The sequence below is a fragment of the Arthrobacter sp. BK1 genome (assembly GCF_056680055.1).
Genome location: NZ_CM155263.1, coordinates 3470968 through 3699594, shown reverse-complemented (window position 1 = coordinate 3699594; position 228627 = coordinate 3470968). Strand labels below are relative to the sequence as shown.

General features: G+C 64.1%; 218 protein-coding genes, 2 tRNA genes, 1 pseudogene and 1 riboswitch (2 of these 222 cut by a window edge). Of the genes and pseudogenes, 83 read left to right on the top strand and 138 right to left on the bottom strand.

The genetic code is table 11. From position 1 onward, the window contains the following. Nucleotides 1-404, bottom strand: partial view of a ferrochelatase gene (locus AC1MCA_RS16970; protein ID WP_479799433.1) — the 5' end (the start) only. Its footprint begins 856 nt before the window's first position; the window shows 404 of its 1260 coding nt (coding positions 1-404); the start codon lies at nt 402-404; its stop codon lies off the left edge, out of view. Then, nucleotides 401-1102, bottom strand: coding sequence for a hydrogen peroxide-dependent heme synthase (gene hemQ / locus AC1MCA_RS16965; RefSeq protein ID WP_479799431.1), 702 nt, complete (start codon nt 1100-1102; stop codon nt 401-403). Before hemQ ends, AC1MCA_RS16970 begins: the two co-directional genes overlap by 4 nt. 429 nt (nt 1103-1531) lie before the next feature. On the opposite strand from hemQ, the gene AC1MCA_RS16960 reads away from it, so the two are divergent. Next, complete coding sequence (locus AC1MCA_RS16960; RefSeq protein ID WP_479799429.1) at nt 1532-1960, top strand: hypothetical protein; 429 nt, start codon at nt 1532-1534, stop codon at nt 1958-1960. 222 nt (nt 1961-2182) lie between these two features. Here AC1MCA_RS16960 and hemG read toward each other — a convergent pair whose 3' ends face one another. After that, on the bottom strand, nt 2183-3679 hold the full coding sequence (hemG, locus tag AC1MCA_RS16955; RefSeq protein WP_479799427.1) for a protoporphyrinogen oxidase: 1497 nt from the start codon (nt 3677-3679) through the stop codon (nt 2183-2185). Between the two features lie 4 nt (nt 3680-3683). Then, nucleotides 3684-4802, bottom strand: a complete 1119-nt coding sequence (gene hemE / locus AC1MCA_RS16950) for a uroporphyrinogen decarboxylase (protein WP_479799426.1) — start codon at nt 4800-4802, stop codon at nt 3684-3686. Nucleotides 4803-4960: 158 nt separating this feature from the next. Here hemE and AC1MCA_RS16945 point away from each other — a divergent pair, with 158 nt between their 5' ends. Next, nucleotides 4961-6274: a glutamyl-tRNA reductase gene (locus AC1MCA_RS16945; protein ID WP_479799425.1), complete on the top strand. Its 1314-nt coding sequence runs from the start codon at nt 4961-4963 to the stop codon at nt 6272-6274. A 161-nt stretch (nt 6275-6435) separates the two neighbouring features. Here the strand turns inward: AC1MCA_RS16945 and moeB are convergent, their stop codons facing one another. Continuing rightward, the gene (moeB, locus tag AC1MCA_RS16940; RefSeq protein WP_479799423.1) at nt 6436-7635 is read right to left on the bottom strand and encodes a molybdopterin-synthase adenylyltransferase MoeB; all 1200 of its coding nucleotides are present in this window, start codon (nt 7633-7635) and stop codon (nt 6436-6438) included. 84 nt (nt 7636-7719) lie between these two features. Here moeB and AC1MCA_RS16935 point away from each other — a divergent pair, with 84 nt between their 5' ends. Genes AC1MCA_RS16935 through AC1MCA_RS16925 form a run of 3 tightly spaced genes read left to right on the top strand, consistent with a single transcriptional unit; the run spans nt 7720 to nt 8973 of the window. Further along, nucleotides 7720-8382 (top strand): TetR/AcrR family transcriptional regulator, encoded by a 663-nt coding sequence (locus AC1MCA_RS16935; protein WP_479799422.1) that lies wholly within the window; start codon nt 7720-7722, stop codon nt 8380-8382. A 51-nt stretch (nt 8383-8433) separates the two neighbouring features. Continuing rightward, a complete protein-coding gene (locus AC1MCA_RS16930; RefSeq protein ID WP_108600603.1) occupies nt 8434-8658 on the top strand; it encodes a DUF3107 domain-containing protein in 225 nt (74 codons plus the stop codon). 12 nt (nt 8659-8670) lie between these two features. Then, nucleotides 8671-8973, top strand: a complete 303-nt coding sequence (locus tag AC1MCA_RS16925; RefSeq protein WP_479799420.1) for a hypothetical protein — start codon at nt 8671-8673, stop codon at nt 8971-8973. A gap of 30 nt (nt 8974-9003) precedes the next feature. On the opposite strand, the gene AC1MCA_RS16920 is transcribed toward AC1MCA_RS16925, so the two are convergent. From AC1MCA_RS16920 to thiO, 4 genes are all read right to left on the bottom strand, one after another. Beyond that, a complete protein-coding gene (locus tag AC1MCA_RS16920) occupies nt 9004-9675 on the bottom strand; it encodes a 4a-hydroxytetrahydrobiopterin dehydratase (RefSeq protein WP_479799418.1) in 672 nt (223 codons plus the stop codon). 59 nt (nt 9676-9734) lie between these two features. Continuing rightward, nucleotides 9735-10556 carry a thiazole synthase gene (locus AC1MCA_RS16915; protein ID WP_479799416.1) on the bottom strand — a complete coding sequence of 274 codons (822 nt, stop codon included), beginning with the start codon at nt 10554-10556 and terminating at the stop codon, nt 9735-9737. Between the two features lie 4 nt (nt 10557-10560). Continuing rightward, nucleotides 10561-10797, bottom strand: a complete 237-nt coding sequence (gene thiS / locus AC1MCA_RS16910) for a sulfur carrier protein ThiS (RefSeq protein WP_479799414.1) — start codon at nt 10795-10797, stop codon at nt 10561-10563. Continuing rightward, complete coding sequence (thiO, locus tag AC1MCA_RS16905; protein WP_479799412.1) at nt 10794-12044, bottom strand: glycine oxidase ThiO; 1251 nt, start codon at nt 12042-12044, stop codon at nt 10794-10796. Before thiO ends, thiS begins: the two co-directional genes overlap by 4 nt. After that, nucleotides 12039-12159, bottom strand: a riboswitch (TPP riboswitch). Its footprint overlaps the gene before it by 6 nt. A gap of 27 nt (nt 12160-12186) precedes the next feature. Between thiO and thiE the strand changes: the two genes are divergently transcribed. The 4 genes from thiE to AC1MCA_RS16885 all read left to right on the top strand — a co-directional run bounded on the left by thiE (nt 12187) and on the right by AC1MCA_RS16885 (nt 17400). After that, nucleotides 12187-12933, top strand: coding sequence for a thiamine phosphate synthase (gene thiE / locus AC1MCA_RS16900; RefSeq protein ID WP_479799410.1), 747 nt, complete (start codon nt 12187-12189; stop codon nt 12931-12933). Nucleotides 12934-13011: 78 nt separating this feature from the next. Beyond that, on the top strand, nt 13012-14499 hold the full coding sequence (locus tag AC1MCA_RS16895) for an RNB domain-containing ribonuclease (protein ID WP_479799406.1): 1488 nt from the start codon (nt 13012-13014) through the stop codon (nt 14497-14499). 289 nt (nt 14500-14788) lie between these two features. Then, nucleotides 14789-16504, top strand: a complete 1716-nt coding sequence (locus AC1MCA_RS16890; protein ID WP_479799404.1) for a DEAD/DEAH box helicase — start codon at nt 14789-14791, stop codon at nt 16502-16504. A gap of 8 nt (nt 16505-16512) precedes the next feature. Further along, nucleotides 16513-17400: a DNA-methyltransferase gene (locus AC1MCA_RS16885; protein ID WP_479799403.1), complete on the top strand. Its 888-nt coding sequence runs from the start codon at nt 16513-16515 to the stop codon at nt 17398-17400. Nucleotides 17401-17407: 7 nt separating this feature from the next. On the opposite strand, the gene AC1MCA_RS16880 is transcribed toward AC1MCA_RS16885, so the two are convergent. Then, the gene (locus AC1MCA_RS16880) at nt 17408-18256 is read right to left on the bottom strand and encodes a PHP domain-containing protein (RefSeq protein ID WP_479799402.1); all 849 of its coding nucleotides are present in this window, start codon (nt 18254-18256) and stop codon (nt 17408-17410) included. Nucleotides 18257-18325: 69 nt separating this feature from the next. Here AC1MCA_RS16880 and AC1MCA_RS16875 point away from each other — a divergent pair, with 69 nt between their 5' ends. The 4 genes from AC1MCA_RS16875 (at nt 18326) to AC1MCA_RS16860 (ending at nt 23425) form a co-directional block, all read left to right on the top strand. Beyond that, the gene (locus AC1MCA_RS16875; protein WP_479799401.1) at nt 18326-19912 is read left to right on the top strand and encodes an aminopeptidase P family protein; all 1587 of its coding nucleotides are present in this window, start codon (nt 18326-18328) and stop codon (nt 19910-19912) included. A gap of 208 nt (nt 19913-20120) precedes the next feature. Further along, the gene (locus tag AC1MCA_RS16870; RefSeq protein WP_479799400.1) at nt 20121-21491 is read left to right on the top strand and encodes an ABC transporter substrate-binding protein; all 1371 of its coding nucleotides are present in this window, start codon (nt 20121-20123) and stop codon (nt 21489-21491) included. 33 nt (nt 21492-21524) lie between these two features. Next, nucleotides 21525-22511, top strand: coding sequence for a carbohydrate ABC transporter permease (locus tag AC1MCA_RS16865; RefSeq protein ID WP_108599308.1), 987 nt, complete (start codon nt 21525-21527; stop codon nt 22509-22511). Between the two features lie 80 nt (nt 22512-22591). After that, complete coding sequence (locus AC1MCA_RS16860; RefSeq protein WP_479803440.1) at nt 22592-23425, top strand: carbohydrate ABC transporter permease; 834 nt, start codon at nt 22592-22594, stop codon at nt 23423-23425. Between the two features lie 154 nt (nt 23426-23579). Here AC1MCA_RS16860 and AC1MCA_RS16855 read toward each other — a convergent pair whose 3' ends face one another. Then, entirely contained in the window at nt 23580-24557 is a 978-nt protein-coding gene (locus AC1MCA_RS16855) for a YflT domain-containing protein (RefSeq protein WP_479799398.1), read from the bottom strand. A gap of 76 nt (nt 24558-24633) precedes the next feature. Between AC1MCA_RS16855 and AC1MCA_RS16850 the strand changes: the two genes are divergently transcribed. Genes AC1MCA_RS16850 through AC1MCA_RS16840 form a run of 3 tightly spaced genes read left to right on the top strand, consistent with a single transcriptional unit; the run spans nt 24634 to nt 27849 of the window. Then, complete coding sequence (locus tag AC1MCA_RS16850) at nt 24634-25917, top strand: magnesium transporter MgtE N-terminal domain-containing protein (RefSeq protein WP_108599310.1); 1284 nt, start codon at nt 24634-24636, stop codon at nt 25915-25917. Next, complete coding sequence (locus tag AC1MCA_RS16845) at nt 25910-26710, top strand: DUF1003 domain-containing protein (RefSeq protein ID WP_479799396.1); 801 nt, start codon at nt 25910-25912, stop codon at nt 26708-26710. Before AC1MCA_RS16850 ends, AC1MCA_RS16845 begins: the two co-directional genes overlap by 8 nt. 11 nt (nt 26711-26721) lie before the next feature. Beyond that, a complete protein-coding gene (locus AC1MCA_RS16840) occupies nt 26722-27849 on the top strand; it encodes an Mrp/NBP35 family ATP-binding protein (RefSeq protein WP_479799394.1) in 1128 nt (375 codons plus the stop codon). 9 nt (nt 27850-27858) lie between these two features. Here the strand turns inward: AC1MCA_RS16840 and AC1MCA_RS16835 are convergent, their stop codons facing one another. The 3 genes from AC1MCA_RS16835 to sigE all read right to left on the bottom strand — a co-directional run bounded on the left by AC1MCA_RS16835 (nt 27859) and on the right by sigE (nt 29813). Beyond that, the gene (locus AC1MCA_RS16835) at nt 27859-28275 is read right to left on the bottom strand and encodes a twin-arginine translocase TatA/TatE family subunit (protein WP_108599313.1); all 417 of its coding nucleotides are present in this window, start codon (nt 28273-28275) and stop codon (nt 27859-27861) included. A gap of 69 nt (nt 28276-28344) precedes the next feature. Further along, on the bottom strand, nt 28345-29187 hold the full coding sequence (locus AC1MCA_RS16830; RefSeq protein ID WP_479799393.1) for an anti-sigma factor: 843 nt from the start codon (nt 29185-29187) through the stop codon (nt 28345-28347). An 8-nt stretch (nt 29188-29195) separates the two neighbouring features. Continuing rightward, entirely contained in the window at nt 29196-29813 is a 618-nt protein-coding gene (gene sigE / locus AC1MCA_RS16825; RefSeq protein WP_479799391.1) for an RNA polymerase sigma factor SigE, read from the bottom strand. A 228-nt stretch (nt 29814-30041) separates the two neighbouring features. Here sigE and AC1MCA_RS16820 point away from each other — a divergent pair, with 228 nt between their 5' ends. Next, complete coding sequence (locus tag AC1MCA_RS16820) at nt 30042-30674, top strand: O-methyltransferase (protein WP_108599315.1); 633 nt, start codon at nt 30042-30044, stop codon at nt 30672-30674. Between the two features lie 53 nt (nt 30675-30727). Here AC1MCA_RS16820 and AC1MCA_RS16815 read toward each other — a convergent pair whose 3' ends face one another. The 4 genes and pseudogenes from AC1MCA_RS16815 to AC1MCA_RS16800 all read right to left on the bottom strand — a co-directional run bounded on the left by AC1MCA_RS16815 (nt 30728) and on the right by AC1MCA_RS16800 (nt 33855). Continuing rightward, entirely contained in the window at nt 30728-30895 is a 168-nt protein-coding gene (locus tag AC1MCA_RS16815; RefSeq protein WP_009357720.1) for a DUF3117 domain-containing protein, read from the bottom strand. Between the two features lie 234 nt (nt 30896-31129). Continuing rightward, the gene (locus AC1MCA_RS16810; RefSeq protein WP_479799389.1) at nt 31130-32380 is read right to left on the bottom strand and encodes a hypothetical protein; all 1251 of its coding nucleotides are present in this window, start codon (nt 32378-32380) and stop codon (nt 31130-31132) included. Beyond that, nucleotides 32377-32706: pseudogene (locus tag AC1MCA_RS16805) on the bottom strand (DivIVA domain-containing protein); the annotation flags it as partial. The pseudogene AC1MCA_RS16805 and the gene AC1MCA_RS16810, both read right to left, overlap by 4 nt. A gap of 366 nt (nt 32707-33072) precedes the next feature. Beyond that, entirely contained in the window at nt 33073-33855 is a 783-nt protein-coding gene (locus tag AC1MCA_RS16800; protein WP_108598695.1) for an LOG family protein, read from the bottom strand. A gap of 116 nt (nt 33856-33971) precedes the next feature. Between AC1MCA_RS16800 and AC1MCA_RS16795 the strand changes: the two genes are divergently transcribed. From AC1MCA_RS16795 to AC1MCA_RS16780, 4 genes are all read left to right on the top strand, one after another. Then, nucleotides 33972-34727, top strand: a complete 756-nt coding sequence (locus AC1MCA_RS16795) for an amino acid ABC transporter ATP-binding protein (protein ID WP_108598694.1) — start codon at nt 33972-33974, stop codon at nt 34725-34727. Between the two features lie 76 nt (nt 34728-34803). Continuing rightward, the gene (locus AC1MCA_RS16790; RefSeq protein WP_108598693.1) at nt 34804-35691 is read left to right on the top strand and encodes a glutamate ABC transporter substrate-binding protein; all 888 of its coding nucleotides are present in this window, start codon (nt 34804-34806) and stop codon (nt 35689-35691) included. A gap of 93 nt (nt 35692-35784) precedes the next feature. Further along, on the top strand, nt 35785-36435 hold the full coding sequence (locus AC1MCA_RS16785) for an ABC transporter permease subunit (protein ID WP_131682771.1): 651 nt from the start codon (nt 35785-35787) through the stop codon (nt 36433-36435). Beyond that, nucleotides 36432-37289: an amino acid ABC transporter permease gene (locus AC1MCA_RS16780; protein ID WP_479799383.1), complete on the top strand. Its 858-nt coding sequence runs from the start codon at nt 36432-36434 to the stop codon at nt 37287-37289. Before AC1MCA_RS16785 ends, AC1MCA_RS16780 begins: the two co-directional genes overlap by 4 nt. 63 nt (nt 37290-37352) lie before the next feature. Here the strand turns inward: AC1MCA_RS16780 and dapE are convergent, their stop codons facing one another. Then, complete coding sequence (gene dapE / locus AC1MCA_RS16775) at nt 37353-38489, bottom strand: succinyl-diaminopimelate desuccinylase (RefSeq protein WP_479799381.1); 1137 nt, start codon at nt 38487-38489, stop codon at nt 37353-37355. Nucleotides 38490-38539: 50 nt separating this feature from the next. Between dapE and dapD the strand changes: the two genes are divergently transcribed. After that, complete coding sequence (dapD, locus tag AC1MCA_RS16770) at nt 38540-39559, top strand: 2,3,4,5-tetrahydropyridine-2,6-dicarboxylate N-succinyltransferase (RefSeq protein WP_479799378.1); 1020 nt, start codon at nt 38540-38542, stop codon at nt 39557-39559. Between the two features lie 7 nt (nt 39560-39566). After that, complete coding sequence (locus tag AC1MCA_RS16765) at nt 39567-40424, top strand: transglycosylase SLT domain-containing protein (RefSeq protein WP_479799377.1); 858 nt, start codon at nt 39567-39569, stop codon at nt 40422-40424. 38 nt (nt 40425-40462) lie between these two features. Here AC1MCA_RS16765 and AC1MCA_RS16760 read toward each other — a convergent pair whose 3' ends face one another. Together AC1MCA_RS16760 and AC1MCA_RS16755 are read right to left on the bottom strand one after the other, a co-directional pair. After that, on the bottom strand, nt 40463-41074 hold the full coding sequence (locus AC1MCA_RS16760; RefSeq protein WP_479799376.1) for a hypothetical protein: 612 nt from the start codon (nt 41072-41074) through the stop codon (nt 40463-40465). Nucleotides 41075-41181: 107 nt separating this feature from the next. Next, complete coding sequence (locus tag AC1MCA_RS16755) at nt 41182-41802, bottom strand: TetR/AcrR family transcriptional regulator (protein ID WP_479799373.1); 621 nt, start codon at nt 41800-41802, stop codon at nt 41182-41184. 65 nt (nt 41803-41867) lie between these two features. Between AC1MCA_RS16755 and galE the strand changes: the two genes are divergently transcribed. Further along, nucleotides 41868-42881: a UDP-glucose 4-epimerase GalE gene (gene galE, locus AC1MCA_RS16750; protein ID WP_479799371.1), complete on the top strand. Its 1014-nt coding sequence runs from the start codon at nt 41868-41870 to the stop codon at nt 42879-42881. A gap of 205 nt (nt 42882-43086) precedes the next feature. Here galE and AC1MCA_RS16745 read toward each other — a convergent pair whose 3' ends face one another. From AC1MCA_RS16745 to fdxA, 3 genes are all read right to left on the bottom strand, one after another. Continuing rightward, nucleotides 43087-44370 (bottom strand): citrate synthase, encoded by a 1284-nt coding sequence (locus tag AC1MCA_RS16745; protein ID WP_108598205.1) that lies wholly within the window; start codon nt 44368-44370, stop codon nt 43087-43089. Nucleotides 44371-44599: 229 nt separating this feature from the next. Next, nucleotides 44600-45748, bottom strand: a complete 1149-nt coding sequence (dapC, locus tag AC1MCA_RS16740; protein ID WP_479799368.1) for a succinyldiaminopimelate transaminase — start codon at nt 45746-45748, stop codon at nt 44600-44602. 13 nt (nt 45749-45761) lie between these two features. Beyond that, nucleotides 45762-46085, bottom strand: a complete 324-nt coding sequence (gene fdxA / locus AC1MCA_RS16735) for a ferredoxin (protein WP_108600463.1) — start codon at nt 46083-46085, stop codon at nt 45762-45764. A 132-nt stretch (nt 46086-46217) separates the two neighbouring features. Between fdxA and AC1MCA_RS16730 the strand changes: the two genes are divergently transcribed. Next, complete coding sequence (locus AC1MCA_RS16730; RefSeq protein ID WP_479799367.1) at nt 46218-46457, top strand: putative acetyltransferase; 240 nt, start codon at nt 46218-46220, stop codon at nt 46455-46457. Nucleotides 46458-46563: 106 nt separating this feature from the next. Here AC1MCA_RS16730 and typA read toward each other — a convergent pair whose 3' ends face one another. From typA to AC1MCA_RS16700, 6 genes are all read right to left on the bottom strand, one after another. Continuing rightward, the gene (gene typA / locus AC1MCA_RS16725; RefSeq protein ID WP_479799365.1) at nt 46564-48492 is read right to left on the bottom strand and encodes a translational GTPase TypA; all 1929 of its coding nucleotides are present in this window, start codon (nt 48490-48492) and stop codon (nt 46564-46566) included. Between the two features lie 286 nt (nt 48493-48778). Next, nucleotides 48779-50482 carry a dipeptide ABC transporter ATP-binding protein gene (locus AC1MCA_RS16720; protein ID WP_479799363.1) on the bottom strand — a complete coding sequence of 568 codons (1704 nt, stop codon included), beginning with the start codon at nt 50480-50482 and terminating at the stop codon, nt 48779-48781. Nucleotides 50483-50493: 11 nt separating this feature from the next. Continuing rightward, nucleotides 50494-51438 carry an ABC transporter permease gene (locus AC1MCA_RS16715; RefSeq protein ID WP_108600466.1) on the bottom strand — a complete coding sequence of 315 codons (945 nt, stop codon included), beginning with the start codon at nt 51436-51438 and terminating at the stop codon, nt 50494-50496. Further along, complete coding sequence (locus tag AC1MCA_RS16710) at nt 51428-52357, bottom strand: ABC transporter permease (RefSeq protein WP_108600467.1); 930 nt, start codon at nt 52355-52357, stop codon at nt 51428-51430. The genes AC1MCA_RS16715 and AC1MCA_RS16710 overlap by 11 nt, the downstream gene beginning before the upstream one ends. A 124-nt stretch (nt 52358-52481) precedes the next feature. Beyond that, nucleotides 52482-54167, bottom strand: coding sequence for a peptide ABC transporter substrate-binding protein (locus tag AC1MCA_RS16705; protein WP_479799358.1), 1686 nt, complete (start codon nt 54165-54167; stop codon nt 52482-52484). A gap of 267 nt (nt 54168-54434) precedes the next feature. After that, nucleotides 54435-56195: an ABC transporter family substrate-binding protein gene (locus tag AC1MCA_RS16700; protein WP_479799354.1), complete on the bottom strand. Its 1761-nt coding sequence runs from the start codon at nt 56193-56195 to the stop codon at nt 54435-54437. A gap of 132 nt (nt 56196-56327) precedes the next feature. Between AC1MCA_RS16700 and AC1MCA_RS16695 the strand changes: the two genes are divergently transcribed. Beyond that, nucleotides 56328-57371 (top strand): LLM class flavin-dependent oxidoreductase, encoded by a 1044-nt coding sequence (locus AC1MCA_RS16695; protein ID WP_479799350.1) that lies wholly within the window; start codon nt 56328-56330, stop codon nt 57369-57371. Nucleotides 57372-57471: 100 nt separating this feature from the next. Here AC1MCA_RS16695 and ychF read toward each other — a convergent pair whose 3' ends face one another. After that, nucleotides 57472-58557 carry a redox-regulated ATPase YchF gene (ychF, locus tag AC1MCA_RS16690; RefSeq protein WP_479799348.1) on the bottom strand — a complete coding sequence of 362 codons (1086 nt, stop codon included), beginning with the start codon at nt 58555-58557 and terminating at the stop codon, nt 57472-57474. A gap of 117 nt (nt 58558-58674) precedes the next feature. On the opposite strand from ychF, the gene AC1MCA_RS16685 reads away from it, so the two are divergent. Continuing rightward, nucleotides 58675-59907, top strand: coding sequence for a DNA recombination protein RmuC (locus AC1MCA_RS16685; RefSeq protein WP_479799345.1), 1233 nt, complete (start codon nt 58675-58677; stop codon nt 59905-59907). Nucleotides 59908-60019: 112 nt separating this feature from the next. Here AC1MCA_RS16685 and AC1MCA_RS16680 read toward each other — a convergent pair whose 3' ends face one another. After that, nucleotides 60020-61099 carry a 4-hydroxy-3-methylbut-2-enyl diphosphate reductase gene (locus tag AC1MCA_RS16680; protein ID WP_108597990.1) on the bottom strand — a complete coding sequence of 360 codons (1080 nt, stop codon included), beginning with the start codon at nt 61097-61099 and terminating at the stop codon, nt 60020-60022. Nucleotides 61100-61108: 9 nt separating this feature from the next. Beyond that, a complete protein-coding gene (locus tag AC1MCA_RS16675) occupies nt 61109-61960 on the bottom strand; it encodes a hypothetical protein (RefSeq protein ID WP_479799342.1) in 852 nt (283 codons plus the stop codon). A gap of 201 nt (nt 61961-62161) precedes the next feature. Here AC1MCA_RS16675 and xseA point away from each other — a divergent pair, with 201 nt between their 5' ends. Beyond that, nucleotides 62162-63475, top strand: coding sequence for an exodeoxyribonuclease VII large subunit (xseA, locus tag AC1MCA_RS16670; protein WP_479799338.1), 1314 nt, complete (start codon nt 62162-62164; stop codon nt 63473-63475). After that, complete coding sequence (locus AC1MCA_RS16665) at nt 63468-63686, top strand: exodeoxyribonuclease VII small subunit (protein WP_108597987.1); 219 nt, start codon at nt 63468-63470, stop codon at nt 63684-63686. Before xseA ends, AC1MCA_RS16665 begins: the two co-directional genes overlap by 8 nt. Nucleotides 63687-63735: 49 nt before the next feature. On the opposite strand, the gene AC1MCA_RS16660 is transcribed toward AC1MCA_RS16665, so the two are convergent. The 6 genes from AC1MCA_RS16660 to AC1MCA_RS16635 all read right to left on the bottom strand — a co-directional run bounded on the left by AC1MCA_RS16660 (nt 63736) and on the right by AC1MCA_RS16635 (nt 69498). After that, on the bottom strand, nt 63736-64590 hold the full coding sequence (locus tag AC1MCA_RS16660) for a PPK2 family polyphosphate kinase (protein WP_479799335.1): 855 nt from the start codon (nt 64588-64590) through the stop codon (nt 63736-63738). 50 nt (nt 64591-64640) lie between these two features. Continuing rightward, complete coding sequence (locus AC1MCA_RS16655) at nt 64641-65861, bottom strand: pyridoxal phosphate-dependent aminotransferase (protein ID WP_479799332.1); 1221 nt, start codon at nt 65859-65861, stop codon at nt 64641-64643. Between the two features lie 130 nt (nt 65862-65991). Continuing rightward, on the bottom strand, nt 65992-66951 hold the full coding sequence (locus AC1MCA_RS16650) for an ABC transporter substrate-binding protein (RefSeq protein WP_108597984.1): 960 nt from the start codon (nt 66949-66951) through the stop codon (nt 65992-65994). Continuing rightward, nucleotides 66948-67691 carry an ABC transporter permease gene (locus AC1MCA_RS16645; RefSeq protein ID WP_479799329.1) on the bottom strand — a complete coding sequence of 248 codons (744 nt, stop codon included), beginning with the start codon at nt 67689-67691 and terminating at the stop codon, nt 66948-66950. Before AC1MCA_RS16645 ends, AC1MCA_RS16650 begins: the two co-directional genes overlap by 4 nt. Beyond that, on the bottom strand, nt 67688-68398 hold the full coding sequence (locus AC1MCA_RS16640) for an ABC transporter permease (RefSeq protein ID WP_479799325.1): 711 nt from the start codon (nt 68396-68398) through the stop codon (nt 67688-67690). Before AC1MCA_RS16640 ends, AC1MCA_RS16645 begins: the two co-directional genes overlap by 4 nt. Beyond that, the gene (locus AC1MCA_RS16635; protein ID WP_479799323.1) at nt 68398-69498 is read right to left on the bottom strand and encodes an ABC transporter ATP-binding protein; all 1101 of its coding nucleotides are present in this window, start codon (nt 69496-69498) and stop codon (nt 68398-68400) included. The genes AC1MCA_RS16640 and AC1MCA_RS16635 overlap by 1 nt, the downstream gene beginning before the upstream one ends. A gap of 223 nt (nt 69499-69721) precedes the next feature. Here AC1MCA_RS16635 and AC1MCA_RS16630 point away from each other — a divergent pair, with 223 nt between their 5' ends. Continuing rightward, entirely contained in the window at nt 69722-70750 is a 1029-nt protein-coding gene (locus AC1MCA_RS16630) for a pirin family protein (RefSeq protein WP_479799320.1), read from the top strand. On the opposite strand, the gene AC1MCA_RS16625 is transcribed toward AC1MCA_RS16630, so the two are convergent. Further along, entirely contained in the window at nt 70736-71683 is a 948-nt protein-coding gene (locus AC1MCA_RS16625; protein ID WP_479799316.1) for an N-acetylglucosamine kinase, read from the bottom strand. The two genes, AC1MCA_RS16630 and AC1MCA_RS16625, sit on opposite strands and share 15 nt — an antisense overlap. Nucleotides 71684-71746: 63 nt before the next feature. On the opposite strand from AC1MCA_RS16625, the gene AC1MCA_RS16620 reads away from it, so the two are divergent. Continuing rightward, on the top strand, nt 71747-72979 hold the full coding sequence (locus AC1MCA_RS16620; RefSeq protein ID WP_479799312.1) for an MFS transporter: 1233 nt from the start codon (nt 71747-71749) through the stop codon (nt 72977-72979). A 118-nt stretch (nt 72980-73097) separates the two neighbouring features. Beyond that, nucleotides 73098-73601, top strand: a complete 504-nt coding sequence (locus AC1MCA_RS16615; RefSeq protein WP_108600184.1) for an Lrp/AsnC family transcriptional regulator — start codon at nt 73098-73100, stop codon at nt 73599-73601. A 35-nt stretch (nt 73602-73636) separates the two neighbouring features. Here AC1MCA_RS16615 and AC1MCA_RS16610 read toward each other — a convergent pair whose 3' ends face one another. After that, complete coding sequence (locus tag AC1MCA_RS16610) at nt 73637-74878, bottom strand: MFS transporter (RefSeq protein ID WP_479799309.1); 1242 nt, start codon at nt 74876-74878, stop codon at nt 73637-73639. 170 nt (nt 74879-75048) lie between these two features. On the opposite strand from AC1MCA_RS16610, the gene AC1MCA_RS16605 reads away from it, so the two are divergent. From AC1MCA_RS16605 to corA, 3 genes are read left to right on the top strand one after another with little or no spacing between them, the layout of a single operon-like run. Next, entirely contained in the window at nt 75049-75546 is a 498-nt protein-coding gene (locus tag AC1MCA_RS16605; protein WP_479799305.1) for an Lrp/AsnC family transcriptional regulator, read from the top strand. A gap of 47 nt (nt 75547-75593) precedes the next feature. After that, a complete protein-coding gene (locus AC1MCA_RS16600) occupies nt 75594-76019 on the top strand; it encodes a DUF1761 domain-containing protein (RefSeq protein WP_479799302.1) in 426 nt (141 codons plus the stop codon). A gap of 1 nt (nt 76020) precedes the next feature. Next, nucleotides 76021-77016, top strand: a complete 996-nt coding sequence (corA, locus tag AC1MCA_RS16595) for a magnesium/cobalt transporter CorA (RefSeq protein ID WP_479799298.1) — start codon at nt 76021-76023, stop codon at nt 77014-77016. 4 nt (nt 77017-77020) lie between these two features. Here corA and AC1MCA_RS16590 read toward each other — a convergent pair whose 3' ends face one another. Continuing rightward, nucleotides 77021-78616 carry an ABC-F family ATP-binding cassette domain-containing protein gene (locus tag AC1MCA_RS16590; RefSeq protein ID WP_479799294.1) on the bottom strand — a complete coding sequence of 532 codons (1596 nt, stop codon included), beginning with the start codon at nt 78614-78616 and terminating at the stop codon, nt 77021-77023. Nucleotides 78617-79207: 591 nt separating this feature from the next. Between AC1MCA_RS16590 and AC1MCA_RS16585 the strand changes: the two genes are divergently transcribed. Beyond that, on the top strand, nt 79208-79462 hold the full coding sequence (locus AC1MCA_RS16585; protein WP_479799290.1) for a hypothetical protein: 255 nt from the start codon (nt 79208-79210) through the stop codon (nt 79460-79462). Nucleotides 79463-79509: 47 nt separating this feature from the next. On the opposite strand, the gene AC1MCA_RS16580 is transcribed toward AC1MCA_RS16585, so the two are convergent. The 4 genes from AC1MCA_RS16580 to galU all read right to left on the bottom strand — a co-directional run bounded on the left by AC1MCA_RS16580 (nt 79510) and on the right by galU (nt 82233). Then, nucleotides 79510-79582: transfer RNA gene (locus tag AC1MCA_RS16580), tRNA-Ala, on the bottom strand. Nucleotides 79583-79671: 89 nt separating this feature from the next. After that, nucleotides 79672-80574, bottom strand: a complete 903-nt coding sequence (locus AC1MCA_RS16575; protein ID WP_479803438.1) for a hypothetical protein — start codon at nt 80572-80574, stop codon at nt 79672-79674. A 130-nt stretch (nt 80575-80704) separates the two neighbouring features. Continuing rightward, on the bottom strand, nt 80705-81322 hold the full coding sequence (locus AC1MCA_RS16570; RefSeq protein WP_479799287.1) for a GNAT family N-acetyltransferase: 618 nt from the start codon (nt 81320-81322) through the stop codon (nt 80705-80707). 5 nt (nt 81323-81327) lie between these two features. Continuing rightward, a complete protein-coding gene (gene galU / locus AC1MCA_RS16565; protein WP_108600746.1) occupies nt 81328-82233 on the bottom strand; it encodes a UTP--glucose-1-phosphate uridylyltransferase GalU in 906 nt (301 codons plus the stop codon). A 48-nt stretch (nt 82234-82281) separates the two neighbouring features. Between galU and AC1MCA_RS16560 the strand changes: the two genes are divergently transcribed. The 3 genes from AC1MCA_RS16560 to cpaB (AC1MCA_RS16550) all read left to right on the top strand — a co-directional run bounded on the left by AC1MCA_RS16560 (nt 82282) and on the right by cpaB (AC1MCA_RS16550) (nt 84141). Further along, nucleotides 82282-82902 (top strand): 5-formyltetrahydrofolate cyclo-ligase, encoded by a 621-nt coding sequence (locus AC1MCA_RS16560; RefSeq protein WP_479799283.1) that lies wholly within the window; start codon nt 82282-82284, stop codon nt 82900-82902. Between the two features lie 134 nt (nt 82903-83036). Next, entirely contained in the window at nt 83037-83297 is a 261-nt protein-coding gene (locus tag AC1MCA_RS16555) for an FmdB family zinc ribbon protein (protein ID WP_108600744.1), read from the top strand. A 112-nt stretch (nt 83298-83409) separates the two neighbouring features. Further along, nucleotides 83410-84141: a Flp pilus assembly protein CpaB gene (cpaB, locus tag AC1MCA_RS16550; protein WP_479799279.1), complete on the top strand. Its 732-nt coding sequence runs from the start codon at nt 83410-83412 to the stop codon at nt 84139-84141. 34 nt (nt 84142-84175) lie between these two features. Here the strand turns inward: cpaB (AC1MCA_RS16550) and AC1MCA_RS16545 are convergent, their stop codons facing one another. The 7 genes from AC1MCA_RS16545 to AC1MCA_RS16515 form a co-directional block, all read right to left on the bottom strand. Then, on the bottom strand, nt 84176-88306 hold the full coding sequence (locus tag AC1MCA_RS16545; RefSeq protein WP_479799276.1) for an AAA family ATPase: 4131 nt from the start codon (nt 88304-88306) through the stop codon (nt 84176-84178). Between the two features lie 130 nt (nt 88307-88436). Then, nucleotides 88437-90026 carry a glutamine-hydrolyzing GMP synthase gene (gene guaA / locus AC1MCA_RS16540; protein ID WP_479799273.1) on the bottom strand — a complete coding sequence of 530 codons (1590 nt, stop codon included), beginning with the start codon at nt 90024-90026 and terminating at the stop codon, nt 88437-88439. Nucleotides 90027-90102: 76 nt separating this feature from the next. After that, complete coding sequence (locus AC1MCA_RS16535; protein ID WP_479799268.1) at nt 90103-90603, bottom strand: DUF3817 domain-containing protein; 501 nt, start codon at nt 90601-90603, stop codon at nt 90103-90105. Then, a complete protein-coding gene (locus tag AC1MCA_RS16530; protein ID WP_479799264.1) occupies nt 90600-91451 on the bottom strand; it encodes an SURF1 family protein in 852 nt (283 codons plus the stop codon). The genes AC1MCA_RS16535 and AC1MCA_RS16530 overlap by 4 nt, the downstream gene beginning before the upstream one ends. A 117-nt stretch (nt 91452-91568) precedes the next feature. Further along, the gene (locus AC1MCA_RS16525) at nt 91569-92057 is read right to left on the bottom strand and encodes a PTS sugar transporter subunit IIA (protein WP_479799260.1); all 489 of its coding nucleotides are present in this window, start codon (nt 92055-92057) and stop codon (nt 91569-91571) included. 46 nt (nt 92058-92103) lie between these two features. Then, on the bottom strand, nt 92104-93843 hold the full coding sequence (locus AC1MCA_RS16520; protein ID WP_479799255.1) for a glycerol-3-phosphate dehydrogenase/oxidase: 1740 nt from the start codon (nt 93841-93843) through the stop codon (nt 92104-92106). A gap of 90 nt (nt 93844-93933) precedes the next feature. Beyond that, the gene (locus AC1MCA_RS16515; protein WP_479799252.1) at nt 93934-95070 is read right to left on the bottom strand and encodes a GuaB3 family IMP dehydrogenase-related protein; all 1137 of its coding nucleotides are present in this window, start codon (nt 95068-95070) and stop codon (nt 93934-93936) included. Between the two features lie 109 nt (nt 95071-95179). On the opposite strand from AC1MCA_RS16515, the gene AC1MCA_RS16510 reads away from it, so the two are divergent. Further along, the gene (locus AC1MCA_RS16510; protein WP_479803437.1) at nt 95180-95800 is read left to right on the top strand and encodes a hypothetical protein; all 621 of its coding nucleotides are present in this window, start codon (nt 95180-95182) and stop codon (nt 95798-95800) included. On the opposite strand, the gene AC1MCA_RS16505 is transcribed toward AC1MCA_RS16510, so the two are convergent. Both AC1MCA_RS16505 and guaB read right to left on the bottom strand, forming a co-directional pair. Then, on the bottom strand, nt 95786-97645 hold the full coding sequence (locus tag AC1MCA_RS16505) for an ABC transporter ATP-binding protein (RefSeq protein ID WP_479799249.1): 1860 nt from the start codon (nt 97643-97645) through the stop codon (nt 95786-95788). The two genes, AC1MCA_RS16510 and AC1MCA_RS16505, sit on opposite strands and share 15 nt — an antisense overlap. A 131-nt stretch (nt 97646-97776) precedes the next feature. After that, entirely contained in the window at nt 97777-99288 is a 1512-nt protein-coding gene (guaB, locus tag AC1MCA_RS16500; protein WP_439434662.1) for an IMP dehydrogenase, read from the bottom strand. A gap of 301 nt (nt 99289-99589) precedes the next feature. On the opposite strand from guaB, the gene AC1MCA_RS16495 reads away from it, so the two are divergent. Next, nucleotides 99590-100558 carry a DUF389 domain-containing protein gene (locus AC1MCA_RS16495; RefSeq protein ID WP_479799246.1) on the top strand — a complete coding sequence of 323 codons (969 nt, stop codon included), beginning with the start codon at nt 99590-99592 and terminating at the stop codon, nt 100556-100558. Here the strand turns inward: AC1MCA_RS16495 and AC1MCA_RS16490 are convergent. From AC1MCA_RS16490 to AC1MCA_RS16455, 8 genes are all read right to left on the bottom strand, one after another. After that, nucleotides 100527-101021, bottom strand: coding sequence for a hypothetical protein (locus AC1MCA_RS16490; RefSeq protein WP_479799242.1), 495 nt, complete (start codon nt 101019-101021; stop codon nt 100527-100529). The two genes, AC1MCA_RS16495 and AC1MCA_RS16490, sit on opposite strands and share 32 nt — an antisense overlap. Further along, nucleotides 101018-101647, bottom strand: a complete 630-nt coding sequence (locus tag AC1MCA_RS16485; protein ID WP_479799240.1) for an NAD(P)-binding domain-containing protein — start codon at nt 101645-101647, stop codon at nt 101018-101020. Before AC1MCA_RS16485 ends, AC1MCA_RS16490 begins: the two co-directional genes overlap by 4 nt. 28 nt (nt 101648-101675) lie before the next feature. Further along, a complete protein-coding gene (locus AC1MCA_RS16480; protein WP_479799238.1) occupies nt 101676-101990 on the bottom strand; it encodes a hypothetical protein in 315 nt (104 codons plus the stop codon). A 104-nt stretch (nt 101991-102094) separates the two neighbouring features. Then, nucleotides 102095-103729 (bottom strand): helix-turn-helix transcriptional regulator, encoded by a 1635-nt coding sequence (locus AC1MCA_RS16475; RefSeq protein WP_479799236.1) that lies wholly within the window; start codon nt 103727-103729, stop codon nt 102095-102097. Nucleotides 103730-103883: 154 nt separating this feature from the next. Then, nucleotides 103884-105404, bottom strand: coding sequence for an ATP-dependent DNA ligase (locus AC1MCA_RS16470; RefSeq protein WP_479799234.1), 1521 nt, complete (start codon nt 105402-105404; stop codon nt 103884-103886). 205 nt (nt 105405-105609) lie between these two features. Then, a complete protein-coding gene (gene groL / locus AC1MCA_RS16465) occupies nt 105610-107220 on the bottom strand; it encodes a chaperonin GroEL (protein ID WP_479799233.1) in 1611 nt (536 codons plus the stop codon). A 78-nt stretch (nt 107221-107298) separates the two neighbouring features. Further along, nucleotides 107299-107595 carry a co-chaperone GroES gene (gene groES / locus AC1MCA_RS16460; protein WP_108598130.1) on the bottom strand — a complete coding sequence of 99 codons (297 nt, stop codon included), beginning with the start codon at nt 107593-107595 and terminating at the stop codon, nt 107299-107301. A gap of 208 nt (nt 107596-107803) precedes the next feature. Next, on the bottom strand, nt 107804-108190 hold the full coding sequence (locus AC1MCA_RS16455; RefSeq protein ID WP_479799232.1) for a hypothetical protein: 387 nt from the start codon (nt 108188-108190) through the stop codon (nt 107804-107806). A 55-nt stretch (nt 108191-108245) separates the two neighbouring features. Between AC1MCA_RS16455 and AC1MCA_RS16450 the strand changes: the two genes are divergently transcribed. Then, the gene (locus AC1MCA_RS16450; protein ID WP_479799231.1) at nt 108246-109475 is read left to right on the top strand and encodes a THUMP-like domain-containing protein; all 1230 of its coding nucleotides are present in this window, start codon (nt 108246-108248) and stop codon (nt 109473-109475) included. 12 nt (nt 109476-109487) lie between these two features. On the opposite strand, the gene AC1MCA_RS16445 is transcribed toward AC1MCA_RS16450, so the two are convergent. Next, nucleotides 109488-110306, bottom strand: a complete 819-nt coding sequence (locus tag AC1MCA_RS16445) for a shikimate 5-dehydrogenase (RefSeq protein ID WP_479799230.1) — start codon at nt 110304-110306, stop codon at nt 109488-109490. A 64-nt stretch (nt 110307-110370) separates the two neighbouring features. Beyond that, a complete protein-coding gene (locus AC1MCA_RS16440; RefSeq protein WP_479803435.1) occupies nt 110371-111816 on the bottom strand; it encodes a glycoside hydrolase family 3 protein in 1446 nt (481 codons plus the stop codon). A gap of 368 nt (nt 111817-112184) precedes the next feature. On the opposite strand from AC1MCA_RS16440, the gene AC1MCA_RS16435 reads away from it, so the two are divergent. Further along, nucleotides 112185-113336: a glutamate--cysteine ligase gene (locus tag AC1MCA_RS16435; RefSeq protein WP_479799228.1), complete on the top strand. Its 1152-nt coding sequence runs from the start codon at nt 112185-112187 to the stop codon at nt 113334-113336. Between the two features lie 113 nt (nt 113337-113449). Here the strand turns inward: AC1MCA_RS16435 and tsaD are convergent, their stop codons facing one another. From tsaD to AC1MCA_RS16405, 6 genes are all read right to left on the bottom strand, one after another. Further along, nucleotides 113450-114574, bottom strand: coding sequence for a tRNA (adenosine(37)-N6)-threonylcarbamoyltransferase complex transferase subunit TsaD (tsaD, locus tag AC1MCA_RS16430; protein WP_479799227.1), 1125 nt, complete (start codon nt 114572-114574; stop codon nt 113450-113452). After that, a complete protein-coding gene (gene rimI, locus AC1MCA_RS16425) occupies nt 114571-115047 on the bottom strand; it encodes a ribosomal protein S18-alanine N-acetyltransferase (protein ID WP_479803433.1) in 477 nt (158 codons plus the stop codon). The genes tsaD and rimI overlap by 4 nt, the downstream gene beginning before the upstream one ends. Before the next feature lie 35 nt (nt 115048-115082). Next, complete coding sequence (gene tsaB / locus AC1MCA_RS16420) at nt 115083-115754, bottom strand: tRNA (adenosine(37)-N6)-threonylcarbamoyltransferase complex dimerization subunit type 1 TsaB (protein ID WP_479799225.1); 672 nt, start codon at nt 115752-115754, stop codon at nt 115083-115085. Next, complete coding sequence (tsaE, locus tag AC1MCA_RS16415) at nt 115754-116377, bottom strand: tRNA (adenosine(37)-N6)-threonylcarbamoyltransferase complex ATPase subunit type 1 TsaE (protein WP_479799223.1); 624 nt, start codon at nt 116375-116377, stop codon at nt 115754-115756. Before tsaE ends, tsaB begins: the two co-directional genes overlap by 1 nt. Then, nucleotides 116374-117660: an alanine racemase gene (gene alr, locus AC1MCA_RS16410; RefSeq protein WP_479799221.1), complete on the bottom strand. Its 1287-nt coding sequence runs from the start codon at nt 117658-117660 to the stop codon at nt 116374-116376. Before alr ends, tsaE begins: the two co-directional genes overlap by 4 nt. A gap of 71 nt (nt 117661-117731) precedes the next feature. Further along, nucleotides 117732-118823 carry a carbohydrate kinase family protein gene (locus AC1MCA_RS16405; protein ID WP_479799219.1) on the bottom strand — a complete coding sequence of 364 codons (1092 nt, stop codon included), beginning with the start codon at nt 118821-118823 and terminating at the stop codon, nt 117732-117734. A 70-nt stretch (nt 118824-118893) separates the two neighbouring features. Between AC1MCA_RS16405 and AC1MCA_RS16400 the strand changes: the two genes are divergently transcribed. The 4 genes from AC1MCA_RS16400 (at nt 118894) to AC1MCA_RS16385 (ending at nt 124579) form a co-directional block, all read left to right on the top strand. Further along, nucleotides 118894-120348, top strand: a complete 1455-nt coding sequence (locus AC1MCA_RS16400; RefSeq protein WP_479799217.1) for a family 4 glycosyl hydrolase — start codon at nt 118894-118896, stop codon at nt 120346-120348. Between the two features lie 61 nt (nt 120349-120409). Further along, nucleotides 120410-121717 carry a D-inositol-3-phosphate glycosyltransferase gene (gene mshA / locus AC1MCA_RS16395; protein WP_479799215.1) on the top strand — a complete coding sequence of 436 codons (1308 nt, stop codon included), beginning with the start codon at nt 120410-120412 and terminating at the stop codon, nt 121715-121717. A gap of 35 nt (nt 121718-121752) precedes the next feature. Beyond that, nucleotides 121753-123435 (top strand): formate--tetrahydrofolate ligase, encoded by a 1683-nt coding sequence (locus tag AC1MCA_RS16390; RefSeq protein ID WP_479799214.1) that lies wholly within the window; start codon nt 121753-121755, stop codon nt 123433-123435. 184 nt (nt 123436-123619) lie between these two features. Then, entirely contained in the window at nt 123620-124579 is a 960-nt protein-coding gene (locus AC1MCA_RS16385) for a DUF559 domain-containing protein (RefSeq protein WP_479799212.1), read from the top strand. Between the two features lie 135 nt (nt 124580-124714). On the opposite strand, the gene AC1MCA_RS16380 is transcribed toward AC1MCA_RS16385, so the two are convergent. From AC1MCA_RS16380 to glmS, 10 genes are all read right to left on the bottom strand, one after another. Next, the gene (locus tag AC1MCA_RS16380; RefSeq protein WP_479799210.1) at nt 124715-125233 is read right to left on the bottom strand and encodes a hypothetical protein; all 519 of its coding nucleotides are present in this window, start codon (nt 125231-125233) and stop codon (nt 124715-124717) included. A 209-nt stretch (nt 125234-125442) separates the two neighbouring features. Then, a complete protein-coding gene (locus AC1MCA_RS16375) occupies nt 125443-126528 on the bottom strand; it encodes an inositol-3-phosphate synthase (protein WP_108597210.1) in 1086 nt (361 codons plus the stop codon). A gap of 160 nt (nt 126529-126688) precedes the next feature. Beyond that, nucleotides 126689-127726: an L-glyceraldehyde 3-phosphate reductase gene (gene mgrA, locus AC1MCA_RS16370; protein ID WP_479799208.1), complete on the bottom strand. Its 1038-nt coding sequence runs from the start codon at nt 127724-127726 to the stop codon at nt 126689-126691. 51 nt (nt 127727-127777) lie between these two features. Next, nucleotides 127778-130411 carry a hypothetical protein gene (locus AC1MCA_RS16365; protein ID WP_479799207.1) on the bottom strand — a complete coding sequence of 878 codons (2634 nt, stop codon included), beginning with the start codon at nt 130409-130411 and terminating at the stop codon, nt 127778-127780. Between the two features lie 89 nt (nt 130412-130500). Further along, nucleotides 130501-132285, bottom strand: coding sequence for a malto-oligosyltrehalose trehalohydrolase (gene treZ / locus AC1MCA_RS16360; protein WP_479803431.1), 1785 nt, complete (start codon nt 132283-132285; stop codon nt 130501-130503). Nucleotides 132286-132287: 2 nt separating this feature from the next. Next, nucleotides 132288-134618, bottom strand: a complete 2331-nt coding sequence (treY, locus tag AC1MCA_RS16355) for a malto-oligosyltrehalose synthase (RefSeq protein WP_479799205.1) — start codon at nt 134616-134618, stop codon at nt 132288-132290. Then, nucleotides 134615-136876 carry a glycogen debranching protein GlgX gene (gene glgX / locus AC1MCA_RS16350; RefSeq protein WP_479799203.1) on the bottom strand — a complete coding sequence of 754 codons (2262 nt, stop codon included), beginning with the start codon at nt 136874-136876 and terminating at the stop codon, nt 134615-134617. Before glgX ends, treY begins: the two co-directional genes overlap by 4 nt. Nucleotides 136877-136946: 70 nt before the next feature. Then, nucleotides 136947-138560 (bottom strand): NAD(P)H-hydrate epimerase, encoded by a 1614-nt coding sequence (locus AC1MCA_RS16345; RefSeq protein WP_479799201.1) that lies wholly within the window; start codon nt 138558-138560, stop codon nt 136947-136949. 42 nt (nt 138561-138602) lie between these two features. After that, complete coding sequence (locus AC1MCA_RS16340; protein ID WP_108599777.1) at nt 138603-138950, bottom strand: holo-ACP synthase; 348 nt, start codon at nt 138948-138950, stop codon at nt 138603-138605. Between the two features lie 140 nt (nt 138951-139090). After that, entirely contained in the window at nt 139091-140983 is a 1893-nt protein-coding gene (glmS, locus tag AC1MCA_RS16335; RefSeq protein ID WP_479799199.1) for a glutamine--fructose-6-phosphate transaminase (isomerizing), read from the bottom strand. 88 nt (nt 140984-141071) lie between these two features. Between glmS and coaA the strand changes: the two genes are divergently transcribed. The 4 genes from coaA to mscL all read left to right on the top strand — a co-directional run bounded on the left by coaA (nt 141072) and on the right by mscL (nt 144663). Continuing rightward, nucleotides 141072-142037, top strand: a complete 966-nt coding sequence (gene coaA / locus AC1MCA_RS16330) for a type I pantothenate kinase (protein ID WP_479799197.1) — start codon at nt 141072-141074, stop codon at nt 142035-142037. 5 nt (nt 142038-142042) lie between these two features. Continuing rightward, nucleotides 142043-142918: a M15 family metallopeptidase gene (locus AC1MCA_RS16325; RefSeq protein WP_479799194.1), complete on the top strand. Its 876-nt coding sequence runs from the start codon at nt 142043-142045 to the stop codon at nt 142916-142918. 65 nt (nt 142919-142983) lie between these two features. Continuing rightward, nucleotides 142984-144162, top strand: coding sequence for a hypothetical protein (locus tag AC1MCA_RS16320; RefSeq protein ID WP_479799190.1), 1179 nt, complete (start codon nt 142984-142986; stop codon nt 144160-144162). 111 nt (nt 144163-144273) lie between these two features. Further along, nucleotides 144274-144663, top strand: a complete 390-nt coding sequence (mscL, locus tag AC1MCA_RS16315; protein ID WP_479799188.1) for a large conductance mechanosensitive channel protein MscL — start codon at nt 144274-144276, stop codon at nt 144661-144663. 83 nt (nt 144664-144746) lie between these two features. On the opposite strand, the gene glmM is transcribed toward mscL, so the two are convergent. Both glmM and AC1MCA_RS16305 read right to left on the bottom strand, forming a co-directional pair. Beyond that, nucleotides 144747-146108 carry a phosphoglucosamine mutase gene (gene glmM / locus AC1MCA_RS16310; RefSeq protein ID WP_479799186.1) on the bottom strand — a complete coding sequence of 454 codons (1362 nt, stop codon included), beginning with the start codon at nt 146106-146108 and terminating at the stop codon, nt 144747-144749. Nucleotides 146109-146415: 307 nt separating this feature from the next. Continuing rightward, nucleotides 146416-147549, bottom strand: a complete 1134-nt coding sequence (locus AC1MCA_RS16305; protein ID WP_479799185.1) for an acyltransferase family protein — start codon at nt 147547-147549, stop codon at nt 146416-146418. 158 nt (nt 147550-147707) lie between these two features. On the opposite strand from AC1MCA_RS16305, the gene AC1MCA_RS16300 reads away from it, so the two are divergent. Both AC1MCA_RS16300 and AC1MCA_RS16295 read left to right on the top strand, forming a co-directional pair. Then, on the top strand, nt 147708-148946 hold the full coding sequence (locus AC1MCA_RS16300) for a bifunctional glycosyltransferase family 2/GtrA family protein (RefSeq protein ID WP_479799183.1): 1239 nt from the start codon (nt 147708-147710) through the stop codon (nt 148944-148946). A 167-nt stretch (nt 148947-149113) separates the two neighbouring features. Continuing rightward, entirely contained in the window at nt 149114-150883 is a 1770-nt protein-coding gene (locus AC1MCA_RS16295) for a glycosyltransferase family 39 protein (RefSeq protein ID WP_479799180.1), read from the top strand. 418 nt (nt 150884-151301) lie between these two features. Here AC1MCA_RS16295 and rpsI read toward each other — a convergent pair whose 3' ends face one another. Both rpsI and rplM read right to left on the bottom strand, forming a co-directional pair. Beyond that, on the bottom strand, nt 151302-151808 hold the full coding sequence (gene rpsI, locus AC1MCA_RS16290; protein WP_104136643.1) for a 30S ribosomal protein S9: 507 nt from the start codon (nt 151806-151808) through the stop codon (nt 151302-151304). 38 nt (nt 151809-151846) lie between these two features. Beyond that, nucleotides 151847-152290, bottom strand: coding sequence for a 50S ribosomal protein L13 (gene rplM, locus AC1MCA_RS16285; RefSeq protein WP_015937805.1), 444 nt, complete (start codon nt 152288-152290; stop codon nt 151847-151849). 420 nt (nt 152291-152710) lie between these two features. Between rplM and AC1MCA_RS16280 the strand changes: the two genes are divergently transcribed. From AC1MCA_RS16280 to AC1MCA_RS16195, 18 genes are all read left to right on the top strand, one after another. Next, the gene (locus tag AC1MCA_RS16280) at nt 152711-153250 is read left to right on the top strand and encodes a prepilin peptidase (protein WP_479799177.1); all 540 of its coding nucleotides are present in this window, start codon (nt 152711-152713) and stop codon (nt 153248-153250) included. 282 nt (nt 153251-153532) lie between these two features. Further along, nucleotides 153533-153724 (top strand): Flp family type IVb pilin, encoded by a 192-nt coding sequence (locus AC1MCA_RS16275; protein WP_479799174.1) that lies wholly within the window; start codon nt 153533-153535, stop codon nt 153722-153724. 124 nt (nt 153725-153848) lie between these two features. Continuing rightward, nucleotides 153849-154256 carry a TadE/TadG family type IV pilus assembly protein gene (locus tag AC1MCA_RS16270; RefSeq protein ID WP_479799172.1) on the top strand — a complete coding sequence of 136 codons (408 nt, stop codon included), beginning with the start codon at nt 153849-153851 and terminating at the stop codon, nt 154254-154256. Beyond that, a complete protein-coding gene (locus AC1MCA_RS16265) occupies nt 154244-155296 on the top strand; it encodes a Tad domain-containing protein (protein WP_479799170.1) in 1053 nt (350 codons plus the stop codon). The genes AC1MCA_RS16270 and AC1MCA_RS16265 overlap by 13 nt, the downstream gene beginning before the upstream one ends. A gap of 54 nt (nt 155297-155350) precedes the next feature. Then, entirely contained in the window at nt 155351-156115 is a 765-nt protein-coding gene (gene cpaB, locus AC1MCA_RS16260; RefSeq protein WP_479799168.1) for a Flp pilus assembly protein CpaB, read from the top strand. Continuing rightward, a complete protein-coding gene (locus AC1MCA_RS16255) occupies nt 156115-157314 on the top strand; it encodes a CpaE/TadZ family protein (RefSeq protein ID WP_479799164.1) in 1200 nt (399 codons plus the stop codon). The genes cpaB (AC1MCA_RS16260) and AC1MCA_RS16255 overlap by 1 nt, the downstream gene beginning before the upstream one ends. 149 nt (nt 157315-157463) lie before the next feature. Further along, nucleotides 157464-158786 (top strand): TadA family conjugal transfer-associated ATPase, encoded by a 1323-nt coding sequence (locus AC1MCA_RS16250; RefSeq protein ID WP_479803430.1) that lies wholly within the window; start codon nt 157464-157466, stop codon nt 158784-158786. A gap of 225 nt (nt 158787-159011) precedes the next feature. Then, nucleotides 159012-159731 (top strand): type II secretion system F family protein, encoded by a 720-nt coding sequence (locus AC1MCA_RS16245; protein WP_479799160.1) that lies wholly within the window; start codon nt 159012-159014, stop codon nt 159729-159731. 11 nt (nt 159732-159742) lie between these two features. Next, nucleotides 159743-160621, top strand: a complete 879-nt coding sequence (locus AC1MCA_RS16240) for a type II secretion system F family protein (RefSeq protein WP_479799157.1) — start codon at nt 159743-159745, stop codon at nt 160619-160621. 254 nt (nt 160622-160875) lie between these two features. Then, nucleotides 160876-161085, top strand: coding sequence for a Flp family type IVb pilin (locus AC1MCA_RS16235; RefSeq protein ID WP_479799154.1), 210 nt, complete (start codon nt 160876-160878; stop codon nt 161083-161085). Between the two features lie 83 nt (nt 161086-161168). Further along, nucleotides 161169-161543 (top strand): TadE/TadG family type IV pilus assembly protein, encoded by a 375-nt coding sequence (locus AC1MCA_RS16230; protein ID WP_479799149.1) that lies wholly within the window; start codon nt 161169-161171, stop codon nt 161541-161543. Next, entirely contained in the window at nt 161531-162592 is a 1062-nt protein-coding gene (locus AC1MCA_RS16225; protein ID WP_479799145.1) for a pilus assembly protein TadG-related protein, read from the top strand. Before AC1MCA_RS16230 ends, AC1MCA_RS16225 begins: the two co-directional genes overlap by 13 nt. Nucleotides 162593-162629: 37 nt before the next feature. Then, nucleotides 162630-163388: a Flp pilus assembly protein CpaB gene (gene cpaB / locus AC1MCA_RS16220; RefSeq protein ID WP_479799141.1), complete on the top strand. Its 759-nt coding sequence runs from the start codon at nt 162630-162632 to the stop codon at nt 163386-163388. Further along, nucleotides 163385-164581 carry a CpaE/TadZ family protein gene (locus AC1MCA_RS16215; protein WP_479799138.1) on the top strand — a complete coding sequence of 399 codons (1197 nt, stop codon included), beginning with the start codon at nt 163385-163387 and terminating at the stop codon, nt 164579-164581. The genes cpaB (AC1MCA_RS16220) and AC1MCA_RS16215 overlap by 4 nt, the downstream gene beginning before the upstream one ends. Before the next feature lie 245 nt (nt 164582-164826). Beyond that, nucleotides 164827-166095: a TadA family conjugal transfer-associated ATPase gene (locus tag AC1MCA_RS16210; protein WP_479803429.1), complete on the top strand. Its 1269-nt coding sequence runs from the start codon at nt 164827-164829 to the stop codon at nt 166093-166095. A 5-nt stretch (nt 166096-166100) separates the two neighbouring features. Continuing rightward, nucleotides 166101-167033, top strand: a complete 933-nt coding sequence (locus tag AC1MCA_RS16205; RefSeq protein ID WP_479803427.1) for a type II secretion system F family protein — start codon at nt 166101-166103, stop codon at nt 167031-167033. Between the two features lie 8 nt (nt 167034-167041). After that, nucleotides 167042-167926, top strand: a complete 885-nt coding sequence (locus AC1MCA_RS16200) for a type II secretion system F family protein (RefSeq protein ID WP_479799136.1) — start codon at nt 167042-167044, stop codon at nt 167924-167926. A gap of 93 nt (nt 167927-168019) precedes the next feature. Continuing rightward, entirely contained in the window at nt 168020-168487 is a 468-nt protein-coding gene (locus AC1MCA_RS16195; protein WP_479799132.1) for an Hpt domain-containing protein, read from the top strand. Here AC1MCA_RS16195 and AC1MCA_RS16190 read toward each other — a convergent pair. The 9 genes from AC1MCA_RS16190 to AC1MCA_RS16150 all read right to left on the bottom strand — a co-directional run bounded on the left by AC1MCA_RS16190 (nt 168484) and on the right by AC1MCA_RS16150 (nt 174860). Next, on the bottom strand, nt 168484-169287 hold the full coding sequence (locus AC1MCA_RS16190; RefSeq protein WP_479799127.1) for a response regulator transcription factor: 804 nt from the start codon (nt 169285-169287) through the stop codon (nt 168484-168486). The two genes, AC1MCA_RS16195 and AC1MCA_RS16190, sit on opposite strands and share 4 nt — an antisense overlap. Before the next feature lie 184 nt (nt 169288-169471). After that, on the bottom strand, nt 169472-170365 hold the full coding sequence (locus AC1MCA_RS16185) for a tRNA pseudouridine synthase A (RefSeq protein ID WP_479799124.1): 894 nt from the start codon (nt 170363-170365) through the stop codon (nt 169472-169474). A 31-nt stretch (nt 170366-170396) separates the two neighbouring features. Continuing rightward, nucleotides 170397-171020, bottom strand: coding sequence for a 50S ribosomal protein L17 (gene rplQ, locus AC1MCA_RS16180; protein WP_479799120.1), 624 nt, complete (start codon nt 171018-171020; stop codon nt 170397-170399). Nucleotides 171021-171086: 66 nt separating this feature from the next. Next, a complete protein-coding gene (locus AC1MCA_RS16175; protein WP_108600151.1) occupies nt 171087-172097 on the bottom strand; it encodes a DNA-directed RNA polymerase subunit alpha in 1011 nt (336 codons plus the stop codon). A gap of 133 nt (nt 172098-172230) precedes the next feature. Then, the gene (rpsK, locus tag AC1MCA_RS16170; RefSeq protein ID WP_018769149.1) at nt 172231-172632 is read right to left on the bottom strand and encodes a 30S ribosomal protein S11; all 402 of its coding nucleotides are present in this window, start codon (nt 172630-172632) and stop codon (nt 172231-172233) included. 48 nt (nt 172633-172680) lie between these two features. Then, the gene (gene rpsM, locus AC1MCA_RS16165; RefSeq protein ID WP_479799115.1) at nt 172681-173055 is read right to left on the bottom strand and encodes a 30S ribosomal protein S13; all 375 of its coding nucleotides are present in this window, start codon (nt 173053-173055) and stop codon (nt 172681-172683) included. A gap of 176 nt (nt 173056-173231) precedes the next feature. Further along, complete coding sequence (gene rpmJ, locus AC1MCA_RS16160; RefSeq protein WP_009358722.1) at nt 173232-173345, bottom strand: 50S ribosomal protein L36; 114 nt, start codon at nt 173343-173345, stop codon at nt 173232-173234. Nucleotides 173346-173414: 69 nt separating this feature from the next. Next, on the bottom strand, nt 173415-173636 hold the full coding sequence (gene infA / locus AC1MCA_RS16155) for a translation initiation factor IF-1 (RefSeq protein WP_009358723.1): 222 nt from the start codon (nt 173634-173636) through the stop codon (nt 173415-173417). Between the two features lie 168 nt (nt 173637-173804). After that, the gene (locus AC1MCA_RS16150) at nt 173805-174860 is read right to left on the bottom strand and encodes a P1 family peptidase (protein ID WP_479799113.1); all 1056 of its coding nucleotides are present in this window, start codon (nt 174858-174860) and stop codon (nt 173805-173807) included. A gap of 217 nt (nt 174861-175077) precedes the next feature. On the opposite strand from AC1MCA_RS16150, the gene AC1MCA_RS16145 reads away from it, so the two are divergent. The 3 genes from AC1MCA_RS16145 (at nt 175078) to AC1MCA_RS16135 (ending at nt 178378) form a co-directional block, all read left to right on the top strand. Beyond that, a complete protein-coding gene (locus AC1MCA_RS16145; protein ID WP_479799108.1) occupies nt 175078-176046 on the top strand; it encodes a carbohydrate ABC transporter permease in 969 nt (322 codons plus the stop codon). Then, nucleotides 176043-176963, top strand: coding sequence for a carbohydrate ABC transporter permease (locus AC1MCA_RS16140; protein ID WP_479799105.1), 921 nt, complete (start codon nt 176043-176045; stop codon nt 176961-176963). Before AC1MCA_RS16145 ends, AC1MCA_RS16140 begins: the two co-directional genes overlap by 4 nt. 68 nt (nt 176964-177031) lie before the next feature. Further along, a complete protein-coding gene (locus AC1MCA_RS16135) occupies nt 177032-178378 on the top strand; it encodes an ABC transporter substrate-binding protein (protein ID WP_479799104.1) in 1347 nt (448 codons plus the stop codon). Between the two features lie 114 nt (nt 178379-178492). Here the strand turns inward: AC1MCA_RS16135 and map are convergent, their stop codons facing one another. The 23 genes from map to rpsJ form a co-directional block, all read right to left on the bottom strand. Then, nucleotides 178493-179320: a type I methionyl aminopeptidase gene (gene map, locus AC1MCA_RS16130; protein ID WP_479799103.1), complete on the bottom strand. Its 828-nt coding sequence runs from the start codon at nt 179318-179320 to the stop codon at nt 178493-178495. Between the two features lie 71 nt (nt 179321-179391). Then, a complete protein-coding gene (locus AC1MCA_RS16125; protein WP_479803425.1) occupies nt 179392-179961 on the bottom strand; it encodes an adenylate kinase in 570 nt (189 codons plus the stop codon). Nucleotides 179962-179966: 5 nt separating this feature from the next. Then, nucleotides 179967-181277 (bottom strand): preprotein translocase subunit SecY, encoded by a 1311-nt coding sequence (secY, locus tag AC1MCA_RS16120; protein ID WP_479799101.1) that lies wholly within the window; start codon nt 181275-181277, stop codon nt 179967-179969. A gap of 221 nt (nt 181278-181498) precedes the next feature. Then, the gene (gene rplO / locus AC1MCA_RS16115; RefSeq protein ID WP_426225626.1) at nt 181499-181993 is read right to left on the bottom strand and encodes a 50S ribosomal protein L15; all 495 of its coding nucleotides are present in this window, start codon (nt 181991-181993) and stop codon (nt 181499-181501) included. Then, entirely contained in the window at nt 181994-182200 is a 207-nt protein-coding gene (gene rpmD, locus AC1MCA_RS16110; RefSeq protein ID WP_108599824.1) for a 50S ribosomal protein L30, read from the bottom strand. 3 nt (nt 182201-182203) lie between these two features. Beyond that, entirely contained in the window at nt 182204-182932 is a 729-nt protein-coding gene (gene rpsE, locus AC1MCA_RS16105) for a 30S ribosomal protein S5 (protein ID WP_066293261.1), read from the bottom strand. Further along, nucleotides 182929-183312 (bottom strand): 50S ribosomal protein L18, encoded by a 384-nt coding sequence (gene rplR / locus AC1MCA_RS16100; RefSeq protein WP_108599823.1) that lies wholly within the window; start codon nt 183310-183312, stop codon nt 182929-182931. The genes rpsE and rplR overlap by 4 nt, the downstream gene beginning before the upstream one ends. A gap of 2 nt (nt 183313-183314) precedes the next feature. Continuing rightward, nucleotides 183315-183851, bottom strand: coding sequence for a 50S ribosomal protein L6 (gene rplF / locus AC1MCA_RS16095; protein WP_108599822.1), 537 nt, complete (start codon nt 183849-183851; stop codon nt 183315-183317). Nucleotides 183852-183869: 18 nt separating this feature from the next. Further along, on the bottom strand, nt 183870-184268 hold the full coding sequence (gene rpsH, locus AC1MCA_RS16090; protein WP_056425243.1) for a 30S ribosomal protein S8: 399 nt from the start codon (nt 184266-184268) through the stop codon (nt 183870-183872). Between the two features lie 95 nt (nt 184269-184363). Next, nucleotides 184364-184945: a 50S ribosomal protein L5 gene (gene rplE, locus AC1MCA_RS16085; RefSeq protein ID WP_108599821.1), complete on the bottom strand. Its 582-nt coding sequence runs from the start codon at nt 184943-184945 to the stop codon at nt 184364-184366. Beyond that, nucleotides 184945-185304 carry a 50S ribosomal protein L24 gene (gene rplX / locus AC1MCA_RS16080; RefSeq protein ID WP_108599820.1) on the bottom strand — a complete coding sequence of 120 codons (360 nt, stop codon included), beginning with the start codon at nt 185302-185304 and terminating at the stop codon, nt 184945-184947. Before rplX ends, rplE begins: the two co-directional genes overlap by 1 nt. 3 nt (nt 185305-185307) lie before the next feature. After that, a complete protein-coding gene (gene rplN, locus AC1MCA_RS16075; protein WP_024366126.1) occupies nt 185308-185676 on the bottom strand; it encodes a 50S ribosomal protein L14 in 369 nt (122 codons plus the stop codon). Between the two features lie 551 nt (nt 185677-186227). Then, nucleotides 186228-186536, bottom strand: coding sequence for a 30S ribosomal protein S17 (gene rpsQ / locus AC1MCA_RS16070; protein WP_108599005.1), 309 nt, complete (start codon nt 186534-186536; stop codon nt 186228-186230). Beyond that, nucleotides 186533-186862: a 50S ribosomal protein L29 gene (rpmC, locus tag AC1MCA_RS16065; protein WP_108599006.1), complete on the bottom strand. Its 330-nt coding sequence runs from the start codon at nt 186860-186862 to the stop codon at nt 186533-186535. The genes rpsQ and rpmC overlap by 4 nt, the downstream gene beginning before the upstream one ends. 2 nt (nt 186863-186864) lie before the next feature. Further along, on the bottom strand, nt 186865-187281 hold the full coding sequence (gene rplP, locus AC1MCA_RS16060; RefSeq protein WP_108599007.1) for a 50S ribosomal protein L16: 417 nt from the start codon (nt 187279-187281) through the stop codon (nt 186865-186867). Continuing rightward, a complete protein-coding gene (gene rpsC / locus AC1MCA_RS16055) occupies nt 187282-188130 on the bottom strand; it encodes a 30S ribosomal protein S3 (RefSeq protein ID WP_479799092.1) in 849 nt (282 codons plus the stop codon). It abuts the gene before it with no gap. Then, nucleotides 188131-188496, bottom strand: coding sequence for a 50S ribosomal protein L22 (gene rplV / locus AC1MCA_RS16050; protein WP_009358304.1), 366 nt, complete (start codon nt 188494-188496; stop codon nt 188131-188133). A 38-nt stretch (nt 188497-188534) separates the two neighbouring features. Beyond that, the gene (gene rpsS, locus AC1MCA_RS16045) at nt 188535-188816 is read right to left on the bottom strand and encodes a 30S ribosomal protein S19 (RefSeq protein ID WP_011692805.1); all 282 of its coding nucleotides are present in this window, start codon (nt 188814-188816) and stop codon (nt 188535-188537) included. A gap of 12 nt (nt 188817-188828) precedes the next feature. Continuing rightward, nucleotides 188829-189668, bottom strand: a complete 840-nt coding sequence (gene rplB, locus AC1MCA_RS16040) for a 50S ribosomal protein L2 (RefSeq protein ID WP_056344386.1) — start codon at nt 189666-189668, stop codon at nt 188829-188831. Between the two features lie 29 nt (nt 189669-189697). Then, on the bottom strand, nt 189698-190003 hold the full coding sequence (gene rplW, locus AC1MCA_RS16035) for a 50S ribosomal protein L23 (protein WP_018773664.1): 306 nt from the start codon (nt 190001-190003) through the stop codon (nt 189698-189700). Next, the gene (gene rplD / locus AC1MCA_RS16030) at nt 190000-190623 is read right to left on the bottom strand and encodes a 50S ribosomal protein L4 (RefSeq protein WP_108599009.1); all 624 of its coding nucleotides are present in this window, start codon (nt 190621-190623) and stop codon (nt 190000-190002) included. The genes rplW and rplD overlap by 4 nt, the downstream gene beginning before the upstream one ends. Before the next feature lie 4 nt (nt 190624-190627). Then, nucleotides 190628-191278: a 50S ribosomal protein L3 gene (gene rplC, locus AC1MCA_RS16025; RefSeq protein ID WP_108599010.1), complete on the bottom strand. Its 651-nt coding sequence runs from the start codon at nt 191276-191278 to the stop codon at nt 190628-190630. A gap of 17 nt (nt 191279-191295) precedes the next feature. After that, a complete protein-coding gene (gene rpsJ, locus AC1MCA_RS16020) occupies nt 191296-191604 on the bottom strand; it encodes a 30S ribosomal protein S10 (protein ID WP_038464699.1) in 309 nt (102 codons plus the stop codon). A gap of 477 nt (nt 191605-192081) precedes the next feature. Between rpsJ and AC1MCA_RS16015 the strand changes: the two genes are divergently transcribed. Beyond that, on the top strand, nt 192082-193518 hold the full coding sequence (locus tag AC1MCA_RS16015; protein WP_479799089.1) for a GH1 family beta-glucosidase: 1437 nt from the start codon (nt 192082-192084) through the stop codon (nt 193516-193518). A gap of 25 nt (nt 193519-193543) precedes the next feature. On the opposite strand, the gene AC1MCA_RS16010 is transcribed toward AC1MCA_RS16015, so the two are convergent. The 9 genes from AC1MCA_RS16010 to AC1MCA_RS15970 form a co-directional block, all read right to left on the bottom strand. Next, on the bottom strand, nt 193544-193669 hold the full coding sequence (locus AC1MCA_RS16010) for a hypothetical protein (RefSeq protein WP_258229142.1): 126 nt from the start codon (nt 193667-193669) through the stop codon (nt 193544-193546). A gap of 30 nt (nt 193670-193699) precedes the next feature. Continuing rightward, entirely contained in the window at nt 193700-198028 is a 4329-nt protein-coding gene (locus AC1MCA_RS16005; RefSeq protein ID WP_479799087.1) for a hypothetical protein, read from the bottom strand. A gap of 177 nt (nt 198029-198205) precedes the next feature. After that, on the bottom strand, nt 198206-199396 hold the full coding sequence (gene tuf, locus AC1MCA_RS16000) for an elongation factor Tu (protein WP_108600234.1): 1191 nt from the start codon (nt 199394-199396) through the stop codon (nt 198206-198208). A gap of 242 nt (nt 199397-199638) precedes the next feature. Next, a complete protein-coding gene (fusA, locus tag AC1MCA_RS15995) occupies nt 199639-201753 on the bottom strand; it encodes an elongation factor G (RefSeq protein ID WP_479799085.1) in 2115 nt (704 codons plus the stop codon). Between the two features lie 69 nt (nt 201754-201822). Next, entirely contained in the window at nt 201823-202293 is a 471-nt protein-coding gene (gene rpsG, locus AC1MCA_RS15990) for a 30S ribosomal protein S7 (RefSeq protein ID WP_011692813.1), read from the bottom strand. 1 nt (nt 202294) lies between these two features. Beyond that, entirely contained in the window at nt 202295-202669 is a 375-nt protein-coding gene (gene rpsL / locus AC1MCA_RS15985; protein WP_018773658.1) for a 30S ribosomal protein S12, read from the bottom strand. 485 nt (nt 202670-203154) lie between these two features. Continuing rightward, nucleotides 203155-207054: a DNA-directed RNA polymerase subunit beta' gene (locus tag AC1MCA_RS15980; protein WP_479799083.1), complete on the bottom strand. Its 3900-nt coding sequence runs from the start codon at nt 207052-207054 to the stop codon at nt 203155-203157. A 106-nt stretch (nt 207055-207160) separates the two neighbouring features. Next, nucleotides 207161-210679, bottom strand: a complete 3519-nt coding sequence (gene rpoB / locus AC1MCA_RS15975; protein WP_108600689.1) for a DNA-directed RNA polymerase subunit beta — start codon at nt 210677-210679, stop codon at nt 207161-207163. Between the two features lie 321 nt (nt 210680-211000). Further along, nucleotides 211001-211471 carry a hypothetical protein gene (locus AC1MCA_RS15970; RefSeq protein WP_479799081.1) on the bottom strand — a complete coding sequence of 157 codons (471 nt, stop codon included), beginning with the start codon at nt 211469-211471 and terminating at the stop codon, nt 211001-211003. A 266-nt stretch (nt 211472-211737) separates the two neighbouring features. Here AC1MCA_RS15970 and AC1MCA_RS15965 point away from each other — a divergent pair, with 266 nt between their 5' ends. After that, nucleotides 211738-212937 (top strand): acetyl-CoA C-acetyltransferase, encoded by a 1200-nt coding sequence (locus AC1MCA_RS15965; protein ID WP_479799079.1) that lies wholly within the window; start codon nt 211738-211740, stop codon nt 212935-212937. Then, nucleotides 212937-213434, top strand: coding sequence for an aminoacyl-tRNA deacylase (locus AC1MCA_RS15960; protein WP_479799077.1), 498 nt, complete (start codon nt 212937-212939; stop codon nt 213432-213434). The genes AC1MCA_RS15965 and AC1MCA_RS15960 overlap by 1 nt, the downstream gene beginning before the upstream one ends. Nucleotides 213435-213571: 137 nt before the next feature. Here AC1MCA_RS15960 and rplL read toward each other — a convergent pair whose 3' ends face one another. From rplL to AC1MCA_RS15915, 9 genes are all read right to left on the bottom strand, one after another. Continuing rightward, complete coding sequence (rplL, locus tag AC1MCA_RS15955) at nt 213572-213949, bottom strand: 50S ribosomal protein L7/L12 (RefSeq protein WP_354146221.1); 378 nt, start codon at nt 213947-213949, stop codon at nt 213572-213574. 76 nt (nt 213950-214025) lie between these two features. Then, the gene (rplJ, locus tag AC1MCA_RS15950) at nt 214026-214622 is read right to left on the bottom strand and encodes a 50S ribosomal protein L10 (protein ID WP_479799075.1); all 597 of its coding nucleotides are present in this window, start codon (nt 214620-214622) and stop codon (nt 214026-214028) included. A 296-nt stretch (nt 214623-214918) separates the two neighbouring features. Beyond that, nucleotides 214919-216037 carry a GNAT family N-acetyltransferase gene (locus AC1MCA_RS15945; protein WP_479799073.1) on the bottom strand — a complete coding sequence of 373 codons (1119 nt, stop codon included), beginning with the start codon at nt 216035-216037 and terminating at the stop codon, nt 214919-214921. An 8-nt stretch (nt 216038-216045) separates the two neighbouring features. Continuing rightward, nucleotides 216046-217191: a GNAT family N-acetyltransferase gene (locus AC1MCA_RS15940; RefSeq protein ID WP_479799071.1), complete on the bottom strand. Its 1146-nt coding sequence runs from the start codon at nt 217189-217191 to the stop codon at nt 216046-216048. Between the two features lie 130 nt (nt 217192-217321). Next, on the bottom strand, nt 217322-218029 hold the full coding sequence (gene rplA / locus AC1MCA_RS15935) for a 50S ribosomal protein L1 (RefSeq protein WP_108599516.1): 708 nt from the start codon (nt 218027-218029) through the stop codon (nt 217322-217324). Between the two features lie 137 nt (nt 218030-218166). Beyond that, the gene (gene rplK / locus AC1MCA_RS15930; protein WP_024365990.1) at nt 218167-218598 is read right to left on the bottom strand and encodes a 50S ribosomal protein L11; all 432 of its coding nucleotides are present in this window, start codon (nt 218596-218598) and stop codon (nt 218167-218169) included. Between the two features lie 130 nt (nt 218599-218728). Continuing rightward, on the bottom strand, nt 218729-219598 hold the full coding sequence (gene nusG, locus AC1MCA_RS15925; RefSeq protein WP_479799069.1) for a transcription termination/antitermination protein NusG: 870 nt from the start codon (nt 219596-219598) through the stop codon (nt 218729-218731). A 121-nt stretch (nt 219599-219719) separates the two neighbouring features. Next, nucleotides 219720-220004 carry a preprotein translocase subunit SecE gene (gene secE / locus AC1MCA_RS15920; protein ID WP_108599514.1) on the bottom strand — a complete coding sequence of 95 codons (285 nt, stop codon included), beginning with the start codon at nt 220002-220004 and terminating at the stop codon, nt 219720-219722. A gap of 81 nt (nt 220005-220085) precedes the next feature. Beyond that, nucleotides 220086-220158, bottom strand: a tRNA-Trp gene (locus AC1MCA_RS15915). Nucleotides 220159-220432: 274 nt separating this feature from the next. Here AC1MCA_RS15915 and AC1MCA_RS15910 point away from each other — a divergent pair. After that, entirely contained in the window at nt 220433-221650 is a 1218-nt protein-coding gene (locus tag AC1MCA_RS15910) for a pyridoxal phosphate-dependent aminotransferase (protein ID WP_479799067.1), read from the top strand. A 122-nt stretch (nt 221651-221772) separates the two neighbouring features. On the opposite strand, the gene AC1MCA_RS15905 is transcribed toward AC1MCA_RS15910, so the two are convergent. Both AC1MCA_RS15905 and AC1MCA_RS15900 read right to left on the bottom strand, forming a co-directional pair. Next, nucleotides 221773-222459 carry a LuxR C-terminal-related transcriptional regulator gene (locus AC1MCA_RS15905; protein ID WP_479799065.1) on the bottom strand — a complete coding sequence of 229 codons (687 nt, stop codon included), beginning with the start codon at nt 222457-222459 and terminating at the stop codon, nt 221773-221775. Then, a complete protein-coding gene (locus tag AC1MCA_RS15900; RefSeq protein WP_479799063.1) occupies nt 222456-223904 on the bottom strand; it encodes an ATP-binding protein in 1449 nt (482 codons plus the stop codon). The genes AC1MCA_RS15905 and AC1MCA_RS15900 overlap by 4 nt, the downstream gene beginning before the upstream one ends. Before the next feature lie 124 nt (nt 223905-224028). On the opposite strand from AC1MCA_RS15900, the gene AC1MCA_RS15895 reads away from it, so the two are divergent. The 5 genes from AC1MCA_RS15895 to AC1MCA_RS15875 all read left to right on the top strand — a co-directional run bounded on the left by AC1MCA_RS15895 (nt 224029) and on the right by AC1MCA_RS15875 (nt 228172). After that, nucleotides 224029-225621, top strand: a complete 1593-nt coding sequence (locus AC1MCA_RS15895; protein WP_479799061.1) for a PspC domain-containing protein — start codon at nt 224029-224031, stop codon at nt 225619-225621. A gap of 1 nt (nt 225622) precedes the next feature. Then, complete coding sequence (locus AC1MCA_RS15890) at nt 225623-225964, top strand: hypothetical protein (protein WP_479799059.1); 342 nt, start codon at nt 225623-225625, stop codon at nt 225962-225964. Between the two features lie 3 nt (nt 225965-225967). Next, entirely contained in the window at nt 225968-226225 is a 258-nt protein-coding gene (locus tag AC1MCA_RS15885) for a PspC domain-containing protein (protein WP_108599747.1), read from the top strand. 162 nt (nt 226226-226387) lie between these two features. After that, nucleotides 226388-227413 carry an ATP-dependent 6-phosphofructokinase gene (locus AC1MCA_RS15880; protein WP_479799057.1) on the top strand — a complete coding sequence of 342 codons (1026 nt, stop codon included), beginning with the start codon at nt 226388-226390 and terminating at the stop codon, nt 227411-227413. Between the two features lie 27 nt (nt 227414-227440). Further along, nucleotides 227441-228172, top strand: coding sequence for a GNAT family N-acetyltransferase (locus AC1MCA_RS15875; RefSeq protein WP_479799056.1), 732 nt, complete (start codon nt 227441-227443; stop codon nt 228170-228172). Here the strand turns inward: AC1MCA_RS15875 and AC1MCA_RS15870 are convergent, their stop codons facing one another. Continuing rightward, nucleotides 228173-228627, bottom strand: the 3' end of a protein-coding gene (locus AC1MCA_RS15870; RefSeq protein ID WP_479799054.1) for a DHA2 family efflux MFS transporter permease subunit. The gene runs 1057 nt beyond the window's last position; 455 of the gene's 1512 nt are visible here — the last part of the coding sequence; the start codon falls outside the window, past its right edge; the stop codon is at nt 228173-228175. It lies immediately after the preceding gene.

The window sequence follows — 228627 nt, the reverse complement described above, 5'->3', positions numbered from 1 at the left end:
GTGGTGACCATCAGCAGCCGGCGGTGGCCGGCCTCGTACGCGTCCTGCAGGGTCTGCGGGATATAGGGGTCCCAGTTGCGGTTGCCCCAAAGCACGGGGAGTTCGATCCCGCGGGCGGCGAGCTCTGCTTCGAGGGCGGCCTTGAGCTGGCGGTTCTGCTCGTTGATGGGGCTGATGCCGCCGTTGGCGCGGTAATGGTGTGATACCTCTTCGAGCCGCTCGTCGGGGATCCCGCGGCCCCGGGTGACGTTGCGCAGGAACGGGAGGACGTCGTCCTGGCCTTCCGGGCCGCCGAAGGAGGCGAGGAGGACGGCGTCGTAATCCTTGGGCGGCATCCGGCCTGCTTCGGTGACGGGGTTGACCTCGGTGACCGGGGAGCCGGCCCGGGGATCCAGCGGGCTCATGCGAGGACCTCGGCGACTTCTTCGGCGCTGATGCGGCGGCCGGTGTAGAAGGGGATCTCCTCGCGGACGTGGTTGCGTGCCTCGGTGGCGCGAAGGTGCCGCATCAGGTCAACCAGGTCCACCAGCTCGGGAGCCTCGAGCCCGAGGATCCATTCCCAGTCCCCCAGGGCGAAGGAGGATACCGTATTGGAGATGACCTGCGGGAATTCCCGGCCGAGCAGGCCGTGATCGCGCAGCATCTTGCCGCGCTCCTCCTCGGGCAGGATGTACCACTCGTAGGAGCGGACAAAGGGGTACACGCACAGCCATTCAGCCGGCGCCACACCGCGCGAGTATGCGGGGGTGTGGTTCTTGGCGAATTCAGCTTCCCGGTGGACGCCCATGGCGGACCAGACGATCTCGGTGCCGGCAAAAAGCGAGCTGCGGCGGATGTCGCGGATGGCCTGCTGCAATGCCTCAGGCTTCGGACCGTGAAGCCACACCATGACGTCGGCGTCGGCGCGCATGGCTGATACGTCGTAGCTTCCCCGATGCGTCACGCCTGCCTCGGTCAGCCTCGACAGCAGTGCTTCGAAGTCGGCCGCAGCGTCAGCGCTGCGCACCATGTTCTCAGACCGTTTAAACACGGTCCACAGGGTGAAGAACTGCTCGGCTGATTCTTCGGTTTTAGTGACAGATTCGGCAGAAGTGTGGCTCATGGTTACCAGTTTGCCCCTTCCGAACCAGCAAGTCGAAACCAGCGACTTCTACAGGGCGTAGAAGTGGTGAAGTTCACAGATCAGGTCGGTCGTGGATTCGACGGGCCGTTCCCGGCGCCCTCTCAGATCCGGCGGATCCGGGCAAAAACGAGTCCGGCAGCTCCGGCGGAACCCAGCAGCCCCACGCCAAGCCAGACTTTGGCCGCTTCTGGCTCCGGTTCAGCATTTGCGGCAGACGCCCTGGCCTGCCTGGACGGCGAACTTCCGGCAGTCCCTTTACCGGCGGCCGGCGTGGCGCCGGCGCTCGAGGCGCTGGATGGGGACTGGCTTCCGGTGGGCGTGGGGGTTGGGGTGGTATACGGCTGGCCAGTGTATTCCGACCCCGTTGCCGGCACAGCAGCTTCACCTTCAACGGCCGGAGAACCTTCAGTGGATCCTGACCCGGCGCCGGTATCTGCCGCAGTACCTGACGGCGGAACTGCCGATCCGGGAGCCGGCGGACTTTGGGCGGCCGTGCCGGACGATGCATCCGCCGGGGAGGCCGGCGTCGGGACGCCGGAAGAAGCGGCCGGTGTCGGGGCAGCCGGTGTCGGGGCGGCGTTTGAGGCCGCCGGTGCAGGGGACGAAGGGGCCTGCGTCGTGGGGACCGGTGATGGTGTGGTGGCTGCCGGCGTCCGGGCGGCGCCCGAGGTGGCTGCGGGTGAAGGCGACGGAACCGGCGATGCCGTGCCGGACGCGTCGGTGGACCCCTTGGAAACGCCCAACCGGTCCTTCAGCGGACCTCTTTCGGCTGGGCCCTTACCGGAACCCGCCGCATGCCCCGGCCGGCCGGGAGGCTCTTTGTCGTTGGCCGCGTAAGACGCTGGCACCCCTGCGGAAAAGACCAGTATCGCTCCGATGGCGGCAGCTGTTGCGCCGCGCCGGAGTCCCCCATGGACACTGGTCCGGGAACGGGAAAGTTCGGACCTGTAATCAACCATAGGTACCGACACTAGCCACATCGCGGAGGGAGGGAAAACCGAAAAATTCCCTTCGGAAAGCGCTCCGCACAGCCGATGTCCGGCTGAACAGGGACGATGGTCAGCTGAGCAGTTTTTGAACGTGCTGACGTGTGTCAGACACCACGGCGGCGAGTCCGTTGCCGGCCACCCACCCGCCTACAATGGCCAGCCCTGGCTGTTCGGCGCAAAGTTCCCTGACCTTGGCCACTCGCGCCTTGTGTCCAACGGCGGCAAAGGGCAGTGCACCTTCCCACCTGACAACATCCCAATCAACAACATCTTTCCTCTGGACCGGGACCTCCAGCAGGGCCGACGCGTCACGCAGGGCCGCAGCCAGAAGCTCCGTGTCGCTTGCGGGCGCTGGATCCGCGGCCGTGGCACCCGCGGTCGCGGTTCCCTCCAGACGCCCGTAGGACAGCCGCAGCACATGGGTTCCCGGACCTGCCGCGGCAGCCAGCCAATCCCATTTTGCCGTTGCATGGGTGAGGGCTTTTGCTTGAATACCCGGAGCCTGGGGAGCCACCAGGATGCCGGTGCCCCGCGGCCTGCGGTCAAGCTCCGGCACGTCCACCACCAGGGTGACCAGCCGGACGTCGGGCCCGCTTTCCGGGCTTCTGCCGGCAAGCGCGGGAACTGCCGCCCGCAGCAGCCCGACGGCAGCCGGGCCCGGGAGCGCCACCACCAGCAGGCCGCCGTCGTACGTTGCGTCCGCGGCGGTGACCTGCCAGCCATCCTCCGCCCGGGCCACCCTGTCCGCGGCCAGGCCGCTCTGCAGCGTCACGCCGCGTTCCCGCAGATCGGCGAGGAGGGCGGAGACGAGGGTGTGCATGCCGCCGGAAAGGCTCGCGACGGCGGAACCCGCCTTGGCGAGGGCCGGCTGGCCGGAACGGTGGGGGGCCGGGGATCCCGACGGCGGTAGTGAAGTTTCCGGGGCAGCGGGACTGCGCCGCTGGGCGGCAACAGCCGCGGCGAGGGAGCCGTGCCGGCGGATTCCGGGGCGCAGGCCAGGGGCCACCATGTCGACGTCGAGCAGCCCCGGGTCCGCTGAATGCACTCCCCCGACCACCGGTGCCACGAGCCGTTCCAGGACGCGGCGGCCCATCCTGGCGCGGACCAGGGCCGAGACGCTGGTGACGTCCCCGGATACACCCACCGAGGCCGGAAGGAACCTGTCCAACGACGCGCGAAGCGAGCCCGTAAAGCCCAACGTCCGGCGGACCTCAGGGTCCCAGGGATTGGCGGGGATGCCCAGCACACCCGTCCTGGGCAGTTCGCGCGCACCCTCGGGAAGCTGCACCCACGCACCCCCTGGCCGGGGCTCAACGATATTTTCCGCGAGCCCCAGTTCGCCGGCCAGGTCAGCCACGGCCGTGGACCGGGTGGCGAAGGATTCAGCCCCGCTGTCCAGGGTCAGGCCGGCAACGACGTGGCTGCCGACGCAGCCTCCCCACGTGTCCGTCGCCTCCAGAACAGTCACGGAGAGGCCAGCAGCGGCCAACTCCCGCGCGGCCAGCAGGCCGGAGATGCCGCCGCCCAGGACGAGGGCCGTCCGGGCGGGCTTCGTCGCGCTGCCCATGGACCTACTCCGGGGAAATGGAGTGGATGAGCGCGACCACCCGGGTCAGGACGGCCGGGTCGGTTTCGGGCGGCACGCCGTGGCCGAGGTTCAGCACGTGGCCGGGTGCTGCCGCGCCGGCCGCAATCACTTCGCGTACGTGGGCTTCAAGGACCTCCCACGGCGCCGAGAGCAGCGCGGGGTCGATGTTTCCCTGCAGCGGGACGGTGCCGCCCAGGCGCCTGTTGGCCTCGTCCAGCGGAAGCCGGTAATCCACGCCCACAACATCCACGCCCACGTCGCGCATGGCAACCAGCAGTTCCGAGGTCCCGGTGCCGAAGTGGATCAGCGGCGCGCCGAGGTGACGGACGTGGTCCAGTGCGCGGGCGGAAGCGGGTGCCACGTACTTGGTGTAGTCGGCCAGCCCCAAGGACCCGGCCCACGAATCGAACAACTGCCCGGCGGATGCGCCTGCTTCAAGCTGGGCGCGCAGGAACATGCCTGACGCGTCGGCAGCCCAGTTGGCCAGGGCGGTCCAGGTCTCCGGGTCCGCATGCATCATGGTGCGCGGGCCCAGGTGGTCCCGGGACGGCTTGCCTTCCACCATGTACGCCGCGAGCGTGAAGGGGGCACCGGCGAAACCTATCAGCGGGGTCTTGCCGAGCTGCGCCACCGTCAGGCGGACCGCTTCCCGGATGGGCTCCAGCGCTTCCCAGGTCAGCTGGGGCAGGGCGGCAACATCGGCAGCGGTGCGGACCGGCTTCTCCAGCACGGGGCCCACGCCGGGAACAATATCCACGCCGACGCCGGCGAGCTTCAGCGGGATCACGATGTCCGAGAAGAAGATGGCCGCATCAACGTCGTGGCGCCGGACCGGCTGGAGGGTGATCTCGGACGCCAGTTCCGGCCGCAGGCACGAGTCCAGCATGGCCACGCCTTCGCGCACCTTCAGGTACTCAGGGAGGGAGCGTCCGGCCTGCCGCATGAACCACACCGGGCGCCGGGACGGCTTGCCGCCGCGGTAGGCGGTGATCAGCGGGGAATCCGCGGTGCGCCCGTCCATCAGCGGGTGGCCGGCGGGAAGAGCGCCGCCGTCGGTCAGGGCATTGGTCGCGGCGTTGGACACGGCGGAGCTGGAAGTCATGCTTCCGATTGTGCCCAAAATCGGGCGTAAAAGATAACGACAACCTGTCACCCGCCGCATCCCCGCCGGTCCGGTGGCCCGAATCACAGACCCTTGTTGCGAGGCCCACCTCCCCTGGTTGTTCTACCGGGCCACGAAAAAGCTATGATTGATCTGCTGTGGTTCTTTTCTCATTGGTGGCTACACACGCCGACATCGATCTTGAGACCGTTGCTCAGTTGAGCAACGGTGCTTCAGAGATCGCCACATCCGCTCTCTCCGGATCGCCGGCAGTGACGGGTGCGGTAGTCCTTGCCACCTGCAACCGCTACGAGATCTACGGCGAAGCGCCTCATCCGGACGACGTCGAGGCTGCGCGCGCGGCCCTCGTCTCCCAGATCAGCGGCCTCAGCGGCCTTAACGAACAGCTGGTCTCACGTTCCTTCAGCACCCGGACCGGTTCCGAAGTCACCCAGCACCTGTTCGCCGTCAGTGCCGGACTGGATTCCGCCGTCGTTGGTGAGCGTGAAATCGCAGGGCAGGTCCGGCGGGCCCTCATCACCGCCCAGCATGAAGGCACTGCCAGCTCGGGCCTGGTCCGCCTCTTCCAGGCGGCGTCCAAAACAGCCAAAGACGTCGGCGCGCAGACAGCCCTCGGTTCCCGTGGCCTGTCCATCGTCTCCGTCGCCTTGGATCTGGCCACCGATCTCTCGGAATTCCCTGACTGGTCCACCAAGAAAGTCGTGGTTTTCGGTACAGGCGCCTACGCCGGAGCCACCATGGCGCTCCTACGTGAGCGTGGCTGCACCGACATCTCCGTGTTCTCTTCGTCCGGGCGGGCGGAAGGATTCGTCGCCACACGCGGTGGCACGGCCCTGGATTCAGGCTCGCTCCGGCCTGCCGTCGCGGCCGCGGACGTCATGATCGGCTGCAGCGGTTCGGACACCCGCGTAGAGGCAGCAGAACTGGCCGAGATCCGCGCCCTGTCTCCGCAGCCGCTGATCGCCATCGATCTTGCCCTCACCCACGATTTTGACCCGGAAGTGGGAGAGCTCGACGGCGTTGAGCTGCTCACGCTGGAATCAGTGCGTTTGGCGGCTCCCCAGGAACAGGCCGAATCGCTCGCCCAGGCCAGCGGCATCGTGTCAGGTGCAGCCCGGGCCTTCGAGCAGGAGCGCGAGGTACGTTCGGTGGATTCGGCCATTGTGGCTCTCCGCCGGCACACCATGAACGTCCTGGACGCTGAAATGGAGAAAGTCCGTGCGCGCCATGGCTGCACGGCGGCCGCCGAGGAAGTGGAGTTCGCCCTCCGCCGGATGGTCAAGCAACTGCTTCACGTACCCACGGTGCGGGCCCGCGAGCTTGCCGCCAACGGCCAACAGGACGACTACGTTTCGGCCCTAGAGACCCTTTACGGAATCACCGTGGAGCAGCCGGCTGCCCCTGCCCCGGCGGAATGCCCCGTGGACCACCGGGGCCGCGAAACCGCCTGACCGCCCCACCAACGCTCTCTCACTTCCTGCAGGTTTCCCGGCAACGCTCTCTCACTTCCTTGAGAAATGTGAGAGAGCGTCGCTGCTTAACCGGCGTCAAGTGCTAGAGCGTTGCAAGAAAACCGCCCGAAAGTGACAGAGGGTCGCGGATGGGGACGCCGCTAGTAGACGGGCTTCTGCGGTTCCACGTCGCGCACCCAGGCCAGGATGCCGCCGTCGAGGTGGCTGACCCGCTCATAACCGGCTTTCCGCGCGGCCTCCAGTACGGCCGCCGACCGGGTCCCCGCCTTGCAGTGGAACACAATGTCCTTGTCCTGCGGGAGTTCGGCCCAGGCTTCACCGGCCAGGATGCGGCCCTGCGGGATCAGCACTGAGCCGTCGATGCTGACAATCCCGTGTTCACCGGTTTCGCGGACGTCTACCAGTTCGAAGTCCTTCAGGCCTGCCTTGCGCGATGCCAGCATGGTGGCCAGCTGTGTGGCTGTGACGGTGTGCTCGGTATCGGTGTCAGCGGCCGGCGCAATGCCGCAGAATGCGTCGTAGTCCGTCAGTTCCGTGATGGGATCCGCCGCCGGGTCCTTGGATACCCGGATCTCACGCCAGCTGCCGCCCAGGGCGTCGAACAGTGCCACGCGGCCCAGGAGGGAACGCCCGACGCCGGTGATCAGCTTGACTGCCTCCGTCACCATGAGGGACCCCACGGCCGCGCAGAGCATGCCGAACACGCCGCCTTCACCGCAGGAGGGCACGGAACCGGCCGGCGGCGCCTCGGGATACAGGTCGCGGTAGGTGGGGCCGTGCTTTTCCCAGAACACGCTGACCTGCCCGTCGAAGCGGAAGATGGAACCCCATACGTAGGGCTTTCCCAGGATCGCAGCGGCATCGTTGACCAGGTAGCGGGTGGCGAAGTTGTCAGCTCCATCCAGGATCAGGTCATAGTCCGCGAACAGCTCCAGGGCGTTGGTGGCGTCAAGCCTCAGATCGTGGAGCCGGACCTCCACGAGCGGGTTCAGTGCGGCGATGGCGTCCCGGGCTGATTCGATTTTGGGCCGTCCGACGTCGGCAACACCGTGGATTACCTGACGCTGCAGGTTGCTCAGATCCACGGAGTCGTCGTCGACGATTCCCAGCGTCCCTACCCCGGCGGCGGCAAGGTAGAGCAGCGCCGGCGAACCGAGGCCCCCGGCGCCGATGACCAGGACCTTGGCGTTTTTCAGCCTCCGCTGCCCCAGGGCCCCGATCTCGGGAATAATAAGGTGCCGGGAATAGCGTTCCACCTCGGCCGGAGTAAGTTCACCGGCGGGCTCCACCAGCGGTTCGAGAGAAACAGGGGAGACATTTTCGGTGAATGTTGAAGCCATACTTCAATGTATGCCCCCAGATACCGCGCGGTCATATTACCGCACAGTAAAGTGGAGATAACTGCAAGGGAAAGTAGGACAACTGTGGTCCATGAAGCACGGGCTGACCGGGCGTCCGGCGGCGAACCTGCCGTACCTCCGCGCACGGGACAACGATCGGCCCGGCTTCCCCGGGATGAGCGGCGCGCGCAGCTGCTCACGGCGGCCCAGGAGGTCTTCGTTGCCAACGGCTACCACGGCGCCGCGATGGACGAGATCGCGGAGACTGCCCATGTCAGCAAACCTGTGCTGTATCAGCATTTCCCATCCAAGCGGGAGCTGTATATCGCCTTGCTGGACAGCCATCTCGCTTCCCTGACGGATCTGATGCTTGGCGCGCTGAACTCCACCACAGACAATGACGAACGCGTCCAGGCGGTGATGCGGGCGTACTACCGCTTTATCGCCAGCGACGACCAGGCCCACCGGCTGGTCTTCGAGTCGGATCTGATCAACGATCCCGACGTCAGCTCCAGGCTGGAAACCTTCAACAAGACTTTCGCTGATGCCGTGGCACGCGTCATCGCCGAAGACACCAAGCTGCCGCACCTCGAGGCACAGTTGCTGGGCCGCGGATTGGCCGGAATGGCCCAGGTCAGCGCCCGCTACTGGCTGGAAACGGACGGTAATCTTGACCTCGATGTGGCCAGCGACCTGATTTACCGTTTAGCTTGGCGCGGAATCTCGCGCTTTCCCAAAGAGACCTAGACTACAAATAAGAGACACATAATAAATTTTGATTGGCTGGGAGGCCCCGCATTGGAAATTAAGATCGGCGTACAGAATATTGGCCGCGAAATCGTCCTGGAATCCAACCAGGACGCCGACGCCGTTGCCAAAATTGTCGAAGCGGCCATCACCAAGGGCAGCGAGCTTCGCCTGACGGATGACAAGGGACGCGTCATCATCGTTCCCGGCAATGCCCTGGGCTACGTGGAAATCGGTGCCGAAGAAGCCCGCCGCGTCGGTTTCGGCCAGTTCTAACCGCAGGCATCCATGCTTTCGCTCACCATTGTTGTCCTCGCGACAGCGGCCGCCGGTTTTATCGTCTGGGCAAATGACAAACGCCATACCCGGTACGGCATGGGGCTGCCCGCAGGGGTTGCCGTTGCCGTGGGCGCGTTCAGCTGGATCATTTTCATGGCGGCAGGTTTGGGCTACAAGCCGGGGCTGACCTGGATCCCTTGGGTCCTGCCGATGGTTCTCGGCACGGCGGCGGCCATTGGAGCTGTCATTTACCTTGGCCGGGCACGCACCCGCCACGACACCATGCGGCTGACACAGGCCCTCAGGCTGTAGCCGGCGCTCCGGATCGGCACGGTGCGCCGCTCAGGACGGGCGCCCCGGCTGGGCGCCTGCCTCGGTGCATACGCAGAGCCGGTTTCCCTGCGCATCCGTGACCACCACCCAATCGGGTGCGTGGTCATGGTTCATTAAGGCCCCGGTTGCCGCGGTCTTCTCAAGGACCGGCCCGGATTCGGCCTGGCTCCAGTGCACATCCAGATGGAGCCTGTTGTTGTTGGGCGTCCGGGTCTCCTGGAACCAGATGTTCGGCCCACGGCCGTATGGGTCCACCAAATCCCCGCCCGCGGTCTTTTTATATCCCAGCGCGACCCGCCAGACGTCGGCGATTTCCGCGGGGTCAGCTGTATCGATGGCGACCTCCACCGTCCGGAACAGCCCGGGCTGGGCCTCAGCGCCCACTGCGGCAGCGGCGGCACTGGCTGCCTCCGCAGCGGCAACATCACGCCCGGTGACCTCGCCTCCGGCGTCGTGGGAGGTGTAGCGGATGAACACGCGGTTGTACCGCCAGTCCAGATCAGGGTGATGGTTCTGTTCTTCCGCGGAACGTCCGACGGCGGCAATCAGCTCGAGTGCCGCGGCCGACGTCGGCGCCTTGTAGACAGTGACCAGACCACCGAGCCGGTACCGCCAGTCCGGCAGTGTTGCCAGGACGGCGTCGATATGGTCCCTGGTGAGTATGTCTTCCTTGCCGGCCACAGCGGCCTCCTTGGCTCGCGCTCCAGAGCCCGGCCCGGCGAATGGCAGCAGGCACCTGCCTAGAGGAACTCTGCCCGGCCTTCCATGGCCGATGACGCCAGGGCGTGCTCGCGGCGCGGTATCCTGCCGGCCGCTTTCGCCAGCCTACCGGCGATAACGGCGTGTTTAAAGGCTTCGCCCATCAGGGCCGGGTTCTGGGCGCGCGTGACCGCGGTGGCCAGCAGTACCGCATCGCAGCCCAGTTCCATGGCCAGGGCAGCGTCCGATGCCGTCCCAATGCCGGCGTCCAGCACCACGGGAACCGACGCCCGCGAAACAATCAGTTCGATGTTGTGCGGGTTGAGGATACCCAGGCCCGTCCCGATCGGAGCGCCCAGCGGCATCACAGCAGTGGCACCGAGGTTCTCCAGCCGAAGGGCAAGGACCGGGTCATCGTTGGTATAGGCGAAAACCTTGAAACCCCGGTTCACCAGCTGTTCCGTGGCGTCAAGCAGCTCCACGGCGTCCGGCAGCAGGGTCTGTTCGTCGGCGATGACTTCCAGCTTGATCCAGTCGGTCTCGAGCGCCTCGCGGGCCAGTTCAGCCGTCATGACCGCATCGCGGGAGGTGAAACAGCCTGCCGTGTTGGGCAGGACCCGGATCCCGTGATCCACCAGGAGCTGGAACAGGGATCCCGATTCGGCCGGCGAATAGCGCCTCATGGCCACCGTGGTCAGTTCGGTGCCCGAGGCCAGCAGTGCCGCGCCCAAGCCGTCCAGGCTCGGGGCGCCACCGGTGCCCATGATCAGGCGGGAACCGAGCCCGACGCCGTCGATGATCAGGGGGTCGTTGGGCACTGCCTTTTCTTTTCCACTTGTGGGGATGGTGCCGGTTTCCGTCATGGTGTCAGCCTCCCTGGACTGCAGTAACGAGTTCGACGTCGTCACCCTCGGCGAGCGCTGTGACGAACCACTGGCTGCGGGGTACTACTTCGGAATTGCGGGCCACGGCCACGCCAAGTTTCCGGCCGTCGGTCGCCTGGCCGCCGGCTGAGAGGGGACGGCCGGTGACCTGGCTGACCAGGGCGGTGATGGAGGCGTCGTCGGCCACGGCATGGCGGGAGCCGTTGAGGATGATGTTCATGCTGATTCCTTTTGCTGGTGCGTACGTGAAAACCTGGTGGGACCCATGGCTTCCCAGCGCTGGTCCTCCCGGCCGTCCATCAGGTCCCGGCAGATGGCTGCCGCCGCAGGAGCGAGCAGCACACCGTGGCGGAAGAACCCGGTGGCGATGATCAGCCCATGGATGCCGGTGACCCGCCCCAGGAGGGGTGCGTTGTCCGGGGTGGCGGGGCGCGCCCTGGCGGTACTTTCGAGGAGTTCCAGCTCCGACACTGCCGGCACCAGGACCTGGGCATCACGCAGCAGTTGGTAGACGCCGCCGGCGGAGACGGCCGAAGCCGTTGCGGCAAGGTCCCCCGCCGCCCCCTCCCCCGCTGACAGCGCGTCCTCACGCTGGGTGGCGCCGATCACCACCGTGCCGTCCTGGCGCGGAACCAGATAGACCGGCACCCCGTGGACCAGTCCGCGGACAGTGGAAGTGACCAGCGGGCGGAGGTGCCGGGGAACGGCCAGCCGCAGGATGTCGCCATGAACAGGCCGGAGGGGAAGGTGCAGGCCTTCCGGCAGGCCCTCAAGAGCGGCCGCCTGCAATCCGTTGGCCACAATGGTCTCGCGGGCACGGATGGTTCCTCCGCGGGCCAGCCTCACCCCGGTGACGCGGCCGTCTGCCCAGAGGATCGCCGTGGCCCGGTCCGCCACGGCGAATCCTCCGGCGGCCCCGTCAACAGCGCTTCCTGCGCCTGGCTCATGGGTGGCCAGCAGCTCCCGCAGGGACGCCACCAGCTTCCGGGGATCCACCTGGTGGTCCGCGGCAATTTCCAAAGCGCAGGAGATGGCCGGACTGAGGAGGCTCTCCTTGGCCCTCGCCCCGCGGATGGTGAGGGGTTCAACCAGGAGGCCGTTGGCCTGCTGCACTGTACGCAGGTCCATCAGGGCCCGGCGGTCTGCAGCGTCCGCGCCGACGGCGAGGGTCGGCGTCGTCAGGTAGCCGGGGTCCGGGGCTCCCGCCGCCGCAAGGGCGGCCGCAAAAGCCGGCCACAGGCTGGACGCCTCGAGCATCAGTTCGAGGAGATTTTCCTCCTGGTAGTGGAGTTCACTGACCGGGGCGAGCATACCGGCCGCCGCCCAGCTGGCGCCCTGCCCCGGGGCGTCGTCGATCACGGCCACAGAGCGGCCCGAGCGCCTCGCTTCCCAGGCAATGCAATGGCCGACGACTCCACCGCCGATCACCGCCACGTCAGCATGGATTGTCTGCTCAGCGTGAAGCATCAAGGGGTTCCTTCCCTACGCCGGTACTAGCCGGATCAGGTCAAGCGGTCGGCTCTGATGCCCTCTCAGCCCGGCAGCTTTATGACGGCTGCTACGGGCTCCCGCAGTACCCGCCCAGTTTAGGGGAATTAGGCTGGCTTCCATGAACGTGACTTCCGCACCCTCTTCCAGCACATCCGCCGCCGGCTCCACACCGGATCCCGCCAGCGGCCTCCCCGTCAGTGCCAGGCTCTACCTCTGCACCGATGCACGCCGGGACCGCGGGGACTTTGGCGAGTTCGTCGAAGCGGCGTTTGCCGGCGGCGTGGACATCATCCAGCTCCGCGACAAGGGGATCGAGGCGGCCGAGGAACTGGAACTTTTGGCGGTGCTCCGGGCGGCAGCCGAACGCCACGGGCGGCTGTGGGCGGTCAATGACCGAGCGGACATTGCGCTGCTTTCGGGCGCGCCGGTCTTCCACATCGGGCAGCAGGATCTGCCGGTGGCATCGGCCCGCTCGCTGCTTGGTGCGAACGGGCTGATCGGGCTTTCCACGCACACCACGGAACAGGTGGAGGGCGCGCTCCGGCTCTCGTCCGCCCTGTCCACGCCCGACGGCGGCCTGGACTATTTCTGTGTCGGTCCGGTGTGGGCCACACCCACCAAGCCCGGGCGGGCCGCCGTCGGCCTTGACCTGGTGCGGTACGCCGCCGAGGCGGTACGGGCGGCCGGCGGCGAGCAGGCCACCGTACCGTGGTTCGCAATCGGTGGAATCGATCTGGACAACGTCGAACAGGTGGTGGCCGCCGGGGCCGGCAGGATTGTGGTGGTGCGTGCCATCACGGAGGCTTCCGATCCAGCGGCAGCGGCCGCAGCGCTCCTGGCAGCCCTGGACGGGGGTGCCGTCTGATACCGGCGGCCTGAAAACCCAGCCGCCGGCCGGGCCAAGGCGTGCACGATCCGCGAAAATCGGGTTAGTCTGATTTTTGTGTCACATCATCGTTTGGCTCCCTACGTCCGCGAACACACCAACGCCCTGGAAGCGGCTCTGAGTGCACTTCGGACTGAGCTGGAGCTGCCGGGACCCTACCCGGAGGAGGCGGTCCGGGACGCCGAGGCCGCCGTCGCCTCACACGAACTGCCTGAAGCGGACCTGACACACATCGAGTTCCTCACCGTCGATCCGGCATCGTCCACGGATCTTGACCAGGCGCTGTTCATTGAGCGTGACGACGCCGGATACCGCGTCCTGTACGCCATCGCCGACGTGCCGTCCTTCGTCCGCCCCGGAGGCGGCCTCGACGCAGAGACCCGCCGGCGTGGCCAGACGTTCTACGCTCCCGACGGCCGCATCCCGCTGCACCCGGAGGTCATCAGCGAGGGAGCCGGGAGCCTGCTTGCCGGCCAGCTTTGCTCCGCCTTCGTCTGGGAGTTCGAACTGGATGACGCCGCCCAGGTTTCCTCCGTGGCTGTCCGCCGGGCCAGGATGTCCAGCCGGGCCAAGCTCTCCTACAAGGGTGTCCAGGCCGAGCTGGACGCCGGCTCGGACAACCCGGTGCTGCAGCTTCTGAAGGAAGTGGGGCTGAAGCGCGTCGAGCTGGAGCGCCAGCGCGGCGGGGCAAGCCTGAACATGCCTGAGCAGGAAATCGTCCAACTGCCCGACGGCGGCTACCGCATTGCCGCGGCACCCCAGCTTCCGGTGGAGGACTGGAATGCCCAGATATCCCTGATGACAGGGATGGCCGCCGCCCAGCTCATGCTTGACGGGAAGGTGGGGATACTGCGCACCATGCCCGCCCCGGACGAGAGATCACTGCGTCATTTCCGCATCCAGACCGAAGCCCTGGGCAGACCGTGGGACGGAAAAATCACCTACGGCGAATACCTCCGCAGCCTCGATCCGACCGACCCCCGGCAACTGGCCATCCTGCACTCCGCCGGCATGCTGTTCCGTGGTGCCAGCTACACGGCATTTGACGGAACAGTTCCGGACGATGCCATCCAGTCAGCCATCGGCGCCGCCTACGCCCACACCACGGCACCGCTCCGGCGGCTGATCGACCGTTTTGTCCTGGTGATCTGCGAGGCCCTGAGCAACGGCCGGCCTGTACCGGACTGGGCGCGGGAAGCACTGCCGTCCCTGCCGGAGATCATGGCAGGCTCCGATCAGCTGGCGGCCCGGATGGAGCGGATGGCACTGGACACGGTGGAGGCTGCCCTCCTGGTCAATCACATCGGTCAGGAATTTGATGCGATTGTGATTTCGGGTTCCAAGCCGCAGAAGGACAACGGGAACGGAAAAAACGGCAACGGCAAGAACGGGAACGGGAACGGCCCGTCAGGAGTCATCCAGATTGCCGAACCAGCCGTGACGGCCCGGTGCGCGGGGGACCTGGAATCCGGCACCAAGGTCAGGGTCCGCCTGATCTCCTCGGACATCGCCACCCGTGAGGTCCATTTCGAACTGCTGGCCTAGCCCCAGCACCGGTTTGACGTGGCCAAAGCCGGTATTCGGGGTCCGTACGGCTAGACTGAAGAAGTAGAAATGGATGCCCGGTCGTTGATTTCCTTGATTTTGAATTCAACAAGCCCGCCCCTACGCGATCTTGAGATGTACCCGTTGGTCACCAGTGCCAGCATTTAGATAGCCCGCGATCGGCTTCCACTGGATTTGCTTGCGCGCTTCGAGCGTGCTCCGGAACGGCCTCCCGGCCGGCCCGTTGAGCATGCAGCGCCAATGCCCAAATGAATAAGGAAACTCCCCTGTGAGTGAATTGCATACCCACCAGCTGCTGACTGACGACGCCGGCATCGAGACGATCGAACCTGAAGAGACCATCATCTCGGATGAGAAGCCGCATGAGATCGAGGAGAAATCCTTTGCGGACTACAACGTCCGCGCCGATATTGTTCAGTCCCTGGCCGACGCCGGGATCACGCACCCCTTCCCCATCCAGGCCATGACCCTGCCGGTGGCACTGTCTGGCCACGACATCATCGGCCAGGCCAAGACCGGCACCGGCAAGACCCTCGGCTTCGGCATCCCCGCACTGCAGCGCGTAGTGGGCCCGGACGACGCCGGCTTCGATAAGCTCGCCGTCCCGGGCGCGCCCCAGGCCCTGGTCATCGTGCCCACCCGTGAGCTGGCCGTGCAGGTAGCCAACGATCTCCAGACTGCGTCCCGCAAGCGCAACGCCCGCATCACCACCATCTACGGTGGCCGTGCGTATGAGCCCCAGGTGGAAGCCCTGCAGAAGGGCGTCGAGATCGTGGTGGGAACCCCCGGCCGCCTGATCGACCTCTACAAGCAGAAGCACCTGAGCCTGAAGAACGTCAGGATCGTCATCCTCGACGAAGCCGACGAGATGCTGGACCTCGGCTTCCTGCCCGACGTCGAGACCCTCATCGCCGGTACCCCTGCGGTACGCCAGACACTGCTGTTCTCCGCCACCATGCCCGGCCCCGTCATCGCCATGGCCCGCCGCTACATGACGCAGCCCACCCACATCCGCGCTGCCGATCCCGACGACGAGGGCCTCACCAAGCGCGATATCCGCCAGCTCATCTACCGTGCCCACAGCATGGACAAGATCGAAGTTGTTGCCCGTATCCTGCAGGCCCGCGGCCGCGGCCGCACCATCATCTTCACCAAGACCAAGCGCACCGCAGCCAAGGTGGCAGAGGAACTCGTGGACCGCGGCTTCGCCGCCGCAGCAATCCACGGCGACCTCGGCCAGGGCGCCCGCGAGCAGGCCCTCCGCGCGTTCCGCAACAACAAGGTGGATGTCCTCGTTGCCACCGACGTCGCCGCCCGCGGCATCGACGTCGACGACGTCACGCACGTGATCAATTACCAGTGCGTAGAAGACGAAAAGATCTACCTGCACCGTGTTGGCCGGACCGGCCGCGCGGGCAACAAGGGCACCGCGGTCACGTTCGTTGACTGGGACGACATGCCCCGCTGGGGCCTGATCAACAAGGCCCTGGGCCTAAGCGTCCCCGAGCCCGTGGAGACCTACTCCTCTTCGCCCCACCTCTACGAAGAGCTGGACATTCCGGAGGGAACCAAGGGACGTCTTCCCCGCAACAAGCGCACCCTGGCCGGCGTTGATGCCGAGGTCCTGGAGGACCTGGGCGAAACCGGCAAGAAGAACACCCGCAGCAGCGGTCGGGACAGCAACACGCGGGCCGGCGCCAGCCGCGAAGGTGCCCGCGACGGTGCCCGTGACACCAGCCGCGACCGCGTCCGGAGCTCCCGCGGCACCGGCGATTCAGCCGGCCGATCCGGTGAGCGCCGCCGTCGTCCGTCCGAGTCCACACCGGCAGGGACCGGTCCTGCTGTTGAAGCGGCAGCGACGGCGCCGTCCGACGGCGAGCAGCCCTCGCGGACCCGCCGGAGCCGGACACGCACCCGGCGCCGCAACGGCGAAGTGGTGGCGGGTGCCGACAACGGCTCGCAGCCCGGCAGCACCGAGGCCTAAACCCCTCAATGACTGACACCGTCTGGGCGCCGGACGGCAGCAACCTGGTGGTTCACGCGGACAACGCGGAGTTCCTCCCCTCGCTGCCGGACGGCGCCTTCACACTCATTTATGTGGATCCGCCGTTCAACACCGGCAGGGTCCAGAAGCGCCAGGAAACCCGGATGGTGCTCAACACCGATGGTGACGGCGACCGCGTGGGCTTCAAAGGGCGTTCCTACGACACCATCAAGGGCGCACTGCACCGGTACGACGACGCGTTCAGCGACTACTGGTCCTTCCTGGAACCGAGGCTGGTGGAGGCCTGGCGCCTGCTGGCCGATGACGGCACGCTCTACCTGCACCTGGATTACCGGGAAGTCCATTACGCCAAGGTCATGCTCGATGCAATCTTTGGCCGCGAGTGCTTCCTGAATGAGATCATCTGGGCTTACGACTACGGTGCGCGCGCCAAATTCCGCTGGCCCACCAAGCATGACAACATCCTCGTGTACGTCAAGAACCCGGCGAAGTACCATTTCGACAACGCCGAGGTGGACCGCGAACCGTACATGGCACCCGGCCTGGTCACACCCGCTAAACGCGAACTCGGAAAGCTGCCCACCGATGTCTGGTGGCACACCATCGTCTCCCCTACGGGCAAGGAAAAAACCGGCTACCCCACGCAGAAGCCCGAGGGCCTCATCCGCCGTGTAGTGGCTGCCTCAAGCCGCCCGGGCGACTGGTGCCTGGACTTTTTCGCAGGTTCGGGGACCCTCGGGGCAGTAGCGGCAAAGCTGGACCGGAAGTTTGTCTGCGTGGACCAGAACCAGCCGGCCATCGATGTGATGGCCAAGCGCCTGGGCGGGCGCGCGGAGTTCGTTTCGTTCCGCGCCGGCCAGTCCCCGGCCGGCTAGCCGGAAGTTAGGGGCGCACCACCGGCGTGCCGGTACCGATTTCCTCGATCCGGGCCAGAACCTCGGGCGTTGTCAGGTTTTCGCCCAGCAGGTTCGGTTTGCCGGTGCCGTGGTAGTCCGATGAACCGGTGACCAGGAGTCCGTGGCGTTCCGCGAGTTTGCGGAGGAAGGCCCGGCCCTCAGGGGGATTGTCGCGGTGATCGATCTCCAACCCTGCCAGGCCGGCGTCGATCATTTCCCGGTAGGTGTGCTCCCCCACGACCCGGCCACGCGCTGAAGCCACCGGGTGCGCAAAGACGGGAACACCGCCGGCAGCCCTCACAAGTTCGACGGCGGTGGCGGGATCGGGGGCGTAGTGCTGGACAAAGTAGCGCGAACGCGAGGTCAGGATCGATGAGAACGCCTCAGCCCGGTCCGAGACCACCCCGGCGGCCACGAGGGCGTCCGCGATGTGCGGCCGCCCGAGGGTGGCGCCGGGCGCCACATGGTGGATTACGTCATCCCAGGTCAGCGGGTAGTCCTCGGCCAGAAGAGTCACCATGCGCTCGGCCCGGATAAGGCGCGCGTCCTTGGCCTTGGTGATTTCCTCGAGCAGCCCCGGGTGCGCCGGATCATGGAGGTAGCTCAGAAGGTGGACGCTGATGCCCAGCTCGGTCCGGCAGGAAACTTCCATGCCGGGAACGAGGGCCACCCCGTTTTCCAGCGCCGCCGCGGATGCCTCCGCCCAGCCGTCGGTGGAGTCGTGGTCCGTCAGCGCGACGACGTCCAAGCCCGCCCGGGCAGCCGAAGCCATCACATCGGCGGGGGCTTCCGTGCCGTCGGAAACGTTTGAGTGGGCATGCAGGTCAATCCTCACCAGCCCAGCCTAGTAGCCTGAGCGCGGGTGCGGTGGCCCGGGTCTGGCCGCTGGTGAGACGATGGTCCGGTGAACTCTGCCGAAAATACCCCTGACTCTGCATCCCAGCCCCTCGACGAGCGCGTCAACAACCGCTCGCAGCGGCCCAGTTCCGAGGCCTTCAAGGCCTTCATGGCCAGCAACTGGGCGCCTTCCAGCCAGGAACTGCCCGGGCTCGACGACGTTGCCCCGCACGCCGCTAACCGGCGCAAGGCGATCTCGGGCCTCTTCAAAGGCGAACGCCTGGTCCTTCCCGCCGGCCCGCTCAAGGTCCGCTCCAATGACTGCGATTACCGCTTCCGCCCGCATTCAGGCTTCGCACACCTGACGGGTCTGGGCCTGGACCATGAGCCCGACGCCGTGCTCATCCTGGAACCGGTAGCTGAGGGAACGGGCGACGGCGGCGGTCACCACCGGGCCACGCTGTACTTCCGCCCCCTCGCCGGCAGGGATACAGAGCAGTTCTACGCAGATTCCCGTTCCGGCGAGTTCTGGATCGGCGCGCGGCCCACGCTCGCCGAGTTCGAGGCCCGCCTTGGCCTGGCCACCGCCCACATCGATGAGCTCGAAGGGGCCATCACCAAGAACGTTGGTGCTCCCGAGATCGGCGGCATCTCCATCCGCCTGGTCCGCAAGGTTGATGAGAACATCGATGCCCTGGTGGACACCGCCCGCTACAACACCGCCAAGGATCCCGAGAACCTGGACCTCGCCGTCCTGGATGCACTGGACGAAAAACTCTCCGAAGCCCTGTCCGAACTCCGCCTGTTGAAGGACGAGTGGGAGATTGAGCAGATGGAGACGGCCGTGGCCGCCACGGTGGAGGGGTTTGTCGAAGTGGTCAAGTCCCTGCCGCGCGCGCTGACCCATGTCCGCGGCGAGCGGGTTGTTGAAGGCGCCTTCTTTGCACGTGCCCGCGAAGTAGGCAACGAACTGGGCTACGACACCATCGCCGCCGCCGGCAACAACGCCACCGTGCTGCACTGGACCCGGAACACCGGCCGGATCAACGCTGGTGAACTGCTGTTGCTGGACGCCGGGGTGGAAGCGGACTCGCTGTACACCGCAGACGTCACCCGGACCCTGCCGGTTAACGGCAGGTTCACGGACGTCCAGCGAAAGGTGTACGAGGCCGTCCTGGACGCCGCGGACGCCGGCTTCGCAGCCGCCAGGCCCGGCACAAAGTTCCGGGACATCCATACGGCGGCAACCACGGTACTGGCAGAACGCCTCGCCGAGTGGGGCCTGCTGCCCGTGAGCGTCGAAGAAGCCGTCAGCCCCGAGGGCCAGCAGCACCGGCGCTGGATGCCGCACGGTACCAGCCACCACCTCGGCCTGGATGTGCACGACTGTGCGCAGGCCAAGCGGGAACTGTACCTCGACGGCATCCTGACCGAAGGCATGGTGTTCACCATCGAACCCGGCCTGTACTTCAAGAATGAAGACCTGGGCATTCCCGAGGAGTACCGAGGCATCGGGGTCCGGATCGAGGACGACATCCTCATGACGGCCGACGGCCCGGTCAACCTCAGCGCCGCGCTGCCGCGCAGGGCAGCCGACGTCGAGGCCTGGATGGAAGGGATCTACCGCGAGGTGAACCAGGAGCTTGGCAACTGAAGCCACTCTTTGGCAACACGCCCCTGGAACCCGCAACGACGCGGTTTCCAGGGGATTCCGGCCACCCATGGTGACGCTCCGATAACAATTTCTTGGCAATCGCTTGCCAAGAACATTCCCAGTGCATACGCTGAGCCCGGAGAAAGAAATCGTAGACTGGGCTCAGTTTCGGTTCTCTGCCAATCTATGCCTTCAAAGGAGAAGTTTCATGGGTATGTCAAAACCACGTCGCCTCGGTGCAATTGCCGCCGCGACCATCTCTGCACTGATGCTTGCCGCATGCGGCGGCTCAGGCGGGTCAGCGGGTCAAACCTCCGGAGCTACGCCCGGCAAGGTGGACGGCGCGGGTAAGACGCTCAACGTTTTGATGAACGTCACCTCGCAGTATCCCCAGGAGCAGCAGGCCTGGTTCAAGGAAATGGGCGCCAGGTTCAAGGAGGAAACCGGAGCGGACATCCAGTGGGAAACGTTCGCTACCGCCAATGATGAAATGACCCGGATCCAGACCTCCGTGGTCTCCGGCCAGGGCCCGGACGTGTATGGCCTTGGCACCACCTTCACACCCACTGCGTACTCCACCGGCGCCTTTGTGAAGCTGGGCGACAACGAGTGGAACCAGCTCGGTGGCAAGGACAGGTTCGTCCCGGCCGCGCTGGGAATTTCCGGGCCGGATGAATCCAACCAGATCGGTATCCCCTTCGTGAGCAGGCCCTTCGTGATGGCCTACAACACCGAACTGCTGGCTGCTGCCGGCATTGAAAAGCCCGCAACCACGTGGGACGAATTCACGGAACAGGCCAAGAAGCTCACCAAGGGTGACCAGTACGGTATTGCCGTTGCGTACAAGGACAACTTCGATCCCTGGAAGTACATCTGGGGCATGTCCATCCAGGCCGGCAACCCCATCATTGACGGCAGCAAGGTCCGCATTGATGACTCCATCACCAAGAAGGCCTACGAAACCTACTTCGGCTGGGTGACCAAGGACAAGGTGGTTGACCCCTCCTCGGTGGGTTGGGCCAACCCGCAGGCACTGGCTGCATTCGCGGCCGGCAAAGCCGCCTACTTCCCCATGACGTCCCCGCTGTCCATCCCCGCCCTGGATGCCTCGGCCGTCAAGGGCAAATACAAGTACGCCCTGATGCCCACGGTTCCGCCAGGTGAGAGCTCCAACCCGTCCGGCGGCAAGCCTGCCGCAAGCATCCTCTCGGGTGACAACCTCGTGGTGGCCGACTACTCGAAGCAGAAGGATCTCGCCTTCGCGTTCATCAAAATGATCACGGAAAAAGACGTCCAGCTTAACTACTTCAAGGTCTTCGGCCAGCTTCCGGCCAACCAGGAAGCCGCGAAGGAACTGGAAACGAATGAGATGATCGCGCCGGCACTTGAATCGGGCGCCAAATCAGTCGCCACGCCATTCAGCGGGGCCTGGGGCGATGTCCAGCTGTCACTGACCAACGTGGTTGTTCAGTCCATTCCGGACCTCTCCTCCGGATCCGTTAGCGATGCCAACCTGGCACAGCGTCTGAAAGACGAACAGGCCAAGTCGCAGACAGCGCTGGACCGGGCCAAGAAGTAAGACCGACCGAACACCTCCGGAAGGTTAAGAAACATGGCTAGCAGCGTCACCGAGCCCCGGCCGTCGGACAGCAGTCCGGCGGCCGGGGCGGCCGCCGGACCCGGCACGCCCGAAACACATCCCAAGCGCCGGAAAGGACTGAGCGAGCGTAACCGGCCGCTTTGGCTCCTGATTCCCGGCGGACTCCTGATGACCATTGTCATCCTTGTCCCCTTGGCCATGGGCATCTGGATGTCCCTGATCGACCTCGATCAGTACACCCTGCGCCAATGGGTCAGTGCCGAGTTCATCGGCATCCAGAACTACATTGAAGCTGCGATGAGCAGCGATCTGCTCCGCTCCATCTGGCTTTCAGTTTCCTTCGCGGTGATATCCACTGTGGTGACAATCCCGCTGGGCGTGGCCGCCGCCGTCGTCACCCAGAACGCCTACCGTGGCCGTGCCCTGGTGCGGTCCATCTTCCTCATCCCCTACGTATTGCCCTCGTTCGTGGTGGCCAGTGTGTGGCGGACCATGCTGCAGCCAGATGGCATCGTGAACGTCACGTTGAACAATATGGGCATGGACGGCGGATTGTGGCTCAACGGCCCCAACGCGTACTGGACCCTTGTGTGGGTGGAAATCTGGGCGGCCTGGCCGTTCATCTACCTGCTGGCGCTCTCCGGCCTGCAGGCCGTGGACCACGAGGTCCACGAAGCGTCGGCACTGGATGGTGCCCTCTGGTGGAACAAACTGCGGTACGTGATCTTCCCCTACCTTAAGGGTCCGGTCTCGCTCGCCTTCCTGCTGGCCACGTTGAATCACATCAACAACTTCACGCTCCCCTATGTCCTCTTCGGCGCCCCGGCACCATCGGACGTGAACGTGCTGCCGATCCTGGTCTATGTCACCAGCTTCCAAAGCTTCCGGTTTGGCCTGAGCGCGGCAATGGCAGTGGTTTCGCTGATCCTGATTGCCATTCCGCTTTTCATCTACCTGCGCGCAGTCCGGCTTGATGTGCACGAAGGAGGAAAGAAATGACCCTCGACGCCGCAAACCCGATCGAGCAGCAGAAGAAGCAGCCCATCCGGCGTGACGCAGCCCTGGAAGTCACCCGGCTCATGCCACGGCCTCTGCTGGCCATCCTTACCGTACTGCTGTGCGCCCTGGTTCTTACCCCTATCGCGTATATCTTCCTGGCCTCGCTCAACACGGATGTGGGAGTTGCCAGCGGCGAGTTCTGGCCGAGCAGCTTCTCTTTGGAGAGCTACAGCAAGATCTGGGATTCGGTGGGGCTGGCAAAGGCCATCGGCAACAGCCTGATTGTCTCCGGCGCCACTGCCGTGGTGTCAGCGATCATGGCTATCGGAACCGCTTATGTCCTGGTCCGGTTCTCATTCTGGGGGCGCCTGACGGTGCTGCGCGGATTGCTGGGCCTCCAGTCCATTCCGGGAACCCTCATGCTGCTGCCTGTGTTCGTGCTCTTCTCTTCCGCGGGCACCTACCTGGGTGTGACGGTGATCGGAACGCTCTGGGGTCTGTTTATCGCGTATCTGACCTTTGCCCTGCCGTTCTCAACGTGGGTCATGGTCACCTACCTGCGCGGACTGCCGCGTGAGTTGGAAGAAGCGGCACGCATCGACGGCGCCTCGAATATTGGCATCCTGTTCCGGATCATCATTCCGCTGAGCTGGCCCGGGATCATCGTTTCAGCCATCTTCGCGTTCCTGCTGGGCTGGAATGACGTGCTGTTCGCATCGGTATTCACCCGCCCGGACACCCACACGGCCGCCGTGGCCCTGCAGGTGTTTGCTTCCGCGGTCGAGGGTGGCGCGATCCCGGTCTACTCGCAACTGATGGCCGCCGCCCTGGTCTGCGCCGCTCCCGTGGTGGTCCTGTACTTCATGTTCCAGAAGTACCTCGTTGGCGGCCTGACCGCCGGCAGCGTCAAATAGCGCCTCGTCCAATTAATCTCAGCAGGCACCTTCCGCAAGCCGGGAGCGCCACATACCGCTTAACACGTCAGGCCCGGGTTGGATACTCTCCCCCGGGCCTGATGCGTTACAGCGTTTACGGTGCCGCCGCATTCCAACCGGCGCCGCTCGTTGACTAAGGAGCTGATTCTCCGCGGTCCTGGGCTGATTCCGGCTGGGCCTTGGGCTGGTCCGCAACGGGCTGATCCGAAACCGGCCCGCTTGAGGCAGGCTGGTCCGTCACCCTCACGCCGTACTGGGGGCGGCCGTCGGGAAGATCGGGATAGCGGACCGCAGTGGGCGCTTTGGCGGGCTGGGCGGCAACACCCTCCTGCTGGACAGGCTGCTGCCCGGATTCTCCGGCAGCGGGGCTCCTGGCACCGTGCTGCCCGTAGGGATCGTTCCAACTGGCAGGACGGACAGGTGCCTGGCCCTGCTGGGGACCGGGCTGGCCCTGACTGCCAGGCTGGCCCTGTGTGTCCTGCTGGCCGGGCTGGCCGGGCTGGCCGGGCTGGCCGGGCTGGCCGGGCTGGCCGGGCTGGCCGGGCTGGCCGTAGGGCTGCTTCTGGTAACCCTGTGCACGGTAGGCGCCGGTTGCCGCGTCGGAGCGGGTCATCGGCAACTGCTGCAGGAGCCGGCGCGCCTCATGGGCGGCTTCCGGTGAGACCACGACGTCGTAGTTGGTGGCCACCACCTGGCTCGTGGACGTGAAATCGCGCTTCCCACGCTGCATGGCGTAGGTAACAATGCCGAAGAGCATAAAGAAGGCTGCACCCATCAGCACGGATGCCAGGATGGAAAAATAGCCCGGGGACGGGGCGAAGAAGGACAGCATCACGCCAACAAAAAGGCCGAACCACATGCCGCTGAGCGCACCGGAGAGGGCCACCCGGGGGTAGCTGAGGCGGCCGGTCACCCGCTCCACCATCTTCAGTTCGTTGCCCACAATGGAGACCATGTGGACCGGGAACTGCTGATCAGCAAGGTAGTCCACCGCCTTCTGCGCATCCAGGTAGGAGTTATACGAACCGACGGTGTCACCGGAGGGAACCGTCCGGGCGTCGTCCGGCGCATTGGGGCCGCCGGCCTTGGGAGCACCAAAAATGTTTGACATACGTCCATTCTTGCCCATATGGATGTGTGCCGCCTGTAATTCAGCTAAAAGTGAGCAGACTCGGTAGCCTGTAGAGGTGAGTACAACTCCTACACGCGTCTTCGTGGCGCGCCTCCTGGGTCTGGACGTCTTCGATCCCCTCGGTGACCGGCTGGGCCGGCTGCGTGATGTTGTTGTGCTCTCACGCGGCACCCGCGGCGCCCCGCACGTGGTGGGCATCGTCGTCGAAGTTCCGGGCAAAAAGCGTGTGTTTGTGCCCATGACCCGCATTACTTCGATCGACCAGACGCAGATCATCTGCACCGGACTGGTGAACCTGCGGCGCTTCGAGCAGCGCGGTGCGGAGACCCTGGTGGTCGCCGAAATGTTCGACCGCCGGGTCACCCTCAGGGACGGCAGCGGCGACGCCACGATTGAAGACATCGCCATGGACCAGCACCGCTCCCGCGACTGGTTCGTCAGCAAACTGTTTGTGCGCCGTGGACATTCCCTGTCCCCGCTCAGCCGCCTGCGCCGCAACGAGACCCTGATCATCGACTGGGCCGACGCCCTTCAGGGTGCGCGCACCGAGCCGCAGGCCGCCACCCAGTTCGTGGCCACCCATGAGGACCTCAAACCCGCTGACTTCGCCGAGGCGCTACAGGAAATGAGCGACAAACGCCGCTTCGAAGTTGCCAGCGAGCTCCAGGATGAACGGCTGGCTGATGTCCTCCAGGAGCTTCCCGAAGACGACCAGGTGGAAATCCTCTCAGCCCTTGACGTCCAGCGCGCGGCGGACGTCCTGGAGGAGATGGACCCGGACGACGCCGCGGACCTCCTCGGTGAGCTTCCCTCCGCACAGGCGGAAGAACTGCTGCAGCTGATGGAACCTGAGGGCGCCGAGGACGTGAGGCGGCTGCTCGAATACGACGAGGACACCGCGGGCGGCCTGATGACCCCGGTTCCGGTCATCCTGCCTCCGGAAGCCACCGTGGCCGAAGCACTGGCACACGTCCGGCGCGAGGAGCTCTCCCCTGCCCTGGCATCGTCGATCTTCATCGCCCGGCCACCGCTGGAAACCCCCACCGGCCGCTTCCTTGGCGTGGTCCACATCCAGCAGCTCCTGCGGTTCCCCCCGTTCGAACCCCTGGGCAACCTCGTGGACAAGAACCTTGAACCGTTGTCGGACCAGGCCCACATCAGTGAAGTGGCCCGCACCCTGGCAACCTACAACCTGAATTCCCTGCCTGTGGTCAACGATGCCGGCCGGCTTGTGGGGGCGGTGACTGTTGATGACGTTTTGGATCATCTGTTGCCGGATGACTGGCGTGCCTATGATGGCGAAGCTCCAATAAGAAAGCTGGGAGGCCGCATTGGCTGATAGCGGCGCTCCGAAGAATCCGGGCCGGCGGACACCGGCCAAGAACGCGGACAAAGGTGGGCTGGACACGCCCCTGAGCGGCCGCCAGCGCATCCTGCCCAAGTTCTCGCCTGATCCGGACGCGTTCGGCCACGCCACCGAGGGCTTCGCCCGGTTCATGGGTACCCCGCAGTTCCTGGTGTACATGACGGTGTTCGTTGTGGTCTGGCTGGTGTGGAACACGTGGGCACCGCAGGAGTGGCAGTTCGACTCCCGGCTCCTCGGCTACACCCTGCTGACATTGATGCTCTCGTTGCAGGCCTCCTACGCGGCCCCTCTTCTGCTGCTGGCCCAGAACCGGCAGGACGACCGCGACCGCGTGTCACTTCAACAGGACCGGCAGCGCGCTGAGCGGAACCTTTCGGACACTGAGTACCTCACCAGGGAGCTGGCATCGCTGCGGATCGCCCTGCGCGAAGTGGCCACGAGAGATTATGTACGGGCGGAACTTCGCTCGCTCCTTGAGGATCTGCTGGAGGCTCAGGAGGAGCTGCGGACGCACGATCCTGCCGGCGCAGGCAGCCACGAGTCACCGCGTGAGAAGGTCAAGGAGAGGCTTAAGGAAAAGCGCGACAAACAGCGGAACCCCCGCACGCAGCAGATTCCCAAGGTGAAACCAAGCCACGCCGCCTACCGGGAAGAGAGCCCCGTGGACGCCGCCGTCAAGGACGCAGCCCTCACAGAACCGGCCCGCAGGGATCAGGTCAAGAAGGATCCCGGCGCCCCACAGCAACCCCCTATCCCCGAAAGCTGAGTCCTGCACGAATGAGTCCCACCTTGGAGCAGTCAGTCCACGCTGCCCTGGCAACCGTGATCGACCCCGAGCTGCGCCGCCCCATCACGGAACTTGGGATGGTGGATTCGGTGCAGATTTCCGACGCCGGCCACGTCAGGTTGGCGGTCCTGCTCACCATCGCCGGCTGCCCTTTGAAAGACACCATCACGGCGGACTCCGAAAAGGCGCTGTCCGCAGTTCCCGGAGTGACCGCCGTCGATGTTGAACTGAAAGTGATGAATCAGGCGCAGCGGGATGCCCTGAAGGAACAGCTCCGCGGCGCCGGCGCCCAGCGCGGGATTCCCTTTAACCAGCCGGGCTCGCTCACCAAGGTTTTCGCTGTGGCCAGCGGAAAAGGCGGCGTCGGCAAGTCCTCCGTCACTGTGAACCTGGCCTGCGCCCTCGCAGCCCAGGGCCTGCGCGTGGGCATCGTCGACGCAGACGTCTACGGCTTCTCAGTCCCTGCCCTGATGGGCATCACGCAGGCGCCCACCCGCGTGGATGACATGATCCTGCCCCCGGTCGCGTACGGCGTCAAAGTCATCTCCATCGGCATGTTCGTGACCGGGAACCAGCCCGTTGCCTGGCGCGGGCCCATGCTCCACCGTGCCCTGGAACAGTTCCTGACCGACGTCTACTTCGGTGACCTCGACGCTCTCTTCCTTGACCTTCCGCCCGGCACCGGCGATATTGCAATTTCGGTCGCCCAACTGCTCCCCAAGGCTGAGATCCTGGTGGTCACGACGCCGCAGGCTGCGGCAGCCGACGTCGCCGAGCGCGCAGGAGCGATCGCGACTCAAACGGGGCAGTCGGTGGCCGGCATCATCGAGAACATGTCGTATCTGGAGATGCCCGACGGCGGCAGAATGGCTCTGTTCGGAAGCGGCGGCGGAGCGGTTCTCGCCGAACGGCTCACGGCTACGGTGGGCAACGACGTTCCGCTTCTGGGCGGGATTCCGCTTGACATCCTCTTGCGGGAGGGCGGCGACGCCGGAATGCCCATCGTGCTTGGCCGGCCGGAAACCCCCGCGGCCATCGCGCTCACGGCAATAGCGGGCAAATTGGCGGCGAGGCCTCGTGGCCTGACAGGGATGAAGCTGGGCCTGCAGCCGCGCTGAGCGTCCGGCTTAGGTGGCTTCGGTGTCGAAAGGTGCCGCCTCGCCCGGGGGCAGGACCTGGACAACCCTTTCAGGACGGGCGGAAGCTGCTGCGGCTCCGCCCGCGGCAACAACGGCCGCACCGGAGACAGCCGCAACAGCGGCAGGCGCCCCGGAGCTGACAGGCTTCGTGTCGTCATCAAGGAGGGCTTCCTTGATGATGCGCCGCGGATCGTACTGGCGGGGATCATATTTCTTCCAGTCGACATCATCGATGTCGATCCCCACTTCTTCCTTGATCTGCTCACGCGCACCCGAAGCCATGCGGCGGACTTCCTTCACCAGATTCGCGAGTTTCTGGGTGTATTCGGGCAGCCTTTGGGGGCCGATCACGAGGATGCCGATGAGCAGCAGAAGGAAGAACTCCGGGCCGTTGATACCAAACACTTTAGGAAGATTACCCTCTCCGGAGCCCCACTGACGATTCCTGCCCACTGGCCGTGGAACCTGCCTGGATCAGGGCCCCAGCATTTCTCCGATTTTACGGATGCCCCGCTCCATCCGGGCAGCAGGGGAATCGTCAGCCGGGGCTTGCGTGAGAGCAGGCTCAGCACTGACGACCGCATTGATGCCCTCGACCGCCGCCTCGCTGAGACCCTGGAGCAAGGGAACGGCGTCGTCGGCCTGGTCGGCCGGGAGGTCGGAGGTCACCAGGAACGTACCGGCGGCCGTCTCATAGGTGGCCGTCCACGGAGCACCGCTGGTGACCAGCAGTTCCCCCACCCTCCGGCCAGGCTCCGTGGAGTGCTGTTCCACGACAGTGGCGTAGTGCTGTCCGTCCGACAGGTGCATCTCCACCGCCGGCCGGCCGTTAAGGGTGACCGCTTTGGCCGTCTGGATGTGGAAACCCAGGGATTCCAGCCCCGGACAGACCCAGCCCTCGGAGCGGAGGGCGGACAACTGGGGCTCACTGAGCTCCCTGCCGTCAGCCGGCAACTGCGAAGTGTGCTGGACCAGGTTGCCGTTCATTGCGGTCCCGGCCAGGGGAAGGCTGTCCCCGGCCAGCGCAAAGGCACTGATGGCCAGGATCCCGGCCGCGGCGGCGGTTCCTCCAGCGGTCAGGGCCAGGATCCTGGCAGCAGGGTGCTGGCCCGTGGCGGGCTCCGGGGCGGCTGCGAGCAGTTCAGTTCTGGACAGCAGACGCGCAGTCAGGTCTTCGCTGGCCGGGGGCACAACCGCATCCCTGAGCCGTTCAATGTACTGGCGTTCGCGACTTATCGTTGCGGCACACTCTGTGCAGCTGCGCACGTGCTCGGCGCCGCGGTGATGCCGGCGGCCAAAGGGGTTTTGGGGCGTCATGGTGCCGATCAGAGGATGCTGGCGATGCGTGGAAGCGAGAGCTTCGGCTTCCGGCCCTGCTGCGGACGTGGGTCACGGTGAGCCAGTTTTTCGCGAAGCAGGGTGCGGCCCCGGTGGATGCGGGAACGTACTGTTCCCAGTTTCACGCCAAGGGCGGCTGCAACTTCGTCGTAGGACAGGCCTTCCAGATCACAGAGGACGACGGCGGCACGGAAGTCCGGCGGCAGCTCCTCGAGGGCAGCCTGGACGTCGAGGTCGAGGTTGTTCAGCTCGAAGCTCTGCTCCGGTCCGGGCTCACGGCCGGGAATCCGGGATTCTGCGTCTTCTGCCAGTGCGTCGAACCGGATGCGGCTCTTCCTGCGGGCCTGGTCCAGGAACAGGTTGGTGGTGATGCGGTGCAGCCAGCCATCGAGGGTGCCGGGCTTGAAGTTCTCAAGCGAGCGGAAAACACGGACGAACACTTCCTGGGTGAGGTCTTCGGCGTCGAACTTGTTGCCCGTCAGACGGTAGGCAAGACGGTAGACCTTGGCGGAGTGGTTGGCCACCACTTCTTCCCACGTGGGTCTGACCCAATCGGCGGCGGTATCTTGTGTTGCAGGGACAATTGCCACGCCTGATGCTGACATCGTCCACTCCCCTCGTGCATTTGCTGACGCCCGGATACTTGTCATCACTGATTCGGCGCCGGCCGCCTTGCGGATGACCGGATACTTATCATTTCAAAATTGGCTGGGAATTACCTGACCGGGGTTGTTTTCAGCCAAAGGCGCAACAGGTTGCCCTCCGCGGATGGTACGCGCGGACACAGTAGGCTGTATTCAACACTCCCCTGCCGCCCAGAAAGCGAATCCCCCATGAGCGCCGACAAGTCCACGAGCTGGTCCTATGCAGAAGATCTGCCCGCAGAGGATGAGGTCATGCTTCGGGCGAGGGAACGCTCCTTCGAGCTGGGCGTGACGCCCATCGGCCAGGGCGTCGGCGCGGTTCTCACGGTGCTTGCCGCCGGCTCCAAAGCCCAGACCGCCGTCGAAATCGGAACCGGGGCCGGAGTTTCCGGAGTGTGCATCCTGCGGGGCCTGGGCCCGCAGGCCGTGCTGACCACCATCGACGTCGATGTGGAGCACCTTAAGGCCGCCCGGGAGGCATTTTCCGAAGCCGGGAGTCCGGCCAACCGCACCCGTACCATCTCCGGACGTGCAGGCGATGTGCTGCCGCGCCTGACCGACGCCGCTTATGACCTCGTGTTTGTCGACGCTGACAAGCCCGGGCTGCCCGGCTACGTGGAACAGGGGATCCGGCTCCTGAAGACCGGCGGCCTCCTGATCATCAATGACGCCTTGGACAAAGACCGCGTCGCCAATCCCGCTGCCCGGGACGCCAACACTGTGATTCTCCGCCAGGTGGGCAAGGCCATCCGCGACGACGACCGTCTGGCTTCGGCGATGCTGCCCACCGGCGACGGACTGTTGGTAGCGGTCAAGAAGTAGAAACGTGACAGGGCCCGCAGCTTGCAAGCTGCGGGCCCTGTCACGTCGGAAGATTATTCGGTAACGCCTACGAGGCATTCCTTGAGGTTTGCCGCTTCCGCCGCGTTAAGTTCGACCACCAGGCGTCCGCCGCCTTCGAGCGGAACGCGCATGATCAGGCTGCGGCCCTCTTTGGTGACTTCCATAGGGCCGTCGCCGGTGCGTGGTTTCATAGCCGCCATGAGGAATTTCCCCTCCATTTAGTCCCAGGACATTCCAGCCCGGGCGGGCTGTGTCCGCGTGGTCATATCAAGCCGCTATGGCGGCACGTACTGATGCCGCCATGGCCGAACATTTCTGAATGATTTTGTCCTTGCTTACTAACTATTATCCCGTAATTACCCGTACGTAGCTAATCGATGGACATTTCCGGCCGCGTCGCATTCTCCGAATGGCCGGCCTGTCGGCGCCCGGGATCACGGTGGATAATCACCGCCGCCCGGCAATTGGGCCCATGCCCACAGCCAGACAATCCAAACGATCTGGAGCAGGACAAACATTGTAATAACCGTCCCGCGGTAGGCGCGGGAACGGGACAGGAGTGCGGCGCCGAGAGCCAGCGGAAAAAGGGGCAACAGCATTCGGAAGGTGCTGGTCTGCGGGTGCAGGAAAAGGAGGAGATAGCCCATGTAGCAGGCACACCACAGCCGGAGCTCGACGCCGAGCCTGACCACAGCCGGAGTAAACAGCATGAGTCCGAAAAGGGCGGCAAAGACAAATGGGGCCACTATTCCCAGGACCGGCCCGAAGAGGACGGTTCCGGTATCGAACCACGGCTTGAATAGCACGAGGTCGTGCCCGCGCCACACCGTTTCGGTCTTGGTATACGCCTCGATGTCGCCGGTTGCCAACCAGGCCGCTGCCGGCCAGAGCAAGGCAGAGGCCCCGCACACAGCGGTGAGGCCGGCCAACGATGCCAGCTCACGAAGGCCGGGGGTCAGGCCCGGCTCACTACCGCGGACCCGTTCCACCAGCCGGACAACAAAAAGAAGTCCCAGCATCATCGCAAAGGGAACCCCAACCGGGCGTGAAAGGCACAACAGAATTACCACCGGAATAGCCCAGACGTAACGGTGCCTGATGATCAGGAGTAACGCTGTAGCAAGTAGGAATACGGTCAGCGGCTCCGCGTAAGGCACCTGGAGAATGGCGGATACGGGAAAAGCCGAAAAGAAGGCAACACCCCAGAGTGCCGTACCGTGTGGAGCCTTGTGCCTGAACAGGCTGTACACCATCAGGGCCGCCGCCAGGCCGGAAACCATGGCGATGATGGTCAGCGACGCCGCCGGATTCAGCCCTGTCAGCCCGGACAGCGCACGTGCCAGTGCCGGAAAGAGCGGGTAGAACGCCCAGGCATTTTCCTGCACGTTGCCGGCGTCGTCCGTCGGGAGGACAGACGGATAGCCCTCGGTGACAATCCGCCCGTACCAGCGGGCGTCCCAGATATTGATGAAATTCCAATAGTCAGGCTTCGAAGGAAACCACGGGTTGGGTCCCTGGTGAAGCGCTGCAGCCATGAAAACGCAAGCGCTGACCAGCCGTGAGACGGCGTAGAGCACACCCACCTGCAGCCACCAGGGCCACCGTTGGAGTACGCCGGCGGCACGCGTGGCAGCGGCGCTGACCGAGGCTCTTGGGCCTGTCCGGTCGCCTGTTTCCGTGCTCAAGCGCCGGACTCCTGCGTCGCGGCCCGCTCTGCAGCCACCCGGTCGGTGTCCCCCCGGTCGGTGTCCCCCCGGTCGGTGTCCGCCCGGTCGGTGTCCCCCCGGTCGGCGTCAGCCAGGCGGGCGCGGAGCCTGGCTACTTCCTCGTCCTTGGCAGCGAGCTGGTCGCGCAGTTCGTCCAGGACCTGGTCCACCTGGTCCATGCGGTAGCCACGGAGCCCCAGGGAGAAGCGGATCCGGTCGATGTCCGCAGGGGCGGCTTCGGCAGGCAACAAGACGGGAGGAAGGTTGGCTGGTGGCTGTTCAAACCCGCCGAACAGGAGCCCACGTGCGGGTGCTTCCGGCCTTGCGGCCTTCTGCTCGGCAGCCTCTGTTCCGCGGGAGCCCGATCCAACGGCGGGAGCGCCAGCAACGTCCGTCCCTGCGGCGGGAGCAGCGGCAACGACCGTCCCTGCGGCGGGAGCAGCGGCAACGACCGTCCCTGCGGCGGGAGCAGCGGCAACGTCCGTCCCGGCGTCGGGCGCTGGCCTTCCGGCGTCAGGAGCGGCGCCCCTGCGGAAGCGCCCGAGAAGGCCGCGGCTGCCACCGGTGCCGGCCCATAGAGTGGCGCCGATCAGCACGATGGCTAGGAAGACCAGGAAAAAACTCACAGCACCCATCGTGCCAGATCCGGATGTGCGGGCCACGCGGACTGGTTATTCAGGCCGCTGTTCGCCGTTCAGCGAGGGCGTAATACCTTCGTGCAGCACCCGCTGCACCGCTTCGGCAGGATCATCAACAAGTTGAATCAGGTCCAGATCCTTTTCCGAGACCATGCCCTCAGCCACGAGGGTTCCACGGATCCATTCGATCATGGGACCCCAGAAGTCGACGCCGAGCAACACGATCGGAAACGACGTCACCTTGCGGGTCTGAACCAGGACCATCGCCTCGAAAAGTTCATCCAGGGTGCCCAGTCCACCCGGAAGGACGATGAATCCCTGCGCGTATTTTACGAACATGGTCTTTCGTGCAAAAAAGTAGCGGAAGTTAATGCCGAGGTCCACCCACTGGTTCAGGCCCTGCTCAAAGGGGAGTTCAATGCCCAGGCCAACCGACACGCCGTTGCCCTCCACGGTGCCGCGGTTGGCGGCCTCCATGGAACCGGGGCCGCCGCCGGTAATAACTGCCACGCCGGCGGCAGCGAGATGCCGGCCCACCTCGACGCCCATTTCGTAGTACTGGCTGCCCGGCTTTGTCCTGGCGGAGCCGAAGACACTCACGGCGGGTCCCAGATCCGCCAGTGCCCCGAAGCCCTCAACAAACTCGCTCTGGATCCGCAGGACCCGCCAGGGGTCGGTGTGGACGAACTGACCCGGGCCCTTGGTATCCAGCAGATGCTGGTCAGACATTTCCACGGCAGCTTGCTTGCGTCGAAGTTCGAGGGGACCCTTGCGGCGCGGCTGGGAAGTTTTGGCCGGGTCTGCGTTGATGCTCATCTCCCAAGGCTAGACCCACCGCCGCGCTGGCGGCGGCAGGTATCTCTTGAATCACGATCCGCGCGACTTTGGGGTGATTCACCTCATAAACAGCCATTGTTCGCTAGATTCTTCTTATGACTACTCCTGTGCCTGGCGACGCGCTCGTCTCCCTGAATGGTGTGAATAAGCATTACGGTCAGCTGCACGTTCTGAAGGACATCAATCTGCACGTCCGCAAGGGCGAAGTTGTTGTTGTCATCGGGCCGTCGGGATCCGGTAAGTCCACCCTGTGCCGGGCCATCAACCGCCTGGAAACAATCGAGGGCGGCACCATCAGCATCGACGGCAAGGTGCTGCCCGAAGAAGGCAAAGAACTCGCGCAGCTCCGCGCGGATGTCGGCATGGTGTTCCAGTCCTTCAATCTTTTCGCGCACAAGACCATCCTGGAAAACGTGACGCTGGGGCCCATCAAGGTCAAGGGCGTAGCCAAGGCGCAGGCTGACAAGGAAGCCATGGCGCTGCTGGAGCGGGTTGGTGTGGGACACCAGGCGCCCAAACTCCCCGCGCAGCTGTCCGGCGGGCAGCAGCAGCGTGTTGCCATCGCCCGTGCCCTCGCCATGAAACCCAAGGTCATGCTCTTTGATGAGCCCACCTCGGCACTGGACCCCGAGATGATCAACGAAGTCCTTGATGTCATGATCCAGCTGGCAAAAGAAGGGATGACCATGGTGGTGGTCACCCACGAGATGGGCTTCGCGCGGAAGGCTGCGGACCGCGTGGTGTTCATGGCTGACGGCCAGATCGTCGAAGATGCCACGCCGGAGGAATTCTTTACCAACCCCAAGAGTGACCGCGCCAAGGACTTCCTGTCCAAGCTGCTCACCCACTAACCACCACCCACAAACGAACACACACTCCAGTTCGCATCCAGGCCGTGACCCACGGCCGATCAATGAAAGGAATGTCATGAAGGCATTTATGACCCGGCGGAAGTCGTTCTTCGTGGCGGCTACCGCTGCCTTGGCTTTGTCCCTGAGCGCCTGTGGCGGCGACGCCCCCAGCACCACCAGCGATCCCACGGTTGCCGAGAAGCCGACATTCGCTGCAGGCACCACCATGGAGAAGCTCGCCTCGGCCGGCACCATCAAGATCGGCACCAAGTACGATCAGCCCCTCTTCGGCCAGGTCGGCCTTGACGGCAAGCCCGTGGGCTTCGACGTCGAGATGGGCAAGTTGATCGCCGCCAAGCTGGGTATCGCGGCTGACAAGATCGAGTGGTCCGAGACCGTCTCCGCCAACCGCGAACCCTTCATTGAGCAGGGCAAGGTGGACCTGGTCATCGCGACCTACACCATCAACGACAAGCGCAAGACCGTTGTGGACTTTGCCGGACCGTACTACGAGGCCGGTCAGGCGCTGATGGTCAACAAGGACAACGACACCATCAAGAAGCCTGAAGACGTCGCCGGCAAGAAGGTCTGCTCGGTTACCGGTTCAACGCCTGCTGCCACCATTGTGGACAAGTACAAGGCCGAGCTGGTTCCTGCGGCCACATACTCCGCTTGCCTGGAGCCGCTGCGCAACAAGCAGGTTGAAGCCATCACCACGGACAACGTGATCCTCGCCGGCTTCGTGGACAAGGAGCCTGAAGCCTTCAAGCTGGCTTCGGACGAAACCTTCACCAAGGAGCCTTATGGCATCGGCCTGAAGAAGGGCGACACCGAGTTCCGCAACTGGATCAACGACCAGCTTGAGGCATTCGAAGAAGACGGGTCTTACAAGAAGGCCTGGGAAGCCACCGCGGGCGCTGTCATTAAGACCGCCCCGGCGCTCCCCGAGATCAACCGCTACTAACCGGCACCTGCGTTTGCCGGGACGGAGCCTTCTGCCCCGTCCCGGCAACCGTTTCCCCGTCTTCGCCCCCAACGCCCAGAGCCGAAGGATCCTATGGAAGTCATCATTGAAAACCTCCCCCTGTACTGGGAAGGCCTTCTCCGCACTCTTTTCCTGTCCGTCGTCTCCGGGATCATCGCACTCGTTGTCGGAACACTTTTGGCAGCAGCGCGTGTCTCCCCCGTTGCCGCCCTCCGGGGTTTCAGCACCGTTTACGTGGAAGTCCTCCGGAACACCCCGCTGACCATTGCCTTCTTTTTCGCAGCGATCGTCCTGCCCCGCCTCGGTGTGACATTTGAGCAGTTTGAGGTCGCTGCCATCATCGCCCTCAGCGCGTACACAGCCGCCTTCATTGCCGAGGCTGTCCGTTCCGGCGTCAACAGTGTTCCCATCGGCCAGGCGGAAGCGGCACGAAGCATCGGCATGAAGTTCGGCCAGGTGCTCTCCCTGATCATCCTGCCGCAGGCCCTCCGGACGGTGATCCCGCCGTTGATCAACATCATCATCGCCCTCGTCAAGAACTCTTCAGTGGCCGGCGCATTCTTCGTGCTTGAACTGTTCGGCTACGGCCGCCAGATGGCGAACGCCAACGGCGACCAGGTCATGGCCGTGCTGCTCGGCGTGGCATTCTTCTATCTGCTCCTCACCATCCCGCTCGGCATTCTGGCGAGCACGGTGGAGCGAAAGGTGGCGATTGCCCGATGACTTCAGTCCTTTACGACGTCCCCGGTCCGAAAGCACGCCGGATATCGCTGATCGGTTCCATCATTGGAACCGTCCTGATTCTCGGCCTGCTCGCCTTCATCATCATGACATTGGCCCAGCAGGGCATCTTTGAAGGCCGCCGCTGGGCCATCTTCACCCGTGCCGACGTCTGGCGGCTTCTGGGCAACGGTATCGGCGCCACCCTCAGTGCCGCCGCCATTGCCGCAGTGATCGCGTTTCCGTTGGGCCTGATGCTTTGCCTCCTGCGGATCTCGCTGGTTGCCTGGATCCGGATTCCCACCCGCGTGGTCCTTGAGTTCCTGCGCGGCATGCCAGTTGTCCTCATGATGCTGTTTGTCCTGCTGGTGTTCGGCACCAGCTCCTTCATCGCAGTGATTGCCGGGCTGGTGCTCTACAACGCCGCTATTTTCGCGGAGATCATCCGGGCCGGCATCCAGTCACTGCCCAAGGGCCAGCGGGAGGCTGGCCTGACAATCGGCCTGACCAGCTTCCAGTCCCGGATGCTGATCGAGCTGCCCCAGGCCGTCCGGCGGATGATGCCGTCCCTGGTTGCCCAGCTCGTGGTGCTCCTGAAGGACACGTCGCTTGGCTACATCGTGGCCTACGGCGAGCTCCTGCGGGCAGTGCAGGTCATGGCGGACTTCCTGGGGAACGCCTTCCTGTTCCCCATCTTCTTCGTGGCCGCTGCAATCTACATTGCGATCAACATCGTCGTTTCCCGGATCGCAGTCTGGATCGAGCGCCGTGGTTCAAACAAGGCCGCCGGCGGTGTCGCGAAGGCCCCAACCGCCGTCGTCGCACCTGAACTTCCTGAGGTGAAGGAACCCAAGTAAGCCGACCCCCACACAAACAGAAGGATCCGCAGCCTCCAGGCTGCGGATCCTTCTGTTTCTGCATCAGGCGGTGAGCCAGCTCCGCAGCGCCCGAAGGCATTCCCGGATGGCGTCCGCGTCAACGTGCTCATTGTCCTTATGCGCCAGCAGCGGATCGCCGGGGCCGAAGTTCACCGCAGGGATGCCCAGTTCGCTGAAGCGCGCGACGTCGGTCCAGCCGTATTTCGGTTTGGGCTCAGCTCCGACCGCGGCCACGAAGGAGGCGGCAGCAGGGTGGTTCAGTCCCGGCCGGGCGCCGGCGGCAGCGTCCGTGCGGACCACCTCGAAGCCTTCCAGCAGTTCCCGGACGTGCGCCTCTGCCTGGTCCGGGGACTTGTCCGGCGCGAAGCGGTAGTTGATTTCCACCACGCAGCGGTCCGGAATGACGTTGCCGGCTGTGCCGCCATTGATCTTCACGGCATTAAGGCTTTCCCGGTAGTCCAGGCCATCGACGTTGACGGTCCGTGGCTCGTAGGCCGCCAGGCGGGCAAGGATGGGTGCCGCAGCGTGGATGGCATTACTGCCCATCCACGCCCGGGCGGAATGTGCGGCCTCCCCCACGGTGGTGGCCTCGAAGCGGCTGGTGCCGTTGCAGCCACCCTCCACGGTGCCATGGGTCGGCTCAAGGAGGATGGCGAAGTCCCCGTCCAAAAGGTGCCCGTGGTTACGGACCAGGCGGCCCAGACCGCTTTTCACCGCTTCCACTTCCTCATGGTCGTAAAAGACAAAGGTGACGTCCCGCGTTGGCGCGGCCCCGCCGTCGAACATTGTGGCCGCCAGCGCGAGCTGGACTGCGACGCCGCCCTTCATGTCCGTGGCTCCGCGCCCGTACAGGACGCCCTCCCCCGCAGTGCCGGACTCCCACGTTGAAGGCACCGTGCCGCGGGCACCTTCGGTGATGGGCAGCGGAACCGTGTCCAGATGGCCGGCGAGGATGACCCGTTCCGGCAGCCCGAGTTCGGTGCGCGCGATGATGGAGTCGCCGTCGCGGACGATCTGCAGCCCCGGGATGCTCCGGAGCGCCGCGTCGATCGCATCAGCCAGCTCCTTCTCGTTCCCGGACACACTGTTGATGTCCATCACGGCCGCGGTGAGAAGTGCCACGTCCTGGCGGAGGTCCAATGGCGCGGTAAGGGACTTGGGGGCGGTTTCAGCAGTCACGTTGCCAGTCTAGTTCGAACCGGATGCCCGGCTCTCGCTAGACTGGGGCCATGACTGAGACCGCTACTTCTGCCGTGCCCGAAAACCAGAACACCACCACTGAGGACCGTTCCGCCTACGGCTTTGGCCTGGCAACCATCGCCGCCGACGCCACCATTCTTGACGTCTGGTTTCCCGCGCCGGCCCTGGGGATAGCGGCCGAAAGGCTTCGTGCTGTGGAAAACGCGGACGAATCCCTGCTCGAGCTTGCCGAAAATGGCGCGGACCCGGATCGCGGAACCGAACAGAAAGTGGTCTTCGCCCAGATCCACCTTGATTCACCGCCGGCCGACACCGCCGATGCCTACCTCCGGCTGCACCTCCTCTCGCACCGCCTGGTCAAGCCCAACACCATCAACCTGGACGGCGTCTTCGGCAGGCTCCCCAACGTGGTCTGGACCAACTTCGGGCCCGCCGCGGTGGAGGGATTCGAGCTGACCCGTGCCAAGCTGCGCCGTCGCGGTGCAGTCACCGTCTACGGCATCGACAAGTTCCCGCGCATGGTGGATTACGTAGTGCCCTCCGGCGTCCGGATTGCCGACGCTGACCGTGTCCGGCTGGGCGCCCATCTTGCCGAAGGCACCACCGTCATGCACGAAGGCTTTGTGAACTTCAATGCCGGCACCCTGGGCACGTCCATGGTGGAGGGCCGCATCTCGGCCGGTGTGGTAACCGGCGACGGCAGCGACGTGGGCGGCGGCGCATCGATCATGGGCACCCTTTCCGGCGGTGGCAAGGAAAAAATCTCCATCGGCGAACGCGTCCTGCTGGGTGCCAACTCCGGCGTGGGCATCAGCATCGGCGACGACTCCGTGGTGGAGGCGGGGCTCTACGTCACCGCGGGAACCCGTGTCCGCGTTCCCGGCCCCAAGGACGAGGTCGGCGAAGACACCACCAAAATCGTGAAGGCTGCAGAGCTGTCCGGGGTCCCCAACCTCCTCTTCCGTCGCAACTCCACCACCGGCGCCGTGGAAGCGCTGCCGCGCCGGGGCCAGACCGTGGAACTCAACGACGCCCTCCACGCTAACTGACCCGTCCGTGGCACGTGGACGTGGTGCACGGCGCTTTGCCGTACTCCTGCTGACGCTGGCACTGGTAGCCGGCGGTATCTACACTGCTGTGTCTTTCCTGCAGCGCTCCGAAACCCTCGTCACGGAGCGCTGCACGGCCGACGTCGGAACGCAGGTCGCGGAGCTTGCCACGGACCAGGCGGGCAATGCGGCCCTGATCACAGCTGTTGCCGTGCAGCGCGGGCTCCCGCCGCGGGCTGCCAGCATCGCCCTGGCAACGGCCATGCAGGAATCCAAGCTGCGCAATATCGGCCACGGCGACCAGGCCGGGCCCGATTCGCGTGGGCTGTTCCAGCAGCGGCCCTCCCAAGGTTGGGGAACCGAGGCGCAGGTCATGGATCCCGTCTATGCCGCCAACGCCTTCTACGATGCCCTGATTAAGATTCCCGGCTACGAGTCGCTGGAGATTACCGACGCCGCCCAACGCGTCCAGCGCTCGGCGTATCCCCAGGCGTATGCCCAGCACGAGGATATGGGCCGCTCCTTTGCTTCAGGCCTGAGCGGACAAACCCCGGAGTCGGTGCAATGCACTCTTCGGGCAGCGCAGGAGGCGGGCCTTCCTTCGGCCGTTGAATCCGGGCTCGCCCTGGCATACGGGCCGCTGGGCACGTTCACCGAAGGTGAGTCACTGGTGGTTGAAGCCAGCGGCAGCCAGGCCTGGTCCGTTGCCCACTGGGCCGTTGCCAACGCCAAGGACCTTTCCATCACCCGTGTTGATGTCGCCGGTAAGAGCTGGCAACGCCAGGCTGAAGACGGCTGGCAGGATGGCGGGGTTGCCGTTGGCCAGGTCCGGATCACTGTGGCACCGGCAGGCACCGGCACCTGACCCGCCGGCACGAGGGCAAAGGCCGGGCAGATCCTGCCTCAGGCCAGGATTTCCACCACCGGCTGGACGTAGCTGCGGAAGAGTTCCGGCTGCGACATCAGCTCATGGCTCATGAGGATCTTGTCCGGCTCCATATACCAGGCCCGCTGCTCATCCAACGGCAGTTCAATTATTGTCAGGTTGAAGTCGCGGGCCTTGCGGCCAACTTCCATGAGCCGGTCACCCACCATGTCGTTCAACAACTGATCTGATCCGCTGGCCACTCGCTCCGCTTCGAGCTGGGCGTATTCACTGCGGCGTTCGCGGGCCCAGGTCAGGGCCGTGCCGAAGTGCGCCTGCAGCACGCGCTGGAGCGCCGGGGAGTTACCGAACGCCTCAAATTCGGGTGGGGTCAGCTCCGGCGATGTCTGGGGATGGGCCTTGAGCAACTGCTCCCACCAGGCTTCCCATTCGGTCTTGAGGGCGCTCAGTCCGCCTACCTCTGCGGTGAGATGCGTGTGGTCTGCAGGCCGGATTTTGGGGGAGGCGTGAGATAACGCCGGGTGGCCGGCGCCGTCGAGCCCTGCCGCATCCCGGACAAACAACGCAATCATCAGCGGCCCGGACGTGTCCGTGGTGATCTGCCAGCCGGAACCGCCAGTTTGATTCATCCCTATTCCTCCCGACGCCTGCCTGATCCGGTGTGGTCACCCGGCTCCGCTTCCCCGTCTCCCAGTCTATTCCCGATGCCGCCGGACGTGTGGCAGGAAAGTACAGGTCAGGCGGCGGGAACGGCCAGGCCGGCCAAGTGCCGGTCAAGGACGTCGCGGCACATCACTGCCGTCATCCATTCGGGCTGGAGGAGGGCGTGCATGCACAGCCCGTCGATCGTTGCAAGCAGCCGCTCGGCCTCAACCACCAGCGATTGCTGCCCGTCTTCGTCGTCCGCCACCATGGCAGTGATCACCTGCCCGACGACGGCCGCTACTTCCCGGTGGCTCCGGTCGGCAACAGGGGTCAGGAAGGGGCGGATCCTGGCCGCGTTCCGGAATGCCATCCAGACGCAGACGTCCACCGCCCGCTCCTCATCAAGGGGCAGGAATTCACCCAGCAGTGTTAATACGGCCTCACGCTGCTGAACACTGCCGGGTGCGCCCTCCGTGACTGCCGGCAGTGCGGCCTGCAGCCGGGCCGATATCCGGTCCACCACCGAGGCAAAGCTGTGATGGAGCAGTTCCTCGCTCCCGGCAAAGTAGTGCCGGACGGAGCCAACCGCCAGGCCGGCCTCATCTGCAACCTCACGCAGCGACGCACGTTCGAGCCCGTCTACGGCAATGATCCGGAAAACAGCGTCAACAATGTCCGCACGCCGGGCTTCGGCATCAACAATTTTAGGCACTACTACTATTTAGCACACCTGTGCGGTAATCCACTTATCCCCGGATGTGGGATAGCGTTGGGGGCATGAAAATTCTGGTCACAGGTGGCACCGGGTACATCGGCTCCCACACTGTTTTGTCCCTGCAGGAAGCCGGTCATGACGTTGTGGTGATCGACAATCTGGTGAACTCCAGCGAGGAATCCCTGCGCCGGGTTGCCGAGCTTAGTGGCAAGACCGCTGAATTCCACAACGTGGATCTGGTGGATGAAGCCGCAGTGGAAAGTGTATTCGCGGGGCAGTCGATCGACGCCGTCATCCACTTCGCCGGGCTTAAGGCCGTAGGCGAGTCTGTCCGGGAACCGCTGAAGTACTACTACAACAACCTGGTGGGCACACTGAACCTGATCCGGGTCATGGACCGCCATGACGTCCGCTCCATCGTCTTCAGCTCCTCCGCCACCGTGTACGGCGAGCACAACCCCGTCCCCTACGTGGAAAAGATGGAGATCGGCGCCAACAACCCCTACGGCCGCACCAAGGAACAGATCGAGGACATCCTCTCGGACCTCGGCGACGCAGATCCCCGCTGGCACATCGCGCTGCTGCGCTACTTCAACCCGGTGGGTGCCCACCCGTCCGGCCGCATCGGCGAGGATCCCCAGGGCATTCCCAACAATCTGGTTCCCTTCATCGCCCAGGTAGCGGTGGGGCGCCGCGAGAAGCTGATGGTCTTCGGCGGCGATTACGATACGCCCGACGGCACGTGCCTCCGCGACTACATTCACGTCGTCGACCTCGCCGGCGGCCACGTGGCCGCGCTCAACCACGTAGCGGAGCGTACAGGCGTGTTCCGCTGGAACCTGGGCTCCGGCAAGGGATCCTCCGTACTGGAGGTCCTGCGCTCCTTCGAGAAGGCCGTGGGCCGGCCGATCCCCTACGAGATCACCGAACGGCGTGCAGGCGATCTTCCCGCCTTCTGGGCTGACGCGACCTCCGCCCTGGCCGACCTGAGCTGGTCCACCACCAAGACGGTCGATCAAATGTGCGAGGACCACTGGCGCTGGCAGAAGAACAACCCCCAGGGCTACTCGGCCTAAACTGCAACGTGGGCCCACGCCTGCAGGGTTCCCTGGCCGAGCTTGCGAGGATAGGGTGCGGGCGGGGAGGGTCACTTAACGTCCTCCCGGGACGCTTTATTGGGCGTGGAGTGACCCCGCGCTGCTTTAGTGGTGCTTAACGACGGCGGCCGGTCACCTTCGAGGAGAAGGTGACCGGCCGCCGTCGTTATTCAGTTGGGGTGTATCAGCGCACCGGGTAATCGCGCTCGGGTTCGCCGATGTACAGCTGGCGCGGGCGGCCGATCTTGGTATTGGGGTCGCTGATCATTTCACGCCACTGGGCGATCCAGCCCGGCAGGCGGCCGATCGCGAACAGCACGGTGAACATCTTCTCCGGGAAACCCATGGCCTTGTAGATCAGGCCGGTGTAGAAGTCCACGTTCGGGTAGAGCTTGCGCTGGATGAAGTAGTCATCGTTCAGCGCCTTCTCTTCCAGGCGCAGGGCGATCTCGAGCAGTTCGTCGTTGCCGCCGAGCTTCGTGAGGATCTCGTGGGCCGTGGCCTTGACGATCTTGGCGCGGGGATCGTAGTTCTTGTACACACGGTGTCCGAAGCCCATGAGGCGGACGCCGTCTTCCTTGTTTTTGACCTTCTCCATGTAGTCCTCAGGCTTGGTGCCGTCGGCCTGGATCTGGCGGAGCATCTTGAGGACCGCTTCGTTGGCGCCGCCATGGGCGGGGCCGAACAGGGCGTTGATTCCTGCAGAGACGGAAGCGAACAGGTTGGCGTTGGAGGAGCCCACCAGGCGCACCGTGGAGGTGGAACAGTTCTGCTCGTGGTCCGCGTGCAGGATCAGCAGGAGGTCCAGCGCCTTGGCGATCACCGGGTCCACCTCATACTGCTCGGCAGGAAGGCCGAAGCTCAGGCGCATGAAGTTTTCCACGAGGTTGTGGGAGTTGTCCGGGTACAGCATGGGCTGACCGATGGACTTCTTGTGCGCGTACGCCGCGATGACCGGCATTTTGGCCATCAGTCGGATGGTGGAGACCTCCACCTGCTCGGCGTTGAAGGGGTCCAGCGAATCCTGGTAGAACGTGGACAGCGCCGAGACTGCCGATGACAGGACCGGCATCGGGTGTGCGTCGCGCGGGAAGCCGCTGAAGAAGCCCTTGAGCTCTTCGTGCAACAGGGTGTGGCGGCGGATCTTCTGGTCGAACTCTTCCAGCTCGGTGGGGCTGGGCAGGTTGCCGTAGATCAAGAGGTAGGAGACCTCGAGGAAGCTGGAGTGCTGTGCCAGCTGCTCGATGGGGTATCCACGGTAGCGCAGGATTCCGGCATCGCCGTCGATGTAGGTGATAGCGGAAGTGGTTGCTGCGGTGTTCATGAAGCCGGGGTCAAAAGTGACTGCGCCCGTCTGCTTGAGCAGCTTGGAAACGTCGTAGCCTTCGTTTCCTTCAACAACCTGGATGCGCGGGAGCTTGAGCTCGCCACCTGCATGGTGCAGGGTTGCGCTGTTGGTCTCAGTCATGGAGTCCCCTTCATGAGGCGTCTGGGCCTCTGTCGAAAGCTTGATCCAACATCCGGTGAGCCGCGCGCCGTCCCTGTTCGTTCAGGAATACAACACCCGGGCTGCCATCTTGTAGAAAGCCACCATTGATAGTCACTTAAAAAGTACCGCCCCCATGGCGTGTGCCACTAATCGGCGACGGTGGAAACCCCCTCAAAAGGCTGCGATTGTGGTGCGAGTCACACCATTGTTACGGTGCTGAAGCCAGCCTGGAGACTGCTGCGTCGATCCGCTCGTCGGTGCCGGTCAGCGCAACGCGCACAAATCCGTTGCCTGCCTCGCCGTAGAAGACTCCCGGCCCCACCACAATGCCGCGCGCAGCAAGGCGGTCCACGGTTTCCCATGTGTTCTCCCCAGCCGTGGACCAAAGGTAGAGCCCGGCGTCGGAATCCTTGATCTCCAGCCCGAACTCCTGCAGTGCGGGCACAAGGCGTTCCCGGCGTCCGCGGTAAAGATCCTTCTGTGCATTGACATGGGCGTCGTCACCGAGCGCCACACGCATGGCCTCCTGCACAGGGTACGGAACGATCATGCCTGCGTGCTTGCGGCTGTTGACCAGATTGGCCATGATCACCGGATCGCCTGCCACGAAGGCGGCGCGGTAGCCGGCAACGTTGGACTGCTTGCTCAGCGAGTAGACGGCCAACAATCCGTCATGGGAGCCGCCGGCCACGCGGGGGTCCAGAACGCTGGGCACCTGTTGGCCGCCGCGCTGGACGTCCCAGGTGCCCCAGCCGAGCTCGGCGTAGCACTCGTCCGACGCCACGACGGCACCGATTTCCCGCGCCTGCGCCACCAGGGCCTTCAGTGACTCAATATCCCGGACACTGCCGGTGGGGTTTCCCGGAGAATTGACCCAGATCAGCCGGACGCGGGAGCGGGTGGCTTCATCCAGCTCGTCGAGGTTGTCCGTTGCCACCGACGTGACACCGGCAAATGTGGCGCCGATGTCGTAGGTGGGGTAGGCAACTTTGGGACGGACGACGACGTCGCCCGGCTTGAGTCCCAACAGCAGCGGCAGCCACGCCACCAGTTCCTTGGAACCGACGGTGGGCATGATGTTCTTCGGGTCCAGCCCGGGAACGCCCCGGCGCCGCTCGAACCACGCAGCGATGGCTTCCCGCAGCGGAACGGTGCCATGGACCGTGGGGTACCCGGGGGCATTCGCTGCGGCCCTCAGGGCCTCCTGGATCAAGGCCGGAGTCGGGTCCACCGGAGTCCCGATGGAGAGATTCACGGCCCCGCCAGGGTGCTCCGAGGCCTTGGCGAGGTATGGTGCCATGGCCTCCCAGGGGTAGTCGGGCAGGCTCAGGCCAAAGCTGTTCACGGCTGCGGTCAACGGTGGGCCCGGGTCAGTCTTGGTTCTGCGGCGGCAGGGCGGCGATCATCGGGTGGTCCTTGCCCGTGTTGCCGATCTTGGCAGCGCCACCGGGCGAGCCCAGGTCATCGAAGAACTCTACGTTGGCCTTGTAGTAGTCGGCCCACTCTTCCGGGGTGTCATCCTCGTAGTAGATGGCCTCCACCGGGCAAACCGGCTCGCAGGCGCCACAGTCGACGCACTCATCCGGATGGATGTACAGGGAACGCTCACCCTCATAGATGCAGTCAACGGGGCACTCCTCAATACATGCCTTGTCCTTGACATCTACACACGGCTGCGCGATTACGTACGTCACGTCCCTGGCCTCTCCACGATTTTCCGGCATCCGCCGGCACTGAATCCGGCACGTTGGCCGGACTGTTGACTTCTGAGCCTATTATCTCCCAGCCCGTTCCCGCGAACCTAGCCGCCCACTTAGTATGAAGTGGTGAGTCTCCCCCCGCCGTCCCCCGTCGAATTCCTGGCGTCCGCTTCCCCCGAAACCCGGGTGGTGGTCCGGTACCGGGTCGAAGGCGGCCTGACCGACGCGCTGGGACTGCTGGTAGGCACCGCCGACGGCGAATGCACCGTCCGCACCCGGCAGGCCGACGTCGTAATCCCCTTGGAACGTGTGGTTGCAGCCAAGGAAGTGCCGCCCGCTCCCCCGCGGCGCCGACCCCGCAACTGAGGTCCAAACGCGGCTGCCCACTTCAGGCAAAAAAGAAACTGCCGGTACGACGGCGGGAATCCCGCCTGCCGTACCGGCAGTTTTTTCTTGAGGCGTGCGTTAGTGCTTAGACCTTGGCGCGTGCACGGTTGGACTTGGCGCGCTCGTTGGTGTCGAGGATGAGCTTGCGGATGCGGATGGACTCCGGCGTAACCTCAACACATTCGTCCTCGCGGGCGAATTCGAGTGACTCTTCGAGGGTGAGATCGCGCGGCGGCGTCAGGTTCTCGAAGGTGTCCGAGGAAGCTGCACGCATGTTGGTGAGCTTCTTTTCCTTGGTGATGTTCACGTCCATGTCATCGGCGCGGGAGTTCTCGCCGACGATCATGCCTTCATAAACCTCGGAGGTGGGCTTCACGAAGAAGGAACCGCGCTCCTGCAGGTTGATCATGGCGAACGGGGTCACAACACCGGCGCGGTCGGCGATCATGGAACCGTTGGTGCGGTACTCGATCGGGCCGGCCCAGGGCTCGTAGCCCTCGGAGATGGACGCAGCGATGCCGGCGCCACGGGTGTCCGTGAGGAACTTGGTGCGGAAACCGATCAGGCCACGGGCCGGAACGATGAACTCCATGCGGCACCAGCCGGTGCCGTGGTTGGCCATGTTGGTCATGCGGCCCTTGCGGGCGGCCATCAGCTGAGTGACGGCGCCGAGGTATTCCTCGGGCACGTCGATGGTCATGTGTTCCATCGGCTCGTGGATCTTGCCATCGATGGTCTTGGTGACAACCTGCGGCTTGCCCACGGTCAGTTCGAAGCCTTCACGGCGCATCTGCTCAACCAGGATGGCCAGCGCGAGCTCGCCACGGCCCTGGACTTCCCAGGCGTCAGGACGCTCGGTGGGGAGCACCTTGATGGAGACGTTACCGATCAGTTCCTTGTCCAGGCGGTCCTTTACCTGGCGGGCCGTGACCTTGGCGCCCTTGACCTTGCCGGCCAGCGGGGAGGTGTTGATACCGATCGTCATGGAGATGGCGGGATCGTCCACGGTGATCAGCGGCAGCGGCTGCGGGTTATCGACATCGGTGAGGGTCTCACCGATGGTGATTTCCTCGATGCCGGCGACGGCGACGATTTCACCCGGGCCTGCGGACTCTGCCGGGACGCGGTCCAGTGCCTTGGTGGCGAGGAGTTCGGTGATCTTGACGTTCTTGAGCTCTCCGTTGGCGCGCGCCCAGGCGACGGTCTGGCCCTTGCGCAGGGTGCCGTTGTAGATGCGCAGCAGTGCGAGACGGCCCAGGAACGGCGAGGCGTCAAGGTTGGTCACGTGAGCCTGCAGGACACCATTCGGGTTGTAGGTAGGCGCCGGGATGTGCTCGATGATGGTCTGGAACAGCGGCTCCAGGTCTTCGTTGTCCGGAGCGCTGCCGTCGGCGGGCTGCTCGAGGGATGCGCGGCCAACCTTGGCGGCTGCGTAGACAACCGGAACTTCGAGGATCTTGTCCAGGTCCAGGTCCGGTACTTCATCGGCGAGGTCCGAGGCGAGGCCCAGGAGCAGGTCCATGGACTCGTGGACAACCTCTTCGATGCGGGCGTCGGGGCGGTCGGTCTTGTTGACCAGCAGGATAACCGGCAGGTGCGCGGCCAGGGCCTTGCGCAGCACGAAGCGGGTCTGCGGCAGCGGACCTTCGGAAGCGTCAACGAGGAGTACAACGCCGTCGACCATGGACAGGCCGCGCTCCACCTCGCCACCGAAATCGGCGTGGCCGGGGGTGTCGATCACGTTGATGGTGATGGTCTCGCCCTTGGAGGACGGTCCGTTGTAGGCCACGGTGGTGTTCTTGGCCAGGATGGTGATGCCTTTTTCGCGCTCCAGGTCACCGGAGTCCATCACGCGGTCTTCGAGGTGGTTGTGCTCGGCAAAAGAGTTGGTCTGCTTGAGCATGGCGTCGACCAAAGTGGTCTTGCCGTGGTCAACGTGGGCCACGATCGCGACGTTGCGCAGGTCACTGCGCGATGCAGTGGCTACCGCGGTGTTGGTGGTGGTTTCAGACATGCGTGAGTGCTCGATTCAGTGGTGAAGTCAGCTGTTGTATCGCCGCATTTCCAACCGGAACGCACGACGGATTGGCCCATTAACACAGGGCGCCTTCCATCATTCTAGACGCTGAGGCATTTATTGGCCTAAAAATCGCAGCCGGACGGCACCCCGCCGGGGTTAGAATCCCGCCCATCGCGCCGGCGGGGGTGACGAAGCTCACCCGAATCCGTGGCTGGCCGTGGGAAAAGAAGGAGCCGGTGCCCTGAGGGCACCGGCTCCAACCGAAGGATCAACCGAAAGCTCAGGCCACCTCGGGCGGGAGCATCAGCTTCGCCCCCGGGATGGCATTCAGCAGAGCCTTGGTGTAGTCCTGCTGCGGCGATTCAAAGACGTCGTCCGTGGAGCCGGTCTCAACCAGCTTCCCCTTCTCCATCACGCACACGTGGTCAGCGATCTGGCGCACCACCGCGAGGTCGTGCGTGATGAACAGGTAGGTCAGGCCGAGGTTGGCCTGCAGGTCCGCGAGCAGGTTCAGCACCTGGGCCTGGACCAGCACGTCAAGGGCCGACACGGCTTCGTCGCAGATGATCACTTCCGGGTCCAGGGCAAGCGCACGCGCGATGGCAACGCGCTGGCGCTGGCCACCGGACAGCTCGTTCGGGAACCGCTGCATGCTCGACTGCGGCAGGGACACCTGGTCCAGCAGTTCGCGGACCTTCTTCACCCTGCTCGCTTTGTTGCCGATCTTGTGGACCCGCAAGGGCTCTTCGATGGTCCTGAAGATGTTGTACATGGGGTCCAGCGACCCGTAGGGGTCCTGGAAGATCGGCTGCACCCGGCGCCGGAACTTGAAGAGTTCCGCCGGCTTCAGTGCAGCCGTATCCACGCCGTCGAACAGGATCTTTCCCTCCGTCGGCTTTTCCAGCTGGAGGACCATCTTGGCCACGGTGGACTTTCCGGAGCCGGACTCCCCCACGATGGCCGTAGTGGTTCCCCTGGTGACGTCAAAGCTGACGCCGTCCACTGCTGCAAAGTCGGTTGCCTTGCCCAGCCCCTGTCGGAGCTTGTAGACCTTCCGCAGGTCCTGGATCTTCAGGACGTGATCTGCGGCCGGTTCTTCGGTGGGCGCAAGGAGGTCGGCCGCTTCCACGCCGAGTTCCTTGGCAACCTGGATCCGTCGGCTCGCCAGGGAAGGAGCGGACTCAACCAGCCGCTTGGTGTACGGGTGCCGCGGATTCTGGAGCAACTCCAGGGACGGACCGGACTCCACGACCTGTCCTTGGTACATGACCACGACTTTGTCAGCACGCTCCGCTGCCAGGCCCAGGTCATGGGTGATGAGCAGGACAGCCGTGCCCAGGTCAGTGGTCATGGTGTCAAGGTGATCCAGGATCTGCCGCTGGACAGTCACGTCCAGTGCCGACGTCGGCTCGTCTGCAATCAGAAGCCGTGGCTGGCACGAGAGCCCGATCGCAATGAGCGCGCGCTGGCGCATACCGCCGGAGAACTCATGGGGGTACTGGTTTGCGCGCCGGTGGGCATCCGGGAGTCCGGCCTGCTCAAGGACCTTGGCGATGTCGTCCGGGCCACTGGGCCGGCCGTTCGCGCGAAGGGTTTCCTTGACCTGGTAGCCAATCTTCCAGACCGGGTTCAGGTTGGACATCGGGTCCTGCGGCACCATGCCGATGGTGTTGCCGCGGAGTTCGATCATCCGCTTTTCGCTGGCGTGGGCAATATCCTCGCCATCAAGAAGGATCTGCCCGCCGGACACCGCACCGTTGTTCGGCAGGAGCCCGATCGCGGCCAAAGCCGTAGTGGACTTGCCCGAGCCGGACTCCCCCACAATCGCCACAGTCTCACCAGGCATGATGGTCAGGTGGGCATTTCGCACTGCCTGGACTTCGCCGGTGCTGGTCTTGAAGGTGATGGCGAGGTCACGGATTTCCAGGAGGGGTTTGACTCCTGAATTGCCTGCTTCCTCGACATGAACATCGGGAATCGTCATGTTGTTTTCTCTCATCGCTGCCTGCTCTTCGGGTCGAGGGCGTCACGTACGGCGTCGCCCAACATGATGAAGCTCAGGACCGTAATGGACAAAGCTGCAGCAGGGTAAAGCATGATCTCCGGCTTTGTCCGGATGGACGACTGCGCGCCGGCAATATCGTTGCCCCAGGACATGATGCTTTGCGGCAACCCAATGCCCAGGAATGACAGGGTGGCCTCGAGGACGATGAAGATGCCCAGGTTCAGGGTGGCCATAACAATGATCGGCGCCAGTGCATTCGGCAGGACGTGGCGCAGAAGCGCACCGACCCTCGATACACCCAGAGCTCGGGCGGCAGTCACAAAATCGGCGTTTCGGACCTCGATGACTGCGCCACGGGCAATACGCGCCATTTGGGGCCACGTCAGCAGCGCAATGATCACCACCACCGTCCACACGCTTTTGTTGTCACGGAAAAACGGCAACTGGGTGATAACCAGGGCGCCAAGGACCAACGGCAAAGCAAAGAAAATATCACCGAGACGTGCAAGGACCGAGTCAACCCAGCCACCGTAGTAGCCGGCGATCGCGCCAATCGTCACTCCGATGATCACCACGCAAATCACAGACAGGAGGCCCACGGAGAGCGAAGCCTGTGTTCCGTGGACAACCCTCGAATAGATATCGCACCCCTGGAAGGTGAATCCGAAAGGATGACCGGGAGCCGGACCTGCTTCGGAATTGCCGAGCTGGCAGTCATCATTGGGCGGCACCGTCGAGAGCAGTCCGGGGAACAGCGCGATGATCATCAACGCCAGGATCAACAGCGACGAAATGATGAACAGCGGACGACGGCGGAGCTTGCGCCAGGCATCGGACCACAGGCTCAGTGGCGCCTGCTCAGTCTTGAGCGTGTCGGTCGCGAGCAGCGGCGTTTCGTCGATGGGCGCCACAAAGTGGCTGTTTTTACTGGTCATAACGAATCCTTGGGTCCAGCCAGGCGTACAGGAGATCAACGAGCAGGTTGGCTACCACAAATACCAGAACCAGCACGCTGACTATGGAGACAATGGTGGGCCCTTCAGTCCGCAAGGTGGCCTGATAGAGCTTGTTGCCCACCCCTGGCACGTTGAAGATGGCTTCGGTGACAATGGCGCCACCCATCAGACCGCCAAGGTCTGCGCCCAGGAAGGTGACCACGGGGATCAGGGAGTTGCGCAGGATATGTGCCATCACAACCCGGGGCCGGGAAAGGCCCTTTGCTGTGGCAGTCCGCACGTAATCGGCATTCATGCTCTCGCTGACCGAAGCACGCGTCAGGCGAAGGACATAGGCAAACGACACAAGGCCCAGCACGGTGGCCGGCAGCAGCAGGTTGCCCCAGTCGGCGTTAGCGCCGACTGTCGGTTTGGCCCAGCCCAGCTGGACTCCGAAGACCAACTGGAAAACAAAGCCAAGGACGAACGTGGGAACAGCGATGACCACGAGCGAGGCGACCAGCACGGTGGAATCAAACACGCCACCACGACGCAGGCCGGCAAAGACACCGAATGCCACGCCGAATACGGTCTGGATAAGCAACGCTTCAAGAGCCAGCATCGCGGTCACGGGAAAGACCCTCGCCAATGAGGCAGCGATCGGCTGTCCGGTGAAGTCGTTGCCGAGGTTGAAAGTGAAAATGTTCTGCAGGAACAGGCCGTACTGGACCCAGAAGGGTTCATCCAGGTGGTACTGGCTGCGCAGTGTGTCGATCACTGCCTGCGGGGGTTGGCGGTCGCCAAAGAGGGCCGCAATGGGGTCACCCGGTAGGGCGAAAACCATGTAGTACACCAGCAGGGTGGTGCCGAGGAAGACGGGGATGGCCTGAAGGAGCCTGCGGAGGATAAAGCGGACCACCGGATCACCGGCCTTCGGGGAGCGAAGAAGGGAATTTCATGGGTGCCTTCCTGCCGAACAGGACAATGGGGGCCCGGCGTAGTGCCGGACCCCCATACGCCTGCGGCAAGTTAGATCGTGGAGACTACTTGGCCGTGATGTTGTAGTAGAGAACTCCGCCATTCCAGCCGGTTTCGGCCTTGATGACGTTCTCGCTCCAGACGATCGGCTTGGCCTGGTCCCAGAGGGGCAGACCCGGAAGATCCTTGAAGAGGATCTCCTGTGCCTCGTTGAACTTCTCGTTGGCTTCCTCGGTGGACTTGGCCGCAAGGCCTTCCTTGAGGAGGCTGTCGAACTCGGGGTTCGAGTACTTCTCGTAGTTGGAGGAAGCACCCGTGGCCCAGACCGGTCCGAGGAAGTTGTAGAGCGACGGGTAGTCGCCCTGCCAGCCGGCGCGTGACAGGCCCGGGAGGGACTGGGACTTGCGCAGGTTCAGTACTTCAGCGAACTTGGCAAAGGGCTGGATTTCGGACTGGATGCCGAGGTTGTTCTTGAAACCGTTGGCTACGGCGTCGATCCATTCCTTGTTGCCACCATCGGTGTTGGAGGCAATCTGAAGCGGCTTCGAATCGTCGTACGGCTGGATCTTTTCAGCCTGTGCCCACAGCTCCTTGGCCTTGGCGGCGTCGAACGTGAGGATTTCGCTGCCCGGGATGTCTTCCTTGAAGCCGTCGATAACCGGCGGAGCGAAGGCCTTGGCCGGCGTGCGGGTTCCGTTGAAGATCACCTTGGTGATTTCTTCGCGGTTGATGGCGTAGGACAGTGCCTGGCGGCGCAGGAGTCCGGCTTCACCCTGGAAGTTGGGGTTGTAGCCCGGGATGTTCAGGGTGGAGTTGGTGGCAACCGGCTTGGTGGCGTTCCGGTCCTGGAAGTCCGTGACGTATGTCTTCAGCGCGTTGGAGGGCAATACATCCGAGACGTCCAGGTTGTTGGCCTGCAGGTCCGTGTATGCGGGGCCCGGATCGGTGTAGAACTTGAAGGTCACGCCACCGTTCTTGGCTTCGCGGGGACCGCTGTAATCAGCGTTCTTCACGAGCGAGATGGACTGGTCGTGTACCCAGGCGCCGGTCTTTTCGAACTTGTACGGACCGTTGCCCACCGGGTTCTCACCGAACGTCTTCGGGTCAGCCAGGGCCGCTGCAGGCAGCGGGAAGAATGCCGAGTAGCCGAGGCGGAGCGACCAGTCAGCTTCAGGCTGTGCCAGCTTCACCGTGAGGGTGGAGTCATCCGTAGCGGTCAGGCCCGACATCGTTTCGGCGGTGGGAGCCGGCGTCGTGGTGGACTTGCCATCTGCCGACTTCTCAGTGGTTACAGCCGAGACATCCTCGTAGCCCGCAATGGACTCGAAGAAGAATCCGTTGTTCTGCAGGTTCTTGGAGTTGGCAGCGAAGTTCCAGGAATCAACGAACGTCTTAGCGGTGATCGCTTCGCCGTTGGTGAACTTCTGACCCTGCTTGACCTTGATGGTCCAGTTCTGGGCGTCAGAGGACTCAATGGACTCTGCCAGGGCGTTGACGGGCTTGCCGTCAGCGTCGTAGCTGCGAAGACCTTCGAAGAGCAGCTCGACAACGCGGCCACCGTAAACTTCGTTGGTGTTGGCCGGCAGCAAGGGGTTCTGGGGTTCGTTGCTGTACGCGGTGATGACCTTGTTGGGATCACCGGCGGATTGGCTGGCACCGTCATTGCTGCCGCCTCCAGCGCCGCAGCCGGTCAGGGCAAGGGCGGCGATTGCCACCATGCCGAGTGCTTTGGAAGTGCGCGTAAAACGCATTCCGCCTCCTATGAGTTGTGGGAGATATTCAGGGGAAATCTTTTGCTCCCCGGCAGGCCAGTCACAGGTTCACACTGTGACGCACCATACATACTTGAAGAGCCTAGCCGCACAATGTCCAAATACTGGTACTCCGTTGCCAAACCGTAATCAGTTAATCGCGAATAACTAGCCGGTACCCGGAAGTTGTGCAAGTCACATGTTACTTGTTGGTAGGACGTGCAGCGAATCGAAGCTCCAGGCGCTCTCCCACTCCCCGTGCAGGGCCTATTTCAGGCGCCACTCCCAGGCATTCCACCAGACGCCCAGAGGGCCGGGGCTGGGCTTGACCCCGGTCACGCGGCTGCTGAATGCCACTGTCCCGGCGGTCTGGTACAGCGGCAGGCCATAGGCGCTTTCCCAGACACGTTTGTCGATGGCCGCCATGAGCTCGTCCTGCTTGGCCAGGTCAGTCGTGGCAGCCAGTTCCTCCATCACCTTGTCGGCGTCGTCGTCGGAAAAGCCGTTGAAGTTGCTGCCGCCGCCGGTCTTGAAGATTTGCGGTACACGGCCAACTCCCACCCCGGTGCTGATCCAGCCGAGAATGGCAGCATCGTAGTTTCCGCTTCCGAGCGCAGCTGCCCAGTCGGAGTTTCCGAGTCCGGCATCCTCGACCGTGAAACCGGCCAGGCGGGCGGAGTCGCGGATCAGGGAAAAGGCACGCACACGGTTCGGGTTATCCCGGTTGTACAGGATCCGGATGGTCGGGGAAGCGCCGCGGAGCTGCGACTTTGCCCCCTGGATGTCAACCTCGGAATACTCTGCCGACCCGTTGTTCTTCACGGTGTCCGGGTACTTGGGGTGCGATGGCAGGAAAACGTGTGAATCCAGGGGCTTGGCGTCGGGAACGGGCCCGGCGACAGCGTCGACAACCACCTGCCGGGGAACTGTCTTCAGGAAGGCCTGGCGGACATCCCTGTCGGCGAAGGGGCCCGAAAACTTGAGGTCAAGATGGTCATAACCGGCCTGGCTGAACTCCTGGACGGTGTTGCCCTGGTTCTTCAGCCCGTCGAAGAGGCTTTCGTTGCCGGCCGATGGCTGCGGGGCGATGATGTCCGCCTGGCCGCTCCTGAGCGCAGTGACGGCAGCGGGTGCGCTCCCGGTGAACCGGACGGTGATCTCATCCAGGAATGGCTCCGGGCCCCACACGTAGTCCCTGTTCCGCACCAGCCGGACGGAGGTGTCGGCAGCGATGTCCCGGACGAGGTAGGGGCCGCTGGAAAGGTACATGGCCGGGTCATCCGGCAGGGTCTTGGTGTCGAAGCCGGAGTTCCAGAAGTCGCTGACGCGCTTGAGCGGGGCATTGACTTCCGGCTCGGCAGGATCTCCGCCGGGCGACTCCTTGAGCAGGTCAATGAGGTCCGCTTCATCATTCAGTCCGCTTTTTGCGGCGACAACATGGGCCGGCAGTCCGACGTCGAACGCCACTTCCCAGTCAGCGTAGGGGGTGGCGTACTCCAGTGTGATGGACCGGCCGTCACTGCCGATCTCGGGGAAGACTGTGCCGGCGAGGCCGGTCGTGTCAGCGGCAGCGGAGAAGTAGGTGGTGCCTGTCCCCGCTTCGGCGTCAGCATCGTCGAAGTAGCCGGAACCTGCCGCCCAGGACAGGAGGAGATCTCCGGCGTCGATGGCATCGCCGTCGGACCATTTCACGCCCTCGTTGACCGTGTACTTCACCTTCAGGGGTTTGTCGGAAACCTTCTCGTAGCGGCCGAACTTTTTATTCCGGACCACCTTTACGGTGTCATCGACGTAGTAGAAGCCTGAATGGGTGATGTGGCCGATCTTGGTGTTGATATCCGTGTTTCCACCGGCACTGAAGGGATTGAACGAGGTAAATGCATTCACCTCGGCCACGGTGACACTGCCGCCACGGTTCGTCTCGCCGACAACCACCGGAGCAGCGCCACCGGAACCGGAGCACCCTGAGAGAACCAGGGCTGCGGCGACGGCCCCGGTGATGACTTGAATCAAACGCCTCAGAGGCATGCGTCTCCTTTGCCTGTCCCGAGTCAGACCTTGAACGGCCTTGTTTTCCTTGAATTCTAGCGGTTCAGGGCGTGGGCTAATGTCGGCATACCATGGGGCAATAGTTGTACACCGATCCTCTGAAGGAAGCCCATGCCCGATTCCTCACGGCCGCTGCGCAAGCTCGGATTCCTTACTATTGGCCTGTTCGATCCTGCGGATCCAGCCGCGGGGCACGAATCGACGCTGCAGATCATCGAACTGGGCGAGTGGCTTGGATTCGACAGTGCCTGGCTGCGCCACCGCCATCTGCAGTTCGGCATCTCCTCCCCCATTGCCATCATGGCGGCGGCCAGCCAGCGCACGTCCCGGATTGAGCTGGGAACCGCCGTCACCCCAGTGGGATGGGAAAACCCGTTGCGGCTGGCCGAGGACCTGGCCACCGTGGACCTCCTCGCCGGCGGACGAATCAATCCTGGCCTGAGCGTGGGCGAACCGATGCACTACGACACGATCAAGCACGCGTTGTACCCGGATTCCGCCGGGCTGGAGGACTTCAGCTACGCCCGCGTCGAGCGGCTGGCACGATTAATTGCAGGCGAACCGGTCCGGGAATTTTCCGGCAAGCAGGGTGTGGTTGAGGAATTCTCCAACCGCGTGGAGCCTCACTCTTCCGGGCTGCGCGAACGTCTTTGGTATGGGGCGGCAAGCAAGGAGTCGGCCATCTGGGCCGGGGTCAACGGATTCAACCTGCTGTCCAGCAGTGTGGTCTTTGCCGGCGCGGATCAGGAACCGGAGTTTGCCCGTATCCAGCAATCACAGATCCGCGCCTACCGCGAAGCGGCTGCATCCGTTACGGCTCCCGTTCCAGCCAGGGTCTCACAGGGCCTCGTGGTGATTCCAACCGATTCGGCTTCAGCGAAACAGCGGGAAAAGTACCAACGGTTCGTCGATGAGCGTACTCCCCGTACGCGGGTGCCGCACGGGCCAAAAGGGATGCTGTTCGCCCCCGACCTCATCGGCACCAGCGATCAGATTGCCGAACAGCTGTACGCCCACGCTGGGTTCCAGGAAGTGGACGAAGTGGCGTTCGCGCTGCCCTTCAGCTTCGACCATGAGGATTACGTCCAAATTCTCACGGACATAGCCACCAAACTGGGTCCTGCTTTGGGATGGACACCGGCGGCGGCGGTATAACCGGCGCCTGGGCCGGAGCCACCTTCAATCAGCAGGATGTGACTCAGCACCAAAAAATCGCGCCCCGGCTATGTCCCGGGACGCGATTTTCCAGCATGAACTAAACGTTGAAGCGGAACTCCACCACGTCGCCGTCTGCCATCACGTATTCCTTGCCCTCGATGCGGACCTTGCCGCGGGACTTGGCTTCCGCCATTGAGCCGGCGTCGATGAGGTCGTCGAAGGAAACGACTTCAGCCTTGATGAAGCCCCGCTGGAAGTCAGAGTGGATCACACCGGCCGCCTGGGGGGCTGTGTCGCCCTGGTGAATGGTCCACGCACGTGTTTCCTTAGGACCGGCCGTGAGGTAGGTCTGCAGGCCCAGGGTATGGAATCCAACGCGGGCCAGCTGGTCGAGGCCGGATTCATCCTGGCCGTTCATTTCCAGCATCTCGCGGGCCTCTTCCTCGTCAAGCTCAACGAGGTCGGACTCAAGCTTGGCGTCGAGGAAAATGGCGTCTGCCGGGGCAACCAGCGCACGCAGCTCCTCCTGCTTCTCCGGGCTGCCCAAAATGCCTTCGTCAGCATTGAAGACATAGATGAAGGGCTTGGCTGTCAGGAGGCTGAGTTCCTTGAGGTGCTCCATCTCCAGCTTGTCCCGCGTGATCGAGGAGAAGATGGTGTCGCCGCGTTCCAGCACCGCCTGGGCTGCCTTGATGGCCGCCAGCTCGGCAGCTTCGCGCTTCTTGATCTTGACTTCTTTTTCGATCCGCGGAATGGCGTTTTCGATGGTCTGGAGGTCGGCCAGGATCAGCTCGGTGTTGATGGTCTCCATGTCCGAGCGGGGATCCACTTTGCCGTCCACGTGGATGACATCGGGGTCATCGAACACGCGCACCACCTGGGCGATGGCTTCGGCCTCACGGATGTTGGCCAGGAACTTGTTGCCCAGGCCTTCGCCCTCGGAAGCACCCTTCACGATGCCGGCGATGTCCACGAAGGACACCGGCGCGGGCAGCAGTCGCTGGGAGCCGAAGATCTCCGCAAGCTGCTTAAGCCGGGGATCCGGCAGGTTCACGACGCCGACATTGGGTTCGATGGTAGCGAACGGGTAGTTCGCTGCCAGGACCTGGTTGCGGGTCAGTGCGTTGAAGAGAGTTGATTTGCCGACGTTGGGCAGTCCGACGATGCCAATAGTAAGAGCCACGAGCATTGATTCTACCGGTTGCAGGTCGCCTTGGCCCCAGCGGGTCCCGGAGCGGTCCTGCACCGCTGGAATATGTCGGTTCCGGAAAATGTCACAGGGTCATGCCACAGTGAGGCTATGGATGCTTTAGCCCTGATTCTCGCCCTGTTGATGCTGCTGGTGGGTGCCGTCGCCGGCTCCGCCGCCGCCTATTTTTTCCTGCGCAGGCGCACCCACGCGCTGGAGGAGGACTTCGACGCCGTCTCATCGAGGCTCTCCGGTGTCAGCGCCCAGCTCGCCGCGGCGGACGCTGAACGCCGCCTGCTCTCGCTCCAGAACCGGGAACTCGGCGAGGCCCGCAACCAGGACGGGAGTGTCCTGAGGGCGCTGGCCCCGGTCGCCGAAAAGCTCACGGCTGTGCAGCAGCAGGTAGCGCTGCTGGAACGCGACCGGCTGGAGCAATACGGTCAGCTGGCGCAGCAGTTGCAGGAAGCCCGGTTGTCGGATGCCCAGCTGATCCGCAGCACGCACGCGCTCGAATCAGCTCTCCGTTCCAACAGCGCCCGCGGCCAGTGGGGTGAGGTGCAGCTGCGCCGGGTGGTTGAAGCCTCCGGAATGCTTCGGCATGTGGACTTCCTTGAGCAGGTCCACAGCGCGGGCACGGATTCTGCGCTCCGTCCCGACCTTGTGGTTCAGCTCCCCGGTGCCAAACAGCTGGTGGTGGATGCCAAGGTCCCTCTGTCCTCTTACCTCGAGGCCCAGGAACTCGGTACACGGCAGGGGCAGGGCCCGGCAGGCCAGAACCCCGGGAGCCAGCAAGCCCTTCTGGCCGCCCACGCCAAGGCGCTCCGGGCCCATGTGGATTCGCTCAGCAATAAGAAGTACTGGGACATCCCCGGCAACTCCCCTGAGCTGGTGATCTGCTTCCTGCCGGCAGAATCCATCCTCGCCGCAGCACTGACGGCAGACGCCACGCTCTTGGACCACGCGCTGTCCAGGAACGTTGTCCTGGCCTCGCCCAGCACGCTGCTGGCAGTGCTGAAGTCAGTGGCCTTCACCTGGCGTCAGGATGTCCTCACGGACAGTGCCCGCGAGTTGTTCGACCTTGCCCGGCAGCTGTACGAACGGATGGGAACCCTGGGCGAGAATGTGGGCAAACTGGGCACGTCGCTGAAGTCCTCGGTGGACCGCTACAACATGATGGTGGGAACGCTTGAGGCAAGAATCCTGCCAACGGCCCGCAAGCTCAACGCCCTGGACGAAACCGGACTGGTCACGCCGGCTGCCCTGGATGTCACGCCACGATCCCTGGCGGCTCCTGAGCTTCAGGAAGCTTCTCCCGGGGTTGAGGAGGATGACGCCGCGGCATGACGGCTCAGCCGGCAAACCGGCGGTCCCAGTCAGTACGCGGCTGGTCGTGTGACCCGCCAGCTGATCCGCCGAGCCAGGACCCCCTAGCTGCGGGAACCCGAGCCGGGACCCGCTAGCTGCGGGAGCGGCGGCCGCCCAGAGCACGGGTGACGTCGCCGGCTTCCTTCAGCGTGGCCCGGAGCTCCTTGGGCAGCGAGAAGAGGAGGTCTTCCTCAGCGGTGACTACTTCTTCCACCGAGCCGTAGCCGTAGTCGGCGAGCAACCGCAGGACGTCCTTGACCAGAACTTCCGGAACTGAGGCCCCGGACGTGACGCCCACCGTTGCCACTCCTTCGAACCAGGCTTCGTCCACCTCATTGGCGAAGTCCACCCGGTAGGAAGCCTTGGCCCCGTATTCCAGGGCTACCTCCACCAGGCGCACCGAGTTCGAGGAGTTGGCTGATCCCACCACGATCACCAGTTCGGCCTGCGGCGAGATCTTCTTGATGGCCACCTGGCGGTTGGTGGTGGCGTAGCAGATGTCGTCGCTGGGCGGGTCCTGCAGGGTGGGGAAACGTTGCTTCAACAGCCGGACCGTTTCCATGGTCTCGTCAACGCTGAGCGTGGTCTGGGACAGCCAGATGACCTTCTCCGGATCCCTGACGGTCACTTTGTCCACCTCATGGGGACCATTGATGATCTGGATGTGTTCGGGGGCTTCGCCCGCTGTTCCTTCAACTTCCTCATGGCCGTCGTGGCCGATCAGCAGGATGTCGAAATCGTCCTTGGCGAAGCGCACGGCTTCTTTATGCACCTTGGTGACCAGCGGGCATGTGGCGTCAATGGTTCGCAGCCCGCGGTCCTCGGCGGACTGGACGACGGCCGGCGACACCCCGTGGGCGGAAAAGATCACCAGCGCACCCTCAGGGACCTCGTCGGTTTCATCGACGAAGATGGCGCCCTGCGCCTCGAGGGAGCTGACCACGTGGACGTTGTGCACAATCTGCTTCCGCACATAGACGGGCGGGCCGTAGTGCTCCAAAGCCTTTTCCACTGCGATAACAGCCCGGTCCACGCCTGCGCAGTAGCCACGGGGGGCCGCCAGGAGTACCTTCTTGGGCCCCGTCACCGGAGCAGCCGCGGACACTTCCTCTGGCGTACGCCGCCTGCGTGGGACGGTTGGCATCGAAAGGGGCACAGCGGTGGAGGTCATGGCACCATGCTACCGGGTTGAACCCTTGCGTCCCGGAGAAGCGATGCGCACCACAATGCCAACCACGGCCAGGGCCACGCCTGCAATCGCTGCCGAAAAAGTCCACGCACGGAAACTTGCTGTTGCTGCGGCGGCGAATTCGTTCTTGAACATGTCAGCGATCTCGTTTCCACTCGTTGTCGCCAGCACCGTGTCCCCGGCGAGCTGGGATCCGGCAGCCCACAGGCCTGCGATCAGGAGCCCGCCAATTCCGGTACTGAAAACCACCACCCAGCGCCGGCGCGCGGCCACCAGTGCCAGCACCAACGCGATTCCGGAACCGATGGCGAGGCTGTACCCCAGGGGCGCATAGGCGGCGGTCTGTTCGATGAGCTGGCGCTGGTTGGCCTGCCCGACGTTAATCAGCGTCTGGCCGGGCGGATCCAACGGCAGCCCCGAAGTCCGGCTCAACTCCTCCATACCCAGTGCCACAAGAGGGGCCACATCCAGGGTGAGTGCGGTGCTGGAATCCACTTCGGCCGGGAGGGTGCCGGGCTCCGCAAAACTGAGGCGGTGGCTTCTGCGGAGGGTTTCCTCCCAGGCCGCCGGGTAACCCGGCAGACCCGTCAGGGATTCCGCTGCCGCTTCCAGTACCGGGTCGAGGAGGCCGGCAAAAACCTCCGGGACGGCACTTGTGTCAATGGTGCCGATGGCAGCTGCCGCCAGCCGTTGCTGGAACTCATCATCACTGCCCAGCGGCGCGGCAAGTGCCACGAAGCCGTCTTCCTGCACCACGTGACGGTCCAGCCAGATGGCCGGAACAGCCAAGGCTGCGAGCACTACGCCCAGGATGACGGCAACGGCAGAGACAACAGTACGCACAGCAAGTCCTTAATCATCGGGCGGCATTGCCATCTTAGAGGGGCCGGGTGGGCGGACACTGTCAGTCCGGAGTGATACAGCTTATGGATAAGGTTGAACACAAGCCCTGAAGTTCAACCTTTGAAATACAAGCCCAGACGTACATAGCATCAGACAGAGGACCGCCCATGCCACCAGCCACACCGTTGCGAGGGCCGGCGCATGTCTGAACAGGCTGCCCTGCCAGGTACGGCCCCCTCCACCCTGCCTGCCACCGCCGCAGAGACGAGCCCGGACAATCCCTGGCCCCTTCAGCTGCTGTCGCAGAAACTGAAGATGCACATTGACCGGGCGCCTGCTGCGTGGGTCGAGGGCCAGGTGATCGAGCTTAACCGGCGCGGCACCAACGCCTACCTGACTCTGCGCGACGTCGACGCCGAGGTTTCCCTTCCGGCTTCGGTCTGGTCCAAAATCCTGGAGCGGCAGAATCTGCCCCTTGAGCGTGGTTCCCGCGTGGTCGCCCTGCTCAAGCCGGAGTTCTGGATTAAGACCGGACGAATCAACATGCAGGTCAGGGACATCAGGCCCGTCGGCCTCGGCGATCTCCTGGCCCGCATCGAGCGGCTGCGCCAGGCACTGTCCGCCGAAGGCCTGTTTGCGGACTCGAGGAAGAAGCCGTTGCCCCTTCTCCCCCACCGCATCGGCCTGATCACCGGCCGGGACTCGGACGCCAAGAAAGATGTCCTGCAAAACGCGGCACTGCGCTGGCCCGCGGTTGAATTTGAAATCCGTGAAGTCGCGGTCCAGGGCAACACCGCAGTCGCCCAGATCATCCGGGCCCTGAAGGAACTGGACGGCCGTCCGGATGTGGACGTCATCGTCATAGCCCGCGGCGGAGGTGCCCTCGAGGACCTGCTGCCCTTCAACAGCGAGGAACTGATCCGTGCCGTGGCCGCGGCTGCTACCCCGGTGGTCAGCGCCATTGGGCATGAGGCAGACCGCCCCTTGCTCGACGACGTCGCGGATCTTCGCGCGTCCACACCCACCGATGCTGCTAAAAGGATTGTTCCTGATGTTGCCGAGGAACTGGCCGGTGTACGCCAGACCCGGGAACACCTGCGCCGTTTCATCAGCAGACTGGTCGAGCGGGAGACTGAACGGCTCGCTGCCCTTCACTCGCGGCCCGTCCTTGCCACACCGGAGGGCATGGTCACCGTGCGCTCGGAGGAAATTGAACGTCTCCTGCGGAGGTCATCGGCCGCAGTGAGCTCCACCGTGGTGCGGGCTGCCGATCAGCTGGTGCATCTGCAGGCCCAGGTGCGGGCCTTGTCACCGCAAAAGACCCTTGACCGGGGCTACGCCGTGGTGGAGCTCATCCCCAGCCAGCCGGCCCGGCCTGATGACCCGGCCGGACACTCAGTGGTCCGCGACCCCCAACAGGCCCCGGCAGGCACACCGTTGACGGTCCGCGTGGCCCTGGGCCGTTTTGGCGCGGCCTCCACCGGAAAACTTCACGAAGGAGAATCACATGACTGAGCCAAAGACCGCATCAGACCTCGAAGCGCTGAGCTACGAGGAAGCCCGTGAACAGCTGGTGCAGGTGGTGGGCAAGCTGGAGGCGGGGGGCGCCAGCCTCGAGGAGTCCCTGGCCCTGTGGGAGAGGGGTGAAGCATTGGCCAAGCGCTGCGAGGAGTGGCTTGAGGGTGCACGGAAACGGCTCGCCGCAGCACGCGACCAGCCGCTCTAGCCAGCCTCCCGGCCGGGACCCTCCGGAAGGTCCAGGAACCTCCGGAAGCTCAGGACCTTTCGACCAACTCGCGTTCGATGGGCACGTCGAACTCGGCCTTGGGCCATTCGAGCCGCAGGTCAGTCAGCGCTCCGAGTACCAGTTGCTGCACGGCTATCCTGGCGTACCATTTCTTGTTGGCCGGGACCACATGCCAAGGGGCGTGCTCGGTGTTGGTCTCGTCGAAGACGGACTGGTAGGCGTTCACGTAGTCGCCCCAGAATGCCCGCTCCTTGAGGTCTCCACTGCTGTATTTCCAATGCTTGGCAGGGTTGTCCAGCCGGGCCAGGAGCCGGGATTTCTGTTCATCCTTGCTGATATTGAGCATCACCTTGATGATTTTGGTGCCCGCGGCAGTCTGGCGCGCCTCGAATTCGTTAATGGCCGCATACCTGCGCTTGATTTCCTCGGGCGTTGCCCAGTTATGGACCCTGTGGATCAGGACGTCCTCATAATGGGACCGGTCAAAGATGCCCACCATGCCCGCAGCCGGCACTTCCTTCTCGATCCGCCAGAGGAAGTCATATGATTTTTCCTCCTCGGTGGGTGCCTTGAAGGCCTTGAACTGCACACCCTGCGGATCCATCGGCGCCATGACGTGATTGACGATCCCGCCCTTGCCGGCAGTGTCCATGGCCTGCAGGATCAGGAGCATCCTTTTCTTGCCGCCGAAGCGTGACTCCGCGAACAGCTTTTCCTGCAGTTCCGCCAGCGCGCCGTCCAGTTCGGCCAGTATTGCCTGACCGTCCGCCTTGTTGCCCGGGTACCCGGGAGTGGCGTCGGGATCTGCGTCGGCGAGGGAAAAATCCTTTCCGATCCTCAGAGTTTCGGAAGGGTGCTGTTCGAACTCGACGACGCCGTCCATGACGGTCCTTTCCCAAGGTTCCACGTGCTTAAGGGCACGTGGAACCTAGGCTAGTTCCCTTTGTACCGGCTCAGGAAGTCCGCCATGCGGTTGATTGCCTCTTCGAGGTCCTTGACGAGGGGCAGGGTGACCATCCGGAAGTGGTCCGGGCGCACCCAGTTGAACGCCCGGCCGTGTGAGACCAGGATCTTTTGCTCGCGCAGCAGGTCCAGGACGAATTTCTCGTCGTCGCGGATGTGGTAGACCTCGGGATCGAGTCTGGGGAAGAGGTACATGGCGCCCCGGGCCTGCTGGGTGCTGACACCGGGGATGGCGTTGAGCATGTCGTAGGCCTTGTTGCGCTGCTCAAGCAGGCGGCCTCCCGGCAGGATGAGATCGTTGATGCTCTGGTAGCCCCCCAGTGCGGTCTGGATTGCGTGCTGGGCCGGGACGTTGGCGCACAGGCGCATGTTTGCCAGCAGGCTGATGCCCTCAAGGTAGTCGGCGGCGTCCTTTTTTGGCCCGGAAATGGCCATCCAGCCTGCACGGTAACCGCAGACCCGGTAGGCCTTGGACAGTCCACTGAAGGTGAGGCAGAGGACGTCGTCACCGGTCAGGGCGGCCAGGTTGATGTGCACGGCGTCTTCGTACAGGATCTTTTCGTAGATCTCGTCGGCAAAGATCACCAGCCCGTGTTTCTCGGCCAGTGCCACAATCTTCCGCAGCGTGTCCTCAGGGTAAACAGCGCCCGTGGGGTTGTTCGGATTAATGACCACGATGCCCTTGGTCCGGGGCGTAATCTTGGCTTCAAGGTCTTCAAGGTCCGGCTGCCAACCCGATTCCTCATCACAGAGATAGTGCACCGGCTTCCCGCTCGCGAGTGCCACTGACGCGGTCCAGAGCGGGTAGTCGGGGGTGGGGATCAGCACTTCGTCGCCGTCGTTCAGCAGTGCCATGAGGGACATGGTGATGAGTTCGCTGACACCGTTGCCAAGGTAGATGTCGTCGACGTGGATGTTCTGGATGCCACGGGTCTGGTAGTACTGCGAGACGGCGGTGCGCGCCGAGAAAATGCCGCGGGAGTCGCTGTAGCCCTGGGCATGGGGCAGGTGGCGGATCATGTCCACCAGGATGGCGTCCGGCGCTTCAAACCCAAACGGTGCGGGGTTTCCGATGTTCAGTTTGAGGATGCGGTGACCCTCTGCCTCCATCTGCTGGGCGGCCTGAAGAATCGGTCCACGGATGTCGTAAAGGACGTTGTGAAGCTTGGTGGACTGCCTGAATTCTGCCATCCATCAAATATGCCACAGGAAGGATGTAATTCCGTTGAGACCTGAGACACACGAACGACGGCGGCTGCCGCCCCCTGTGTGGGTGCGGCAGCCGTCGTGGTGGTCAGGTGTTCAGCCCGCGGGCCGGTTCCTACTTGACGATGCCCTTGTCCTTCAGCCACGACGCTGCAGCGTCCTTGGCGTTTTGCTTCTGGCTGCCGCTCACCGCGCGGTTGAGGTTCACGAGGTCCTCGGTGGTGAGTATCTTCGAGACGTTGTTCAGAGCCTCTTTGGCCTTGTCCGTCATTTTCGCCGTGTTGTACAGCGGCAGGACCTGCTGGGCCTTGAAGTTGTTCTTGGGGTCCTCCAGCACCACAAGATCGTTGTCCGCGATCGACGGGGTGGTGGTGTAGATGTCCGCCACCTGTACCTCGTCCGTGAGGAGGGCCTGCAGCGTCAGGTTACCGCCGCCGTCGCTGAACGGCTTGAGGGCTTTCAGCTCGCACCCGTAGTTCGCCTTCAGTCCCGGGAAGCCGTAGGCGCGGGTTTCGAACGTGGCCGGCGCCGCCATGGTCAGGTCCTTGCAGACCTTGGCGAGGTCCTCGATGGACTTCAGCTGGTACTTCTCCGCGGTGGCCTTGGTGACCACCATGGCGTCTTTGGACTCGGCCTTCGATGGCTCCAGCACCGCGAGGCCCTGGGGCAGTTTCTCCGGCAGGGCCTTGTAGATGTCCTCGGCCGAGACTTCTGCGGCTTCCTTGTCCACGTGCGAGAGCAGGTTGCCGGAGTAATCCGGGACGAGGTCCACGGAACCGTCCTGGACTGCTTTGAAGTAGATTTCGCGGGCACCGATGTTCGGCTTGGTCGTGGCGGTGACACCGGCAGCCGTCAGGGCCCCGGCATAGATTTCCGCCACGATCTGGCTCTCCGGGAAGTCTGCCGAGCCAACCACCAGCGACCCGCCGGCTGTGCCTCCGCCGCCGGCGCTGGTGGTGGGCGTGGACAGCGGATCGCTGCCGCCGCACGCGGTCAGTGCAACGGCAAGGCCGACGCCGGCGGCCAGCCCAGCCAGTCCCCGGCGCGTGAGGTTGTTCCGGACGATTTCTTTCATGGGGTACCTCCTTGAACAGCAGCTGGCGCAGGCGCGGCAGCTGGGAGATCAGCGGCGGCCTGCTGGCCACCGCGGGAATCAGTTGATAGGCCAGGCGAAAGAAGGGTTCTTTGCACTCCGGCGAGGATGAGGTCAACAACGATGGCCAGGCCCGCGATGAGTACCGAACCGGCCAGCATCCGGGGGAAATCCTGGAGGACGAGGCCGTCGAACAGGTAGCGGCCCAGCCCGCCCAGCGGAAGGTAGGCCACCACTGACACGGTGGCGATGACCTGGAGCACCGCGGTCCGGATGCCACCGAACATCACCTGGAGTCCATTGGGCAGCTCAACGTTGAACAGGATCTGCAGCTCGGTCATCCCCATGGCGCGGGCTGCATCCACCACTGTCCGGTCCACGCTGGAGATTCCGGCGTAGGTTCCCGCGAGGAGCGGCGGGACCGTGAGGATCACCAGCGCCCACACGGGAGGCATGAGGCCGCTGCCCGCAAGCAGGGCAAAGAGGACCAGCAGGCCAAGGGTGGGGAGGGCCCGCAGGGCACCGGCCACGGCAACAGCCACCACCCGTCCGCGGCCCGTGTGCCCGATATACAGGCCTACGGGTACTGCGATGGCGGCTGCGATGATCAGGACCAGTCCGCTGTACTGGAGGTGCTCCAGCAGCCGGACCGGAATGCCGGAACTGCCGGTCCAGTGGAGGGGATCGGCGATCCAGGCGATCGTGTCCAGAAAGACGCTCATGGCCCCGTCCCTGCGTGTACGCGGGCGTCGGCCACGTAGCCGGCCGTGAGGGGCGCAGACGGACCGGATGCCTTGACGGCCCGGGTCCACGGTGTCAGCAGCCGTTCGAGCAGGACCAGTACCCCGTCCATGACCAGCGCGAGCACCAGGATGGCGACGATCCCCACCACCACTTCAGTGACGAAGTTGCGCTGCAGTCCGTCGGTGAAAAGCATCCCGAGGTTGCCCACCCCGAGAAGGGCCGCGACGCTGACGAGGGAGATGTTGCTGACGGAGACCACCCGGAGCCCGGCGAACATCACGGGCAGCGACAGTGGCAGGTCGATATCGAAAAAGCGGCGCCACGGTTTGTAGCCCATGGCCACCGCGGCCTGCCGCAGGTCTTCGTCAACGGAGTCGAAGGCATCCAGCGCGGCCCGCACCAGGAGTGCCACTGCGTAGAGCGTCAGGGCCACAATAACGTTCAGCGGATCAAGGATCCGCGTACCGAGCAGTGGAGGAAGGATGATGAAGAGCGCCAGCGACGGGACAGTGTAGAGCAGCGAGCTTGCCGTCAGCACAACAGACCGGAGCGTCCTGTTCATCCGCGCGACCTGGGCCAGCGGCAGGGAAATCAGCAGGCCCAGCACCATGGGAATGAGGGCCAGGACCATATGCTGACCGGCCCGCTCCATGACCATGCCGCTGTTTGAGAGGAACCAGTCCATCAGAGGGCAGCCTGCCGTACCTGGCGGGCATCCTCAATGACGGCCAGGACTTCCTGCGCCCGGACTGTGCCCAGCACCCGGCCCTCACCGTCGATTGCCACGCCCTGGCCGGAAGGCGAGGACAGTGCCGCGTCAAGTGCCCGCCGCAGGCTCTCGCCGGGGCGGAACAGCGAACCTCCGGGGATCAGGTCGGTGTCCGTCCCCGGGCGTGCCCAGCCCAGCGGGCGCATGCTCGGATCCACCACCAACTGCCAGCCCGTCACCGCAGCGGGGTCACCGGCAAACCGGCCGCCGTCAAGGACAATCGTGGGCACCGGGTGGATCGCCACGCCGTCGGACGCCGTGAACCCCAGGTGGCGGAACCCCCGGTCCCGTCCAACGAACGAGGCCACAAAGTCGTTGGCCGGGGCACGCAGGATCTCCTCGGGAGTGGCGTACTGGGCCAGTTTGCCTCCGACGGCAAAAACAGCCACCTTGTCCCCCAGGACAGTGGCTTCATCAATATCGTGGGTAACAAAAACAATGGTCTTGGCGAGATCCTTCTGCAGCCGCAGCAGCTCCTGCTGCAGTTCGTCGCGCACCACCGGATCCACGGCGCTGAACGGTTCATCCATCAGCAGGACCGGCGGATCCGCAGCGAGCGCCCGGGCCACGCCCACGCGCTGCTGCTGACCACCGGACAGTTGGGACGGGTACCGCTTGCCCAGCGCCGACGCCAGCCCAACGACGTCGAGCAGTTCTTCCGCACGCTTGCGGGCTTCAGCCTTGGAAACGCCGTTGAGGCGCGGCACGGTGGCGATGTTGTCCAGCACGGAGCGGTGGGGCATCAGGCCGGAGGACTGCATCACGTATCCCATGGAACGCCGCAGTTCGGCAGCTGGGACGCTGGTCACGTCCCGTCCATCCACGGTAATTACACCGGAGGTTGGTTCCACCATCCGGTTGATCATCCGCAGCGAGGTGGTCTTTCCGCAGCCGGAAGGACCCACGAAGACGGTGATGGAACCTTTGTCGATGGACATGGTGAGCTGGTCCACGGCCGGATTCCCGCCCTGATACTGCTTGGTGACGCTCTGGAACTCAATCATGGCTTGGTCCATTCTGCGGACTTACCCGTTCTGTTGGATGGCATCGGACAGTGGAGAAAGCTGGTCATCAGCACACTGATATTTACGGTAACGCAATCCGTTCCCAGCGTAACCAGTACTGAAGGCAATCCGGGCAAGAGAATCCCTACTGTAATCATTCGGAGCCGGGGCCTGCGCGGATGGGAAGCAGTCATTTGCCCTTACCCGGCCACCTGCCTGCGCCTAGAGTTGGACTGTGACCAATCTGGAAGCCGCTCCCCAAGAGGATATTTGCCCGCCCGCCGGCCCTGATGGGATCTCGGGGCCGTGCCTGGTGCTGTGGCCCGAACGTGAGGTTCCGCTGGGAGGCGTCCGGGCAATGAACGTCCGGAGAACCCTTCCCCAGCGCGGCCTGCCAACCATCGGCGCCTGGTGTTTCCTGGACAGCTTCGGTCCGGACAGGACAGCCATGTCTGTCCTTCCCCATCCGCACATCGGGCTGCAGACGGTCACGTGGCCGCTGGCCGGGAACATCCGGCACCGGGACAGCGTCGGCAGCGACGTCGTGGTCCGTCCCGGTGAGCTCAACATCATGACCGCGGGGCACGGCGTGTCCCATTCAGAGTTTGCGGTCCTCCCGGATTCCGACGGCGGCGGGCCGCTTCCCGTCCAGCGCGGACTACAGCTCTGGGTGGCGTTGCCCGACGCCGAACGCGGACGGGTGCCGGCGTTCGAGCAGCACCGGGACCTCCCCGTCGTCACCGGCGCGGGCTTCACGGCAACGGTGATGGTGGGCGGATTCGCCGGGGCGGTCTCCCCTGCCACCATGTACTCCCCCATCGTCGGGGCAGACATTTCGTGCGGCGGACACGCGGTCCTGCCCCTGGCTCCGCACTTCGAACATGCAGTTCTGGTGCTCGACGGCGGGCTGACGCTGCACGGGCAGGACGTACCGCCGGGACCGCTGGGGTACCTGGGTGCAGGACGGTCAGCCCTCGAAGTGCAGGCCCTGCCCGGCACGCGGTTCCTGCTGATCGGCGGCGAGCCCTTCCAGGAGGAACTGCTGATGTGGTGGAACTTTGTGGGCCGCACCCATGACGAAGTGGCGCAGGCGCGCGAGGACTGGGAAGCCCAGGGAACCCTTCCTGATGCCGCCTCCCGCGGGGCACGCTACGGGCTGGTCGAGGGGCACGGCCCCGATGCCGGCGCCCAGGCCGGCCGCATTCCCGCTCCCCCGATGCCGGCCGTCAGGCTGGCACCGCGGAGACGGTCATTCGGACCCTGAGCGGTCTGCCACCAGCTTCAGGACGCCAAACACCGGGTCCTGGTCCAGGACCCGGACGTCAGTGACGCCCTCGGCCGCCAAATACTTCCGGAAGGCGGCCTGGAGTGGTCCCACGTTCATTCCCAGCCCGCTGCCAAGGATCACCGGCCCGTCGATTCCCAGCTTCCGCAGTGACTGCGCGGCCAGGTCTGCCAGGTCCTTCCCGGCCTGATCGAGCAGCTGCCGGCTCGGCGCGTGGCCGGCCGCAGCCGCGTCCACCACAAGGCGTGCCTGCTGGGCCCAGAACCGGCGGCCGGTCTCCGGGGAGTGGAAAAGGGCAATCAGCCGGTTGGGATCGTCCACTCCACATGCGGCAAGCAGCACGGCGGTGAGCTGATCGACCGGAAGGCCCTGGTTCATCCGGCGCAGGCTGTGCCGGACGGCCTCACGTCCCAGCCAGTATCCGCTGCCTTCGTCGCCAAGGAGGTAGCCCCACCCACCGGCCCGTGCCTCGTCCCCGGCGGAGTTCCTGCCCCAGGCGGCGGACCCGGTTCCGGCAATCACGGCCACACCGGTGGCGGCGCCGCCCGCCGCCAGCAACAGCCGGGAATCATGGACCACGGTGATCCTGGCTCCCGGAACATGGGGTTCGATCAGCGCCGCGAGCGCGGCAGCGTCGTCGTCGGTGTCGATACCCCCGGCGCCGGCGTACACATAAGACACCGGGCCCCCGCCGATCCTGGAGAACAGGTCCGCGAGGTTCACCGCGGCCTCTTCACGGGTGACATTCTGGACATTTGAACTGCCCGCCGACTCATCAGCCACCGCCACGCCGTCCTCGAAACGGATCCCGCGGGTTTTCGTACCGCCGATGTCCAGGCCGATGATGACTCCGGCAAGCGGGCCGGGCGCTGCTGCGGAGGGTGGGGTCTGGGGGCGCTCAGTCTCGGTCACCGGTCCAGCCTACTGAAACACGGCAGGAACGGCGGGATCATTTCGAAAGTCTAGGCTGGACCCATGCCTGACGATGCCACCCGACCCATCCGCCCTGCCCTGAGCCGGACGGCCTGGGACGGCCATCCCAAAGGCTCAGCCGCCTACAGCAAGATCCTGGCGGGACTGGCTTTTGCCGGGGTGGCAACGTTCGCCCAGCTTTACTCCACCCAGGCGGTGCTGCCCATCATGGCCGCCGACCAGCAGGTCAGCGCGGCTGATGCGGCCCTGACCATATCGCTGGCCACCGTGGGCCTGGCCATCACGGTGATCCCCTGGTCCTTCCTGGCCGACAGGATCGGACGCGTCAGGGCCATGGCCATCGGCATCTCAGCGGCCACCGTCCTGGGCCTCCTGGTGCCGCTGGCCAGCAGTTTCGGCATGCTGCTGGCCCTCCGGCTCCTTGAGGGCATGGCGCTGGGCGGGATACCGGCGATCGCCATTGCCTATCTGAACGAGGAAGTGAACAAGGCCCACGCCGCGGTGGCTGCCGGCACCTACGTTGCCGGTACCACCTTGGGCGGGCTGGCCGGCCGGCTGGTCGCCGGGCCAATCGGAGAACTGTGGGGCTGGCGGGCGGCCGCCCTGAGTGTGTCATTGCTGGCAACGGTGGCGGCTGTGCTCTTCCTGGTCCTGATCCCCAAAGCAAAAGGGTTCACTCCCGCCAAAGCCGCGGGCCTGCGCGGGGCGCTGGTGACCCTGGGCGGCCATGTGCGCAACACCCGGCTGCTGGCACTTTATGTGCAGGCATTCCTGATGATGGGCGGCTTTGTGGCGGTCTACAACTACCTGGGTTTCCGGTTGTCTGCGGAGCCCTTTTTGCTGCCGGGCACCCTGATCAGCCTGATCTTCCTCGCGTATCTTTCGGGGACCTTCTCCTCCCGCTGGGCCGGTGGGCTGACAGCCCGCTTTGGCCGGCGGAACGTCCTGCTGGCAGGGATCCTGCTCATGATCGGGGGGCTGGCGCTGACGCTGACCCAGGTACTCGCCCTGATTCTGGCCGGCCTGGTGGTGTTCACGGGCGGATTCTTTGCGGCCCACAGCATCGGTGCCGGCTGGACCGGCAGCATTGCCACCACCGGCCGGGCCCAGGCGTCCTCGCTCTACAATCTGGCCTATTACCTCGGCTCAAGCGTGATCGGCTGGGCGGGCGGCCTGGTGTTCCAGAGCCTGGGCTGGACGGCACTTGCCCTCACGGTGATGGTCCTGGCCTGCGTCACGGCGGTGACAGTCGCCGTCGTCCATAGGACCCGGTGAACTATCAGACACCAAACCGGCACCGCGGCTGGTGATTATTCGGGAGATCACAGCATTCGGGCCGGATGAGGTGGAAACCGGCGTCTAGGATGAACTCACAGACGTATGAGGAGAATCCATGAGCAGCAACCCCAAAAACATCCGGCCGGGCAGCCACTTCGAACCGCTGGATGCCATTGATGAGCGGCTCCTTGCCGCTTTGGTGGACGATGCCCGGATCTCCAACAAGCAGTTGGCGGAGCTGGTGGGCATCGCCCCTTCAACGGCCCTCATGCGGACCCGCGCGTTGTCCGAGCGCGGCATTATCCAGGGGTTCGAAGCAAAACTCAGCCTCTCGGCGATCGGCCGCTCAGTCCAGGCGCTGGTCGCTGTCCGGCTGCGGGCACACGACCGCGACCAGATCGACAGGTTCACGGCCCGCGTCCCCCACTTGCCCGCGGTCCTCTCGACCTTCCATACCTCCGGCTCCGTGGACTACCTGCTGCACATCGCCGTCGCCAGCACGGAGGACCTGCGGGACTGGGTGCTGGACAACCTCGCGACGGACCCCGTGGTGGGCCACACGGAAACCACCCTGGTCTTTGCCCACATCCAGGGCAACCACGGCCCGCTTCCGGACTGAGGGCTTCCGGGCTGAGGGCTGCTCCGGACTCACGGCTACCGGGCAGGGCGGAGGGACGTCCTGAGCGTCGCGGCGGCCAGCGCCAGGGCTGCGGCGCTGCACAGGACCACAAAGCATGTCACGGCCGTTTCCAGGCCGAGTGCCGCCGTGGCCCAGCCCAGCCCGATCACGGGCACGGCGCTTCCCAGGTACGTGATGACGTATACGGTGCTGACAATCTGCGCATGCTGCGCAGCCTCGACTTTGGCGGCCACGTCATTGAAGACCATCCTGAAGGCGACGCCCTGGCCCAGCCCGGCGCAGACGCTGGCAGCGGCCAGCAGCGGCAGGCTGCTCCACGCGGCAGCCGTTGCCAGGAGCAGCACTGAGATACCCAGCAGGGCCAGCCCGGCCGGAACCGCGAACCGGCCGCGGACGGACAGCAGCTGGCTCAATGCCGACGCGCCAAGGGTCATCCCCGCCAGGGCCCCGATCAGGGGGCGCGAGTCTGTCTGGATAATCTGGGCGAAGTACCCCGGGGCGAGGGACAGGCAGAACCCAAAGACCGCGAAGCTGAGGAATCCGACGGCGGCGGCGAGCCAGAAGGCGCCCCTCGCCGCAGCCGACACTGTGGGGCGGCGCGGGGCCAGGGCCCGGAGGGGACGCCCACCGGCGGGAAGTTTGATGGCCGGCCGCGCCTGCAGCAGGTACAGCGGAACGAGCATGGACGCCAGCACCACGGAGTGGATGTAATACGGGGCAGTGGTGGGCCCTGGCAGCATCGACAGCAAGCCGCCGATGAGCGGACCGGCGGCCACGCCTCCCGACGTCGCCAGCAGCGTGAACCGCGATGCCCACTCCGGGCGCGACGGAAGCAGTTCGCGCAGCGCAGCGGCACTGGCACCGGTGGCCAGGGCAACGGCAACCCCCTGCAGCGCCCTGCCTGCTGAAAGCACCATGAGGTTCTCCGCCTGGGAAAATACCCAGCCACCGGCCAGGCCGGCGCAGACCGCGAGAATAAGCGCCGCCCGCCGGCCGATGTGGTCCGACCAATGCCCGGCCAGCATGAGCGTGCCCACCAACGCCAGGACGTAACTGGCAAAGGCTGCTGTGACGCCGAGCGCGGAGAGGCCGAGGTTGGCCTGGAGCAGCAGATACAGGGGTGTGGCCAGGTTGGCGCCCACCAGCAGCGTAAAGATGACGGTGCCGGCCATGACCAGCCGGGCTGTGGTGGAGGCGTTCCAGCCGTGGCGCGCGGCGGTGGCCGGACGCATGCGGAGCTCACTGAAGACTGTCATTGGCGTTGCCTTGGTGCTGACCGGGGCGGGCGATCCTTGTGGGAGACTGCCCCGGGAATGAACGTGGATACCTAAAGAATGAGGCTTTACTGCCTGATCAGGAGTCATCTGATGGCAGAATTGAGCAAAATAATCAATCATTCACGGGACAGATAACTGAAAGCGACAGTTTGAACACTCTTGACCCCACTGATCTGAAGATCCTGCTGGAACTTGTCCGGGACCCCCGCATCCAGATCGGCGAGCTCAGCGAACTGCTGGGTATCGCGCGCAACACGGCACAGTCACGGGTCCGACGGCTGCTGCGCGCCGGCGTGCTCCAGGACGGCGGGCGCGAAGTGGATCTCGCCGCGGTGGGGTACGACGTCGTCGCTTTCGTCACGATCGAGGTGACCCACCGCGAGCTGGACGGAGTGGTGGGAGCGCTCCGCCTGCTCCCCCAGGTGCTGGAGGTTCACGAGATTTCCGGCCGGGGCGACGTCTGGTGCCGCGTGGTGGCCACCGACACCCACAACCTGCAGTCAGCCCTCCGCCAGATTCTCCGGATCAAGGGCGTCATCCGGACCGAAACGGTACTGGCGCTGCACACCCATATTCCTTACCGGACCGAACCCCTGATCAGCCGGCTGGCGCAGGCCGACGCCGGAAAGGCAACACGGCCCCGGTAATATCCAGGGCGCCGCGGGGCCCGTCCGCAGGCGGTTAGGATTCGAAGATGGATTGGCTTGCACACATTTCTCAGATCAACTGGCTGGCCGTCGCGCTGGCCTTCATCGCCAGCATGGCCATCGGCTTTGTCTGGTACCTGCCCGCCGTACTGGGCAACAGGTGGATGACCGCCATTGGAAAAACCGAGGAAGACCTCAAGAACGTCAGCGGCGGGGCAGGGATCTGGGTGCCCATGATGGTTGCAGCCGCCCTGACCGCCGTTCTGTTGGCTGTCCTGATCAGCAAGCTGGGCCTGGACAACGCAGTGGCCGGAGGCTGGTTTGCGCTGGTGCTTGGACTGGTTTTCCGTGCCGGCGGCCACGTCATCCACAACGGTTTCGCCGGCCGGCCGGCAGCTGTCACACTCATCGATTCCGGCCACGATCTGCTGGCCACGACGGTGTCCGGCGCCATCATCGGGGCAATGTCCTGACGTGACAATCATCGACAATGCCGTCTACGTGGACGGGGTCCGCAGCGCGGAACCGGAAAGCCTGGAACAGACGTTCGAAACCCTCGCCCACCACGGGGGCATGGCCTGGATCGGGCTGTACCGGCCCACCGAAGCGGAAATGGCCGCCGTCGCCAATGAGTTCGGCTTGCACAACCTCGCGGTGGAGGACGCCATCTCCGCCCACCAGCGGCCCAAGCTGGAGCGTTATGACGAGCACCTTTTCACGGTGCTCCGCCCGGCCCGGTACCTGGATGCATCAGAGACAGTGGAGTTCGGCGAGCTGCACATTTTCACCGGCCGGAACTTTGTCATCACCATCCGCCATGCGGAAATGGACGGGGTAGCGCGGGTACGGCGCCGACTCGAGGGCCGCCCTGAGCTCTTGCGGCACGGCCCGGAAGCCGTCCTCTACGCCCTGCTTGACCTGGTGGTGGACGATTACGCCCCGGTGGTGGCCGGCCTTGAGAACGATATCGACGAGATCGAGGACCAGCTGTTCAGCGGGGACTCCACTGTCTCTCGGCGTATCTATGAACTGGCCCGCGAAGTCATCCAGTTCCAGCGCGCCATCCATCCGTTGCCCGGCATCATGCAGCAGCTCAGGAAAGGCTTCGAGAAGTACGGCGTCAATACCGAGCTTCAGCACAACCTGCGCGATGTTGAGGACCATGTGGAGCGGGTGATTTCCCGGGCGGACTCATTCCGGGACCTGCTGCAGAATGCCCTCACCCTGGATGGAACGCTGACCGCCAACCGGCAGAACGAGGCCAGCGCCGAGCAGAACGAACAGGTCAAGAAGATCTCCTCGTGGGCCGCGATCTTCTTTGCACCGTCCTTCGTGGCGGGCGTGTACGGGATGAACTTCGACTACATGCCCGAGCTTCACTGGGTTCTGGGCTACCCGCTGGCCATTGTGCTGATGGCCGCCACGGCCGGCCTGATGTACGCGATCTTCAAGAAGAAGGGCTGGCTCTAGGGCCTCACGCAACCAGCAGGCCGACGCTTCCCTGGCCGACGGCTTCAGTATTGAAGACGAGCCGACGGTTGGCGATCTTGTCCGTAAAGAACCGGTCATGGCTGACCACCACCACCGCGCCGGGGAAATGCAGCAGGGCGCGTTCCATGACCTGCGTGCTGGACAGGTCAAGGTGGTTGGTGGGCTCATCCAGCAGGAGGACCGATGCGCCCGAGAGCAGGCACTGGGCCATCGCCACCCGCGACCGCTGGCCACCTGACAGGTTGCCGATCCGCTGCTTGAGGTCGGCCTCGGAGAACTGGAACATCGCAAGGAACCTGTTGACCGATTTCTTCGTCGCCGTCAGTGCCAGGCTGTCCGGCATCGCATTGACCGCGTGGGTGACAGTATCGTCGTCGTCCAGTTCCTCCAGCACCTGGTTGTACGACACCATCCGCGCGCCCTTCGCCCAGGCGACCGTGCCGGAGTCGGCCGGCTCCTCGCCGGTGAGCGCTCGGAGCAGCGTGGTCTTGCCACTGCCGTTGGCCCCGATGACTGCGATCCGGTTGCCCCGTCCGATCTCGAAGCTGAGGCCGCTGAACAGTGTCCTGCCGCCGTAGGCCTTGGCGAGTGAATCCACCCGGCACAACACGTCCTTGACGTACAGTCCGCTGTAGATCTCAGTGATGATCGTGTCCACCGGCCGCGGTGCACGTGACTTTTTGATCCTGGCCAGCTGGTTTGCCAGTCCCTTACCGGCCGCCTTGGCAGCCTCGCGGCGGTCGGAGATGCCCTCGGCCTCAAAGGCAAGGAGCTCGGACTCGTGTACAAACTGGCTCTCGAGGCTCTTGAGCCTGAACTGCTTTGCCACCACGTATTCGGCGAAGTTGCCCGGATATTCATGCAGGTGGAAGTTCTCCACCTCGATGATCCGGGTGACCACGGCGTCCAGGAACTTCCGGTCGTGGGAAACGATGATCGCGGCGCCTTTGTAGGTCCTGAACCAGCCTTCGAGCCATTCGACGCCGGCCACGTCAAGGTAGTTGGTGGGCTCATCAAGCAGCAGGACGTCCGGTGCTTCGAGCAGGATCTTCGCCAGGGCCGCCCGGTTCCGCCAGCCGCCCGAGAGTTCGTCAATGGCGCAGGTGCGGTGGTGTTCGCTGAAGCCCAACGTGGTGAGCACCTTGTCGATGGTGCGCGGGTAGTCCCAGCCGTCTAGCCTGTCCATTGCTTCGAAGAGTTCGGACTGCCGGTGGATCAGCTCATCAAGGCGGGTTGCGTTGGCGGAACCGGCTGCAATCTCTTCATCGATCCGGGCCAGTTCGGCTTCGATCTCCTGGACGTGGGCGAACAGCCCGGTCAGCACCTCGGCGATGCTGGAGGAGCCGTTCAATTCGGAAAACTGTGAGAAGTAGGCGGTTTTGATCCCGAGCTCCACGGCCACGGTTCCGGTGTCGGGGGCCACCCGGCCCAGGATCAGTTCGAGGATGGTGGACTTTCCCGATCCGTTTTTCCCGATCAGGCCCACCCGGTCACCCGCTTCAAGCTTGAAAAAAGCTTCACGGAGTACCTGTGTTTTGTCGAAGCTGACGTTGACGTCATTCAGCCGGATCAAACTCATTGATTCTGTCCAATCCAGTGGTAATGCGCGTAGTAAGCGGGGGCTAGGGGAAGGTGACCACTGACCAGTTCGATGCAAAGTCAGCACACGGCCGGTTCATACTCTCTCACGAAACGGCGCTACGCCGTCGCGGTGTTGACGGCGGCATACGGCAAGGCCAGCATAGACGAACATGCTGGCGGTCTCCTGAGAGATGGCGGTTGATCATGGCCCGGGGAAGTTCTGACAACAGTTTTTGGACCCAGGAATTTCCGAAATGGGCCGGGGCCGCGGCTATGGTAGGCGGCGCGCTCTGCGTCTTGGCTGCGTTCCTGCATTCCTTGGAACCCTCCGGCTGTATTGGGCTGGAATGCGAGACGAGACCTATGCGCTCAGGCACAGGATTTGTAGGATTGGCTGGCTCTGTCGCGTCCCTGTTGATTCTCATTGGGGTTGCGGGCCTGACGATGCTGGCCCGGCGATCCGGCGGTTTCACCAAGTTGGCGAACGCTGGGCTGATTTGTGCAGCCGCAGGCTTCATCTGGCTCTTCGCCGGCGTTCTGATCCAGGCCCTCGCCTTCGGTGGCGACTTCCCCTGGATGCCCTACTTTCGTGATCCCCGGAATGCTGGCCGTCGTAGCCGGCCTGCTGCTGATTGGGTTGTTCATCCTTCGCGAAGGAGTTCTTCCCAGGTGGCTGGGGATCCTCTTCATTGTCAGTACGATCGCCCTGATGGCCGCCAATGAGCAGACGGCGGCCGTCCTCCTGGCTATACCATTCGGGCTGGCCATGGTGGCTGCCGGATACTTCATGTGGACCGGCGGGACCAGCTATGCGGCCGAACCGGCCAGGGGCGTGAACCCTTAGCAAGAAGCTAGACAAAGGTTCCAAGTGCGGAAAAGCCCACTAACTTGTGGAGCTAAGGAGATTCGAACTCCTGACCTCTTCGATGCGAACGAAGCGCTCTACCAACTGAGCTATAGCCCCGGAACAGTCCGCCTTCAGGTGGAGTGCGGCACCGGTGTCCTTAGGCTACAAATTTTCCCGGCACATTGCCAATCAGGCGCGTTTGCCGATCAGGCGCGGCGGCGCTGCAGGACGTCGTCGAGATTGCTCAGTGCGCTCTGGGCCTTGGTGAGGGGCCGGGCCGGAGCAGCCTCGGGAACCGTGGCGGGGGTCCCCTGCTTCAGGGACGGCTTGCCGGCGGCTTTGGGGGCCTCGGGGAGGTCAAGAGGCGCAGGAGCGGGACGCTCCGCCTTTGCCGCCTCCACGTACACGGGCTTGGGAACGTCCACCGGTTCCCAGGTGGTGTCTGCCTGCACCGGTTCGGAGGGTGCTTTGGCACTCATGTCCCCGGCTGCAACGGCTACGGCCAGAGCGGCTTCCCGGAGTTCCACGGCCGTCAGCGGCTTCGGAGCGGGCTGGTGGGCCTCCGCGTCGAAGAGCCGGCTCTCCGGCCGTGCCGCGGCCGGTTTGGGGACAGTGGCGCTTGGGCCGGCAGGAGCCTGACGGCGCTGAGGGGCGCTCATTGCTGCGCGAAACGCCGCATTCACCTTGGCTTTGCGGTCACGAACAGCCAGGAAGCGCAGTAGGACGAGGGCCGAAACTGTGATGCCCACGCAGGCGAGCGGCAGAATCGCCGCACCCACCCCGAAGATGAGGAAAATGCCGGAAATGAAGGCAGTGAGCAGTGCTGCGACGGCAACGAGCGCAATGCCTGTTCTGCCATACCGGATCCGGAACGCGCCCGGTTTGGCACTTCCGGCCGGTTCCAAAGCGGTTTCGGTGCTCTTCCTGATCTCCATGGCGTTCTCCTGCTGGGCGGCGACGTTGAGTACCATCCCGGCTCTCGGGTCCGATTCAAAAGCTGGCACTTCCGCCAGGTAGTCGGCAGCGGCCTGGACCGGGTGCCGGCGGTTGCGAAGAATGTACGGTGCGACCCACACAATCCAAAGCACGACGGCAACCACAAGGATCACTGAGCTGCTAAGGGGAAAGTCCACACTCAAAACCGTATGAGCATTACCTCGGCGGCTCCCGCATTAGCCGCGGTGTGTCGTCCGCAACGTGGTAAATCATTGGATTTATGTCCCGGAAGCGCGTTCGTCCTCAGGTCCTGGAAGCAAGCCAGCGGGTCAGCAGCCCCTCCGGGATTTCGTCGGCCGTCAGTGCGAACGTCCGGTGGTCTGCCCACTCGCCATTGATATGAAGAAAGCGGGGCCGGTAGCCCTCGTCACGGAACCCGAGCTTCTCGACAACACGCAGGCTGGGGCCGTTCTCGGGACGGATGTTGATCTCCATCCGATGCAGACCCAACGCCTGGAAGCAATGGTCGGTGGCCATCGCAACCGCTGTCGGGGCGATGCCACGGCCGGCGCGGGACTGGTCAACCCAGTAACCCAGAGTGGCCATCATGGCCGAGCCCCAGACAATCGAGGAGACCGTCAGCTGGCCCACAATGACAGGCACTGACGAGGCAGACGTGCGTTCGGTGATGAGGAAGGGCAGTGCAGTTCCCTGGGCTGCCTGGGCTTTCAGGGACCGGACCATCTGCCGGTAATCCGGCAGGCCGCCGCCAGGCACCGGGTTCGAAGCCTCCCACGGCGCCAGCCATTCATTGTTGCGCGCCCGCACCTGGGTCCATTCCTTTTTGTCCCGGTACCGGATGGGGCGCAGGACCAGGTCGCCGCACTCCAGCGTGACGGGCCAGATGGGTCCTGAGCGCACGGCAGTTACTTGGCGAGACCGGCAGTGAAGCCAGGCAGCCATTCCCGGAGCCCGGGGCCGAGGTCATCGCTGTCAATGGCGAGTTGAACGCAGGCCTTGAGGTAGCTGAGCTTGTCCCCGGTATCGTACCGGCGGCCGCGGAAGACCACGCCGTAGACGCCATGGCCTTCGGCATCCCCCGCAGCGAGCTCCTGCAGAGCGTCCGTCAACTGGATTTCGCCGCCGCGGCCCGGACCTGTGCGCTCCAGGACTTCGAAAACAGCCGGGTGGAGAACGTAACGCCCAATGACGGCGAGATTCGACGGCGCCTCGTCCACGTCCGGCTTTTCGACAAGCTTATTGATCCGGACGTAGCCTTCGCCGTCAATTTCTTCAACATCGGCGCAGCCATATGCGCTGATCTGGGAGGGCTCCACCTCGATAAGTGCCACCACGGATCCGCCGGTCTTGGCCTGGACGTCGATCATGGTGCTCAGGAGTTCGTCCCGGGCGTCAATGAGGTCATCGCCGAGGAGAACCGCAAAAGGTTCGTTCCCGACATGCTGCTTGGCGCGGAGGACCGCATGGCCGAGGCCATTTGGGTCTCCCTGGCGGACGTAGTGGATGTCGCCGAGGTTGCTGGCTGCCTGAATGGATTCGAGCTTTGCGGTGTCACCCTTGGCGGACAGGGTGTCCTCCAGCGACGGAACGCGGTCGAAGTGGTCCTCAAGCGCGCGCTTGTTGCGGCCGGTGATCATGAGGATGTCGTTCAGGCCCACCTTCACTGCCTCTTCCACCACGTACTGGATAGCAGGCTTGTCCACCACCGGCAGCATTTCCTTGGGCATCGCCTTCGTTGCAGGCAAAAACCTGGTGCCAAGGCCGGCGGCAGGAATAACGGCCTTACGAACTGTCTGCTGAGTGGTAGTCACTGCACTAATCTAACGGCAGAGCGATTCATTCAGTAATTAGGGAGCGGTATGTCCGGGGACAACAGAGAAACCAAGGAAAGCATCCGCGCTCTCCACCGTGAGCGCCGTGCCGCGACCGATAACGGCCAGCGGGACAAGGCCGGCGCCACCCTCGCCCTCCACGGCTCTGCCTGGGCACAGCAGTTGGCAGGTGACACGCCGTCGACGTTCTGTGCATATCTCGGTGTTGCGCCGGAGCCGCCCACCTTGCCCCTGCTCCAGGAGCTGCACCGGCTGGGGCACAGGGTCCTGCTGCCGGTCTGTGAACCCGGCAGGCGATTGAGCTGGGCGGACTGGACGCCCGCCGTCGAATTTGTCCGCAGCCGTTTTGCCCCGGTCCTGGAACCCGCCGGACCGCGCCACGGCCTCGGGATCATGGCGACGGTGTCCGCGCTCTACATCCCCGCGACGGCGGTGGACCGGAGCGGCAACCGGATAGGCCAGGGCGGCGGCTACTACGACGTCCTGCTCGCGTCCCTGGATGGTGAGGGCCTGGACATCCCGCTGGCAGCCATCGTCTTCGATTCAGAGCTGCTGCCGGCCGGAAGCATTCCCGCTGAGGCCTTTGACCGGAAAGTTCCGGCGGCCCTGACGCCGTCAGGATTCGTCAGGCTGGCTGAGGGTTCCTGAGTGAGGTACCGCCTCGAAAGTGGTACCCGGAGGGGATGCTAGAATTAGCAGTCAGGCCCTGCGACTGCTAATGACCGGTTGATTCCGCTTCACGCAGCACGGGACCTCTGTTTTGTCCAAGAGGAGGAGCACCAGTGCCCACGTATGCGTACGCCTGCAAGGATTGCGGCCATGCCTTCGATATTTTCCAGTCGTTCACGGACAGCACCCTGACGTCCTGCCCTGAGTGCCAGGGAGCACTGCGCAAGAAGTTCAACAGCGTGGGCGTCGTGTTCAAGGGCTCCGGTTTCTACCGCACCGACTCCAGGGACGCCAAGGGAAGCACAGTTTCTGCCGCACCCGCTGCTCCGGCAGCGCCTGCAGCCGCACCGGCACCGGCTGCCGCCGCGAGCTGACTGCCCGCCTCCACTGCTGTGGTCAGGCAATGTCCGACGCCGGCACCACCGTTGTCCACATAGGAACCTTTGCGCATGGTGGGCTTAGTCCCGCAACCGTAGCGTGGTTCCCATGCCCGCCACCGTTTTCCACCGCAGCCGCGGATCCGCCCCGCCCGGGCGCCAGGTCCGTCACCAGCACCCGTCCACCCGTCCGGGCCGGCGGCGAGGCCATCGGCTGTCGTCCTGGCTCAGCCGGAACCGGCGCCTCGCCATCGCACTGCTCCTTTGCGTCGCAGCCGGGATAACGGTCCACCAGCTCACTCCCCCGCCCGCAGACACCGTGACAGCCCTGGCTGCTGCGCGGGATCTGCCCGCGGGCACGGCCTTGGCAGGCAGCGATCTGGTGCTAACGCCGATCCCCCAGCGGCTGATGACAGCCGGGTCTGTGACCGACCGCAACCAGGCAACGGGCAAGCAGTTGGCCGCCCCCTTGCGGAAAGGCCAACTTCTTACCGATGCGCAGCTTCTCGGACCCGGCCTCCTGGCCGGCACTCCCCCGGGCTCCGCCGCAGTGCCCCTGCGGATGGCGGACCCTTCCTCCATCCAGCTGGTATCGCCGGGGCAGCTGGTCAATGTAGTCATGACCGGGGCCAATGGCTACGACCAACAGTCCCCCTCAGAGGTGCTGGCCTCCTCCGTCGCGGTCCTGTGGACATCGGGCCAGGGCGGCCAGACGGGCCAATGGCTCGGGACCGGTGAGACCGAAGGGCTGATCGTGGTGGCGGCTTCCCCGGACCAGGCCGCCCGGCTGGCGGGCGCCTCAACCCAGGGAAAGCTGTTCTTCGTGCTGGTAGGGCCTTAGCATGCGGCGGCGTGATGCAACCGTACCCGGCAGCTTAGCCCCAATGCGGCGGCTTGTTTTCCTTCAGCCACTCATCGTGATCGTTGTCCGGGCCATCGCCCCAGGCTTTGGGGTCATCTTCGGCAGCCTTGTTCGGCAGTATTCCTTCGGGGCGGGCCTGCGGCCGGTCCGTCGCAGATTCCTGCGCCGGGTCCGCCTCAGGTTCCTGCCCCTGATCCTGCCCATCGGCCTGACCGGTGTTCTGCGGGTTCACTACAACCGCCTCCTTGCTCTCCAGACGCGCGGCCCGGTCCTCATTCCTGTACCTGGCTGCCGGGCGTTCGTGGTCTTCGGCTCCAACCGCACCCACCGCGAGCGGGTCCACGTCCTCGTCGAAGAAACCAGCCGCAGAAGTCCGGCCGGGCAACAGTACGTTCTCAAGCCCCAAGTATCCTCCAATCCTGTCCGCGCAGGCGGACGGGTCGGTGAACACCTCGATGGTCCACAGCGGCATGTACCGCCATCCCAGCCGTTCCAGGAGCTGCGGGCGGAGGCGGCTCCGCTCCCGGACGCTCATGGTCCGGTAGACCTCCGTTCCATCAGATTCGATCGCCACCGGCCGCGGAACTTCTGCATCGTCCTGCCCCATGGTGCTCAGGGGGTCGGCCGCCGCCACCACGTCAATGACGCCGTCGTACTGGTGCCACACACGGGCACCCCGTGCACGCAGCCTGTCGCCCAGATCGGCAACCAGCGGATCTGCCCCGAGAGCCTGCTCGCTTGCCGCAGCCCTGGAGGCCGGCGTCCCGAGATCGGTCTTCCCGGCAATCTCGCGGTTCAGGAGTTCGTAGAAGTCAACGGCTCCGTGCGAGAGGCGGGTATGGTCCAGGTCTTCCGGCTGGAAGCATGTCAGCACGTGCAGGGAACGCCGTGCCCGGGTCATGGCCAAGGCAAATTTTTCCCTGCCACCCTCGGCGGAGAGCGGTCCAAAGTTGTGCAGGGCACGGCCGTGCGGGGTGCGGCCGAAGCCGGGGGAAAAGATGACGTGGTCGCGGACCAGGCCCTGCGCCCGTTCAAGGTCAACCACACGGAACGATTCCGGTCCTGCGCTGAAGAAACTGGCCAGGCCCGGGTGGTTCGGCAGCTGAAGCCGGATGGCCTCACCGATCCGGGCAGCGTGCCGCAGGCTGGCCGTGACCACAGCCAGCGAGGTGCGCGAACGCATCCGCGCGTGCTCAAAGACCAGCTGCACCACCTTGTTGACTTCTGCAACAACGGATTCGACGCCTTCATGATCCGCGCTCGGCAGGCCCGTCCCGTCAGGCAGGTACTCCACCAGCAGTGCGCGGTCCAGCCCCGTGGCCGCCTGGCCCTCCGGGAGCCGGCGGAGGCCGCCGTCGTAATGGTTCTTACTGAGCTGCAGGACCAGGTCCTCGTCCACGGCCCGGTAGACAAAGTTGAGCCGCCAGACAGGCAGCACGGAAGCAAGTGCAGAGAACGCGCTCTCGACGCGCTGGTGGGCCGATTCGCCGGCCGCGAGGCGCTCCACGCCCACGGTGAAGGTCCGGGGGCTGGCAATCTTGGCGTCACCGAAGGCGATGACCTGTTTTGCCCGGGCGATGGAGGGCAGGACAGCCTGCAGGGACGTCGCCTCGGCATCCAGGATGACCACTGCATCGAAACGCTGTTCCGCCGGCAGAAGCCCTGTCATGAGGTAGGGGCTCACGGACCATACCGGGACCAGCTTGGGGACCAGTTCCGGGGCCTGCGCAGTCAACGCGGCGAGCGTCACCCTGCCGTCCTTGAGCAGGCTCCGCAGCAACTGGGCCTGACGCGGGTGTTCGGCCAGTGCGGCCTGCCACCGCCCGGCGAGGTCCCAGCGAAGGCGCGCGGCGCCGCTGGCAATGTGGGCGTTGTCCGCAAGGCGGTATTCGGCTTCAAGCTGCCGGAGGGCGTCGCCGTCGGACATGGCAAGGTAGTCGTCGCCACTGATCATGGCTTCCAGGGCGGACTGCCACCAGGCAAGTTCCAGCTCAGCGGCCACACACTCGGCGTGAACTTCACGGTCGGCAAGATCGGCGAGAAGCTCGCCCAGCCCGTGCTCGCGCATGTTCTCGACCAGAAGCGTGCGCTCGGGAAGGGTTTTGAGCGTCTGGGTGTCCGCCACCAGCCGTTCAAGGCGTTCCATCAGGTCCTCATAGCGGGCCGTGGCCAGCGAACCGCCGGCTTCGGTATGCCGCAGCGCGTCACCCAGCTGGCTCAGCTCACGGTCCAGCGAGCGGTACATGACGTTCATTTCGGCAAGCCCCGAAGGAACTGCCGGGTGGCGCTGGGAGGTGGCGTAGCCGGACCAGAGGGCGCGCTGCTCCTGGACCAGCACAAGGGAGCTGTGGAGGTCGGCAATGTGCACACCCGGGCGGACATACTCCTTGGCCACCCGGCGCAGCCGGGAACGCTGCATGGAGGCCATGTCGATGTTCCGCTCACGCCGCCACGCGGAAGATGCCGTAGCCGAAATGAGGTCGTGGACAGGCCTGTCGAAGATGTCCGGCGTGAACTTGTCCAGGCTTTCCCGGACGGCCATCAGGAGTTCAAGCTGCTCGCCCCACTCGGCAAAGGAGGTTCCCAGCCGGATCTCCGCGTGTTCGGCCACGCTGTTCATCTTCTCGCGCAGTGCAGGCAGGTTCTTCGCGACAGAGCGGGCGAGTTCCTGGGCCTCCTCGGTCTCCTTTCGGGTGAGGAGCCTTGCCCCGTGCCACGGGCTGGTGGTGGAGGCCCGGCTGAAGCTGCCAAGCTCGGCGGCCCGCTTAAGCCGGCCCGCGAGTTCATTCCGGTCACGGATGCTGTCGAGGACACTCCGCTTGAGCCGCACCGTGGTGGCGGGGGAAGGGTGGATGGAGGTCAGCTCAGCCAGTGACTGCATGGCCTGGTACGGCGAGCATCCCCAGCGCTGCCGGACGTTGTGGAGCGAAGCCACGTGGTCCATAAGGGCGTGGCGGTGCTCTGTGAGGGTCTTGTGGAGGTTCCCCAAGTGCGGTTCGAGGGATTTCTCGTTCCGGACGATGGCCCGCACCAGCTGGGCCTTGAGCTGCTGGGGTGTGGCTGTGCCGGACAGCTGGAACAGGATGGATTCCAGGCCGAGGGATTCCAACTGGGCTGAAACTTCGTTCAGGCTGGCGCGGCGGTCACCGACCACCAGCACCGACCTTCCGGCGTCAACGAGGGCACCGATGGTGTTGATGGCGGTCTGCGTCTGCCCCGTGCCCGGAGGGCTGCTGACCACCAGCGACTCACCGGCACTCGCGGCATCAAGGACGTACTGCTGGTCCGGGTCGGCGTCGAGCAGGAGGAGTTCATCGGCCGGGTGGCGCTTATCCACGCCCGGGAACCGGGAAGGGTCCGGCTCTTCCACGTCAAAGACTTCCCCGTTGCCGCTCCTGGCCAGTGCGGCCACCAGCGGGTTGGACTCGTTGATCCAGGGGTCATCGAGGTTGCCGGACAGATCGGCGAAGGTCGAGACCAGCAGGTTGTGCTGCGCTTCGGCGCCATGGATGGGCCTGATAAGGGTGGCGAGCCGGTCCAGGACGGGCTGCGGGTCGAAGCGGGCGGTGCTGTATGCGAGGCGGGTGACGGCGTTGACGTCGAAGACGATGCCGTGCACGTTTTTCAGGTGGCGGACCAGGGCAGGGTTGATGTGGGCCTGCTCGGTGAGCTGCAGTTCGTAGTCGTCTTCGCCCGGGCGGACAGTCAGCGAGATCGCGGTGAGCATGACCGGGGAGGAAACACGCTGGGGTTTGCCGCCCACCGCCGAGGTCCACACCACGGTGCCGGCGGAGAGATACCCGGCATCAATGCCACGGTCATTGGAGAGTTCGAAAATTTTGGAGCGGATGTTCCGGGATGCCCGGGCAGCCACCACGTACTGCTGATGGTCGCGGATCAGGGTGGACAGCCGTGTGCGGCGGCCGGCCATCAACTGGGCCAGGCCCGACGGGTGGGCGTGGGTCAGGTCGATGGAGCCTTCGGGGGTTTTGGTGAATCGAAGCATGGTGTCTGCCCCGGTGACGGGCTTGAGCCCGGACAGCCACTTTCCAAATTCCTCAGAACCCTCCGGGTGGCCTTGACCAACTGACACTACTGCCTTCTTTTCTGCGTTTGCACGTGACGCCCTGGACCATACCGGCATGCTTTCGAGAGTAGCCGCAAAGATGCCGGGATCAGCGACCGCAACACTGGTGGGTGCCAAATTAGGGGGATTCTCTCAGGATAAAAAGAAGTGGCCGGTCTCCGCTGACGGAGACCGGCCACTTACAGTGCTATTCCCACTCGATGGTGCCCGGCGGCTTGCTGGTCACGTCCAGCACTACCCGGTTGACGCCGTCCACCTCGTTGGTGATGCGGTTGGAAATGCGGGCCAGCAGGTCATAGGGAAGCCGGGACCAGTCCGCTGTCATGGCGTCTTCGGAGGAGACGGGACGGAGCACGATCGGGTGCCCGTACGTACGTCCGTCGCCCTGGACACCCACACTGCGGACATCGGCCAGCAGGACCACCGGCATCTGCCAAACCTCGTTGTCCAGCCCGGCCGCCGTCAGTTCGGCGCGCGCAATGGCGTCCGCCTTCCGGAGCAGGTCAAGGCGTTCCTGGGTGATGTCGCCAACGATCCGGATTCCGAGGCCGGGGCCGGGGAACGGCTGGCGGCCAACGATTTCCTGGGGCAGGCCCAGCTGCGCGCCGACTGCACGCACCTCGTCTTTGAACAGTGCCCGCAGCGGTTCCACGAGTTCGAATTGCAGATCTTCCGGCAGGCCGCCCACGTTGTGGTGGCTCTTGATGTTCGCGGCACCTTCGCCGCCGCCGGATTCCACGACGTCCGGGTACAGGGTGCCCTGGACCAGGAACTTGATCTTTTCGCCGTGGGCCGCGGCCTCGGCGATGATGGCCAGCTCAGCCTCTTCGAACGCGCGGATGAACTCGCGGCCGATGATCTTGCGCTTGGTTTCGGGATCGCTGACGCCAGCCAGCGCGGACAGGAAGCGCTCCTGCTCGTTGGCCACGTATAGCTTGACGCCGGTGGCTGCAACGAAGTCGCGTTCCACCTGCTCGGCTTCGCCTTCGCGGAGCAGTCCGTGGTCAACGAACACACAGGTCAGCTGGTCACCGACTGCGCGCTGGACCAAAGCCGCGGCGACAGCGGAGTCAACGCCGCCGGAGAGGCCGCAGATAACCCGGGCATCGCCGATCTGCTTGCGGATCCGGTCCACCTGCTCCTCGAGGATGTTCCCCGTGGTCCAGTTGGGCTCCAGCTTGGCGCCCTTGAACAGGAAGTTCTCGAGAACCTGCTGGCCGTAGGCGGAGTGCTTGACCTCGGGGTGCCATTGGACGCCGTAGAGGGACTTCTCTTCGTTGGCGAAAGCGGCAACTTCAGCCCCGGCGGTGGTGGCGAGCACCTCGAAGCCTTCGGGGGCCTCGTGCACCGAGTCGCCGTGGCTCATCCAGGTGTTCTGCGCCTGCGGCATACCTTCGAGCACCGAGCGGCCTTCGCCGAGGATGGTGGTCTGGGTGGAGCCGTACTCGCGCAGGCCGGTCTTATCGACCTTCCCGCCCAATGCGTTGGCCATTGCCTGGAAGCCGTAGCAGATGCCGAAGACCGGGATGCCGGCTTCGAAGAGGTCGGCGCCGACGGAGGGCGCACCGTCCGCGTAGACGCTGGCCGGGCCGCCGGACAGGATGATGGCAGCGGGGTTCTTGGCCAGGAGTTGCTCGGTGGAGTAGGTATGCGGAACCACTTCCGAATACACATTCGCTTCCCGGACGCGGCGGGCAATCAGCTGCGCGTACTGGGCACCGTAGTCAACAACCAGCACCGGCTTCTGGGAAGTCTGGGATGCAGTGGGAGTAGTCACCGTACTAGCCTACTTGGCGCCGTCCCGGGGCCGCACATTTGGGGCCGTCCGTGTGACGGAGCAGACTCGGTTTTCTTCAGTACCGCTGGGCTGCCTGCGGGTTGGCGGCCAGTTCAGCTTCCACCTCGGCGTGGAACTTCTTTTCCACGATGAAGGACAGGAAGGGGACCACGCCGCCCAGTGCCAGCAGGATGAGCTTCAGGAACGGCCACCGCATGAGCGTCCACAGCCGGAAGTTGGAGATCAGGTACACCACGTACATCCAGCCGTGCACAATCAGCACGCCCACGGAGATGTTGGCGCCGCCGATCACGCCCTGCGGTTCGGCGTCGGCGAACCCCAGGCCGAACGGCTGGCCGGTGACGGCGTTGGTACCGCCGACAAACAGGTACTGGCCAAAGCCATACCGGGCCACCAGCTCCGCACACAGGAGCAGCAGCATGCCGCCGGTGAGGTAGGCCAGGACCTTGTAGAACTTCAGGGCCGAGCGGATCTGCGGCTCTGTTCCGCCGAAGCGGCGCTTCTTGGTCTTTCCCTGCGCAGTCCCCTGCTGGATGGCCGGTTTAGGTTCAATCATGGCGTTACCTTTTGTTGGTGCGGTTCAGGAGCAGCGGGGTTGGGCGCCGCCTGGTGGTGGGCTTCGTCGTCGAGTTCCTCTTCGAGGTCCCGCCGGTAGTCGTCCTTGACCAGCCGCCACCAGATGAACAGCGCGAAGCCGGCGAAGACCACCCATTCCAGTGAGTAGAAGAGGTTGAGCCAGTTGACCTTCTCGGCGGGAGGCTGGGGACCGATTTCCAGCGGCAACAGGGCCCCGGGGACCGCGGCCGCGCTGACGTCCGTGCCGTCAGCCACTTCGGCGGTGGCGGCTACAAAGCCCGGGTAGCTGCTGACATCCCAGTAGTTGATGAGTTCGGCAACGGATACTGCGGAAGCACGCCCGGGCCCAGGTGCCGTGGCCGGCAGCGGTGATTCTGACGGCAGCAGCCGTCCGGTAAGTTTCACGGCGCCCGACGGCGGTGCGCCGGCGTCGTCGGGATCGGCAACCCAGCCGCGGGCCACGGGGATCCAGGTCTGTGCGGTGGCGGCTGAGCCGCTGAGCGCAGGCGCACCGGTCACGGCAAAAGCGGAAACCACCCAGTAGCCGCTCTGGCCGTTCTTCAGCCGGTCCGGAACCAGAACCTGTTTGGCGGGATCGTAGGATCCGTCGGCGGTGACCATCTGATCAGCCACCGAACCGGGGAAGAAATCGCCCGGCTGAAGTGTGGCGGTGAGTGCCTTCACCTGTTCGGTGGCAGGGTTATCCGGGACTTCGGGAGTGGTGGACCGCCCGAACTGCCACTGGCTGAGCAGGACGAACACCCCGGAGATGAGGATCGCGAAGACCAGGCCTGCGATCCATCGGGGCTTAAGGGCTGTTTTCCACACGTCTTAACCGTACTTCGTTCCGCTGTAGAACAACTAAACGCAGCGTTCGCTGCGCAGAGTGGGGCAAGAGGGTCCCTGCGTGGCGACGGAGTCGACACGAAAGGGCCTGCCCCAATCTCAGTGGTCGAAGAACACCAGGCTGGAGTTGATGAGCTCGGCAATGACTTCGGCATCGTAGGCCCGCCGCAGCGACTCCCGGAAGGACTCCTTGGACAGCGAGCGCGCCAGCGTGGCGAGGACTTCCAAATGGTCTGAGAACGAGCTCGCCGGGGTGGCGATCAGCAGGATCACCGTGGCGGGCCCGTCGGCGGCACCGAAATCCAGGGCGTGCCCATACTTGGTGATCCCCACGGCGATGGATGTCCGCGAGACGAATTCACTGCGCGCGTGGGGCAGGCCGATGCCTCCCGGGAGGCCGGTGGCAAGCTGGTGCTCACGTGCGTTGACATGCGCCAGGAAGCCGGGCAGGTCCGTGACGCGGCCGGCTGCGAAGAGACGTTCCGCGAGCTGCGTTGCAGCGTCCGCCTTGTCCGATGCCTCCAACTCGAGGATCACCATCTCGGGGGTGGTGAGATCGGCATCGTACCGGTCAAGTGGTTCCGCCAAGGCGAGTCCCTTCAGTCAGGAGAGAAGTGCTGATGCGCGCAGCCCTTCAGCGCAGGGGAACGATGTCGTCGACGCCGAGACGCGCGGCGTCAGCTGATTCGTCGTCCGGCTGCTGCTGGCTGAGCCGTTCGGCTTCAACGCGTGCAATGTAGTGGTTTATCTCGCGTTCGCGCTGTTCGTCGCTCCAGCCAAGAACTTCACCCATCAGTTTAGCGACCACAGGCACCGCCGTGACACCGCGGTCCCAGGACTCGATGGAGATGCGGGTCCTGCGCGTCAGCACGTCATTGACATGCCGGGCGCCCTCGTGGGTCGCGGCGTAGACAGCCTCTGCCTGCAGGTAGTCGTCGGCGCCGGGCAGCGGCTCTGCCAGGGCGGGATCGCGGGCGATGAGGTCCAGCACCTCCGGCGTCATGGAACCGTACCGGTTGAGCAGGTGCTCGATCCGGGCCACGTGGACTCCGGACTCTTCGGCGGTCCGGTTCCTGCGGTTCCAGGCGGCCTTGAAGCCGCTGGCCCCCAGCAGCGGGATGGTTTCCGTGCAGCTCGGCGGGACACGCTCATCCATGGTGCGGGTGGCCTCGTCAACGGCGTCCTTGGCCATGACCCGGTAGGTGGTCCACTTGCCGCCGGCCACCACCACCAGGCCCGGTACGGGGTGGGCCACGATGTGTTCGCGGGAAAGCTTGGCGGTGGAGTCGTTCTCACCGGCCAGCAGCGGACGCAGGCCTGCGTAGACGCCTTCAACGTCCTCCCTGGTCAGCGGGCGCTTGAGGACCTGGTTGACGTGGTCAAGGATGTAGTCGATGTCCTTGCTGGACGCCGCCGGGTGCGCCTTGTCCAGGCTCCAGTCGGTGTCGGTGGTGCCAATGATCCAGTGCCGCCCCCACGGGATGACAAACAGCACAGATTTCTCGGTGCGGAGGATCAGCCCCACTGTTGACTGGAAACGGTCGCGGGGCACCACGAGGTGGATGCCCTTGGACGCCCTGACCTTCAGCTGGCCACGGTCGGTGACCATGGCCTGGGTTTCATCCGTCCACACCCCGGTGGCGTTGATGACCTGCTTGGCCCTGATATTGAACTGCGAGCCGTCCTCATGGTTGACCACCTTGGCCCCGACCACGCGTTCACCTTCACGGAGGAAACTCACCACTGCCATCTGGTTGACCGCATGGGCGCCGTAGTGGGCCGCTGTCCGGATCAGGTTGGCCACGTACTTGGCGTCGTCCACCTGGCCGTCGTAATACCGGATGGAGCCCACGAAGGCATCCTTTTTCAGGCTGGGGGCAGCCCTGAGCGTGCCCCGCCGGCTGAGGTGTTTGTGGAACGGCACACCCCGGCTGTGGCCGCCTGAGATCGACAGCAGGTCATAGAGCGCGATGCCGGCCCCTACGTAGGGCCGCTCAAGGAAGGGTTTGGTGAGCGGATACAGGAACGGCACGGGACGGGCCAGGTGCGGGGCGAGTTCGGACAGCAGCAGTCCGCGCTCGTGCAGCGCCTCCTTGACCAGCCCAAAATCCAGCATCTCAAGGTAGCGGAGCCCGCCGTGGATCAGTTTGGAAGACCGGGACGAGGTCCCCGCCGCCCAGTCGCTTGCCTCCACGATTCCCACGCTGAGGCCGCGTGTCACAGCATCCAGGGCCGCTCCGGTGCCGACAATTCCGCCGCCCACGATGAGGATGTCCAGTTCCTTGCCAGGCAGGGCGGTTGCCTTGAGCCGGGCAATGGATGCTTCCCGTGCCTCGGGGCCGAGGGCCCCGCGCTGGTTTGGAACACTGCTCATCGAACGCCTCCGTTGCCGCTGCTACCGGTCGTAAACCACCCTACTTCGTTGCCGCATGGTTGGGCATGCGGCTGCGCCAGGCGTGGAGTGTCAGTTACCCGAGTACGGCGAAACCACGACGTCCACGCGCTGGAACTCCTTGAGGTCCGAGTAACCGGTGGTGGCCATCGACCGGCGCAGGGCACCGATCAGGTTTGAGGTGCCGTTGGTGTGGTGGCCCGGTCCGAACAGAACCTCTTCGAGCGGCCCCACCGTGCCCACATTGGCGCGGTCCCCGCGCGGCAGTTCCAGGTGGTGGGCCTCCTGGCCCCAGTGCCAGCCCTTGCCCGGAGCCTCTTCCGCCCTGGCGAGGGCACTGCCCAGCATCACGGCGTCGGCGCCCATGGCGATTGCCTTGACGATGTCGCCGGAGCTTCCCATGCCGCCGTCGGCAATCACATGGACGTAGCGCCCGCCGGATTCATCCATGTAGTCGCGGCGGGCGGCCGCGACGTCGGAGATGGCGGAGGCCATGGGCGAGTGGATTCCCAGGGCCCGCCGCGTGGTGGTGGTGGCTCCGCCGCCGAACCCGACCAGGACGCCGGCGGCGCCGGTCCGCATCAGGTGCAGCGCCGGGGTGTAGCCTGCCGCGCCGCCCACAATGACGGGCACGTCCAGTTCGTAGATGAACTGCTTGAGGTTCAGCGGTTCGTGGTCCTTCGAGACGTGCTCGGCAGAGACAGTCGTGCCGCGGATAACAAAGATGTCGACGCCGGCGGCCACCACGGTCTTGTAGTGTTCCTGGGTGCGTTGGGGCGTCAGCGACCCCGCAACGGTGACGCCGGCGGCCCGGATTTCAGCCAGCCGCGAGGTGATGAGTTCCGGCTGGATGGGGGCGCGGTAGAGCTCCTGCATGCGGCCGGTCACGGCCGGGCTGTTGGTCTCATCCTCAAGGGCGCCGATTTCGTCCAGGACGGGCTGCGGGTTTTCGTAGCGGGTCCAGAGGCCCTCAAGGTCCAGCACGCCAAGTCCGCCGAGCCGGCCCAGGGCGATGGCCGTTTCCGGGGACATGGCCGAGTCCATCGGGGCGGCGATCACCGGCATGTCGAACTTATAGGCGTCGATCTGCCATGAGACAGACACGTCCTTGGGGTCGCGGGTGCGACGGTTGGGGACAATCGCAATGTCATCCAGGGAGTAGGCACGACGCCCACGCTTGCCACGGCCGATCTCGATCTCGTAAGTCACTGCTCTAGGTTATCCCAGCGGCGCCGCTCCCCCGGGACCCGGCGGCATAGACTGGGCCCACGCCAGCGGGGTTCCCTGGCCGAACTGCAAGGTGAGGGTGCTGGTGGGGATGGGCAAACGCTGGATCTTCGACGGGCACATCGCCGGCATCGGCACCGCCACGGGACTGCGGGCGGTCGTGGGGCTCTGGCAGCAGTCCCCTTTCGGGGCCTTTGCCGACGTCATGGTCCAGCACCCCTCAGGGCACCGTGTGCTGCTCGCCCCCACACGGGAAGTGGCCGGCTTTATCTCCTTCACGTACAGCTTTGACGAAGTCATGGTGGTGGAGGTGGGCGCACGCCTGGCGGATGGGCAGTTAAAGGTCGACGCCGGCCCGCTGGGGCTGCGGGCCGGAATGGGACGCAGGACCCTCCTTGGCACCGCGTTACGGGCAGTACCGCGGCCCCTCGCCGTGCATCCGGCATGGTTGCGGGCGATCAGTCCTGCCGCGGCAGTGCTCAGCCCGGGCGCCCGGACCTCGGGAACTGCCGGCAGCGGCAGGCGTGAGTTTTACGGGGTCAGCGATCTGCACCACATCAGCTCCGCCGTCGTGAGCTGGGACTGCGTGGACGCCGGGGCGCTGGCTCCCGTCCGGCCCGGTGTGACATTCGGGTTCAGCAGCGTCCCGCCGCGGCCCAGCCTTGCCCGGGTCCGCACCACCGTGGTGGAACCAGTTTCAGACCCCTTCTGACTCCTCAACACTCAACTGGGATTCGAACATCCTGAAGTAGCGGCCCCGCATGGCCACCAGTTCCTTGTGGGTGCCCTCCTCCACGATCCGGCCGTCCTCGAGCATGTAGACGATGTCGGCCTTTTCGATGGTGGCGAGCCGGTGGCTGATGGCGATGATAGTGCTGCCGCGGTCGGCGAACAGCCGGGTGAAAATGCGGTGCTCGGCGAGCGCGTCGATGGCCGAGGTTGGCTCGTCCATCACCATGAATTCGGCGTTCCGGTAGAAGTTCCGTGCCATGGCGAGCCGCTGCCACTGCCCGCCGGAGAGTCCGCTGCCCTTCCGTCCGCGCGGATCCTCCATCCAGTTGCTGACGTGGTTGTCCAGGCCGTTGGGCAGCTTGTTGATGAACTCAAGGGCCTCGGCGTCTGCCGCCGCCCGCCGGATCCGGTCATCGTCCCGGGGCGAATCGACGTCGCCGAAGCGGATGTTGTCCGCAGCTGTAGCAAACTCGTACTTCAGGAACTCCTGGCTCAGCACGGCCAGATGGCGGTGCCACGAGGTGACATCGACGGCGGCGAGATCGACGCCGTCGAGCATTACCTGCCCGGAGTCCGGGGCGTACAGCCCGGCCAGGATCCTGATCAGGGTTGACTTTCCGGCGCCGTTCTCCCCCACGATGGCAATGTGCTGGCCCTCCCGGATGGTCATGCTGATGCCGCGGATCACTTCCAGATCGCTGCCGGTGTAGGTGAAACGGATGTCCCGGAGCTCGACGGTCTTAGGTGCCTGCAGCAGCGGCGGGGCATGGCTGGAGTGGACCGGCAACGCCATGAACACCTCGTAGTCCTTGAGGTTCGCCAGGTCCTCGTCGATCGAGCTCAACGACGACACCAGGTTGTTGGCCGTGGACAGGGCGCGGCTGACGATCTGCTGGACGTAAAGGAACTGGCCCACCGGCTGGGCGCGGGCGATGATCTGCCCCACCACCCAGATCAGCGACACCACTTCGGCGCCATACTGCAGGGCGTCGGCGGCCAACTGCTTGGGGATGTAGCGTTTCTGGAAGTCCAGGCGCCGGCGTTCGTCAGCATCCCGCAGCCGGGACCTGAAGTCCATCAGGTAGCCCACAATCCCGTACAGGCGCATCTCGGCGATGTGCTGCGGGCGAAGCAGGTTCGTTTCGATCATCCGGCGCTGGCGCCTCGAATCCACCTGCGTGTTCCAGTGGGCGATCTGTTCGCGCGAGAGCTTGAACTGCAGGTAGACGCTGGGCACAATCGCGATGAGCACAATCACCGCGATCCACCAGCTGACCAGCAGCAGGGCACCGATCGCCAGGATCACCGAGACCAGCTGGGTGAAGATCGCGGCGATGCGGTCCAGCACCCTGGCGTAGGAATCGGAGAACCGCTTGGCGCGGTCGTACAGGTCCACGGTCTCTTTGTCGTCGTAGCGCCAGAACTCCAGAGCCAGGAAGCGCTCGTACATCTGGTCGCCCACGATGGCGCCCACCTTGAAGCTCATCAGCTGCTGGATGTAGCGGTCCACGCTGCTGAAGGCACCCCAGAACAGGCCCAGGGCAGCGGTGATGATGACGTAGACAATGGCCTGCTGGCCTGCGGCGGCATCCCCTGAGTACGCGGCAGCCAGTGCCGTGGTGGTGAGTGCCGCGAAGTACGTGGTCACCAGCGGCAGCATGGCCGAGATCAGCGACCCCGCAACCTTCATCACGACGGCGGCCGGAGAGGCCCGGAAGCTGACGCGCAGCACCTGTGCCACGGCCCGGGCATAGGGCCTCAGGGCCAAACGCCGGCGCGCATCCCTCTTGGGGTTCAGTTCGGCAGGGTGGCGGGGTTCGGACATGGATTCAGCCTAGTCTGGCGGGCAGAAGCAAACAGGCCGCGGAAATGTTCCCCGCGGCCTATACCGGTGGTGGGCCCACGGCGCCCGGGTTCCCTGGCCGCAGCGAAGCAAGGTCAGGGAGGCGCTGGGGACTAGCGTGAACCGTAGTTCGGGGCCTCCACCGTCATCTGGATATCGTGCGGGTGGGATTCCTTGAGCCCGGCCGGGGTGATACGGACGAACTTGCCGCGGGCCTTGAGCTCCGGGATGGTGGGCGCACCGGTGTAGAACATGGTCTGGCGGAGGCCGCCCACCAGCTGGTAAGCAACGGAGGCGAGCGGGCCGCGGTAGGCCACGCGGCCTTCGATGCCCTCGGGGATGAGCTTGTCATCACCGGACACGTCAGCCTGGAAGTAGCGGTCCTTGGAGTAGGACGTGTTCTTGCCGCGGGACTGCATAGCGCCGAGTGAGCCCATGCCGCGGTAGCTCTTGAACTGCTTGCCGTTCACGAAGATCAGCTCGCCCGGCGATTCGTCACAGCCTGCCAGCAGCGAACCGAGCATCACGGTGTCGGCGCCGGCAACCAGCGCCTTGCCGATATCCCCGGAGTACTGGAGGCCGCCGTCGGCGATCAGCGGAACACCGGCCGGGATGGCGGCCTTGGCGGACTCGTAGATGGCGGTGATCTGCGGAACACCCACGCCTGCCACCACGCGGGTGGTGCAGATGGAGCCCGGGCCAACGCCCACCTTGATGCCGTCGGCGCCGGCGTCAATCAATGCCTGCGCGCCCTCGCGGGTGGCAGCCTGGCCGCCGATGATGTCCACATGCGCTGCCCGCGGATCCGACTTCAGGCGGCGGATCATGTCCAGCACACCCTGGGAGTGGCCGTTGGCGGTGTCGACGAACAGGGCGTCGACACCGGCGTCGATCAGGGCCATGGCGCGTTCCCAGCCGTCACCGAAGAACCCGATGGCTGCGCCCACGCGGAGCCTGCCTTCGTCATCCTTGGTGGCCAGCGGGTACTGCTCGGCCTTGGTGAAGTCCTTGGTGGTGATCAGGCCCTTGAGCCGGCCCTGCTCGTCAACGAGCGGCAACTTTTCGATCTTGTTCGTAGCCAGCTTGTGGCTGGCTTCCTCACGGCTGATGCCGACGTGGCCGGTGACCAGCGGCATCTTGGTCATCACGTCGCTGACCAGCCGCAGCGGGAAGTCGGCCTCCGGGACAAAGCGGGTGTCCCTGTTGGTGACGATGCCCAGGAGACGCATGCCTTCATCCACGACGGGAAGGCCGGAGACGCGGTACTGCGAACAGATCTCGTCCAGTTCCGCCAGGGTGGCCTCGGGGCCGATGGTCAGCGGGTTGGTAATCATGCCGGACTCACTGCGCTTGACCCGGTCCACCTGGTCTGCCTGGTCCTGGATGGACAGGTTGCGGTGGATGACGCCCAGTCCGCCCTGGCGTGCCATGGCGATGGCCATCCGCGATTCGGTGACAGTGTCCATAGCCGCGGAAAGCAGCGGGGTGTGGACCGTGATCCGCTTGGAGATCCGCGAGGACGTGTCGGCGTCGGACGGGATAACGTCTGTGTGTCCCGGGAGAAGCAGGACGTCGTCGTAGGTCAGGCCGATGAAGCCGAAAGGATTGTGCTCGGGCTGGGTCATGAGTGCGCCTCTTACCTTGGTTACTGGTCACGGGTAGGGGTTGCAGCTAATGACCAGCCCGTCATTACGGGACTGGTCCGTGCAGGGCCTTAACAAGTCGGTTGCTCAACACACGGGAACCATGCGTCAAAGCGTTGAGTAAATATTAGAACCTCCGGGCCGATCCCCCTATTCCGGGAGACCAGTGTGAGCAACCGCACGCGCTGTCATCAGGCCCGGCGTGGTTTCAGCCGCGTCACAACCATCACGGTCCTGCGCAGCGCACAAACTAAGCTGGCCACAACCAGGGAAGGGAGCCGGAGTGATTGTCCAGCTGCGGGTTTGCGTGCCGGAACAGTTGTCGGCAGTAACGCTGAAGACTTGCCGGGACCACACGGGTACGGCCGACGTGGCCTTCTTTCCCGGCGCGTCCCTGGTGCCGCCAGGTGATGTCATCGAGCTCCAGATCGCCAGGGAATCGGTGGAGGCACTCCTTGAGAAACTCGAGGTCCTGAAGGTCCGGGATGAGGGGTCGATCCTGATCTCAATGCCCGAGCTCGTACTGTCCCGGCGCGCTGACCAGGCGGAATCCTCTGCCCCGGGGGACGGTGCCGACGCCTTGATTTGGGATGAGGTTACGCGCCAGACCGGCGAGGACTCACGGCTGACATGGAGCTACCTGGCCTTTCTCGTCCTGGCCACCCAGCTCGCTGCGATCGGCATCGTGACCAATTCGACGATCGCCATTGTGGGCGCGATGGCGGTGGGGCCGGAGTTCGGTCCCCTGGCTGCACTGGCGGTGGCAGTTGCCCGGGGCCAATGGAGGCTGGGGAGGAGGGCCGCCGTCGCACTTGGCGTCGGTTTCCCGGTGGCCATGCTGCTGGCGGCCCTGACTGCCTGGCTGTCCGTCCCGCTCGGGCTCTTCCCGGCCGATGTTCTGGATAAGGGGTCCGCCGTCGAGTTCATTTACCATCCGGGTCCGTATTCACTGATCGTCGCGGTCCTGGCCGGAGCCGCCGGGATGCTGTCGGTCATCAGCCGTCGTTCGGCGGCGCTCATCGGCGTCTTTATTTCGGTCACTACGGTCCCCGCGGCCGGATTCGTGGCGGTGGCGCTGGTGTTGGGCGAGTTCCAGAAGGCGGCCGGGTCAGCGTTCCAACTGTTACTGAACCTCGTCGGTATCGTCGTGGCCGCCGTGGCGGTCCTCCTGTTCTACCGGGTGGTCACCAAACGGCTGCCGGAGTCGACGGCGCGCCAGCTCAGGTGGCAGCAACGGCGGACCCCAGGATGATCGGGGCCGGGATCTTTGATGCCAGGTAACGTGCGTCGCGGCAGGCACCGGGCAGCGTAGCGGAGGCGGCCGCATACTGGAATTTCTGCCCCAGGAAGAACAGGCCGGGCGAATCAAGCGCTACGCCCCGGTACTGCCGCGGCATCCCGCCGTCGGCTTGCAAGTCCGCGTCGATCCAGCCCAATTCCGTTTGGAACCCGGTGCACCAGATCACGTTGGCCACTTCGGCCCGGGTACCGTCCTCCAGCACCGGCAACCCGTTCTCCACCGTTGTGACCCGTGGGACGAACTCCACTCCGGCACTGGTGAGGTCCTTGGCCCTGGTGCGGATCAGGGGCGCCCCGTGGGCTGTAAGAGCCGGGGCGGCCTTCCGGCCCACCGGCGTACCGAGGTTCAGGACGTACAGCCCGGCGAAGCGGATCACCGGCAGGACAAAGCGGGCTGCCGTCCGTCCATGCTTCACGGGGATTTCTCCCGCTGGTTTCCCGGCGACCAGGGTGGGGTGGGAGCGGCTGACTTCCAAGGCGATTTCTGCGCCCGAGTTTCCCAGCCCCACCACCAGGACCGGGCCTTCCTGCAGCTGCCCGGCGTTTTGTAGGCGCTGGAATGGAACTGCACGATGGATGGCGCCAATTCCGCCGCGAAGCGGGGGACCTTTGCGCAGCGCTCCGAGCCGTTGGCCACGACAACGTTATGGGCTTCCCAGCGGTGGCCATTGGAGGCGGCCAGGTAACGGTCCCCTTCACGCCACAGCCGTTCCACCCGCAGTCCTGTCTGTACCGGTAGGTCAAAGCGGGCAACATATCCTTCAAAGAATTCGGCCAATTCGTCCTTTGACGGGAAAGCCAGCGGATCTCCGGGGAAGGCCATGCCCGGCAGCCCGTCATACTTTGCCGGCGTGAAGACGCGAAGGGAGTCCCACCGTTCCCGCCACGCGTCGCCGATCCTCCTGTTCTCATCCAGGATCAGGAACTTCCGGTTCTGGCGCGACAGGTAGTAACCCATCGCCAGACCTGACTGTCCGCCGCCGATCACCAGTGTGTCCAGCACAGTGCCGGACCGGTTGGTGGTTCCGCTTTCGTTGTTCATGACTGATCTCCTCCTTGGCCTGTTGCATTCACCTGACTGAACTCTCCACGCTGGCCGCCGGCACGTCCCCGTTCTGCCCCCGGCCTGTATCCCGGTAGCGCACCCACCAGGCCAGCATCAGCCCGGAAGCCAGGATGTAAGCCAGGTGGAGAACCCAGATGGGACCGGCAGGAAGGTTGAAGACGTAAATGGAGTGCACGGCGTTGGCCACGTTGCTCAACACCAGGTTGCCGAGGCTGTAGGAGGCCAGGTCCTTGGTGCGCGCAGCTTTGAGAAGCATCGGCAGCATGCCCAGGGCAAAGAGGACTGTCGAGAGGGTTCCGGCAAGCACTGGAAGGTTCATGTTTTGAGGCTACGAGCGCGGGCCCAGTGCCCGCGTCGGCCAAACCGTGTAATTCCGGCCCGGGAGTGTGTGGGTATTTTTATGCAGTTCCGGGGCGTCAGCGTTTAGCCGGCGAGGCCGTGCTCGTAGGCATAGCTGGTGGCGGCAGACCTGGAGGAGATTCCGAGCTTGAGGAAGATATTGCTGATGTGGCGTGCCACAGTCTTCTCACTGAGGTAAAGCTCAGCGGCGATGGCACGGTTGCCCTTTCCGGATGCAACCAGCCGGATTACTTCAGTTTCCCGTGGGGTCAGGCCTCCGGTGGCGCTCTGGGCGTCTTCCCGCATCAGGGTTGCCGCCCAAGCTGCCGCCGGTCCCGCTCCAAGTTCGAGGAACTGGGCATGTGCTGCCTCGAAATCCATGAGCGCGGAGGGTTCGTCCCCAAGGTCCCGGCAGGCACGGCCGATCAAAACCCTGCAGCGGGCCGCCTCGTAGGGAACGCCCAGCTGCTGCCAGAGCCGCCAGGCCTGCCGCAGTGACTGCGTCGCTCCTGCTGGATCGCCTTCAGCCAGCCGGACCGCACCGCCGGCCTGTCCAGCCGCCGCCCGGACCATAGGCATGGGGGTCTCCCGGGCAAAGGAATCGAGCTCGGCGGCCCACAGCCGTGCCGCCTCCAGATCCCCGGCAGCAAGTTCAATGTCCACCAGGGCCGGCAGGAGATGCCGGCGGGTGGCCAGATCGGCCACGTTGGCGGTCCGGCGGATCATGGCCTGCGCCTGGTGGGCGTTTCCGCGCGCCAGCATCACGAGCGCGAGGCCAGGCTGCGGTTCGTAGCCGCTTCTTGCCGCCTGCCCGAAGGACGCTTCGGCCGCGTCGAGTTTGCCGGTCAGGAGCTCCAGTTCGCCCTGTTCGTAGTAACCGCCGTAGAGGGCCTGCGGATCGCCTCTTGCGGACAGCTCCTGGGCCCTGGCGGCTGCCTCGAACGCTTCGGCCCAGGCGCCGTGGAGCCGGAAGAGTTCAGCGCGGTGATGCTGGCACTGGCCACTGAAAGACACCATGTCCGGGCGGGCATTGCACCAGCGGTCAAGCGCCGCTGTCCATTGCAGGGCCCTCTCCAGATCGAAAGCCAACTGGCAGTTTCCGATGACAGCGCAGTAGATGATGCCCGACGGGATCGGGGACAGCTCCCCTGATGTCACGGCGACCATGACTTCATCGAACATGCTGAGCGCCTCGTCCGCCCGCCCCAGCATCAGGGTTGCCTGGCCGGTTCCCAGCAGGCCCAGCGCGGACAGGTCCTTCTCCTGGAACCTCCGGCCGAGCTCGGCGGCCTGGGTGAACAGCTCGAGGGCGCCTCCAGGATCACCACCGTAGAGTTTGCCCAGCGCCGCGGGCACCATGAGGAATCCCTGCACAGGGTTTGGCTGGGCCAGTTCTCCTGCGAGCCTCTGGCCACGCGCAAACCATCCCCCGGCCTGCGCATTGTCCCCCTGGAACATGTGCTGCATGCCGAGCCAGCCCGCGCACAGGGCAGCGCTCGCAACATCGCCGACGACGAGATATTCCTCGTGGGCGCGGGTGAGGGTGTCCAGGCCTGTGGTGGTGTTGCCCGTCAGAATCCCGGCGGTGGCCAACCTTTCAAGGTCCGCCGCGGGAAGCCCGCCGCGCCGATCGGCGTCGGAATAACTCCTGAAGGCATCGGTCCACCGGTGTTCCCTGAACGCGGCCCTGCCCTCGTCGATGCCCGCTTCAGTTGACACGCCGGCCTCCTCCGACACAGCCCGCCCAGCCGGCGTCGTCGCCGTGACGCGCGCTGGACGCTACGGTACTTAAGCGTCACGGTACGCCCGCCAAACCCGGTCCACAAGCGGGCCGCGGGTACCGCATGGAACCGAAAACTGTACTGCCGCGGGCTTACCGCAGCAACGCGCGCAGCGTCTGGATGGTGTCAGCCTCCGCTGCCGTCTTGTCGTCGCGGTAGCGCTTGACGCGTGCGAACCGGAGGGCGATTCCGCCCGGATAGCGCGAGGAACTCTGCACGCCGTCGATCGCGATCTCCACCACGGTAACGGGCGTGACCCAGACCGTGCCTGCCGTGCGGCGCACCTCAGTCTCCTGGAACCTCTCGGTCTGCCAGCGCAGCAGCGCGTCGGTGAGGCCCTTGAACGTTTTGCCCACCATCACGTAGCCGCCGGGTTCGCCGAACTCGCCGGTAGGGTCAAGGGCTCCCAGGTGCAGGTTCGATAGCAGCCCGGTGCGCCGTCCCGATCCCCATTCGCAGGCGAGGACCACCAGGTCGTAGGTGAGCACCGGCTTCACCTTGATCCAGTTGGAACCACGCCGGCCGGCTGCGTAGGCCGATCCCACCGCCTTCACCACCACGCCTTCATGGCCTGCGGCGAGTGCCTCGCGGGAGACTCGCTCGGCGACATCCACATCCGCTGTGATCTCCCCCGGGATCCGGTGCCCGGGGGCGATCCGCTCGAGCAGGCCGATGCGCGTGGACAACGGTTCGTCGAGCAGGTCACGCCCGTCGAGGTGAAGTACGTCGAAGAACCACGGATGCAGCACCGTGGCACGCGCTGAATCCGCGCCGAACCGCGCCATCGTCTGCTGGAACGGCCGTGGCCCACCGTCCTCGTCGAGGGCGAGGGTCTCGCCGTCGAGAATCACATCGCGCACCGGAAGTCCGCGCACCACCTCCACCACTTCGGGAAGCCGGTGTGTCACGTCAGCCAGGGTGCGTGTGTAGATCCGCACCTCGTCCCCCACCCGATGGACCTGGATGCGTGCTCCGTCGAGCTTGTATTCCACGGATGCCTCGCCCGTGGCCTCCAGCGCCGCGCCGGCGCTTGAGGCTGTGGAGGCGAGCATGGGCTGCACGGGACGGCCGACGACGAGGCCGACGGCGTCAAGCTGGGCCGGGCTGCCCGTGATCGCCAGCAGGGCGGTCCCGCCGAGATCTCCGGAAAGCATGGCCGCCCGCCGCACGGCCTCAACGGGGCGATCGGCGGCGCGGGCGATCGCATCGGTCAGCACCCCTTCCAGGGCACCGGTCCGGAGTTCTCCGAGCAGCACGCCGGCGATGAATGCCTGCTCGCCCGCGGTGGCCGCCGCTGTGAGCCGCCGGAGGGTCGCGGCGCGCTCGGCCGCCGATCCGGCGCCTGTGGGAAGAAGCAGCCGGTCCAGGGCGGCATCGAGATCCGCGACGGTAAGACCGGGCTCGGCTGCGGGCTCCCCCATGGCCGCCGCCATGCCACGCCAGCCGACTCCTACCCTGCCCTGCCGCGGCCTGGCAGTGAGGAGGCCGACCGCCGTCGTAATGTCCGCGGGCTCAAGCCGGCGCAGCAGGCCGGCCAGCGCCTCGACTTTCGCGAGCCGGGAGCGGGTGGACGCGACGGTGTCCGAGGTTCTCACGAGCTCGTCGAGCAGCATGGCACCAGTCTGCCATGACAGCAAAAAACCGGCCCGGCCGATGCTGGACCGGTTTTTAGCGGAGACGCTGCGGACCCACGCCGTCTTTAACGCCAACGCGGGGTCACTCCCAGCCCAAAAATCGTTCATCATTGGGCCGGGAGTGACCCCGCGTTGGTTCAGACTCCCCCGGCCCCGCGAAGCGAGGTGAGGGCGACAGTAGCGCTTAGTGGCTGTGGCCTGCGTGCTCGTCTTCGTCTGCGGGCTTCTCCACCACGAGGGTCTCGGTGGTGAGAACCAGCGCGGCGATGGAGGCTGCGTTGCGGAGGGCCGCACGGGTGACCTTGACCGGGTCGATGACACCGGCGGCGATCAGGTCCTCGTACTCGCCCGACTTGGCGTTGAAGCCGTTGTTGGTTTCGAGTTCGGCAACCTTGGCCGTGACGACGTAACCGTCGAAGCCGGCGTTCTGGGCGATCCAGCGCAGCGGCTGGACCAGCGCGCGGCGGACGATGCCCACAGCTGCGGCGGCGTCGCCTTCGAGTGCCTTCACTGCCGGATCCTCGTCGAGGGCCTTCAGTGCGTGGATCAGCGCGGAACCGCCGCCGGCCACGATGCCTTCTTCGAGGGCGGCGCGGGTGGAGGACACTGCATCTTCGATGCGGTGCTTCTTTTCCTTCAGCTCAACCTCGGTGGCTGCGCCGACCTTGATCACGCCGATGCCGCCGGCCAGCTTGGCCAGGCGCTCCTGGAGCTTTTCCTTGTCCCAGTCGGAGTCGGTGCGGGTCAGCTCGGCGCGCAGCTGGGAAACCCGGGCTGCGACGTCTTCTGCGGAACCGGCGCCGTCAACGATGGTGGTGTTGTCCTTGGTGACCGTGATGCGGCGGGCAGTACCCAGCACCTCAAGGCCAACGGTGTCCAGGCTGAGGCCCAGTTCCGCGGAGACAACCTGTGCACCGGTGAGGGTGGCGATGTCCTGCAGCATGGCCTTGCGGCGGTCGCCGAAGCCCGGAGCCTTGACGGCAACCACGTTCAGGGTGCCGCGGATACGGTTCACAATCAGCGTGGAAAGGGCCTCGCCGTCGACGTCTTCAGCAATGATGAACAGCGGCTTGGAGCTCTGCAGCGCCTTTTCCAGCAGCGGCAGGAATTCCTGCACGGAGGAGATCTTGCCCTGGTTGATCAGGATGAGGGCGTCCTCGAGGACGGCTTCCTGGCGCTCTGCGTCGGTGACGAAGTACGGGGACAGGTAGCCCTTGTCGAACTGCATGCCTTCGGTGAGGACCAGCTCGGTCTGCGTGGTGGAGGACTCCTCGATGGTGATCACACCATCCTTGCCGACCTTGCCGAATGCCTCGGCGAGGAGCTCGCCGATTTCGTCGCTCTGGGCCGAGATGGCAGCAACGTTGGCCACCTGGGTGCCTTCAACCGGGCGTGCGTTCTCGAGCAGGCGGGCGGCAACGGCTTCAACGGAAACCTCGATGCCGCGCTTGATCTGGCCCGGAGCGGCGCCGGCAGCAACGTTGCGCAGGCCTTCCTTGACCAGTGCCTGTGCGAGGACGGTGGCGGTGGTGGTGCCGTCGCCGGCAACGTCGTTGGTCTTGGTGGCTACTTCCTTGGCCAGCTGTGCGCCAAGGTTCTCGAACGGGTCATCAAGCTCAACTTCACGGGCGATGGTGACGCCGTCGTTGGTGATGGTGGGTGCTCCCCACTTTTTGTCGAGAACAACGTTGCGGCCGCGGGGGCCGAGCGTCACCTTGACAGTGTTGGCGAGCTTGTCGATGCCGGCTTCAAGTGACCGGCGGGCAGCGTCGTTAAACGCAAGCTGCTTTGCCATGGTTTTGTCCTTTCAAGACAGAAACCCCGCGCAGCTGACCGGCAGAGTGCAGGTTCAGCGGCGCGGGGATCCAAAGAGTTACTTTACGACGATCGCCAGGACGTCGCGGGCGGAGAGCACGAGGTACTCGGTGCCGCTGTGCTTGACTTCGGTTCCGCCGTACTTCGAGTAGATAACGACGTCGCCGATGGCAACATCGAGGGGAACGCGGTTGCCGTTGTCATCGAAGCGGCCGGGGCCTACTGCAACAACTTCGCCTTCCTGCGGCTTCTCCTGTGCGGAGTCCGGGATAACCAGGCCGGAAGCCGTGGTCTGCTCGGCTTCGAGCGGGCGGACAACAATACGATCCTCAAGAGGCTTAATAGAGACCGACACTCGGACCTCTCCTTTACGTCAGCAAATTTATGGACTGGAAAACTGTTCCGCCGTGGCTGGCTGACCGTCGTCGCGGTGCCGGCAGCAGCCTGGCTGAAAGCTCTTCATGTGTTAGCACCCTCCTAGGGAGAGTGCTAATGACGACTCTATGTAAGTAGTTAGCACTCGGTCAAGGCGAGTGCCAGAATTATGTCCCCAGTGAACAGCCTCAACGCCCTGCGAGGTCCTCGAAATCGACGTCCTCGTCGCCGTCCCCGGTTCCGTCAGTGGTGGTGCCGCGCTTGAGGTACAGCACCACTGCGGCGCCTATGGCGGCCAGCAGCGAGATGACCAGCAGGATGATCCCGCCGATGCGGGCCCCTGCGTAGAGGCCGCGAATGTCACGTGCTTCGTCCGTTGCGTCCTGGATGTCCTTGCCGCCCACCGAGTAGACCGTGGCGTTGAAGGTGTCCAGGAAGAAGATGATGACCAGCAGCGCGATGCAGACCACAGCCACGGCAGAACCGGCAATCAGCGCCGGGCGGGCGAACTTCACCAGGTCCGCATTCGTGGATCGGGGCGGTTCGGACGGCTGGCTGCCTGCACTGTCTGTCATGCCTTCAACCCTAGCGGGAACGGGCTGCCGGGCCATCTCCACTACGCTTGAACCCATGGCTCAAGCACCGCAGGACCAGATCGCCCCACTCCTCACCAGCGAAGGCTGGGAGCTGCTGGCGTCCCTGGGACCCTACCGCGAAGACAAGGCCTTTGAGCTTAATTCGGCGCTCCGCAAAGCGGGCCACTCCCCCGAACTGGTGTCTGCAGTCCTCACCCAGTCGAGGCTGCGCACCAAGGCCGAACTCAAATTCGGCGAGTTCGCCCGGAGCATGCTTTTCACCCAGGCAGGCCTGGAACAGGCCACCCGCCTCAACGTTGCGGCCCGCCACGCGGAACGCTTCGCCCAGGCCGGCATCCGCCATGTGGCTGACCTCGGCTGCGGCCTCGCCGCGGACTCGCTTGCGCTCGCCTCGATGGACATCACCGTCACTGCCGTGGAGATGGACGAGACCACTGCTGCCTGCGCCACGGTGAATCTCATTCCATTCCCCAACGCCACGGTGGTGCATTCGGATGCCACCGCTGTTTCCCTGGAAGGGGTCGACGGCGTCTGGCTGGATCCCGCACGCCGGACCACGTCGACGTCGGGCACCAAAAGGATCTGGGACCCTGAGGCGTTTTCGCCGCCGCTTTCCTTTGTGGAATCGCTGGCGGCCACGGGACGCGCTGTCGGGGTCAAGATGGGCCCCGGAATGCCGCATGAATCGGTGCCGGCGGACTGCGAAGCGCAGTGGGTATCGGTGGCTGGCGACGTCACCGAGGTGACGCTCTGGTTCAACGCGGTGCGGCGGCCGGGAATCCGCCGGGCTGCGCTGCTGCTGGGGCCGCAGGGCGCCGCCGAGATCACCAGCGGGGAGGATTTCGACGGCGGTCCGGTAGCGCCGGTGGGTCCGCCCGAGGGGTATCTTTACGAGCCGGATGGTGCGGTGATCCGCGCAGGCCTGGTGGCCGACGTCGCACTTGAGCTGGGCGGGCACCTGCTGGATGAGCACATCGCGTACATCTGCGCGCCGGAACGTGTGGACACACCGTTCGCCCGGGCCTACAAGGTCCTGGAAGTGATGCCGTACAACGTCAAGGCGCTCAAGGCCTGGGTCAAGGACAACGGCATCGGCGTGCTGGACATCAAGAAGCGGGGCACGTCCGTCACGCCTGAGGAACTGCGCAAGCAGCTTCTGGCCGGAGTCAAAAGCGGAAGCAAAAAGGCCGGAACCACAACAGCCACCCTGGTCCTGACCCGCATCGGGGAGGACCGGGTGGCCATCGCGGTGGAGCCCGTCTAAGGCAGCCCGGCGCTATTGCGCGCGCATGAACTCTTCGGCGGCACGGACCTGTTCGTCGCTGGGACGGACGCCCGTGTAGAGCACAAACTGCTCCAATGCCTGGATGGTGGCCACTTCCGCGCCCGTGATGACCGGTTTTCCGGCGATGCGTGCCGCCGTGATCAGGGGTGTTTCAGCCGGGAGTGCCACGACGTCGAACACCACTTTGGCCGCGGCGATCACGGTTTCGGGGAACGCCAGCGAATCGGCTTCCGGACCGCCCTGCATGCCAATCGGCGTGACGTTGATGATCAGGGCGGCCGTCCCGCCGTCGAGCTCTGCCTGCCACCGGAACCCGTACTGCTCTGCGAGCGCCCGCCCGGTGGCCTCGTTCCGCGCAATCACTGTGACGTCCGTGAATCCTGCGTCCCGCAGCGCAGCGACGGTCGCTTTCGCCATGCCGCCGGCACCCTGGACCAGTACCGAGTAGTCAGTGGGAACGGCGTTGCCCGCCAGCAGCTGCTCAATGGCTGTGTAATCGGTGTTGTATGCCTTGAGGTGTCCGTTGGTGTTCACGATCGTGTTGACGGAGTCGATGGCTTTCGCGGAGGGGTCCAGCTCATCCACGAGCGCGATCACATCTTCCTTGTAGGGCATGGACACCGCGCAGCCGCGGATCCCGAGGCCGCGGACGCCGGCGATCGCCTGGGCAAGATCCGTGGGCGCGAAGGCCTTGTAGATCCAGTTCAGGCCCAGCTGGTCGTACAGGTGGTTATGGAAACGGGTCCCGTTGTTGCTGGGCCGGGCCGAGAGCGAGATACACAGGGTCATGTCTTTATTGAGTATGGGCACCCGTCCATTAAACCGCCGCTTGCCCTGTTCATGGGGTTGCCCCGGCAATCAGCTGCGGCGGATTCTAGGGGCAGCCGGTTCCCGCGGGGAAGGTTCCGACGGCGGCGGGCAGCCTCCCCGGTGCAGCAGCCTTCCCTGCCAGGACGTTCGCCAGCGCATCGAAGGCGCCCTGGGTCCGGCCGTACAGCGCGATTTTCGTGGGGGCAGTGGAGGCACGCAAGGGCCAGGGCGCATCCAGTGCCACGGCGATGTCGCCGTCCGCAGGAGGCCCGTTGTAGCCGATGAGGGTCACCAGCGGGCCGCTCCCGGTGGCCAGCCCGGCCTTCGCAGCGGCCGCCGCGAACCGCGCCCTGTCCTGAGGGGAACCACCGGCGAGCTGGACACTGCCCGGGACCAGGGGCCCGCTGCACGCCCCGGACACCACCGTGACCGCTGCGGCGGAGACACTGGCGGACAGCGCATTGCCGCTGCCCGGCGCCGCTCCCGCTGGTGGGGCAGGTTGTGCGGCAACCCGCCCGCGCCAGGTCAGCATGGTCGCGACACGCTGGGCGGCTTCGGTGAGCCTCTCAGCGGGCAGCGCGCCGGCGGCAACGGCCTCCACGATGGCGGCGTGGGCCAGGCCCGCGTCGGCCGGCATCAGCAGCAGGTCCGCGCCGGCGGACAGCGCTGCCGGGGCGGCGGAACCACCCGGGTAGTGCTTCTTCACCGCACCCATGTTGAGGGCGTCGGTGATGGCGACGCCGTTGAAGCCCAGCCCCCGCAGCGCGGCGTAGGTGGGCCGGGATAACGACGCCGGGACGCCGGGTTCGAGGGCGGGCACGGCGATGTGCCCTGTCATGACCATGGGCGCGCCCGCTGTGATGGCAGCCTGGAACGGCTTCCAGTCGCGGGCCTTGAGCTCGTCCAGGCCGGCGGGCTGCACCGGAAGGTCGTGGTGCGAGTCCACAGCGACTGAACCGTGCCCTGGAAAATGCTTGACCGCCGGCAGGACCCCGCCCGCCAGCATGCCTTCGAAGAACGCAACGCCCAGCACCCCGGCGGCGTCGGGGTTCCCGGACATGGAGCGGGCTCCGATGGTGGGATCCGCCGGGCCCACTGTCACATCCGTGTCCGGGGCGAAGTCCACGTTGAAGCCCAACGGCGCCAGTTCGGCGGCGAGGCCGTTCGCAGCCTCCTTGGCGAGGGCCACATTCCCAGCCGCGCCGTAACTCATGGGGGTGGGCCATTCAGTCAGGGGCGTACCTAGCCTGGCAACGATCCCGCCCTCCTGGTCCACGCCGATCAGTCCGGGCCATGGCCTGCCGTCAGCGCGGGCGGCCTGGGCCAGCCGCTTGTTGATCGCCGTCATGGCAACCGGGTCCACCTTGCCGTTGGCATCAAGGGGGACATTGTCGCCCATGATGATGGAGCCCGAGAGATGGAGCCGTTCAATGGTGGCCGCGTGCGCTTCCACGTTCGTGCCGGTGTAGAACGGCATGAGCACCTGGCCTGCCTTCTGCTCCACCGACATCGCAGCCACAGCCGCGGCGGCGGCGTCCTGGTCCCGCTGTTCAGGACCCCAGCCAAGGGACCGCAGCCCCGGGTCCGGTGCGGGGGAAACGGGCGGGGGTGCCGTCGTCGGGCTCGGTGATCCCGTGGGCGAAGCTGTGGCGGAAGCTGCTGGAGAGGCGGGAACGGAGCCCGATGACACGGGAGCGGCGGCGGGGACAGCCGAGCAGCCAGCCATCGCGGCTACGGTGGCGGCGGCAGCCAGAATAAGGGTGGTTTGATGAAAAGAGTCACACGTCCGCGGGAACAAGGCCATCGGAACCATGCTACCCCTGCACTAGACTTGAACGCGGCGTGCGCCGGGCACAACGGGAACAGTTAGGGGAACGCATGAAGATTGATTTCGCTTCATCGAAGCAATCAACTCTTGGTGTGGAATGGGAGCTGGCACTCGTTGACGGTGAGACCGGCGAACTGGCCTCGGTGGCCAACGAGGTCCTCCGCGGTGTTGCGGCCAAGCACCCCGAACTGAACGAAGACGACGAACACCCGCATATCAAGCAGGAACTGCTGCTGAACACGGTGGAGCTGGTCACCGGCATCTGCGAGACAGCCGGCGAAGCCAAGGAAGACCTCAGCCGGTCGCTCGCCGCCGTCCGCGAGATCACCGATCCGATGGGCGTGGAGATCTTCTGCGCCGGCAGCCACCCGTTCAGCCCGCCGCAGCTCCAGCCGGTCACGGACAAGGCCAGGTACGCCAAACTGATCGACCGCACCCAGTGGTGGGGCCGGCAGATGGTCATCTACGGCGTGCACGTCCATGTGGGGCTGGACCGGCGCGAAAAGGCCCTTCCGGTACTCGACGGGCTGGTCAACTATTTCCCGCACTTCCAGGCGCTCTCGGCCTCGAGCCCGTTCTGGGGCGGCGAGGACACCGGCTACGCATCACAGCGTGCCCTGATGTTCCAGCAACTTCCCACAGCCGGCCTGCCGTTCCAGTTCCAGTCATGGGAAGAATACGAGTCCTACGCCCAGGACATGTTCACGACCGGGGTGATCGACTCTTTGTCCGAAATCCGCTGGGACATCCGGCCCGTCCCGCAATTCGGCACCATCGAGATGCGCATCTGCGACGGCCTCGCCACCCTGGAGGAAGTCGGCGCGATTGCTGCCCTCACCCAGTGCCTCGTCGACGAGTTCTCCACCACCCTGGACAACGGCGGAACCATCCCCACCATGCCGCCGTGGCACATCCAGGAGAACAAGTGGCGTGCCGCCCGTTACGGCATGGACGCCATCATCATCCTGGACGCTGCCGGCAGCGAAAAGCTGGTCACGGAGCACCTGATGGAAACCCTCAACCGGCTCGAGCCGGTGGCAGCGAAGCTCGGCTGCCCCGACGAACTGGCCGACGTCGAGAAGATCATCCGCCGCGGCGCCGGCTACCAGCGCCAGCGCCGGGTGGCTGCCGAGCACGGCGGCGATTTGCGCGCCGTGGTGCTGGACCTGGTCAAGCAGATGCGGAACGGCCCGACGGCCTAACCTGGCCCTCCCGAAACGGGGCACTTCGACACGGACACGCCGGCCGCCGTCGTGATTTACGACGGCGACGCCCCCAAGGTGCCCCGCGAAGGTTGGCGCGGCCACAACTGCCTTCAGGCAGGCAAAGACACCGCGGTGACCGGCATGGAGGAGTCCGGGGCGAAGCGGATGCCGCTGGGACCAATACCGGCCATCACCAGCTGCGCACCGAGGGCGGCCACCATGGCGCCGTTGTCGGTGCACAGGTCCAGCGGCGGCACATGAAGCGTGATTCCCGCCGAAGCGCAGCGCTTGGCTGTGAGCTCGCGGAGCCGGGAGTTGGCCGCCACCCCGCCGCCCAGCAGGACATCCTTGATGCCGTGCTCAACGCAGGCCAGCACGGCTTTGGAGGTGATCACGTCCACCACGGCTTCCTGGAAGGCGGCGGCAATGTCCGCCACGGGAAGGTCCTCGCCTCGGGCCTCGAACTGCTCAACGCAGCGGGCTACGGCTGTCTTCAGACCGCTGAAGGACCAGTCGTAGCGGTGCTTCCCCGGTTCCTCGGCCGTGCCCATGTACTTGGGCTGGGTGAGGCCGCGCGGGAAACGGATGGCTTTGGGGTTGCCTGTCCGGGCCAGCTTGTCGATGGCCGGACCGCCGGGGTAGCCGAGGCCCAGGATGCGGGCCACTTTGTCGTAGGCCTCCCCCGCGGCGTCGTCGATCGTGGACCCGAGGAGCTGGACGTCGCTGGTGATGCTGTTGATCTTGAGGATCTCGGTGTGCCCGCCGGAGACCAGCAGGGCGCCCAGGTGGTCCGGGAGAGGGCCACCGCGGCCGGGCCCGGCCACAACGGCGGCGGCAGCACCGCCGTCGTGCTTTCCGTCCAGCAGCCCCACGCCGACGTGCGCCACCAGGTGGTTGATGGCGTACAGCGGCTTGCCGGTGGCTACGGCGAGCGCCTTCGCAGCGCACACCCCGACCATCAGTGCGCCGGCCAGCCCGGGCCCGGACGTGACGGCAATGGCGTCCACGTCCTCCAGCGTCACGCCGGCGTCGGACAGGGCCTGCCGGAGGGTGGGGACAAACGCGTCCAGGTGTGCCCGCGAGGCGATCTCCGGGATCACTCCGCCGAAGCGGACGTGTTCATCCATCGAGGAGGACACCGTGTTGGTCAGCAGGGTTGTTCCGCGGACGATCCCGACGCCGGTCTCGTCGCAGGAGGACTCGATGCCCAGCACCAGTGGCTGCGGGGTGTTCATGCCTGGCCTGCTTCCGTTGGGGGTTCCGCGGCTGCTCCGGCGCCTTCCGGGACCAGCTGCAGCCGCATGATCAGGGCATCAACGCCGTCACGGTAATACCCGCGGCGGACGTGGATTCTTTCGAATCCGAACCGCCCGTAGAGCTGCTGCGCCCGCGGGTTGTCTTCGCGCACTTCCAGGAGCACGTCAGCGGCGCCGCGGCTGCGGGCTTCGTCGATGAGCCGGGTCAGGAGGGCCGAGCCGATCCCCCGCCCTTCGAATTCCGGCACGACGGCGATGGTCTGGACATCCGCGATCGGCTCGATGCACATCAGGCCGGCGTAACCCACGATCTCGCCGCGGCTTTCGGCCACCAGGTAGCGGCGTGTCTCGGGCTGGGACAGTTCGGCCAGGAACATCTGCAACGGCCAGGCATCGGCCGGGAACAGCCTTTGTTCGAGGGTGTTGACTGCCGGAACGTCCTCCAGGGTCATGTCCCGGAGGACGACTCCGTCAGCCCGGGGCGCCGTCACAGTGCCCTCTTCCGGGGTCCGGGGACCTGTGCATCGGATTCGCGCAGGTACAGGGGTGTGGAGTCCAGCAGCTTTCCGCCGGCCGCCAGCCGGGCCAGGGCGAACTGGCCGAGATACAGGGCGTCCGGCTGTTCTTTGGCGAAGTCCGGGTCTGCGCGCAGGACGTCGCTGTAAAGCCCTGCACCGGCCCCGTAGGCGGGGAGGTCCGGAAGGTCTGCAGGGAAGCTGACGTGCGGGCCGTCCTCCAGCCGGGGCAACTGCCCGTCCGCAAGGCTGTACCGGGCCCAGTAGACCTCTTTCCGCCGCGCGTCCGTGACCACCAGGAATTCGGCCGCGGCATCGGTGGACTCGGCCACCTCGAGCGCCACCGCGTCCAGGCTCATGAGGCCGTACAGAGGTTTATCCCAGACGAACGCCAGGGTACGGGCGGTGGCGATCCCGGAGCGCAGGCCGGTGAACGGGCCGGGGCCCACGCCCGTCACGATCGCGTCGATGTCCTGGCCCGTCACGCCGGCTTCAGCGAGCAGGTCCTGGATCCCGGGGGCCAGCACCTCCGCATGGCTGCGCGTGTCCTCGGTGGAGAAGCTGGCCACCACGCCTTCAAGGGCGTCGTCCGAGACCAGGGCGGCACTGGCCACAGCCGAGGTGTCGATGGCAAGGATAAGCATCAGCGGTTCCCTTCGATGGCGCCGCCGAGGATGGCTCCACCAAGGGCAGGCCTGGCGCTCCAGCGCGGGCCGAAACCGCGCAGCACGATGGTGCGCGGTTCGTCGTTGTCATCCGTGTCAAAGTCGAGGGTTTCGGGGTGCCCCGGTTGCGGTTCGCCAGCACCCGGCCCAGGCGCTTCCAGCCCCACGGCGCGGTGCAGGTCCACCTCAAGCCGGCTCTCGCTCAGGTGCTCCACGCGCCCGCGCCCCCATTCCACCACGGTCACCGATGAGTCCATGGTGTTCTCAAGGTCGATGTCATCAATCTCCGACGCCGACCCCAGCCTGTACGCGTCCACGTGGACCAGGTCCGGGCCGCCCGGGCGGGGGCCGTCAGGCAGGTTCGGGTGGATGCGGACCAGCACGAACGTGGGCGAGATGACCCCGGCCCGCACGCCCAGGCCCTCGCCGAGCCCCTGCGTGAGGGTGGTTTTCCCTGCACCCAGCTCGCCGGTCAGCACCAGCAGGTCCCCGCGCTCAAGCTCCGCCCCCAAAGCTGCGCCGAGCGCATGGGTCTGGTCCGCCGTCGTGACCTTCAGTGTCAGTTCCCAGTTCGGCGCCTCGGCGGCGGCCGGCACACTCACGGCGTCACCTGGCCGGTGGCGGGGGATGCGGCCGGGGATGCGGCACCTGGAGCACCGGCGGGAGAATCGACCGGAGTGCCGCTGGAAGAGCCGACGGCGGGATGGCCGTTAATGAACCGGCGCGGGACCCGGGGGCTGATCCGGGTCACGATCTCGTAGTTATTGGTTCCGGCGGCTACGGCCCAGTCGTCGGCGGTGGGGCCGCCGTCGTCCCCGTTGCCGAACAGGACCGCTTCCGCGCCGAGGAGGCCCGCGGCGGCCGCGCCGACGTTACCCAGGTCGATGACCATCTGGTCCATGGCGATCCGGCCCACTACCGGGTACGTCCTGCCGGCAATCCGGACCGGACCGCCGGTGGCCACCCGGGGGATGCCGTCGGCATAGCCCATCGGGATCAGCGCCAGCGTGCTGGGGCCCTGGGTGCGGTAGCGGAGGCCGTAGGAAACGCCCTGCCTGTCCGGCACGTCCTTGCACTGGGACACCACGGTCCGCAGCGTCATGGCCGGGCGGAGCCCCAGTTCGGCGGAACTCTGGCCTTCAAAGGGCGAGAGGCCATAGATGCCCAGCCCCACCCGCACCAGGTCAAAGTGGGTATCCGGCCGGGACAACGTGGCGGGTGTGTTCGCCAGGTGTCGGACTTCGGGATCCACCCCGGCGTCCTCGGCGGCCGCCAGCACTTCGCGGAACAGTGCCAGCTGCTCGTCCGTTTCGGGACGCTCCGGCTCATCCGCCACCGAAAGGTGCGAGAAAATGCCTACCACACGCAGGAGTCCCTCGTCCTGGTACTCCATCGCCTCGCCCACCAGCTGGTCCCAGGCGTCCAGGGTCACCCCGTTCCGCCCGAGTCCGGTGTCCACCTTCAGATGGATGCGGGCGGGACGTTCCTGGTCACGGGCCGCCGCGACAATCCGTTCCAGTTCCCAGCCTGAACAGCCGATGTCGACGCCGGCAGCCACCGCAGCACCGAAGTTGCTTTCCGTGGTGTGCAGCCAGGCCAGCAAGGGCGCTTCGATGCCAGCCGCCCGGAGCTGCAGCGCTTCGGAGATGTGAGCCACTCCCAGCCAGGAGGCACCGGCTTCGAGGGCGGCCCGCGCCACGGGGACCGCGCCGTGCCCGTACGCATCGGCCTTGACCACGGCCATGACCTTCGCCGGTGATGCGGCGTCGGCCAGCCTGCGCACGTTGTGGCGGATGGCATCCAGATCGATGACGGCGGACCGCTCGTGCAGAGGATCAGTTCCTGAGGCCGCGCTGAAGTCACCGGTTGTTACGGGGTAAGTCACCTTAGTGATTCTAGTGCGGGCGGTCAGGGCCGGATAATCGCCCTGCGTTCACGGGCTCCGTTCAGGCGTCCTCACGCGTCAGAGAGGTGCGCGATGGTGGCGGTGGCCCGGCGCTGCGCTCCCATCGGGACGTCTTGGAGGATCTCGGCGAGGAAGCCGAAGCGGCGGAGCCACTGGCTGCTCTGGCGTTCGGGCCGGGAGTTGGCCTTCTGCCACCAGTCAGCGATGTCCCCCCACCCGGGAGCCGCCAGCGATCCCCCCACCTCCTGCACCGCCAGCGAGGCGCAAAGGTTGGCGAAACGGAGCCGGTTGCCCAGCGGCCAGCCGGCCAGGGTGCCCACGATGAAGGCCGCGTCAAAGCAGTCGCCGGCACCGGTGGGATCGAAAGCGGTCACCGGCAGGGACGGCACCCACTCCTCCTCCCCCGTCTCGGAGTCCACGGCCATGGCACCCTGCGCCCCAAGCGTCACCACGGCCACGGGCACCCGGTCCGCCAGTGCGTACAGCGCGGACCACGGGTTGTCCTTACCCGTGAAGGCCATGGCCTCCCGCTGGTTGGGCAGGAACGCGTGGAAGTACTGCAGGTTTTCGAGCCTGACCGGAGACCATTCCCCGCTGGGGTCCCAGCCCACATCCCCGAACAGCTTCACGCCGGACTGGTAGGCCTCCTTGGCCCAGGGCTCAATCTCGACCCCCAGCTCGGCAATTCCGGCGAGCGCCGGCGGCGGCGAACCGATCAGTTCGGACGAGGTCACGGGCGCCGGATGGCCGTGCGTCACCAGGGACCGGTCCTTATCCACGCTGAGCGAGACGGTCACCGGCGAATGCCAGCCCGCGACCCGGCGCGAGAGGCTCAGGTCCACGTGCTCCTGCCCGGCCAGGATCTTCCAGTTGTAGTCCCCGTAACCGTCGTCCCCAAACGCCGCAGCCAGTCCGGTACGCAGGCCCAGCCGTGCAGCGGCGATGGCCTGGTTCGCCACGCCGCCGGGGCAGCTGCCCATGCCTTCGCTCCAGATCTCGGTGCCCGGCTCGGGCGCGTGCGGCAGGCCTGTGAAGATGATGTCCTGGAAGACCGTCCCGGCGAGGATCAGGTCAAACTCCCCGTCGGCTGGCTGGCGGACGAAAGAGAGCGGATCGAAGCGGCGGTCCGGAATTGCGTCCATGTCCGGCAGACTACGCCCTGGCGCCGCAGGACGGTAGGGGACCTGCCGCGCCCGGCCTACACTGCTGACTATGCGTCTCATGATTGCCGGCGGCGGCGGGTTCCGCGTCCCGCTTGTGTACCGGGCCCTCGCTTCCGGCCCCTTCGCGGGGCTGGTCAGCGAGCTGGTGCTGTTCGACGTCGACCCTGCCCGCCTCGAGGCGATCACCGCGGTTCTGCGGGCCATGCCAGTGCCCGACGGCGGCGCGCCGGTGGGTGCCCAGGCGCCGGAGGGTGCCGGCGCGGCAGCGGGGGCCCGGCCTCCTGTTATCCGCACCGCCACGTCGCTGCCTGAGGCCCTGGCCGGGACCGACCTCGTGTTTGCGGCGATCCGGCCCGGCGGCACGGCCGGGCGCATCGCCGACGAAAAGGTGGCCCAGGACCTTGGCCTTCTCGGCCAGGAAACCACCGGCGCCGGCGGCATCTCGTACGCCTTGCGCACCATCCCCGAGATGCTGCACCTGGCGCGGCAGATGCAGAAGCACTGCCCGGACGCGTGGCTGATCAATTTCACGAACCCGGCGGGCATGGTCACGGAGGCGCTCGTACCGGTCCTGGGCCGGAAGGTCATCGGGATCTGCGATTCGGCGGGCGGGCTGGTGCACCGGGCCGCGCGGGCCGCCGGTGTGCCCCTGGCCGACGGACGGCTCGACGGCGTGGGCTACTACGGGCTCAACCACCTCGGCTGGCTGTACCGGCTGGAGTCCGGCGGGCGGGATGTGCTCCCGGAACTTCTCGCTGACGCCCAGGCGCTACAGACGTTCGAGGAGGGGCGGCTTTTCCGTCAGCCGTTCCTGGCCGGGCTGGGTGCTTTGCCCAACGAATACCTCTATTACTACTACCAGCGGGACAGTGCCGCCGCTGCCATGCGGGCCATGCCCGCCACCCGCGGCGAATCCATCCACCACCAGCAGGCCGAGCTGTATCCGCGGCTCGCCGCAGCAGGCGGTGAAGCCTTCAAAATCTGGGACGCCGCGCGCCGCTCGCGCGAGGAGGGGTACCTCGCCGAAGCCCGGACCCACGGCGAGCAGCGCGACGAGGCGGACCTCGCCGGTGGCGGCTACGAGCGCGTGGCACTGGCTGTGATGCGCGGCCTGGCCGGCGCCGGCGATGCGCAGCTGATCCTGAACACGCCCAACACGCTGGCTGCGGCCCCAGGCACCCCGGCCCAGAGCACCCCGGGCGAACCGGCTATTCCGGGTCTGCCGGCGGACGCCGTCGTCGAAGTCCCCTGCGTTGTAACGCCCGACGGCGCCGTGCCGCTTCGCCAGTCAGCGCCGGCACCGGAACAGCTGGCGTTGCTGCGCCGGGTCAAGGAGGTGGAACAGCTCACCGTCCGGGCGGCTACCCACGGTGACCGGTCCGCGGCCGTTGATGCTTTCGCCCGGCACCCTCTCGTGGACTCTTCCCGGCTGGGGGCTGCCCTGCTGGCTGGTTATGAAGTGGCGTTCCCGGCGCTGCCGGAGCTGTGGCGTCGGCAGGAGTAGTGTTTTACCGAGTGGAGAACAGCGTGGCCGGCGCGCGTTCCGGCAGCGGGAAGGGGCAGGGATGACACTGATCCGCAGGGTCGCACTACTTTCCCTCCACACCTCCCCCATGGAGCAGCCGGGCTCCGGCGACGCCGGCGGAATGAACGTCTACATCCGGGAACTGGCCTCTGCGCTGGCGGAGACCGGTGTGGAGGTGGAGATCTTCACGCGCGCCACGTCAGCCAAGCAGCCCGCCGTCGAGCATCCGGACCCCGGTGTGTGCGTGCACAATGTGCTGGCCGGGCCGTCGCGGAAGATCCCCAAGGAAGAACTGCCGGAGCTGCTGCACAGCATGGTGGCCGAGATCGAGCAGATCCGCCGGCGCCAGAAACACGGCCGGTATGACGTCATCCATTCGCATTACTGGGTGTCCGGGATCGCCGGCCTGGAACTCTCGGAGCTTTGGGAAGTGCCGCTGGTCCACACCATGCACACCATGGCCAAGGTCAAAAACCTCCTGCTCGAATCCGGCGAGAAGCCCGAACCGCGGCGGCGGGAAGAGGGCGAGCACCGGATCGTCGACGGCGCCGCACGCCTGATCGCCAACACCAGCGCCGAGGCCAGCGAACTCGAATCCCACTATGGTGCCGATCCCGACCGGATCGACATCGCGCCGCCGGGGGTGGACCTCAGCACCTTTACCCCCGCCTTCCGGTCGCGGTCCCGGGCCGAACACGGCGTGCCGCCGGAGATCTTCCACATTCTCTTCGCCGGCAGGATCCAGCGACTGAAAGGCCCGCAGATCCTCCTCAAGGCCGCCGCCAAGCTGCGGTCGCGGCGCCCGGACATCGATCTCCGGATCACCATCCTGGGTGCACTGAGCGGCAACAAGGATTTCAACCTGCGGCAGCTGATCACCGAGGCCGGAATGGACGACGTCGTCACGCACCTTCCGCCGGTCAGCGCACCGGTGCTGGCATCCTGGTTCAGGGCGGCCGACGTCGTGGTGATGCCCTCCTACAGTGAGTCTTTCGGCCTGGTGGCGCTCGAAGCCCAGGCCTGCGGCACGCCGGTGGTGGCAACCCGGGTGGGCGGTCTCTCGCGTGCCATCAGCCACGGCCGCACCGGCCTCCTGGTGGACGGGCACCACGCCTCGGACTGGGCAGATGCGCTCGAGGCCATGTACGACGACCCTGCCACCCGTGAGGTCATGGGGCTTGCGGCGGCCATCCAGGCCCAGAACTCCGGCTGGCAGCACACCGCCGCCCTGACGCTGGAAACGTACCGGGCCGCCGTCGACGACTTTTCGGGGCGCCGGCTGATCACCGCGGTCTCTGCTGTCCCGTCCCACCCCGTCGGTCCGAGTCCCCTGCCCAACGATTTCTAAGCCAAACAGCCGCTGTACCCAACCAAAGGACAAGGATGTCTGAACGGAATACGCTTACTGACCTCGAGATCGCACGGCTGGCCACTATCCGGCCGATCAAGAAGATCGCGGCGGCCGCCGGCATCAACGAGGCAGCGCTGGAACAGTACGGGCGGTACAAGGCCAAGATCGACCCCGCACGGCTCGAGGCGCCCGCACCGGCCGGGAAAGTGGTGCTGGTTTCGGCGATGTCGCCCACCCCCGCCGGTGAGGGGAAGTCCACCACTACCGTGGGTCTGGCTGATTCGCTGGCCAGGTTGGGCCACAAGGTGATGATTGCCCTGCGCGAACCCTCGCTCGGTCCCGTCCTGGGCATGAAGGGCGGCGCAACAGGCGGCGGCTACTCCCAGGTGCTGCCCATGGACGAGATCAACCTGCACTTCACCGGTGATTTCCACGCCATCACCTCGGCCAACAATGCCCTCATGGCGCTTGTGGACAACCACATCTACCAGGGCAACCAGCTGAACATCGACCCGCGGCGGATGACGTTCAAGCGGGTCCTGGACATGAATGACAGGGCGCTCCGCGAGGTGATCATCGGCCTCGGCGGACCCACCCAGGGTGTCCCCCGGCAGGACGGTTTCGACATCACGGTGGCCTCCGAGATCATGGCCGTGTTCTGCCTCGCCGAGAACCTTGCCGGTCTCCGCGAGCGCCTGGGCCGCATCACGTTCGGCTACACCTATGACCGGGCTCCGGTCACGGTGGCGGACCTCGGCGTCCAGGGCGTGTTGACCCTCCTGCTCAAAGAGGCCATCAAACCGAACCTGGTGCAGACCATCGCCGGGACCCCTGCGCTGGTGCACGGCGGGCCCTTCGCCAACATCGCGCACGGCTGCAACTCGCTGATCGCAACCCAGACGGCACGGCGGCTCGCGGACATCGTGGTCACCGAGGCCGGCTTCGGGGCCGACCTCGGGGCGGAAAAGTTCATGGACATCAAGGCGCGGGTGCCCGGGCTGGAGCCCTCCGCGGTGGTGGTCGTTGCAACGGTGCGGGCGCTGAAGATGCATGGCGGTGTGCCTGTGGACCGGCTCCGCGAACCGGACTTTGAGGCGCTCCAGGCCGGGGTGGCGAATCTCCGGCGGCATGTGCACAACGTCGAGAAGTTCGGCGTGACCCCGGTGGTGGCCATCAACAGGTTCTCGTCCGACACCGAAGAGGAGCTCAGCTGGCTGCTGGAGTGGTGCGCGGCGGAGGGTGTCCAGGCCGCCGTCGCCGATGTCTGGGGCCGAGGTGGCGGCGGGGACGGCGGCGACGAACTGGCAGCCAAGGTGGCGGCGGTGGTGGCCGCGCCGAACAGTTTCCGGCACCTGTATGCGTTGGATCTGCCTGTGGAGGAGAAGATCAGGACCATTGCCCAGGAGATCTATGGTGCCGACGGCGTGGACTTCTCCGTTCCTGCCCTGAAGCGGCTGGCCGACATCGAAAAGAACGGCTGGACCGGGTTGCCCGTCTGCATGGCCAAGACCCAATACTCCTTCAGCGACGAGGCCGCCAGGCTGGGCGCGCCGAAGGGCTTCACCATCCACGTGCGCGATCTCATCCCCAAGACCGGCGCAGGCTTCATCGTGGCGCTGACGGGTGCGGTGATGACCATGCCCGGCCTGCCCGCAGCCCCGGCCGCGATGCGCATGGACGTGGACGACGCCGGCAACCCCGTAGGCCTCACCTGACCGCCGCCCTCCCCGCCCCTTTCCCCTCCCCCTCCAGACGCTCTCTCACTTCCTGCGGTTATTTCACCAACCCTCTGGCACCTCCCGCAGGTATTTCCCCAACCCTCTGGCACCTCCCAATGCCGTCTCGAGCCCCTGTGGATAACTTCTGCAGCCGCACGTGGTTTTGAGCCACAATGCCATCATGCAAAAGCATCGCTCGCTGCCCGGACCGTTGGCGGCTGCCCCGTTCACCTTCGAATCCGCACTGGCGTCCGGTGCCACGCCAAGCAGGCTCCGCCGCCGGGATGTGATCCACGTTGGTCGACGCCTGTACCGTCCTGCGGGCTGGGACTTCGACCTTGAAGGGGCTGCCCGGGCACTGTCAGCCGCATCGCCTGGCGCCTGGATCTCGCACGTCACTGCTGCCCGGCTTAGATGTCAGCCGCTGCCTCCCTGGCTCGCCGATTCCACCGAGCTCCATTTGAGCAAGCCTCGTTCTCTCTCACCGGTCCGCCGAAAAGGGATCTGCGGCCATACAGTACTTGCGCTGGAAGAAGAGACGGAACTGGTCGACGGCATCCGCATGAGCACCCGCTCCCGCACCTGGCTCGATTTGGCCCGGACGTTGCCTCTAGTAGACCTGGTAAGCATGGGTGATGAACTGCTCCGCGTACCGAGGATTGACTTCGAGGGACGGACGGAGCCTTACGCCACGATTGCCGGGCTGCACACGATGCTCAGCCGCCACCCAAATCTGCAGGGTGTAGTCCGCGCTCGCGAGGCCCTGGATCTGATGCGTGTGGGTGCGGACTCCGCGCCCGAGTCACTCCTTCGCATGGCCCTCGCGGATGCCGGCCTGCCCGAGCCGGAACTCCAGGTGACTCTGCGCGCAGGTGACGCGCTCTCACCGTCGGCGGATCTCGGCTACCGTCATCGCCGGCTTGCCATCCAGTACGACGGCGGGCATCACCTCCTGGATGCCCAGATACTCAGCGACAGGAGAAGAGACAAGGCTTTCGAATCAGCTGGGTGGACTGTGCTGGTGTTCGACAAGTCCGATCTTGCCGACGGTTTCGAGCGCGCCGTCGTGAAGATCAAGCGGGAGTTTCGCACCGGCTGGCTTGACCATCCCCAAGCAGCAGGTTTTGCCCGCATCGACTGAGAGAGCGTTCGCTCAAAACCTGCGGGAACTGCCAGAGCGTCATGAAAAAGCCGACGTTAAGTGCCAGAGCGTTCGTGGGAGCGGTCACTGTGGTGATGCACCCCGCGGCCCGGCGATGCACCGCCAGGGGGCCGCTCAGTCAGTGGAGCTGACCCGGCTGACGAGGAGAACCAACTTATACACGTGCGGCGGCAACCCCGAATCCGGTGCAGCATTCCAGTCCTGGTTGATGTAGACGCTGACCTGGGTCCGGAAGTCCCCCACCGGCGTCGTCTGACATCCATAACTGGTGACGCCGTTTCCGCCTGGAAGCCTTTCGTCGACGGAGACATCGACGCAGTCGGAGAAGTTCAAAAGGTAGCCGGATTCAGTGATCATCCGGATGGCGTCTTGAGCCTTCGGGGCATCGTAGCGCTCCCAAATCCGTTGAATGCCAGGGCAGCGGACCGCTACGCAATATGCTCCCGGGCCTTTGAAGTGATCTTTCGTCAAGGTCCAGCCGTCACCCGGAACGAACTGGTCTGCGGCCGCCCTGACACGCGGGACCGATTCCGCGCTCTTGTTGTAGTCCAGCCAGAGGAACCCGGCGATGAAGGCGGCAACAATGCCAATCACACCGGTCACCGCCAGGCCAAATTTGAGCCACCACTTCATGCTGCCCCCCACGTCAGCGACCACAGAGGTCGGTTCAGTGTAGCGCCGGGCACCCGGTGCATCCACGCAAAACGCTCCCCCACCGAAGGAGGTGAGAGAGCGTTACGTCAAAACCTGCAGGAAGTGAGAGAGCGTTGCGTGAAAACCTGCAGGAAGTGAGAGAGCGTTGCGTGAAAACCTGCAGGAAGTGCCAGAGCGTCGAAAGGGGGTTAGCGCTCCAGGTCGCCGCGGATGAAGGCTTCGACCTTTTCACGGGCGAGGTCGTCGTTGAACTGCTCCGGCGGCGACTTCATGAAGTAGCTTGAGGCGGAGAGCAACGGGCCGCCGATGCCGCGGTCCAGGCCGATCTTGGCGGCGCGGATGGCATCGATGATCACACCGGCGGAGTTGGGTGAGTCCCAGACCTCCAGCTTGTACTCGAGCGACACCGGCGCGTCACCGAAGTTGCGGCCTTCCAAGCGGACGAAGGCCCACTTGCGGTCATCCAGCCACTGGACGTAATCCGAAGGGCCGATGTGGACGTCGCGGGGCGCAATCTCGGCCTCGACGTTGGAGGTGACAGCCTGGGTCTTGGAGATCTTCTTGGACTCGAGGCGGTCGCGCTCCAGCATGTTCTTGAAGTCCATGTTGCCGCCGACGTTCAGCTGGTACGTGCGGTCCAGCGTGACACCGCGGTCTTCGAAAAGCTTGGCCATGACGCGGTGCGTGATGGTGGCGCCGATCTGGGACTTGATGTCGTCGCCCACGATCGGGACACCGGCGGCAGTGAACTTGTCGGCCCAGGTCTTGGTGCCGGCGAGGAACACGGGAAGCGCGTTGACGAAGGCCACGCCGGCGTCGATCGCTGCCTGGGCGTAGAACTCGGCGGCTTCCTGCGAGCCAACGGGCAGGTAGCAGACCATGACGTCGACCTTCGCTTCGCGGAGGGCAGCGACAACGTCAACGGGCTCTTCGGTGGACTGCTCGATGGTCTCGAGGTAGTACTTGCCGAGTCCGTCCAGGGTGTGGCCGCGCTGTACGGTGACGCCGGTGGGCGGTACTTCGGCGATCTTGATGGTGTTGTTTTCGCTGGCGAGGATGGCATCTGCGAGGTCAACGCCGACCTTCTTGCCATCAACGTCGAACGCGGCAACGAACTGGACATCGTTGACGTGGTACTTGCCGAACTCCACGTGCATCAGGCCGGGGATCGTGGCCTGGGGATCGGCGTCACGGTAGTACTGCACACCCTGGACCAGCGAGGCGGCGCAGTTACCCACACCAACGATTGCAACACGAATCGGATTTGAAGACACGGAACTCCTTTGAAGACAACTTCAGCCATCCCGGCAAGGCGTACTGGAAAGTACGACGGCGGACGGCAGGCAGAGCGCCATTCGGCGCCCTTTTCATCTTACCCAACTGCGCAGGGGCCGGGAATGTTCCCGGCCCCTGCGCCCTTGTGTGACTCGCTGCCTACTTCTGCTTCCAGAGGTTGATGTCCGATTCAACCGCGAATTCGTCGATGGCGTGCAGTTCCCCGGGCGTGAAGTCGAGGTTGTTGATAGCGGTCAGGGTGTCTTCCAACTGACGCACGCTGGACGCGCCAACCAGTGCGGAGGTCACCGATGAGCCCTTGCTTTGCTCACGGAGAATCCAGGCTACGGCCATCTGCGCGAGGGTCTGTCCACGGCCTTCGGCAATCTTGTGGAGTCCGCGGACCCTTTCGAGGTTCTCGCCGGCGATCAGGCCTTCGTCCAGGGATTTGTTCTGGGCTGCCCGCGAATCGGACGGCACGCCATTGATGTAGCGGTCCGTGAGCATTCCCTGAGCCAGCGGGGAGAAGGCGATGGAGCCTGCGCCCACCTGGTCCAGGGCCTCGTAGAGGTTGGGCGTGCCGTTCTCGGTCCAGCGGTTCAGCATGGAATAGCTGGGCTGGTGGATCAGCAGCGGCGTACCCAGTTCCTTCAGGATCCGGGCCGCTTCCAGGGTCTGCTCGGGAGTGTAGGACGAGATGCCTGCGTAGAGTGCCCGGCCCGAACGCACGGCCTGGTCCAGGGCGCCCATGGTCTCTTCCATGGGGGTTTCCGGGTCCGGGCGGTGGCTGTAGAAGATGTCCACGTAGTCCAGGCCCATCCGCGCCAGTGACTGGTCCAGGCTGGCCAGCAGGTACTTGCGGGAGCCAAAGTTCCCGTACGGCCCGGGCCACATGTCGTAGCCGGCCTTGCTGGAGATGATGAGTTCGTCGCGGTACGGCCTGAAGTCGTCCTTGAAGTGGCGGCCGAAGTTGGTTTCTGCGGCGCCGTAGGGCGGGCCGTAATTGTTGGCGAGGTCGAAGTGGGTGACGCCCAGATCGAAGGCGCGGCGCAGGATGGCCCGCTGTACTTCGAACGGCTTGTCGTCACCGAAGTTGTGCCACAGGCCAAGGGAAATGGCAGGGAGCTTCAGTCCGCTGCGGCCGACGCGGCGGTAGGGCATGGAGTCATAGCGGTTGTCCGCGGCTGAAAAAGTCATACGTTCCATCCTGCCACCTGTGACGCAGGCGACAGACCGCAGCTGGGATGGTTACGGCGGCGGAGCCGGAGCCGGCAAGGCGTTGACGACGCCGGCAATCGCCTGCTCGTATTGGGGCGCCTGCAGGTAGTCGCTGTGGCTGACCACCATGAACTGATAGGTGAAGGGATCCATTTCCTGGGCATAGGAGTCGGTCTCCACAGTCTCGGCACCTCCAGGGCCCCTGTAAAGCACAGGGAAGCCGAGGTAGTCCGTCTTGCGGTACAGGTTCACCCATCTGTTGGATCCGGCGCCGAGGATGTGGCTGAGGTTCTGGTAGGCCGGACCTGTGGGACCGCCGGCGTCCACACGGTCGTCGTCGGGGCTTCCCGCGGCGGTGAGCTTCGTCCTGGCGACGGGGGCGGTGGCAAGGACCGCCGGCCCAAATAGTTCGGGAAAGAAGCGGCCGAAGTACGATCTCAGCTGGGTCCCGTAGGTCAGCAGGCCGATCCGGTTGAAGGGCAGGTCCGGCCGCGTTGACTTCAGGTGGAACAGTGAGCTCACCGCGATCACCGCCCCCAGGCTGTGCGCCGAGATGGCCACCATGCCGCATTTAGCCGGCGGTGCGCCGTCGGTTCCGTCGAGCCAGGCGGCGATCCTGGCCGCAAATTCAGGGACCGCCCGCTCCCCGTAGCTCGGCGGACCGAACGGGTGGGCGGTCTTCGGCATGAAGCACATCAGGTCCCAGAGCAGGGCCAATGGCCGGGAATTGGGCCTGGCGGACAGCACGGCGAGGCCCAGGATGGTGGCGCCGGCTGCGGCGAGGCCCAGGACTCCCATGCTTTCGATGAACGTGAACAACAGGTCCGCCCCTCCCAAGCCCCACAGGTCCTTGACGGTGCCCAGGATTAGGGCAGTCAGCAGTCCCACAAAGATCAGGATGGCCAGCAGGGACACCCCGGCTTCCGCACGGTGGGCGAGGGAAGCGGTCCGCCTGGCAGCCACCAGTTTGAGGCCTGCCGCCTCCCGCTGGGGAAGGGGCGGCGGCGCACCGTACGCCGCCAGCAGTTCCGCCACTGCAGCTTCCGGGGTGTTCCAGTCCATCCTCCGCACGGCGAGCAGCGAACAGATCCCCCACGCGATGGCGCCGGCCAGGATCACCACGAGCAGCAGTCCGCTGAAGAGGGTGAAGACCGACGGTGGGAACAGGACATCGCCCACGATGGGGCCGAACCGCCACATACCGTCGTCGGTGGAACTTCGGCGCTCGAAGTTCCGTTGCAAAACGGTGGCCGCACCGCCAACAATGGCGCAGCTGAGGATGGTGGCAGCCCCCAGCGCCAGCGTCGAGAAGACCGCGGACCCTTTGCCCCGCCAGCCAAGCGTGCGCTTGTCATAGTTATCCCGGCTCAGGAGGCTCATGCTGAGGATCACCGCGAGCATCACCAGCATGAGCGCGGCCGGGGTGCTCCCCAGTCCCAGCAGGCGGGCCGCTCCGCCGACGCCACACTCATAGCCGGCGGTGCACGGAAGGACGGCTGCCACCACGGCCAGAAGGGCAGCGGCACAGGACCCGACGCCGATCTGCAGCATCCACGGCGGGCCATCGTGGGATGGCATGTCCGGGTTGTCCGACGACTTCCGGACCGTCTCTACCCCGGCGCCAACCACTGTGCCGGCTGCGATCAGCCACGCGACCGCCAGCACGTAACCGGAGGGGTCGATCCGGCCGGGATCCAGCTGTGGCAGGCACTGGGTCAAGAAGGTGGCCGGGCTTCCGCAGGTCACGCCGTCCACCCGTGACCAGAATCCGTCCCACGAAATGATGGCGGCAATCGCTGCGAGCGCCGCCCAGACGTGGAGGAACCCGTTGTAGCGGATCTCTTTCCGGGCCTCCCACAGGTTCCGGACCATCAGGGTGGGGAGCACCGGAATGGCCGGGACGCCCGTCGTGGGTAAACCGGGCGCGCCGGCTTGGAGACTCGGCCGGGGATGGAACCGGGTCCGTGCCAGGTACGCGATGGCGGCAAGGATGCCCACCGCCAGGATGGGCAGGACGGCGAACAGCGCAACGCGCTGGCCACGGGTCCAGCCCGCCAGCCCGTCCAGGAAGGACGGCAAGGCAGCGCAGACCCGCCCGGACTGGCCTTCAATATCCGGCGGGAAACACTGGACCGCGATCAGGTCCATGGAGACCACGGCAACCGTCGCCACGAAGTACAGGGTCAGAACCAGCGAGAACAGCCTGATCCGGCCTGCCCCGTCGTGCCCGCGCCGCGATCCGTCGGCGTAATCCACCCGGGGCACCGCCAGCGCTGTCACTGGGTCAGTGGCCGCCTGCTGCTGCATCACCGGGAGTGGCCGGCTCCAGTACGCGGCGTTGGTAAGGCCAAAAGGCATGAGCAGAAACCACGCGGTCCGGACTGCGGCGTCGGCAATCCTTCCGGCCACTCCGACACCTGTGAACCGTGCCAGGCGGCCCCACGAGTACGCTTCCACCACGCGGTCACGGCCACCGTCAGACTCGGGTAGCTTCGCCCGGTAGAAACCCGCCAGCTCATCGCCCCAGGAAAGCTCGACGTCCTCAGGTTGGAGGGACCGGTTGCCGGAACGGAGGAGTTCATGGGGCGGAGTGTTCCGGATGCCGTGGATCCGCAGTTCCAGCGTGGCAGGAACTTCCGACGCGTTATCGACATGGTCACCCATGACGGCCTCCATCGCCCGTACACCACCGAGCCGTCCATCACGGCTGGTCAGTACGCGCATAGTACGCCCGGGCAACTCCAGTGTCTACGTTAACTCGGGGTGACTCCAGCCCCAGCAGTCAGAACCGCCCCACTGTGCGCGGCGAGTACGAATGAATCGCCGTCCAGCAATGAATCGTCGTCCGTCGAGAGCAGTAGTGTGCCCGGCACGGACGGCAGGCGCACGGCCTCCGCCGAGAAGTTCAGCAGCACCTCCACCGATCCGCGCCGGAACCGCAGCCAGCCGGCATCGTCGTCGAACGTTACATCAGTGTCCGCAAATCCGAGGCCCGCCAATTCCGGGTACGTGCGCCGCAAAGCGGTCAGCGAGCGGTACAGCGACAGGAGCCGTGCATGGTCACCGGTGGTGGACTCGTCCCAGTTCAGTTTGGAGCGCCGGAAGGTTTCCGGGTCCTGCGGATCGGGGACGACGGCGGGATCCCACCCCATCCGTTCGAACTCGCGGATCCTGCCCTCCGCCGTCGCCTTGCCCAGCTCGGGTTCCGGGTGCGAGGTGAAGAACTGCCACGGCGTGGAGGCCCCGAATTCCTCACCCATGAACAGCATGGGCGTGAACGGCGATGTCAGGGTCAGCACGGCGGTGACAGCCAGCGGGCCGTACGGCAGGGACTGCGAGAGCCTGTCACCGATGGCGCGGTTGCCGATCTGGTCGTGGTTCTGGCTGCACACCACCAGGGCCTCGGGGTGGACCAGCGAGGTGTTGATGGGCCGGCCGTGGTGGCGCCCGCGGAAGCTGGAGTAGCTGCCGTCATGCAGGAAGCCGTCTTTGAGGACCTTGGCCAGGACCCCGAGCGACGCGAAGTCGCCGTAATACCCTTCCGTCTCGCCGCTCACGTTGACGTGGACGGCGTGGTGGAAGTCGTCGCTCCACTGGCCGGCGAGGCCGTAGCCGTTGCTGTCCCGCGGATAGACCAGCCGCGGATTGTTCAGGTCCGATTCGGCGATGAGGGTCTTGGGGAGCCCGGTTTCGGCGGCGATGGCGTCACCCAATGCGCCGAGGTCCTCCAGGAGATGGACGGCCCGCTCGTCCTTCAGGGCGTGAACGGCATCCAGGCGCAGGCCGTCCACGTGGTAATCGCGCAGCCAGAGCGCGGCGTTGTCCAGGATGTATTCCCGGACGACGTCGGACCCCGGGCCGTCAAGGTTGACGGAGTCGCCCCACGTGTTGGCGTCGCCCTGTTTCAGGTACGGGCCAAACCGGGACAGATAGTTGCCGCTGGGTCCCAGGTGGTTGTAGACCACGTCCTGGATGACTCCGATGCCGGCCGCGTGGGCCGCGTCCACAAAGCGCTGATACGCGGCCGGGCCGCCGTAGCCCTCGTGGACCGCAAACCACTGGACGCCGTCGTAGCCCCAGTTGTGGGTGCCGTTGAACCCGTTGACCGGCAGCAGCTCGACAAAATCGACGCCGAGCTCTGCCAGGTAGCCCAGCTTTCCGGCCGCCGCATCCAGGGTTCCGTCGGGGGTGAAGGTGCCCAGGTGGAGTTCGTAAATGACCGCACCGCGCAGTTCCTTGCCACGCCAGCCGGAGTCTTGCCACGCATAGGAGGCGGGATCGTAGGTGCGGGACAGGGCATGGACGCCGTCGGGGACCCGGCGGGAGCGGGGGTCCGGCAGCGGGTGCGGATCGCCGTCAAGCAGATAACCGTAATCAACGTCCGCGTCCGCCGGCGCGTCCGGGGCGGACCACCAGCCGTCCGCTCCGGGAGCTGCCGGCGTCCGGACCATCGGGTACTGCCGGCCGCTGGCGAGCAGCGTGACGTCCGAGGCGTTCGGCGCCCAGACGTCGAACCGGCCGGAACCGTTGTGGGTCAGGCTCACGTGGTTGCTCCGTTCACGGGCACCAGCAGCGCCACGGGGTAAGGCTGGAGGACGTCGGCCACGGGCACAGGCCCCGGTCCGTAGGTCCGCCCGGTGAGTTCGTCCCGGAAAGCGGTGGAAAGTTCGACGGCGGTGTCCCGCCAGCCGCCCGACCGTTCCAGTCCGAGGGGAAGCCGGGTTGCGAGCGTCACGGCGCCCGTTCCGCCGGCAGCTCCCCGGCTGAAGGCCACCAGGTGACCGGCCGCGGCGCCCGACGCCGTCAGAGGCTGGTAGCCCTGGAAGAGCTCGGGCCGGTCCCGGCGTAGGCGCAGGGCACGGGAGGTTACCAGCAGTTTGGTGGCCTCGTCCCGGAAGTCCGGAGGCAGCACGCCCTGATCCAGTCCGGCCAGGGCGGACTCGCGGGCGTCGAAGTCGAACGGCCGGCGGTTGTCCGGATCGGTCAGGGACCGGTCCCAGAATTCGGTGCCCTGGTAGACGTCCGGAACCCCCGGCATTGTCAGCTGGAGCATCTTCAGCGCCAGGGAGTTAGCGGCACCATACGGCGAAACCGCGTCCACAAAGTCCACCACAAGAGAGTTCACGGCCGGGTTATCGAATGCCGCGTCCACGGCCTTCATCACGGCGGCTTCGAACTCTTCGTCCGGATCGGTCCAGGTGGTGGAGTTGCCGGCCTCCCGGGCAGCTTTTTCGGCGTAGCCGCGGAGCCGCTCACGGCTGGCAGGCCAGGCTCCAACGACGGCCTGCCAGAGCAGCGTGGAGAACGGTCCGTCCGGAAGCGGGGCTGCGTCGCGGAGCGCGTTCAGCGTGCCTGTCCATTCCGGAACGCACTCGGCGATGACCGAGATCCGCGCCCGGGCGTCCTCGCTGCGTTTGGTGTCATGGGTGCTCAGCGTGGTCATGGACAGCGGAATGTCAGCCTGGCGTTTCTGCATCCGCCGGTGGAATTCCTCCACGGACAGCGAGAACTCCACCGGATCCGCGCCAACCTCGGTGAGGGTTCCCAGCCGGGTGTAGCGGTAGAACGCCGTGTCCTCCACGCCCTTGGCCATGACCATTCCGGAGGTCTGCTGGAACCGCCGGCCCAGCTCGGTCTCGGGCTTGAGCAGTAGCGGCAGCAGAACGTCCACCGTGTCGGAAAGATCGGGCCTGGACCCGGACGCCGCCGCGCACGCTTCGCGCAGGATGTCTTCACCCGTGGGCAGGTAGGTACGGTAGACCGGGAACGCCGCAATGATCTGGGCGATGGCGTCCGCCGCCGCGTCCTCGGTGAGGCCGGCGTCTGCGGGGACCAGCCGTGCCAGGCGCAGGACCTCGGCACGGAGGATCCCGTCCGCGATGGCGCGTTTGGTGCCCAGGATCATCGCCGCATAGTCAGCCGGTTCGGTGGTGCCGCGCAGCTCCGCGTCCAGTGCGTTCAGCGGCGCCTCGCCTGCGGGGTCCACCAGCACACGGTCCAGGTCCGCCAAAGCGTCGTAGCCGGTGGTCCCCTCGCAGTCGAACTCGGCGGGGAGTTCCTCCCCCGGTTCCAGGATCTTCTCCACCAGGACGTAGGCTCCGCCGCTGATCTCCTTGAGCCAGTGCAGGTACCCTTCAGGATCGGCCAGGCCATCGGGGTGGTCCACGCGCAGGCCATCCACCAGCCCCTCGCCGAACCAGCGCTTCACTTCCGCGTGCGCCTCGTCAAAGACCCTGCGGTCCTCAACTCGGATCCCCGCGAGCGTGCTGACGGCGAAGAACCGCCGGTAGTTCAGCTCGCTGTCCGCACGGCGCCAGGAGACCAGCTCGTAGTGCTGGCGGCTATGCACGGCCTGCGGTGAGTCGCCGTCCGAAGAGGAGCCTGTGGCCAGCGGGAAGCGGTGGTCGTAGTAGTGCAGTTCCCCGTCCTTGACCTCCAGCTTGTCCAGGTCCTCGTCCGAACCCAGCACGGGCAGCCGGATGCGGCCCCCGCCGAAGTCCCAGTCGACGTCGAACGCGTCAGCGTACGGCGAACCCTGCCCGTCGCGAAGCAGCGACCACCACCACGGGTTCTGCGCCGGCGACGCCACGCCCACGTGGTTGGGCACGATGTCCACCAGCACGCCCATGCCATGCTCGCGGGCGGCGTTGGACAGCGCGAGCAGGCCCTCAGGCCCGCCGCGCTCCGGGTCCACGGCAGAGGGGTCCGTGACGTCGTAGCCGTGATCGGACCCCTGCTCCGCCGTCAGGATGGGTGAAAGGTACACCCAGTCCGCCCCCAGCGACTTCAGGTATGGAACCCTTGCGGCAGCGTCAAAGAGTGTGAAGCTGCTGCGGATCTGGAGCCGGTACGTGGAGGCGGGGACCCTCACTTCTCAGCGTCCTTCTTCTGGCGTTGCCCCACTTTGGTGGTCTTCCCGGGTTCGGGCACCATGGGCGCGCTCAGTGACTCCGTTTCGCTGGTGGTGGTCTGGGTAAGTGCAGCCAGCGACGCAGCCACGGAGTGATCCGGTTCAACATCAGGAACGCTGTGGGCACGGAGCACCACCAGGGACTTTGCGTCCACGGGCAGGGCCTCGCCGGCCTTGACCGGTTCGGTATCGGCGTTGTGGCCGGCGGTATCGATGATGATGTCCCAGGCGGGCGCGTACTCGTCCGAAGGCAGGGTGAAGTTCACCATGTCGTCGTGGGCGTTGAAGTACATCATGAAGTTAACGTCGGTGATCCGGCGCCCGCGGCTGTCCTTGCCCTGGATGCCGTCACCGTTGAGGAACACACCCACGGACCGGCCGAAGCCGCTGTCCCAGGCATCCGGCTTCATGGTCTCGCCGTCGGGGTCCAGCCATACGATGTCCGGCAGCCGCTCGCCCTCTCCTCGCAGCACCGGCCGTCCGTCGAAGAACCGGCTCCGGCGGAAGGTGGGGTGCTTGGCGCGGAGCGCGTTGACCGCGGCGGTGAACTCCACCAGGGGCTGGTCGATGTTCTCCCAGTTGATCCAGGTCAGCTCCGAGTCCTGGCAGTAGCCGTTGTTGTTGCCCAGCTGGGTGCGGCCCATTTCGTCGCCGTGCAGGAGCATGGGGACGCCCTGGGACAGCAGCAGGGATGCGATGAAGTTCCGCTGCTGGCGGGCACGCAGGCCAAGGACTACGGGATCGTCGGTGGGGCCTTCCACCCCGCAGTTCCAGGACCGGTTGTGGGATTCGCCGTCGTTGTTGCCTTCGCCGTTGGCGTCGTTGTGCTTCTCGTTGTAGGACACCAAGTCCGCCAGGGTGAAGCCGTCGTGGGCGGTGACGAAGTTGATCGACGCCACGGGGCGGCGGCCGGAGTGCTCGTACAGGTCTGCCGAGCCGGTGATGCGGGACGCGAATTCGCCCAGCGTTGCCGGTTCGCCGCGCCAGAAGTCACGGACGGTATCGCGGTACTTGCCGTTCCACTCAGTCCACTGCGGCGGGAAGTTGCCCACCTGGTAGCCGCCGGGGCCAACGTCCCACGGCTCGGCGATCAGCTTGACCTGGGACACAACCGGGTCCTGCTGAATGAGCTCGAAGAACGTGGACAGCTTGTCCACATCGTAGAACTCGCGGGCCAGGGCGGAGGCGAGGTCAAACCGGAAACCGTCCACGTGCATCTCGGTGACCCAGTACCGGAGCGAGTCCATGAGCAGCTGCAGGGAGTGCGGCTGACGGACGTTAAGCGAGTTGCCCGTTCCGGTGTAGTCCATGTAATGCTTCTGGTCCCCCTCCATCAGCCGGTAGTAGGAGGAGTTGTCGATGCCCTTGAAGGACAGGGTGGGGCCGAGGTGGTTGCCTTCGGCGGTGTGGTTGTAGACCACGTCCAGGATCACTTCGATGCCGGCCCGGTGCAGCGAGCGGACCATGGCTTTGAAGTCCTGGACCTGCTGGCCGGTGTCGCCGGTGGAGCTGTAGGTGTTCTGCGGCGCGAAGAAGCCGATGGTGTTGTAGCCCCAGTAGTTGTTCAGGCCCTGGTCCTGCAGCGTGCCGTCGTTGACGAACTGGTGCACGGGCATCAGTTCGATGGCCGTGACGCCCAGCTTCTGAAGGTGCGAGATGACCGACGGGTGTGCCACGCCGGCGTAGGTGCCGCGCTGCTCTTCAGGGACTTCCGGGTGGAGCGCGGTGAGGCCCTTGACGTGGGCCTCGTAGATAACCGACTTGTGGTACGGGACGCGGAGGCTGTGGTCGCCGTCCCAGTCGAAGAACGGGTTGATGACCACACCCATCATCATGTGGGAAGCGGAGTCCTCGTTGTTGACGGAGTCAGGCTCGCCCAGGTTGTAGGAGAACAACGACGGGTCCCAGTCCACCTGCCCGTGCACTGCTTTGGCGTACGGGTCCAGGAGGAGCTTGTTCGGGTTGAACCGGTTGCCGGATGCCGGATCGTAGGGACCGTGGACGCGGTAGCCGTACTTCTGGCCGGGCTGGACCTGCGGGATGTAGCCGTGCCACACGTAGCCGTCCACTTCGTCGAGCGGGAACCGGGTCTCCACGCCGGCGTCGTCAAAGAGGCACAGTTCCACCTTCTCGGCGTGCTCGCTGAACAGCGCGAAGTTGGTGCCGGTTCCGTCAAAGGTGGCTCCAAGCGGATAAGCCGATCCGGGCCAGATTTCCATATGTGCTCCTCATTGTTGTTCAACGGCAGGCATGGAGGCATAACCTCCCCTGCCGGTTCAGGGCTTGAACCTACCGTAGCGGGTGGGTGTGACTATTACGTTTCAGCACCAACTGTTTACTAAGCATGCTGATATTACTCCAGACCTCTGGTATGGCGTCCCCAATCCTCCCCGCGCTCAGCGGTCCGCCGGAGGACGCGGCTGTCCCGGCAAGACCGTGAATGCTGGCGCCCAGGGCGGCAATCGCCGCCCAGCGCTCATCCGGATCGATGCCCGCATCACGGAAGCGCCCGACGTCGGACCCCAGTTGTGCGAGCAGCGCACCGATGATCCCCGCCAGGACGTCCCCGCTGCCGGCGGTGGCCAGCCACGGCGTGCCGTCAGCCTGGCTGTAGAAGTCCTGGAAGGGTGAAGCGATCAGGGTGGTGGCCCCCTTTAGCAGCACGGTGGCTTCCGTCTGCACCGCGGCGTGCCGGACCCAGGCCAGGGTGGCGGCCTCCACTGCCGGGCGGTCGGGGGCGGGATCGAAGTCCGGGCTGTCCGGGGGCGAGCCGAGGCGCTGCAGGAGCGACGCCAGTTCGCCGGCGTGCGGGGTCAGCACCACCTGCGGGGCCAGGACGTCGGGCAGGGCCGGGATCGCTCCGGCGTCCGCGATCACGGGCAGTCCCGTATCCACTGCGTCGCGGGCGCGCTGGAGCTGTTCAGTGTCGCCGGGGCCCATTCCTGAGCCCACCAGCCATGCCTGGACACGGTTCTCTGCCACGGTACCTGTGCTGCAGACCACCTCGGGGCAGGAGCGGCGCACCAGGTCAGCAACTTCAGGCGGTCCCAGGTAGCGGACCATGCCCACGCCTGCAGCCAGTGCGCCACGGCAGGCCAGCACCGCTGCCCCCGGATAGTCAGCGGATCCTGCGACGACGCCCAGGACGCCGCGCGAATACTTGTGCGAGCGCCGCCCGGGTTGTGGGAGGAGCCGGGCAAGGTCCAGCGGCTCGAGCCGGCGCAGGGCGGGCCACGGCAATTCAGCTTCGATACCGATGGGCACCACCCTGACGCGGCCCGCATGGTCGGCGCCCGGGTCCGCCAGGAGCCCCACCTTGGCCGCGCCGAAGGTCACGGTAAGGTCCGCGGACAATACCGGCTCATGGGCAACACCGGTGTCGGCATCAACCCCGCTGGGGATGTCGCACGCCACCACCATCCCGGGCCGGCCGGAAGTCTGCCGCTGCGCAGAGAGTGCGGTCATCAAGGACGCAGCCGGTCCCCGCAGACCGCCTTGGGCACCCGTCCCCAGGACAGCATCAATCACGACGTCGGCACGCGCCACCTCGGCCGCCAGCTCGGTGGCGTTGGAGCCGGTGAGGTGGTGTACCCGCCCGCCGGCGCGCTCAAAGGCAGTCAAAGCCTCGGGGTGGGCTGCGTCCCCGGTGAGTACCGCCGTCGTACGCATTCCCCTGGCTGCCAGGAAGGACGCGGCGAAGAGGCCGTCTCCCCCGTTGTTTCCTTTGCCGGTGAGGACGGCCACGCTGGCGCCGTACGTGCGCCTGCCCCGGGCCTGCAGCTCGCGGACCACCGCGTTGGCGAGGCCGTGGGAGGCGCGCTGCATCAGGACAGCGCCCATGCCGGTGGCCAGGAGCGGCTTTTCGGCCGCCCTGACCTGGGTTCCGGTGTAGGCGCTGATCATGTCAGGTCCGTCGGTGGCTCCGGGGAGTTACGCGTGGTGGGCTCAGCCTTCGGCCAGGACGGTGGCCGTGGCGATCCCGCCGTCGTGGCTGATGGACAGGTGCCAGCGCTTGACGCCTTTTGATTCGGCTACTGCCAGGACCGTTCCTTTAATCTGGACGGTGGGGCCGTTCTGGTCCAGGCCGATCCAGCAGTCCTGCCAGTTCATGCCGGCCGGCGCGCCGAGGACCTTGGCCACCGCTTCCTTGGCAGCGAACCGAGCGGCCAGCGAACGCATGTTCAACTCGCGTTCCGCGGGCACGAACAACCGGTCCCGGAGCCCGGGGGTCCGCTCAAGCTGGCGGCCGAACCGCTCGATGTCTACAACGTCTACGCCAATGCCAACAATCATGGCGCTATTCTACGGTGACGCTTTGAAACTGCGGCGCACAGCGCGCTGCGTGAGTGGTCGCTGAATGAAACAGGGAAGCCCCGGGCCTGAGGCACGGGGCTTCCCTGTGCAGCGATTCAGCCCAGTGAGGCCGGCTACCGCTACTCTACGGTGACGCTCTTGGCGAGGTTGCGCGGCTGGTCCACGTCGTAGCCCTTGGCCGAGGCGAGGGCCAGGGCGAAGATCTGCAGCGGGACAGTGCTCAGCAGCGGAGCCAGCAGGGTGGGGGTCTCCGGGATGTAGAAGACGTGCTCGGCGTAGGCCTTGACCGCTTCGTCGCCCTCTTCGGCGATTACGATGGTCTTGGCTCCGCGGGCCCGGACTTCCTGGATGTTGGAGACGATCTTGGCGTGCAGCGAGTCCCGGCCGCGGGGTGAAGGGACCACCACGAAGACGGGCTGGCCTTCCTCGATCAGGGCGATCGGGCCGTGCTTGAGTTCACCGGCGGCAAAGCCCTCGGCGTGGATATAGGCGAGCTCCTTGAGCTTGAGCGCGCCCTCCATGGCCACAGGGAAGCCGACGTGGCGGCCCAGGAACAGCACGGACTTGGCGTCCTTCATGGACACGCCGAGTTCCTTGATCTGGTCCTCGTTGTCAAGGATCTTCTGGATCTTGGCGGGAATCTTGTTCAGGTCCGCCAGGATGTCCTTGATCTCGCCCTGGAAAATGTTGCCGCGCAGCTGTGCCAGGTAGAGGCCCAGCAGGTAGGCGGCGGTGATCTGCGCCAGGAACGCCTTGGTGGAGGCAACGGCGATCTCCGGGCCGGCGTGCGTGTAGAGCACGGCGTCGGATTCACGCGGGATGGTAGAGCCGTTGGTGTTGCAGATCGAGACGGTCTTGGCGCCCTGTTCCTTGGCGTAGCGGACGGCCATCAGGGTGTCCATGGTCTCGCCGGACTGCGAGATCGAAACGATCAGCGTGTTCTCATCGACGATCGGGTCGCGGTAGCGGAACTCGTGGGAGAGCTCCACCTCGGTGGCGATCCGGCACCAGCGCTCGATGGCGTACTTGGCCACCTGCCCGGCGTACGCGGACGTGCCGCAGGCGAGCACGATGATCTTGTCGACGTGCTTGAGCAGTTCCGGGTCAATCCGGAGCTCGTCGAGGGTCAGCTTGCCGTTGACGTCGGAGCGGCCCAGCAGGGTCTGCAGCACGGCGTCGGGCTGGTCATGGATTTCCTTCTCCATGAAGGACGGGAAGCCGCCCTTTTCAGCCGATTCCGGATCCCAGTCAACGTGGTATTCCTTGCCCTCGGCCGGGGCGCCGAAGAAGTCAGTGATCTCCACGGTGTCCGCGGTGATGGTGACGATCTGGTCCTGGCCCAGCTCCACGGCGCGGCGGGTGTAGTCAATGAACCCCGAGACGTCGGAGCCGAGGAAGTTCTCGCCCTCGCCCAAGCCCACCACCAACGGTGAGTTCCGGCGGGCAGCAACCACAACATCGGGCTGGTCGGCATGCACGGCGAGCAGGGTGAACGCACCCTCAAGGCGCTGGCAGGCGAGCTGCATGGCAGTGGTCAGACCGCCGTCGGACACATCACCGTTCAGTTTGGTGCGGAAGATATCGCCGAGCAGCACGGCTGCAACCTCGGTGTCCGTCTCGGACGCGAAGGTGTAGCCCTTTTCGACGAGCTCCAGCTTGAGCTCGGCGAAGTTCTCGATGATGCCGTTGTGGATCAGCGCGAGCTTACCGCCGTCAGCCAGGTGCGGGTGCGCGTTCTGGTCCGTGGGGCCGCCGTGCGTGGCCCAGCGGGTGTGCCCGATCCCGGTAAGGGTTTCCGGCAGCGGATGCGCTTCCAGTTCGGCCAGCAGGTTGCTCAGCTTCCCTGACTTCTTCCGGGATTCGATGGCACCGTGGGAGACCACCGCTACGCCCGCGGAGTCGTAACCCCGGTATTCCAGGCGGCGCAGTCCCTCAAGGACAACATCCAAAGCACTGTGACCGGCATTGACACGGCCATCAGCGTGGCCCACATATCCAACGATTCCACACATGGGTTCCAGCTTATCGGCAGCCGGGTTGAGATCTAAACTGCGTGCGCCCCATTTCGCTCTCAGCCACGGGCGGGGCAGAATCTCTATAGTGACTGTGCAACGCAACGAAGCGAACGGCGAGGGCGTCTCCCCGTTCGTGGAGCTGGACCGGCAAACCTGGTCCCGCCTGGCTGCCCAGATGGAGCAGCCCCTTAACGAAGAGGACATCGTCCGCCTCCGTGGCCTCGGCGATCCCCTGGACATGAAGGAGATCCGCGAGGTCTACCTCCCGCTGTCCCGGCTCCTGCACCTCTACGTCGAAGCCGCAGGTCAGCTCCATTCGGCCACCACCACGTTCCTGGGCGAGCAGACCCAGCGCACACCCTTTGTCATCGGCGTTGCAGGGTCAGTTGCGGTGGGCAAGTCCACCATTGCCCGGGTGCTCCGGGAGATGCTGCGGCGCTGGCCCGGCACCCCCAACGTTGAGCTGATCACCACAGACGGTTTCCTCTATCCCCTGGCCGAACTGAAGCGCCGGCAGCTGCTGGAACGCAAGGGTTTCCCGGAGTCCTATGACCGGCGTGCCCTGCTGCGTTTTGTGAGCGAAATCAAAGGCGGCGCTGAAGAGGTCCGGGCGCCCTGGTACTCGCACGTCACGTACGACATCGTTCCGGACAAGGAAGTGGTGGTCCGCCGCCCGGACGTGCTGATCGTGGAGGGCCTGAACGTGCTGGCTCCCGCGCGTCCCCGCCACGACGGCCGGCAGGGGCTGGCGTTGAGCGATTTCTTCGACTTCTCCATCTACGTGGACGCCAAGACCTCCTACATCGAGGAGTGGTACGTGGAGCGGTTCCGCAAGCTCCAGAGCACCGCGTTCGCGCAGCCGGAGTCCTACTTCCACCGTTACGCCACGCTGTCCCCCACCGAGGCCGAGCGCACCGCCCGGGACATCTGGAAGCGCATCAACGAGCCCAACCTGGAGGAGAACGTCCTCCCCACCCGGGGCCGCGCCCAGCTGGTGCTGACCAAGGACGTGGACCACTCCATCCGCCGCATGCTTCTGCGGAAGGTTTAACACGCATGTGCCACGACTGTGTGGCGGGCCTTGGTCCCTCCGCGGCCAGCCGCCGCTCGTTCGCCAGGTTCCTCGCGGCGGGGGCCGGGCTGACTGTGCTGGCAGCGTGCACGCCTCCGGAGGCTCCGGCGGTGGCGCCGTCGTCGTCCTCCCCTTCCGGCTCCGCTTCCGTGGCTTCCGCGTCGCCCTCCCCTTCTCCGGTTGCGGTGGAAAGCACGACGGCGGCAGTTGAGCCGCCGGCACCGGCCCCGGCATCGCCGTCGGCAGCATTGCCGCGGCAGTTCTCGCTGACGGACCCGGCCAGTCCCTGGCTGGTGGTCAACAAACACCGGCCGCTGGTTCCTGCGGACTACGTTCCGGCGGACCTGGTCCAGCCCAACGTCCAGTTGGCCGTGTCAGGCGAGGCGGCCCTCCTGAACAGCACAACGGCGGCTGCCGCGGAAGCGATGTTCGCCGCCGCCGCACGGGACGGCGTGGTCATGACCCTGGCCAGCGGCTACCGGTCCTACGGCACACAGGTGGCCACCTACAACGGCTACGTGGCTGCGCGCGGCCAGGCGGACGCCGACACCGCCAGCGCCCGCCCCGGTTACTCGGAGCACCAGACGGGGTGGGCCTTCGACATCGGCGACGGCGGCGGGGCGTGCGCCTTCCAGCCCTGCTTCGCCGACCAGCCTGCCGCGGTATGGGCGAAAGCGAACAGCCACCGCTTCGGCTTCGTGGTGCGGTACCCGTGGATGTTCCACCCGATCACCGGCTACTACTACGAGCCGTGGCACCTGCGGTTCATCGGCGTCGAGGCTGCCACGGACATGGCGAACCGGGGCATCAGCACGGTGGAGGAGTACTTCGGAGTGGAAGCGGCGCCGGGGTATCCGTGAGTGTCGGCGCTGCCCCCTATGATGCTTTTGTTGGCGGGTAAGTCCGGCCACAGAGCGGGGGGAAAATGTTTACGGTTGAGGACTATCCGGAGGGCAGCATTTATGGCGGGCGGCGGTGCATTGTTGATCATGACCGCCAGGCCCGGCTGCAACTGATCAATGGTTCCGCCCAGTCGGGTGGCGACCTTTTCCACCTGACCTGGCAGGACCGCTCCATCCCCATCGTGACGTTCAGCCGGAACGCCGTGGACCGCGAATCGGGCCAACAGCAGGTCCACATAAACATCAGGGCGCTTGGAGAGAGCCGATATGCGAAAAACAGCGAACTGAAGGCATCGACGCTGTCGGATGCGGACCGGTTCCTGGCCCGCCGGCTCGCCGCCGAGGCATTACTTGTTTTCGGGTCGTGGTTTGACGGATTGACCTTCCAGGATGGCCATTTTGTGGTCAAAGACAGCGTGGACGGTGACGACCTTTCATACACGCTCTCCTCGTTCGGCTACAGCGGTGCGTCCAGACCGCCCAATTACCATTCCCGGCTGGAATGGGCCGAGCAATCCATCTGCCGGCAAGCGGTCGAGGAAGCGTGGGGACTGGACGTCCCGGATGCTGTCTTTGTTGTCGCCTTGCACAACCGCAGGCGCGCCCTGCTTGCCCACAACAAACACATGAAGCTTTCACTCCGTGAGCTGTTCCCCACCATAGCGGCAGCTGAGTTGGAGGACCTCGAAACCCGCGCGGATCGCCTTGCCTCCGATGCTGCCCGCTACGGGCATGCCCACCTCGACGACGGCGAGAGCATTGAATCCATCGTGAACCGGATCGGTGTTGATGCCCCGGGCTTCTCGCGCGATACGTACCGCCGGACTCTCGCCTACGGAACTCTCATGATCCTGGGCAACAGGGACGTCGAGAGGCAGCGCCGGGAAAAACTTATCGAATCCGCCCGGTCCGCAAATCTCCTCGACGGCGTGTTCGCACTTCTGTACTACAACTGGCGCTATTCAAAGTCGCAGTTCCTGGGAGCCGTCCCCATCCACGAAACACTCGGCGACCTCCACTCCCGCGAAGACCTGGACGATGCCATAGCCAGGGCTGGCAGGCTCATTCAGGCCGGTGGCCGGTACGCGTGGACGCCTGCGGAAACAGACCAACAGGTGGAGCGGCTGACGGCTGACCATCCCGGCTTCAGTCTCCGCTGCGTGCACGACGCCCTCGGCTGGGGCTACCAGCGGAACCGGTGACGCGGCCTCTCTGAGCCCGGACGATTAGTACGTACCCGTAGTTCCCGACACGCTCACAGTATTTACGGGCCCGTCATGTCCGGCTCACGTTGCTGCATTAGCGTGGATTCCATGCTGACCGGATTCAAGAATTTCATTATGAAGGGCAATGTCGTAGACCTTGCCGTCGCCGTTGTGATGGGTGCCGCCTTCGGTGCGGTCGTGACCTCAATCGTCGAGGGCCTGCTCACACCGCTGATCGGCCGTCTGTTCAGTGCCAAGGGCATTGAACAAATGCAGTGGGAGGGATTCATGTACGGATCCGTCATCTCCTCCATCATTTCCTTTGTGCTGGTGGGCGCCGCCATCTACTTCATCATCATTCTCCCGATGAACCACATGATCGAACGCCGCAACCGCCGGCTCGGGATCGACCCCGGCGTCAAGGAAGAGGCTGCGGAAGACCCGCAGATCGCCCTGCTCACCGAGATCCGCGACTCGCTGCAGAACCGTACGCTCTAGGTTCTTCCGGCATCAACCCAGTGTGGCCCGCTTCTTGACGGAGGCGGGCCACACTTTTTGGTCTTGATTCTTTTGGTGAACTGTTACTCGGTGACGAGTTCCAGAGCGAGTTCTGTGCGGACCACCTGGGCGAGCCGCCCGGCGATGGACTGGGCCGTGGCCTCGTCGGCCGCCTCGACCATGACCCTCACCACAGGTTCAGTGCCGGACGGGCGGAGGAGGACCCGTCCGGTTTCCCCTAGTTCGGATTCCGCTGCGCCCACGGCCTGAGCCAGGACGTCGGAATCGTGTACACGGGTGCGGTCCACGCCCTTGACGTTGATCAGGACCTGCGGAAGCTTGGTCATCACCGTTGCGAGCTGCTTGAGCGGACGCCCGGTCTTGGCTATCTGCGCGGCCAGCTGGAGGCCTGTGAGGACTCCGTCTCCGGTGGTGGCGTAGTCGGCAAAGATCACGTGGCCGGACTGCTCGCCGCCCAGGTTGAAGCCGCCGTCGCGCATGGCTTCCAAAACGTAGCGGTCCCCGACTGCCGTTTCACGGATGCTGATGCCCGCCTCGCGCAGGGCAATCTTCAGTCCAAGGTTGCTCATGACTGTCGCGACCAGCACGTCGTCGATCAGCTTGCCGGAGGCTTTGAGTGCAACGGCGAGGATGGCCATGATTTGGTCGCCGTCCACCACATTCCCCTCGTGGTCCACGGCGAGGCACCGGTCGGCATCGCCGTCGTGAGCGATGCCGAGGTCTGCTCCGTACTTGACCACGGCTTCCTTGAGGGGGCCCAGGTGGGTGGAGCCCACGCCCTCATTGATGTTGTGGCCGTCAGGGTCAGCACCAATAACGATGACCTCAGCGCCGGCGTCATTGAAGACCTGCGGTGAACAGCCACTGGCGGCACCGTGGGCGCAGTCCAGAACAACCTTGATCCCGTCGAGCCGGTGCGGAAGGGTACTCAGAAGATGGACGACATAGCGGTCCTCAGCGTCGGAGAACCGTTGGATGCGGCCTACCTCGGCGCCGACGGGGCGGAGGGGTTCGCTGCCCATCTGCGCCTCGATGGCATTCTCCACTTCGTCGGGGAGTTTCTGGCCACCACGGGCAAAGAACTTGATGCCGTTGTCCGGAGCAGGGTTGTGCGAGGCCGAGATCATGACCCCGAAGTCAGCATCCAGGTCGGCAACGAGATACGCCGCGGCAGGAGTCGGGAGGACACCGGCATCGTAGACATCTATGCCCGAGCTGGAGAGCCCTGCCTCAACGGCGGCAGCGATAAATTCCCCGCTCGCGCGGGGGTCACGCGCCACCACAGCGCGGGGCCTCGTGCCGTTCGTATTGCGGTCGTGACCCAGCACGACGGCGGCCGCCTGGGCCAGCTGCATCGCCAGTTCTGCCGTCAACAAGCCGTTAGCAAGACCCCGGACACCATCAGTTCCAAATAATCTAGGCACCGGTCAAGTCTAGAGGATGGGCGCTCGAGGACTTGAAACGACTGGTCAGGGATCTCTCTGGTACGGAGGTGCTGGTTCTTGCTGAGACTGAAGTGGCCAGCCCAGAGATTGGCCGTGCGCCCTTTTGCGAAGTGGCTCCCGGTCCACTTTTTTGACGTCACACATGTAATGTCTGGGGCTCCATACGAGTCAAGTTCTCAAGCAACGCTAGCGCCGGGAGGCTTCTCCTGCAATCGCGTAGCAACTGGGGCCGTGAAGGTCAGTGGGAACCCTCTACTATCGCCGGCGTCCATTGGCGGTTTGCCAGCTAGGACCGCAAGTTCACGACTCTATCGGCGAGCACGCGATCCGTGACGGCTTGGCCGGTCAACCTGGCGAGGCGGAGGCTCGACTTCTCTACCAAGCGAAAAAAGACCTCGGCGGCCAGAAATGACAGTGGGATCGCGATCGCGGCTACTTGCAACGCGTTTGCCCCGGGCATGGCAAGAGCTGCTGACACCAGAATCGGGTCGTGGACAAGGTAGAGGCTGAAGGACCGAGTTCCCAACCATCGGACCATCGAGTAGTTACCCAGATTGATTGCCGGTTTGCAGCATAGGAATGCAAGCAGCATAAGCGCGCCTCCGATTGTCGCAGTGGCAATCCCCATTGGAAACTGCGGGAACATCCAACGGGAACATAGCAGAACAATTGAGACCGCCAGCAGGCTGGCCCAGGCACAGCTCCTAAGATTCCTGCCCCATCTCACGAGCTCTTCCCGCCTGACCGCCATCAACACCCCGATTCCAAACATCGGCAGGAAGACTGGTATGGCAGCCGACACGAGGTTTCCCCATGCAATTAGCAAAAGGAGTACCACCAGACACGGCAGCCAAGCCCGCTGTATACGCACAGCCACCACCAAATACACCGGCACAAGCAACGAGAAAAGCATCTCCCACTGCAGGGACCACAGCGGCGAGTTTAGAGACCCTGCACCCCAAAGCAAGAAGCCATCTGCCAATATGTTCGGCGCAGCGTCATGCATGTTCACCCACGAACTGTATTCCGGGGTAGCTATCCGGGGAAATGCCAATCCCGCCACGAGCGCAAGAAGTAACGAAGCCCAGACGGGCAGATAAATCCTAACAATTCGCTTCGAAAAGTAGGCCGCCAAAATCGGCTGTGAATTGCCCAAGAACGGAAGAGCCAGAACGAAACCAGAAAGGATAAAGAAGAGGAAGACTGCCTCAGAGCCGGCCCAGATCAAGTGCAACGGCGTGACAACTGCCCACCAAACCCACGATCCAACTGGCCCAACCTCGCCCCCCTCCGCAGCTTCGGCGAGCTGAGGTGAGACCATGCAGCAATGGTGGACGAGCACAACCAAGGCAGCAAGGCCCCTCAACCCGTCGAGTGAGGTGTAGCGCGACGTCATGCCGATGCTGCTGGATTCCCCCATGCGCCTACACTACGGATTGCCCTCACCGGCTTACCCCAGTATCACTTACCTGTATTCCATTAACGGGGAATACGCGGACTACTTGGTTCTTGACGGCGGTACCTGTCTTTCCTGGAAACTCTCGCCACTGCCCGTCAACGGCCCCTACTATTCGATGCATGACACCTAGCTATGGGGGCTTGGCGCTCGAAATTGTGGTACCGGTTTTCAACGAGGAAGCCGTACTCGAAAACAGCATCTCAAAGCTCGCCGAATACCTGACGCTCGAAATGCCATTGACGTGGAAAATCACCATTGCAGACAACGCGAGCACCGACAGAACCCCCGCGATCGCAACGCGACTTAGCGAACAGTTTTCCAACGTGAGCTACCGTCGCCTAGAAGTCAAAGGACGGGGTTACGCGCTCCGGGACGCTTGGGGATCCTCAGAGGCGAAAGTCCTCGCGTATCTGGATGTCGATCTGTCTACTGATCTTGCTGCACTTCCACCGTTGGTGGCTCCGCTGTTGTCGGGGCATTCGGATATTTCCATCGGCACCAGGCTGGGACAGAGCTCCCGAGTAAGCCGGGGTCCCAAGCGGGAATTCATTTCCCGTTCCTACAACTTTCTGCTCCGCCGGACCATGCAGGTGCGTTTCTCAGATGCGCAGTGCGGCTTTAAGGCTATCCGAGCAGATGTTGCCCACCGGATACTTCCTCACATTGAAGATAACGGCTGGTTTTTTGATACCGAACTGCTAATCATTGCCGAACGTTCTGGACTGCGCATCCACGAAATTCCCGTGGACTGGATCGATGACCCTGACAGCCGAGTGGATATAAAGCAGACCGCTTACGATGACCTCCGCGGAATGGCTCGTGTGGCCACCGCGCTGGTCAAGGGGTCGATTCCTGTCCAGGCGATTTACGCCGAGCTCGGCCGGCGGCCTATCGTGGTGCCATCCAGGCCGAGCTTCTTCGGCCAGGTAATTAGGTTTGGCTTGGTGGGTGCCGTGTCGACGGTGGCCTTTGCGCTGCTGTATTTAGTGCTGCAAGGGGCGTTTGGAGCTCAAGAAGCAAACTTCCTCGCCCTGCTTATGACTGCCGTGGGAAACACTGCGGTCAACCGACGGTTCACTTTCGGCATCAGTGGACCGGCGAAACTGTTTACCCAGCAGTTTCAGGGACTCATAGTTTTCCTGCTGGCATGGAGCATAACGTCGTCGTCTCTTCTGGTACTTCATACGGTCAATCTGGACGCCGCACCGAGTACCGAGCTACTGACGCTGACCGCCGCAAATGTTGTCGCCACGCTCATGCGGTTCCTCCTGCTCAGAATCTGGGTGTTCCGGGTCCGCCGGGGCGACAAACATTCAGCGTTGGTGGCGCTGCAGCCTGTGAGTGATCCAGCACTATGAGGAACCACGCCGTTCACGACTCCACTGAGCCGATGGCAGGCAGGAAGGAGCACGTCTCCATCCAGAGATCGCCGATGTGGCGTCGAACCCTTCCCTCACCGAGCCCGCTACCCACATGGGAGCGTCCCGCACTTCTCGCCTTGCTCTCGCTGTCTGCGCTTCTATATATGTGGGGACTCGACATTAATGGCTGGGCGAATTCCTATTACTCTGCAGCCGCCATGGCTGGTGCCGAAGACTGGACGGCGTTCTTTTACGGATCCTCTGACCCGGAGAACGCCATCACGGTGGATAAGCCTCCACTAAGCATCTGGGTTATGTCGCTGTCAGTCCGACTTTTCGGTCTAAACAGCTGGAGCCTGCTGCTGCCCCAGGCATTCATGGGCATAGCGACAGTCTTTTTGCTCTACAAAATGGTTCGAAATCGTTTCGGTTCGCCGACTGGGTTACTCGCAGCCACCCTAATGGCTGTCACTCCCGTCAGCACGGTCATGTTTCGCTACAACAATCCGGACGCTTTGCTGGTACTGGTCATGGTTACCATTGCCTTCTGTTCGCTTCGCGCCATCGAACGGGGGGAGTTGCGCTGGCTGATTTTCGTTGGCGCCCTGGTTGGTGCAGGTTTCCTCACGAAGCAGTTGCAGATCGGCTTGATTCTTCCGGCGCTTACGATCACATACCTAGTTTTTTCCCGGACGACCTGGTCTAAACGACTCCTGCACCTAACTTTGGCGGGTCTCACCGCCATGCTCGTGGCTGGCTCGTGGCTCTTTGCTGTGCAGTCGACAGATCCCTCGAACCGACCTTTTATCGGTGGATCGCGGAACAATAGCTCGATCGAACTTGCGTTGGGCTATAACGGACTGGATCGGATCACTGGCACAGATGCAAGTCGGACTATGTCGAATTCCATTGATGCACTGGATGAAAAACTCGATCCAGGCTTCCATCGTTTCCTTCAGCCCCAGTTTTCGGGACAGTTTGGATGGTTTATTCCCTTCGCACTCGTGGGAATCTTTGTGGCGATTCTTTTCTTCCTCCGGCGCCGGTCTCATCCCATCGAGAGTGCACTCTTATTGTTCTCCTCGTTGTGGTTTCTGACTGCCATCACCGTTTTGGCCTACATGTCGGGAATTGTGCACCCATACTATTCATTAGTTGCCGTACCGCCCATGTGTATTTTGGGATCGATCGGACTCGCCTACTTATATCGGCGACTGGATCAAGGGCTGCGATACAGGGTGACGATGGCCGCGATAACATCGGGATGCCTCGCCATTGCTATTGGCTCAGCAATTCGATCAACAGCGGATTTTCCTCTTCTTCCGCTAATTCTTGCCGTCTTCGGGGGGCCTACTATTGCACTTCTCGCTCTTCGCCCGCCCAACCTGGTGACTAAGCGAATATCCTTGTGGTCTCTGGTTACCGTTTTGCTTGTGGGACCGATTATATGGTCAGTACACACGGCTGCGAATCCGCATGTCGGATCAGGCGTGATCGCCGGTCCAAGCATTCTTGGCATACGTACCGATCATCCAGATCGGAAGGAAGTCCCCTCGTACCTGACGAAGGACTTTCTCGCCGTGATGTTCGGCGACATACCGCCCCCAGAGATTATCGAACGCACACGTTCCACGTCAGAGTCAGTGACCTGGGCGGCAGCCAGTGTGGGGTCAGCTAGCGCCGCCAACCTGCAGTTGGCCAGCGGTCGTGCAGTTCTCGCAGTTGGAGGCTTTGATGGCACCGATCCTTACCCGACGCTTGAACAGTTTCAAGGACTGGTTCGAGAGGGCCGGGTCTCCACGCTGGTGCTGGAGAATCTGCCGCCCTTGACGTTGGAGGGCAAGGGTGAATCCGCCCGAATCGTTGAATGGGCACGAGCGAACTTTCGTGCCCAGTCCATTGCCGGCGTGGATGTGTTTCAACTTCACAGGTGACAGAAGGTCATATCATCGTCAGTTCGTCTATGGCCAAAGATTAAGGAGCATTTCGGCTTGCCAAGCATGCGAAATACGGCGTGACCAGCGAAGAAGATTACGGGCCCGAGGGGAAGGATTGTCGTGCCAAACCAGAACCACGAAACAAAGCGTGGCAACAGGAGGGAAGGGACGTGCAAATCCAGGGAAGAAGACTGAAAGGCCGCTGATCGGCAGATTGATCCATCTCGCTCTGAACGTGAGGATTTGGTCGTGCACATTGCACGGTGGCGAGCCCGTTTATGACAGTCACACGAACCGGTAAAGGGGGATTCTCGGGCTTCGAAACTCGTGGACGGCCGTCCCGCTCCTGCAGCCAACCCTTAATGGCAAGCGCCCGCCCCACCTAATGGTGGGGCGGGCGCTTGCGTAAGCGGGATTAGCGCTTGGAGTACTGCTGAGCCTTACGGGCCTTCTTGAGACCGGCCTTCTTGCGCTCGATGACGCGGGCGTCGCGAGACAGGTAGCCGGCCTTCTTCAGGATGGCGCGGTTGTTCTCGACGTCGATCTCGTTCAGTGAACGGGCGATGCCGAGGCGCAAGGCACCGGCCTGGCCTGAGATGCCGCCACCGTGGATGCGGGCGATGACGTCGTATGCACCGTCAAGGTCAAGGATCTTGAAGGGCTCGTTGACGTCCTGCTGGTGCAGCTTGTTCGGGAAGTAGTTGTCCAGCGCGCGGCCGTTGATGGTCCACTTGCCGGAGCCCGGTACAACGCGGACACGGGCAACAGCTTCCTTGCGGCGGCCAACAGCTGCGCCGGCAACGGTCAGTGCCGGGCGCTCCTTCTTCGGCGCAGCAGCTTCAGCAGCTCCGCTTTCAGAGGTGTAGCTGGTCAGGGTTTCCTCAGCCTCAACGGCTTCGGTGGTCTCTTCGTTCTGAGCCACGATTCTCCTTGTATAGATAAGTTGTTTGGTGGCCAGGACTACTGGGCGACCTGGGTGATTTCGAAAGTCTTGGGCTGCTGGGCGGCGTGAGGGTGCTCTGCACCGCGGTACACCTTCAGCTTGCCCAGCTGCTGCGCAGCGAGGGAGTTTTTGGGGAGCATGCCCTTGATGGCCTTCTCAACGGCGCGGACCGGGTTGGACTCCAGGAGTTCCGCGTAGTTGACGGAGGTCAGGCCGCCCGGGTAACCGGAGTGGCGGTATGCGCGCTTCTGCTCCAGCTTGGCGCCGGTCAGTGCGACCTTCTCGGCGTTGATGATGATGACGAAATCGCCCATGTCCATGTGGGACGCAAAGGTGGCCTTGTGCTTGCCGCGCAGCAGGATTGCGGTCTGGCTGGCAAGACGACCAAGGACAACGTCTGTGGCGTCAATGACGTGCCACTGGCGGTTGATATCGCCGGGCTTCGGGGTGTACGTACGCACGGTTTTTGCCTCGTTCTTGTTCTGGCGTTCTTGTTTAGGTGTCACTCAAGCGTGTGCACCTACTATCTATGCGTTACCGGAACAGAGGTGAGGGCTCTATGTAACCAGTCATCCTAAGGTCCCGAATGTGCACGCTGAGTAGTTATCCTGCAACCGGATTCTCCGCGGGCACGCATCATCGAGAAAGGACACGCACAACGACTACCAATGTTAGCTTGAACCGGGCCTCAGGGTCAAAATGGGTGAGCCGGACAGTCTTCCAACGTGCGCCGGCCTGACAATGCAGGGGACGCAGTGACCATTTGGGGAAGCACCGCTACGGCCGAGCCGCTGTTTGTGACCCTCATCGGGCTTCTGGGCCTAGTTCTCTCACCCGTGACCGACACTCTCATAGCCAGGCTCCTCCCTCGCGTTGGTCCGATGTCAACCAAGCGCGTCAGAATCACGACGGCGGCAATCACAAGTGTTCTCTGCGCGGCTTTCGCATTCCGACTCGGCGCCGACCCTGCACTGCCGGCTTTCATCCTCCTGGCCGTCCTCGGCGTGCAGCTGGGCCGAATTGACCTACTACTCCATCTGCTACCGAACCCTTTGGTTCTGTCCCTCCTAACTGGGGGGCTGACATGCCTGTTTGCAGCCACACTTGGCGGGCAAGGGTGGTCCAATCTTTTGCGGGCACTGGCCGGTGCCTTCGTTCTCTTTGTCATCTACCTGATTTTGGCCTTGATTTCGCCAGCTGGCCTCGGAATGGGCGACGTAAAGCTAGCCGCTCCCGTAGGCCTCTACTTGGGGTACTTAGGTTGGAGCCAACTGCTTTATGGCGGACTGCTCGGGTTTGTACTCAACGGCGCGATCACGCTGCTTGTTGTAGCGACAAAACGCAAGGAACGTAAGGCTGAAGTGGCCCATGGACCATCGATGCTTGGCGCAGCAGTTGGTGTAGTTCTGATATTTGTCTGACGCTTCGGCTGCGCTAAAGCCGCGTCCTCAGCCACAGTACTAACAGCAAAACCAAGTAGTCCCTCGTGCTAAATGCGATCTGCCTGCGTACTCAGGTAGAGGTTCCCAGTACGCGCTGAAAGCGTCAGCAATAAAGTCGAGTACAACTACGCATTGTTGCCTACCACCGGCAATGCCAATCTCTTCTTAGCGAAGTCCAGCAAACCGCTAAGAATTATGGGGGCAGCTGGAAATTCGTTGAAACATCACAAAAATCACTTTCATCGAATTAAGGAAAATAAAATGACTTCTCTTATGGTCTCAATGACTGCTTTCATCGCCGGCATGAAGGATCGTCTCACTTCAGAAAAGGGAGCAACGATGGTGGAGTACGGCCTCATGGTCGCCCTCATCGCAATCATCGTAGCCGTAGGCGCGGCGGCCCTGGGCGTCGGCATCGACACTCTCTTCGACAACACCACCGCCAAGCTCTAGCTAGTTGTCAAGAGCTATTGGCCCCGGCGATATTCTGTAAAGTCACCGGGGCCAATTCGGCTCTCCAAGCAAATGCTTGGGATCTCAGGCACATTTTTAGAAAAACGAGTCCGGGGAGACGGTCTTGAACCCGAAACAGAAAGAGCGCGGTGCAGTGGCCGTTGAAATGGCACTACTACTTCCGCTATTGCTACTTATTCTCATCGGCACAATGGAGTTCGGCCGGGTATTCAACATACAGAACTCCCTAACTCAAGCCGCTCGCGAAGGCGCGCGGGACGCTGCCATCCATTACAAGGACAGCACTCTCGATGTCTCAGGTACAGCCTTGGCTGCTGCACCATCTCTGGCAGGGCTCGGCATGACCGTAACCCACAACGCCACCAGTTGTGGTTCTGGAAAGAACGTAACCGTCACCACCAAGGTCACCCTGGCATCGATGTCTAAGTTTTTGGACGCCGGCTTCTTCGGTGCACCAGGAATATTCCCGATAGAACTCAATGGCGTAGGAGTGATGAGATGCGGCGGTTAGATTACCTAGTCAAGCGTGAGCGTGGCGAGAATCGCGATACCGAGCGTGGCGCATCTGCAGTTATCGTCGCCTTCAGCATGGTCGCTCTGCTCGGTTTCTCTGCTCTCGCTGTAGACGTCGGAGCCATGTATGCGGAAAAGGCTCAAATACAAAACGGCGCCGATGCCACCGCTTTGGCCATTGCCGGCCAATGCGCCAAAGGCATTAATTGCACCGTTGCGATGGGAGATTCGAACAACCGTCTTGCGGATCAGAACGCAAACGACAGTTCTACTGGCGTTTTCTCGGTGACTCAGCCAAATTCGAACACGGTCAGGGTGGAAACCAACGCCCAGGAGGCAGGTTCGACCGCGGACAGCTTCAGCCTGTTCTTTGCCCGCGTATTGGGAAATGAAACGAGCGTCATTCACGCAGCGGCCGAAGCATCCTGGGGGCCGCCTTCCGGGGCAAAGACCTTGCCTTGGACCATTAGCCAATGCGTATTCGAAAAGTATCTAACACCGACTCAGCTAGCTGAGCTCAACTCAACTGGCACCTTTACGGGAAATCCAATTCCTACGCGAATCCTCTTTCGTTACGACCAGAACGTCGAAACAGTACCGGGATGCGAGGCCCAGAACGGATATGCGCCAGGTGGATTTGGCTGGCTCGACACTGACGGCGGCTGCTCAGCGGACATTGACGTCGTGAACAGCGAAGTTGGCAGCAACCCCGGTAACGACTTGCCAAATGTGTGTAATAGCATGCCAGCGACCATCAAGGAATCGCCGATCCTGCTGCCCATATTTACCTCTGCAACGAAAAATGGCCAGAAGACCGAGTATGAGTTGGCTGGCTTCATCGCTTTCCAAGTCACGGGATTCAAGTTCGGCGGGGGCCCCGGGCTCACTGATCTCGATCCCCTCGCGCCGCCTTGTGACGGTGGTAACTGCCGCGGTATTCAGGGCTTCTTTACCAGATTCGTCTCTCTCGCGGAGGGACTGTCCATTTCCGGCGCGCTGCCTAATTACGGCGGCACGGTGGTTGCCCTCTCAAAGTAGCCGCAACAGGCTATTTGAAATCGTCACACATCCACTCTATAAGGAGGACTCGAAGTGAATTCACGCCTACTGGGAGGCATTGCGGCACTGGTACTCGCCGTCGTTGGTGCCATTCTACTTTTCGTCTACGTTCAAGGTGCTGCCAACCGTGCTCAGGCCGGGCTGGAACCCGTCAACATTCTCGTTGTCCAGGAAAGTATCCCCGCTGGAACCAAGGCATCTGATCTTGGCACCAGGGTACAAGCAAAATCTATTCCGAAATCAGCGGTCCCCGAGGGCGCTCTTGAGTCCCTAGGCGACCTCACCGGCAAAGTCACAGCCGTTGATCTTCAGCCCGGCGAACAGCTTCTCTCGTCCCGCATGGTTGACCCGCGCGAGCTGGTACCTGGGACCGTTCCCGTACCCGACGGGTTAGAGGAGGTCACATTTCTCCTAGCCCCGGAACGACTTCTCGGCGGAAGGATCGAGGCAGGCGACAGTGTGACCGTATTTGCTTCCTTTACGTCGGAGGAAAACATGCCCGCCGATGCATCTGTTCCCGCAGAGATCAAGGGATGGAAGCAGTCCACTGGGCTCCTCTTCCACGATGTGTTGGTCACGGCAGTACAGAAGGCGGCTCCTGAGACGGAAAAGTCGACGCCGACCGAGGAGGGCATTCAGATGCCAACCGGTTCCGCCTTCGTTACTGTCGCCAGAAGTGACGCAGACGCGGCGAAAATGGTTTTCGGCGCCGAGTTTGGAACTCTGTGGCTGTCCAAGCAGACCCCCGCCTCAACGAAGAGTGATCCCCCGGTAACTACGTTTGGTGGGCTGTACTGATGAGCCGGTTCGTAGCAATAACTGCAGTGCGCGACTTCGAGGGCCGAGTTCGGCAGGCAATCGCCGGCGCACTGCATGGTGACCTTCAGACGCTCTCGCCCGATGTCCTGGCAGGTGGACCGGAGGACGTGTTCAAACAGCTCACCGGGGCACCTCCGGAAGTCCTGATATTAGGACCCGGAGTCGCGCCGGAAGAAGCTCTGAAACTCGCTACGGTGTTCGACCTTCAGTACCCGGAGGTCAGCCTGCTTTTAATCGCCGACCCCAGTCCTGAGCTTGTGCTTCGTGCTATGCACTCAGGGATCAGAGACGTCGTTACTCCAGAAATTGTTGTGAACGACCTCCGCGTCCTCCTCGAACGTGCATGCCTCGCCGCTGCGAGCCGCCGCAGGGGAATGGCCCCGGCGGCCGAATCAGGCCAAGAGAGGGGCCGAGTCATCGCAGTCATGTCTCCCAAGGGCGGAGTCGGCAAGACCACCGTTGCAACCAACCTAGCCATCGGTTTGGGCAAGGTCGCTCCAATGGGAGTGGTGCTTGTTGATTTGGACCTGCAGTTCGGGGATGTTGCTTCGGGGCTCATGCTGGAACCTGAACATTGCATCACGGAAGCGGTCCATGGGTCAGCCTCCCAAGACTCCATGGTGCTGAAGGCGTTCCTGACGGTACATCCGGCCGGGATTTATGCCCTTTGCGCTCCACGGACGCCGGCGGAGTCGGACTATATCACTGCCGATCACGTCAGCCGCCTGCTCAACCAGCTGGCAGGAGAATTCAAATACGTCGTTGTGGACACAGCCCCTGGATTAGGGGAGCACGTGCTTGCCACCCTGGAACAGGCTACAGATGGCATTTGGGTGTGCGGAATGGATATCCCGAGCGTCCGTGGTCTCCGAAAGTGCTTCAGCGTGCTAAAGGAGCTTCAACTTCTGCCGCAAGGCAGACACACCGTGCTTAACTTTGCGGATCGTAAGAGTGGACTTTCGGTGCAGGACGTCGAGGCCACAATTGGAGTTCCAATTGATGCTGTAATACCCCGTTCGCGTACCCTTCCCTTTTCTACGAACCGCGGTGTCCCGGTGCTGCAGAGTACAACCAGGGACTCAGCAACCAAGGGTCTAAAGAAACTCGTAGACCGTTTCGACCCGCAATGGGTATCGTCCGCGCACAATAAGCTGCACCGAAGGGTGGTTGTATCGTGAGACTGTCAGATCGGCTCTCCAAGTCGAACAATGATGGGGTTTCAGCTAACACAGCAGGAAATCCGGACCCCGCGTTTGAGACGTCGTCGCAATCTCAAGGGCTCTTGGATTTGCCCTCAACACCTCAGCGCCCGACGTACGCCTCGCCACTGGCATCCTTGAACGGAGCGCCACCGCCGGCGGTCGATGCCTTGGCAGGACTTAAGCAGCGAGCTGCGCTTGCGCTCTTCGAACGCATGGGAACTCGGTTCGGAGATTCCTCCGCTTCAGAAGATGAACTCCGAACATCTGCCGTGGAGGAGCTCTCCTCCGTCATCGACGAAGAACAGGTGCCGCTGTCACCGGAAGAACGGCGCAGGTTGATCCGGGAAATTGCTGACGAGGTAATGGGCTTCGGGCCGCTCCAGCGTCTGTTGGAAGATCCATCCGTAACAGAGATCATGGTCAATCGCTTTGACCAGATTTACGTTGAGCGAAATGGACATCTCTCGCTAACGGGCTCACAATTCAGTTCCGATGACCACCTGCGCAAGGTCATCGAACGCATCGTGTCTAAAGTTGGTCGACGGATTGACGAGTCTTCGCCCCTGGTGGACGCCCGGCTCGAGGATGGCTCGCGAGTCAATGCAATCATCCCGCCCTTGGCGGTGAATGGTCCGTCCCTTACTATCCGGAAATTCAGCCATGTGCCACTTACGGTTCGCAACCTCATTGAGTGGGGTTCCATCACTGTGGAAATGGCGGAACTCCTGAGCGCATGCGTCAAAGCTCGGTTGAACATCATCGTTTCTGGCGGTACTGGCACAGGAAAGACCACGCTTCTGAACGTCTTGTCGTCGTTCATCCCCGAGGATGATCGCATCGTGACCATTGAAGACGCTGTTGAACTTCAGCTGCAGCAGGAGCACGTGGTTCGTTTGGAGAGCCGCCCACCGAATATTGAGGGCAAGGGAGCAATCGGAATTCGGGAGCTGGTTCGCAACTCCCTGCGGATGCGTCCTGACCGGATCATTGTTGGCGAAGTCCGGAGCGGCGAATCCTTGGACATGCTTCAAGCGATGAACACCGGTCATGACGGATCCTTGTCCACCGTTCACGCCAATTCACCGCGGGATGCAGTGGCGCGCCTGGAGACGCTGGTCCTAATGGCTGGCATGGACCTACCTCTTCGCGCCATCCGCGAACAAGTTTCGTCAGCCGTGGACCTGATTATCCAAGTCACCCGGCTCCGCGATGGAACCCGCCGTGTGACGCATGTGACGGAGGTTCAGGGAATGGAAGGTGACATAGTCACACTCCAGGATGTGTTCCTCTTCGACTACGCCGCCGGAATGGACGCTCAAGGACGCTTCCTCGGCAAACCGATATCGACGGGGATTCGCCCGCGATTCCTGGATCGTTTTTCGGAGCTAGGGATCGCCGTGTCGCCGGCCGTATTCGGTGGCACCATGAACCCTCAAGGGAGGCGATAGTCGATGGAATCTCCAGCACTCTTCATTCTAGCGATTTTGACGTGTTTCGGTGCCCTACTGCTGGTTTTCCTTGTAGTTCTGAAACCCCGCTACGGTGCCATCCCGGCAGACCGTAGGCGGCCTGTGACGAGTGGGGACAATTCGTCTTTCAGCAGAGTTTCACAGACCCTAGTCGACCGAGTGGGAGGAGTCCTAGGCAAGTCCGGCGGACCCTTCCACCGGGCTTTGCTCTATAACGCCGGCGTCAAATTGAACCCAGCGGATTTCACGGTATTGGTTGCCGTTGCGTCATTTTTGGCCGGGTTCCTCGCGACCCTGCTGACCAACCTGGCGATAGGTATCCTCATTGGTGCGGCTACACCTTTTATAGTGCGGTTCGTACTAACCATTCGCACAGACAAGCGCCGCGGTAAGTTCGAATCCCAACTCATCGATACCATCCAAATGCTAATAGGTGGTTTGCGAGCAGGTCACAGCGTCATGCGTTCGCTAGAGGCGGCGGGCCTGGAATCGGAAGCGCCCACTTCGGAGGAACTGACGCGGATTGTCAACGAGACGCGGATTGGCAAGGACGCGAGATTGGCTCTGGACGAGACCGCGGAACGTATGGCCAGCGAAGACTTCCGATGGATTGGACAGGCCATCCAGATCAATCGTGAAGTTGGAGGTGACCTGGCCGAAGTACTCGAACAAGTGGCTGGCACCATTCGCGAGCGTAGCGAGATCAAGGGCCAGGTTCGTTCACTCAGCGCGGAAGGCAAAATGTCGGCCGTTGTGCTAATGGGAATGCCAGTTGCTGTGGCGATGATGCTTGCGGTCATCAATCCCGGGTACATGAGCGTCTTTGTTGACGAGCCCATCGGCAACGTGATGGTGGTGGTTAGCTTGATCATGTTCGTTATGGGCGGCTTCTGGATGAGCCGCATCGTAAAGATAAAGTTCTAGGGAGGACCGTCATGACTCCAATAGCCTGGCTCATTATTTCGGCGGTTGTGCTTCCGCTCTCCTACTTCACATGGGTTCTTGTAACGCTGGACCGCCGGGGTGCCTTGGCTGTCAAGACAAACCTCGGCCAAGGATTTGCTCAGAACGGAGCAATTGCTGCAACTCGTCCCCCACTTATGCTAGGGGTCGCCAGGAGGCTGACCCCAGGCACATACGAGGCAAAGTTGGACCGGTGGCTCTCCCTCGCGGGCCGCCCTGCATCCCTGCCCTTGGAGAAGCTCATCATCTCCAAGCCGATTCTTGCGTTGGCTGGAGCCGTTCTGGGCATAGTCATTTTCCGTAACTCGCCGACACTGCAGAGTGTCGGCATCGGGATCTGTATTTCGGCGTTTGGTTACTTTGTTCCCGACTTGTTGGTTTACAACAAGGGGATTAAGCGCCAGCAAGCGATAGAAATTGAGCTGCCCAATACTCTGGACCAGATGTTGATCTCCGTCGAGGCAGGACTTGGGTTCGAGGCTGCCATGGCGAGGGCAGGCCAATACGGCGATGGACCGTTGGCCCAAGAGTTGATGCGCACGTTGCAGGACATGCAGGTTGGGCGTCCCCGCCAAGAGTCCTACCAAGCACTCGCCGACAGATCTTCGGTGGCGGATTTGCGCAGTTTCGTTCGGGCAGTCGTCCAAGCCGATAAGTACGGCATTGGACTCGCCAAAGTTCTTCGCACGCAGGCCAAGCAAGCAAGGGTAAAGCGCCGGCAGCGAGCGGAGGAAAAGGCTATGAAGCTTCCCGTGAAGGTTTTGTTTCCCCTCATGGTTTTCATTTTCCCGGTGCTTTTCATCGTCCTCCTTGGCCCGGCAGTCATCAACATCATGAACACGCTGCTCTAGCCCTAACGCGCCACTTGGCGCCCCAAATACCGGACCCCCTCGGCACCCAGAACCGAGGGGGTCCGTTTGTGTCCGGCAGGCCAGCCTTTCCAAGGATCACCACAGGAAAAGCGACAGGTAAGCGCAGGAGATGTACACGGGCGGAAGCGTTTGCGCAGGATGCTGCAAGATCCGGTCAACGTCGCATCAACGGGAGCTAGCTTCGTACTAGAGCTGGTGCAGGGCCAGCCGTCCGACTCGCTCAGGAGTACGAAATGCTTTCTCTCTACACCAACCTCATGACCCGCCTTCGCAGCGAAGAGAAGGGCGCCACTGCTGTCGAATACGGCATCATGGTCGCGCTCATCGCCGTTGTTATCATCGTGGCCGTCAGCACCCTCGGCAGCCAGCTTGGGGACTTGTTCACCGGTGTCAACAGCGACATCGCAAACCCGCCTGCTCCGACCGTCGCCGCCACTCCCTAGTTCCCCTATGCGGTGTCGTCCCATATACGAACCGCATTTGTCTGGCCAGGGCAAGAACCGGCAGCCAAGAGGAGGCGCAGCAGGTGTCACACGATTCGGAACGCGGGGCCGCCGCCGTCGAGTTTGCGATCCTGCTGCCCCTCCTTTTGATGCTCGTCCTGGGAACCATTGAGTTCGGACGGGCTTACAACGCCCAAATCACACTCACAAATGCTGCCCGCGATGGCGTCCGGGTGATGGCGATTGCCAAGAATCCGACTGAGGCCAAATCCGCCGCGAAGAATGCAGCCGCATCCGTCAGCACGACCATTCCGACTTCGGATATCACCTTGAGCACCGAGGTGTGCCCCTCGGGAGCGCAGGTGACTCTCACTATCAAGTACAACCTGTCCACCATCACGGGCATCGCAGGTCCCTTCCCGATGACAGGCAAGGGAGTCATGCTATGCGGCGGCTGACCAAGGAAGAAGCATCAAAGGAACGCGGGGCGATCACCGTCATCGTGGCTCTAATGATGGTGACACTCCTGGGCTTCGTGGCAATTGCCGTGGACGTTGGCGTCATCTACTCGGAACGTGCACAGCTTCAGAACGGTGCGGACGCCTCCGCCTTGGCGCTCGCCCAGAAGTGCGCCAAGGATGTCAACGACCCCGTGTGCTCGAAAACGTCGACGCTGGCCTCCAGCCTCGCGAACCAGAACGCCCTGGACGGCATGAGCAAGGTGTACTCCATAGATCTGAACACGACTGCCAGGACTGTGGCTGTCACTACGTCAGCCAAGGAGACGGGCGGCGTGGACAACTCGGTTTCCCTCTTCTTCGCCGATGTCCTCGGTATTCCCAGCCAGGAGGTCGGAGCCCGCGCCTCCGCCGTCTGGGGCAGCCCCCAAGCCGGACGCACCGCGTTTCCGCTCGCCTTCTCCATTTGCCAGGTCAAGGGCCATGTGGACGGTTCGCTGCAACTCCTGCAAGACCACGGCAACGACGCCAACCCTGACTGCAACTACGGGCCATCCGGCGCAGCCGTGGCCGGCGGCTTCGGCTGGCTGGCTCCGGACACAGGAAAATGCGGCGGCACTATCGATCTTGCCCTCAGCGAAGGCGGCAGCGACACGGGCAACAACGCCCCGGGACACTGTGCCGCTGAACTCAACCATTGGGCCGCCGAAATTACTGCAGGGCGGGACGTGACCGTTCTGCTTCCCGTCTTCAACAAGGTGACCGGCACCGGGGCAGGTGCCGTCTACAGCTTGATTTCCTTCGCAGCTTTCAAAGTCATTGGGTGGAAATTCAGCGGCGGCGACGGCAAAGGACCGGACGATAGTAGCCTCCCCTACACCTACCGGAACCTGATTTCGACCGCGACAGGAGTGACCAAGGCGACCGAATGCAAGGGTGGCTGCAGAGGAATCATCGGCAGCTTCGACAAATACGTCTCCCTCGCCGACGGCTACAAACTAGGCCCCGTAGACGAGTACGGCGCCACCATCGTCCGCATGACGCTCTAGTCCAATCGCACCGCGCATCTTATTCCAGGAGTAAAAAGTGAAGTCTCGCCTGCTGGCAGGAACTGCTGCGATTGCATTGGCGCTTGTGGGAGCCCTCCTCATCATCTTCTACGCACAGGGCGCCGATCAGCGTGCCATGGCCACCACCCAGCCAGTAGATGTCCTTGTGGTCAGGACTGCTATTCCCGCCGGCACGCCAGTCAATGAAATGGCAGCTTCCCTCGCCATCGAAAAGGTCCCGGCCGCCGGCGTTGCCGACACGGCTCTCCGTAACCTGGACAACTCCGCCGGCACTGTCAGCGCCGTGGCCCTCGTCCCGGGCGAACAACTCCTCGCCGAACGGCTCGTGGCACCGCAAGAAGTCAAGGCCGAGGGTGCGGTTACCGTGCCTGCCGGTTTCCAGGAAGTTTCCTTCGAGGTGGAGCCCAAGCGGGTTGTCGGCGGTCGCGTCGACGTCGGCGACCACGTGGGTTTCTTCCTCTCCTTCGACGGTGGAGCGGTTAAGGGCAAGCCCGAAGATGTAAGCACCCAGTTAACGGTTCGGAAAGCCCTCGTCACCGCCGTGCAGCGTGCTCCCCAGGCTGCTCCGGCCGAGAAGCCCGCGGAAGGCGAACCTGATCCGGCTGACACCACGCTTCCCGAAGGCTCGCTCATGCTCACCGTGGCGGTGAACGACGTCGACGCCGGCAGGATCGTCTTCGCGTCAGAGTTCGGCCGCATTTGGCTCACCAAGGAACCCCTGGACGCCACGGACAGCGGCCCCCGCGTCGAGCGCAAAGAAGTGGTCTACAAGTGAGCCGCTTCGTCCTCCTCTCCCCCAACGCCGACTTTGACCAAAGGCTTCGCCAAGCCGTAAACAACGGACTCCGCGGGACCGTGCAGACCATCGCGTCTGACATCCTTCCCGCCGGTCCGCAGGAACTCTTTTACCTCCTGAACCAGGAGCAGCCGGAGGTCCTCATCGTTGGGCCGGACGTTTCCCCCGACGAGGCGCTGCGATTCGCCAAGGTCTTCGATGTCCAGCTTCCCGGGCTCAGCATCGTGCTGGTCAGCGACGCCGATCACTCGGTCCTGCTGCACGCCATGCGGGCCGGGATCCGGGACATCCTGAGCCCACATGCCGACGCCGCGGAGATCCGTGTCCTCCTCGAACATGCCTGCCAGGCCTACGCCACCCGTAACCGTACCCACGATCCGTCAACTGTTGGAAACAATGGGAAAGGACTCGTGATTGGAGTGTTCTCCCCCAAGGGGGGCGTCGGCAAAACCACTCTCGCCACCAATATCGCCATCGGCCTCGGCCAGATTGCTCCCATGAGTGTGGTGATCGTGGACCTGGACCTGCAGTTCGGGGATGTGGCCTCCGGCCTATATCTAAATCCGGAGCACACCGTCACGGATGCCGTGACACCCGCCGCAGCCCAGGACTCCTTGGTCCTCAAGGCTTTCCTGACTGTGCACCCGGCGGGAATCTACGCCCTGTGCGCACCGCCGAACCCGGTTGAAGCAGACCACATCACTGCTGAGCAGGTCAGCCATTTGATCGGGCAGCTGGCCCAGGAATTCCAGTACGTGGTCCTGGACACGGGGCCCGGTCTCCCCGAGATCGGGCTTGCCGCACTGGAACAGTGCACTGACGTCGTTTGGGTCAGCGCCATGGACATCCCCAGCCTCCGCGGCCTGCGCTCCGGCCTCGAAGTCCTGCGCCAGCTTGAGATCATGCCCGAGTCACGGCACGTCGTCCTAAACATGGCCGATGCCAAAGCCGGCCTCACCGTCCAGGACGTGGAATCGACCATCGGCGCTCCCGTGGACGTGAGCATTCCGCGGTCCCGCGCCGTGGCGCTGTCCACGAACCGAGGCATTCCGGTGCTCCAGGAGTCCAGGAAGGATCCGGCTGTCAAGAGTCTCAAACAGCTGGTTGAGCGGTTCAACCCTGTTTGGCGAGCCCAGGCCCAGCGCAAACTTCACCGAAGGGTGGTCATCTAGTGAAACTCTCCGAACGGATCAGTGCCGTCCAGGACAGGAACCAGTCTGTTCACGCCGCCGCCGCGCTTCACCCCGCCATGGAAAACGCGATGCCGGCTGGCCCCTCAGTTCCGCCGCGTTCGGCACGAGCGGCACGGGACGAGGAAACCGCTGGTACCGTTCCCGCCGCCGTCGTGCCTTTACCCCACAGCTCACTGGAACCAGCTAAAGCATTCAAGGCCCAGCCGGTGGATGTCTTCGCCGCGATGAAGCTTCGGGCTGCGAGCGCACTCTTTGAACGGATGGGCGCACGGTTCAACGACGCGTCAGTCACCGAACAGGAGTTGCGCAGCACCGCAAAGGAGGAGCTCACCCGGATCATTGACGCCGAGCAGGTTCCCCTTTCGGCGGAGGAGCGCACCCGCCTTGTTCGCGACGTCGCCGACGACGTCCTGGGTTACGGACCGTTGCAGCGGTTGCTCGACGATCCGGCCGTCACCGAAATCATGGTCAACCGGATGGACCAGATCTACGTGGAGCGCAAGGGCAAACTGACCCTCACCGAGTCCCGGTTCAGCTCGGAAGAGCACCTGCGCAAGGTGATTGAGCGCATCGTGTCCAAGGTGGGACGCCGGATCGACGAGTCCTCTCCCCTGGTGGATGCCCGCCTCGAGGACGGTTCCCGTGTGAACGCCGTGATCCCGCCGCTGTCCGTGGGCGGATCATCGCTGACCATCCGTAAGTTCAGCAAGGTGCCGCTGACCGTCCGCAACCTCATCGACTTTGGCACGCTGACCCCGGAAATGGCTGAACTGCTTGATGCCTGTGTAAAGGCCAAGCTGAACATTATCGTGTCCGGCGGCACCGGAACGGGCAAGACCACACTGCTCAACGTGCTGTCCTCCTTCCTTCCCGCAGACGAACGGATCGTCACCATCGAAGACGCCGTTGAACTGCAGATCCAGCAGCAGCATGTGGTCCGTCTGGAAAGCCGGCCCCCGAACACGGAGGGGAAGGGCGAGGTGACCATCCGCGAACTGCTCCGCAACTCGCTGCGTATGCGGCCGGACCGGATTGTGGTGGGTGAGGTCCGCGGCGGCGAGTCCCTGGACATGCTGCAGGCCATGAACACGGGCCACGATGGGTCCCTTTCCACCGTCCACTCCAACTCGCCGCGCGACGCCGTGGCCCGCCTCGAGACGCTGGTGCTGATGGCGGGCATGGATCTGCCGCTGAGGGCCATCCGCGAACAGATTGCCTCAGCCGTGAACCTCATTGTGCAGATCTCCCGTCTGCGTGATGGAACCCGGCGCATCACCCACGTCACCGAGGTACAGGGCATGGAAGGGGACATCGTCACGCTCCAGGATGCGTTCGTTTTCGACTACTCCGCAGGCATGGACGCCCACGGGCGCTTCCTTGGCAAGCCTGTAGCCACCGGCATCCGGCCGCGTTTCATCGACCGCTTTGAGGACCTTGGTATCCATGTCTCGCCGGCGGTGTTTGCCGGGTCACTTTCCCCGGTGACGAAATGACCGCCATGGCCCTGTACGTCGGGATTGGCGTGCTGCTGGCGGCCATCAGCCTCCTAGGCATCGCGGTACTCGCCCCCGGCACACCCGAGGTGCCGATGGACCGCCGTCGTCCATTCGAAGCGAACCCGCCCACCGCGTTGACGCGCTTCGCCGCCTCAGCCGTGGCCTCCTTCGAGCGGATGCTGGGCGGACGCCAAGTCCAACTCTTCTCCCGCATCCAACTGGAGAACGCCGGTCTTCGGTTGAGCCAGGCGGAATTCTTCATCCTGGTGGCTGCCGGCGCCTGCGTGGGATTCCTCGTGGGCATCGTTACCGTCGGGCCGCTGATGGGGCTGGTGCTGGCGATCTTGTCCCCGTTCGTGGGGCACCTTGTCCTGGGTTACCTGGCCGGGAAAAGGCGGGCAAACTTTGATACCCAACTCGGTGATACGCTCCAGCTTCTCTCGGGAGGCCTGCGCGCAGGTCACAGTATTCTTCGCGCCATCGACGCCGCCGCACAGGAATCCCAGAAGCCCACGTCCGAAGAGATGCGACGCGTCATCACCGAGACAAGCCTGGGACGCGACCTCCTGGCAGCCCTCAACGACACAGCCCTTCGGATGAAGAACGAGGACTTCGTCTGGGTGTCCCAGGCCATCCAGATCAACCGCGAAGTTGGCGGCAACCTCGCCGAAGTCCTGGACCAGGTGAACGAGACCATCCGCGAGCGCGGAGAGATCAAGGGGCACATCAAAGCTCTCGCAGCGGAAGGAAAGTTCTCCGCTTACATCCTCATTGCCATGCCCTTCGGCATCGTTGGCATGTTGCTTTCGGTCAGCCCGAACTACATGAACTCGATGTTCACCCATCCCCTGGGCTGGGTCATGATCGGCGCGTCGTTTGTCCTCATGACCATCGGCGCTCTGTGGATGCGCAAGATCATCGATCTGAAGTTCTGAGGGACGTGATGAACCCCCTGATTCTCCTCGCAGCGGTCTTGATCTGCGTTCCCATGGCCGGTTTGGCCTGGTCAGTTCTGACCGCTGACCAGAAGGGCCGCGTCGCTGCCGCCGAACTCCTCAGCCGTGGTGCAGTCCTCACGGACTCAGTGGTTCCCCCCAAGGCCAGCTTGCTAGAGTCCTTCGGCCGGCGCTTGACCCCTCCCGCGTATGTGGCATTTCTGGACAGGCTTCTCTCGCTCGCGGGCCGCCCACTGTCCATGCCGCTGGGGAAGGTCCTTGGTTCGAAAATCGCCCTCGGCGTGACCGGAGCTGCCCTGGGAATCTACCTGAGCGCCGTCGGCACAACGCCAATCATGAAGCTCGCGGGCCTCTTCCTCCTTTTCCTCGGCTACTTCATACCCGACCTGATGCTCTACAGCAAAGGCATGGAGCGACAGAAGGCCATGCAGCTGGAACTGGCCAACACCCTTGACCAGATGCTGATTTCCGTGGAGGCGGGCCTGGGCTTCGAGGGGGCGATGGCCCGGGCCGGGGAAAACGGCAAGGGGCCCCTGGCGGAGGAACTGGTCCGCACCCTGCAGGACATGCAGGTGGGCCGCAGCCGCCGGGAGTCGTACCAGGCACTGGCTGAGCGGACCAATATCCCGGAGCTGCGAAGCTTTGTCCAAGCGGTGGTCCAGGCGGACACGTACGGAATTGCCATCAGCAGGGTACTGCGGATCCAGGCAAAGGTCATGAGGGTCAAACGCCGGCAGCGGGCGGAAGAAAAAGCCATGAAACTCCCGGTGATGATCCTCTTTCCGCTGCTGTTTTTTATCTTCCCCGTCCTCTTCATCGCAATTCTCGGCCCCGCAGTTATCAACACAGTAGTCACATTCAGCAGCCAGTGACTACCCAAAAAGTCCCACAAAGGATGACTCAAGGTTTCCACAGGATCTACCGAAAACAGGGCCCCGAGTATCAACAGGAAGTAGCCTTGAAGCATGGACAGTCCACCACTCATCTCCAGCAGCGGGGATGACCCAGCAGAGTCGGCGGCAGCAGCGGGCCGAGCAACGGACTCGGGTGCGGGCTACCTAGCGGCAGGCGCCCCTGAACCGCGGTGGGTTGAACTGGAGATCCTGGCAGAGCTGGAAGAAGAGCTGGACGGGCCTCAGCTCGCACAGGAATTTGCCCGCGACTATGCCGCCTTGTGGGACCAGCGCTTCGGCAAGCTCTCGGCCGCAGTGAACATCCAGGACAGCCCGGCCGCCCTGGACGCCGTCATCAGCCTGCGGATCGCTTCAACCATGGTGGGCGGGCTCCGCCTCGCGGTGCTGGCCCAGGCCTTGGAGGACGCCGTCCGCGGGGGCGACTTCCTCCAAGGCCAGGACATCCTGAAACGGGTGGCCGAACACGGCCTGCAGACCGTCTCCGAACTCCAGGCCAACTACATCCTGAAAAACGATTAGCCCAGCCCCGGCCAAACCGGCAGGTCCGCACGTTTCGGCGCCAGCCGGTACCCGACACCCCGAACGGTCTGCAGCCAACGCGGTGACAGCGGATCCTCCCGGAGCTTGCGGCGCAGGTTGCCAATGTGTACTTCCACCGCCCGCTCATCGGCTTCACTGATGTAGGCGTCGTGCTCATACAGGTCGCCCCGGACGGCCCGTACAAGGTCTGACCTGGTGCACACGGCACCCTCTCCGCGGAGCAACGTGTGCAGGAGGTCAAACTCGCTGCGGGTGAGCCCAAGGTTTGCTTCACCGATCACCACGGTGCGGGTCCGGTAGTTCAGCACCAGTCCGTTGTGTTCCAGGACGCCGGGGTGAACCAGTGACGCCGGCGCAGCCGGAGGAACCGGCCAGGCAGCGGCGGGCGGTTGGGGATGGGTGATGTCCTGGCGCGGCCTGCGCATCATGGCGGCAACCCGCGCCCGGAGCTCGCGCGGCCTGAACGGCTTGGCAATATAGTCATCTGCCCCGGCATTCAGTGCGGAGAGCAGGTCTGGCTCTTCAGTCCTGCCTGTCAGCATCACCACGTAGGCATCACTGAACGACCTGATGCGCCGCAGCACCTCAAAACCGTCAATGTCCGGAAGGCCTATGTCGAGGGTGATGACCTGCGCTTTGCTGTGCCGGACAACCTCGACACCCTCACGGCCCTCGGCCGCGGTATGGACCTCGAATCCCGCTTGCCGCAATACTCCCTCAAGGAGGTTGCGGATATCCGCATCGTCTTCAATTACTACTGCTACCCCAAGATCTTCCATTACGTTCCCTGTCGCCAGGTGGAAGAGGCCCCCATCAGCCCAGCGCTAATCCCCTCAACCACTCCAACTCTGTATACCGTACAAGGCAAAACGGGAGATGACACTTCTATTTGGATTTGGGTTTGAAAAGTCAATAACTATGACACGGGTTACACATTGGGATTCCAGTGCACGATAAACATGCTTAGTGTTGCCGCACTGCCCTGGTCAGCTCGGCGCGGGTCAGCATCTCGTCGTCGGATGGGTAGGCCACTTCCTCCAGCACCAGCGGATGCGGCGCGGCCAGGATGGACTTGGCATCCCGCTTCCGGGCCAGCAGCCGCTCGTGCAGCCAGCCCGGCTCCTCGATTCCCTCCCCCACATACAGTGCGGAGCCCACGAGGGCGCGGACCATGTTGTGGCAGAAGGCATCTGCCTGGACGGTGGCCACAATGACGCCGTCCTCACTGCGGGCGAACTCGAAGCGCAGCAGTTCGCGGATGGTGGTGGCGCCTTCCCGCGGCTTGCAGAAGGAGAGGAAGTTCTGCAGCCCCAGCAGCTTGGAGGCGCCCTCGTTCAGCAGTGAAACGTCCAGCGGGTTCGGATGCCACAGCGTGAAGTAGCGTTCCAGCGGGTCCCACAGGGCCGGGCCGTCCGCGATCCGGTAGCTGTAGCGCCGCCACAGGGCGGAGAACCGGGCGTCGAAGCCCGCAGGGGCCAGAGACACCATGTGCACCTCGATGGCACCGGTCAGATCCCCCAGCCCCCTGCTCAGTGCACCCCGCAGACGGCGGAGAAGCGCGACGGCGGGATCGAGTTCGTGCCCGCGCGGCAGTCCCAGCCACTCGGCGTCCGTCAGGTCCAGGTGGACCACCTGCCCGCGGGCATGCACGCCGGCGTCGGTCCGCCCGGCCACCGTCACACGGATTGGCCGGCGCAGCAGCAGAGCCAGCGCCTCTTCCAGCACGCCCTGGACGGTCCGCAGGCCCGGCTGCACTGCCCACCCGCTGAAGGGGCCGCCGTCGTACGACAAATCAAGCCGGACACGCAAAAACCCGCCGCCCCCTGAAACGGGGGCCGCGGGTTTTTGGTCGTTCATAGACTCAAGTCTATGCGAAGGAATCAGCGAATTACTTCGCGTCCTTTTCCTTTGCAGCGGGAGCCTTGGCAGCTTTCTTAGCCGAAGCTTCCTCAGCGGCCGGAGCCTCTTCGGTAGCGGCTTCGGTCTCAGCCGGAGCCTCAGCTTCGGTCTCGGCAGGAGCCTCAGCTTCGGTCTCAACGACCTCGGCCTCAGCAGCTTCGTCAGCAGCCGGAGCGGCAGCAGCAGCTTCCTTCTTGTCGGCGTCGCGCTTGGCAGCAGTTGTAGCCTCGGCTACAACGGCCTGCTTGGCGGAAACCGGCTCGAGGACCAGTTCGATGACAGCCATGGGAGCGTTGTCGCCCTTGCGGTTGCCGATCTTGGTGATGCGGGTGTAGCCGCCATCGCGGTTCTCCACTGCCGTGGCAATGTCGGTGAACAGCTCGTGGACGATGCCCTTGTTGCTGATCAGGCCGAGCACGCGACGGCGTGAAGCCAGGTCGCCGCGCTTGGCGAAGGTCACGAGGCGCTCGGCGTACGGCTTGAGCCGCTTGGCCTTGGTCACCGTGGTGGTGATCCGCTTGTGCTCGAACAGTGCTGCTGCCAGGTTCGCGAGCATAAGACGCTCGTGAGCCGGGCCGCCTCCGAGGCGCGGACCCTTAGTGGGGGTAGGCATAATTGTTTCTCCTCATATGGAAGCCGGTGGTGGGCACACCATGGTGCCCGCCGGCCAAGATCTGTTTTAGAGTTCGTCGTCGCCGAAGTCGGCGTCGTTCTCTTCAATTGCTGCGGCGCGTGCTGCGAGGTCAAAACCGGGAGGCGAGTCCTTGAGGGACAGGCCCAGTTCAACCAGCTTTGCCTTGACCTCGTCAATGGACTTCGCACCGAAGTTACGGATGTCCATCAGGTCAGCCTCGGAGCGGGCTACGAGTTCACCCACGGTGTGGATGCCCTCACGCTTGAGGCAGTTGTAGGAACGGACCGTGAGGTCCAGATCCTCGATCGGCAGTGCCATGTCTGCTGCCAGGGCAGCATCCGTCGGCGACGGGCCAATCTCGATACCTTCAGCTGCCGTGTTCAGCTCGCGGGCCAGACCGAACAGTTCCACCAGGGTGGTACCTGCCGAAGCAACGGCATCGCGCGGGGCGATGGCCTGCTTGGTCTCGACGTCGACAATGAGCTTGTCGAAGTCAGTGCGCTGCTCAACACGGGTTGCTTCCACGCGGAAAGTAACCTTCAGCACCGGCGAGTAGATCGAGTCGACCGGGATACGGCCGATCTCGGAGTCGCCGGACTTGTTCTGAGCTGCCGAAACGTAGCCGCGGCCGCGCTCGATGGTCAGTTCGAGTTCGAACTTGCCCTTCGAGTTCAGAGTGGCAATGTGCAGATCCGGGTTGTGGAATTCGACGCCGGCCGGCGGAGCGATGTCCGCGGCGGTGACGACTCCGGGGCCCTGCTTGCGCAGGTAAGCAACAACCGGCTCATCGTGCTCGGAGGAGACCGACAGGCTCTTGATGTTCAGGATGATCTCAGTGACATCTTCCTTGACACCCGGAACCGTGGTGAACTCGTGCAGCACGCCATCGATCCGGATGCTGGTGACAGCAGCGCCGGGGATGGAGGAGAGCAGGGTACGGCGGAGGGAGTTTCCGAGTGTGTAGCCGAAGCCCGGTTCCAGCGGTTCAATGATGAAACGCGAGCGGTTTTCGGAGACGACCTCTTCGGAGAGGGTGGGGCGCTGTGCAATGAGCACTTAGGTTTCCTTTCGGCGAGCATCCGCTATATGACGCAACACAGGTGGTGGAAATTCGGTCTGAAGACTTAACGCGGCTGGGCTTGCCCGGACCATTGACGGTCCGGGCAAGCTCGCAGCTGCGGGAAAAGCCTTAGACGCGGCGGCGCTTCGGCGGACGGCAGCCGTTGTGCGCTGCGGGGGTGACGTCCTGAATGGAGCCAACCTCCAGGCCAGCGGCCTGCAGCGAGCGGATTGCGGTCTCGCGGCCGGAACCCGGTCCCTTGACGAAAACGTCAACCTTGCGCATGCCGTGCTCCTGGGCACGCTTGGCAGCAGCTTCGGCAGCCATCTGGGCAGCGAACGGGGTGGACTTGCGTGAGCCCTTGAAGCCGACCTCACCTGAGGAAGCCCAAGAGATAACAGCGCCGTTCGGGTCCGTGATGGACACGATGGTGTTGTTAAAAGTGCTTTTGATGTGCGCCTGGCCCAGCGCGATATTCTTTTTGTCCTTCTTACGCGGCTTGCGAACCGCGCCACGAGTCTTCGGGGGCATTTTTTCTCCTACAGAAAGTTATTGGGGAGCCGGTTAATCCCGAGGGATTTAACGGGCCTTCTTCTTGCCGGCCACGGTACGCTTCGGGCCCTTGCGGGTACGTGCGTTCGTCTTCGTACGCTGTCCGCGTACTGGCAGGCCCTTGCGATGGCGGATACCTTCGTAGCTGCCGATTTCAACCTTGCGGCGGATATCTGCTGCTACTTCGCGGCGAAGGTCACCCTCAACCTTGTAGTTGCCTTCAATGTAGTCACGAAGTTCCACCAGCTGGGAGTCAGTGAGGTCCTTAACGCGGATGTCAGCACTGATGCCAGTGGCAGCCAGGGTTTCGTGTGCACGGGTCTTGCCCACGCCGTAGATGTAAGTAAGCGCAATTTCCAACCGCTTTTCGCGGGGAATGTCTACGCCAGCGAGACGAGCCATAGTGGCAGTGCTCCTTGAATAAACCGGAGGTCGTAGGCAGTACACCCGCACGTTCTGTGCGGCCCCAGCCTCCGACCGGGGGTTAGCTGTCCGGGCTCATGCGTCCCAATTCAGCTTGTGCTGCCTTTTATTTACTTGCGTGGGTTAGCAACCCAGGATTTCCCTCGGGAGGGAAATTAGCCCTGGCGCTGCTTGTGGCGCGGGTTCTCGCAGATCACCATGACCCGGCCATTACGGCGGATCACTTTGCACTTTTCGCAGATCTGCTTGACGCTCGGCTTGACCTTCATGGCATTCCTTTGCGTGTGGCAGTTGGTCATCTGGAGCAGCGCTCAGCTCATGCTGAGACTGCCCAGAATTTACTTGTAGCGGTAGACGATACGACCCCGAGTGAGGTCATAAGGGCTCAGTTCCACCACTACCCGGTCCTCAGGGAGAATCCTGATGTAGTGCTGGCGCATCTTGCCTGAGATGTGTGCAAGTACGATGTGCTTGTTGGTCAGCTCAACGCGAAACATCGCGTTAGGCAGCGCCTCAGTCACAACGCCCTCGATCTCAATGACCCCGTCCTTCTTGGCCATACCCTCCGCTAACTGTTGTTTGCCGCGGCCCTGCCGGATTGCACCGGACATGACCACGAACTTTTTTGGTGGATCGGTTGTCACCTCTGGCCCCAGACAGGGCACAGCAGGGCAGACAACCAACAAACAACACTACGCCACTTTGGCGAGAAAGTTAAATCCAGTATGTTAGCGCACCGAGCGTCCGAACGCACCATATTCACCGGAAGGAGTTATGACCGCCTCCGCGCTGTCCACCGCGTCAAGGATCGCCAGGCGTACGACGTCGGCTGCCGCACTCTGCAGGGTAATCAGACTCACTTGCCGCGCAGTTTCAGTACTCCGGTCCAGTGCCACTTCCCCGGTAGCGAGACAAAAGACCACGTCCCCATCCGCCAAGGTGTGGCTCGGATTGAGGGCCCGCGCAATGCCGGCCTGGGATGCAGAAGCTGTCCGCTTGCACTCCGCCACATCCAGGACGGCATTGGTAGCGACCACAACGAGCGTGGTGTTAAGCGGCGAAGCGCCCGACCGGTCGGCAGGTTCCGGAGCCCGGAAGCGCGCGTCTAAGGTGGGCCCACGCGAGCCGGGTTCCCTGGCCGAGCTTGCGAGGTTGGGGGGCTCGTGGGGCGGCACGACCGAGCGCGCGGAGGGCTGCGGCTCCTGCCGCCCGTCGACGAGCGGAAGACCGAGCGCATTAACCACAGCCAGCGCCCCGATAACCACGCCGTTCTCGAGCGTGACCGAAGCCGTGCCCACCCCGCCTTTGTAGGTCCTGGCGATCAGTGCACCGGTGCCGGCTCCCACGTTGCCGCGTCCGACGTCGTGCCCTTCCTCCTGCGCAGCGGCGGCGGCGGTTGCCGCGTAGCCCATGTCCGCCGTCGGGCGCGCTGAGAAGTCGCCGCCGCGGCCCAGGTCGAAGATTGCGGCGGCCGGAACGATCGGCACCACTCCCCCGGGCACGGCGAAGCCCCGGCCATTTTCCTCACACCACTGCTGGGCTCCACCGGCGGAGGCCAGTCCGTAAGCGCTGCCGCCGGTGAGGACAACCGCGTCCACCGTGGACACCAGCGTGGTGGGGTCCAGGGCATCGGTCTCGTGGGTGGCGGGTCCTCCCCCGGCCACGTCCACCGAGCCCACCGTGCCTGGCGGAGGCAGCACCACCGTTACCCCGGTCAGCCAGCCGTCCCCGGTTTTGCCGGCGTGGCCCACGCGTATCCCCTGCACGTCCGTGATTGCTCCCATGGCTCCCATTGTGCTCGATCGCCGGCCTCCGGGCCTTAAAGCGAACGTTGTGCAATACTGCAACGAACACAGCATTAGCGGGCGATGAAGCCTTCAACAATAAACCTCTGACGAGGGCTTATGCGAGGGTTCGGCCCACCATCACTGTGGTGAAGTATGGCTAGACCCCTTGCCCGCCCGGCCAGCCACAAGCAGGCCCTGTCCGTTAGAGAACCGAATGACGCGTCAACTCGCCTCGACTCCGTCGACCAGCCCGCCGGTACCTCCCGGTCCGTCAGGCATACCGGGAGACCTACGCCGGCGACGCTGGTCCGGCCGCTCACGCCGTGACTTCTTCGTCTTCCTTGCACTCGCTCTCCCCAACCTCTTGCTGATTGCGGTGTTCACCTACCGCCCGCTCATCAGCAACATCTACTACTCAACGCTGGATTGGACGCTGGGGTCCGCCTCGGCCACCGTCGTGGGGATCGAAAATTACGTCACCTTCTTCACCAGCGACGACGCCTCGAAGGTACTCGGGACCACTGCGGTATTCACACTGGTGACGGTGGGCGGTTCCATGATCCTGGGGCTGCTCATAGCGTTGGCCCTGAACTCCCGTGTCCGCGGAACCACCTTTGCCCGCTCCGCCGTGTTCGCTCCCTATGTGCTGTCCGGCGTGGGTGTGGGCCTGGTGTGGCTGTTCATCTTCGATCCCGGCTACGGGGTCCTGGCCTGGATACTTCGCGGCATTGGCCAGCAGAGCCCTCAGTGGATCAATGACCCGCAGCTGTCCCTGGTCATGGTCATCCTGGTCTATGTCTGGAAGAACCTCGGCTACTGCGCGGTGGTCTACCTGGCCGGCCTTCAGTCCCTTCCCCAGGACGTGATGGAGGCGGCGGCGCTGGACGGGGCAAACGGATTCAAGCGGTTCCTGAGCATGTCCATCCCGCTGCTGTCCCCCACCACTTTCTTCCTCCTCATCACCACCCTGTTGAGCTCCCTGCAGGCCTTTGACCTCATCCGGATCATGACCCCCCTGGGGGCCGGCACCAGCACCCTGATCTACGAGGCATACCTGCAGGCCTTCGGCGCGTTCAACAGGGCCGGATACTCTGCCGCGATCTCCGTGGTCCTGTTCGCCATCCTCCTGGTCATCACGGTCCTCCAGCTGCGCTTCGTGGAACGGAAGGTGCACTACTCGTGAGTTCGCTATCGCCAGTCAACCCGGACCCCACGCTCCCACCGGTGGCCGAAAAAGAACCCTTCGTGCCCCGGGACCGTCCCTTCTCACTCCCGAACCTGATGAGGACGATTGCCGGCGGCTACATTCCGCTGATCCTCGCCACCCTGGTGGTCTTCCTGCCTCTGCTGTGGATGATCCTGAGCTCGTTTAAGCAACCCGGCGAGATCATCACCATGGACCTGAAGATCCTGCCGGAAAGCCTGAACTTCCAGAACTACAACATCGCGATGACCACCGTGCCGTTCGCCCAGTTCTTCATCAACAGCACGATCGTGACTGTGGTGGGAGCCACCGTTAAAGTGCTGCTGGCAATCCTGACGGCCTATGCATTGGTCTTTGTACGGTTCCCGTTCAAGAACATCATCTTCATGCTGATCCTTGTGGCCCTGATGGTGCCGCCCCAGGTGTCCATCCTGCCCAACTACATCCTGATCGCGGGCATGGGGGGCAAGAACACCCTCTGGGGCATCATCCTGCCGGGGCTGGGAACAGCGTTCGGAACGTTCCTCCTGCGCCAGCACTTCATGACGCTGCCGGCTTCCATCCTGGAATCGGCCGAGATTGACGGCGCCGGCCATTGGCGGCGCCTGTGGCAGATTGTGGTGCCCGTGTCTGTTCCGTCCATTGCCACAGTGGCGCTGGTGACGGTGGTCAGTGAGTGGAACGAATATATCTGGCCGCTCATCATCACCGACCGCCCGGAAACCATGACCTTGCCCGTAGGACTGACCCTGCTGCAGAACTCCGAAAGCAACGCCTCCGGGTGGGGCATCCTCATGGCCGGCGCGGTCCTGGTCATTGTCCCCATACTCGTGGTCTTCGCAGCCCTGCAGCGCTACATCGTTGCCGGGCTCACCCAAGGCAGCGTTACCGGCTGACCCGCCGGCCGCCGTCGCACTTCACATCAGAAGCGAAATCCCCAACGTAACAATCGAAAGGAACCATGATGTCCATAAATCTTGACCGGAGGCTTTTCCTCGGACTGGCCGGCGCCGGCGCCGGCGCTGCGGCACTCTCGGCCTGCGGCGGACCCAGCACCGGAGGCACGCCGGCCGCCAGCGAAGCAGCAGACATCGATTTCAGCGGTGTGAAGCCGGCGGCGAAGATCGATTTCTGGAGCAACCACCCCGGTAAGTCGCAGGACGTGGAAAAAGCAATCATCGAGAAATTCCATGCCAAGTTCCCGGACATCAAGATCAACCTGGTGACCGCCGGCGCGAACTACGAGGAAATCGCCCAGAAGTTCCAGACCTCGCAGGCCGCCAAGACCGGACTCCCGGGTGTGGTGGTCCTCTCCGATGTCTGGTGGTTCCGCTACTTCACCAACGGCAGCATCATCCCGGTGGACGGTCTCATCAAGGAACTGGACATCAAGGTGGACGATTTCCGCAAATCCCTGGTGGACGATTACAAGTACGACGACAAGCAGTGGGCACTTCCCTACGGGCGTTCCACTCCCCTGTTCTATTACAACAAGGACCACTTCAAGGCCGCCGGCCTCCCGGACCGCGCACCCGCCACCTGGCAGGAGTTCGGCGAGTGGGCGCCCAAACTGAAGGCATCCTCCGGCGCCCAGTACGCCTACATTTATCCGGCCCTGGCCGGCTATGCCGGCTGGACCCTGCAGAACAACCTCTGGGGCTGGGGTGGGGCCTGGTCCAAGGACTGGGACATCACCTGCGACTCGGCGGAATCCGTCGAAGCTCTCCAGTGGGCCCAGGATTCGATCTACAAGCACGGCTGGGCCGGGGTGTCCTCCAAGGAGGCGGCTGACGATTTCTCGGCGGGACTCACCTCCTCCACCATCTCCTCCACCGGCTCGCTCCTGGGTGTGCTGAAGTCGGCCACGTTCAACGTGGGGGTCGGCTTCCTCCCGGGCGGACCCAAGGCAGCCAGCGGGGTGTGCCCCACCGGCGGTGCGGGGCTGGGCATCCCCAGCGGAATCACGAAGGAAGAACAGCTGGCCGCCGGCACCTTCATCAAATTCATGACCGAGCCGGAAAACACGGCAGCCTTCTCAGCCGCCACCGGCTACATGTCCACCCGCACGTCGGCCGACATGACCTCGGTGCTGGCGAAGACACCCCAGATCAAGACCGCCATGGACCAGCTGGCCGTGACCAAGGTCCAGGACCGTGCCCGCGTGTTCCTCCCCGGTGCCGACCAGGAGATGGCCAAGGCCGCGGCGAAGATCCTCACCCAGCAGGGGGATGTGAAAGCGGTGATGACTGAGTTGAAGAAGACACTGGAAGGTATCTACACCAAGGACGTCAAGCCCAAGCTCAAGGCCTGACGCGCGGGTTTTCTTTCGATACGCAAAATCCCTGGCACCGCCCGGATTCGGGTGCTGCCAGGGATTTTCTGTGTCGCTGGGGTTTTTGCGCGTCGTGAGCGCGCCGGTGGGGACTTATGGAATCGGGACGGGCACGACGCCGAGCGGCACCAGCTGCTCCGCACCGCCGTCGGGGGCTGACAGTACCCAGATCCCCCTTTCGTGGACGGCCACTGAGTGCTCCCACTGGCAGGAACGCTTGCCGTCGGTGGTCACCACGGTCCAGTCGTCGTCGAGCACGGCGGTTTCGATGCTGCCGCGGACCAGCATGGGCTCAATGGCCAGGCACAGTCCGGGCTTGATCTTCGGGCCGCGGTGGCTGGTGCGGTAGTTCAGGACATCCGGGGCCATGTGCATTTCGGAGCCGATGCCGTGGCCCACATAGTCTTCCAGGATGCCCAGCGGTTTGCCCGGCACCGAGGACACGTAGTCGTCGATGGCTGCGCCGATATCGCCCACGTGGGTACCGGTGGCCAGCGCCGCGATGCCGCGCCACATGGCTGCCTGGGTGACGTCGGAGAGCCGCTGGTCCTCGGGATCTACCTTGCCCACAATGACTGTGCGCGCCGAGTCTGAGTGCCAGCCGTTCACAATGGCGCCGCCGTCGATCGAGATGATGTCGCCGTCGTTAAGGACCTTGCCGCCCGGGATGCCGTGGACAACCTCCTCGTTCACTGACGTGCAGATCGTGGCGGGGAAGCCGTGGTAGCCCAGGAAGTTGGACTTGGCGCCTGCTTCGTTCAGCACGGCCGCGAAGGCCTCGTCCAACTGTTTGGTGGTCACTCCGGGCGCCGCCGCTGCCTGGGCGGCGTCCAGCGCGCGGCTCAGGACCAGGCCCGCCTCGTGCATGATGCGCATCTGGGCGTTGGTCTTGTATTCGATACGGGGCTGGCCGAATGCCATGGTGCGTCCTTCTTTCAAATGGCTGAGGCTCCTCCCGGTTGCCGGGAGGAGCCTCGAAGTTCTTGCCTTGGTCAGGCGGCCTGGGCCGACTTGATGGCATTCATGACGCGGTCAGTGACCTCGTCGATGCCACCGATGCCGTCCACCCGGGTCAGGATGCCGCGCTCGGCATACTTGGCCACAACGGCCTCGGTCTGCTCGTGGTACAGGTCCAGCCGGTGGCGGATGACGGCTTCGTTGTCGTCGCTGCGTCCGGTTTCCTTGGCACGGCCCAGAAGGCGGTGGACGAGTTCCTCGTCGTCGGCCGTCAGCTGCAGGACGACGTCGAGCTTCTCTTCGCTGTTGGCGAGGATCCCGTCGAGGTAGTCCACCTGCGCGGTGGTGCGCGGGTAGCCGTCCAGCAGGAAGCCGCCCTCGACGTCGGACTCGCTCAGGCGGTCCCGGACCATCTTGTTGGTCACGCTGTCCGGAACGAAATCGCCGGCGTCCATGTACTTCTTGGCTTCGATGCCAAGCGGCGTCTCGCCCTTGACGTTGGCGCGGAAGATGTCACCGGTGGAGATCGCCACGACGCCGAGGCGCTCAGAAATACGTTCCGCCTGTGTTCCTTTTCCCGAGCCGGGAGGTCCAATAATCAACATTTTCGTCATCGCAAAAGCCCTTCGTAGTGACGTTGCTGTAGTTGCGCATCTATTTGCTTGACGGTTTCAAGGCCAACGCCCACCATGATCAGGATCGAGGTGCCACCGAACGGGAAGTTCTGGTTCGCGTTGATAAGTACCAGTGCCACCAGCGGAATCAGCGCCACGAAGCCCAGGTACAGGGCTCCGGGGAGCGTGATCCGGGAGAGCACGTACTGCAGGTAATCCGCCGTCGGCTTGCCGGCACGGATACCCGGGATGAAACCGCCGTACTTCTTCATGTTGTCCGAGACCTCTTCAGGGTTGAAGGTGATCGCGACATAGAAGTAGGTGAAGAACACGATCATGGCGAAGTACAGCGCCATGTAGATCGGGTGGTCTCCTCGGGTCAGGTTGTTGTTGATCCACTCAACCCACGGCTGCAGGTCCTCGCCGGCCTTGGGCTGGTTGAACTGTGAGATCAAACCCGGCAGGTAAAGCATGGAGGATGCGAAGATCACGGGGATCACGCCTGCCATGTTCACCTTGATGGGGATGTAGGTGCTGGTGCCGCCCACGGTCCGGCGTCCGATCATGCGCTTGGCATACTGCACGGGGACGCGGCGCTGGGACTGCTCCACGAACACCACGAGGCCCACGGTCACCAGGCCGATGGCCAGGACCATGAAGAAGGTGCCCGGGCCCTGCGAGCTCCAGATGGCGCCCAGGGACGTGGGGAAAGTCGCCGCGATGGAGGTGAAGATGAGCAGCGACATGCCGTTGCCCACACCCTTTTCGGTGACGAGTTCGCCCATCCACATGATGAGTCCGGTGCCGGCTGTGAGGGTGATGATCAGCAGGATGGTGGTGATGATGCTGCTATCAGGGATGATCGGCAGCGCACAGCCCGGCAGCAGCTGTCCTGAACGGGCCAGCGACACCAGTGTCGTTGCGTTCAGCAGGCCCAGGGCGATGGTGAGGTACCGGGTGTACTGGGTGAGTTTGGACTGCCCGGAGGCGCCCTCCTCGTACAGCTCCTGGAACCGGGGAATGACCACGCGGAGAAGCTGCACAATGATGCTGGCCGTGATGTAGGGCATAATGCCCAGGGCGAAGATGGACACCTGAAGCAGGGCACCACCGCTGAACAGGTTGACGAGCTGGTAGAGCCCGCCTGCCGTCTGACCGTTCTGCAAGCATTGCTGGACATTCTGGTAATTCACACCAGGCGAGGGGATGAAAGCACCCAAGCGGAAGATGGTGATGATTCCCAGCGTGAACAACAACTTGCGTCGCAGATCAGGCGTGCGAAAGGCCCGGCCAAATGCGCTAAGCACGCGTCCTCCTGAGGTGTAAATAAGCGTGGTGTGATGGGGATCAATAATCCCAACAACCGAGTCTAACGGGTGGATGTGTCCTGCGAATAATCCGCAGGCCGCCCCGAGAGCGCGTCGGCCGGGAATTCATGGTGCGGGGATGTGAAAAAAACTCCCGGGACACGGGGCCTTTGGGGCCCCGCATCCCGGGAGTTCCACAACGGGCTTGAGCCCACCGTCTACTAGAGAGCGGTGGTGCTTCCGCCTGCTGCTGCAATCTTTTCTGCGGCGCTGGCCGAGAATGCGTGGGCGGTGACGTCAACCTTGACGGTGATGTCGCCGGTGCCAAGCACCTTGACGGGCTGGTTCTTGCGAACGGCACCCTTTTCGACCAGGTTCTCCACCGTGACTGCGCCACCTTCCGGGAACAGCTCGTTGAGCTTGTCCAGGTTTACAACCTGGAACTCAACCCGGAACGGGTTCTTGAAGCCGCGCAGCTTCGGCAGGCGCATGTGCAGCGGCAGCTGGCCGCCGGCAAAGCCAGCCTTGATCTGGTAGCGGGCCTTCGTACCCTTGGTACCGCGGCCGGCGGTCTTACCCTTGGAACCTTCACCACGACCAACGCGGGTCTTGGCGGTCTTGGCACCCGGGGCGGGACGCAGGTGGTGAACCTTCAGGGCGTTCTGCTTTTCAGCGTTGGCGCCCTGTGCCTTCTCAGCAGTGTTCTTCTCTGCCATTTACTTCGCCTCCTCTACCTTTACCAGGTGCGGAACCGTGTTGAGCATTCCAACAGTCACGGCGTCGGCGGTGCGGACAACGGTGTGTCCGATCCGCTTCAGGCCCAGTGACCGGAGGGTGTCGCGCTGGTTCTGCTTGCCGCCAATGGCGGACTTAATCTGTGTGATCTCCAACTGCAGGTCGGAGGGAAACAGGTTCTTAGCCATGACTTAGACACCCGCCTTCTGGTTCAGGAGAGCCTTCACCATTGCCGGAGGAGCAACCTCGTCGAGGGGCAGGCCGCGGCGTGCTGCCACTGCTGCCGGCTCTTCGAGGCGCTTCAGGGCATCAACGGTCGCGTGAACGATGTTGATGGCGTTTGAGGAACCGAGCGACTTGGAGAGAATGTCGTGGATGCCCACACACTCCAGTACTGCACGGACCGGACCACCGGCGATAACACCGGTACCGGCGGACGCCGGACGCAGCATTACGACGCCGGCAGCAGCCTCACCCTGAACGCGGTGGGGAATGGTGTTGCCAATGCGGGGAACGCGGAAGAAGGACTTCTTAGCTTCTTCAACGCCCTTCGCGATAGCGGCAGGAACTTCCTTAGCCTTGCCGTAGCCAACGCCGACCATACCGTTGCCGTCACCAACGACGACCAGGGCGGTGAAGCTGAAGCGACGACCACCCTTGACCACCTTGGAAACGCGGTTGATGGTGACAACGCGCTCTACGAACTGGCTCTTCTCAGCTTCACGGCCGCCGTCGCGGCCGCCACGGCCACCACGGTCGCCGCGGCCCTGGCCACGGTCTCCACGCTCACCACGACGAGCGCCACCACGGCGGTCGTCGGCAGCAGCGGGAGCAGTGGTCTCAGTGGCCGGAGCAGCTACGGCTTCAGTCGCCTTCTGATCTGCAGACACAGTGTCCTTTTCCTTGTTTGCTTCCGTCACAGTGACAGCCCACCTTCACGTGCGCCATCAGCGACGGCGGCGATCCGGCCGTGGTACTTGTTACCACCGCGGTCGAAGACAACAGCTTCGATACCGGCAGCCTTCGCACGCTCGGCAACGAGCTCGCCAACGCGCTTGGCCTTGGCTTTCTTGTCGCCTTCGAATGCACGAAGATCGGCTTCCAGTGTGGACGCGCTCGCTACGGTCAGGCCCTTGGTGTCATCGACAACCTGGACGAATACGTGGCGTGCGGAACGGTTGACGACCAGACGAGGACGTACAGCCGTACCGGAGATGCGCTTGCGGATACGAAGCTGGCGGCGGCTGCGCGAAGCAGACTTGCTCTTGTTCGTACGCTTCTTATTGATTGAGATGGCCATGGTTACTTACCAGCCTTTCCGACCTTGCGGCGGATGACTTCGCCTGCGTAGCGGATGCCCTTGCCCTTGTACGGGTCAGGCTTCCGCAGCTTGCGAATGTTGGCAGCAACCTCGCCGACCTGCTGCTTGTTGATTCCTGAAACAGAGAGCTTGGTCGGGGTCTCAACTGCAAAGGTGATGCCGTCCGGTGCGGAAACATTTACCGGGTGGCTGTAGCCGAGAGCGAACTCAAGGTCAGATCCCTTGGCCTGAACGCGGTAACCAGTACCAACGATTTCAAGCTTCTTCTCGTAGCCCTTGGTAACGCCCTCGATCATGTTGGAGATCAGGGTGCGGGTCAGGCCGTGGAGTGAACGGGAGGCGCGCTCGTCGTTCGGGCGGGCGACAGTCAGGGTGTCTGCATCCAGGGAAACCTCGATCGGGCTGGCCACAGTGTGGTTCAGCTCGCCTTTGGTGCCCTTGACGCTGACGACAGAGCCGTCAACCTTGACCTCAACGCCGGCGGGAACGGTGATGGGGAGACGTCCAATACGTGACATTATTCTCTTCCTTTCCCGTTACCAGACGTAGGCGAGGACTTCGCCGCCCACGCCCTTCTTGCCGGCTTGCTTATCAGTCAAGAGGCCGGAAGAGGTGGACAGGATTGCGACACCCAGGCCACCGAGCACGTGCGGGAGGTTGGTGGACTTTGCGTAAACGCGCAGTCCCGGCTTGGAAATACGACGAACGCCAGCGATTGAACGCTCGCGGTTCGGTCCGAACTTGAGCTCGAGGGTCAGCTTCTTGCCAACCTCAGCGTCTTCTTCTTTCCAGGAGGCGATGTAACCTTCAGCCTTCAGGATGTCGGCAACGCGTGCCTTGAGCTTGCTGTACGGCATGGACACGGAATCGTGGTATGCCGAGTTTGCATTGCGCAGACGCGTAAGCATGTCTGCGACAGGATCTGTCATTGTCATGGTGGGCTCTTGCCCTTCCTCATAACGGTTTCCTCGGTGCACCTGGCGCAGTTGCCTGCGTTCGGCAGCCCCGAAGGACCTGTTACGTAGTTAGATTAGTCTTCGGCCTTGAACGGGAAACCAAGCGCCTTAAGCAGCGCGCGGCCTTCGTCATCGGTCTTGGCAGTGGTTACGACGGTGATGTCCATGCCACGAACGCGGTCGATGGAGTCCTGGTCGATTTCGTGGAACATAACCTGCTCGGTCAGACCGAAGGTGTAGTTGCCGTTGCCATCGAACTGCTTGCCACTGAGGCCGCGGAAGTCGCGGATACGGGGCAGTGCCAGCGTGACCAGACGATCCAGGAATTCCCACATGCGGTCTCCACGCAGGGTAGCGTGTGCGCCGATGGGCATGCCTTCGCGCAGCTTGAACTGTGCGATCGACTTGCGGGCCTTGGTTACCTGCGGCTTCTGGCCGGTGATCAGGGTCAGATCGCGGACAGCGCCGTCGATCAGCTTGGAGTCCTTGGCGGCATCTCCAACACCCATGTTCACAACGACCTTCACCAGGCGGGGAACCTGGTTGACGTTGCTGTACTTGAATTCCTCAACGAGCGTGCTCTTGATGGAATCGGCGTACTTGGTCTTCAGACGAGGAACGATCTTCGTTGCCGGAGTCTCGAGAGTCTCAGTCATTAGATGTCCTTCCCGGAGCTCTTAGCCACGCGGACACGCACGTCCCGCTTCACGCCATTGCGCTCAACGGTCTCGGTGCGGAAACCGACGCGGGTGGGCTTCTTGGTGGACGGGTCAACCAGAGCCACGTTGGAGATGTGGATCGTGGCTTCAACAACCTCGATGCCACCGGTCTTGGTGCCGCGCTGCGACTGACCGACCTTGGTGTGCTTGGTTACGCGGTTAATGCCTTCGACCAACACGCGGTTGGTCTCGGGGAATACGCGCAGAACCTTGCCCTGCTTGCCTTTGTCGCCGCCGCGCTCAGCCTTGGCGCCAGTGATGACCTGAACCAGGTCACCCTTTTTGATCTTAGCCATGGACTAAAGCACCTCCGGAGCCAGAGAAACGATCTTCATGAACTTCTTGTCACGGAGTTCACGACCAACCGGTCCGAAGATACGGGTACCGCGGGGGTCACCGTCAGCCTTCAGGATCACAGCTGCGTTCTCGTCAAACTTGATATAGGAACCATCCGCACGGCGGCGTTCCTTCTTGGTACGGACGATGACTGCCTTAACAACATCGCCCTTCTTTACGTTGCCGCCCGGAATTGCGTCCTTGACGGTGGCGACGATAACGTCGCCAATGCCTGCGTAGCGACGGCCAGATCCACCGAGAACGCGAATGGTAAGGATTTCCTTAGCACCCGTGTTGTCGGCGACCTTGAGTCGCGACTCCTGCTGAATCACTATTTACTCCTTGCGTCGCGCCGGTTCTCAGACCGAAAATCTTCCTACGGAATGAGCCTTGCGGAACGGTTGATCGGGGTGTCTCTTGACCTGCCTGGATTTTGCCAGACCAGGCCTAAACTCCCGTGCCAAAAACATTTGCTTCCCAGGCGGTTCCGGACAGGTCCGAAGCCTTTGGGGGCACTATGCCGTGGCACGATTGTTTACGAGGTAGATGACGGCGCACGAACGGCGCCATACAAACTCAATATCCTAGCACAGTTGAGCCCATCCCCCATATCACCGCCGCCCCTCCCCCGGCAACCCGGCCTCCCGCCGTCGTGCATTCCCCCAGCCTCAGCCCATGGACCCCATCAGACCCTCTCTCACTTGATGCAGGTTTTCGGGTAACGCTCTCTCACTTTCCTGAGGAAAGTGAGAGAGCGTCCTTCAAAAAGCCGCATTATCTGAGAGAGCGTCGGGGGGCGGGAGGGTGCCGGACGCAGGAAACCCCCGCTCCCACAAGGGGAACGGGGGTTTCCAGTGCGACTCTGGAACCAGAGCTGCAGGTGTTACTTGGCCTTTTCGAGGATCTCGACCAGGCGCCACCGCTTAGTAGCGGACAGCGGGCGGGTCTCGGCGAGGAGAACGAGGTCGCCGATGCCGGCGGTGTTCTCTTCGTCGTGAGCCTTGATTTTGGTGTTGCGGCGGATGACCTTGCCGTAAAGGGCGTGCTTTACGCGGTCCTCAACCTGGACAACGATGGTCTTTTCCATCTTGTCCGAGACCACGTAGCCGCGCTTCGTCTTACGGTCACCGCGCTCGGCAGCTGTAGCTGCCGCGGAAACAGTTTCCGTCACGTTCTCGTCCTTTTCACTCACTTGGCATCCTCCTCGGTCTCAACCGTTTCAGCCGGCTCGGCCTTCTTGGTTGCTGCCTTCTTGGACTTCTTCTCTTCCTTGGCTTCCACAACAGGTGCGGCAACCTCGGCACGAATGCCCAGCTCGCGCTCACGGAGAACGGTGTAGATGCGTGCGATGTCCTTCTTTACCGCGCGCAGACGACCGTGGTTCTCCAGCTGACCGGTGGCGGACTGGAAACGCAGGTTGAACAGCTCTTCCTTAGCCTTACGGAGTTCTTCAACGAGGCGCTCGTTGTCGAACGTGTCCAGCTGTGCGGATGCAAGTTCCTTGGATCCTACTGCCATTTCTATTCACCACCTTCGCGACGCAAAATGCGTGCCTTCAACGGGAGCTTGTGGATTGCCAGGCGCAGGGCCTCGCGAGCTACCGATTCTTCGACGCCGGAGATCTCGAAGAGAACCCGGCCCGGCTTGACGTTAGCGACCCACCATTCCGGTGAACCCTTACCGGAACCCATGCGGGTTTCGGCAGGCTTCTTGGTGATAGGACGGTCCGGGTAAATGTTGATCCAGACCTTGCCGCCACGCTTGATGTGGCGGGTCATCGCGATACGTGCGGACTCGATCTGACGGTTCGTGACGTATGCCGGGCTCAGGGCCTGGATGCCGTACTCACCGAAGGAGACCTTGGTGCCGCCCGTAGCAGTTCCGGAACGACCCGGGTGGTGCTGCTTACGGTGCTTGACTCGACGTGGGATAAGCATTTAAGCCTGTCCTCCTTCTACTGCAGCGGGTGCAGCCTCAACTGCCGGAGCGGCGGCAGCCGGAGCTGCCTCTGCTGCCGGACGGTCGGTACGACGACGGCGGTCACCACGGTCTGCACCGCTGCGGTCAGCGCCACCCGGGCGGCCCGGACGGTCGCTGGCGCCACGGCCACGGGACGGAGCAGCAGCTGCCTGCTGAGCCAGTTCCTTGGAGGTGACATCGCCCTTGTAGATCCAGACCTTCACGCCGATACGGCCGAAGGTGGTCTTGGCCTCGTAGAAGCCGTAGTCAATGTTCGCGCGGAGGGTGTGCAGGGGCACACGGCCTTCGCGGTAGAACTCTGAGCGGGACATTTCTGCGCCGCCCAGTCGACCCGAGCACGCAATACGGATGCCCTTGGCACCTGCACGCTGCGCGGACTGCATGGCCTTCTTCATCGCACGGCGGAAAGCCACGCGGGAAGTCAGCTGCTCAGCAACGCCCTGGGCAACAAGCTGAGCTTCCATCTCGGGGTTCTTGACCTCGAGGATGTTCAGCTGAACCTGCTTGCCCGTGAGCTTCTCCAGCTCGCCGCGGATGCGGTCTGCTTCGGCGCCACGGCGGCCGATAACGATGCCGGGACGTGCCGTGTGGATATCCACGCGGACACGGTCACGGGTGCGCTCGATCTCAACCTTGGCGATACCGGCGCGCTCCATGCCAACTGACATGAGCTGGCGGATACGGATGTCTTCGCGAACGAAGTCCTTGTAACGCTGGCCGGCCTTGGTGCTGTCAGCAAACCAGTGCGATACGTGATCGGTGGTGATGCCGAGTCGGAACCCGTGCGGGTTAACTTTCTGTCCCACTTAGCGAGCCTCCTCTTTCTCCGGGGTAGCGACTACCACGGTGATGTGGCTCGTGCGCTTCTTGATCTGAAATGCACGACCCTGGGCACGCGGCTGGAACCGCTTCATGGTCGGGCCTTCATCAACAAACGCTTCGCTGATGATGAGGTCACCTTCGTCAAACGCCACGCCGTCGCGGTCCGCGAGGACCCGGGCGTTGGAGATTGCCGACTGAACTACCTTGAATACCGGCTCTGAAGCTGCCTGGGGGGCAAACTTCAGAATTGCCAGAGCCTCATTCGCTTGCAAACCACGAACAAGGTTGACGACGCGCCGGGCCTTCATAGGCGTTACGCGGATGTGGCGCGCAATTGCCTTGGCTTCCATTGCTTTCCTTCTCTCGTCTTTGACGTAAGTGCAGGCGCCTAGCGGCGCTTGCCCTTACGGTCGTCCTTGACATGGCCGCGGAATGTCCGCGTGGGAGCGAATTCGCCGAGCTTGTGCCCGACCATCGACTCAGTGACAAACACCGGAATGTGCTTGCGTCCGTCGTGTACGGCGATCGTGTGCCCGAGCATGTCGGGGATGATCATCGAACGGCGGGACCAGGTCTTAATGACGTTCTTGGTGCCCTTTTCGTTTTCCCTGTCCACCTTTACAAAGAGGTGCTGGTCAACGAAAGGACCTTTTTTCAGGCTGCGTGGCATGTGTCCAGGCTCCTATCGCTTGTTCTTGCCAGTACGACGGCGACGAACAATGAGTTTGTCGCTCTCTTTGTTGGGGCGGCGCGTGCGGCCTTCCCGCTTACCGTTCGGGTTGACGGGGTGACGTCCACCGGACGTCTTACCCTCGCCACCACCGTGCGGGTGGTCAACCGGGTTCATCGCGACACCACGGACGGTCGGGCGAACGCCCTTCCAGCGCATGCGGCCGGCCTTACCCCAGTTGATGTTCGACTGCTCGGCGTTGCCGACCTCGCCGACGGTTGCGCGGCAGCGCACGTCAACGTTGCGGATTTCGCCGGAAGGCAGACGCAGCTGGGCGAAGCGGCCTTCCTTGGCAACAAGCTGGATCGATGCACCGGCGGAGCGGCCCATCTTGGCGCCGCCACCCGGACGCAGTTCGACTGCGTGGATTACGGTACCAACCGGGATGTTGAGCAGGGGCAGGTTGTTGCCGGGCTTGATGTCAGCACCGGAACCTGCTTCTACTACGTCACCCTGGGAGAGCTTGTTCGGGGCGATGATGTAACGCTTGGTGCCATCAACGTAGTGCAGGAGGGCGATGCGAGCCGTGCGGTTCGGATCGTACTCGATTTCGGCAACGCGGGCGTTGACGCCGTCTTTGTCGTGGCGACGGAAGTCGATCAGACGGTACTGGCGCTTGTGGCCACCACCCTTGTGACGGGTCGTGATCTTACCGGAGTTGTTACGGCCACCCTTTTTCGGGAGGGGACGTACCAACGACTTTTCCGGCGTCGACCGCGTGATTTCAGTGAAGTCCGCTACGCTCGAGCCACGACGGCCCGGGGTAGTCGGCTTGTATTTACGGATTCCCATAATTTATTTCCTCGTTAAAGTGGTCTCCGCTACGAGAGCGGACCGCCGAAGATGTCGATGGTGCCTTCTTTGAGGCTCACAATTGCACGCTTGGTGTTCTTGCGGGTACCCCATCCGAATTTGGTGCGCTTGCGCTTACCGGCACGGTTGATGGTGTTGATCGATTCGACCTTGACGGAGAAAATCTTCTCCACGGCCAGCTTGATCTCGGTCTTGTTCGAGCGGGGGTCCACCAGGAAGGTGTACTTGCCCTCATCGATCAGGCCGTAGCTTTTTTCCGATACGACGGGTGCAAGCACGACGTCGCGCGGGTCTTTGATGGTGGCTGCACTCACTTGGCATCCTCCTCGTTCTTTGCTACTGCCTTGTCAGCAACGAATGCTTCGTAGGCAGCCTTGGTGAAGACAACGTCGTCAGAGACGAGTACGTCGTAGGTGTTCAGCTGGTCTGCGTACAGAACGTGAACACCGGCGAGGTTGCGCACGGAAAGTGCTGCAACATCGTTGGCGCGCTCGATGACAACCAGCAGGTTCTTGCGCTCGGAAACTCCGCGCAAGGTTGCAAGTGCGTTCTTGACGGACGGCTTGGTGCCCTCCACCAGTTCAGCAACAACGTGGATGCGTCCGTTGCGTGCCCGGTCAGAGAGTGCGCCGCGCAGTGCAGCAGCAATCATCTTCTTGGGGGTGCGCTGGCTGTAGTCACGCGGTGTGGGACCGTGGACAACGCCACCACCGGTCATGTGAGGAGCACGGATTGAACCCTGACGGGCGCGGCCGGTGCCCTTCTGCTTGAACGGCTTGCGACCTGCACCGGAAACCTCGGCGCGGGTCTTGGTCTTGTGGGTACCCTGGCGAGCAGCAGCGAGCTGTGCAACGACGACCTGGTGCAGCAAGGGCACGTTGGTCTGAACGTCGAAGATCTCTGCAGGCAGGTCTACCTTGACAGTGCTAGTCATCTAACTAGGCTCCCTTCACGGCGGTGCGTACGAGTACGACCTGGCCGCGGGCGCCGGGGACGGCACCCTTGATCAGGAGCAGCGACTTCTCGACGTCAACAGCGTGAACCGTGAGGTTCAGCGTGGTGTGACGAACGGCGCCCATGCGGCCGGCCATTTTCATGCCCTTGAAGACGCGGCTCGGGGTGGATGCGCCACCGATTGAACCGGGCTTACGGTGGTTCTTGTGGGCACCGTGGGAAGCTCCAACGCCGTGGAAGCCGTGACGCTTCATAACACCGGCGAAGCCCTTACCCTTGGTGGTGCCGATAACGTCGATCTTCTGGCCGGCTTCGAAGAGCTCAACCGAAAGCTCCTGGCCCAGCTCGTAAGTGTCAGCATCTGCAGTGCGCAGTTCGACGACGTGGCGGCGAGGCGTGACGCCTGCCTTTTCAAAGTGACCAGCCAGCGGCTTGGTGACCTTGCGGGGATCGATCTGGCCGTAGCCGATCTGAACAGCGACATAGCCATCAGTGTCTGCGTTGCGCAGCTGGGTGATGACGTTCGAATCTGCCTGGACCACAGTGACGGGGATGAGCTTGTTGTTCTCGTCCCAGACCTGGGTCATGCCGAGCTTCGTGCCCAGCAGGCCCTTTACGTTACGGGTTGCGGTCATAGTCTCTCAGCACCTCCCTACAGCTTGATTTCGATGTTCACGTCTGCCGGCAGGTCGAGACGCATGAGCGAGTCGACAGCCTTGGGCGTGGGATCGATGATGTCGATAAGACGCTTGTGCGTGCGCATTTCAAAGTGCTCGCGGCTGTCTTTGTACTTGTGCGGAGAGCGGATTACGCAGTAGATGTTCTTCTCCGTCGGAAGCGGCACGGGGCCAACTACCGTGGCGCCTGCGCGCGTGACCGTCTCAACGATCTTCCGTGCTGAAACATCAATGACCTCGTGGTCATATGACTTCAGCCGGATGCGGATTTTTTGTCCCGCCATGTCGCCTGACTCTCTTTCAGTTAGTGCTGCTCTGAGTAGGGCTGCTCTGTTTACTTTCGTGTTGCATGTGGCTGCCGAAGCATTTGAAGTCTGAACTGCCACCCGCCGCACAAGCTGAATCCGGAAGAATCCGGGTTCCTCAACCTGCCGGCGTAACCGACCCCCGCGGTCGGGCGTGTCGCGCTTAGCACGCATACAAATCCGCAGTTCCATGGGAGGTGGGTTATGTTTGGTCTTCAACTTGGACCCTGACACCCGGCATTATCCGGATCGGGACACGAAGAAGCGCTTGAACAACTCATCTAGTATGCCGGATATTATGCGCAGAAGCGAATCTGGGCTATTGGACGTGCGCAGGCACGCTCCCGCGTCCGACGGCGTCTCCGCAGGTGGCGCCGCCGGCGGCACTGCCCGGAGTTCCCGCCTCGGTCCGTCCAGGTCATTGCCTTCGGCAACATCCGAATGGATGATAAGGGAATGACCGTCGAACATGACGTATCCATTCGGGACCTGGCCGGACGCCTGCCGCGTTCGTTCACCCTCGGGGTTGCCGCGGCCGCCTTCCAGATCGAAGGCGCCCTCGCCACGGACGGCCGCGGTCCATCGGGCTGGGATGCCTTCTCGGAGAAACCCGGCGCCATCATGGACGGCCACTCCCCTGCGATGGCGTGCGACCACTACAACCGCTCTCCCGAAGATGTGGCGCTGATGCGCGAACTCGGAGTGGATTCTTACCGGTTCTCCATTTCGTGGCCGCGGATCCAGCCGGACGGCCGGGGTGCCTTCAACGAACAGGGCCTGGACTTTTATGACCGGCTGATCGATCAGCTGCTCGAAGCCGGCATCTCCCCCATGGCTACCCTGTACCACTGGGATACCCCGTTGCCCCTGGAACACCGCGGCGGGTGGATGAACAGGGCCACCGCGGAACGGTTCGCGGAGTATTCTGCGGCAGCCGGCCGGCGGTTCGGTGACCGCGTCGACCAGTGGGTCACGCTCAACGAACCCGCCTCGGTGGTGCTGAACGGCTACGCCCTCGGAGTGCACGCGCCCGGGCAGGGCCTGCTCTTCGAAGCGTTTCCCGCCGTCCACCACCAGCTGCTCGCCCACGGCCTGTCCGTCCAGGCATTACGGGCCGAAGGGGTCCGCGGCGGCATCGGCGTGACCAACCTGCACTCCCCCGTCCGGCCGGCAACAGGAAAGGTCACCGACAGGGCCGCAGCGAAAGTCTTCGACCTGATGCTGAACCGGATCTACGCTGATCCGATCCTGCTTGGCCGCTACCCCTTCGCCCTCCGGCTCGCGAAGCCGTGGTTCCGTTCCATGCCCAGGATTTCCGACGCCGATCTCCGCAACATCCATCAGCCCCTGGACTTCTACGGCGTGAACTATTACCAGCCGGTGAAAGTGGCTGCCGGCCAAGGCGTCGGTGATGACCTGACAGTTCCGGCTGAAGCAATGATCCGGATTCCTGCACACCAGGTGCCGTTTGAGGAGTATGAGGCAACGGGTTTCGGCTGGCCGGTTGCTCCGGATCATCTGGGCATCCTGCTGCGCGAACTGAAGGACCGCTACACGCACGCCTTGCCCCCGCTCTACATCACCGAGAGCGGAGCCAGCTTCCCCGAACCGGACCACGTGACCGGACCTATCCAGGACCACCAGCGAATCGATTACATCGCCGGGCACCTGCGTCACGCCATGGAGGCGACGGCCCCGGGCGGAATCGCCCACGATGTTGACCTCCGCGGCTACTACGTGTGGACGCTGATGGACAACTTCGAGTGGGCAGCCGGTTACTCCCAGCGATTCGGGCTGGTGCACGTGGATTTCGATACGTTGGAGCGGACCCCGAAGGAATCCTTCTACTGGTACCAGGCGCTCAGCCAGGCCCGGAACCGGCAGCAAGGCTGACGCCTCTGGGCTGCCGGCCGGCAGGTTACTGGTTCTTGTTCGCCCGGTTGATGCGCTTGGCGCGGTCAATCTCGTTGCGGAAATGCTTCTTGGCCCAGAACACTCCGGCCACCACTGCAGCCGCAATGATCAGAAAAATCAGCCATTCCATGATGTACTCCTCTCGCTCCCAGCAACAGTATCAGGGCCTGCTGTACGGATCCCGGGGTCCGACCGGGTCAGGTCCAAGAGGCTCGCGCCCGGCGGGCCCGGGTCCGGCAGACTTGGGCCCGTCGCCTTCCGGCCCCGATGCCTGACCGGTGGCCGGAACAGTAAATGGGGCGGGAAGTGGACCAGTAGCCGCACCGGGAAATGGACCAGTTGCCGGGCCGGCTGCCGGGCCAGCCTGGCCGGAAACCGGGCCCCGGTTCAGGCGCCAGACGGCAAAAGCGATGAGCCCGGCGGCGATCACGGCCAAGAGCAGGAACGTGTAGTTCCTCATCGCCCACAGGATGCAGGCCGCTACCCCGGCGGCTCCCCACCAGACGAACAGCCGCTCCCCCAGGCCCAGGCCTGCCACCAGGAGCAATGCGAGAAGTATGAGGACCCAGAGCTGCTGGCCGCCGCCGCCACCGAACAGTATGCCGAGGCCACTGGCCGACAGCAGGACAGCGGCGGCACCTGTCAGGAACCGTCCTGCTGATGGACTGCCGGACAGATACCTCAGGGCACCGAGGCCAGCTGCCAGGACCACGTACCACTGAACCACCCAGAACGGATCGGGCAGCCCGGCCCACAGCCTGCCGCCCCTCCCATCAAGCTCGAACAGTGCAGCGCGCTGGACTGCTGCGGTCAGCAGGAGCGCACCCGCCTCCAGGACCAGCCGCCGTGACCGAAGTGGCGCTTCCCGGTAGGCGACGCCGACGGCGAGGGCCACCACGGCAGCCGCCGTCCAGGACGTTGCATCGTGCCGGACCCCGGCCAGTGCCGCCAGGATGAGGCCCAGGAAAGCGGCCCCTGCGAGGGACCAGCGACGCACCGGGTCACCCTGCAGCGGGATGCTGCGGAACAGCCGGGCAGCGTACAGGACGGCGGACGCAGCCCCGGCGCCCGTTAGCCACGGCAGGAATCCACCCCAAACACCAGGCACGTTGGTGTACGCCTCCGCTGCGAGGATGACCCCGCCACCAAGAGCCGCCAAGGCCGCCGGCGGGTAGAGCTGCGGGAGGTTCTCGACGTGGGAGGCAGTAAAGCCAACGGCAGAAAGGACCAGAACCGCGGCCCCCAGGACCCAGTCCTCAGCGGGTGGCGAGATGAGCACAGCAATCACGCCGGACAGCCCGGCCGCGACCAGCCACAGCCAGTGCTCAACGTCCTCCACCGGAACGTTCCGCCGGCGCCGCATGACGCCGGCAAAGGATGCAAGCACTGCCAGCAACAACAAGGTCGCAGCAGTTCCGGTGTGGCCCAGCACTGGCGACACCAGGAACGTCCCGCCGAAGGTGACCAGCGGACCCAGGGCAAGCACGCCGAACAGCACTGCGTACACACCGAAGTACAGCGCGGCGCGGGCAATAAAGAGTTTCCTCGCCACCACGGCGGACGCCAGGAGCATCAGCAGCTCCAGCAGTACAACCCAGCGCCCGCCGTCGTCTTCCCGTCCAAGAGCGGTGGTGATCCCCGGCCCAACGGTGTACGCCAGCGGCAGCAGAGCTTGGCCGGCCAGGGTGATCCAGACCGCCGCCTGCTGGAACGGGACCTCGGTGAGCCGGGTGCGCATGACCCACCGGACCGCATGCTGGGCTGCCAGCACCACGGCGAAGGTCAGGGAAACCACGGTGGGCGACGCCGTGAGGTCGTAGCTCAGTACCAGCGCGAGGGCCGCGGTCAGGACGCGGGCCGCCACAAAGTACCAGCCTTTCCGGATGCGCTGCGGTTCGGCCACCACCATCAGGGTGGAGTACACGGCGAACACTCCGAGGATCAGTTCGACCTCCAGGAGTCCGCCGCCCGAGAGTGCAAGCAGCAGGACCAGGGCAGCGGGGGCCAGCCAGAAGGCACCCGGCTCGCTGCGGAGAAAGTAGCTTGCGGCCGCGGCGCCTAAAGCAACAAGACCAATAGCCCAGGTCCCCTGCCAGTCTGTGGAATCTCCCCGGGCAAGCGTGGCGCTGCATACAAGCTGGACAAGCAGCACAGCTCCCGCATCAGCGAGGACATACCGGGGAGCACGACGGCGGGCGGCGGCGATCAGGGGAAGGCTCAGCTGGAGAGCCAGGACAGTGAGGAGGACCGTGGCGGGTCGAACAACCGCTTCCGCGAAGACCAGCGGGCCGTTCTCCGCCCGCAACTGGTGAAAGGCCGTGAGGACGAGGACCGTGGCCGCCGCCCGGCCCAGCCACCAGTACGTCCAGCGGTGCTGGCGGATGCGCAACCGCGGCGCTGTGACCATCAGATAGGCAACCACCAGGACGAGCGACAGATTTCCGGCACGCTGCGACACGGCCTGGAAGGCGGCCGCGGCGGTAACCACACAGACGCCAAGAGGCAGAGCCTCCCAGGCAGTGGCCACCCAGTCCCTTTCGTTGGCCGGCCGGGGAACCATCATGACCCCGATGGCAAGTGCCGCTGCGAGTTGGAGGAAAAGTCCGGCAGCCGTCAGTGAGTGGTCCGGCGATGTCTCGACGACCGGCAATCCGATGACGACTAAAGCACCACCGGCCCCGAACACTCCCAGGGTGGCCTGCGGCGCCAAGGTCCGCACCCCTGCGCGCTCCAGAATCGCCGTCAGGACCTGCTGGCACACCAAAGCGACCAGCACAGCGAACACGGAAGCCTCGACCCGCCGCGGATCGTTATCCATCAACGCGGCGACCGTAACGGGGACCGCGAACGTCAGCGCCACACGGGCTCCCAGGACCAGACGGCCCCGGAAATCGCCCGCCGAGTACAGTCCGCGTGCAGCCCAGTAGCCGGCTGAGAGGACCAGGAGGACTGCAAGCGGCCCCGCTCCCATCGACGGGGACGCAATCACCGCCAGCGCCAGCGCAGCCACGGGCGCCCATTCGGCCCTGCCCGCCCACCTCATCGCAAGGACCATGCCCGTGGCCAGGGACAACCCGACCGGGACCCACAACGGCACCGTTCCCGCATATTCAGGCGAAAAGGCGGCCCCGCGGAACAATCCGATCGCAACTTCCTCGAGGCAAAACACCGCTGTTGCCGCGAGCTGCAGTCCAAAGGTCAGCAGCGCGTCGACGCGCCACCGGCCCCCACTATCGCCGGCGGCGTCCCCCGCGCCCGGCGGAGTGGACCCCTCCGGTTGAGGGAACCAGAGCGCCAGCCGCCCCGCCAGCAACGCCACCGCCAGGGCCTGAACCGCAAGCAGGGCGGCCGCTGCGAGAAGAGCGTCACTCCCCCGGCCGCTCAGGTGCCATACCTCGACGGCGGCGGCAACAGTCAGTGCGGCACGTGCACCATAGAGGTTGAGCAGCCTCAGCCGCAGGGGAACGGCTGAACTCAACGGCATCGAGGACATCAACGCAAAGTACAGTCCGCACATGCCCATGACCAGGGCGTATTCCGCCCTGTCCAGGAGCAGCGGTACAAACGTCGCGGCGGCCGCTACAGCGGGAACAACCATCGGGTGGAGCATAGTCAGTGGCCTGACGTAAACCGGCGGCAGCCAGCCCGGCCGGATTATGGCCAACGCGGTCAGGAGCGTGGCGATTCCTATCAGTACGGCGAAGTACCAGACCAGCGCACCGCCAAGGACGGAGACTCCGGAGAACGCGGTGGATGCCACGAAGGTGAGGGACAGGTAGACCAACACCCGGCTCTCAAGGCGCACCGCAGCCGCAATGTAGCCGGCGGTGCCGATCACTGATGTGATCAGCCAGGCGGCAGGGCCATCGTGCAGCGCAAAGTTGTACAGTGCCAGTCCTGTCACGGGCACCATCGCCAGCCCCGTGCCCGTGAACGCCACAGCGGCCGGTTTCAGCCGGGGCACCCTGGCCAGGAGCACAAACCCCGCACCATAGAACAATGCCGTAACCACACAGACCCCGGCGAAACGCAAGACGGGTGGCAGGCCAGTGCCGATGAACAGGGCCGCGGCGGCCACCAGCATCAGGCTGGCAACGTACAACGTGATGTTGATGTTCTGGCGGTCCCGCTTTTCGCGCCGGGCCTGGCGATCGGCCGGCGTTTCCGGGAGCGGCTGGAATGCTTCGGCCCGGAAGGGATCCGCCCGGGAGGCAGGGCCGCGGGGCTGTGAGGGTGCCTGCGGGACCAGCGGCGCGGGGAGGACCACCCGGGCAGGAGGCGCAGCAACTGTTAGGGGCGGAAGCGGTGAAATGGCCGCGAAAGGCGAGGCTGGTGCCACGGAGATGGGAACCTCCGAGGGAGGCACCGATGGTGCGGGCCTGGGCGTGATGGCGCCCGCCGTCGTCGGGCCCTGGATCCTGGCCATGGCGTCAAGCCACCCCTGGAGGTGGCCTGCACGGTAACCGGCCTCGTACGCTTCGTTCCCCACGATGGTCCCTCTCCCGAAGACAGGTTGCCTGTCCGGTTTCCCAGCGCTATTAATCCAATGACTGGATTAACTGTAGCAAAGAACAGCCCCGCTGCACCAGCAGCGGGGCTGTTCCAAACTTCACCTCAGGCCGCCAGACGGCCTTTCAGTTCAGCGATCAATCAGATCAACAAGTGACTACTTGATGATCTTGGTGACGCGTCCTGAACCAACGGTGCGGCCGCCTTCGCGGATAGCGAAGCCGAGGCCCTCTTCCATGGCGATGGGCTGGATGAGCGCAACGGTCATCTCAGTGTTGTCGCCAGGCATAACCATTTCCGTGCCCTCAGGCAGGGTGATAACGCCGGTTACGTCCGTGGTGCGGAAGTAGAACTGCGGGCGGTAGTTGGAGTAGAACGGGTTGTGACGCCCGCCTTCGTCCTTGGAGAGGATGTAGACGTTAGCCTCGAAGTCGGTGTGCGGGGTGATGGAACCCGGCTTGACGACAACCTGGCCACGCTCTACGTCATCACGCTTCAGACCGCGGAGCAGGAGGCCACAGTTCTCGCCGGCCCATGCTTCGTCGAGCTGCTTGTGGAACATCTCGATACCGGTAACCGTGGTCTTCTGGACCGGGCGGATGCCGACGATCTCGACCTCGGAGTTGATGGCGAGGGTTCCACGCTCGGCGCGGCCCGTAACAACGGTGCCACGGCCGGTGATCGTAAAGACGTCTTCGATCGGCATCAGGAAGGGCTTGTCACGGTCACGAACGGGGTCCGGTACCGAGTTGTCGACAGCTTCCATGAGGTCCTCGACGGACTTGACCCAAACCGGGTCGCCTTCGAGGGCCTTCAGGCCGGAGACGCGAACGACGGGTGCTTCGTCGCCATCGAAGCCCTGAGCCGAAAGCAGCTCACGAACTTCCATTTCAACGAGGTCCAGCAGTTCTTCGTCGTCAACCATGTCCGACTTGTTCAGAGCAACCAGCAGGTAGGGAACACCAACCTGGCGGGCGAGCAGGACGTGCTCGCGGGTCTGAGCCATCGGGCCGTCAGTGGCGGCAACCACGAGGATTGCACCGTCCATCTGTGCAGCACCGGTGATCATGTTCTTGATGTAGTCAGCGTGACCCGGAGCGTCTACGTGTGCGTAGTGGCGCTTCTCGGTCTGGTACTCAACGTGGGAGATGTTGATGGTAATGCCGCGCTGACGCTCTTCGGGAGCAGAGTCAATTGACGCGAAGTCGCGCTGCTCGTTGAGTGTCGGGTACTTGTCGTACAGCACCTTGGAAATCGCGGCCGTCAACGTCGTCTTACCGTGGTCAACGTGACCAATGGTGCCGATGTTAACGTGCGGCTTAGTCCGCTCGAACTTTGCCTTTGCCACAGGTTCCTCCTAGAACGTTTTCAAATGACTTACCCTTCGACCGCGCTTGTCGCGGCGAAACTTTGAGTAAGTCTACTTGGGGGGCTTTGGATTGATGAAATTGCAGATTCAGGAACTAATACTAGTCCCACGAGCCTGTCGGTGCAGATGGCCGCCGGCCGGGCCGGAGCCGGCCATCTGCACCAGGTGAATTTCCGGAACCGGAAACGCACCCGAGTTTGTTGCTGCGAGAGCCGTGGAGACTACTCGCCGCGGTTCTTCTGGATGATCTCGTCGGCGTAAGCCTTCGGGACCTCGGCGTAGCTGTGGAACGTCATGGAGTACACAGCGCGGCCCTGGGTCTTCGAGCGCAGGTCACCGATGTAGCCGAACATGCCGGACAGCGGGACGTGCGCGCGGATGACCTTGACGCCCTGGGCATCTTCCATGGACTGCATCTGGCCACGGCGGGAGTTGAGGTCACCGATAACTTCACCCATGTATTCCTCAGGGGTGCGGACCTCGACATCCATCAGCGGTTCGAGCAGGACAGGGTTCGCCTTGCGTGCGGCTTCCTTGAAAGCCATACGGCCGGCGATCTTGAACGCCATTTCCGAGGAGTCAACATCGTGGTACGCGCCGTCAATCAGCGTGGCCTTGATGCCGACAACCGGGTAACCTGCCAGGACGCCGTCGTTCAGCGCATCCTGGATACCGGCGTCCACCGACGGGATGTATTCACGGGGAATACGGCCACCGGTGACCTTGTTCTCGAACTCGTACAGCTCGCCCTCGGACGTGTCCAACGGAGCGATCGCAATCTGGATCTTTGCGAACTGGCCCGAACCACCGGTCTGCTTCTTGTGTGTGTAGTCGTGACGCTCTACAGCACGCTTGATGGTTTCGCGGTAAGCAACCTGCGGCTTGCCAACGTTTGCCTCGACCTTGAATTCGCGGCGCATGCGGTCCACCAGGATGTCCAGGTGGAGCTCGCCCATGCCGGCGATGATGGTCTGACCGGTGTCCTCGTTGAGGGAGACCTGGAAGGTCGGGTCCTCAGCGGAGAGCTTCTGGATGGCCGTGGAGAGCTTCTCCTGGTCACCCTTGGTGTTCGGCTCGATCGCAACAGAGATCACGGGCTCCGGGAAGCTCATGGACTCCAGGACGATCTGGTTGGAGGAATCGCACAGGGTGTCGCCCGTGGTGGTGTCCTTCAGGCCGATCGCTGCGTAGATGTGGCCAGCGGTAGCGCCGTCAACCGGCATTTCCTTGTTGGCGTGCATCTGGAACAGCTTGCCGATGCGCTCCTTCTTGCCCTTGGTGGAGTTGACCACCTGGGAGCCTGCTTCCACATGACCGGAGTACACGCGGATGAAGGTGAGCTGACCGAAGAACGGGTGCGTGGCAATCTTGAACGCCAGAGCCGAGAACGGTTCCTCGGAAGACGGCTTGCGCGTCAGTTCCTTCTCTTCGTCGCGGGGATCGTGACCGATCATCGGCGGGACGTCGAGCGGGTTCGGCAGGTAGTCAACAACAGCATCAAGCATCGGCTGGACGCCGCGGTTCTTGAAGGCAGAGCCACAGAACACCGGGTACAGCTCGGAGTTGATCGTCATCTTGCGGATGCCGGCCTTGAGCTCGTCCTCGGAGATTTCTTCACCTTCGAGGTACTTCTCCATGAGCTCTTCGGAGGACTCTGCAACGGTCTCAACGAGCGCTGCGCGGTACTCTTCAGCCTTTTCCTTGAGGTCAGCCGGGATCTCCTGGATCTCGTACTTGGCACCCATGGTGACGTCACCCTTGGAGTCGCCGGGCCAGACCAGTGCGCGCATGTAGAGCAGGTCGACGACGCCGATGAAGTCGTTCTCGGCGCCGATCGGCAGCTGCATTACCAGCGGCTTGGCACCGAGGCGGCCGACGATGGTGTCTACGGTGAAGTAGAAGTCAGCACCGAGCTTGTCCATTTTGTTGACGAAGCAGATACGCGGAACGTTGTACTTGTCGGCCTGGCGCCAGACGGTCTCGGACTGCGGCTCAACGCCTTCCTTGCCATCGAAAACAGCGACAGCGCCGTCGAGGACGCGCAGGGAGCGCTCAACCTCAACGGTGAAGTCAACGTGGCCGGGGGTGTCGATGATGTTGATCTGGTTGTTTTCCCAGAAGCAGGTCACGGCGGCAGACGTGATGGTGATGCCGCGTTCCTTCTCCTGTTCCATCCAGTCAGTGGTCGAAGCGCCGTCGTGCGTTTCGCCGATCTTGTGGTTCACACCTGTGTAGAACAGAATGCGCTCGGTGGTGGTGGTCTTGCCGGCATCAATGTGGGCCATGATGCCGATATTGCGGACCTTACTAAGGTCGGTAAGCACGTCCTGTGCCACGGTGTCTCCCTTTCGGATGGACTGCACGTTCGCCGCCGGCTCTGTTGAGCCGGCGGCGTCCGGGAAGTATTACCAGCGGTAGTGTGCGAAGGCCTTGTTGGACTCGGCCATCTTGTGGGTGTCTTCGCGACGCTTCACAGCGGCACCGAGACCGTTTGAGGCATCCAGGATTTCGTTCTGGAGGCGCTCAGTCATGGTCTTTTCGCGGCGGGCCTTGGAGTAGCCAACCAGCCAACGCAGCGCGAGGGCGGTGGAGCGGCCCGGCTTGACCTCAACCGGAACCTGGTAGGTGGCGCCGCCAACGCGGCGTGAGCGGACCTCGAGGGAAGGCTTGACGTTCTCCATGGCCTTCTTGAGGGCTGCTACGGGGTCGCCGCCGGACTTGGCGCGGGCGCCTTCGAGGGCACCGTAAACGATGCGCTCTGCGGTGGACTTCTTGCCGTCAACGAGAACCTTGTTGATCAACTGAGTGACCAGCGGGGAGCCGTATACGGGATCTAGTACGAGCGGCCGCTTGGGGGCCGGACCCTTGCGAGGCATATTACTTCTTCTCCATCTTTGCGCCGTAGCGGCTGCGTGCCTGCTTACGGTTCTTCACACCCTGGGTATCGAGGGCGCCACGGACGATCTTGTAGCGGACACCCGGAAGGTCCTTAACGCGACCACCGCGAACGAGCACAATGGAGTGCTCCTGCAGGTTGTGGCCTACACCGGGGATGTAAGCGGTAACTTCAATGCCACCGTTGAGGCGCACACGTGCGACCTTACGCAGAGCCGAGTTCGGCTTCTTGGGGGTGGTGGTGTAAACGCGGGTGCAAACACCGCGGCGCATCGGGCTGCCGTTCAGGGCAGGAGCCTTGGTCTTTTTGACCTTAGGCGTGCGGCCCTTGCGGACCAGCTGGTTAATCGTAGGCACTCTCGTGTTCTCCGTTGGTTTGATCTCTACCGGCGCGTTCAGGCGTCAGCCTGAAGTGCATCGGTTTTGGCGTTGTCCCTGCAGCCGTGAGGTCTAGAATCTTGCTTAGGCGTGCAAAAGCGTGGCATTCGTTGCGCACCTAGCCCGCAACCCGGAAACAAGCTCCCACCCAAGCATCATGAGAACAAAACCAAAATGATGCTTGCGGCGGCCTTCATCCACTGCCACACAGAACAATTACACAAAGTTTAGCACGGCTGGCTCAGCACCCTTAACCGGGTGTAGGCGAAAAGCCAATGCCTCCCGCCGTCGTCGGCCGTTTCCGCTTTGAACAGCAACGCGGGTTAAACAGCAACGCGGGGTCACTCTGAGCCCAATCCGAGGTGAGGATTGGGCCTTAAGTGACCCCGCGTTGCTTTAGAAGGGCAGGGCGTCCGGGTCCCTACGTGGCGCGGAACGCGACACGTAGGGACCCGCCCTGCCCGCTAGCGGAAGTCGTTACCGAGATCGTAGTCATCCAGCGGGATGGCGTGGAACTCAGGAGCTCCGTCGCCGCCCAGGGAGTCGTACGAGAAGTCACTGAATGCGCTCGGGCCGGTGAACAGGTTGGCCTTTGCTTCCTCAGTGGGCTCCACGGTGACCTCGGTGTAGCGCGGGAGACCCGTGCCGGCCGGGATCAGCTTACCGATGATGACGTTCTCCTTGAGGCCGAGCAGCGGATCGCTCTTGCCTTCCATGGCCGCCTGCGTCAGGACGCGGGTGGTCTCCTGGAAGGAAGCTGCGGACAGCCAGGACTCGGTGGCCAGGGACGCCTTGGTGATGCCCATAAGCTCCGGACGTCCGGAAGCCGGAGTCTTGCCCTCGGACACAACGCGGCGGTTGGCCTCCTCGAAGCGGCTGCGCTCGGCGAGCTCGCCGGGCAGCAGATCCGATTCGCCGGACTCGATGACCGTGACGCGGCGCAGCATCTGGCGGACGATAACCTCGACGTGCTTGTCGTGGATACCGATGCCCTGGCTGCGGTACACGCCCTGGACCTCGTCCACCAGGAACTTCTGTGCAGCGCGGGGGCCCATGATGCGCAGAACCTGCTTGGGATCGACCGGTCCGTTGATCAGCTTCTGGCCGACGGTGACGTGATCGCCATCCTCGATCAGCAGGCGTGAACGGCGAAGGACCGGGTAAGCGATCTCTTCGGTTCCGTCGTCCGGCGTGATAACCAGGCGCATCTGGCGCTCGGACTCTTCGATGGTGATGCGGCCGGCTGCTTCAGCAATCGGTGCAACACCCTTGGGAGTACGGGCTTCGAAGAGCTCCTGGATACGGGGCAGACCCTGGGTGATGTCGTCGCCACCGCTGGAGGAAACAGCACCACCGGTGTGGAACGTACGCATGGTCAGCTGCGTGCCGGGCTCACCGATGGACTGTGCGGCGATGATGCCGACGGCCTCGCCGATGTCCACGGTCTTGCCGGTGGCCAGCGAACGGCCATAGCACAGTGCGCAGGTGCCGACGCTGGACTCACAGGTGAGTACGGAGCGGACCTTGACCTCGGTGATGCCGGCTGCGAACAGCTCAGCGATCACGACGTCGCCGCAGTCGGTGCCGCCGGCTGCAAGGACATTGCCCTTGGAGTCCACAACATCAACAGCGAGCGTACGGGCGTAGGCACTGTTCTCGACGTTCTCGTCCAGAACCAGCTCGCCGTTGGCGTCGGGGACAGCGATGGGCGTGACCAGGCCACGCTCAGTGCCGCAGTCCTCTTCGCGAACGATGACGTCCTGCGAGACGTCCACCAGGCGACGGGTCAGGTAACCCGAGTTGGCGGTACGCAGCGCGGTGTCAGCCAGACCCTTACGGGCACCGTGCGTGGCGATGAAGTATTCCAGCACCGACAGGCCCTCGCGGTAGGAGGACTTGATGGGACGCGGGATGATCTCACCCTTAGGGTTGGCCACCAGGCCACGGATACCCGCGATCTGACGGACCTGCATCCAGTTACCACGTGCACCGGAGGACACCATGCGGTTGATGGTGTTCATCGGGGACAGGCTGTCACGCATCGCCTGGGCGATCTCGTTCGTTGCCTTGTTCCAGATCTCGATCAGTTCCTGGCGACGCTCGTCGTCGTCGATCAGGCCCTTGTCGTACTGGCCCTGGATCTTGGCAGCCATGGTTTCGTAGCCGGCGAGGATCTTCGGCTTGTCCTTGGGTACCTCGATGTCCGAGATGGCAACGGTAACGCCCGAGCGGGTGGCCCAGTAGAAACCGGCATCCTTGAGGTTGTCCAGCGTTGCCGCCGTAATCACCTTCGGGTAGCGCTCTGCGAGGTCGTTGACGATCGTGGACAGTTCGCCCTTGTCTGCAACGTTCTCAACCCACGGGTAATCCGCCGGCAGGGTCTGGTTGAAGATGACCTGGCCCAGGGAGGTCTGGACGAGAACCGGCTGGCCGGCCTCCCAGCCTTCCGGAGCTTCCCAGCCCGCGTACGGGACGAAGCCTTCAAGGCGGATCTTGACCTGCGAGTTCAGGTGCAGCTCGCGGAGGTCGTAAGCCATGATGGCTTCCGAAACGGACGAGAAGACGCGGCCTTCGCCAGCTGAACCGACACGCTTGGTGGTCAGGTGGTAGAGGCCGATGATCATATCCTGCGAAGGCAGGGTGACCGGGCGGCCGTCGGACGGCTTCAGGATGTTGTTCGAGGACAGCATCAGGATGCGTGCCTCAGCCTGGGCTTCGGGGCTCAGCGGCAGGTGGACTGCCATCTGGTCGCCGTCGAAGTCGGCGTTAAAGGCGCCACAAACCAGCGGGTGAAGCTGGATTGCCTTACCTTCAACAAGCTGCGGTTCGAACGCCTGGATGCCGAGGCGGTGCAGGGTAGGTGCACGGTTGAGCAGCACCGGGTGTTCGGTGATGATCTCTTCGAGCACGTCCCAGACCTGCGGACGGTAACGCTCGACCATACGCTTGGCCGACTTGATGTTCTGGGCGTGGTTGAGGTCAACCAGGCGCTTCATCACGAACGGCTTGAAGAGCTCCAGCGCCATCTGCTTGGGCAGGCCACACTGGTGCAGCTTCAGCTGAGGACCGACGACGATGACCGAACGGCCGGAGTAGTCGACGCGCTTGCCGAGGAGGTTCTGGCGGAAACGGCCCTGCTTGCCCTTGAGCATGTCGCTCAGGGACTTCAGCGGACGGTTGCCCGGTCCGGTGACCGGACGGCCGCGGCGGCCGTTGTCGAAGAGGCTGTCAACGGCTTCCTGAAGCATGCGCTTCTCGTTGTTGACGATGATCTCCGGAGCACCCAGGTCAAGCAGTCGCTTGAGCCGGTTGTTGCGGTTGATCACACGGCGGTAGAGGTCGTTGAGGTCAGAGGTCGCGAAGCGGCCACCGTCCAGCTGGACCATCGGGCGCAGTTCCGGCGGGATCACCGGGACGGCGTCCAGAACCATGCCAAGCGGGCTGTTGCTGGTGGTCAGGAACGCGTTGACCACCTTCAGGCGCTTCAGGGCGCGGGTCTTGCGCTGGCCCTTGCCGTTGGCGATGATGTCGCGCAGCAGGTCCGACTCGGCCTGCATGTCGAAGTTCTCAAGACGCTTCTTGATCGCTTCGGCACCCATGGAGCCTTCGAAGTACATGCCGTAGCGGTCGCGAAGCTCGCGGTAGAGGCCTTCGTCGCCTTCGAGGTCAGCGACCTTGAGGTTCTTGAAGCGGTCCCAGACCTGCTCGAGGCGCTCGATCTCAGCGTCAGCGCGCTTACGCACGTTGGCCATCTGGCGGTCAGCGGAGTCGCGGGCCTTCTTCTTGTCGGCAGCCTTGGCACCTTCACCTTCGAGGCGCGCGATCTCGTTTTCGAGGTCACGGGCGATCGTGGCGATGTCGGAGTCGCGGTTGTCGATCAGCTGCTTCTTCTCGATGTCGTGCTCAACCTGAAGGTTGGGCAGTTCCTCGTGGCGTGCATCAGCGTCGACGCTGGTGATCATGTAGGCAGCGAAGTAGATGACCTTTTCGAGGTCCTTCGGCGCCAGGTCAAGGAGGTAGCCCAGGCGGGACGGAACACCCTTGAAGTACCAGATGTGCGTGACCGGGGCGGCCAGCTCGATGTGGCCCATGCGCTCACGGCGGACCTTTGCGCGGGTGACTTCAACGCCACACCGCTCGCAGATGATGCCCTTGAAGCGCACGCGCTTGTACTTACCGCAGTAGCATTCCCAGTCGCGGGAAGGGCCGAAGATCTTCTCGCAGAAGAGGCCGTCCTTCTCGGGCTTGAGCGTGCGGTAGTTGATGGTTTCCGGCTTCTTAACCTCGCCGTAAGACCAGCCACGGATGTCATCCGCGGTGGCGAGGCCGATCTGCATGAGGCCGAAGGAGGATTCGCTGGACATATGGTCCCTGTTCTCTCTTGTTCTCTAAATTCTGAAGTCTTGGGTTACGGGAAGAGGGAGGTGGCGTACGACGGCGGGTGGTCACCCGCCGTCGTACACCCCCTGACTAGACCTCTTCTACGGAACTGGGCTCTGCACGAGACAGATCGATGCCCAGTTCTTCCGCAGCCGTGAAGACTGCGTCATCAGAGTCACGCATTTCAATTGTGGTTCCGTCCGTGGAAAGTACTTCCACGTTCAGGCACAGCGACTGCATTTCCTTGATCAAGACCTTGAAGGACTCAGGAACGCCCGGCTCAGGGATGTTCTCGCCCTTGACGATTGCTTCGTAGACCTTCACACGACCATGGATGTCATCGGACTTGATCGTGAGCAGTTCCTGGAGCGTGTAGGCGGCGCCGTAAGCTTCGAGCGCCCACACTTCCATTTCACCGAAGCGCTGGCCACCGAACTGTGCCTTACCACCCAGCGGCTGCTGCGTGATCATGGAGTACGGGCCGGTGGAGCGGGCGTGGATCTTGTCGTCCACCAGGTGGTGGAGCTTCAGGATGTACATGTAGCCGACCGAGATCGGATCCGGGAACGGCTCGCCGGAGCGGCCGTCGAACAAGCGGGTCTTGCCTGAGGAGTTGATCAGGCGGTCGCCGTCGCGGGTCACGTTGGTGGAGTCCAGCAGGCCGGTGATTTCTTCTTCACGGGCGCCGTCGAACACCGGCGTTGCAACAGTGGTCTGGCCACTCTCGCGCGGCAGGTTCGGCAGCTGCTTGATCCACTCCGGCTCGCCTTCGATCTTCCAACCGGTCTTGGCAACCCAGCCGAGGTGCGTTTCGAGCACCTGGCCGACGTTCATACGGCCCGGAACACCCAGCGGGTTCAGGACGATATCAACGGGGGTACCGTCGGCAAGGAAGGGCATGTCCTCGATCGGGAGGATCTTGGAGATAACACCCTTGTTGCCGTGACGGCCGGCGAGCTTGTCGCCGTCGGTGATCTTGCGCTTGGCAGCCACGTAGACGCGGACCAGCTGGTTCACGCCGGGGGGCAGTTCGTCGTCCTGGTCGCGGTCGAAGACGCGGACACCGATAACGGTGCCGGACTCGCCGTGGGGCACCTTCAGGGAGGTGTCGCGCACTTCGCGGGACTTCTCACCGAAGATGGCGCGCAGCAGGCGCTCTTCCGGGGTCAGTTCGGTTTCACCCTTCGGGGTGACCTTTCCGACCAGGATGTCGCCGGCTTCGACCTCGGCACCGATGTGGATGATGCCGCGCTCGTCCAGGCCTGCCAGGACTTCCTCGGACACGTTGGGGATGTCACGGGTGATTTCCTCGGCACCAAGCTTGGTGTCGCGGGCATCGATCTCGTGCTCCTCGATGTGGATGGAGGAAAGAACGTCCTCGGCAACGATGCGCTGCGAGAGGATGATGGCGTCCTCGAAGTTGTGGCCTTCCCATGACATGAATGCCACGAGCAGGTTCTTACCGAGGGCGAGCTCGCCCTGGTCCGTTGCCGGGCCGTCGGCGATGATGCCGCCGACTTCGAGGCGCTGGCCTTCGTTGACCAGGACGCGGTTGTTGTAGCAGTTGCCCTGGTTGGAGCGTGCGAACTTGTTGATGCGGTAGTTGGTTTCCGTGCCGTCGTCGTTAAGCACGATGACCAGCTCAGCGGAGACCTCGGTGACCACACCGGCCTTCTTGGCGATGGTGACATCACCGGCGTCGACGGCGGCGGCGCGCTCCATGCCGGTGCCCACGAAGGGAGCCTCGGAACGGACCAGCGGCACAGCCTGGCGCTGCATGTTGGCACCCATGAGCGCGCGGTTTGCATCGTCATGCTCCAGGAACGGGATCAGGGCCGTAGCCACAGACACCATCTGGCGCGGGGAAACGTCCATGAACTCGACCTCGCCGGCGGGAACGAGCACAGGCTCGCCTCCACCACCACGGGCGCGGACCAGGACGGTCTCTTCGGCGAACTTCTTGTTCTCATCCAGCGGAGCGTTGGCCTGTGCGATCAGGACCTCTGCTTCGTCGTCGGCGGTGAGGTACTGGACCTCATCGGAGACAACGCCTTCGGAGACGAGACGGTAAGGAGTCTCGATGAAGCCGAACGGGTTGATGCGGCCGTAGGAAGCCAGCGAACCGATCAGGCCAATGTTCGGGCCTTCAGGAGTTTCGATGGGGCACATACGTCCGTAGTGGGACGGGTGAACGTCGCGGACTTCCATGCCTGCGCGGTCACGGGACAGACCACCCGGGCCAAGCGCGGACAGACGGCGCTTGTGGGTCAGACCCGAAAGCGGGTTGTTCTGGTCCATGAACTGGGACAGCTGGGACGTTCCGAAGAACTCCTTGATGGCTGCAACAACCGGGCGGATGTTGATCAGGGTCTGCGGCGTGATGGCCTCGACGTCCTGCGTGGTCATACGCTCGCGGACAACGCGCTCCATACGGGACAGGCCGGTGCGGACCTGGTTCTCGATGAGCTCGCCGACGGCGCGGATGCGGCGGTTGCCGAAGTGGTCGATGTCATCGATCTCGACGCGCAGCTCGTGGTCCTGGCCGTCGCGCTTGCCCGTGAGGGTCTTTTCGCCGGCGTGCAGGGCAACGAGGAACTTGATCATCGCAACGATGTCTTCAACGTGCAGGACCGAAGCTTCCTTGTCGCCAAGGGACCGGTCGATGCCAAGCTTGCGGTTGATCTTGTAACGGCCAACCTTGGCCAGATCGTAGCGCTTGGAGTTGAAGTACAGGTTGTCCAGCAGGGACTGGGCAGCCTCGACTGTGGGCGGCTCGCCTGGTCGCAGCTTCCGGTAGATGTCCAGCAACGCGTCTTCGCGGGTTTCGGTGGCGTCCTTCTCCAGCGTTGCGCGCATGGAGTCGTACTGGCCGAATTCTTCGAGGATCTGGCCTTCGGTCCAGCCAAGGGCCTTCAGCAGAACCGTGACGGACTGCTTGCGCTTGCGGTCGAGGCGGACCCCGACCTGATCGCGCTTGTCGATCTCGAGTTCAAACCATGCACCGCGGGACGGGATGATCTTTGCAGTGAAGATGTCCTTGTCACTGGTCTTGTCAGCGGTGCGCTCAAAATAGGCGCCCGGTGAACGGACCAGCTGGGAGACGACGACACGCTCGGTGCCGTTGACGACGAAGGTGCCCTTCTCGGTCATCAGCGGGAAGTCACCCATGAACACGGTCTGCTGCTTGATTTCGCCCGTGTTGTTGTTCATGAACTCGGCCTTGACGTACAGCGGAGCCGAGTAAGTTGCGTCCCGGTCCTTGCACTCAGCCATGGTGTATTTGGGATCAGCGAACTCCGGATCGGAGAAGCTCAGGGACATGGTGCCCTGGAAATCCTCGATTGGGGAGATCTCTTCAAAGATGTCCGAGAGTCCGGACGAAGTGGCTACGCTGAGATCGTTTTCTTCAACAGCTTTCGCAACGCGTGCCTGCCAGCGTTCATTGCCGACCAGCCAGTCAAAGCTGTCTGTCTGCAGGGCAAGCAGATTCGGAACGTCAAGAGGTTCGTGAATCTTTGCGAATGAGAGCCGGCGAGTGGCACCATCAGTGGTGTTCGATGCGATAGCGGTGGCAGTGTTATTTACATTAGAGGTGCTCGAGGCGACCAAGAGGGATCCTTCCACAGACCTTCAGGCGTTTTCAGATCTCCCCCGCTGTGCACCCTGCAGAGTGTCTCTGCAGTGCTACCATCCGGTTCCGCTATATGACCCGGGGCCCGGTCTGACCATTGTGTGACGTTGTTGACGGCACGTTAATAGTCAGCTGCCAGGCAAAGCCCACCGCTATATGAAGGCTGAAGGTAAACAGGGAAGACGCAAATATCTACGATACGGCAAAACCCTTAACGTGTCTACCCCACTTCAGCACCTTTTGCAAGCACTGGTTTTTTTGTCTGCCTGGTTCCCTCAAACAGGCCGCAACCGGAAGCGTCAGAGCGTCAGCGTGACGCCCTCAGCGGTGCAGGCGCCGGCGTTCGCAAAGACGGCGTCGCGGACGGCGTCCTTGGATGCCTGGGCCGGCTGGCCGCCGGTATCGGCAACGGACGAATGGTCGATGGCGAGGGCGCCAAGGGTGGTAAACAGTGCCTTCAGGTTCCCGGAGTAGTCATCCTTGACATCGCGTGCCGCCCGGTACACGTCCTCATGGGCTTCGGGATCGCTCCCGGCAGCGCGGTACTGGACGTACAAGGAATTGAACAGCTCGCATGCCTCCTTGGCCCCGCCGGCCTGGGGCGCAGCCGACGCTGTGGAATACCGCGACGGCGATGCCTGGGTGCTTGCGGGGGCGGAAACAGCAGGGGCCGGGGACGCCGTGGTGCTGTCCGGGGCGGGAGTGGAAACGCTGCACCCGGTCAGTCCGGCGAGGCAAGCGACGGCCGCCGCGGCGAGGATTTTCTTCAAGATGCTGCTCCCTGTTGTTCCATAGCTGTTGCGCGCTGTCTATTGTGCGCTGTCTGTTCTGCGTTGTCGTCGCCGTCCACCCTACGCACGCAAGCCACGTCCTGCACATTCTGTGCATGGGTACTTCTCCCCCGAGGCCCTCTCCCGAGCGGGGTCGGAATGCACTGCACGGCCCCGGCGTTTGAGTCATTAGGTGACGGTGATCACGATAGCCTTGGGCTACAGAGGATCAGATCGAACAACACAACGAGGGTTGGAAGATAACAATGGGCAATTCCACAGACGACACTGACGTTGTCATCCTGGCCGGGGTACGCACACCGCAGGGCCGGCTCAACGGGCAACTGGCGGGCTTCACCGCCGTCGAACTCGGTGCACATGCGATCAAAGCCGCGGTTGCCGCGAGCGGCGTCGACGCCGGCCAGGTGGACGCCGTGATCATGGGCCAGGTGCTGCAGGCCGGCGCCGGCCAGAACCCGGCGCGCCAGAGCGCCATCGCCGCCGGCATCGGCTGGAACGTTCCCACCGTCACCATCAACAAGGTGTGCCTGTCCGGGCTGACCGCCGTTATTGACGCCGCCCGGCTGATCCGCAGCGGCGATGCCACGGTGGTGGTGGCCGGCGGCCAGGAATCCATGACCCGAGCCCCGCACCTGCTCCCGGGCTCACGGCAGGGCTGGACCTACGGCGCCATCCAGGCCCTGGACGTGGCTGCCCATGACGGCCTCACCGACGCTTTCGATGGCCAGTCCATGGGCCTGTCCACCGAAACCAGGAACCTCGCGCTGGGGATCGACCGCGCCTCGCAGGACAACGTGGCAGCCCAGTCGCACCAGCGCGCCGCGCTTGCGGCAAAGAACGGAATCTTCGACGACGAGATCGCACCGATCAGCGTCAAGCAGCGCAAGGGCGATCCCATCGTCGTCTCCGCAGACGAAGGTGTACGGCCCAACACGTCCATCGAATCCCTCGCCGGGCTGCGCGCCGCGTTCGTCACGGACGGCACCATCACGGCCGGCAACTCCTCTCCCCTGTCCGACGGCGCCTCCGCACTGGTTCTGGCATCGCGCCGGTTTGCCGAAGAGAACGGACTGGAATACCTGGCCGTCCTCGGAAAGCCCGGGCAGGTGGCAGGGCCGGACAATTCACTCCACTCCCAGCCGTCAAACGCGATCAAGGATGCCCTGGCGCGAGCCGGCTGGAGCACCGCTGACCTGGACTTCATCGAAATCAACGAAGCCTTCGGGTCCGTGGCCGTCCAGTCGCTCAAGGATCTGGACTACCCGCTGGAGCAGTGCAACATCCACGGCGGTGCCATTGCGCTGGGCCACCCGATCGGCGCATCCGGCGCCAGGCTGGCCCTGCACGCCGCCCACGAGCTCAAACGGCGCGGCACCGGCAAAGCCGCGGTCTCCCTGTGCGGAGGCGGCGGGCAGGGCGAAGCCCTCCTGCTGTACCGGGACTGATGGTGGGGCAGGCCGGTAACGGGAGCACCGCCGTCGGACGTCAGCGTTTCCTGGCGGACGCCGCAGCGCGCGGCCTGGAGGTCCAGATCGTTGAGCGGCTGGCCGCCAGGAGCCTGGCGGAAGCAGCTGCCATCCTGGGCATAACACCCGCGGAGATCGTGAAGTCCCTGGTGGTCAAGCACAAGGACGGGACGTTCCTGTTCGCGCTGATCCCGGGAGACCGGCAGATCTCGTGGCCGAAGCTCCGGAACCTGGTGGGAGTTAGCAAGCTGTCGCTGCCACCGGCTGACGTGGCGTTTGCCGCAACCGGTTACGAGCGCGGCACCATCACCCCGCTCGGCAGCACCACCGCCTGGCCCGTGTACGCGGACGCCACCGTGGCCGGCCGCCGTATCTCCATGGGCGCCGGGGAGCACGGCTACAGCGCATTTGTTCAGGCGGACGCCCTCACCGCGGCCCTGGGTGCCGTGGTCGCGGATATCAGCGACCCGGCCTAGCAACGCGGGGTCACTTTCGGCCCGATAACCGGCATTTTTCGGGCATTAAGTGACCCCGCGTTGGGTTGAAGGACTGGGTTAAGACAGGAAAACCCCGTCCACCGAAGTGGACGGGGTTTTCCGTGAAGCGGCGTGAGTTACTTGATGGTAACGCGGGCGCCGGCAGCTTCGAGCTGATCCTTAGCCTTCTCGGCAGCTTCCTTGGTGACACCTTCGAGGACAGCCTTCGGAGCGCTGTCAACAACGTCCTTAGCTTCCTTCAGGCCCAGGGAAGTGATAGCGCGAACTTCCTTGATCACTGCGATCTTCTTGTCGCCGGCAGCTTCGAGAACGACGTCGAATTCGGTCTTCTCTTCAGCTTCTTCTGCAGCGCCGCCACCGGCGGGGCCTGCAACAGCAACAGCAGCAGCAGTAACTTCGAAGGTCTCTTCGAAGAGCTTGACGAACTCGGAGAGCTCGATGATGGTCAGTTCCTTGAAAGCTTCAATGAGCTCTTCGTTGGTGAGCTTCGCCATGGTTGGCGTCCTTCCTATAGGTGGTGTTCAGCGGCCTAGGCCGCTTTAACACCGGAGTCTGGTGGGTAAAGAGAAGTTACTTCTCTTCGGCAGCGGGAGCTTCGGCCGGGGCCTCAGCTTCTGCGGCGGGAGCCTCTTCGGCGGGAGCTTCTTCAGCGGCAGGAGCCTCGGCAGCTGCCGGTGCACCGTTCTCTTCTTCAAGCTTGAGGCGCAGAGCGTCAATGATGCGTGCAGCCGCGGCAGCAGGTGCCTTGAGGATGCCTGCAACCTTGGCGAGCTGCAGCTCGCGGGACTCGAGCGCTGCCAGTGCGACAACTTCGCTGGCGTTCAATGCCTTGCCCTCGAAGTAACCGGTCTTGATGACCAGCTGCTTGTTGGCCTTGGCAAAATCCGTCAGGCTCTTGGCAGCGGCAACTGCGTCACCCTTGATGAACGCGATTGCAGTGGGGCCGGAGAGCTGGTCGTTGAATGCTTCAACACCGGCTTCCTTGGCTGCAATGGCGGTCAGGGTGTTCTTGACGACCGAGAACTTGGTGTCCTGGCCGAGAGAAACACGCAGCTGCTTGAGCTGTGCAACGGTGAGCCCGCGGTATTCGGTCAGGACAGCGGCGTTCGATTCCTTGAAATCGTTAGTGATCTCAGCTACTGCTGAAACCTTTGTAGGCGTTGCCATAACCCTCCTTCCGGGGATAGTGCCGGTATTCGACGGTCCCCGCTCAAGTGAGCTAAAACTAAAAACGCCCCGCGCAGATGCACGGGGCTTGGCTCAACATGGCTGATGCCATGGAGCGTTTGCTTCGTTCACCTGCGCCGGCCGCCCTATGTTCAGGGTCCTTCGTCCAGAAATACATTTGGCCTCCAGCGCACAACTGCAGAGTTGAGCTGTGTTCAGGAGAATGGATTTCCAACAACCGACGGTCTTTGGTAGTTCAAGCTTACGGGACGTGCCGCCGTCCCGCCAAATCGGCCTCAGCTGACGCTTGACTTCAAGGACGGGAGTTCTTTCTGCCAGATCCCCGTCACCCCGGCTGTGGTGAAGCCGAGCTGCTGGTTGACCGTCAGCAGGTACCTGTTCTCCGGGGCGTTCCAGGTGTAGATGACGCGGGCGTCCGGGAACTGCTCGGTGAGCCGCTCCATGTTGGCCAGCTTGATCAGCAGGCCCAGTTTGTTGCCGCGGTGGGCCTGCAGGACCAGGGTGTCATCCTGGAAGACCACGTCGGGGCGGTGGGCCAGGACGCTGATGGTGGTCAGGCCCACCAGTGCCCCGCTGGCGAGATGTTCGACGGCGGTGACCACCGTCCGCCGTCCCTGCGCGATGGTGACCTCTTCCGCCTCACGGAGGATGGCGCCGTCGAACACCATGTCCTGTTCAACAGGAGTCTTCAGGGAAGGATCGACGTCGGCGCCCGCCTGGTTCTCGAGAACGGCGACGGCTTCGAGCCACTCATCGGGGCAGCGGTCGGTCCAGTGGTGGAGCCGGTAGCGGCCGTTGTTGGCATCATCAGCTTCCGCCTGGAGATCGGCCACCAGCTTGGTGTCCAGGGGCAGGGTGCAGGAGCTGAACTGCTCGATGTGCTGCAGGGTATAGCCGGTCCGCTGCGCAAATTCGACCTCACGGCTTTCCAGGGGCACAAACCCCTGGCCCGAGCCCGGCACCAGCTGGGCCCTCTCGAACTCGTGCAAGGACGCGCCGGGATGGTTGGTGTCCACCAGGATCGAGGTGCGGCCCTCGCTCCTGGCCAGGTGTTCGGCCTCGTGCAGCAGCTTCCGGCCCACTCCCTGCCGCTGGAATTCCGGCAGGATGTCCAACGTAAACTCCGCCATGTCCAGGTTCTCTGTCAGCGGGAGGGCGATGTCCACGGTCCCGACGATCTGGCCGTCCACTTTGGCCACCAGAATGATCTGGCGCTCGTACGGATCCGCCAGTTCCAGGAGCTTTTCCAGCGGCGTGTAGGCCAGGTCATCGCTCCCCCACGTCTGCATCCGGACCTTGCGGCCCACCTCGACGGCGGCCAGGAAATCCGCCGCCTCGGGCGCGTCCAGTGAGTCCGGGATCCACAGCTGTTCGATCCGTACGTCTTTTGCCATATGGGGCCTCATCCCAGCCGTTTCTGCCATTCGCCCTCATAACCAGCAGGTTGGAAGCCAAGCAAAGTATTGATCGCCAGCATATGCCGGTTTTCCACCGCATTCCATGTCAGCACCGAGCGCGCCGCGGGCCAACGCTGGTGGGCCGCCCGCAGATTCGCGGCTTTGATGAGCAGCCCCAGCCTCTTTCCACGGTGCTCGGAGGTCACCAGGGTGTCCTGCTGGGCGATGGACCCGGGGACCCCCGGCCGCCAGTTCAGCACCGTATAGGCGACAAGTTCGCCGCTGGTCGTGTGCAGCGCCGCCGCGACCTGGGTCTGCACCCCGCCGCGGATGTTCGCCTGCTCCTCATGGCGTAGCCTGGCCGCATCCCAGACCTCCGCCTCCCAGCCCAACCCGGCAATCGGAACGTCCGAACTCATGCGGGCCTTGAGGGCCGCGTACGCATCCACCAGATCTTCAGGGCAGGTGTCCCCCCAGCCCACCATGACGTAACCGCCTGCCCGGATGGATGCCTCCGCCTCCAGTGACTCGAGGTGGCCCTGTCGAAGCGGAAGGGCCAGGCGGCTGGCCCGCTCCACCTGCTCGAGCTCGTAGCCTGCACTGGCCGCAAAGGCGACCGCGGGGACATCGGCGGGTAACCCACCGGCCCCCGATTTGGCAGGCAGCAGCCGGGCCGCCTGATCCACCGCCGCCGCGGGGAGCTCACAGTAGGCATCAAGGGACGTTCGGCCGTGTTCTATCGCCACAGCCTCCGCGTGGGCCAGCAGCCGGCTGCCCCAGCCCTGGCGCCGGTAAGCAGCCGTCACGTCCACCGAAATGCCGGCTGTGTAGGTGTTCTCGCGCAGCGGCAGCGTGACTGAGCAGGCGCCGATTGTTTCCTGGCCCAGCTGTGCTATAAAAAGCTGCCTCTCCTCGTACTCGCTCCCCCGCCAGTACTCAAGGCTCTCGCTGAAGGTAGGGCAACGGTCCAGGTCGCCCCACTTGTCCAGTTCGTCCGCTTCGCGGATCGCCTGGTAGGCGTGGAGGTGGCTTCGGCCGTCTCCGTTGGCGACGCCACCGGAAACTCCGGAGACCCGGGCACCAGGGTGCGTCCCGGCGTCGGGCGTTGCAGGAATTGCGACGGCGGTGATCACCAGGTGCTGACCGGTCATGACCCCAGCCTAGTGAGTGCGTCCGCTTAAACCGAAGGACCGTCCGGCTTAAACCCAAGGACCGCCCGGCGCAATGCCGGGCGGTCCTTGGTTGTGCCGGACGGATCCGGCAGCGGGAACTGGTGGAGGATTAGACCTCGGTCAGGACCTTGGTGACGTTGGGATCCACGGAGATGCCGGGGCCGAACGTGGTGGCAACGGTAGCCTTCTGGATGTAGCGGCCCTTGGAAGCGGACGGCTTCAGGCGAAGGACCTCTTCCAGTGCTGCTGCGTAGTTCTCGGCCAGCTTCAGGGCATCGAAGGAAACCTTGCCGATGATGAAGTGCAGGTTCGAGTGCTTGTCGACGCGGAAGTCGATCTTGCCACCCTTGATGTCGTTGACAGCCTTGGCGACGTCGGCGGTCACCGTGCCGGTCTTCGGGTTCGGCATCAGGTTACGCGGACCCAGGACCTTACCGAGGCGGCCAACCTTGCCCATGAGGTCAGGGGTGGCGACGGCGGCGTCGAAGTCGGTCCAGCCGGCTGCGATCTTTTCGATCAGGTCATCGGAACCAACGAAGTCGGCGCCGGCAGCGATTGCTGCCTCAGCCTTGTCGCCTGTTGCGAAGACGAGAACGCGGGAGACCTTACCGGTGCCGTGGGGCAGGTTGACGGTGCCGCGGACCATCTGGTCAGCCTTACGCGGGTCAACGCCCAGACGGAAAGCGACCTCAACGGTGGCGTCGAACTTGGACGGGTTGGTGTCCTTGGCGAGGGTTACTGCCTCGAACGGCGCGTAGAACTTCTCCGCGTCGATCTTGGCGGCTGCTGCCTCATATGCTTTGCTGCGCTTTGCCATGCTGCTGTTTCTCCTTGTGCAGTTGTGGTCTGCGGACCGCGCTGGGCCCTGCCACAAGTTGGTCATCCGACTGATATATCCGGATTCCAACATTTCAATGTTTCAGTGGTGCCGGTTTCCCGGCGGTGGAAGGCTGTTTAGCCTTCGACGGTGATACCCATGGAGCGGGCGGTACCGGCGATGATCTTCGCTGCGCCTTCGAGGCTGGTGGCGTTGAGGTCTTCCATCTTGGTGGTGGCGATCTCGTTGACCTGGGCCTGGGTCAGCTTGGCAACCTTGACGGTGTGCGGGGTGGGTGAACCCTTGGCAACGCCGGCAGCCTTCTTGATGAGCTCCGCGGCCGGCGGAGTCTTGGTGATGAACGTGAATGAACGGTCTTCGTAAACCGTGATTTCCACGGGGATGACGTTTCCGCGCTGGGCTTCTGTGGCAGCGTTGTACGCCTTGCAGAATTCCATGATGTTGACACCGTGCTGGCCAAGCGCAGGACCGATCGGCGGGGCCGGGTTAGCGGCGCCTGCCTGGATCTGCAGCTTGATGAGGCCGGTGACCTTCTTCTTGGGAGCCAATGTAAGGTCCTTCTCTCAATATCTTCCTGGGACACAGGAGCGTGCCTCAGGTTGTTGGCCGCCATGGCGAGGCGGCCGGCCGTTCCGGGGCTGCTAAGCGGGCAGTCCGGAACGAATTCTGTGCTGGTTACTAGATCTTGCTGACCTGGTTGAACGCCAGGGTAACCGGGGTTTCGCGCTCGAAGATGGACACCAGGACCACGAGGGTCTGGGATTCCACCTTGATCTCGGAGATCGTGGCCGGAAGGGTCTCGAACGGACCTTCCTTGACGATGACCGACTCGCCGACCTCGAAGTCGACATCAATCGGGGCGGCAGCGTGCTTGACCGGTTTGCCCTTTTCGGCCTGCTCTTCTTCGAAGACCGGGGCCAGCATGGAGAAGACTTCGTCAAGGCGCAGCGGCACGGGGTTGTGGGCGTTGCCCACGAAGCCGGTGACACCGGGGGTGTGGCGGACGGCGCCCCAGGAGGCATCCGTCAGGTCCATGCGGACCAGTACGTAGCCGGGGATGCGGACGCGGTTGATGACCTTGCGCTGAGCGTTCTTGATCTCAACGACCTCTTCCATGGGCACCTGGATCTCGAAGATGTAATCTTCCATGTCCAGGGTCTGGATGCGGGTCTCAAGGTTGGCCTTGACGCGGTTTTCGTAACCGGCGTAGGAGTGGATGACGTACCAGTCACCCTCCTGGCGGCGCAGTTTGGCCTTGAATTCGTCGGCGGGGTCTACCTCAGCCTTTGCGGCCGCGGCGGCGAGAGCGTCAGCATCCTCGTCGTCGGCTTCTGCATCGTCCTCGGAAAGTTCGCCGTCAACGGCGTCGCTCTCTGAGTCGTCATCCTCTGCAGCGGCATCCGCGGCAGCGTCAGAATCGTCGTCGGAATCGGCGTCGGCGGATTCGGGCGCAGCGGACTCAACCTCGGACTCTTCACTGGCTTCAGCCGTGTTGTCCGTGGACTCTTCCAGCTCAGTCTCGGTTTCCTCGAGCTCCTGCTCAGACACTTGGTCTCCTGCTTCCTTCATTGCCTAACATGCCTATTTAAATGGCTCAATTCCGCACACCAAGCGGCTTCCCTTTCCGGTTACCCGGATCGGGGCCACACGGCCTACGGACAATTCGCCCTTAGCGGTCCCAGGGAGCAATCCCGCCGAAGACCCAGCCGACAACGGATCCAAAACCGATGTCCAGCAGGCTGACGATGACCATCATGATGGCCACGAACACCAGCACCACGAGCGTGTAATTGATCAGTTCCTTGCGGGTTGGTGCGACAACCTTCTTCAGTTCGCCGATGACCTGGCGGACGAAGAGTGCAATGCGAGCGAAGAAGTTTGCCTTGGCGGCCTTCTTAGCTGGGCGGCCCTTGGAGCTGCTGGCAGCTGTTTCGGTCACCTGGTCCTCACTCATCTTTGCAATGTTGGATTACCCGGTCCTGATCAGAACCATGGTTGCTGCGCGTGCCCCGGCTTCACGCCGGGGCAGCTTGCGCAGGGCAGACAGGACTCGAACCTGCAACCTGCGGTTTTGGAGACCGCTGCGCTACCAATTGCGCCACTACCCTATGGATCAAAAACCGGAATCATGCGTTATCCGTCAGCTTTCACTGGGGCGCACGCCATCATCCGTGTTTTCAACACCGGAGAACCAGTCTACGCAACAACTACGTGTACGTCGAACCAGCCTCGTTCCGGGCCCTTCGTGTTGCACTTTATGGCTGTCCTGACCTGCAGTCACATCCACGCCGGCAATCCGAACGATCCGCTGAACAGCATAGAGTAGATCACGTCGAATTCCACCATTCAGCCTTCGGGCTGCAAGCGAAGAACGGACCTGCCATGTCTGCCGCCCGCGTTTCCCAGCGCATATCCGCCATTGCCGAATCCGCAACCCTGGCAGTTGACGCCAAGGCCAAGGCGCTGAAGGCAGCCGGGCGTCCGGTCATTGGATTCGGCGCCGGCGAGCCGGATTTCCCCACCCCCGAGTACATCGTCAAAGCCGCCATCGAGGCCGCGGGCCAGCCCAAGTACCACCGTTACTCCCCCGCCGGTGGCCTGCCCGAGCTCAAGAAAGCCATCGCCGAGAAGACCCTGCGCGATTCCGGTTACGCTGCGGAGGCGTCCCAGGTGCTGGTGACCAACGGCGGCAAACAGGCCGTCTACAACACGTTCGCCACCCTGCTTGATCCGGGCGACGAGGTCATCATGCCCACGCCGTTCTGGACCACCTACCCGGAGGCCATCCGGCTCGCCGGCGGTGTTCCCGTTGAGGTCTTCGCCGGCCCGGAGCAGGAGTACCTGGTTACGGTGGACCAGTTGGAAGCCGCTGTCACCGATCGGACCAAGGTCCTGCTGTTCGTGTCGCCGTCCAATCCCACAGGCGCAGTGTATTCGCCTGAGCAGGTGGCTGAGATCGGTAAATGGGCCGCCGCTAAGGGCCTCTGGGTGGTCACCGACGAGATCTACGAGCACCTGACCTACGACGGCGTGCCCTTCACGTCCATCGCCACGGCGGCCCCGGAACTGGGTGACAAAGTGGTAATCCTCAACGGCGTTGCCAAGACCTACGCCATGACCGGTTGGCGCGTGGGCTGGATGATCGGCCCGGCGGACGTCATCAAGGCCGCCACCAACCTGCAGTCGCACGCCACCTCGAACGTCTCCAACATCATGCAGATCGCCGCCCTCGCTGCGGTGTCCGGCCCGCTGACCGCCGTCGACGAAATGAAGGTCGCCTTCGACCGCCGCCGCAAGGCGATCGTCGCAGGACTCAACGCCATTGACGGCGTGGAGTGCCCGACGCCGAAGGGTGCCTTCTACGTCTACGCGGACGTCCGCGGGCTGCTGGGGAAGGAATTCCCGACGGCGGCAGGCACCGCCACGCCGTCGACCTCCGCTGAGCTGGCGGCCCTGATCCTCGACGAGGTGGAAGTGGCGGTTGTGCCCGGCGAGGCCTTCGGCCCCTCCGGCTACCTGAGGCTCTCCTACGCCCTGGGCGACGACGACCTCGCCACCGGGGTGTCCCGGCTCCAGGAGTTCCTCGGCAAGGCCCGGTAGGCACGCTCTCTCACTGAATGCAGGAAATGCACGGACGCTCTCTCACTTTCTTGAGGAAAGTGAGAGAGCGTTTGTCGTTAAGCGACATTAAGTGAGAGAGCGTTTGGGGGGGTGGCGGATGCTCAGAGGAGGCGGCGCTCGGCAGCCCACTTGGTCAGCTCGTGCCTGCTGGACAGCTGGAGCTTCCGGAGCACCGCGGAGACGTGGGTTTCCACGGTCTTGATGCTGATGAACAGCTCCTTGGCAACTTCCTTGTAGCTGTAGCCGCGGGCGATCAGGCGCATGACCTCGAGTTCGCGGGCGGAGAGTTTGTCCAGTTCATCGGCTATATCGGCCGGCGCGGTCCCGAAGGCATCGAGCACAAACCCTGCCAGGCGTGGCGAAAACACGGCGTCCCCGCCCGCCACCCGGAACACGGCGTCCGTGATCTCGGCGCCGGAAATGGTCTTGGTGACATAGCCGCGGGCTCCGGCACGGATGACTGCCACCACATCTTCGGCGGCGTCAGAAACACTCAGCGCCAGGAATTTGGTGGTGGCCAGCAGTGACGCTGAACCCGCTATGACTTCCCGCCCGCCGCCGCCAAGGCCGCCTGGCAGGTGCACATCCAGAAGCACCACCTCCGGACGTTCCTCCGCGATCACGGCGATGGCCTGCTCCACGGTGGCAGCCTCGCCTACCACCTGGATACTCTCATCGAGATCGGCCTTGAGGCCGGAGCGGAAGATCGCGTGGTCATCCACGATCACCACACGTACCGACCTCGCAGGCCGGACCGGGCCGTTTCCGCCCCCTTGCACGTTGCTCATGATTTCCCTTCCACGTTGGCAGTCTGTGCCCCCGGCAACCCCGCCGGCATCCGAAGCCTGACTTCGGTGCCCCCGGGCGTGCTGGTGATGGACGCGGCTCCGCCGTGCCGCCGCATCCGGCCGATGATGGACTCCCGGACCCCCAGCCTGTCTTCGGGAACGTCCTCCAAATCGAATCCGGGCCCACGGTCCTTGATGAAGATTTCGGTATTGTCGCCGGAGACCTCGAGGTAGACGGACACAGCTCCGCCACCGTGCCGGGAGGCGTTCAGCATGGCCTCACGGCTGGCCTGGACCAGGGCTTCGTGGGCTTCGGTCATGGCTGTGTCTCCCACGCTGACCACCTCAACGGCGTTGCCGAGGAGGTCTTCCACCTCGGCAGCCACCGCTTTGATGCGGTCGGAGAGTTGCCCGGCGTCCTTGCCCGGATCCTGGAACAGCCAGCCCCTGAGTTCCCGTTCCTGCGCCCTGGCGAGGCGGACAACATCATGCTCGTTGCCGGCACGGCGCTGGATCAGGGCCAGAGTCTGCAGCACGGAATCGTGCAAATGGGCCGCGATCTCGGCCCGCTCCGTCTCGCGGACCCGGCCGGCCCGCTCCGCCTCCAGCTCGCGCCAGAATTTCAATGCCCACGGCAGCAGGACCAGCACCACTCCGCCGAGCACCGCCACCGAGGCCAGCAGGGCCAGCCACGTCTGTTCCCACGACCCTGAGCCGGACACCATCACCAGGACGCCGGCAACCACCAGCGCCAGCCCCGCGGCGAGGCGCGCCCAGCCGCCGGCCTGATCGGCCTTGGTCTTGTCCACGAGACCGGCCCGGCGCGTCTCATCCAGCTGCATCCACGCAATGGAGGCACCGCCAAGGACTGCGGCGGCGGGAATCAGGGTCCCCAGCGGTACATCGATACCCAGGAGCTGGGCGATCAGGATGCCGGCGACCAGGAGCAGCCCGGCACCCAGGAGGATCTCCTTGCCGTAACGCATCCCGCGGACCGTAAACCACGGCTGACGCACCGCGCCCGGGTAGTCTGGCCCGGCCCACGGCCCTTCGGCGGAGCCGGGGCCGGCGACACCGGCGGCCGCGCCCGCGGCAGGACCGGCAGCAGCGCCCGCGGCAGCACCGGCGTCGGCCTTTCCCCACAACGGCGGAGACGGCGCCATCCACGGGCCCGCCACGGTGGCCGGAGCCTGGCTGACGGCGGGTGCAATGACCGACGCCGGGCGGCGGGCGTTGCGGCGGGCGCTCTCATCGGCGGTGGGCACCATGATCCAGAGCCAGGCGTAGAACGCCACGCCCGCACCGCCGGCCAGCGACATCACAACCATGGCAATCCGCACTGTCCTGACCGGCCAGCCCAGATGGGCAGCCAGGCCGGCACATACGCCTGCAATGATGCGGTCGCTGCTGCGCACCAGGGGCGGCCGGGTGAGGACGGGGTTCATGGATCAATCCAAGCACGGATCAGGGTTCCCCGGACCCGGATCGGGCGCTAACCGGGGGGATCTCAGGGGCGGATCAGGGTGTTCCCCAGTAGAGCCGGACGCCCCCGGAGCGGAGGATCGAAGTATGAACTCGCAGACCCCCACCCCCGATGACGGCCAGCCCACGGAGCCCCTCCCCCGGCCCCGGCCGACAGAACCTCTCCTGCCTCCCCCACCTGCAACGCCGCAGGACACTCCGGAGGGCAGCCAGCAGGGCGAAAGCCCCGGCACCCCGCCGCCCACAGCCTCCGGCCCGTACGCCGGCCCCTACGCCAGCCAGCACGACGACCCCTACCCGAACCAGTACACGGGAGCGAAGGCACCCGGCCAGCCGACCGATTTCTTCCCCTGGATCCGCAGCCACGGAATTGTGCGCGGACGCGACAGGTGGATCGGCGGCGTATCCAGCGGCATCGCCTACCGGATGGGCGTGGACCCGTTGATTGTCCGCGGCATCTTCATTGTCCTGACCATCTTCGCCGGAATCGGCGTCCTCCTCTACGGGGTGGCCTGGGCATTCCTCCCGGAACCGGACGGACGCATCCATGTCCAGGAAGCCAGCGCAGGCCGGTGGTCCAGCGGCATGACAGGCTCCCTGATAGCCACCATCCTGGGCATCACCGGCCTCGGCGGCGGTTTCTGGGGCTGGAACGACCGCGGCTTCGGCCCCTTCCTGTGGACCCTCTTCTGGGTGGGCGCAGTGGGGCTCTTCATCTACTACCTGGTCCAGCGCAACAGCGCCACGAACGGAACTCCCATGAACACCAACGCGCCCCAGCCGGGCAGCACCCCCGCAGGTTCGGGCCCTGCAGGATCCGCCGGCTTCCCGCACACACCGTACGGCCCCTCGTACTCCCTGGCGGATACGACGACGGCGGGCAACCCACCACACTTGCCAGCCAATCCTTCAGTCCCCACCCCGCCCTACACGGGAGGCCCCTCGGTGAGCACCCCATACGGCGGCCCGCCCTACGGCGGACCCTATGGCGGAACACCCTACGGTGGAGGCCAGCCGCCGCGCGGCCCGGCCCGCGAACCCGTAGACCGGCCCGCCGGTCCCGGCACACCCGCCGTGGCCATCAGCGCAGGTGCGGCCCTCCTGGTGGGCGGCGGCCTCAAGGCCCTCGACGCCGGAAACGTGATCGACCTCGGCGACTCGGCCAACGCCGTGGTGTGGGCGAGTGCCGCGGCGGTCCTCGGGCTGGGCATCCTCCTCTCCGGGATCCGCGGCCGCACCGCGGGCATCCTGAGCTTCTTCGCGGTGGTGGCCCTGGTCACCGGCGGCATCTTCAACGTCGTGGGCAACGGGGACAGGGTCCGCTTCCAGCAGGTTGACTGGACACCCGTGAACATCGAACAGGCCACCGAAGGCCTCGACATCACTGCCGGCGACGGAACTGTTGACCTCACCGAGCTGCAGCTCAATCCCCCGCTCAGCTCCGACGTCGTGGTTCCGCTGAACATCACCGCCAGCAATGTCACGGTTGTCATCCCTGACGACGTTCCTGTGGACGTCAGGGCGGACATGACGCTGGGCAACCTCAACGAGGGTGGCAACCGCCGCAGCGGCGGCACCACCACCCGCGAAAGCAACTACAACACCAACGAACCGGGCAGGCACCTGGTCATCGAAATAGACGGCACTGTCAGCAACGTCACTATCCAGGAAGGCAACTGAGATGAGCAGCATGAGTTCAAATTCAGATCAGTACAGGCCCGATCCCACACCCTCGGATCCCTACTCTGCGAAAACTCCGGCTTCTGCGAACACTCCGGCCTCTTCGACACAGGACCGCAGTGACGGGCCAGGGACCCCGTCGGCCAGGGTGGGAACCGTGGTCTGGGGGCTGATCGTGGTGGCCCTCGCCGCCCTGATCATCATCGGCCAGCTGGGAATCGTCACCCTCAACGGCACCTACGTACTCATCGGCCTGATGATCGGAGCCGGCGCGGCGCTGGTGGTGGGCGGGCTCCTCTCGGCACGGAAACGTGACAACGGATCAACAACAGGGAAGTCTTGAACCATGGAAAAATTCTTCAGCATCGTCAGGGGCTTCGGCCTGAAACGCGGGCCCGACCGCTGGCTGGGCGGGGTCTGCGGCGGCATCGCAGCGAAGCTCAACGTGGATGTGGCGTTTGTCCGGATCGCTTTCCTGCTCTTCTGCCTTCTCCCCGGCCCGGCTGTGGTCTTCTACATCGCTGCGTGGCTCGTCCTCCCGGACCAGCGGAACTCCATCCCGTTGGAGGGTTTCCTGGACCGACGGTCCCTGGACCGCCCCTGACCTGACCTTCAAATGCCTCCGCCCCACCGGGCGGGGGCATTTGCGGTTGTCCACGGACCGGTCACCGGTTTGTGGTGTACCCCACACCCGCCACTACAATCTAGGTGAGCTCAGCGTGGCGCTCTGCCTGTACACCCACTGAACCAGGATTTGAGCCGAGACATGAAAATTGGAATTCTCACCAGCGGCGGCGACTGCCCCGGACTGAACGCGGTCATCCGCGGCGCCGTCCTCAAGGGCATCGCCATCCACGGCCACGAATTCGTAGGTTTCCTCGATGGCTGGCGCGGCGTCGTGGAGGGGGACATCATCGAGATCCCCCGCACCATGGTCCGCGGCATCGCCAAACAGGGCGGCACCATCCTGGGCACCTCCCGCACCAACCCGTTCGAAAACGGCGGCGGTCCCGAGGTCATCAAAGCCCACATGGACAGGCTGGGCATCGACGCCATCATCGCCATAGGCGGCGAAGGGACCCTCGCCGCGGCCAAACGGCTCACCGACGTCGGCCTCAAGATCGTGGGTGTCCCCAAGACCGTGGACAACGATCTTGATGCCACGGACTACACCTTCGGTTTCGACACCGCCGTCCAGATCGCCACCGAGGCCATCGACCGGCTCCGGACCACCGGCGAATCCCACCACCGTTGCATGATCGCCGAGGTCATGGGCCGGCACGTGGGCTGGATCGCCCTGCACGCCGGCATGGCCGCTGGCGCACACGCCATCCTGATCCCCGAGCAGAAGGTCAGCATCGAGCAGATCACCGAGTGGGTGCAGGAAGCCCACGACCGCGGCCGCGCGCCCCTGGTGGTGGTGGCCGAAGGCTTTGTGCCCGAACACATGGAATCCCCCCACTCCGAGCGCGGGCTGGACACCTTCGGGCGGCCCCGGCTGGGCGGCATCGCGGACCAGCTCGCCCCCGAACTCGAGGCCCGCACCGGCATCGAAACCCGCGCCACCATCCTTGGCCACATCCAGCGCGGCGGCGTTCCCTCCGCCTTCGACCGCGTCCTGGCCACGCGGCTGGGCATGGCGGCCATCGACTCCGTGGTGGAAGGCTACTGGGGCACCATGGTGGCGCTCAAGGGCACCGACATTGAACACGTGGGCTTCGAGAAAGCTTTGGGACAGCTGAAGACCGTGCCGCAGAACCGGTACGACGAAGCGGCTGTCCTGTTCGGCTGAGCAGCCCACTCCCCCTAGGCTGGGCATATGACTCTTGACCCCGGTTCCGCCGCCATCATCCAGCTCGCCTGGGCCCGGCACCTGGGGCTCGACGACGACGCCTTCGGTGCGTCGCTGGCAACCGGCGAGCGGGCGGTCCGGGCGGACGAATCGGTCAGGACTGTTGAGTTCGTCCGGCTGTTCGGCAGTTCGGCGCTGGTTGGCCCGCAGTGGGTCATTGACGCAGCTGCCGGCATTCCGGACGAAGAGATGGCCCACCACGTGACCCTCCTGACGCTGACCCGCTCCCATGGCGGTCACGGCCTGGGGGCGGCGGCGCTGTTCTTTGCCGACGACCTGCCGCTAAAACAGCCCTCAGAAGAGCTGACCGTCTCCCATGGCAACCCGGAAGCGATCGAGCTGGAGGGGCTGTGCCCGCCGGACGACGTCAATGAAGTGGGGCTCTCCGAACTCGAAAACCGGTACACGGTCATTCATGAAGTGGATGGCCGGCGGGTCCCGGTGGCCTGCGGCGCCTACACCGAGTGGGAGGGGCTCCTGGGCCACCTCGGTGTCCTGGTGGACCCTGAGTGGCGGCGGCGCGGGCTGGGATCCCTGGCCGCCTCCATCGCTGCCCACGAGGCCCTCGCGGCAGGCCTCACCATCCAGTGGCGCGCCGAAGTCAGCAACACCGGCGCCCTGGCGTTGGGGCGGAAGCTCGGCATGGCGGCGGGCGGAATCCAGACCAGCGTCCACCTGGGCCGGGGTACCGAAGGGTAGCTACGCCTGGCGGGTGGCGCTGCCCGCTTCAGCCCCAGCCGTGGGCCGGGCAGGCCCACTCCAGGTGTTGGCTGCCTGCGGCCTGGCGAAGAACAGCGCCACGGCAGCACCGATCAGGATCACACAGGCGGGGAGCAGTATGGACTGGCCCATCGCCGTCGAAAATCCTTCGTGGAGGGCATCGGGCAGCCGTCCGGTCATGGCGGGGCCCTCCGCGCCGGGCCCGGAGGCCGGGAGCTCGGCCGCGAGCCTTGCCTGGATCAGCACAGCAACCGCAGCACTGCCGAGCACCGCGCCGATCTGCCGGGTGGTGTTGTAAACCCCGGACCCGGCGCCCGCCTGGCGCGGCGGCAGGTTGCGGGTGGCCGTGGAGCTCAGGGGCGCCCAGATGCCGGCGTTGGCAAACCCCAGGACGGCGCTAGGCAGGAGGAAGAGCAGGATGGGAGTGTCCGGGT

Coding starts and splice junctions, on each gene's coding strand:
- hemQ (WP_479799431.1), bottom strand. CDS start 1,102: ATGAGCCACACTTCTGCCGAATCTGTCACTAAAACCGAAGAATCAGCC.
- hemG (WP_479799427.1), bottom strand. CDS start 3,679: ATGGGCAGCGCGACGAAGCCCGCCCGGACGGCCCTCGTCCTGGGCGGC.
- hemE (WP_479799426.1), bottom strand. CDS start 4,802: ATGACTTCCAGCTCCGCCGTGTCCAACGCCGCGACCAATGCCCTGACC.
- moeB (WP_479799423.1), bottom strand. CDS start 7,635: ATGGCTTCAACATTCACCGAAAATGTCTCCCCTGTTTCTCTCGAACCG.
- AC1MCA_RS16925 (WP_479799420.1), top strand. CDS start 8,671: ATGCTTTCGCTCACCATTGTTGTCCTCGCGACAGCGGCCGCCGGTTTT.
- AC1MCA_RS16915 (WP_479799416.1), bottom strand. CDS start 10,556: ATGACGGAAACCGGCACCATCCCCACAAGTGGAAAAGAAAAGGCAGTG.
- thiS (WP_479799414.1), bottom strand. CDS start 10,797: ATGAACATCATCCTCAACGGCTCCCGCCATGCCGTGGCCGACGACGCC.
- thiO (WP_479799412.1), bottom strand. CDS start 12,044: ATGCTTCACGCTGAGCAGACAATCCATGCTGACGTGGCGGTGATCGGC.
- thiE (WP_479799410.1), top strand. CDS start 12,187: ATGAACGTGACTTCCGCACCCTCTTCCAGCACATCCGCCGCCGGCTCC.
- AC1MCA_RS16885 (WP_479799403.1), top strand. CDS start 16,513: ATGACTGACACCGTCTGGGCGCCGGACGGCAGCAACCTGGTGGTTCAC.
- AC1MCA_RS16870 (WP_479799400.1), top strand. CDS start 20,121: ATGGGTATGTCAAAACCACGTCGCCTCGGTGCAATTGCCGCCGCGACC.
- AC1MCA_RS16865 (WP_108599308.1), top strand. CDS start 21,525: ATGGCTAGCAGCGTCACCGAGCCCCGGCCGTCGGACAGCAGTCCGGCG.
- AC1MCA_RS16860 (WP_479803440.1), top strand. CDS start 22,592: ATGCCACGGCCTCTGCTGGCCATCCTTACCGTACTGCTGTGCGCCCTG.
- AC1MCA_RS16855 (WP_479799398.1), bottom strand. CDS start 24,557: ATGTCAAACATTTTTGGTGCTCCCAAGGCCGGCGGCCCCAATGCGCCG.
- AC1MCA_RS16840 (WP_479799394.1), top strand. CDS start 26,722: ATGAGTCCCACCTTGGAGCAGTCAGTCCACGCTGCCCTGGCAACCGTG.
- AC1MCA_RS16830 (WP_479799393.1), bottom strand. CDS start 29,187: ATGACGCCCCAAAACCCCTTTGGCCGCCGGCATCACCGCGGCGCCGAG.
- sigE (WP_479799391.1), bottom strand. CDS start 29,813: ATGTCAGCATCAGGCGTGGCAATTGTCCCTGCAACACAAGATACCGCC.
- AC1MCA_RS16820 (WP_108599315.1), top strand. CDS start 30,042: ATGAGCGCCGACAAGTCCACGAGCTGGTCCTATGCAGAAGATCTGCCC.
- AC1MCA_RS16815 (WP_009357720.1), bottom strand. CDS start 30,895: ATGGCGGCTATGAAACCACGCACCGGCGACGGCCCTATGGAAGTCACC.
- AC1MCA_RS16800 (WP_108598695.1), bottom strand. CDS start 33,855: ATGAGCATCAACGCAGACCCGGCCAAAACTTCCCAGCCGCGCCGCAAG.
- AC1MCA_RS16795 (WP_108598694.1), top strand. CDS start 33,972: ATGACTACTCCTGTGCCTGGCGACGCGCTCGTCTCCCTGAATGGTGTG.
- AC1MCA_RS16790 (WP_108598693.1), top strand. CDS start 34,804: ATGAAGGCATTTATGACCCGGCGGAAGTCGTTCTTCGTGGCGGCTACC.
- AC1MCA_RS16785 (WP_131682771.1), top strand. CDS start 35,785: ATGGAAGTCATCATTGAAAACCTCCCCCTGTACTGGGAAGGCCTTCTC.
- AC1MCA_RS16780 (WP_479799383.1), top strand. CDS start 36,432: ATGACTTCAGTCCTTTACGACGTCCCCGGTCCGAAAGCACGCCGGATA.
- dapD (WP_479799378.1), top strand. CDS start 38,540: ATGACTGAGACCGCTACTTCTGCCGTGCCCGAAAACCAGAACACCACC.
- AC1MCA_RS16760 (WP_479799376.1), bottom strand. CDS start 41,074: ATGAATCAAACTGGCGGTTCCGGCTGGCAGATCACCACGGACACGTCC.
- galE (WP_479799371.1), top strand. CDS start 41,868: ATGAAAATTCTGGTCACAGGTGGCACCGGGTACATCGGCTCCCACACT.
- AC1MCA_RS16745 (WP_108598205.1), bottom strand. CDS start 44,370: ATGACTGAGACCAACAGCGCAACCCTGCACCATGCAGGTGGCGAGCTC.
- typA (WP_479799365.1), bottom strand. CDS start 48,492: ATGTCTGAAACCACCACCAACACCGCGGTAGCCACTGCATCGCGCAGT.
- AC1MCA_RS16720 (WP_479799363.1), bottom strand. CDS start 50,482: ATGACGATTCCCGATGTTCATGTCGAGGAAGCAGGCAATTCAGGAGTC.
- AC1MCA_RS16715 (WP_108600466.1), bottom strand. CDS start 51,438: ATGACCAGTAAAAACAGCCACTTTGTGGCGCCCATCGACGAAACGCCG.
- AC1MCA_RS16705 (WP_479799358.1), bottom strand. CDS start 54,167: ATGCGTTTTACGCGCACTTCCAAAGCACTCGGCATGGTGGCAATCGCC.
- AC1MCA_RS16700 (WP_479799354.1), bottom strand. CDS start 56,195: ATGCCTCTGAGGCGTTTGATTCAAGTCATCACCGGGGCCGTCGCCGCA.
- AC1MCA_RS16695 (WP_479799350.1), top strand. CDS start 56,328: ATGCCCGATTCCTCACGGCCGCTGCGCAAGCTCGGATTCCTTACTATT.
- AC1MCA_RS16685 (WP_479799345.1), top strand. CDS start 58,675: ATGGATGCTTTAGCCCTGATTCTCGCCCTGTTGATGCTGCTGGTGGGT.
- AC1MCA_RS16680 (WP_108597990.1), bottom strand. CDS start 61,099: ATGACCTCCACCGCTGTGCCCCTTTCGATGCCAACCGTCCCACGCAGG.
- xseA (WP_479799338.1), top strand. CDS start 62,162: ATGTCTGAACAGGCTGCCCTGCCAGGTACGGCCCCCTCCACCCTGCCT.
- AC1MCA_RS16665 (WP_108597987.1), top strand. CDS start 63,468: ATGACTGAGCCAAAGACCGCATCAGACCTCGAAGCGCTGAGCTACGAG.
- AC1MCA_RS16660 (WP_479799335.1), bottom strand. CDS start 64,590: ATGGACGGCGTCGTCGAGTTCGAACAGCACCCTTCCGAAACTCTGAGG.
- AC1MCA_RS16655 (WP_479799332.1), bottom strand. CDS start 65,861: ATGGCAGAATTCAGGCAGTCCACCAAGCTTCACAACGTCCTTTACGAC.
- AC1MCA_RS16650 (WP_108597984.1), bottom strand. CDS start 66,951: ATGAAAGAAATCGTCCGGAACAACCTCACGCGCCGGGGACTGGCTGGG.
- AC1MCA_RS16645 (WP_479799329.1), bottom strand. CDS start 67,691: ATGAGCGTCTTTCTGGACACGATCGCCTGGATCGCCGATCCCCTCCAC.
- AC1MCA_RS16640 (WP_479799325.1), bottom strand. CDS start 68,398: ATGGACTGGTTCCTCTCAAACAGCGGCATGGTCATGGAGCGGGCCGGT.
- AC1MCA_RS16635 (WP_479799323.1), bottom strand. CDS start 69,498: ATGGACCAAGCCATGATTGAGTTCCAGAGCGTCACCAAGCAGTATCAG.
- AC1MCA_RS16620 (WP_479799312.1), top strand. CDS start 71,747: ATGCCTGACGATGCCACCCGACCCATCCGCCCTGCCCTGAGCCGGACG.
- AC1MCA_RS16615 (WP_108600184.1), top strand. CDS start 73,098: ATGAGCAGCAACCCCAAAAACATCCGGCCGGGCAGCCACTTCGAACCG.
- AC1MCA_RS16610 (WP_479799309.1), bottom strand. CDS start 74,878: ATGACAGTCTTCAGTGAGCTCCGCATGCGTCCGGCCACCGCCGCGCGC.
- AC1MCA_RS16600 (WP_479799302.1), top strand. CDS start 75,594: ATGGATTGGCTTGCACACATTTCTCAGATCAACTGGCTGGCCGTCGCG.
- AC1MCA_RS16590 (WP_479799294.1), bottom strand. CDS start 78,616: ATGAGTTTGATCCGGCTGAATGACGTCAACGTCAGCTTCGACAAAACA.
- AC1MCA_RS16560 (WP_479799283.1), top strand. CDS start 82,282: ATGTCCGGGGACAACAGAGAAACCAAGGAAAGCATCCGCGCTCTCCAC.
- cpaB (WP_479799279.1), top strand. CDS start 83,410: ATGCCCGCCACCGTTTTCCACCGCAGCCGCGGATCCGCCCCGCCCGGG.
- AC1MCA_RS16545 (WP_479799276.1), bottom strand. CDS start 88,306: ATGCCGGTATGGTCCAGGGCGTCACGTGCAAACGCAGAAAAGAAGGCA.
- AC1MCA_RS16535 (WP_479799268.1), bottom strand. CDS start 90,603: ATGATTGAACCTAAACCGGCCATCCAGCAGGGGACTGCGCAGGGAAAG.
- AC1MCA_RS16520 (WP_479799255.1), bottom strand. CDS start 93,843: ATGAGCAGTGTTCCAAACCAGCGCGGGGCCCTCGGCCCCGAGGCACGG.
- AC1MCA_RS16510 (WP_479803437.1), top strand. CDS start 95,180: ATGGGCAAACGCTGGATCTTCGACGGGCACATCGCCGGCATCGGCACC.
- AC1MCA_RS16505 (WP_479799249.1), bottom strand. CDS start 97,645: ATGTCCGAACCCCGCCACCCTGCCGAACTGAACCCCAAGAGGGATGCG.
- guaB (WP_439434662.1), bottom strand. CDS start 99,288: ATGACCCAGCCCGAGCACAATCCTTTCGGCTTCATCGGCCTGACCTAC.
- AC1MCA_RS16485 (WP_479799240.1), bottom strand. CDS start 101,647: ATGAACAACGAAAGCGGAACCACCAACCGGTCCGGCACTGTGCTGGAC.
- AC1MCA_RS16480 (WP_479799238.1), bottom strand. CDS start 101,990: ATGAACCTTCCAGTGCTTGCCGGAACCCTCTCGACAGTCCTCTTTGCC.
- AC1MCA_RS16470 (WP_479799234.1), bottom strand. CDS start 105,404: ATGCTGCTCGACGAGCTCGTGAGAACCTCGGACACCGTCGCGTCCACC.
- groL (WP_479799233.1), bottom strand. CDS start 107,220: ATGGCAAAGCAGCTTGCGTTTAACGACGCTGCCCGCCGGTCACTTGAA.
- AC1MCA_RS16455 (WP_479799232.1), bottom strand. CDS start 108,190: ATGACAGACAGTGCAGGCAGCCAGCCGTCCGAACCGCCCCGATCCACG.
- AC1MCA_RS16450 (WP_479799231.1), top strand. CDS start 108,246: ATGGCTCAAGCACCGCAGGACCAGATCGCCCCACTCCTCACCAGCGAA.
- AC1MCA_RS16440 (WP_479803435.1), bottom strand. CDS start 111,816: ATGTCGGTGGAGCAGAAGGCAGGCCAGGTGCTCATGCCGTTCTACACC.
- AC1MCA_RS16435 (WP_479799228.1), top strand. CDS start 112,185: ATGAAGATTGATTTCGCTTCATCGAAGCAATCAACTCTTGGTGTGGAA.
- tsaD (WP_479799227.1), bottom strand. CDS start 114,574: ATGAACACCCCGCAGCCACTGGTGCTGGGCATCGAGTCCTCCTGCGAC.
- rimI (WP_479803433.1), bottom strand. CDS start 115,047: ATGACCCTGGAGGACGTTCCGGCAGTCAACACCCTCGAACAAAGGCTG.
- tsaB (WP_479799225.1), bottom strand. CDS start 115,754: ATGCTTATCCTTGCCATCGACACCTCGGCTGTGGCCAGTGCCGCCCTG.
- AC1MCA_RS16405 (WP_479799219.1), bottom strand. CDS start 118,823: ATGGACGCAATTCCGGACCGCCGCTTCGATCCGCTCTCTTTCGTCCGC.
- AC1MCA_RS16400 (WP_479799217.1), top strand. CDS start 118,894: ATGCGTCTCATGATTGCCGGCGGCGGCGGGTTCCGCGTCCCGCTTGTG.
- mshA (WP_479799215.1), top strand. CDS start 120,410: ATGACACTGATCCGCAGGGTCGCACTACTTTCCCTCCACACCTCCCCC.
- AC1MCA_RS16390 (WP_479799214.1), top strand. CDS start 121,753: ATGTCTGAACGGAATACGCTTACTGACCTCGAGATCGCACGGCTGGCC.
- AC1MCA_RS16385 (WP_479799212.1), top strand. CDS start 123,620: ATGCAAAAGCATCGCTCGCTGCCCGGACCGTTGGCGGCTGCCCCGTTC.
- AC1MCA_RS16380 (WP_479799210.1), bottom strand. CDS start 125,233: ATGAAGTGGTGGCTCAAATTTGGCCTGGCGGTGACCGGTGTGATTGGC.
- mgrA (WP_479799208.1), bottom strand. CDS start 127,726: ATGACTTTTTCAGCCGCGGACAACCGCTATGACTCCATGCCCTACCGC.
- AC1MCA_RS16365 (WP_479799207.1), bottom strand. CDS start 130,411: ATGGGTGACCATGTCGATAACGCGTCGGAAGTTCCTGCCACGCTGGAA.
- glgX (WP_479799203.1), bottom strand. CDS start 136,876: ATGGAAATCTGGCCCGGATCGGCTTATCCGCTTGGAGCCACCTTTGAC.
- AC1MCA_RS16345 (WP_479799201.1), bottom strand. CDS start 138,560: ATGATCAGCGCCTACACCGGAACCCAGGTCAGGGCGGCCGAAAAGCCG.
- AC1MCA_RS16340 (WP_108599777.1), bottom strand. CDS start 138,950: ATGATTGTTGGCATTGGCGTAGACGTTGTAGACATCGAGCGGTTCGGC.
- glmS (WP_479799199.1), bottom strand. CDS start 140,983: ATGTGTGGAATCGTTGGATATGTGGGCCACGCTGATGGCCGTGTCAAT.
- AC1MCA_RS16325 (WP_479799194.1), top strand. CDS start 142,043: ATGTGCCACGACTGTGTGGCGGGCCTTGGTCCCTCCGCGGCCAGCCGC.
- AC1MCA_RS16320 (WP_479799190.1), top strand. CDS start 142,984: ATGTTTACGGTTGAGGACTATCCGGAGGGCAGCATTTATGGCGGGCGG.
- mscL (WP_479799188.1), top strand. CDS start 144,274: ATGCTGACCGGATTCAAGAATTTCATTATGAAGGGCAATGTCGTAGAC.
- AC1MCA_RS16305 (WP_479799185.1), bottom strand. CDS start 147,549: ATGGGGGAATCCAGCAGCATCGGCATGACGTCGCGCTACACCTCACTC.
- AC1MCA_RS16300 (WP_479799183.1), top strand. CDS start 147,708: ATGACACCTAGCTATGGGGGCTTGGCGCTCGAAATTGTGGTACCGGTT.
- AC1MCA_RS16295 (WP_479799180.1), top strand. CDS start 149,114: ATGTGGGGACTCGACATTAATGGCTGGGCGAATTCCTATTACTCTGCA.
- AC1MCA_RS16280 (WP_479799177.1), top strand. CDS start 152,711: ATGTCAACCAAGCGCGTCAGAATCACGACGGCGGCAATCACAAGTGTT.
- AC1MCA_RS16275 (WP_479799174.1), top strand. CDS start 153,533: ATGACTTCTCTTATGGTCTCAATGACTGCTTTCATCGCCGGCATGAAG.
- AC1MCA_RS16265 (WP_479799170.1), top strand. CDS start 154,244: ATGCGGCGGTTAGATTACCTAGTCAAGCGTGAGCGTGGCGAGAATCGC.
- AC1MCA_RS16255 (WP_479799164.1), top strand. CDS start 156,115: ATGAGCCGGTTCGTAGCAATAACTGCAGTGCGCGACTTCGAGGGCCGA.
- AC1MCA_RS16240 (WP_479799157.1), top strand. CDS start 159,743: ATGACTCCAATAGCCTGGCTCATTATTTCGGCGGTTGTGCTTCCGCTC.
- AC1MCA_RS16235 (WP_479799154.1), top strand. CDS start 160,876: ATGCTTTCTCTCTACACCAACCTCATGACCCGCCTTCGCAGCGAAGAG.
- AC1MCA_RS16225 (WP_479799145.1), top strand. CDS start 161,531: ATGCGGCGGCTGACCAAGGAAGAAGCATCAAAGGAACGCGGGGCGATC.
- AC1MCA_RS16210 (WP_479803429.1), top strand. CDS start 164,827: ATGAAGCTTCGGGCTGCGAGCGCACTCTTTGAACGGATGGGCGCACGG.
- AC1MCA_RS16205 (WP_479803427.1), top strand. CDS start 166,101: ATGGCCCTGTACGTCGGGATTGGCGTGCTGCTGGCGGCCATCAGCCTC.
- AC1MCA_RS16200 (WP_479799136.1), top strand. CDS start 167,042: ATGAACCCCCTGATTCTCCTCGCAGCGGTCTTGATCTGCGTTCCCATG.
- AC1MCA_RS16195 (WP_479799132.1), top strand. CDS start 168,020: ATGGACAGTCCACCACTCATCTCCAGCAGCGGGGATGACCCAGCAGAG.
- AC1MCA_RS16190 (WP_479799127.1), bottom strand. CDS start 169,287: ATGGAAGATCTTGGGGTAGCAGTAGTAATTGAAGACGATGCGGATATC.
- AC1MCA_RS16185 (WP_479799124.1), bottom strand. CDS start 170,365: ATGAACGACCAAAAACCCGCGGCCCCCGTTTCAGGGGGCGGCGGGTTT.
- rplQ (WP_479799120.1), bottom strand. CDS start 171,020: ATGCCTACCCCCACTAAGGGTCCGCGCCTCGGAGGCGGCCCGGCTCAC.
- rpsK (WP_018769149.1), bottom strand. CDS start 172,632: ATGCCCCCGAAGACTCGTGGCGCGGTTCGCAAGCCGCGTAAGAAGGAC.
- rpsM (WP_479799115.1), bottom strand. CDS start 173,055: ATGGCTCGTCTCGCTGGCGTAGACATTCCCCGCGAAAAGCGGTTGGAA.
- rpmJ (WP_009358722.1), bottom strand. CDS start 173,345: ATGAAGGTCAAGCCGAGCGTCAAGCAGATCTGCGAAAAGTGCAAAGTG.
- infA (WP_009358723.1), bottom strand. CDS start 173,636: ATGGCCAAGAAGGACGGGGTCATTGAGATCGAGGGCGTTGTGACTGAG.
- AC1MCA_RS16150 (WP_479799113.1), bottom strand. CDS start 174,860: ATGGGAGCAATCACGGACGTGCAGGGGATACGCGTGGGCCACGCCGGC.
- AC1MCA_RS16145 (WP_479799108.1), top strand. CDS start 175,078: ATGACGCGTCAACTCGCCTCGACTCCGTCGACCAGCCCGCCGGTACCT.
- AC1MCA_RS16135 (WP_479799104.1), top strand. CDS start 177,032: ATGTCCATAAATCTTGACCGGAGGCTTTTCCTCGGACTGGCCGGCGCC.
- map (WP_479799103.1), bottom strand. CDS start 179,320: ATGGCATTCGGCCAGCCCCGTATCGAATACAAGACCAACGCCCAGATG.
- AC1MCA_RS16125 (WP_479803425.1), bottom strand. CDS start 179,961: ATGTTGATTATTGGACCTCCCGGCTCGGGAAAAGGAACACAGGCGGAA.
- rplO (WP_426225626.1), bottom strand. CDS start 181,993: ATGGCAGAGAAGAACACTGCTGAGAAGGCACAGGGCGCCAACGCTGAA.
- rpmD (WP_108599824.1), bottom strand. CDS start 182,200: ATGGCTAAGAACCTGTTTCCCTCCGACCTGCAGTTGGAGATCACACAG.
- rplR (WP_108599823.1), bottom strand. CDS start 183,312: ATGGCCATCTCAATCAATAAGAAGCGTACGAACAAGAGCAAGTCTGCT.
- rplF (WP_108599822.1), bottom strand. CDS start 183,851: ATGTCACGTATTGGACGTCTCCCCATCACCGTTCCCGCCGGCGTTGAG.
- rpsH (WP_056425243.1), bottom strand. CDS start 184,268: ATGACAATGACAGATCCTGTCGCAGACATGCTTACGCGTCTGCGCAAT.
- rplE (WP_108599821.1), bottom strand. CDS start 184,945: ATGACTGAGACTCTCGAGACTCCGGCAACGAAGATCGTTCCTCGTCTG.
- rplX (WP_108599820.1), bottom strand. CDS start 185,304: ATGGCTAAGATCAAAAAGGGTGACCTGGTTCAGGTCATCACTGGCGCC.
- rpmC (WP_108599006.1), bottom strand. CDS start 186,862: ATGGCAGTAGGATCCAAGGAACTTGCATCCGCACAGCTGGACACGTTC.
- rplP (WP_108599007.1), bottom strand. CDS start 187,281: ATGCTTATCCCACGTCGAGTCAAGCACCGTAAGCAGCACCACCCGGGT.
- rplV (WP_009358304.1), bottom strand. CDS start 188,496: ATGGAAGCCAAGGCAATTGCGCGCCACATCCGCGTAACGCCTATGAAG.
- rpsS (WP_011692805.1), bottom strand. CDS start 188,816: ATGCCACGCAGCCTGAAAAAAGGTCCTTTCGTTGACCAGCACCTCTTT.
- rplB (WP_056344386.1), bottom strand. CDS start 189,668: ATGGGAATCCGTAAATACAAGCCGACTACCCCGGGCCGTCGTGGCTCG.
- rplD (WP_108599009.1), bottom strand. CDS start 190,623: ATGACTAGCACTGTCAAGGTAGACCTGCCTGCAGAGATCTTCGACGTT.
- rplC (WP_108599010.1), bottom strand. CDS start 191,278: ATGACCGCAACCCGTAACGTAAAGGGCCTGCTGGGCACGAAGCTCGGC.
- rpsJ (WP_038464699.1), bottom strand. CDS start 191,604: ATGGCGGGACAAAAAATCCGCATCCGGCTGAAGTCATATGACCACGAG.
- AC1MCA_RS16015 (WP_479799089.1), top strand. CDS start 192,082: ATGACCGTCGAACATGACGTATCCATTCGGGACCTGGCCGGACGCCTG.
- AC1MCA_RS16010 (WP_258229142.1), bottom strand. CDS start 193,669: ATGGAATGGCTGATTTTTCTGATCATTGCGGCTGCAGTGGTGGCCGGA.
- rpsG (WP_011692813.1), bottom strand. CDS start 202,293: ATGCCTCGCAAGGGTCCGGCCCCCAAGCGGCCGCTCGTACTAGATCCC.
- AC1MCA_RS15980 (WP_479799083.1), bottom strand. CDS start 207,054: ATGTCCAGCGAATCCTCCTTCGGCCTCATGCAGATCGGCCTCGCCACC.
- AC1MCA_RS15965 (WP_479799079.1), top strand. CDS start 211,738: ATGGGCAATTCCACAGACGACACTGACGTTGTCATCCTGGCCGGGGTA.
- AC1MCA_RS15960 (WP_479799077.1), top strand. CDS start 212,937: ATGGTGGGGCAGGCCGGTAACGGGAGCACCGCCGTCGGACGTCAGCGT.
- rplL (WP_354146221.1), bottom strand. CDS start 213,949: ATGGCGAAGCTCACCAACGAAGAGCTCATTGAAGCTTTCAAGGAACTG.
- rplJ (WP_479799075.1), bottom strand. CDS start 214,622: ATGGCAACGCCTACAAAGGTTTCAGCAGTAGCTGAGATCACTAACGAT.
- AC1MCA_RS15945 (WP_479799073.1), bottom strand. CDS start 216,037: ATGGCAAAAGACGTACGGATCGAACAGCTGTGGATCCCGGACTCACTG.
- AC1MCA_RS15940 (WP_479799071.1), bottom strand. CDS start 217,191: ATGACCGGTCAGCACCTGGTGATCACCGCCGTCGCAATTCCTGCAACG.
- rplA (WP_108599516.1), bottom strand. CDS start 218,029: ATGGCAAAGCGCAGCAAAGCATATGAGGCAGCAGCCGCCAAGATCGAC.
- secE (WP_108599514.1), bottom strand. CDS start 220,004: ATGAGTGAGGACCAGGTGACCGAAACAGCTGCCAGCAGCTCCAAGGGC.
- AC1MCA_RS15910 (WP_479799067.1), top strand. CDS start 220,433: ATGTCTGCCGCCCGCGTTTCCCAGCGCATATCCGCCATTGCCGAATCC.
- AC1MCA_RS15905 (WP_479799065.1), bottom strand. CDS start 222,459: ATGAGCAACGTGCAAGGGGGCGGAAACGGCCCGGTCCGGCCTGCGAGG.
- AC1MCA_RS15900 (WP_479799063.1), bottom strand. CDS start 223,904: ATGAACCCCGTCCTCACCCGGCCGCCCCTGGTGCGCAGCAGCGACCGC.
- AC1MCA_RS15895 (WP_479799061.1), top strand. CDS start 224,029: ATGAACTCGCAGACCCCCACCCCCGATGACGGCCAGCCCACGGAGCCC.
- AC1MCA_RS15890 (WP_479799059.1), top strand. CDS start 225,623: ATGAGCAGCATGAGTTCAAATTCAGATCAGTACAGGCCCGATCCCACA.
- AC1MCA_RS15885 (WP_108599747.1), top strand. CDS start 225,968: ATGGAAAAATTCTTCAGCATCGTCAGGGGCTTCGGCCTGAAACGCGGG.
- AC1MCA_RS15880 (WP_479799057.1), top strand. CDS start 226,388: ATGAAAATTGGAATTCTCACCAGCGGCGGCGACTGCCCCGGACTGAAC.
- AC1MCA_RS15875 (WP_479799056.1), top strand. CDS start 227,441: ATGACTCTTGACCCCGGTTCCGCCGCCATCATCCAGCTCGCCTGGGCC.